Origin of the sequence: Sphingobium nicotianae, from assembly GCF_018603885.1 — a bacterium.
Taxonomy (GTDB): domain Bacteria; phylum Pseudomonadota; class Alphaproteobacteria; order Sphingomonadales; family Sphingomonadaceae; genus Sphingobium; species Sphingobium nicotianae.
On record NZ_JAHGAW010000001.1, the window covers coordinates 1 to 224,971 of the forward strand.

Genomic DNA, 224,971 nt, shown 5'->3' on the forward strand with positions numbered 1-224,971 from the left:
ATAACCAGCACCGACCCCACACGAGCCTCGACGGACTCACGCCGGCGGAATATGCAACCCGGGCCGCAGAGGCCCATAACGCGAACAGAGCTAACTTATAATCGCGGACAATCTGGGGAGCAGGTCATCGGGCAAGCTGATCCTGCATCAGGAGCTGGCGAATGGTCAGATCGAGACCACCATCCTTACCGCCGGCCAATATGCGGTCAACCCGCCCGGCGTCTGGCACACTGCCGACATCGATGGCGAGACACGCGCGCTGTTCATCACAGCCGGAGCGGGGACGGAGAACCGGCCGCGCTGACGACGGCGGCTCAGGCGCGCGACCCTGCCCGGCGCAGGATCACGTAGAGGATCAGGCCGAGCCCGTTCCAGAGGAAGAAGCGGATTTGGGTAGCGCCTGGCAGTGTCACGAACAGAGCGATGCATCCGGCGATGCCGATCAGCCCGACGAGCGGCGCCAGCGGTGTGCGGAACGGGCGCGGCCGGTCCGGCTCGCGCCGCCGCAGGATCAGCATGGCGGCGCCGACCGCCACGAAGGCGCAGAGCGTCCCGGCATTGGCCAGCGCGGCGATCTCGGCGAGCGGCAGGAAGGCGGCGATCACGGCGACGATGATCGCCGTGCCGATCGTCACCGCGACGGGCACGCCGCTCCTCGGATGAACACGACCGAGGCGCGCGGGCAGCAACCCGTCGCGCGCCATGACGAAGAAGATGCGCGTCTGGCCAAACAGGAAGGCGAGGATCACCGTCGGCAGCGCGATCACCGCCACCGCGCCGAAGATCTTCGCGGCCAGATCGCTGCCGAGCACGCGCAGGACAAGCGCCAGCGGCTCGGCGGAGCTCGCGAAGTCCGCCACCGGCACGGCGCCGATCGCGCTTGCCGCCACGCCCATGTAGATGATCACGCAGACCAGCATCGATCCGACGATGCCGATGGTGAGGTCCCGCTCGGGATTGCGCGCTTCCTCGGCGGCGGTCGAGACGGCATCGAAGCCGTAGAAGGCGAAGAAGATGATCGAGGCGGCCGCGAGCACGCCGCGCTTGGTGCCGTCCGGATCGACATGGCCGAGGAAGCCGTGCGGCATGAAGGGCGCGAAGTTCGCCTGATCGAAGGCGGGCAGGGTGATCGCCACGAACAGGGCCAGCGCGCCCACCTTCAGCACGACGAGGATGGTGTTGAGCGTCGCCGATTCGCGCGTGCCGATCAGCAGCAGCCCGGCGACGATTGCGATAATGGCCACCGCTGGCAGGTTGATCAGGCCGCCTGCATCCGGCCCCGCGATCAGCGCCTTGGGCAGCCCCCAGCCGCTCGCTTCCATGAAGCCTGCAAAATAGCCCGACCAGCCGACCGCGACGGTTGAACAAACCACCGAATATTCGAGGATGAGGCTCCAGCCGACGATCCAGGCGATCGTCTCGCCGACCGCGACATAGCTGTAGGTATAGGCGCTGCCCGATTGCGGGATCATCGCCGCCAATTCGGCATACGCGAGCGCGGCGGCGGCGCAGACGAGGCCCGCGATGAGGAAGGACAGGATGACGCCGGGGCCGGCCAGCGCCGCGCCGACGCCGGTCAGCGTGAGGATGCCCGTGCCGACGATGGCGCCGACGCCCAGCGCCATCAGATGCGCCCAGCCGAGCGTGCGGCGCAACCTGTGATGCTCGGCCCGCGCCGCCGGAGCGTCGATCGCCTTGCGAGGTCCCCAAAGTCCGCTCACGTCAACCCTCCCGGGAACTCAGCTATTGGTCGCTTCCTCCAGCCAGCGCCGCCGCAGCCGGGGCGCTTTGTCGAGCTTGGCCGCTGCCTTGATCTCGTTCTGCAGATCCTCGCGCTTCTGATGCACCGACGCAATGACCGGCCCCATCGCAATGCCCAGGTCGACCAGGGCTGTCTCTGCCAGATGTAGCGAGCTTTCGAGCGTCTCGGGCACCGCATCGCTCGCGCCGGCACTGTACAGTTCGGCGGCGTGAGCGGTGTCGCGCGCGCGCGCGATGATCGGGAGATTGCTCGCCCAGCCGCGCACACGCCGAGTGATGCGCACGGCGAGCACGGGATCGTCCATGGTGATGATGAGCGCATTGGCATGGCCGAGACGCAGGCGATCGAGCGTGTCTGGCCGCGCGACATCGCCAAAGCGCACGACATAGCCCTCCCGCCGTGCTTGGTTGACGATGTCGATGTCGCTCTCGACGCCAACATAGGGCTGGTCATGGCTGCGCAGCAGTTCCGCGACCATGCGCCCGACGCGCCCGAAGCCGAGGATGACCGTGCGGCTCGCATCGTCGGCGGCGATATCGGCCTCCAGTCCGCCCGAGCGCAGCTCGATCCGGCGAGCGATGTCATGGCCGACGCGCGCGAGGATCGGCGTGACGGTCAGGCCGATTGCGGTGGCCATCTGCCAGAACTCTGCGATATCGGTGCTGATCAGCCGTGCCGTGACTGCCGTGCCGAGCACGATCAGCGTGGTCTCGGAGGGGCTCGCCATCAGCATGCTGGTCTCGAGTGCCACACCGCGCCGCGCGCCCGCCAGCCGTAGCAATGTCGCGGTCATCACGGTCTTGATGACGATCACCGCCGTGATCGCCAGCAGGAGAGAGCCCCACTGCTTAGCCAGCGCCAACGGATCGATGCCCATGCCGACAGTGATCAGGAACACGCCGAGCGCGAGACCTTTGAACGGCTCGGTCATGCTTTCGACCTCGCCGTGATAATCCGTCTCGGCAATCAGAAGGCCCGCGACGAGCGCGCCGACGATCGGTGACAGGCCAGCAGCAGCGGTGACGAGGCTGGAAACCATGACGACGAGCAGACTGGCGGCGAGGAACACTTCCGAGCTTTTGGTGCGCGCGGCTTGCGCGAAGAGATGTGGGAGAATGAAACGCCCGCCGACCAGCATGACGGCCACTGTAATTCCACCCGTCATGATCACGCCGACCAAATTGGCCCAGCCATCGTCGCCGACATTGGGGGCCATGGCGCCGAGGGCGAAAACGATCGGCACCAGCGCCAGATCCTCGAACAGCAGCATCGAGAAGGCAGCCTTGCCGACCGCTGATTGCGTGCCGGAGATGGGCAGGACCAACGCTGTCGAGGAGAGCGCAAGCGCAAGGCCAAGGCCGATCGCGGCATAAAGACTGCTGCCGAACAGCAGGAAGCCGCCGGCGATGATGGCGGCGCTGCCGATTAGCTCCGCCGCGCCGATGCCGAAGACCATGCCGCGCATCGACCAGAGCCGCTTGAACGACAACTCGAGGCCGATCGAGAAGAGCAGTAGGACGATGCCGAACTCGGCAAAGGCGCTGATCGCGGTCGAATTGGAGATGGTGACGTAGAAGAGCGCTGGTACGCGATCGACGAACTGGCCCAGCCCGAGCGGCCCGACCAGCATGCCGACCAGGATGAATCCAATGACCGGGCTGATCCGCAGTCGCGCGAAGGCGGGGATGACGAGGCCAGCCGCACCAAGGATCACCAGCGCATCGCTGTATCCCACACTGCCGAAGGCCCCGTGCGTCATGGCGCGCGCCTCGCGGTGATCACGTGTGCGTCAGAGCTCCGCCCGGCCCGCATCGCATGGTGCGCGGAAACGGGGTCGGGACGAAGCAATGACGTCAAAACCGGCAATCCTTATTTCCAGCTGCCCATCTCGGTTTCGAGATTGACGCGAATCTGCTCGAAGAACTGCTCGGTGGTCATCCAGGCCTGTTCCGGGCCGACCAGCAGCGCGAGATCCTTCGTCATGTGGCCATCCTCGACGGTCTTGACGCACACGCGCTCCAGCGCCTCGGCGAAACGCACCACTTCGGGCGTCTCGTCGAACTTGCCGCGAAACTTGAGACCGCCGGTCCAGGCGAAGATCGAGGCGATCGGATTGGTCGAGGTCGCCTTGCCCTGCTGGTGCTGACGATAGTGGCGCGTGACCGTACCGTGCGCAGCCTCGGCCTCGACGGTCTTGCCGTCCGGCGTCATCAGCACCGAGGTCATGAGGCCGAGCGAGCCGAAGCCCTGGGCGACCTGATCGGACTGGACGTCGCCGTCGTAATTCTTGCAGGCCCAGACGAACTTGCCGCTCCACTTGAGCGCGGAAGCGACCATGTCGTCGATCAGGCGATGCTCATAGACGATGCCAGCATCGGCAAACTTCTGCTTGAATTCGCTTTCATAAACTTCCTGGAACAGATCCTTGAAGCGGCCGTCATAGGCCTTGAGGATGGTGTTCTTGGTCGAGAGATAGAGCGGCCAGCCGCGACCGAGAGCGTAGTTCATGCTGGCGCGGCCGAAATCGCGAATCGAATCCTCGAGATTGTACATGGCCATCGCCACGCCAGCGCCCGGGAACTTGAAGACCTCGCGATCGATGACCTGACCGTCATCGCCTTCCCAGATCAGGCGCAACTTGCCGGGGCCGGGGACGACGAAGTCCGTCGCGCGATACTGGTCGCCATAGGCATGACGGCCGACGACGATCGGATCGGTCCAGCCGGGGATCAGGCGGGGTACATTCTTGATGACGATCGGCTCGCGGAAAATGGTGCCACCAAGAATGTTACGGATCGTGCCGTTGGGCGACTTCCACATGCTCTTGAGATGGAATTCCTCGACGCGTGCCTCGTCCGGCGTGATCGTGGCGCACTTTACGCCGACGCCATATTTCTTGATCGCCTCGGCTGAATCGATCGTGATCTGATCGTCGGTGCGGTCGCGCTCTTCGACGCCAAGGTCATAATAATGGAGGTCGATGTCGAGATATGGCTTGATCAGCCGCTCGCGAATCCACTCCCAGATGATGCGGGTCATCTCGTCGCCGTCGATTTCGACGACCGGGTTCTTCACCTTGATCTTGCTCATGCGCGGCTGGTCTTTCCCTGTTCTGAAGCCCAAATATGGCCGCGAGGGCGTGCGGCCGCTGGTCTATTCATTGCCTCTAGGCAAGGACGCGTCCGTGATCAACCGCCAGCGCGCCGACGGGCCCTAAAAGGCCAGTTTACAATCAAACGTTGTGCCTATCGGCCGCTCTGCCTAGGATGGCGCCATGTCCACAGAGCTTCCCGGGTCGCAACCGGCTGTCCCCACGCGGACGACAATCAAATGGCATTTCCCGGCCATCCACCCCGAGGGCCGCAAGTTCGGCGGCATTGCCGTGGGCATCACGCTGCTGCTTGCCCTGCTGGGCTGGTCCACGCTGGCCTGGCTGATGGCCGGGCTCACCATCTGGGTCTTCGCGTTTTTCCGTGATCCGATCCGCGCAGTCCCGCAGGACGACTATGCGATCATAGCACCTGCCGACGGCTTGATCACTCTGATCCAGACCGTGCCGCCGCCGCCCGAGATGATGGGGCCGGACAAGCTCGGCATGGAACCGATGATCCGCGTGTCGATTTTCATGAGCGTGTTCGACGTTCACATCAACCGAACGCCGATCGGCGGGACGATCAAGGACGTCGTCTATATCAGCGGCAAGTTCATCAATGCCGATCTCGACAAGGCGAGCGAGGATAATGAGCGCCAGCACATCCTCGTCGAGCGAGCCGATGGTGTGCGGGTCGGCTTCACCCAGATCGCCGGTCTCGTGGCCCGACGCATCGTGCCATTCGTCAAACGCGGCGACATCGTCGCGGCGGGCCAGAGGATCGGCCTGATTCGCTTCGGTAGCCGCGTCGACGTCTACCTGCCCGCCGGGACGGCGCCCAAATGCATGCTCGGCCAGCATACGGTCGCCGGCGAGACGGTGCTTGCCTATATCGGCGATGCGCGCGCCACGACGGGCGTGTTGCAATGAGCCGCACAGCGCCGCGTCAGCCGGGCTCGTCCGGCGCGATCGCCGCGCATCGGCGTCGCTGATGCGCCGGCCGCGCCCAATGTCGATGCGGGTGGGGCGGGATCTCACCTTGCGTCAGGTCGCGCCCAATGCAGTGACGGCGATGGCGCTCTGCTTCGGGCTGACCGCCATCCGTTTCGCGATCCTGGGCAGCAATCCTCAGCAGGCGCAATTGCTCGCACCGACCCGCTCGAACACCTGGTTCTGGGAACTGGCCGTCGGCGCGATCATCTTCGCCGGTGTGCTCGACGGCATGGATGGCCGCATCGCCCGACTGCTGCGCGCGGAAAGCCGCTTCGGCGCCGAGCTGGATTCCCTTTCGGATTGCATCGCCTTCGGGGTCTCGCCCGCGATCGTGCTGTATCTCTGGTCGCTGCAGGAGATGCCGCGCTTCGGATGGGTGGTGGTGCTCGGCCTCGCGCTGAGCTGCGCGCTGCGGCTCGCGCGCTTCAATGCCAATATCGATGTTTCCGTTGCTGATCAGCCGCGCAAGGCGGCGGGCTTCAATACCGGCGTTCCGGCGCCCGCCGGGGCAGGGCTCGCGCTTGTTCCCGTCTATTGCTGGTTCGTTACCGACATGGAGATTTTCCGGGATTGGCGGATCGTCGCGCCCTGGCTGATCTTTACAGCCTTCCTGATGATCTCGAACTTGCCGACCCTGGGCTGGAAGCGCCTGCTCGTCCCGCCGAGCTGGCGCCTGTTTGCCATCTTCGCCGCCGGGCTCTTCGCGGCCATGCTGCTGGTCGCGCCCTGGCACAGCCTGCTCGCATTGTCGCTCGCCTATCTCGCCCTCATCCCGCTTGGGCTGGTGAGCTATGCCCGGGTCAAGCGGCGCGTGGCAAATGCGATAGGCTCGTCCGCACCGCCGGAAGAGTGATCGCCGGCTTCCCCGCTGCGTGTGTGTCGATGCCCTCCAGGCTCAGGCTTCGCAGCGCCTTCATCATTGCAGGACGATACTGCGCGAATTCACGGGCCATGATCGTCAGCGCGGCGATCAGCGCACCAGCGAAGAGAAGAGATCCCAGAGCATAATAAACCATGATCTTCCTTTCCGACTCCCGGGGAAGAATGCGTCCGATTCGGCATCGTTCCCGTATGTTCCCTATTTGTTCTTATTTTCAGGGATCGTCAAGTCTTGCGTTCGCGGCTTTTTTGGCATAAGGGCGCCCGCCTAACCCACATGGACTCCATCACATACCGGTGCCGCTTAGCGGTCACGGGGGTCCAGAGGATCAACCGGAAAGGAATTTACTTATGGCGGCTCCTGTCGTCACTCTGCATCAATTGATCGAAGCCGGCGCGCATTTCGGTCACCAGACCCACCGCTGGAATCCCCGCATGAAGCCGTACATCTTCGGCGAGCGGAACGGCATTCATATCATCGACCTGTCGCAGACCGTGCCGCTCTTCGCACGTGCGCTCGACTTCGTGAACGCCACTGTCGCCGCCGGCGGCAAGGTGCTGTTCGTCGGCACCAAGCGCCAGGCGCAGGATCCGATCGCAGAGGCCGCGCGCCGCTCGAACCAGCATTTCGTCAACCACCGCTGGCTTGGCGGCATGCTCACCAACTGGAAGACTATCTCGGGCTCGATCAAGCGCCTGAAGTCGCTCGAGGAGAAGTTGAGCGGTGACACGCACGGCTTCACCAAGAAGGAAGTGCTCCAGATGACCCGCGAGCGCGACAAGCTCGAGCTCTCGCTCGGCGGCATTCGCGACATGGGCGGCATCCCGGACGTGATGTTCGTGATCGACGCCAACAAGGAAGAGCTGGCGATCAAGGAAGCCAACACGCTCGGCATCCCGGTCGTCGCCATCCTGGATTCGAACGTCAATCCGCAGGGCATCGCTTTCCCGGTTCCGGCCAATGACGACGCCAGCCGCGCGATCCGCCTCTATTGCGATGCGATCGCCCAGTCGGCGACCCGCGGCAATCAGGGCGCGGCCGCTGCGTCCGGCCTCGACCTCGGCGCCATGGACGTGCCGCCGGCCGAAGAGACGCTGACCGAAGAGGCCTGAGGCCCCGTCACACACGCGCAATGATGCGCGGGCAGGGCGCGGGGCCAGGATCGGCTCCGCGCCCGCCCGTCATTTACGGACAACTCACTCAAGCTTGAGGAAGACAATCATGGCAGAGATTACTGCAGCCGCCGTCAAGGATCTGCGCGAGCGTTCGGGCGCCGGCATGATGGACTGCAAGAAGGCGCTTTCCGAGACCGGCGGCGACATCGAGGCGGCCGTCGACTGGCTGCGCGCCAAGGGTCTGGCTGCGGCACAGAAGAAGTCGAGCCGCACCGCTGCCGAAGGTCTCGTCGCGGTCGCCGTCGATGGCACGCGCGGCGTTGCCGTCGAGGTCAACAGCGAGACCGACTTCGTTGCCAAAAATGAGCAGTTCCAGAACTTCGTCCGTACCTCGGCTGAGGTCGCGCTGGCCAATGCCATCACCGATGCCGAAGCGCTCAAAAGCGCGCCGCATCCGGCGGGCGGCACGATGAACGATGCGCTGGTGACCAACGTTGCCACGATCGGCGAGAACCAGCAGCTGCGCCGCGTCAAGGCCGTGGCGGTCGGTCAGGGCGTCGTTGTCGACTATATGCACAATGCGGTCGCGCCCGGTCTCGGCAAGATCGGCGTGCTGGTTGCGCTGGAGAGCCCGGCCGGCGCCGACGTGTTGACCCCGCTCGGCAAGCAGATCGCGATGCACATCGCGGCGGCTTTCCCGATCGCGCTCAACGCATCTGATATCGATCCGGAGATTCTCGAGCGCGAGCGCAAGATCGCGACCGAGAAGGCGGCCGAGTCGGGCAAGCCCGCCGATATCATCGCCAAGATGGTTGAGGGCGGCGTCGCCAAGTTCGCCAAGGAGAATGCGCTTCTCTCGCAGCTCTTCGTGATGGACAACAAGACGCCGATCGCCGACGTCGTCGCGAAGGCGGCCAAGGATGCCGGCACGACCATCACGCTCAAGGACTATGTCCGCTTCCAGCTCGGCGAGGGCATCGAGAAGGAAGTCAGCGATTTCGCGGCGGAAGTCGCGGCGGCCGCGGGCGTCTGATCTCATCCACAACTTACAGCGCGGGGCATCGCTCGGCGCTTGGCATCGCGGCGCGGCCTAACTAAGGTCGCGCCGCTTCCTTATTCCTCGCGTATCGAAGGCCTTCATGTCATCAGCACCCGCCAAGCGCATATTACTCAAGCTCTCCGGCGAGGCGGCGATGGGCGACCAGAGCTTTGGCATCGATCCGGCGACGGTCGCGCGCGTTGCGGGGGAAGTGAAGCAGGCCAAGGATCAGGGCTACGAGCTTTGCCTGGTCATCGGCGGCGGCAATATCTTCCGTGGCATGGCGGGCGCCGCCAAGGGCATGGACCGCGCCAATGCCGATTATATGGGCATGCTCGCGACGGTCATGAACGCGCTCGCGATGCAGGATGCGCTGGAACATCTCGGCGTCGCCACGCGCGTCCAGTCGGCCATTCCGATGTCGAGCATCTGCGAGCCCTATATCCGCCGCCGGGCGCTGCGCCATCTTGAGAAAGGTCGCGTGGTGATCTTTGCGGCAGGTGTGGGCAGTCCCTATTTCACAACGGACAGCGGCGCAGCCCTGCGCGCGGCGGAGATGGATTGCGACGCGCTCTACAAAGGCACCTCGGTCGATGGCGTCTATAATGCGGATCCGAAGCTTGTTCCTGCTGCAAAGCGTTTCGATGCAGTGAGTTATGATCAGGTTCTCAATCAAAATCTCAAGGTGATGGATGCAAGCGCGCTGGCGCTCTGCCGTGACAATAATGTCCCCATCATCGTCTTCAACATTCGCGAACAAGGCAATCTCGCTAAGGTCTTGGCCGGTCAGGGCGTTTCGACGATCGTCAACGCTGACGGCGTCAAGGCCGCGGCCTGATCGCCAACAAAGCATAAGGAGAAGCTCATGGCCAAGTATGACAAGGCAGATCTAGAGCGCCGCATGGCTGGCGCCGTCGAGGCCCTGAAGCATGACCTGAGCGGCCTGCGCACTGGCCGCGCCAACACGGCTTTGCTCGATCCGATCACTGTCGAGGTCTATGGCTCGCACATGCCGCTCAACACGGTGGCGACCGTTTCGGCGCCCGAGCCGCGCATGCTCTCGGTGCAGGTGTGGGACAAGAGCAATGTCGGCCCCGTCGACAAGGCGATCCGCTCCGCCGGCCTCGGCCTCAATCCGATCATCGACGGCCAGAATGTCCGTTTGCCGATCCCCGATCTCACCGAGGAGCGCCGCAAGGAGCTTGCCAAGCTCGCCAACCAATATGCCGAGAAGGCGCGCATTGCCGCCCGTAATGTCCGCCGCGACGGCAACGACAATCTCAAGGCCGACGAGAAGAAGGGCGAGATCAGCGAGGACGAGCGCAAGCGCCACGAGACCGAGGTGCAGAAGCTGACCGACGCGACGATCGCCGACATCGATGCGGCAGCGCAGGCCAAGGAAAAGGAAATCCTTGGCAAATAAGCGGCTCCCTGGCCCGGCGCGGCGCAGATGATCCTCTCGCGTTCCAGAGCGTCGCGCAAGCCGGCGCCTGATGCCGCAGGCGAGGGCGGGCAGGGCGCGCCGCCGCGCCATGTCGCGATCATTATGGACGGAAATGGCCGCTGGGCCAAGGCACGCCGTCTGCCGCGCCTCGCGGGACATCGCGCCGGCGCCGAGGCGGTGCGGCGGACACTGCGGGCAGCGGCGAAGCTCGGCATTGAATGCGTAACGCTCTATGCCTTTTCCTCTGAGAACTGGAAGCGTCCGGAGCAGGAAATCGCGGACCTGACCGGTCTGATGAAGCAATTTCTCCGCTCCGAGCTGGACGAGATCCACGCCGCCAATATCCGCCTGAAGATCATTGGCGATCATCACGCCTTCGAGCCGGAGGCGGCCCGGATGGTCGACGCGGCCGTGGAAAAAACGGCAGAGAACACCGGCTCGACGCTGGTCGTGGCGCTCAATTATGGCGCGCAGGATGAGCTGGCCCGCGCGATGCGGACGCTTGGCGAGCGCATCCGCGCCGGGACGCTCGAGCCGGCCGGGGTCACGCCTGCGCTCATTGCCGCCGAGCTGGACACGGCGAATTTGCCGCCCCTCGATCTGCTGATCCGCACCTCGGGCGAGCAACGCTTGTCCAATTTCCTGCTCTGGCAGGTGGCCTATGCCGAGCTGTATTTCACCGAGACGCTCTGGCCCGATTTTGACGAGGCGGCGCTGGCGCAGGCGGTGGCGAGCTTCGGAAAGCGCGAGCGCCGATATGGGGGGCTCTGATGGCTGACGTCACGCGCCGCTCCGATCTGGCCGTGCGGACGGCCTCGGCGGTTGTGATGATCGCGCTGGCCGGTCTCGCGCTTTGGGCCGGTGGCGGCGTCCTGCTGCTCTTCGTGCTGCTGTCGGCCGGGCTGGTCTTCTGGGAATGGCGCGGGATCGTGCTGCGTTTCCCCGATAGCGGGCCGACCAAGGCGCTCTGGCTGGTCGCCGGGCTGCTCTATGTCGGCAGCGCGGCCTGGGCGATCCTGTCGTTCGACAGCGGCGCCCGGCTAATGCTGATCGCTCTGGTCATCGCTACCGATGTCGGAGCCTATTTCGCCGGCCGCGCGATCGGCGGGCCAAAGATCGCGCCGTCGATCAGCCCGTCCAAGACCTGGGCTGGGCTGGGCGGCGGCATGCTCGCGGCCGGATTGCTGTCCGCCATCGTCCTGACGCTCGGCCTTTATGCCATGTCGGACAGTGTCGAGCGCAGCTCTTCCGATCACTGGTTCGAGCCGGGCTTCGCGGCGCTCGCGTTCCTCACCGGTGCTTGCATCGCCATCGTCGCCCAGATCGGCGATTTCTTCGAGAGCTGGATGAAGCGGCGGGCGGGGGTCAAGGATAGCGGCAATCTCATCCCCGGCCATGGCGGCGTGTTCGATCGGGTGGACGGACTGCTCTTCGCGGCGATCGTCGCCGGGCTGGCGCTCTCCTTGGTGGGGCATTTCCTGTGACGACCGCGCCGCGCAGCGTCTCCATCTTTGGCGCGACCGGCTCGGTCGGCCAGTCGACGCTCGATCTGATCGGCCGCGATCCCGATGCATTCGAGATATTCGCACTCACCGCCGGTTGCGACGTTGCCAAGCTCGCCACAGCGGCGATCGAGCATCGCGCCCGCCTTGCCGTGGTGGCGGACGAGCGCTGCTACGCTGACCTGAAGGCTGCCCTGTCCGGTACCGGAATCGAGGCCGCCGCCGGCGCGGGTGCACTGGTCGACGCCACCGACATGGGCGCCGACTGGACGATGGCCTCGATCGTCGGCTGCGCAGGCCTCGCGCCTACCTTCGCGGCGATCCGCAAGGGGCGCACCGTTGCACTTGCCAACAAGGAGGCGCTTGTCTCCGCCGGCGCTGTCATGATGTCTGCCGTCGCCCAGAGCGGCGCGACGTTGCTGCCGGTTGATAGCGAGCATAATGCCATCTTCCAGTGCCTCGCCAGTGGCGACATTGATGCCGTTGCCCGGATCACGCTCACCGCGAGCGGTGGCCCGTTCCGCACTTTCTCGCGCGAGGAGATGGCGCTGGTGACGCCCGCTCAGGCGGTCAAGCATCCCAACTGGTCGATGGGCCGCAAGATCAGCATCGACAGCGCCACCATGATGAACAAGGGGCTCGAGCTGATCGAGGCCTATCACCTGTTCCCCGTCGGCCTCGACCGGTTTTCAATCCTCGTTCATCCGCAGTCGGTCATCCACTCGATGGTGGAATATCGCGATCGCTCCACCATTGCGCAGCTCGGTTCACCGGACATGCGGATCCCCATCGCCAGCGCGCTAGCCTGGCCGGCGCGGATGGAGACCCCCTGCAAGGCGCTTGATCTTGCGACGATCGGCCGGCTCGATTTCGAGGCGCCGGACGAGCAGCGCTTCCCGGCTCTGCGGCTGGCACGCGAGGCCATCGAGGCGGGTGGCAGCGCGCCTGCGATCCTCAATGCCGCCAACGAAGTCGCCGTCGCCGCCTTCCTCGACGGGCGCATCGGCTTTCTTGATATTGGCCGGATCGTCGAAGACGTGCTAGCTCGATCCAATCAGGGTCCGCTCGCCACGAGCATCGACGAGATCTGGACCATCGACCTGTCGGCGCGCCAGCTTGCTGAGCGCCTGGCTGCGGAGCTCATCAATTGACCGATAGTCCCAGTTTCCTCTTCACGCTTCTCTCCTTCCTGCTCGTGATCGGGCCGCTCGTGTTCATCCACGAGATGGGGCATTATCTGGTCGGACGCTGGTTCGGGGTGCATGCCGAGACCTTCTCGATCGGCTTCGGCAAGGAACTGACAGCCTGGCACGACAGGCGTGGCACGCGCTGGCGCATCGCCGCGCTGCCGCTCGGTGGCTATGTGAAGTTCGCCGGCGACATGAATGCGGCGAGCCAGTCAGATCCCGCCTGGCTGGAGTTGCCTGCCAACGAGCGCAATCGCTGCTTCCCGGCGAAACCGCTCTGGCAGCGTGCCCTGATCGTCGCGGCGGGGCCGATCATCAACCTGCTGTTCGCCGCCCTGGTGCTCGCTGGCTTCGCTTATGTCTATGGGGACAATGTGACGCCCGCCAAGGTCGGTGAGGTCGTGAGCGGTAGCCCGGGCGAGAAGGCTGGCCTCCACGCCGGCGACCGGATCCTCGCGATTGACGGCCAAGCGATCACCCTGTTCCCCGAGCTGAACAAGGCGGTCATGTCGCGGCTCCCCGGCGATAAGGTGACGCTACAGGTGGAGCGCGACGGCGCCGGGTTCGAGGTGCCGTTGGTTCTCGGTACGCGTGTCGAGAAGGATAATTTCGGCAATATCTACCGTCTGCCACAGATCGGCGTGCGGGCAGTTGATCCCGTGCAGCGCGATGTGAGCCTCCTGGAGGCGCCGATCGTCGGTCTGCGCCGCACCGGCGAGCTGGTCGGCGTCATGGTCCATGGCCTGGCTGACATCCTTACCGGGCGCCGCGCCGTCAGCGAGCTCGGCGGCCCGCTCAAGATCGCGCAAATCTCGGGCGAACAGGCCTCGTTGGGCCCGCAGGCCTTCATTGCCTTCCTCGCTTTGGTGTCGATTAACTTGGGGTTCATCAACCTGTTGCCAATTCCCATGCTCGACGGGGGTCATTTATTCTTTTACGGGATCGAAGCCATTCAGCGCAGACCGGTCAGCGCCCGTTTTCAGGAGATCGCATTTCGTTCCGGCCTCGCGCTTTTGCTGGGTCTGATGATTTTCGTGACCGTGAACGATCTGGGCTCGTTCGGCCTCTGGCGGGGCCTGTCCGGCTTGATTGGCTGAAGCGGTTGGGGCAGGGGAACAGCGCGCATCGCCGCATCGGCCGATGCGCTTTCAGGTTTAGGCGAGGAAGTAGGGTTTGAGCGAATTTAGACGGATGTCGACACAGAGCCGCCTCGCGCCTCTGCTCCTGTGCGGGACGTTCCTGGCGGGCGCAGGCGGTACGCCGCTCTTTGCTCAGGCGACAGGTACGCCGCCCCCGCCGGCCCCGACACTCCCCAGCGCTACGGCGCCTGCGCCGACCAGCGCCGTGGCGGCCGCACAACCGATCCGCTCGATCACGGTCGAGGGAGCGCAGCGTCTGGAGCCGGACACGGTCCTCTCCTACACCAAGCTGCGCCAGGGCGGCACCTACACACGCGAGACGCTCGACGAGGCCCTGCGCGAGCTCTACGCGAGCGAGCTCTTCTCGGACGTGCAGATCCGCGACAAGGATGGTGCGCTGACCATCCAGGTGGTCGAGAATCCGGTGATCAACCGCATCGTGCTTGAGGGCAACAAGCGCCTCAAGGACGACAAGATCCTGCCCGAGATCAAGATGGCGCCGCGCCAGATCTATACGCGCTCGAAGGTGCGCGCCGACGTCGCCCGCATCATCGAGCTGTATCGCCGGCAGGGCCGCTTCGCCGCCGTGGTCGATCCCAAGCTGGTCAAGCTCGATCAGAACCGCGTCGACATCGTCTACGAGATTTCGGAAGGGCCAAAGTCCAAGGTCCGCCAGATCAACATCATCGGCAACACGGTGTTTTCCGATGGGCGCCTGCGCGGCGAAATGGCGACCAAGCAATCGCGCTTCTTCCGCCTCTTCTCCTCGGGCACGACGTACGATCCCGATCGCATGGCCTATGACCAGCAGAAGGTCCGCCAGTTCTACCTGACCCAGGGCTATGCTGATTTCCGCGTCGTCTCCGCGGTGGCCGAGCTGACGTCCAACAAGCAGGACTTCATCATCACCTATGTGGTGGAAGAGGGCGAGCGCTACAAATTCGGCGACGTCACCGTGAAGAGCGACATTCGCGACCTCTCCTCCGAGGGGCTCACGCGCTCGCTGCGCATGAAGAAGGGCGACTGGTACAACGCCAAGAATGTCGAGGATACGGTCGAGCAGCTCAACCAGACTGCCGGCCTGTTCGGCTATGCTTTTGCCGACGTCCAGCCCGAGTTCGATCGCGACAAGGAAAAGCGGACCATGTCCCTGACCTTCCGCATCGCCAACGCGCCGCGCGTCTATGTCGAGCGGATCGACATCAACGGCAATACGCTGACCCAGGACAAAGTCGTGCGTCGCGAGTTCCGCCTGCATGAGGGCGACGCGTTCAACACCTTCGCCGTCAAGCGCTCGCAGGACCGCATCAACTCGCTCGGCTTCTTCCAGGAGAAGCTCGAAGTCGAGCAGAAGCCGGGTTCGGCACCGGACCGCATCATCCTTGAGACCAATGTCGAGGAAAAGGCGACGGGCGAACTGCAGCTCTCGGCCGGCTTCTCCTCGCTCGAGCGTTTCATCCTTGCCGCCTCGGTGACCCAGCGCAATTTCCGCGGCATGGGCCAGGAGCTGCGCACGTCGGTCAATTATTCGACCTATTCCAAGTCCGTGAACGTGGGCTTCACCGAGCCCTATTTCCTCGACAAGAATATCGCGCTCGGCGGTGACATCTTCCGTCAGGATCTGAACAGCTTCAACTATACCACCGGCAACGACCGCAACACGATCTACAGCCAGATCCGCACCGGCTTCCAGATCCGCGCCGGCATCCCGGTGACGGAATATCTCTCGCTGCTGGTCCGCTACGGCCTGTCCTACGATCAGGTCTCGGTCGATCAGGCCACTTATTACAGTGACCGCGTCACGCCCAACCTGTTCCGGTGCGATCCGCTGCTCGCCAGCCAGTATCTCTGCGACGCGATCGGCGACCGCGCGACTTCAACCATCGGCTACACGCTGTCCTTCGATTCGCGCGACAACCGCATCCGCCCGACGCGTGGTCACAGCATCAGCTTCACGCAGGATTTCGCGGGGCTCGGCGGCAGTGTCCGTTATCTGCGCAATCGCCTCTCGGCCGACAAATACTGGCCGCTGGGCGGCGGCTTCATCTTCTCGCTCAAGGGCGAGGCGGGCTATATCAAGTCCTTCGAGAAGAGCAGCAGCGCGAGCAGCGATCCGGTCCGCCTAACCGATCGTTTCTTCCTCGGCGAACCGCAGCTGCGCGGTTTCGACATTCGCGGCGTTGGCCCGCGCATCGTACGCAAGCCTTATCTTTATGACGCGAGCGGCAATCCGACCGGCGTCAATGAGGATCGCAGCACCTGGTCTGACGACAGCCTCGGTGGCCGGGCTTATTATCTCGCCCATGCCGAGATCGAGATTCCGCTGGGCTCGGGCGCGCGCGATCTTGGTTTGCGTCCGTCGGTCTTCGTGGACGCGGGTGCCGTGTTCGGTGTCCGCGCGCCGACCTATGCCAATGGCGGCCTGATCGATCTGCCCAATGGCTTCACCTTCCCGGCCTATGATTCGGCTGGCCTGCGCCAATGCATCAACTCGACCGACAGCACGCTTTCGTCGATCCCGAACGGCGCGACCTGCCCGACCGGGACGACCCTTTATGGAACCACGATTCCGGGGTTCAAGGAATTCTATCTTGGTGACACGCCCAAGCCCCGCGTTTCGGTCGGCTTCGGCGTCAACTGGAACTCCCCCTTCGGCCCGTTCCGGATCGACATCGCCAAGGCGCTCATCACCGCGCCCGGCGACGACACAAAGCTCGTAACATTCAACATAGGGACTCAATTCTGATGCGTAATTCGATTCTTTCCGCCGTTGCATTAGCGACGGTCTCGGCCGTGGCGCTGGGCGTCGCTGCTCCGGCCACGGCGCAGGTCAAGCAGGCGATCGCCGTCGTCAATGTCCAGGCAGCGATCGGCCAGTCGGCCGCCGCCCAGACTGCCAGCCAGCAGATGCAGGTGACCTACAAGACCACGATCGATGCGTTCAACGCGCGTCAGTCGGCCCTGCAGACCGAGCTCAAGCAGAAGAACGACGCTCTCCAGGCGGCGATCACGGCGGCTGGCCAGACCCCGCCGCCTGCCAAGCAGACCGAGTTGCAGACGCAATATACCGCGCTTCAGCGCCGCGCGCAGGAAGCGCAGAACGAGCTGCAGCAGGTCGGTGCGCCGCTCGAGTTGGCCCGCGCCTATGTCGTGGAGCAGATCGGCGCCAAGCTGAGCGATGCGATGAAGAACGTCATGACCAAGAACAAGATCGACCTTCTGCTGAAGGACGAGGCGACCGAGGCCTATGTGCCCGGCGCGGACGTCACCAACCTGCTCGTTCAGGAACTGAACGCGCTGGTGCCGTCGGTTGGCATCGTGCCCCCGCAGGGCTGGCGTCCGGGTGGCCAAGGTCAGCAGCCGGCTGCGCCTGCCGCTGCGGCACCGGCCACGCCTGCGCCGGCAGCACCTGCCGCCACGCCGCCTGCCCGTCGTCCTCAGGGCCGGTAACAGGTCGTGACGGCAGAGCAGGAGACACTCGGCGGGCTTGATATCCGCCGGATCATGGCGGCGCTGCCGCATCGTTATCCGTTTCTGCTGGTGGATCGCGTGGTCTCGATGGTGCCCAGCACCTCGATCCACGCGATCAAGGCCGTGTCGATGAACGAGCCTTTCTTTCAGGGCCATTTCCCGGGTCGCCCGATCATGCCCGGCGTCCTCATCGTTGAGGCGCTGGCGCAGGCGGCGGGCATTCTCGCCGTCGAATCGATGGGCCTCGCCGGCAGTGGTAAGCTTGTCTATTTCATGGGGATCGAGGGCGCGAAGTTCCGCGCGCCGGTCGAGCCGGGTCATATTCTCGATCTCAATGTCGAGTTCACCCAGCTGCGCGGCTCGGTCTGCAAATTCTCGGGCAAGGCATCGATCGCCGGCAAGCTTTGCGCCGAGGCGCATTGCGTCGCCATGATCGCCGACCCGCCCAAGGACTGATTCCCTCAAAGCTCCACCCTTCCCGGAGAAGGGTGGCAGCCATGCACCCGGCCGTCGCAGCCCGCTTGTCGTCGATAGGGAAGGGGCAGCGAATCCCTTGCCTTTCCGGGCTTCCCGCGCTAAGGGCCGCCCTTCCCATCAGCCCCGGACCGGTCGGAAACCGGTCATCCATGGAGCAGACACATGAAAAAAGACGCGCATCCCGATTATCACTTCATCACCGTCCAGCTGACTGACGGCTCGAGCTTCCAGACCCGCTCGACCTACGGCAAGGAAGGCGACACGCTCGCGCTCGACATCGATCCGAGCTCGCACCCGGCCTGGACCGGCGGCAATCAGCGCCTGCTCGATTCCGGTGGCCGCGTCGCCCAGTTCAACAAGCGCTTCGGCGGTCTCACCCTCAAGAAGGGCTGATCGACACCGATCGCGCCGGGCCAATCGCCTGGCGCGCGTCGGCGCTTGTTACGACAAGAAAAAAGGGCCCCGGTTTCCCGAGGCCCTTTTCTTTTGTGCTTGTCCGGTCAGGCGAACCTGACGGCCACCTTGCGACGACGCATGGCGGCACCAGCAAGCGCAAAGCCTCCGATCATCATGGCCCAGGTGGCCGGCTCGGGCACGCCGCTCGGCGGCGGGGGCGGGGAAGCACCCGGAGAGAAAGCCGCGCCGCCATAGGTGAAGTAGGAGTCGTAATTGTCATAGCCCGACAGCAGCAGCTGGAACTCGCTGTTCGCCGTGATGGAGAACGGGCCGGACGTGCTCGACACGTCGATGTTGCCGAAGCTGTAGCCGGACGCCCCCAGCGCGTTGAAGAGCGCTGCGTTGGCTATCACGCCGTCGACCATCAGCGAGCCAAGGTCGCTCGTCTTGATGACGATGCTGATATAGTCCGTCGGGAAAGCCGCGTTGCCCGAGGGTGTCGCGAACACATAGGATTTCAGCCACTGGTCGGAACCGGGCACCAGCGTCATGGCCGGGTCGGTGTTGAAGCCGGCTTCGCCCTGGCCGATCAGATACTGGGTGACCAGAACCTTGGACGACGCATCGACGACACTGCCGCTGGCATCCACGCGGCCTTCATAATAGTCGCCGGTGTTCAGCGTCGCGACGACGACGCCATTCACCTTGACCTGCGTATTGTCGGCGGTCGCGACCACGCGGAACGCGTCGCCGTTCGCGCCCGTCCGCGGCGTGCGGGCGAGCAGATACTGGGTCGACAGCGAATCGATCGACGGCATCTGCTCGTTGATGAAGTCGCATGCACCGACACCGGTCGGCACATTGGTGCACTGATTGCCCGAAAAGACCGCGATCGGCGCCGATGACGTGATCTTGCTACCGGTCAGCTGCGTCGAGGCGGAATACATGTAGGTCTGGCCGGCATTCAGCGTGACGTCGAACGCCGCGGCGCCCTTCGGGGCAAAATGCACCACCGTGTTGTCAACCGTTGCCTGCACGGACATCTGATCAGGGTAGATGTTCTGATAGCCTGCGATGACATAGTTGGTGCCGAGCTTCGACCCGTCGATGACGTAGCTCATATCCGTCGTGTAAGGCTGACGGCTCAGGAAATAGGCGCTGAGGTTCGTCCCGGACGAGATCTTATAGCCGTAGTCCTGAACGATCCCGGATGAGAGCTCGGTCGACAGCGGAATATCCACGACTGCGAAGCCGGCGGCGCCGAGATCGAAGGCCTGGTTGAAGCCGGCCGCGCTGGTGACGCTACCGGTCGAATTGGCCGCACCGAAAATGAAGGCCTGGCGCACACCGGCGCCGGAGTAATTGGTATTCATTTGAAAAAAGAGATTGTTGGCGCTGGCGCCGGTCGTCAGACCAGCCATCATCGTCGCCGCTAACAGCAAACGCTTCATGGAACTCTCCCACACTATAACCCAAAGCGACGCCGCAGGCGTCCCTTCTCCAAGGGCTGTCCGAGGATTTCTCCCCAATCGATGTGAAATGGGCGCACCAAAGGGTTGGTAGACGGCTACCCTTCGTCAACAAGCCTGGCACGAATCCCACTTCGTCGTAAGCGCCAGCACAAGACGACCGCCAAAGCGGATATCAAGGTCAGCGCCTCCGAAACGGATCATAATGTAAAATTAACTATATTGCGAGCACTGTCATGATTTTTCATGCGACCCATAAGGAACAGATAAAAAAGGGAAATATCTGAGATCCGGTCAATCGGCAGCAACCCGACTTTGGACCCGAACGTATTCCCGGGACGACGAGTCGTTCACCAAAGCGCCCTGGGCCGGGAGACGCGACGACTGGTGCCATGATCCGCTGCGAATTTCGATCCGGCACCGCGACGATCACACCAACAAGAGAGGCCCCGGAACCGTGGTCCCGGGGCCTCTTGTCTTCTCGCTTCGGCCGAAGCGCTGAGCCTAGCCCAGATCTTCCGTGGTGAAGTCCTCGCCCTGCACAGCGCCGAGCGGATCGTCGCCGATCGCTGCCTCGGGGCCTTCGCGCAGCTCGGCCGCATGCTCCTCGGCCGCGGTCTGCGGTGCGACGAGATGCACCTCGTTGGCAACGCGCATGGCCGCCCGCAGCGCCGCGTCGCGGCTGTTCGCGGCGATGCGCATGCGGTTCATCGAGGAGCCGGTGCCCGCCGGGATCAGACGCCCGACGATCACATTCTCCTTGAGACCGACGAGCGTGTCCTTCTTGCCCTGGACGGCCGCCTCGGTGAGGACGCGGGTTGTCTCCTGGAAGGAGGCCGCCGAGATGAAGCTGCGGGTCTGCAGGCTCGCCTTGGTGATGCCGAGCAGCACCGGCTTGCCTTCCGCAAGCTTGGCTCCGGGCGCCATCTTGTCGTTGATCTCGTCCATCTCGTCGCGATCGACCTGTTCACCAGCGAGCAGCGTGGTGTCGCCGCCATCGGTGATCTCGACCTTCTGCAGCATCTGGCGAACGATCGTCTCGATGTGCTTGTCGTTGATCTTCACACCCTGCAGTCGATAGACCTCCTGGATTTCCGACACGAGATATTCGGCAAGCGGCTCGATGCCGAGCACTTCCAGAATGTCGTGCGGATCCGGGGAACCGCCGATCAGGTTGTCGCCACGCTTGACATAGTCGCCTTCCTGAACGTCGATCACCTTGCTCTTGGGAATAAGATACTCGACCGGCTCGCCGCCATCCTCGGGGAGGATCGCGATCTTGCGCTTGGCCTTGTAGTCCTTGAGGAACTGCACGCGGCCGGAAACGCGCGCGATGATCGCATTGTCCTTGGGCTTGCGGGCCTCGAAGAGCTCGGCGACACGCGGCAGACCGCCGGTGATGTCGCGGGTCTTCGCGGCTTCGCGCGAGACGCGGGCCAGCACGTCGCCGGCCTGCACCTGCGCGCCATCCTCGACCGAGAGCATCGCGCCCACAGCCAGGAGGTAACGCCCAGCCTCGCCGGACGCATCGTCGAGAAGGGTCAGGCGGGGACGCAGATCGTCCTTGGATCGCGACGGCGCGCGATATTCGGAGACGACCCGCTGGCTGATGCCGGTGGCTTCGTCGACCTGCTCGGTAAGCGTCTTGCCGTCGATCAAATCGACATATTTGACGATGCCCGGCTTCTCGGTGATCACCGGCTGCGTGAACGGGTCCCATTCGGCGATCCGGTCGCCCAGTTTCACCTTGGCGCCATCGGCGACGAGGATCGCCGCGCCATAAGGCAGGCGATGAACCGCGCGCTCGCGGCCCTCGGCATCGATGATCGCCAGTTCGCCGTTGCGGGCGAGGCTGAGGTTACGACCATTCTTGTCGCGGATCGTCGGCATGTCGCGCAGTTCGAGCGTACCGTCGGCGACGGCGTCGAGGTTCGACTGCTCGTTGAGCTGGGCGGCGCCGCCGATGTGGAAGGTCCGCATCGTCAGCTGCGTACCCGGCTCGCCGATCGACTGTGCCGCGATGACGCCGACGGCCTCGCCGATGTTCACCGGCGTACCACGCGCAAGATCACGCCCGTAGCACTTGGCGCAGACGCCCATCTTGGCTTCGCAGATCAGCGGAGAGCGGATCTTGATCGCCTGGATGCCGATCGCCTCGATCTTGGCGACCATCGCCTCGTCGAGCAGCTCGCCCTCGGGGATGACGATCGAGCCGTCCTTGCTGTCGATGATGTCCTCGGCCGTGGTGCGACCCAGCACGCGCTCGCCAAGCGAAGCGATGACCGTGCCGCCCTGGACGATGGCTTTCATCTCCAGCGCCTTGTCGGTGCCGCAATCGATCTCGACGATCGTGCAATCCTGCGACACGTCAACCAGACGGCGGGTCAGGTAACCCGAGTTCGCCGTCTTGAGCGCCGTGTCGGCCAGGCCCTTGCGGGCGCCGTGCGTCGAGTTGAAATATTCAAGGACGGTCAGGCCTTCCTTGAAGTTCGAGATGATCGGGGTCTCGATGATCTCGCCCGACGGCTTGGCCATCAGGCCGCGCATGCCGGCGAGCTGTTTCATCTGCGCCGGCGAACCGCGCGCACCCGAGTGGCTCATCATGTAGATCGAGTTGATCGGCTTCAGGCGACCCGTATCGGGGTCCTTCGGCATCGAGCGGATCTCGTCCATCATGGCGGCGGCAACGCGATCGCCGCAGCCCGACCAGGCGTCGATGACCTTGTTGTACTTTTCCTGCTGGGTGATCAGGCCGTCCTGATACTGCTGCTCATAGTCGGCCACCAGCGCCTTGGTTTCGTCGACCAGGGCCACCTTGCTGTCCGGGATGATCATGTCGTCCTTGCCGAACGAGATGCCGGCCTGGAAGGCGTGACGGAAGCCCAGCGCCATGATGGCGTCGGCGAACAGCACCGTGTCCTTCTGGCCGGTGTGGCGATAGACCTCGTCGATCACGTCGCCCACATCCTTCTTGGTGAGGAGGCGATTGACGGTCTCGAACGGCACCTTGTGGCTCATCGGCAGGCACTCGCCGATCAGCATGCGGCCCGGCGTCGTCTCGACCCGGCGCATGGACTCCACGCCATTCTCATCGACCTGCGGGATGCGGCTGATGATCTTGGAGTGCAGCGTCACACTCTTGTTGAACAAGGCCTGATGCACCTCGGCCATATCCGAGATCATCATGCCTTCGCCCGGCTCGCCGTCGCGCTCCATGGAAAGATAATAGATGCCCAGCACCATGTCTTGCGAGGGGACGATGATCGGCTTGCCGTTGGCGGGCGAGAGGATGTTGTTGGTCGACATCATCAGAACGCGCGATTCCAGCTGCGCCTCAAGGCTCAGCGGAACGTGCACGGCCATCTGGTCGCCGTCGAAGTCGGCGTTGAAGGCCGAGCAGACCAACGGGTGAAGCTGGATCGCCTTGCCTTCGATCAGCACCGGCTCGAACGCCTGGATGCCGAGGCGGTGAAGCGTCGGCGCGCGGTTGAGGAGAACCGGATGCTCACGGATGACCTCGTCCAGGATGTCCCAGACTTCCTTGCGCTCCTTCTCGACCCACTTCTTGGCCTGCTTGAGGGTCATCGAGAGACCCTTGGCATCGAGACGGGCGTAGATGAACGGCTTGAACAGCTCGAGCGCCATCTTCTTGGGAAGGCCGCACTGGTGCAGCTTGAGCTCCGGACCGGTCACGATCACGGAACGGCCCGAATAGTCGACGCGCTTGCCGAGCAGGTTCTGACGGAAGCGGCCCTGCTTGCCCTTGAGCATGTCGGACAGCGACTTGAGCGGACGCTTGTTGGCGCCGGTGATGACGCGGCCGCGACGGCCATTGTCGAACAGCGCGTCGACGGCCTCCTGCAGCATGCGCTTCTCGTTGCGCACGATGATGTCCGGTGCGCGCAGCTCCATCAGGCGCTTCAGGCGGTTGTTGCGGTTGATCACGCGGCGATACAGGTCGTTGAGGTCCGACGTCGCGAAGCGGCCGCCGTCCAGCGGCACCAGCGGGCGCAGCTCAGGCGGGATGACCGGGATCACGTCGAGGATCATCCACTCCGGGCGGTTGCCCGAATCGATGAAGCTCTCGACGACCTTCAGGCGCTTGATGATCTTCTTGGGCTTCAGCTCGGACTTGGTGACCGCGAGCTCTTCGAGCAGCGCTTCACGCTCGCCGACCAGATCGAGATCCTCGAGCATCTTCTTGACCGCCTCGGCGCCGATGCCGGCGGTGAAGGCGTCCTCGCCATATTCGTCCTGCGCGTCGAGCAGTTCATCCTCGTTGAGCAGCTGGTAGCGCTCAAGCGGGGTGAGGCCCGGCTCGGTAACGATGTAGCTCTCGAAGTAGAGCACGCGCTCGAGCTGCTTGAGCTGCATGTCGAGCAGCAGGCCGATGCGCGATGGCAGCGACTTCAGGAACCAGATGTGTGCGACCGGCGCGGCGAGCTCGATATGGCCCATGCGCTCGCGGCGGACTTTCGAGACAGTGACCTCGACGCCGCACTTCTCGCAGACAATGCCCTTGTACTTCATGCGCTTGTACTTGCCGCACAGGCACTCGTAATCCTTGATCGGACCGAAGATGCGCGCGCAGAACAGGCCGTCACGCTCGGGCTTGAACGTACGGTAGTTGATCGTCTCGGGCTTCTTGATCTCGCCGAAGGACCAGGACCGGATGCGCTCCGGAGAAGCGATGCCGATCTGGATCTGGTCGAACACGTCCGGCTTGGCGACCGGGTTGGCGAAGTTGGTCAGTTCGTTCATGGGATCAAACCCTTCCTCGTAAGCTTGTGTCACCCCTCCCTTTCAAGGGAGGGGAAGGGGGTGGGTGTCGCGCAGCGATCTGCAGCGTTGAACACCACCCCAACTCCTCCCTCGAAAGGGAGGAGCTTCCTTGATTACTCCGCCGCCTCGGGCAGCTCGCCCGCATTGCCGCTGTCGTCGGTGAGGTCTTCCAGGGCCGCCAGCTCGACATTGAGGCCGAGCGAGCGCATTTCCTTGACCAGCACGTTGAAGCTCTCGGGAATGCCGGCCTCGAACGTGTCGTCACCCTTGACGATCGCCTCATAGACCTTGGTGCGGCCGACCACGTCGTCGGACTTCACTGTTAGCATTTCCTGCAGCGTATAAGCCGCGCCGTAAGCCTGCAGCGCCCAGACCTCCATCTCACCGAAGCGCTGGCCGCCGAACTGCGCCTTGCCGCCCAGCGGCTGCTGGGTGACGAGCGAGTAGGGGCCGATCGAGCGGGCGTGGATCTTGTCGTCCACGAGGTGATGCAGCTTGAGCATGTAGATGATGCCCACCGTCACCTTGCGATCGAACATGTCGCCGGTACGTCCGTCGAACAGATCTGACTGTCCCGAGCGATCGAGACCGGCCAGTGCCAGCATGTCGGAGACGTCCTGCTCGCGGGCGCCGTCGAACACCGGTGTGGCGATCGGAACGCCGGTGACGAGGTTCGATGCCAGTTCGACGATCTGGTCCGCGCTGCGGGCCTCGATCTCAGCGGCATAATTCTCGCCATAGACGTTCAGTAGCCGTTCCTTGACCGCCTCGGGCATCTCGCCGCCCTTGGCGTTCGGATTGGCCTCGCGCCAGTCGCGCAGCGCAGACTTGATCTGCTGGCCGAGGCCGCGCGCGGCCCAGCCCAGATGCGTCTCGAAGATCTGCCCGACGTTCATGCGCGAAGGCACGCCCAGCGGGTTAAGCACGATGTCGACCGGTGTGCCGTCCGCGAGGAACGGCATATCTTCGACCGGCAGGATGCGGCTGATGACGCCCTTGTTGCCGTGACGGCCGGCCATCTTGTCGCCCGGTTGCAGCTTGCGCTTCACCGCGACGAACACCTTGACCATCTTGAGCACGCCCGGGGGCAGTTCGTCGCCGCGCTGCAGCTTCTCGACGCGGTCCTCGAACTTCTCGACGATCAGCTTCACGGCTTCGTCATACTGCGCCTTGACGGCCTCGAGGCCGGCCTGACGAGCATCGTCCGCAACCGCGAACTTCCACCACTCATGCTTCTCGACTTCGCCCAGCAGGGCCTCGTCAATATCGACGCCCTTCTTGATGCCCTTCGGCGCCGCCGTGGCAACTTGCCCAATCAGCATGTCGCGCAGGCGGTTGTAGGTGGCGCGGTTGAGAATGCCGCGCTCGTCCTCGCGGTCCTTGGCGAGGCGGTCGATTTCCTCCCGTTCGATCGCCATGGCGCGCTCGTCCTTGTCGATACCGTGACGGTTGAACACGCGCACCTCGACGACCGTGCCCGCCACGCCCGGCGGCAGACGCAGAGACGTGTCGCGCACGTCGCTGGCCTTTTCGCCGAAGATGGCGCGCAGCAGCTTCTCTTCCGGTGTCATCGGGCTCTCGCCCTTGGGCGTGATCTTGCCGACGAGGATGTCGCCGGGCTCAACTTCCGCGCCAATATAGACGATACCCGCCTCGTCGAGGTTGCGCAGGGCTTCCTCGCCAACGTTGGGGATGTCGCGGGTGATGTCCTCCGGCCCGAGCTTGGTATCGCGGGCCATGACCTCGAATTCTTCGATGTGGATCGAAGTGAAGACGTCGTCCTTCACGATCCGCTCGGAGATGAGGATGGAGTCCTCATAATTGTAGCCGTTCCAGGGCATGAACGCGACGAGGCTATTGCGGCCGAGCGCGAGCTCGCCGAGTTCGGTCGAAGGACCGTCGGCAATCACGTCGCCCGCGTTCACATGATCGCCCACCTTCACCAGCGGACGCTGGTTGATGCAGGTGTCCTGGTTCGAGCGCTGGAACTTCATCAGCGTGTAGATGTCGACGCCCGACTTGCCGGGCTCGACATCCTCGGTGGCCCGGATGACGATACGGGTCGCGTCGACCTGATCGACGATGCCCGAGCGCTTGGCCGCGATGGCGGCGCCGGAGTCACGCGCGACCGTCTCTTCCATGCCGGTGCCGACGAACGGCGCCTCGGCCTGAACGAGCGGCACGGCCTGACGCTGCATGTTCGATCCCATGAGCGCTCGGTTGGCGTCGTCGTTCTCCAGGAAGGGAATGAGCGAGGCGGCCACCGAAACGAGCTGCTTGGGGCTGACGTCCATCAGCGTGATGTGATCTTTCGGCGCCATCAGGAATTCGCCCGCTTCGCGCGAGGAGATCAGATCCTCGACGAAGTGACCATCGGCATCGACCTCGGCATTCGCCTGCGCGATCGTGTGCTTGGCCTCTTCCATGGCGGAGAGATAGACGACCTCGTTGGTGACCTTATGGTCGATGACCTTGCGGTAAGGCGTCTCGATGAAGCCGTACTTGTTGACGCGCGAGAAGCTGGCCAGCGAGTTGATCAGGCCGATGTTCGGGCCTTCCGGCGTCTCGATCGGGCAGATACGGCCATAATGGGTCGGGTGAACGTCGCGAACCTCGAAGCCGGCGCGCTCACGGGTCAGGCCGCCCGGGCCCAAGGCGGAGACGCGACGCTTGTGCGTGATCTCGGAGAGCGGATTGGTCTGGTCCATGAACTGCGAGAGCTGCGAGGAGCCGAAGAACTCGCGAACGGCAGCCACGGCGGGCTTGGCGTTGATGAGGTCGTTCGGCATCACGGTCGAGACGTCGACGCTGGACATGCGCTCCTTGACGGCGCGCTCCATGCGGAGAAGCCCGACGCGATACTGGTTCTCCAGCAGCTCACCCACCGAGCGGACGCGACGGTTGCCGAGATTGTCGATGTCGTCGATCTCGCCCTTGCCGTCCTTGAGGTTCACCAGCTCCTTGACGACCGCCAGGATGTCCTCGCGGCGCAGGGTGGTGATCGTGTCCTCGGCGTCGAGGCCGAGGCGCATGTTGAGCTTCACGCGGCCGACGGCCGAGAGATCGTAGCGCTCGCCATCGAAGAACAGGCCTTCGAACAGGGCTTCGGCGGTTTCGCGCGTCGGCGGTTCGCCGGGGCGCATGACGCGATAAATGTCGCTCAGCGCATGGTCGCGATCCTCGGCCTTGTCGACCTTGAGGGTGTTGCGGATCCACGGGCCGGTGTTGACATGGTCGATGTCGAGAAGGTCGAGCCGGTCGATGCCGGCCTCGTCCAGCTTGGCGAGGTTCTCGGGGCTGACTTCGTCGCCGGCCTCGATATAGATCGCGCCAGTCGCGTCGTTGACCAGGTCATAGGCGCTGTAGCGGCCAAAGACCTCCTCGGTCGGGATGAGCAGCTGCTCCAGGCCATCCTTGCCGGCCTTGAGAGCCGCGCGCGGGCTGATCTTCTGGCCGGCGGTGAACACGACTTCGCCCGATTTGGCGTCGATGATGTCGAACATCGGCTTCTGGCCGCGCCAGGCCTCGGTCACATAGGGGATCTGCCAGCCGTTCGGGCCGCGCACATAGGTGACCTTGTTGTAGAACTCGCCGAGAATGTCCTCGCTGTTCAGGCCAAGCGCATAGAGCAGCGCCGTGACCGGCAGCTTGCGCTTGCGGTCGATGCGGACGTTCACGATGTCCTTGGCGTCGAACTCGAAGTCGAGCCACGAGCCGCGATAGGGGATGACGCGCGCGGCGAAGAGATATTTGCCGGACGAGTGGGTCTTGCCGCGGTCATGATCGAACAGGACACCCGGCGAGCGGTGCATCTGGGACACGATGACGCGCTCGGTGCCGTTGATGACGAACGTGCCGTTCGGCGTCATGAGCGGCATGTCGCCCATATAGACGTCCTGCTCCTTGATATCGAGGACCGAGCGGGTCTCGGTGTCCTGATCCACTTCGAATACGATCAGGCGCAGCGTGACGCGCATCGGTGCCGCATAGGTGATGCCGCGCTGGCGGCATTCCTCGACGTCGTACTTGGGATCTTCCAGCTCGTAATGCACGAAGTCCAGCTCGGCCGTGCCGGCGAAGTCGCGGATCGGGAAGACGCTGCGCAGCGTCTTTTCAAGGCCGGACACATAGCCGATCGCCGGATTGGAGCGCAGGAACTGCTCGTAGCTCTCCCGCTGCACCTCGATGAGGTTCGGCATCTGCACGACTTCGTGGATGTTGCCGAACACCTTGCGGATGCGCTTCTTGGCGCTTTCGCCGGCCGTCTGCGGGGGGAGAGCTTTGGTTGCCATGTGGTTCCTGCCTGAATTTGGTCCCAAAAAAATTTCCGCATCGCAGCGAAGTTTCAGTCGGCGCGGCCGGAGCGTCACGCGATTCGCGAGCCCCAGCGACGCAAAAAAGTGCGGGCCGGGACTGTCCGATCCGCACTGCAGCGTCTGTTTAAGCCTGTCTTCGCCCCATATGTTGCGTGTCGTGCGCAATTCGACATGCTGGCCCGGGCGAGGGCAGGTGGATCGCTTCCGTCAAGCGGAATGATCCCGTTGAGAACGCGATATAGTCCCAAATAGGATCAATGCAAGAGGGACGCGTCCCCTCCCGCCCGCAGGGAGGGGAGAAGAGATCAAGGCATCTTCTTGTAGAACACGCCGCAGAGAATGCGTCCGCCGCTGTTGCCGGAGGGGTCCGTCTTCATGTCGTCCGCCTTCTCATGTACCACGAACGAGGATCCATCCGCGTCGAACAGCGTGTCGAAGCTCGAATGGACCATGAAGGTCGCCTCGGCTCCGCCGCTGGAGAAGGCCGTCAGCTCGGGCAGATCGCCCTGATGCGGTCCCATCGGGTTCTGCGTGCCGTGCTGTTTGCCATCCGGGTTGAGATGTCCGCCCGCTGAGGCGAAGTCGGGCAGGGTGCATTTGCCAACGGTGTGGATATGCATTCCGTGGTCGCCCGGGGTCAGCCCGCCCGTGACGACGATCTTGCCGTCGAGCATACCGTTGTTGGGCGTCAGCGTGACCTTGCCGCTTTGCTGGCCTTGGGTGTTGTAGAGGATCGCCTCGGCATAGGGCACCGGGGCCGGCACTGCGCCGAGCGGCGCCTTTTCCGCGCAGGCGGGCAAGGCGAGAGTGGGGACCAGGATGGCAGCGAGATGGAGCGGGGAACGGAAACGAGCCATGGGCACCTCATCATATTGGGCAGCTTTGTTCATTTGTGGGTACACGGAAAATCTCGTGAGTTGAACCGTCCGGCGGGCGACTTGTTCCCGATGGATGACGCCGCCGCCGCATTGCCCGCCTACAAGGCGGCGATGAGCCGTTCCATTGCCTGCGCGGCGCGGCTTGCGGCCGCCAGCAGATTGGCATGGAAATCGCCAGCGCTTTCATGATTGGCGTCGTCAGTCGTCGCCTTGATGCCGGCCCAGGGCAGCGCGACGCTGGTGGCATATTGCGCCACTGCTGCCGTCTCCATGTCGACCACGTCCGCCTCCAGCGCGGCCACGAGATGCGCGGCATAGGCGGCATCCTCGATGAAGGCGTCACCGCTGGTGATGCAGGCGTGGGGCAAGCGGGTCCCCGGATCGGCCATGGCCTCATACGGCTCGACATTGGCCGGTCCCATCGGCCAGGCGCCGGGCGGATAATGGACGAAGCTCTCCGCCTTGCGCGCGCCGTAATCATGCTGGACCGAGCGGGCGAGATAGAAGCAGTCGCCTTCGATGCTGCTGAGCTTGCCCGCCGTGCCGACCGTCATCAGCAGGTCCGCGCCATGAAGGCTGTGCAGCCGCGCCGCCGCCGTCGCGATGTTGACCTTGCCGATACCGGTTGCCGCCAGCAAGATGCTGTGGCCATGCGCTCTGATCCGGCGAACTCTCGGCCAGGCGTCATCCAGGGCCTTGCCCTTGCCCGGCATGAAGGCATCGGCTTCCTCGTCGAGCGCGGCGAGCAGGATGATCCGCATGCGCTCGCTCAATGGCCGGCGAAGACGAGCAGCGTGATCGGCTCGATTCCCGCCTCCGTCAGCCGCTGGGCACCGCCCAGGTCGGGCAGGTCGACGATGAACATCGCCTTGTCGACAATCGCGCCCTGTCCGCGCAGCAGCGCCGCGCCGGCCAGCGCCGTGCCGCCCGTTGCCAGCAGATCGTCGACCAGGAGCACGCGCTGGCCGGCCTTCACCGCGCCGAGATGCATCTCGATCCGGTCGGTCCCGTATTCCAGCGCATAATCGATGCCGACGGTTGCGCCGGGCAGCTTGCTCTTCTTGCGCAGCATCACCTTGCCCTTGCCGAGCGCATAGGAGAGGGCGGCCGCGACGATGAAGCCGCGCGCCTCGATCCCGGCGATGAGATCGACCTCTTCGGCCTCGATCATCGCGGCGAGCCGGTCGATCGTCGCACGGAAGCCGGCGCCGTCGAGCAGCAGGGTCGAGACGTCGCGAAACTGGATGCCGGGGATCGGGTAGTCGGGGATCGTCCGGATCAGCGCCTTGAGGTCGGCATTGCGAGCCGTGAGATCGGCGTCGGTCATCATCGGTTCCTTGCTTTGATCATGCGGATGGGGAGCCAGGATCGGGCGAAGCGAACGGCAGGTAGGATGTGCCGAGTGGTGAATATGTGACAAAACTTTACATGGGCGCTGCCATCCGACTAACGCTGTGTCAAAATGGGTCAGCTAAAAAAATGAGATCGCCGATTCATACTTTGCGGTTCGTTCCGATTATTTGCATCCTCGCCACGTTTCCAGCGCTGGGACAAGTCGAAAATGCAAGGGATGGCAGGCCTGTGCAAACCGCTCCGCTCGATGCGCCCGGCGCGTCGCGGTCGCTTGCGCCTGCCGATTCCGCTGACATCGCGCCGCCCGAGATTCGGGCGCCCCGATTCGCCGTCGATGCTGCCGTGCACCCTGCCGGGAACAAGAACCGCACGATCGATGCGCCACGGGCCGTCAGATCGACCGCAGTTGTCGCCCCGGCCCGTCGCGCTCCTGCCGCTGTTACGCCCGCGCCGCCGGTCATCCAAGCCACGCCTTATGATCGGATCGCGGCCCTGTCGGCGGTTCCGCTCACCCAGCCACCGGCCCGGCCAGTGGTGGTGAGGCCGAGCTTCATGAGCGACGCGCTCGCGACAGCCGCCGTCTGGCGCGGTTTGGCCGAAACCTATCTGGCGACCTATTGGCGCGAGGTGGGGCTGATTGCGGCGATGATCATCCTGTCCGGCCTCTTGTTCTGGCGGTTGGGCGAGCGCAGTCGCCACGCCGACCAGGAGCTTGTGCTGGATTTCGACGCATTGCCGCTGGTCGAGCAGGTGGGGGCGGATGCGATGCATGAGCCGGAGACGCTCCTGGCCGACCGGATGGTCCGGCTCGACGCCGAAATCGAGCCGGAAGGGCTGCCCTTGCCGACGCCCGTCGCGGCGCGCAACGAAGCGCCCCTGGTCGCTGAAGGCATGCTTGACGAGGACATGTTGCCGCATCGCCATTTCGGTTCGCTGCGTGAAGCCATCGAGGCGATGAAGGCCGACATGGCGGCCGCCGACAACGCCAAGAGCGCCATCAGCGCCTGACACTTTTCTCAAGCCGGACGATTGCGGCATCCGGGTCTCGGATTCGCCGCGCCGACTTGCCACGAAAAAGGGGGCGCATCCTCGCGGATACACCCCCAAATCTCGGGCCCAAATCTCGGGCAGGGCAACCGAAGTTGCCCGCCTTGAAGATTACTTGAGTTCGACGGTCGCGCCGGCTTCCTCGAGCTTCTTCTTGATTTCCTCGGCCTCGGCCTTGGACACGCCTTCCTTCACAGCCTTCGGAGCCGACTCCACGAGGGTCTTGGCTTCGGTCAGGCCGAGGTTGGTGATGGCGCGGACTTCCTTGATGACGTTGATCTTCTTGCCACCGTCGCCGGTGAGGATCACGTCGAACTCGGTCTGCTCTTCAGCAGCCGCGGCGGGAGCGGCGGCAGCCGGACCGGCAACTGCAACGGCAGCGGCAGCCGAAACGCCCCACTTCTCTTCGAGCGCCTTCGAGAGCTCGGCGGCCTCGAGGACGGTCAGGGCGGACAGCTGGTCGACCAGTGCGTTGATATCAGCCATTATATTCACTCCATTTTCTAGCGGGCGTCTGTGGCCCAAGTCATCGGTTTGCAAATCGGGCGGACCTGACGATCAGGCCGCATCCTTCTCGGCGTAGGCATTGAAGACGCGCGCGAGCTGCGCGGCCGGTGCCTGGGTGACGGAAGCGAGCTTCTGCGCAGGGGCCTGGATGAGGCCGATGAGCTTCGCGCGCAGTTCGTCCAGCGAGGGCAGGGAGGCCAGCGCCTTGATGCCTTCGGCATCGAGGATCTGAACACCCATGGCGCCGCCGACGACCTCGAGCTTGTCGTTCGTCTTGGCGAAATCGACCACGACCTTCGCGGCCGCGACCGGATCGGAAGACGTCGCCAGGCCGACCGGGCCGATGAGCAGCTCATCGAGCCCCGCATAGTCCGTGTCCACGATGGCGATCTTGGCAAGCCGGTTCTTCGTCACCTTGTAGGTCGCGCCGGCTTCGCGCATCTTCTGACGGAGCTGGGTGGACTGAGCGACGCTCATGCCCAGATTGCGGGTCACGACGACCACGCCCATTTCCTTCAGAGACGCGTGAAGCGACGAAACGACCTCGGTCTTTTCATTGCGATCCATGCCATTCTCCTCAGCGGCCTTGCTCGGGAAAATCCCTCGCGCAGCCGCGTTCACACATGCGCCAGGCGCGACCCGTCATGGGCCGCGCGCGGCAAGAGCAGTCCGAGGGGAAGGGTTGACTGGACCCACGCGCCAGAGGGCGAGGGCAGACCCGGATCGGCCTGCGCGCACGCGGGCCATCATCCGGCTAGAACTTTTCCCCGTCTCGGCTGGAGATTAAGATGGCCAGATGCCATCACCAGCTGTCTCGGACGGTATGCCGGGACGAATCCCGACAAGCGCAGCGCCACTAGGCGAAATTTGCGGGAACTGCAAGCCCGCCGCCCATCCCGATCTCGGTAAATTCTCGTTTTTCCGGAACCCGGATGTTCAATACTGACCGGAATCAATGCTATCGTTTGTTAATAGATCTCGTTAACCATCGGGTTTAATCACGAGATTCCAAGAAGATGATCGATAACTATAAACGTAAATTAATGTTAACCCTGTAGATTTTTACTGGCGGCTCCGGTAAGGCGTGTCCCATGCACGTTGAAGCGCCATCATTACCGTCGTGGACCCATTGGGAGAAGCGTCAGCATCACGCCTTGATCGCGCTCGCCATCCTGACGAGCGCGGGGGTCGCGGCCGCGGCGAGCAATGAACGCCGCATGTTCCTGATGCCGGCGACGCCGCAGGCGCTCACCGCGATCGCGATGCCGGAGCCGACCACGTTGCGCTCGCCAGTCATGGGATATCTCGACGATGGCTGCCAGCCGGACCTGGATATTGCGTCGGGGTCCATCGCGCGTGCGATTGATCAGCATGATTGCGGCAAGGATCGCAAGCGCGCGGCCGAACCTGCCGGGTCCGACACGCCGCCCTCCGCTTTCTTCGCTGTGCCGGATACGCCGGTCGTACTGACCGACACGCCGCTGCCGGTGATCGCCGAGCTGTCGCCCGACCCTCAAACCATCCCCATCGTCGGCGGCAATCCCTATGCCGGCCCGATCCACACGGCTGGCGGGACGCCGGCGGCGCTGCTGACGGGCGTCCCCGAACCGGCGAGCTGGGCGATGATGATTGCGGGTTTCGCGCTGGCGGGAGGATCCCTGCGGCGTCCTCGGCGTGGCGCTGCTTCGGTCTCGCCGGCCTGACAGCCTAGCCGCCACGTCGGCGCGAAGCTCAGTCGTGGATCGTCATCGTATCGCCGCGCAGTGTCACCGTGCCGAGCAGTTCCAGCGCATTCTGCCCCATCAACGAGACTGGCAGGCCGCCATCCACCACGGCGGCGTTGATCTTCTCGATCCGCTTGCCGGCCATGTCGAGCCGGTCGATCTTCGCCCAGCGCATATCGCTGTTGCCGCCGACCGTCCGCATGCTCGCCTTGGATGCCAGGCTCTCGAACGGAATGCCGAGTTTCTCGGCATCGGCGCGGTTGAGCACGACGACGGTTGCCCCGGTGTCCACCACGAAGCGGATCAAGTGACCGTTCGCCTCTCCCTCCACATAGAAGAGACCGTCGCTGTGACGCCGGATGATGCGTGTCGCGGGGCCCGCGCTCGGGCTCGCCGCTTCCACCGGTTGCGTCATGGCGATATTCGCGGCTGGCGCCGCTCCGGCGGGCGTATCGCCCGCAGCGGGCAGGCTGAACGAGATCGCGACGATCGCGGTCAGCGTCATCAGCCCGCCGAATTCGAGATGCAATCTGGACATGACAAGCGGTTTCGCAGGCGCGTCACAACATGTGGTTGTGTGATCCGGTTACCTGAAAATTAACGAGATTCTATTCCCGGCAATACTCAGGCCGATGTCGATGCGACCGATTTGCGCGGGGAAGGCGCGGCGCCGGTGTTGAACCCAGCCTCCTCCTGCAGGCGCCTGGTCACCGCCCGCTTGCGCCGGCCGAAGATGATCGCCGCGATTCCCGAGATCAATGCTGACAAACCGAATTCCCCCGCCAGCACATAATAATGCCAGCTCAGCTTTTCGGGCGAGCTGAACAGCACATAGGTGTCGCTGTCCACGTCATAACCCGCATAGCGATAGAGGCTCATCATCTCGCCCGGCAGTGCCCGCCGCCGCAGAACGCCTTGCAGATAAGGCGTGAACGCGCCTTCCGGCACACGGAAACGCCAAACGCGTACAAGCTTCTTCTGATCGGGGAACTTGATGGCATCATAGCCTTTGACATCATTCCGCCGTACTTCGACGAAATAGCGCAGTGGCTCGTTCTTCGCAGTGTCGGGGCCGGGCGTCGCCTCGCGGATCGGCGCGAAATAGAGGGTGCGCTTCACCAGAAACAGATCTTCATTATATTGCGCCGTTTCGCTCAGATCGACCGTGCCGGTCAGCACCGCGCGGCCCTCTACCGGCGCGATCGCGTCCGGCGAGCCCAGCACGATGCTGCGCGGTGTGCCCTGGTCGCTCGGCAATTGCAGGCGCAGGATGAGGATGATGACGACGGCCAGCAGGCTGCCAGCGCACATGCCCATGAAGAAGCCCTGCAGCCGGCCGAGGCGGCTGCGGATGATCCGGCCATCGTCGACGCGCGCCGGCCCCAGCCCCTCGTCGCGGCGCTGGCGCACGCGCAGCAGCCAGACGGCAATGATGAGCGGCGCCGAGAACAAGGTCGTCAGCGCCACGAAGGTCAAAGCCGGCCAGTAGCGCTTGAACTCGAGATATTGCCATTCGGCCAGCTGCGCGACGATGCCGCGATATTCCACCGACTGGAACAGGAAGAAGAGGCTGACAACGGCAACCCAGAAGCCCAGCACGCGCACCGCGAAATTCAGCTGTCGGGACACTCGCTCATAGGCGTCTCGCTCGACAGCCATTTTCGTTTCACCGCGTCCCAATAACCTTTGAGCGGCTTTAATGCCCCAGATCGGGACGGGCAATCGAAAGTCGCTGAACGCCAGGGACTATTTACAACTTTGTGACGCCGGGACCACAAACGAAAATCCCCGCCGCGCTTGCGCGCAACGGGGATTTTCCTGTCTTGATAATGCGAAGGATCAGATGCTGGCGACTTCCGCCACATCGACCTTCACGCCCGGGCCCATCGAGGACGAGAGCGCGATCTTGCGCACATATTTGCCCTTCGAGCCCGAGGGCTTTGCCTTGACGATGGCATCGACGAACGCGTCGAAATTCTTGCGAATGTCGGCGTCCGAGAAGCTCGCCTTGCCGAGGCCGGCGTGGATGATGCCAGCCTTTTCGACGCGGAACTCGATCTGGCCGCCCTTGGCAGCCTTGACCGCTTCGGCGACGTTCGGGGTCACGGTGCCCAGCTTCGGGTTCGGCATCATGCCCTTGGGGCCCAGCACCTTGCCGAGACGGCCGACGAGGCCCATCATGTCCGGCGTGGCGATCACGCGGTCGAAGTTGAAGTTGCCGGCCTGGATGCTCTCGAGCAGATCCTCGGCGCCCACGATCTCCGCGCCTGCCGCCGTCGCCTGCTCCGCCTTGTCGCCGCGCGCGAACACCGCGACGCGGACGTCCTTGCCGGTGCCGGCAGGGAGCGTGACGACGCCGCGGACCATCTGGTCGGCGTGACGCGGATCGACGCCCAGGTTCATCGCGACCTCGACGGTCTCGTCGAACTTGGCGGTGGCGTTCTTCTTGATGAGCGCGATGGCTTCATCGACGCCGTGCAGCTTCTCGCGGTCGATCGTGCTGGCCAGTGCCTTGGCCTTCTTGGACTGGAATGCCATGTCTTAACCCTCTACCACGGTGAGGCCCATCGCGCGGGCGCTGCCTTCGATGATCTTGGTCGCGGCCTCGATGTCATTGGCATTGAGGTCGGCCATCTTCGCCTGCGCAATCTCGGAGAGCTGCGAGCGCTTGATGGTTCCGGCGCTGACCTTGCCCGGCTCCTTGGAGCCCGACTTGAGGTTCATCGCCTGCTTGATCAGGAAGGTTGCCGGCGGCTTCTTGGTGATGAAGGAGAAGCTGCGGTCGGCATAGACGGTGATGATGGTCGGCAGGGGCGTGCCCTTCTGCTCCTTCTCGGTCGCCGCGTTGAACGCCTTGCAGAATTCCATGATGTTCACGCCGCGCTGACCCAGTGCAGGGCCGATCGGCGGCGAGGGATTGGCGGCGCCGGCGGCCACCTGGAGCTTGATATAGCCCGTAATCTTCTTTGCCATGTGTCTCACTCTGTAGAGAGCGGAACGTTGCCGCGCCGCCCGGTTCAAGTTTAGCGGTCAGACGGAGCGTCCGAAGATGCTCCTCCCGCAAGTCTCCCCGCCTGAAAGGCATGGGAAGCGCGCGCCTATAGCGGTGGATCGTCGAAAAGGGAAGGGGCTTGTGCGAAACGCCCTTCCGCGCGCAGACTGGGCAGAATGCAATCAGGGGAAATCATCCATTCATCGGCCGAGCCCCGCAAGCTGTCCCTGTGGCTGATCGTGGGCGTCTATATCCTGCCGATCCTGTTCGCTTGGTTCCTCCTGCGGCCCGGTTATTCGCCGATGGCGCGCGAAGGCGCTTTCCTCCCGGCGGGCTTTTCCCTGATCGTCGTGATTGTTCACGCGCTCTCCCCTTATTGAGGGCAAAACATGGTTGGGCCTCGATAGTATAACGCGATATATATCGCGATATGAACCTATCCATCGAGTCGCCCCGCGACCTCATCGCCACGCTTGGCTATCTCTGCCTCGGCAGCCGCCTCAAGCGGCTCGGCGAGCGCATGCAGACCAGCGTCGCGCAGCATCTTGGCGCGCGGGGCCATGAGGTGCAGCCGGCCCAGCTCCCCCTGCTCTGGGCTTTGCAGGAGCATGGCGGGGCGATGACCATCGGCGCGCTCGGCGAGCGGCTCGGCATCAGCCAGCCCGGCGTTAGCCGCGCGATCGCCTCGCTGGAGGGGCAGGGTCTGGTGAGGCCGACACGCGCGGGCAAGGATCGCCGCCAGCGCCAGATCGCGATCAGTCCTGCTGGTGAGGCGCTGATGGCGGACCTGTCGGCGCGCTTCTTCCCCGCCGTCCAGCGGGCCGTCGAGCAGCTCTGCCTCGCCGCCGGGCCCGACCTGCTCGCCCGGATCGATCGCATCGAGGACGATCTGGCCGACGCGCCGCTGGAAGCTCGCATTGCCGCTCAGCTAGCGAAGGCGGACGCATGACCAGCGCGCTCGATCGTCCCGCCTGGAATGCGCTGAACAGCCTGCAGGCGCATCATGCCCGCCGCCATGGCCCGGCCGTCCGTTTCGATCCCGAGATCGGCCCGCTTTCCGCGGCGGAGACGCATGACGAAGCGGGTCTCGCCGCCCTGGCCGCGCTGGCGCTGCCCGGCGAGATCCTCGCCTTCATCGAGCGCGATGCCGTTCCCCTGCCGCCGGACATGACGTTGGAGCGCCAGTCGCCTGCCGTGCAGATGGCCGCATGGGAGGCGCCCGCGCCCTTCGATCACCCGGATATCGTCCCGCTCGGCGATCATCACGGCCCGGAGATGCGCGCGCTCGCCGAGCTGACCAGGCCCGGCCCCTTCACCAGCCGCACGCACATGTTGGGGCAATTCTGGGGCATCATCGAGGACGGCCGCCTCATCGCCATGGCGGGCGAGCGCATGCGCTTCCCTGGCCACGGCGAGGTCAGCGCCGTCTGCGTGCACCCGGATGCGCAGGGCAGGGGCCTCGGCACGCTGATGGTCCGCAAGGCGATGTCGAACCTCGCCGCGCAGGGCCTGCAACCCTTCCTCCACGCCTATGCCGACAATGAAGCCGCCATCGCCACCTATCGCCGCTGCGGCTTCACCCTCCGCAGCGAGATGATGATCACCATGGTCCGGAAGGAAGATTGAGGGCGGAAACCAGATCAGTAAAACCCCGACCACAAACTCCCATTATCGTCATTCCTGCGTTCGCGGGGTTGACGATCTAACGAACTCGCTGAACGGCGGCCCAACGCTATCAAAGTGCGATCATCACCTCCGCCTCGATCTCCACCGGAAAATCCATCGGCAGCCCGCACACGCCGACTGCGGTCCGCGCATGCCGCCCGATCTCCGCACCGAACACGTCGATAATCAGATCGGTGAAGCCGTTCATCACCGCTGGCGTCTGGGTGAAGCCGGGGACGCAATTGATCATGCCGTGCACGCGGCACCAGCCCGTCACCCGGTCGAGACTGCCCAGTTCGCGCTGGAGGTTACCCAGCATCGAGAGCGCGACCTTGCGGGCGGAGAGCTGCGCCTGCTCGATCGTCACCGTGCCGCCGACCGGCCCGTGCGGACCTGCCGCTGATCCGTCGGCCTCCTGCGGGCCATGGCCGGAGAGATAGGCCCGGTCGCCGCGCACGTTCACCCAGGGGAAGGGCAGGCGCATGCCGTCCGGAAGCCTGAGCGGCTGGGGCAGGACGATGCCGAGGTCGATCAGTCTCTGCTCGATGCCCGGCATGATGTTCTCCCTCTTTGTCCGCTTCGTCAGCCCACGCCGGACGCCCGCCGCTTCATCGCGTGAAGCTCCGCCTGCGAGAGCAGCAGGTCAAGATCCTCGCGGGCAATGTCGAAGCTTTCGTGCATGTCGGCCAGTGCCTTGTCGATATCCTCGAGATGGAAGCCGGCCGCCTCGCGCACCTCGTCGACCTGTTTGGGCGGCGCGACGGGTTGGTGTGGATAGCTGTGGCCCGTGATCCGGTGGAAGAACATGGCGAGCGAGACCAAGGCGATGCTGTTCAGCCCCACCGGCGCGAAGGCGAAGAGATAGCCCATCTCGTGGATGCCGTGGCTGCCGATGACGGCGGTCAGCGCTGCCGCGCCGCCCGGCGGATGCAGGCAGCGGCCGAGCGTCATCATCAGGATGGCGCCGCCTACGGCCGCCCCGGCGGCCATGGTCGGGTCGGGGATCAGCCAGGCGGCGGTGACGCCCGCGATCGTCGAGAGGACATTGCCGCCCACCACCGACCAGGGCTGGGCGAGCGGGCTGCTCGGCACGGCGAAGGCGAGCACGGCTGATGCGCCGACCGGCGCGACGATCATCGGCACATCGGCATGGGCGAGCGGAAATTGGGCGCAAACGACAATAGTGAGCGCGATCCCGATGGCTGCGCCGACGATGGCGAGCAGTCGCGGCAGCAGTTCGGCGCCGGCCAGGATCGGCCGAAAAAGCGAAGCTTGTTTCATTGAGCCGCCGCGATGCCCGCAGGATGGGATGAAAGGCCAGTCAGCTTTTCACATGCCACGCATAGTCTGGCTTTCAACGCGTTCAGTCCGCCATGCAGAAGTCGCGCAGCGCGCGCGCGTCGTGCAGCGCATTGTGCGGCACCCGGCTGTTGGCGGCGGAGCTGAATCCGGCGGCATCGACCAGCTCGAATCGCAGGCCGCGCGTCGTCACCATGTCACCGGGTCCGGTCAGCAGCAGCATGCAGAAATGCGCAATGTCCTCCGGCCAGTCGGCGAGGATCGTCGGCTCATTGTCGCCGGCCAGATAGGCGGCGAGATGATGGGAGGTCTGCACCCGGTCGAGCTCGTGATCCACGCCCGGCGGCACATGTCGCAGAAACGGGATCACATGCCGCTCGACCCACGGCACGATCTGGTCGGGCAGCGGCAGCGAGGTATAAAATTCCTGATCGCCATATTCGGGAACGAGGGCGATGCTGATGAGAGCGCCGCCAAAGCCATTATATTCCGTATCGAGATAGTATCGCATCGGCTGGGCGCATACAGCGCTTCTTGCCCAAGCGCGACAGGAGAAGAGCATGATAGCCCGCGAATTGATCGGCACGGCGCAAGTGCCCGGCGGCGAGGAGCTGCGTCTCTACCGGCGCGGCGCGGATTTCATGATCGTGCTCGACCGCAACGAGCTGATGAACAGCCGGATGAGCGGATCGGAAAAGGCGCTGGCGACAATGACGATCGCCCGGCTGGCCGGCCGCAAGCGCCTGCATTTGCTGATCGGCGGTTATGGCATGGGCTTCACCCTGCGTGCCGCGCTCGGCCTGCTCGATGCGGGTGGGCGCGTCACGCTGGCCGAATTGCTGCCGGAGATCATCGAGTGGGCGCGGGGCCCGATGGTGGAGCTGACCGACGGCTGCCTTGATGATCCGCGCCTGGCGCTGGTCGAGTGCGACGTTGCCGAGCTGATCGAAGACGGGCAGGGGAGCTATGATGCGATTCTGCTCGATGTCGACAACGGCCCCGATGGCCTCATCACGCCGCGCAACGACCGGCTCTATTCCGCGAAGGGTCTCTCGGCGGCGATGAAGGCGCTCAAGCCCGGCGGCATCCTCGCCGTCTGGTCCGCCGCGCCGGACGAGGCCTTCGCCCGTCGCCTGCGCAGCGCCGGCTTCGCGGTCGACGAAGTGGCGGTGAAGGCGCGAGACAACGGCAAGGGGCCGCGCCACGTCATCTGGTTCGCGCAGAGACGAGCTTGATCCGAACGGGTTCTGAAACGCGCTGCCTCACTCCGCCGGCAGCGGATCCACCGTCGGGACCACAGCCGGCTTGCGCCGTCCCACGATCATCCCGACGCCGACCACGCACAGCGTGAACACCGCCGGGCACAGCGCCAGGATGGCGAAGCTGCGCACGATCGGCATGCCGCTGCTCAGCACCATGGCGCCAACCACCGGCCCCAGGATCGCGCCGATCTTGGCGATGGATGTTGCCCAGCCCGCGCCGTTCGCGCGGATCGCGCTGCCGTAGAAGAGACCGGCGATGGAGTGGATGCCGAAATGCGCGCCGCCCACGAAGCTGGTCGAGATGATCGACAGGATCAGGAAGCTGTTGTTCGACATCGGCACGAAGCCGATGCACAGCAGGATGGGAAAGCCGATCGCCGGATAGACCGCGACCGCATAGGGGCCGAACCGGTCGGTGAAGCGCATCAGGAGCAGGCCGAGCGCGGCGCCCAGCAGCCCGGAGAGCGACGAGACCCAGGCGGCGGTGTCGCGCGCGAAATCCAGATATTCATAGACGAGCGGACCCCACATCGCCTTGAAATAGACCGCGAGCGAGCTGGCGATATAGGCCAGCCACAGTAAAGGCGTCAGCCATTTGAGATCGCCCTCGAACAGTTTGCCGAGCGTGAAATTCTCCTTGTCGACGCGCTCGTCGCCCAGCGTGAAGCGGTCCAGCGGCGTCGCGGCCAGGCCGGGGTCGACCTTGTTGAGGATCTTCGCGATCGTTTCGGGATCGCGCTGCTTGCTGGCGAGGAAGCGCACCGACTCCGGCAGCCAGAGCGCCAGCCCGATCGCGCAGAGCAAAGTGCAGCCGCCGCCGAACACGAACACGCCTTCCCAGCCATGAGCCGGGGCGAGCCAGATGGTGATCGGCGCGGCGATCGCCGCGCCCAGGCTGTAGCCCATCATGATCACGGTCACGATGCTGGCGCGCATTCGGGCGGGCACATATTCGATGTTCAGCGCCCAGGCGAGCGGCAGCATGCCGCCGATCGCCAGACCGTCGAGGAAGCGCAGCACCAGCAACGCCTCATAGCTCTGCGCCAACGCCGTCGCGGCGGTCAGGAGGGCGAAGGCGAAGGCGGAGCAGACGATCGTAGCCCGTCGCCCGATGCGGTCGCCGATGTAGGAAAGCACGAACCCGCCGATCATCGCGCCGACCAGAGCGACCGAGAAGACATTGCCGAGCATGGCTTTGTCCAGGTGCAGCTCGTCGCGCATATAGGGCGCGGTGAAGCTGATCATCTGCATGTCGAAGCCGTCGAACACGGTGATGAACCAGGAGAGGATGATGAGCTTGTAGTTGAACGGGCCGAGCTTTCGCCCGTTGATCAATCCCGCAATGTCGATGGTTCTGGGCGCGCTGGCCATGGGTGATTCTCTCTCCGGTGCCCGATTCATTCGAAAGGCAATGACCCGACTTTGGGGCAGCGCGCGATTGTGGGCAAGGGAGAAGCGAGCGGTTTGCATGAGCGCACGCGTTGAACAAGTCCGGTCGGCTTCCTAGGAGGAACCGGAATGGACGACCCGATCCCGAACCATGGCGCCCGCAGCGCGAACCGGCCCTTCGCCATTGCCGATCCCGGCATGGCGGCGGCGCTGCTTGCCGGCCGCAAGACGCAGATGCGCGTGCTCGTCCACAGCCCGCTCGCACAGGTCGCGCCGGGCGAGCGCATCGCCGTGCGAGAGGCCTGCATCCCCGGCCGCTATGTCGCGGGACAAGTCTATTCGACCTCGCCCGCCAACGCGACATTCGTGATCTTCCCTGACGGGTGGCGCCAACATTCCGACGGCAGCGTCAAGCGGGGCCGCCGGCCTACGGATCCGGATCATCTCTGGATCCCTGCGATCCAGATGCCCGACTGGGCCGGGCGCGCGACCCTGATTATCGAGCGGGTCCGCACCGAACGGTTGCAGCGGATCAGCCGTCGCGACGTGCGCGCCGAAGGCGCGGTCCCGCTGCTCGGCGGCCTGCTGTGGCGCTGGCCGCCGCCGATGCCCGGCCGATATCTCACCGCGAGCCGGGCCTTCGCGCATTACTGGAACGTCCGTCACGCCATGCCGGGCGAGCGCTGGGAGGACGATCCGCCCGTCGTCGTCCTCGGCTTCCGCGTGGAGCTCTGTTCCCGATAAGACCCACCCCGGCGTGCGCGATCATCCCTTCGCGCTTCTGCGCGTGACCGGAGCAGCCCGGGCTGGTTCCTCGGACGGTGTGCGGAAAAGGGGGCAGCGCGGCAGGTCGCCCGTGGCTCATCGCCTGGTGTCGGTCGCAATCCAGTTCGTCTCCCACGTCGTTCCGCCATCGGCCGAAAAGGCCTGTTCGAACCGCGCGGAATTTGGCGTGACGTCGGAGATCACGAAGCGGACGAAGACGCTGCGGCCATTGACGCTGTCCATCCCGTAGAAGGTTCCGCGGCCCTTGTCGTCGAACGCGCCCGTTACCGGAGAGGTGAGGAGGCCATTGCGGACATTCGCGAAGTTGAGCGTCCATTGGCGCGACAGGGGATTGTAGAGCCGGAGGGACACGCCCTCGATCCGCCCCGAAACCCCTTCGACCGAAAGCTCGACAAGATTGGCCCGTCCGCCCAGGAGCGTGCGCACCTCGCTGGTGCCGCGATATTCGACCCAGCGGCTGGACCCGGTCAGCGGCTCAGGAAGATAGCGCAGTTGCGTCGTCCAGCTTCCGGTTTCCCAGTCGAAATCATGGCTTCCCTCGCGCAGTTGCGCGACGGCTGGCGCCCCCGCCTGGGCATATCCGGGGGCAGCCTGAGCAGAGGCGGCCAGAGCCGCCATGATGGCCGCAGGCGGCGCTGCAATCTTCATAGCGGCCTCGAAAACCTCGCGAGAGCCTCGTAGGGGTTCAGCATCGGCTAACTCCAACATGTTGAGCGATCAGGCGAATCTCATACCCGCGATACCCGGCCGAGGTCCACCACCCGCCAATCCAGTCTTGATCTGCGCCAAGGTTCGATGCCCGATGGGAGCGATGTTCTTCCGCCAAGTCCAGGCGTTCCCTCGGATCGGTCTGCGGACACGCGAGTCTTCGCGCCGTCGCCTACCGCTTCACCGCATCCTCCGCCCAGTCCTCGTTCGCCCGCGCGATGAGATAGTCGTGGATGCGCTCGGCCTGCTCCTTGGTCAGCAGGTCCTTGAAGCTCGCCATGCCCTGCTGCGCGCGCACGCCGCCCAGCACGATATCGAGGAACTGCGCGTGCGTCTGCGGCGTCATCCAGCGCAGATCCTTGACCCCGCCATGCGCCTGCTCGCCATGGCAGCGCGAACAGGTCTCGTTGAAATATTTCGCGCCCTCGCGCACCTGATCCTCGCTGGCGCGCAGCATCGGCGGGCGGGCGAGGGCGGTCGGCGGCGGCATCGGCGGCAGCGAGACGCCCCTGGCATCCAGCTTGAACACGAGCAGCCGTGCCGGTGAGACGCGGAAGCCGCCCGGTATCCGGTTCAGCGCCGCGACGATCGATCCGGTCCAGCCGGCATTCACCGCGACATATTGCTCACCGTCGATGCTGTAGGTGACCGCGCCGCTCACCGGGACATTGTCGACCGGCATCGCCCACAGCTTCTTGCCGGTGTCAGCGGCATAGGCGGCGAATGTCTTCTCGATCGTCCCCTGGAAGACGAGGTTGCCCGCCGTCGCGAGCGTCCCGCCCGAGCCTGGAGTGGGATAGGGCACGCGCCACGCCTCGCTCTGCGTCACCGGGTTCCAGGCGAGCAGATAGCCTTTCTCCATCGCGTCGGCCTCGGCCTGCAATTTCTTGCGCTGCGCTGCCCATTCCGGGGTCACGCCGACATAATCGTAGCCCGCATTGATGCGGAACGGCACGAACTTGAAGTCCTCGTCGCGCTGGCGCGCATAGATGATCGACTGCTCCATCGCGGCGAAATAGACGAGGCCGGTCTTCGGGTTGAACGACATCGGCGTCCAGCTATGCGCCGCCAGCAGGCTCGGCGTCATGCGCTTAGGGCTCGTGGTGAGATGCACGTCGGGATAGAAGACCGGCCGTCCGGTCTTCATGTCGACATGGCTTGCCCACATCTGCGGCACATAGCTCCTGGCGGAAATCAGCTTCCCCGTCTTGCGATCGAGCACGTAGAAGAAGCCGTTCTTGGGCGCCTGCATGATCACCTGCCGGGTCTGGCCCTTGATCCTGAGGTCGGCCAGCATCATCGGCTGGGTGCAGGTGAAGTCCCAGTCGTCTTCCGGCACCATCTGATAGTGCCAGACATATTTGCCGGTGTCCGCGTTCACCGCCACGATCGAGCAGAGAAACAGATTGTCGCCCTTGTCGGCGCTGCGGAAATGCCAGCTGAGCGGCGAGCCGTTGCCGGTGCCGATATAGACGAGGTTGAGCTTGGGATCATAGACGAGGCTGTCCCACGCCGTGCCGCCGCCGCCATATTTCCACCACTCGCCATGCCAGCTCGGCATCGCGATCTTCATCGCGCTGTCGGAGGCCTCGCCGTCCGGTCCGTTGGCGGGGTTGCCGGGCACGGTGTAGAATTTCCAGAGCTTCTTGCCGGTTTGCGCGTCCCACGCCGCGACGAAGCCGCGCACGCCATAGTCGGCGCCGCTGTTGCCGATCACCACCTTGCCGTCGAACACGCGCGGTGCGCCTGTGATCGAATAGGCATGGTCGTTCTCGAACGTCTTGACGCTCCAGACCGGCTGGCCCGTCCGCGCATCGACCGCGATCAGCCGCCCGTCGAGCGTCGCGATGTAGATCTTGCCATCCCACGCCGCGATGCCCCGCGTCCCCGCGCCGCAGCAGGCGAGGCGCGACCATTGCCGGTCGACCTTGGGATCATAGGTCCACAGCGGCTTGCCCGTCCTCCCGTCATAGGCGGTGACGATGTTGAAGGCCGAGACGTTGTAGAGCACGCCGTCGACCACCAGCGGCGTCGATTCGATGCCGTGATAGGTGTCGAGATCGGCATACCAGGCGAGGCCGAGCCGCGAGACCGTCCTGTCGTTGATCTGGGCAAGGGGCGAGAAGCGCTGCTCGTCATAGCTGCGCCCGTAGGACATCCAGTTCGCCTGATTGGCGGCCGCGTCCGGCGCGGCCATGCGCTGGCTCGTCACCTGCGCCGCGTCCGGCCCGCTCTGGCTCGCCGCCGTGATCGGCGCCATGACGAAGGCCAGCACCGCCGCCAGCCCGAGACGTTTCGCCCGCATATCCCCTCCATCCCCTGCGCGACGCTGCGGCCGCTTGCCGGCGCGATAGTGCGGGAATGGCGCGGGAAAGCAATCGTTCTTGGCGTTCGACCGGTTGGATGAACTGGAAGGGGGGATCGATCGAGCGCCGTGTCTCCTGCGGGGACGAGGTGTGGGGGGTATCAGGCTGGGAGGACAGAATTCAAACGGAGTGCAGACCACCCCAATCCGTTCGCCCTGAGCTGTCGAAGGGCTCTCCTTTCTTCTCTGCACTGCTAAGAAGGACGGCCCTTCGACAGGCCAGGGCGAACGGGCGGAAGAGAATGCATCTCTCCTTCGTTGCCGAGGCCAATGGAGGCTAGAGGACGGCTGGAATGCGGTGGCGAACAGTCGTCCGCTTCTAAACGTCACCCGATTGTTCGGTGACGGAGCAAGAGACGGTCAGATCAGATGCTTCCTGATAAAGCCGGCTACCAGGCTCGCATGTGTCTGCGCGAGATCGTGGTGGCCTCCGGGAATGATCTGCAACGCTGATTGAGGCATGAGTGAGCGCAATCGCTCTCCGACAGCGACGGGGCTGATCGGGTCTTCATCTCCCCACAGCAGGAGCGTGGGAACCTGGATGCTAGCGATCTGCTCCGATAGGTCGATCGATGTGTCCCTCAGCCAGGTCGGCGACCGAGGGATCGGCGCATCAGGAAATCGGCGTATGTGGTTCGAACGCCAATCCGTTCCACCAAGATCGCCGACCGGCACGCCAGCGGAGGTCACGGCCAACACCAGACGGCGAACATATTCAGGTTTTTGGAGGACAGCCATGATCGCAATGAGCCCGCCGAGCGATTGCGCAACGATGTCCACCGGCTGATCCATGGTTGCGAGAACCAGGCCAACGAGATCGTGGATGCTTTCGACACCTTCCGCGCCAGGTTCGTTGCCCAGACCCGGCCACGAAAAATGCATCGCTTCGACGTCGAGCAGATCGGCGACAGGGCGCCAATAGGATGCATCGGCAGTCGCGCCCGGGAGGAATAGCGTCTTGGTCACGGACCGAGACTATGCGCTGGCACTTGGGCCGCAACAAAATCTTCGACGGTGAACCCTGATTGATATGGCCGCTTGCGGGCGCAGACGTCCGCAAACGAACCGGCGGGATTGGGCGGTGAGAACACATTGACCGTTAGACAGCGGTGTGGAAAATCACTCCCAATGAAAGGCCTTCGCTATCTCGCTTATTTGGCGTTTGCCGTGGGGGCGTTCATCTTCTGGTCGCTGTTCTACATGCTGGTGCTCGGTGCTTTCCCCTTCCCTGTTGAACCTGAGTGTGCGTTGGAGCCGGGCGGATGCCCACCTCCTTCCGCATGGGAGCAGTTGTTTAGTCTCGTAGTCATATTCGGAACCATCCCGCTCACGGTGATCCTGTTCGTGTTTTTCAGGCTGTGGGTGCGGAAAAGACTTGGGCTTCAGGATCAGTGGTAGCCCACAATGGATCGTGTCCGAAATGGCCGGTTCGGCTGAAAAGTTGTGGTTAGCTACCGCTCGGCGGAGATTGGTCTTTCAGGGCGGGACTTATACCGTCGATGATTGGATGAGGCTTTTCCTCATCAGGGACGTATCCGACGTATCCCGTTTTTGCCATGACCCAGAAGCGCCACAAGTGAAAAACCAGCCAAAGCACCGCGAAGAAACCGGAAGGTATCAACCACCAATTTCCCAGGTATGCAGCCCCAAACATCGGGAAAGTCCCAATGTGTACAGCAGCTTACTTTCGGCCAGTCCTCCGGCCTGCATCCCGTCCGGCCATCGGCAAAATGCCCTGTAAAAGCCCACAGCTATCCTCCACTGGCTCTAAAAATAGCAAACGAAGAAGCGTCCGCAATGGCGTCGGGTCCGGTCAGCCGGCTTTACTTCAAAAGTTGACGATTGCCGCTATCCTTCAGTCCACCTGTGGGATCCGACCCCCTTTATCCATGCGCGCGCTGCGGCGCATAGAAACCGCTGTCCTACAGGGCGCCGCCCATGGCAGGCTCAGCGTTTCCGCTCTTTGACCGCGTCTATCCAACCGTCCGCACCTCGCACGCCGGCCCTTTCGTCCTGCGCGCGACTTTTGCGAAATCACATCCGCGATACGTGCGATGTTCGCGATGTTTCGCGCACGAAAAAGGCCGCCGATCCTGCGATCGGCGGCCTTCGAAACTTTGCTATTCCAATTACTTGGAGAGCTCGACTTCCTCGAAATCGAGCTCGACCGGGGTCGCGCGGCCGAAGATCGAGACCGAGACCTTCACGCGGCTCTTCTCGAAGTCCAGCTCTTCCACGGTGCCGATGAAGCTGGCGAACGGCCCGCTCATCACCTTGACGCTGTCGCCGATCTCGTAATCCACGCTGACCTTGTGGCGCGGCTGGGCGGCGGCTTCCTCGCGCGAGGAGAAGAAGCGCTGCGCCTCGCTCTCGCTGATCGGCTGGGGCTTGCCCATCGATCCGAGAAAGCCCGTCACCTTCGGCGTGTTCTTGATGAGGTGATAGATGTCGTCGTTCATGCTGAGCTTGGCGAGCACGTAGCCCGGCATGTTCTTGCGCTCGACCTGCACCTTCTTGCCGCGCTTCACTTCGGTCACGGTCTCGGTCGGCACCTCGACCTGCTCGATCAGCTGGGCGAGGCCCATGCGCTCGGCCTCGACCATGATGGAATCGCGGACCTTGTTCTCGAAGCCCGAATAAGCGTGGATGATGTACCAGCGCGCCATTGTGTCTTGTTCCTTGGTTTCGTCAGCCCTGGCCGCCGGTGGCCAGGCCCAGCAGCATCTTCACGACCCAGCCGAAGAAGGTGTCGATGCCGAAGAAGAAGATGCCGAGCGTGCCCGTCAGGAGCACGACCATCAGCGTCGTCATCATCGTCTCGCGCGAGGTGGGCCAGACGATCTTGCCCATCTCGACCCTGACTTGCCGGAAGAATTCAGTGGGGGACGTTCTCGCCACGCTGCTTGCTCTTTCAAAATCAATGTCTCGGAAACACAAGAAAGCGGACCGCACCCGGAGCATTCCCCCGGCCAGTCCGCCGCTTGGTTTCGTCACCGGCCCTGCATCTAGGCGCAGTCGCACCCGTCGGCAAGTGTTGGCAGGGGCGATAGGATTCGAACCTACGACATTCGGTTTTGGAGACCGACGCTCTACCAGCTGAGCTACACCCCTGTGCCGGCGAAGGCGCTGCCCTTAACGCGGGGCGGGGGAGGGCGCAAGCATGAGCTTGGGTCTTTCTGCGTGGCTCATGCTTCCGCGAGCAGGATCCTGGTCGTGCCGGCGAGGTCGTCGTCGAAGACCATATGGCCGGTGGCGAGGTCGTGGACGGTCCAGGCCGGGTCGGCGGCGCAGCGCTCGCGGAACTGGGCGAACGAGCCGACCGGGCTGGCGCTGGCATAGACATAGACGTGCCGCCCGATCGCGCTTTCCTCGCCGCCGAGCTTGACCGGTTCCAGCAGGGTGAGGAGCGGATGGCCCGACACGCGCCCGGCGCGGCCCGGCGGGATCGGGAAGATCGGCTCGATCAGGCCCGGCGTCGCGCGCTGATTCTCGATGTACATGGCCCGCGTGCGGTCATCGACGATGTCCCAGAGCGCCTGCCCGTCCTGCGGCAGGAAGGCATCGAGATAGACGAGGCTGCGGATGCGGCTGCCGCGCAATGCCGAGACGCCGGTGATCACCATCCCGCCATAGCTGTGGCCGACGAGGATGATGTCGTCGAGCCCCTCACAGTCGATCAGGCCGGTGACGTCCGCGACATGGTCGCTGAGCGTGATGCCGCCATGGGCGAGGTGGGCGCGCTCGCCCAGGCCCGTGAGCGAGGGGACATGCACCTCATGCCCCGCCGCGCGCAGCTCCCGCGCCAGCGGCCCGTAGCCCCAGCTGCCACCCCAGGCGCCATGCACCAGAACGAACGTCGCCATGTCTCTCTCCTCCCAAATCTCTCATTTCCGGCGCTAGAGCCATCGTTCCTCTGGAACAAGCGCCTGCCGCTCTGCTATCCTGCCGGCGATGGCCATCGACCTGCCGATCCTGCTGCGCGCCTATGCCGTCGGGCTGTTCCCCATGGCGGACGACCGCAAGGCCGGCTCGGTCTTCTGGGTCGAACCCGAGCGCCGCGCCATCCTGCCGCTCGACGGCTTTCACCTCTCGAAATCGCTGCGCAAGACCGTCCGCTCGGACCGATTCGAGGTCACCGCCGACACCGCCTTCGCGCAGGTCATCGCGCTTTGCGCAGAGAGCGCGCAGGACCGGCCGACGACCTGGATCAATCACGACATCGAGGAGGCGTTCATCCGTCTCCACCAGCGCAAGCTGGCGCACAGCGTCGAGGTCTGGCTGGGCAAGGGCGCGGAGCGGCGCCTGGTCGGCGGTCTCTACGGCCTGGCGCTCGGCGGCGCCTTCTTCGGCGAGAGCATGTTCAGCCGCGAGACGGACGCCTCCAAGGTTGCGATGACCTGGCTCGTCGCGCGGCTCATCGTCGGCGGCTACACCTTGCTGGATTGCCAGTTCATGACCTCGCATCTCGCCTCGCTGGGCGCGATCGAGGTCAGCGCGGAGACCTATTCCTCGCTGCTGGGCGAGGCGCTGGCGGATGGCGCGGGCGAGGCGCTCTCGGGTGAGTTCTCCGCGCTCGATTCGTTGGACGCCGATCCGGCCTTGCGGCTGCCCCTGTCCCCGGCCTTGTCCTCGACGCGCACCGTCTCGGGACCGGTCTCCGGCCAGCTCATCGCGCAACTCGTCACCCACACATCATAGATCGGATGGCTGACGACATTGCGGTCCGGGCGCTCCTTGAAGAGCCAGCCCGAGAAGATGCGGTGCCACTTGTTGTCGCGGGTCTCCTGGACGTCGAGCTGCACGAAGGCGCCCGTCTCGCGGTCCAGCTCCCAAGGTGCCGTGGTCTCGCAGGCCCGCAGCCGCACGATCGCATTGCCGACGCGCAGCGCCTCGCCGGGCTTCAGCGTCAGCGTTCGGGTGATGCCGTTGCGTTTGTTCAGCAGGCCGATCTGCGCCACGCGTTGCGCCATCGGCGTGCCCGGCAAGCCAACATTCACCTGCACCGGTTTCTGGTCCTGTGTGCGCTCTTCGGCGGTATTGCCCGCATTCTGCGCACCTTCGGGCCGACCGCTACAGGCGGCAAGCAAGGCCGTGAGACCGAGCGGGATCAACCACCGGCCCGGCGCGGCGGACCGCGTGAGGCTCACGCGTCGGGCGTCCAGGCTTCATAGTCGCCGGTCGCCATCTGGCGCTTGCCGCCGGCCTCGATGGCGCCGGAGGGGCGATAGGCGTTGGGTGTGCCGGTCTGATTGGGCGTGTAATCCGCTTCCCATATGCGCGGCGGCGGCAAATGGCTCTCGGGCGGACCGTCGATCGTGTGATGCAGCCAGCCATGCCATTCGGCCGGCACGCGGCTCGCATCATTGGCGCCCCTGTAGATGACGAAGCGGCGCGTCAACCCGTTGGGGTCGGTGCCGCCCTCATAATAGACATTGCCCTGATGATCCTCGCCCACCTTGGTGCCGTGGCGCGTGGTGTTGAGCCATGTGCCGAAGGTCGAGCCTTCCCACCAGGTGAAGATGTTTTTGACGATGCCCATGGGCCCTGCGCTTAGCCGCTCTGACCGGCCATTGGCAACCGCCGAAATGGCATCCGCCGCCTCATCGCGACGGCGCCGGGCAGAAACGATCGGCTTCCCAGACGCCCGCCGGCGACGCCGCGCCATTGGCGCAATCGCCCCACTGAACGCGGTCGCCCGGGCCGATGCCGAGCGCCTGCGCGCGGCCCTGGCGAATTTCAAGGACGGCGGACACCGGCTCACCCGCAGTCAGCGGGTGCAGGTCGTTGGGCATGCCGGGCAGGATCGCGGCGATCGTCCCGTCCGGCCGGATGAACAGCAGGTCGAGCGGCAGGGGTGTGTTCTTCATCCAGAAGTTCGCCGTCGCCGGAAAAGCGAAGGGGAAGAGCATGCCGCGATTGTCGGCGAGCGACCTGCGCTCCATCAGGCCGCGCTCCTGCTCCGGCTCGGTGACGGCGAGCTCGACGATGAAGGCGCGCTTCTCGCCCGCGCCATTGGTGATCTGCAGCGCGATCTCGCCCTTGCGCGGCTGGTCCGCCTGGGCCTTCCCGTCACCCGGCGCGCCGCCCCGGCAGGCGGCGACCGACAGAAGCAGGCCAAGGGCAAGCGCTCGACGGGGCAATGGCAGGGGCATCAGTCCTCGCGATCGGGTTCGGGTGGAAGCTCGCCCGGCGCGGCATCGACCCAGGCGCGCGCCAGGTCAAGATCATGCCCCGCGCGGATGAAGGCGGCGAGATGCTTTTCGCGCAGCGCCCGGTCGGGCCTCTCGGTCGCGAAAGGGCCGATGCGCTTGCGCCGGGCGAGGCGATGCGCGGCCTCCCAGCGCTCGGCGGCGCTGGGCGATGCCTGCGCCGAGAGATGCTGCGCGATCCCGTCCTGCCGCAGGGCCTCCGCGATGCGGCGGCCGCCAAGGCCGCGCCGCTGCATCGCGCCGGATTTCATCGTCGCATAGGCCTCGTCGTCGACATACCGCAGCGACACCAACCGCTCGGCGATCATCTCGACCGACGCCGGTTCATCGCCCGTCCATCCGCGTTCGCGCACCTTGCGGCCCAGATAGGCGACGAGCTTGGCGCGGCTCGTGGCAAATCTGCCGACATAGTGCAGCGCGAGCGCTTCCAGCGCTTCAGCGTCGAGCGGGCGCGGAGCCGGTTTTTCCCTTGGGGAACGGGTGCGCCATTTTTGTGCCATAGTGTCTGTCTTTAAGGGACGCTGCCGGGCTGGCGCAAGAAAAGGCCGGGCTCGGCGCGGATGAGACTTCGGCGAGATCAGCGCAAATGCACGCCGAACCAACCGCAGACTTTGGCGTTTCAAACGGACAAGGCGGACAATAAGAAGGGTCATTCGATGCAGCAAACACCGACGGACGATCGGCTTGCGCGACGTTTTGCAGATTTTGGAACACTCGGAGAGGCGCTTGATTATGCGGCCCGGGGTGTGCGGGGGTTCAACTTTCATGACGCGCGCGGAAATCTGGCGCGGCCTTATCCGTTCAGCGAGATGCGCAGCGACGCCATCGCCTGCGCGCAGCGCCTGATCGCGCGCGGCGTCAAGCCTCAGGATCGCATCGCGCTCGTCGCCGAGACCGGCGCCGAGTTCGCGCAGACCTTCTTCGGGATTGTCTATGCCGGTGCCTGGCCGGTGCCGCTGCCGCTGCCGACCAGCTTCGGCGGCAAGGAAAGCTATATCGACCAGCTCGTCGTCCAGCTGTCGAGCTGCGATCCCTCGATGCTGCTCTTCCCGGCGGAACTGAGCGAAATGGCCAGCGAGGCCGCGCGCCGCCAGAATGTCGCGCCGCTCAGCTTCGAGGATTTCCTGGCGACGCCGGCTGCGCGCTGCGCCCTGCCGCAGGCGAGCACCGACGACATTTGCTACCTGCAATATTCGAGCGGCTCGACGCGCTTCCCGCACGGCGTGGCAGTGACGCACAAGGCGCTGCTCGCCAATCTCACGGCTCATAGCCATGGCATGGAGGTGGTCGACGGCGATCGCTGCATCAGCTGGCTGCCCTGGTATCACGACATGGGACTGGTCGGCTGCTTCCTGTCGCCCGTCGCCAATCAGGTCTCGACTGATTATCTGAAGACTGAGGATTTCGCCCGGCGTCCGCTTGCATGGCTCGACATGATCTCGCGCCATGATGGCACCGCGATCAGCTATTCGCCGACCTTCGGTTACGACATCTGCGCGCGCCGCATGTCCAGCCAGACCCGCGCGTCCGAGCGGTTCGATCTCTCGCGCTGGCGGATCGCCGGCAACGGCGCGGACATGATCCGTCCCGATGTCATGCAGCAGTTCGTCGACGCGTTCGCGGAAGCCGGCTTCAGCCCCAAGGCCTTCCTGCCGAGCTATGGCCTCGCGGAGACGACCCTGGCGGTCACCATCATGCCGCCGGGCGAGGGGATCGTCGTCGAGCTGGTCGAAGAGACCGAGCTATCGGGTGGTGCCGCGCCGCGCGACCGTCCGCAGCGGTTCCGCGCGATCGTCAATTGCGGCAAGCCCGTGCTGGGCATGACCGTCGAGATTCGCGACGATTTCGGAGGACTGGTGCCGGACCGCACGATTGGCAAGGTCTGGACGACCGGCAGCAGCCTCATGGTCGGCTATTTCCGTGATCAGGAAGCGACCGACGCCTGCATGGTCGACGGTTGGCTCGACACGGGCGACATGGGCTATCTCTCGGATGGCTATCTCTACATTGTCGGCCGCGCCAAGGACATGATCATCATCAACGGCAAGAATCACTGGCCGCAGGATATCGAATGGGCCGTCGAGCAGCTGCCCGGCTTCAAGCAGGGTGACATCGCGGCCTTCTCGATCACCACGTCTGGTGGCGAGGAAGCGCCGGCCGTGCTGGTCCATTGCCGCGTGTCGGACAATCAGGAGCGCGCCAAGCTGCGGGACGACATCCGCGAGCGCGTCCGTTCGATCACCGGAATGAACTGCGTCGTCGAGCTGGTGCCGCCGCGCTCGCTGCCGCGGACGAGCTCGGGCAAGCTCAGCCGCTCGAAAGCGCGCAAGCTCTATCTCGAGGGCGAAATTGTTCCTTATGATATCGCCGCTTAGCGCGGATTCGCAGGCAGTTTCCCGGCTGCTTACGGCTTGATAACCTCGACTGTCCTATCAGCGATGCGTGATAAACCGTGCATCGCCTCAGACCCAGCGGGCAGAGCCCCTTCCTGAGACGTTGCCGCTCGCCATTTTGACCGGCTTGCGACGCCTCCCGGCGGAGCATGTCGAGTTCGTTCATGGTAGCCAGCTGCGTGCGTCCGATCGCATGCTCGGCCTGTGCGCCGCGTTGGCCGCCATTTCGGCCGTGCTCGTCAATTTCCGGTTCCTGGTTCATGTGCCGGGCTGGATGCTCGCGTCGTGGACTCTTCTCGTGCTGGCCGCCTATCTGCCCGCATTCCAGCTGCGCCGCGCCGCCGCCGCGTCCGATTATGCGACGGCCACACGCTCGGATCTTCTCAAGCACGGTATGCTGGCGTTGCTCCAGGGGGTCGCATGGGTCATGGCGATGGTGCTGCTGACCAGCGCTGCGCGACCATCCGAGATCGTCACCTTATGGACGATTGCCTGCTGTCTGATGGCGGCCGTCGCGATCGCCCATCAGGCGACGCCGCTCTCATCGGCCTCTTTCATCATCACCGTTGGCGCGGGCGCCTTCTGGATGATGCTCAAGCATGCCGATCCGTTGCTCGCGGCGATCGTCACTAGCTATGCCATGCTGTTGCTCGGCGCTAGTCTGCGGCAAGCCCATCTCTTTGGTGTGCAACTCACCACCAACAAGCTGCTTGCGGAGAAGCGTGAGGTCGTCAGCCTCCTGCTCAAGGAGCATGACATCGATGCGGCGGATTCGCTGTGGCAGACCGATATTGCGCGCCGGCTGACCGGCGTGTCACCGTCCTTCGCGCGGATGCTTGGACTGAGCGCGGACGAGCTTGAAGGGCGATCGATCCTCGAAGTGCTGGCGGGGCCGGATTGGGAAGGCGGCCGGTTCGATCCCGCGCTGCACGAGTTGGCCGAGAAGCTGAAGCTGCGCGCGCCGTTCTCGGGCCTCGTGCTGCCGGTCGTGGTCAACGAGCAGCAGCGCTGGTGGGAGATTTCGGCGTCGCCGCGCGTCGACGAAAAGGGCGTTTTCCTGGGCTTCCGGGGCGTCGGCTCGGACATCACCGTGCAGAAGGTCTCGTCGGAGCGCATCGCGCAGATGGCGCGCTATGACATGCTCACCAACCTGCCGAATCGCCTTCATCTCACCGAAGAACTGGCCGTTGCGATCGAACAGGTTTCCCGCTGGCACACACGCTGCGGGTTCCTGATGATCGATCTGGATCGCTTCAAGTCGGTCAATGACACGCTGGGCCATCTCGTCGGCGATCGGCTGCTTGCGCAGGTTGCAGAGCGTATCGGGACGGTCTGCTCGGTGAACGAGATTTGCGGGCGCCTGGGCGGCGACGAGTTCGCTGTGATCATCCGCGACGCGCCTGAGGCGCTCTATATCGATCAGCTCGCGCTGGCGATCATCGAGGCGGTTTCGCGGCCCTATGTCGTCGACAATCATACGTTGTTCATCGGCGCCAGCGTCGGTTCGGCGACCGCGCCGAACGATGGCACCGACGCCGAGACCCTGATCCGCAGCGCCGATCTTGCCATGTATCGCGCGAAGGAAGCGGGGCGGGGTAAGCATCTGCGCTACGCGCCGGCCATGCATGCCGATGCCGAGGAACGGCGCACGCTCGAGATCGCCCTGCGCGAGGCGCTCGGCAAGAACGAGCTGCACCTGCTCTATCAGCCGATCGTCACCGCCGACACGGGCGAGGTTGTGGGCTTCGAGGCGCTCGTGCGCTGGACCCATCCGGAGTTAGGACCGATATCACCGGTGAAGTTCATCCCCCTGGCCGAAGACACCCGCCTCATCGCCTCGATCGGCAATTGGGTGCTGCGAACGGCCTGTCAGGAAGCAGCGCAGTGGCCCGACGACGTCAGGGTCTCGGTCAACGTGTCGGCCGAGCAGCTCTATGAGGCCGAGTTTCTGGAGACGGTGGTATCGGCTCTGGCGCACAGCCGCTTGCCAGCGGAGCGGCTTGAACTGGAAGTGACGGAGGGTGTATTCCTGCGCGAAGGGACAGGTGTCTCGCAGCTTCTCGACAAGCTCATGAAACTCGGCGTCCGTCTGTCCCTCGATGATTTCGGTACCGGCTATTCCTCGCTCGGCTACCTGTCGCGCAGTCGATTCAGCACGATCAAGATCGATCGCAGCTTCGTCAGCGGCGCGGCACGCAACCAGCGCGAAAGCCTGGCGATCATTCATGCGGTGGTCGCCATGGCGCAGAGCCTGGAGATGGAAACGACGGCCGAGGGCGTCGAGACCGAAGCGGAACACGACATCATCCGCGCGCTTGGCTGCACCAAGATCCAGGGCTTTTATTTCGGCCGCCCCATGCCGGCAGCCGATGCGCTCGGCCTCTTCATTGATCCCAACAGCCAGGTCGCCTGAGCGCCAGGTCCCGTGGACAGATTAGAGCGGTGGTTCTTGGCAAGCCATCTTGCCAAGCCGGTCGGTCTGGATTGCCCAAAGGTCACGCCAGGATCACACTATGAGCAACGATGCAGGCCGGACGCCTGCCCGCATGCTGCTGTATTCAGGATAAGAAAGAGCCCGAGGATCGCATGCCCCGAATCGTCATGCTCTAACGCGATCCAATGGGACAGCCCCGATTTCGCGACGGCGTAGGGACAAGCTGCGCTGCCCTCAGACCTGCCTTCATCAAGGCAGACATGGCGCTGACTTGAATGTGTCCACGCCGCCCAGAGCATCAGTCCTTTGCGAGGCGATGCTCGATCGCAGCCCAGATGGCGGCGAATTGCCCGGCGGACGGGCTCTGTGCGGCGAAAGCGCCGAGCGGTTGTCGCCGTACGCCCATCTGCTCGATGACGCTGGCATAAGGCACGGCCGGCCATTCCGGGTACTGGTCCATGGCGGCGGCGTGCAACTTGCGCCGCCGGTCGACCATGGAAAAGACCGGCAGGATGGGCGGATGCTTGCCGCCCCGCCGGACCAGCGTCTCGACCAGATCGTCGAGCGACTTGCGGGCCAGCGGCGAGGGGACGACCGGGACGATCAGCAGATCGGCCGCCTGGAGTACCTGCTCGGCGGTCTCGGTGAGGCCCGGCGGGCAATCGAGCAGCACCCGGTCATAATTCTTCTCGAGACTTTCGAGAAGCTTGGAAAGACGCTTCTTCTTGCCCAACTCGAACAGCAGGCGCTCGAGCCCGTTCAGCGATGTATCTGCGGCAAGCAGCTCAAGATTCGGGACCGTGGTCGGGCGGCACAGGTCCATGGGGTCAACGCTGCGTGAAAAGACGGCGCGGGCGGCGTCACGCGCGTCGGCTTCCGGGGCGAGCAGGAAGGTTGCCGCGGCTTGCGGATCGAGATCCCACAGCAAGGTCCGCCGGGCCGAGCGCGACGCAGATGCCCATGCAAGGTTGACCGCGAAGGTCGATTTCCCGACGCCGCCCTTGAGGCTGTAGATTGCGATCGTCTTCATTTTTTGCTTGCCGGACATCGCCATGTGATGACTCTGCGTCATCTCCGTTACAAGCACTCAATCTCCTTCTCCCGCTAATGGGGTGGAATGGGCCTGCCGCGTCCCGCCATGATCGGGATCTTTCCGGACTTGCAACCATCGCGAAGGCCGCGCAACAAGGGCCTCTCGCGACTTGGGAGGATGATTTCGTGGAATGGCAGCTTCCGGCGCTGATTGCGGCGATCGGCTATCTTCTGGGATCGATCCCCTTCGGCATCGTCTTGACGCGACTTGCCGGAGCGGGCGATTTGCGTGCCATCGGTTCGGGTAGCATCGGCGCGACGAATGTGCTGCGGACCGGCCGCAAGGAACTGGCTGCGGCGACCCTGATGCTCGACGGCGCGAAGGGCGCACTGGCGGTCCTGATCGGTAGCCGGCTTCTGCCGGACAATGGCGGGGCGATCTGCGGCGTTCTGGCTTTCGTCGGCCATTGCTATCCCATCTGGCTGGGTTTCAAGGGCGGTAAGGGCGTGGCGACAATGCTTGGCGTGACCTTGGCGCTGAACTGGATCATCGCCCTGATCTTCGCGGTTGTTTGGCTCGGCGCCTTCGGGCTTAGTCGGATCAGTTCGGTGGGCGGAATGAGCGCTGCGGTCAGCGCGCCGCTAGCGGCGTTGATGCTTGGCGGGCCGGTAGTCGCGACGCCTTTCGCCATCATGGCTCTGATCGTGGTTTGGCGGCACCGCTCGAATATCGCACGGCTGCTGCGCGGCGAAGAGCCACGCGTGGGATCGTCAAAAGAAGCATGAGCGCGCTGACGGCCGGTCGCTTCGACGCGCTGCGGTTGATCCGTACGCGCCATGTGGGACCAGTGGCATTCCGGCAATTGCTGGCGCGTTTTGGCAATGCGAGCGCGGCTCTGGACGCTTTGCCCGATCTTTCCGCGCGTGGAGGGGCGCTGGGATTCCGTGCGGCTGACCGGCGCGCCGTCGAGGCCGAATGCGAGCGTGTCTATCGTCTCGGCGCCCGCTACTGCTTCCTTGGCGAACCCGACTATCCGCCGCTGCTCGCGGAGGCGGACGGTGCACCACCCGCGCTGATCCTGCGTGGCGACATGGCACTGGCGGCCCGGCGATGCGTGGCGATCGTTGGCGCGCGCAATGCCTCTGCGGCCGCCGTCCGGCTCGCACGTGAGTTGGCCCATGGGCTGGCGGCGGTCGACATAGTGGTCGTCTCCGGGCTTGCACGAGGGATCGACACCGCGGCGCATAACGGCGCCGGACCGTTGTCGACGATTGCGGTCATCGGATCGGGCATCGATGTCGTTTTCCCGCCGGAGAATGCCGAACTGCAAGAGCGCATCGCCGTTGAAGGCTTGCTCCTTACCGAACTGCCACCGGGGGCGGAACCGCTGGCCCGGCATTTTCCGGCGCGCAACAGAATTATCGCGTGGATGAGCCTCGGCACGGTGGTGGTCGAGGCGGCGCCACGCTCAGGTTCGCTGCTTACGGCGCGGCTTGCCGGAGAGGAAGGGCGGGACGTGATGGCCGTGCCCGGCTTTCCCGCCGATCCCCGCGCGCAAGGGTGTAACAGTCTGATCCGAGAAGGCGCGACCCTGGTGCAGAGCGCCGCCGACATCATCGAGGCAATCGGTGCGATCGATCAGCGTGCCTTGCGCTCGCCCTGCAGCCCCTATGCCGGGGAGCTGCCTTCCGATTTGGCGGACAGGGAGCGTCGAGCAGTCCGCGCGCTGCTCAGCCTCAGTCCGGTCTCGGTCGATGAACTCATCCGCCAGTCTGGACTTGCGCCGGCACTGGTTCAGACCGCACTGCTGGAGCTGGAAATTGCCGGTCATCTCCGCCGGCATGCCGGCGGGCGTGTCAGCCTATCCTGACCGGACAAATATGCACCGCCGCGATCAGCGTGACGGTTGTGCGCGAATCCGCGGCGATATTCAAGGAGACCGGTCGCCTGATTCTACTCGATCGCCTGACGTTCGCCGCCTTCATTACTCGCTATGTCGTCGCCGTTGCCGTCTGGCATTTGAGTGCGCTGTCCCTTGAGGTGGAGATTTCGGAGGCTTGACGTTCTTCGGTCGACGCTTTCACACTCGCGCGTACACGTGAGGAAGGTTACCGAAAGCCCCATGCAACTCGTCATTGTCGAATCGCCGGCCAAGGCCAAGACCATCGAAAAATATCTGGGAGGGGACTATCGGGTCCTGGCGTCCTACGGCCATGTCCGCGACTTGCCGCCTAAGGATGGTTCGGTCGATCCCGACGACGGCTTCTCGATGGCCTGGGAAAATTATGGCGACAAGGCCAAGCAGCTCAAGGCGATCACCGATCTTGCCAAGGGGGCCGACCGGCTGATCCTTGCCACTGACCCTGATCGCGAGGGCGAGGCGATCTCGTGGCATGTGCAGGAAGTGCTGCGCCAGAAGAAGGCGCTGCCCAAGGACGTCGAGCGCGTCACCTTCAACGCGATTACCAAGGCCACGATTACCGAGGCGATGAAGCATCCGCGCGAGCTGGATACGGATTTGATCGACGCCTATCGCGCCCGTCGCGCGCTGGACTATCTGGTCGGCTTCACGCTGTCGCCCGTGCTCTGGCGCAAGCTGCCCGGCGCCAAATCGGCCGGGCGCGTGCAGTCCGTGGCTTTGCGACTCGTTGTGGAGCGTGAGCGGGAGATCGAGGCGTTCGTGCCGCAGGAATATTGGTCGGTGGCGGCCGATCTTGAGCAGGGCGGACAGGGGTTTGAGGCGCGACTGGTGCGCTGGCGCGGCGAGAAGGTTGATCGTCTCACGATCGGCAAGGAGGGCGATGCGCTCGCCGCGAAGGCCGACGTCGAAGCCGGGCGCTTCACGGTCGCGTCGGTCGAGACCAAGCCCGCGACCCGTAATCCGCCGCCGCCCTTCACCACCTCGACTCTGCAGCAGGAAGCCGCACGCAAGCTCGGCCTCTCCGCCAGCGACACGATGCGCGTTGCCCAGCAGCTCTATGAGGACGGTGCGATCACCTACATGCGCACCGATGGCGTGCAGATGGATTCGAGCGCCATCTCGGCTGCGCGCAAGGCGATCGCGGATCGTTATGACGCTGGTTATCTGCCGGACAAGCCGCGCGTCTATCAGACCAAGGCGAAGAATGCCCAGGAAGCGCATGAAGCGATCCGCCCGACCGAGTTCACCCGGCAGACGGTCGGCTCTGGTGTCCATGCCAAGCTTTACGATCTCATTTTCAAGCGCGCTTTGGCGAGCCAGATGGCGTCCGCGCGAATGGAAAGGACCAGCATTGAGCTGACTGACGGCACGGGCCAGCATGCGTTGCGGGCAACGGGGCAGGTCGTGCTCTTCCCTGGCTTTCTCGCGCTCTATGAGGAAGGGCGTGATGACGCCGAAGATGAGGATGGCAAGCTGCTGCCCTTGCTGAAAGCGGGCGATCAGCCGGCGAAAAAGGCCGTGCGCGCCGAGCAGCATTTTACCCAGCCGCCGCCGCGCTACAGCGAAGCGAGCTTGGTCAAGCGGCTGGAGGAATTGGGCATCGGCCGCCCGTCGACTTATGCTTCGACGCTGCAGACGCTCAAGGACCGCGACTATGTCCGGATCGAGAAGAACCGCTTTTTCGCCGAGGAGAGCGGCAAGCTGGTGACGGCTTTTTTGGAGCGTTTCTTCGAGCGTTATGTCGCTTATGATTTCACGGCCGGTCTGGAAGACGAGCTCGACGAGATTTCCGGCGGCCGGGCGCAATGGCAGCAGGTGCTCGAGGCTTTCTGGCGCGACTTCAAACCCAAGACCGCCGAGATCATGGAGCTCAAGCCCTCGGAAGTCACCGCGCAACTCGACGAGTTCCTGGCGCCAATGCTGTTCCCCGACAAGGGCGATGGCAGCGATCCGCGCCTGTGCCCGCTCTGCAAGGAGGGGCGTCTGTCGCTGCGCGGCGGCCGTTATGGCGCGTTCATCGCCTGCTCCAATTATCCCGAGTGCAAATATACCCGCAAGTTCGGCCAGCCCGGCGGCAGCGATGGCGCGGCGGAATCGAACGGTCCCGAGGAACTTGGCAAGCATCCCGAGACCGGCGAGCCGATCCTGCGCAAGGCCGGGCGCTTCGGCCCCTATATCGAGACGGTCAGCGGCGACGAGACGAAGCGCGCCTCGATCCCCAAGGATCTGCCGGACGGCGAACTGACGCTCGACTGGGCGGCGAAGCTGCTCTCGCTGCCCCGCACGGTCGGCGATCATCCGGACACCGGCAAGCCGATCACGGCGAGCATCGGACGCTATGGCCCCTATCTGGCGCATGACGGCAAATATGCCCGGCTCGCTTCGACCGCCGAGGTGTTCGAGACCGGCATGAATGCCGCCGTCGCCAAGCTCGCCGATGCCGCCAATCGCGGCGGGGCGCGGCGTGGCACGGAGCCACTCAAGGTGCTGGGCGCGCATCCGCGCACCGAGGCGGAGATCAAGCTGATGGCTGGCCGCTTCGGTCCCTATGTAACCGATGGCACGACCAACGCGACCTTGCCCAAGACGATTGCGCCAGAAGAGCTGACGCTCGAGGAAGCGGCGCAGCTCATCGACGCGCGGGCAGCGGCCGCGCCGGCGAAGAAGAGCAAGGGCAAAGCGAAGAAAACGGCGCCGAAGAAAACCGCAGCCAAACCCAAACCCAAGGCCAAGGCGGCGCTAAAGGCGAAGAAGGCGGCAGGATAGAAGTCGTCATCCCTGCTTGCGTCGGGATGACGGTGGTGGTTCGTGGCGCCTTGCGCTCGCGCACGCTTTGTCGCAGCCTGTCCGCCGGCCGAAGGGGATTGTCATGCGACCGATCAGTTTGCTGCCATGCGCCATGTCATTGCTGCTCGCGTCGAGCGTTCTCGCCCAGGTCCCGAAGGATCAACTCGCCCACCCGCCCGCTGACGCCGTCCACTACCTGATCGTCTCGACCGGGGGCCAGCACGGCGAGAGTTGGATTTGGACCGCGCCCGATGGCCGCAAGATGGGCCGCGAGAGCTTGAACCTGCGCGGCCAGATCTGGGAGATCGACAGCGCCGAAACCGACGATCCGGTCAATCCACCCACAGCCATCGCCATCCGGGGAACGACGCCGCAGGGCGACGCGGCCGAGACCTATGCGCTCAAGAATGGCTCTGCGAATTGGACGAGCCCCGTCGACAAGGGGACCACCAAGGTCAGGACGCCGCATTTCTACATGAGCCAGGGCGGTCCGGTGTCACTGCTCGCCTCGTTCGTCCAGCATCTCCTCGCGCAGCCCGACAAGACGCTCGATCTGCTGCCGGGGGGCAAGGCCAAGGCCGAGAAGCTTACCACGATCGAGATCGGCGAGGGCGACAAGAAGAAGACGGTGGTGTGCTGGTCGATCACCGGGCTCTTCAACACGCCGTTCCCGGTCTGGACGGACGCGGACGGGCGTTTCTTCGGCTACAGCAATTTCCTCGCCTGGTTGCCCGCGGGCTATGAGGGCGAGCAGGCAAGGCTCGACGCGGCGCAGACCAGGGCGCTGTCCGCGCAGATGCCGGCCCTCGCAAGGTCGTTGATCACGACGCCGGCCGGCCCGGTCGCCTTCACCCATGTGAAGACCTATGACGCGGACAACATGCTGTTCCTCGCCGACCAGACCGTGCTCGTCTCGGGCAGCAAGATCGTTGCGGCGGGGCCATGGGGCAAGGTCAAGGTCCCGGCCAAGGCGCAGATCATCGACGGCAAGGGCAAGACGCTCGTCCCGGGCCTGTGGGACGCGCATATGCATGTCGGCGGAGACTATACCGGAATTCAGGAGCTCTCGTTGGGCGTCACCTCGGTGCGCGATCCGGGCAATGACGACAAGCTGACCATCGATCGCCGCGAGCGCACCGCGAAGGGCGATCTGCTGATGCCCAATGTCTATCCTTCCTCGCTGATCGACGGGAAAGGGCCGAACACCGCGCAGGTCGCCAACGTCGCGACCAGCGAGGAGGAGGCCATCGCCTGGGTCCGCAAAGCCAAGGAAAACGGATTCACCGGCGTCAAATTCTACGGGACGATGAATCCGGTCTGGATGCCCAATACGATCGCGGAGGCGCATCGGCTGGGGCTGCACGTCCACGGTCATATCCCTCAGGGCATGCGTCCGATGGATGCTATCCGCGACGGCTATGACGAGATCACCCACATCAACTGGGTGATCATGCAGGCGATGCCGGACGACGTGATCGCCTCCGACAATGGCATCGCGCGCTTCGAGGGGCCGGGGCGCTACGCCAAGGATGTCGATCTCAACGGCCCGGTGATGAGCGAGATCATCCACGCCATGGCGGCGAAGAAGATCGCCAACGATCCGACTGCCGTCGCCTTCGAGGGCCTCTACGTGCCGGACAATGGCGAGGTCATCGGCGCCTATACGCCGTTCCTGGGCACGCTGCCGCCAGCGGTGGAGCGCAGTTACAAAACCGGCGGCTTCGCCGTGCCGAAGGACCTGACCCGCGCCGACTATCGCAAGAGCTTCACGATGATGCTGGTGCTGATCAAGAAGCTGTTCGATGCGGGCGTGCCGATCGTTGCCGGCACCGACGGCAGCGGGATCGAGCTGGTCCGCGAGCTGGAGCTTTATGTGGCCGCGGGCATGACCCCGGCCCAGGCCCTGTCGACCGCCACCATCGCGCCGGCGCGCCTGATCGGCGTGGACAAGACGACGGGATCGATCGTGCCAGGCAAGACCGCCGATCTCGTGCTGGTCGAGGGCGATCCTTCCCAGTCGGTCAGCGCGCTGCGCCAGACGCGGGTCGTGATGATGGGCGGCAGGATGATGGATGCCGATGCGTTGCGCGCCGCGGCGGGCTTTTCCGGCCGTCCACACTGATCAAGCCACGGCGGAGGAAAGACAAAGTGTCGCGCATCGTAGCAAAAGCTTGCTGCGTGTGACATTGGGCTGAGCTAGCAGCGCCCCTACATGATGGCGGCGCCATGCGCGCCCACCACGCTATTCAGGACGCCGAATGACCCGTACGCTGACCCATCTCGAACGCCTGGAAGCGGAGAGCATCCACATCATGCGGGAGGTCGTGGCGGAAGCGGAAAAGCCGGTGATGCTCTATTCGGTGGGCAAGGATTCGGCGGTGATGCTGCATCTCGCGCGCAAGGCTTTCTATCCCTCGCCGCCGCCATTTCCGCTGCTCCATGTCGACACGACCTGGAAGTTCAAGGCGATGTACGAGCTGAGGGACCGGATGGCTAAGGAGAGCGGCATGGAGCTGCTCGTCTACCAGAACCCGGAAGCGAAGGAGCGGGGGATCAATCCGTTCGATCATGGCCCGCTGCACACCGACATGTGGAAGACGGAAGGGCTCAAGCAGGCACTGAACCTGTACGGCTTCGACGTCGCCTTCGGCGGCGCGCGGCGCGACGAGGAGAAGAGCCGCGCCAAGGAGCGCATCTTCTCGTTTCGCACGGCTAGCCACGGCTGGGACCCCAAGAATCAGCGCCCGGAGCTGTGGAACCTCTACAATGCCCGCAAGAACCGGGGCGAGAGCATCCGCGTCTTCCCGATCAGCAACTGGACCGAGCTGGACATCTGGCAATATATCCAGCTCAACGACGTGCCCATCGTGCCGCTCTATTTCTCCGCCCCGCGCCCCACGGTGGAGCGGGACGGGCTGTTGCTGATGGTCGATGACGAGCGCTTCCCGCTTCTGCCCGGCGAGACGCCGCAGATGCGCTCGATCCGCTTCCGCACCTTGGGCTGCTATCCGCTGACAGGCGCCGTCGAGAGCGAGGCGGCGACCTTGCCCGATGTCATCCAGGAAATGCTGCTGACCACTACCAGCGAGCGCCAGGGCCGCGCGATCGACAAGGATGCCGGCGGCGCGGGCATGGAGAAGAAGAAGCAGGAGGGCTATTTTTGACGCGCCACGGAATGCGAAGCGTTCCGAAGCGTCAACCCCGGACTTGATCCGGGGCCTAGTGCGGTCTGGTCCAACATCGATGGAGATCCCAGCTTTCGCTGGGATGACGAGATTGAAATGAGCGAAGTGCAGGTACCTATCTACCAGACCGAAGCCCTCATTGCGGAGGATATCGACGCCTATCTGGAGCAGCATCAGCACAAGTCGATGCTGCGCTTCATCACCTGCGGATCGGTGGACGACGGCAAGTCCACGTTGATCGGCCGCCTGCTCTACGACAGCAAGATGATCTTCGAGGATCAGCTGGCGGCGCTGGAGGCGGACAGCAAGCGCGTCGGCACGCAGGGGCAGGAGATCGATTTCGCGCTGCTGGTCGATGGCCTCGCCGCCGAGCGCGAGCAGGGCATTACCATCGACGTCGCCTACCGCTTCTTCTCGACCGAGAAGCGCAAGTTCATCGTCGCCGATACGCCCGGCCACGAGCAATATACCCGCAACATGGTGACCGGCGCCTCGACCGCCGATCTTGCCGTTATCTTGATCGATGCGCGCAAGGGCGTGCTGACCCAGACACGCCGCCATTCCTATCTCGCCCAACTCGTCGGCATCCGCCACATCGTGCTGGCGGTGAACAAGATGGACCTGGTCGACTATGACCAGGTGCTGTTCGATGCGATCGTCAAGGATTATGCAGACTTCGCGCGTGACATTGGCATCAAGAGCTTCGTGCCCATGCCGATCTCCGGTTTCAAGGGCGACAATATCATCACGCTCTCGCCCAACACGCCCTGGTACACCGGGCCGACGCTGATCGATCATCTCGAGACAGTCGAGGTCGACAACAGCGCCGATCAGACGAAGCCATTCCGGTTGCCGGTGCAGTGGGTCAATCGCCCCAATCTCGATTTCCGCGGCTTTGCCGGCCTGATCGCCAGCGGCTCGGTCAAGCCGGGCGACGCGATCCGCGTGCTGCCCTCGGGCAAGACCAGCACGGTGAGCCGGATCGTGACGCTCGATGGCGATCTCGACGAGGCGGTTGCCGGCCAGTCGGTCACGCTAACATTCGCTGACGAGATCGACTGTTCGCGCGGAGACGTCATCGCGAATGCCGGCAGTCCGCCCCAGGTTGCCGATCAGTTCGAAGCGACCGTCGTCTGGATGGCGGACGAGGCGATGAAGCCCGGGCGCGCCTATTGGCTCAAGATCGGCACGCAGATGGTCTCGGCGACCGTGCAGGCGCCGAAATATGAGATCAACGTCAACACGTTGGAGCATCTTGCTGCCAAGACGCTAGAGCTGAACTCCATCGGCGTCGCCGAGGTGGCGACCGACAAGCCGGTCGTGTTCGAGCCTTATGCCGATAATCGTACCCTTGGCGGTTTCATCCTTATCGACAAGATCAGCAACGCCACCGTTGCCGCTGGAATGCTGCACTTTTCTCTGCGCCGCGCGCAGAATGTGCATTGGCAGGCGGTCGACATTGGCCGTGACGCCCATGCCGCGCAAAAGGGGCAGACGCCGGCTGTGCTCTGGTTCACTGGCCTCTCCGGCTCGGGCAAATCGACCATCGCTAACATCGTCGAGAAGAAGCTCTACGCGCTCGGCCGCCACAGCTTCCTGCTCGATGGCGACAATGTGCGGCATGGCCTCAACAAGGATCTCGGCTTCACCGAGACGGACCGGATCGAGAATATCCGCCGCGTCGGCGAGGTTACCAAGCTGATGGCCGATGCCGGGTTGATCGTGATCACCGCCTTCATCTCGCCGTTCCGCGCCGAGCGCGACATGGTGCGGGCGATGCTGCCGGCGGGCGAGTTCATCGAGATCTTCATCGATACGCCGCTCGCCGAGGCCGAGAGCCGTGACGTGAAGGGCCTCTACAAGAAGGCGCGGGCCGGGGAGCTCAAGAACTTCACTGGCATCGACAGCCCCTATGAGGTACCGGCGCGGCCGGAGATCCGCATCGACACCACCAAGGTCACGCCGGAAGAGGCAGCCGACCGTATTGTCGAGCGGATAGTGGGCGTGTGGAGTCCGGACCTGTGAACGACGCCGAACTTGCCGCTCAACTCGCCGAGGCAGCGGGCAAGCTCCTGCTGGAGGTGCGGGCCTCGGGCGTGTTCGAGGGGAAGGCGCTCGGCAAGGCCGGCGACGAGACGTCCAACCAGTTCCTGGTAACGGCGCTGCGCGAGCAACGTCCCGAGGACGGTCTGCTGTCGGAAGAGAGCCAGTGTGATGGCACGCGCCTCACCAAATCGCGCGTGTGGATCGTCGATCCGGTCGATGGCACGCGCGAATATGGCGAGGAGGGGCGCACTGACTGGGCCGTGCATGTCGCGCTCGCAATCGATGGCATCGCGACGGTTGGCGCCGTGGCGCTTCCGGGCCTCGATACGGTGCTGCGCTCGGACCAGCCCTTCATCGTGCCGCCTGCCCCCGAACTGTTGCGCATGGTCGTGAGCCGGACCCGCCCCGCTGCGGAAGCGATCATGGTGGCAGACAAGCTGGGCGCCGAGCTGATCCCGATGGGATCGGCGGGGGCTAAGGCCATGGCGGTCATTCGGGGCGAGGCCGACATCTATCTGCATTCGGGCGGCCAATATGAATGGGACAGTTGCGCGCCGGTTGCCGTCGCGCTTGCGCACGGCTTGCATTGCTCGCGGATCGACGGCTCACCGCTCATTTACAATCAGGAAGACGTCTATCTGCCCGATCTCCTGATCTGCCGGCCAGAGCATGTCGGGCGCGTGCTGACGCTGGTGCGCGAGGCCGCCGGCTGATGGAATGGATTTGCCCACTGCCCTGCCAATGCGATAGGTTCCATTGCAGGGACGCCCCAGAAGACCATAGTCAGGGGGGATCATGGGCAAGAATATCGTCATCCTGTTCGACGGGACGTCCAACCAGATAACCGAGGACCGCACGAACATCCTGCGGCTCTATGGCATGCTCGAGAAGAGCGACCGGCAACTCGTCTATTATGATCCCGGCGTCGGCACGCTCGGTGTGCCGGATAGCTGGGGTCGCCTCTGGCCGCGCATCGTGGAGTTTTGGGGCCTGGCCACAGGGTGGGGTCTCGATCGCAATGTGAAGCAGGCCTATCAGTTCCTGGTCGACAACTATGAGCGGGGCGGGGGTGGGGCGGATCGCGACCGCATCTACCTCTTCGGTTTCAGCCGGGGGGCCTACACGGCGCGAGTGCTCGCGGGCTTCATCAATGCGGTCGGCTTGATAGAGCGGCGCAACCTCAACCTGCTCGATTATGTCTATCGCGCATACAAGCTTGTCGGCAGCCGTCGCTCGTCGGATGATGATGAGGAGCGGCCCGGGGTGGGCGAAGAAGGGACGGACAAAGCCAGAAACTTTGCCGAGGTGCGCCTCTACGAGCGTGTGCTGCGCCCGGATAGGCCGCCGATCCGGTTGCTTGGCCTGTTCGACACCGTCGCCTCGGTGATCGAGAGCGGTCCCAAGGGGCCGCGATTACGCTCGCATGCCTATACTCGGCATAATCCCAGCGTCGAGGCAGTGCGCCACGCCGTGGCGATCGATGAACGGCGGACCATGTTCACGCCGCAGCTCTGGCCGGTCGGCGCGCCGTATTGGGCCGGTCCGTTCAAGTCGACCGATGCTCCTGCACAGGACGTACGGGAAGTCTGGTTTGCCGGCGTCCATGGCGATGTCGGCGGCGGCTACCCCGAACTCGAGAGCGGCCTGTGCAAAGTGCCGCTCGAATGGATGATCGAGCAGACCGGGCCGACCGGGCTTCATTATGTGACGCGGACAGTGAATGCCGTCGTCCTCGGAAAGCGCGCCGACCAGCGCTACGTCAAACCTGATCCGCTCGGGGAACCGCATCACACGATGACGGGGCTATGGCCCCTGCTCGAGTTCGTGCCGCGCAGGCGTTCGCGTCTTTCGCGCCGCCCCGCGTTGTTCGGATGGACGCTACCGCTATTCGAGCGGCGCGTGATACCGGAGGGTGCCATGATCCACGGCTCCGTGGCGGAACGGATCGCGAGGGATGGAGCATCGCCGCCCAATCTGCCGGCCGACCATGTGGTCGAAGGTGGTAGCTGGTGACCCCTGCGGGAATCGAAGCCGCGTTTGACCCGTGAGAGAGGGGCCGTAAAACGCCCATGGACGCCCTTTGATAATATATAAATCAGATGCTTAATCGAATGTCGTTCATTCCAATCTGATGGAATCCGGGGGAATATGTGGGTGATGCCAGCGTGGGGCAGCCGTTTCCCATGTCTCGCTCCAAAAGCCCTGGTCCTCACTCGCATACAGACCATCGGATTCAGGGTCGCACGGCTCCTTTACGCCTGGAGCAGCGTAAAGGAGCCTTCTAGCTTCGAGTAGCCCGAAGGGTTCAAAGAAGGTCGGAGATCTCAATTTCGCGAGAACTCGGGACTCAGCATTATGCATCTCCTGTCACCGGCCGGGCGTCGGGCGGCGCGACCAGGACGGCAATCTTCTCACGCAATCTACGGGTCCGGCAGGCGTCTCGCAGCATCAGCCGCCATTCCTCGAAGGAGATGTGGATCGGATTGTGCGAGGTTTCGTGCCCGATGAGCCCATAGCGCGGCGGCTCGTCCGCTCGTTCGGCAGCAAAAGTACCAAACAGCCGATCGAACAGGATCAGCACCCCACCATAGTTTCGGTCGATATAGCCCTCGTTCGAGGCATGATGCACACGATGGTGCGACGGCGTGTTGAGCACCCATTCGAATAGGCCGAGCTTTCCGACCGCCTCGGTGTGCAGGAAGAACTGGTAACGAAGATCGAAGGCGCGCAGGACCGCGACCATGACCGGCGGGCAGCCTGCGATCAGCAGCGGCAAGTAGAAGGCCCAGCCGAAGGAAATGCCATTGGTCCAGCCCAGCCGTATCGAGGCAAGTAGGGTCAGCTGCTCGGAACTATGGTGGACGCGGTGCGATGCCCAGAGCCAGCGCATGCGATGGTTGGCACGATGGAACCAATAATAAGCGAACTCGAAGGCGAGGAAACCCGCGACCCAGCTCCGCCAGTCGTAGAGCGGCCATTGCACGGGCGCCAACGCCGCGACGCCAAGCGCGACGCTACCGATGATCGCGCCGTTAAGCAGCGCAAAAGGTACATTGCCGAGCAAAAGGCCGATGCTGGCCAGAGCAGCCCGCCCGTCATAGCCGCGCTTCGTGCGCAGCCGCCAGATCAGCTCAACGATCACCAGCAGGAGGAGGGTCGCGAGCCAGTAAGGCGAGCGGGCGAACAACTCCATCAGCGCTTCGCCTTCGCGCGGAGGTTGTCGGTAAGTTCCTTTGCCGCCGCACGCTCCTGTGCGTCGACCCGGCTGTCGCCATTGGTATCGGCACGGTCGAAGAGCGGCATCGGTGCATGATCGAGCTCGGCGCGGGTCAGGCTGCCGTCATGATTGGCGTCGGCTTCGGCCAGCATGTCATCCAGCCGCTGTCCGGCCTCGGGGCGAAATTTGAGGATGCGGCCGAAATCGTCGCGGCTGACTGCGCCGTCACCGTTGCGGTCCATCTGCTTGAAGCGCGCCGAGCGCGAGGTCTTGAACTCCTCGCGCGTGACGACGCCGTCGCCATTGCTATCGGCTTGTGCAAAGCGGTCACTACCGCCGCGCCGGCCAAGCTGGGCCGCGGCAGGAGCGGCAAGGATCGCAATGCCGGCTAAGGAAATAGCGAAAAATGTGAGGGTCTTCATCGGAGTGCTTCCTTGTGGGGTGGCGACCGCGCGGGAGGGGAAAGGCGCGGCCGCCTGAATGAGATGGGGATTACGGGCGCGCGACGGTGCCGCTGACGGTCCGGCTGCCGCCATTGGGACCGTTGAGCGTGGTCGAATAATCGGCCGTACCGTCGCCATTGGCATGAGCACTGGTCGTGCGGCTGAGGCTGCGGCCATCATTGGTGGTGGTGACGCGGCTGTGGGCGTAGCTGCCGTCGCCCCAACTGGTCGAGCGGGCGGTGGCGGCGCCGCGCCCGTCATTGGTCTGGAAACTACGCGAGCTTGCGCAGGCACCGGGCGCGCAGCTCCGGCTGCGATTGGTCTCATAGCCCCGGCCATTGTTCCAGTCGACGTCGCGTCGGGCACTGACCGATCCCGGCTGGCGCGTCACCGCGCGTTCGCGGACGACGCCATGGCCATAGGCGCCCTGGATGCTCACCCGATGCCCATGACCGCGCGCCAGCGCGGCCTCCGGCAGGGTGCTGGCAATCAGGCAGAGGGAAAGGGCCGACAGGCCCGAAATTGTCTTGCGCACGAAAATCTCCTTTGAACACAGGTGCATCATGCCCCTTGCCGCCGCTATGAAGGGCTAGCGTAAGTTGGTTGCGTCGAGCCCATGTCGATTGGTGACAAAGTGTAACAGTGCTTTCGTCTGGCTTGCGCAGGAGCGCCACGCGCGCATGGAGTGCGATGCATGGAAGAAAGCTGCATTGCCGTCGTCGAGGATGACCGCGAGATACGCGCGATGGTCATCGACTTGCTGAAGCGCGAGGGCTTCACTGTGCTGGGCTGCGGCACCACGGCCGAGTTCGATCAACTCCATGCCCGCCAGCGCATCGATCTCGCAATTCTCGATGTGATGTTGCCGGGTGAGGACGGTCTCTCGCTCTGCCGGCGCCTGCGCACCAAGGGCGAGGTGCCGGTGCTGATGGTCACTGCCAAGGGTGACGATATCGACCGGATCGTGGGGCTGGAGATCGGCGCGGACGATTATCTTCCCAAGCCGTTCAATCCCCGTGAGCTCGTCGCCCGTGCGCGCGCTATCCTGCGTCGCACGCGCGATGCCCAGCGCGTTGTCTCGGCGCTGCCGGTCGAGCGCTATCGCTTCGGGCGCTGGACGATCGACGTGGGCAGCCGCAGTGTGACCGATCCCGGCGACGAGGAGCTGGATCTGACTGGCGGCGAGTTCGACCTCCTGCTGTGCCTGGTCACGCATCCCCAGCGCGTGCTCAATCGCGACCAACTGCTCGATTGGACTCGTGGCCGCAGCGCCACCGCTTTAGATCGTGCGGTCGACGTCCAGCTCTCGAGGTTACGCCGCAAGCTTGCGTTGCGTCCGGGTGGCGAGGCGCTGATCAAGACCGTGCGCGGCGGTGGCTACCAGTTCACCCTTGCGGTTGAGCGCGCATGAAGCTGCAGACAAGGCTTACGGTTCAGGTCGTCATGATCCTGCTCGCGGGATTCATCGCTTTCCAACTGCTGATCGTGCTCGCCACCACCCTGCCTTCGCGCGGCAGCGAGCAGCGGCCCTATGGCCTGCCCCTGCCCAGGGAGGTCGCAGCCATGATCGCCGCAATGGAGCGTACGCCGAATGCGGAGCGACCGGCGCTCATCCATGCCTTCGATCAGGGGCTCTATGGCGTCAGCCTAGCGCCGGGGGGTGTCAGGCCTTCTCCGCATGACAGCACCGAGGATTTGGTGCGGCTCGGGGATTATTATGCAGCGATGTTGCCCGGTCATGCCGTCGCGGTCGATGCCAGGCGGCCGTTTCTCGGTGCATTGCTCGGCTCGCGCCCGCGACCGGCCCGCTTCTTCGCCCCCGTCCGCGTCGCGATCAGCCTGGATGATGGCAGCGCTCTCGTTCTCACCAGCCAACCCTCGGGTGCAATCCGCGGCTATCTGCGCCGCCGCTCCATGTTGGGTGCGATCGGGGGGCTCATCCTGCTCGCGATCCTGCTCGTGGCGATGCGTCAGACGATGCGCCCAGTGGTCCAGCTTGCAAATGAGGTACGCCGCTTCGGATCAAATCTGGAAGCGCCAGATCTTCCAGTCGAGGGCACCCGCGAAGTGCGCGACCTCGCGCTCGCATTCAACGACATGAAGCGGCGCGTTGCCGATCTGATGGCCGAGCGGACGCGCACGCTTGCCGCCATCGCGCATGACATGCGCACCTATCTGACCCGCCTGCGCCTGCGCGCCGACTATATCGAGGATGCCGATCATCGCGAGCGGGCGGTGCGGGATCTCGATGAGATGGCGGCACTGCTCGACGACACGCTGCTGCTCGCACGCGCCGATGCCGGCGAGAGCGAGAAGGTTCCGGTTGTCGATCTGCGGGTAGCCGTCGTCGATGCAATCGCTATGCGCGGCCACGAACCCGGCGAGATTCTTGTCGAGCTGCCATCCGGGCCGGTGCCGGTGCGGGCGCGTCCGCTCGCGATACGGCGCATCCTCGGCAATCTCGTCGATAATGGCCTGCGCCACGGCACGCAGGTGCGCGTAAAGCTCACGGTTCAGGAGGGGAATGCTTCGCTTGTCATCGCCGACAATGGTCCCGGCGTGGCACCGGATCATTTGCCCCGGCTCGGTGAACCCTTCCACCGCGCCGATCCCTCCCGCAACCGCCAAGCAGGTGGTGCCGGCCTGGGGCTTGCTATCGTGGGGGCACTTGCGTCACGCGACGGTGCCCAGCTGAGCTTCAGCAATGGGCCGACGAACGGCCTTCTCGTGACCGTGCGTTATTCCCTCGTCTCGTAGGTGGCCGGTGCTGCCAATTTCCCTGACGTTCCCAGATCAAATTGCCAGGCCCGAAAGCTGACGCGCGTTCATCGTACTAAATTATGAGTCTAGGAGGCCCAATCCTGAAGTAGCCGTTGCGCATCCGCGTCGTAGCCAGGTCGTGGATGCGCAGCATCAGCGGCATCTGGTCGGCCGATGCGATACATATGGTCGGCCGATGCGATACATATGGTCGGCCGATGCGATACATAGCGCATTGATGACCGATCCACGCCCAGCGCCAGACAACTGCGCCGCTCGCTCACACCGTAGGACGCCGGGACACGCGCAACAATCTCGCGCCGCCGCCCAGGCGTCAGAGCTTTTTTGGCGGAACGTCCTGCAGGATATGCTCGTCCAGGCTCAGATCCGCGACCAGTTGCTTGATCTTGTGGTTCTCATCCTCGAGCTGCTTCAGGCGCTGCAGCTCGCCCATGCCAACCCCGCCATACATCTTCTTCCAGCGGTAGAATGTCTGCTCAGAAACGCCCAATTGGCGGATCACCTCCGCCGCCCGTGTCCCCGTCTCGGCTGCCTTCAACGCGAATGCAATCTGCTCTTCCGTGTACCTCGTCTTCCTCATCTCCAGCTCCTTCCTCATGATCTTCACAAGGCCGGAAAACTCTCGATCAATCGGGAGGAAAAACGGGGGGCGTCGCTCCTGTGGTTAAGACGATAAATAAATTTTCGGCGAGGCTGCTGCTCGGCAGGCGGAATTGGATTGCCTGCTCCCAAGGCGAAAATCGCGAGACAGGGCCGGATAATGGGAAATCCATTATCCGGCATCACCCATATTACATCACAGAATCTGTGCCATTTTGCCAGACATGACAAGCTGCGGGCATATGTATATATTTATCGTGTGAAGTGTTCTAGAATGCGAAAATCGTCGTAAGAAAATTTCACATGCCGCTTCCGCCATCCTTGATGGCGATCGAGACCGGCGGCGAACAGGGAGAGGATGAAGGGATGATCACCCCCAAACATGCCCGTGATTTGCCTGCCTTAAAGGGGCTGCTTCTTAGCACCAGTCTTGCTGCGCTCGCGGTATTTTCTTATCCCGCACTCGCGCAGGAAGGAGTGGCTTCGTCGCAGAATGGTGGGAACTTGGACGAAAGTGGTCTTGAGGACATTGTCGTCACTGCCCGCTTCGTGAACGAGAATGTTCAAGACACGCCGATGGCGATTTCAGCTCAAACTGACACTCAACTCAAGGCAGCCAATGTCACCAACATCGGCACGCTTGGTTCGGTTATCCCGAATCTGCAGACGATGCCGGGCCACTCCTACTCCGCCGGCACGCCGCGCATTTCGCTTCGCGGCGTCCAGCAAGGCGCCTCTTCGAGTCTAGCAGTACCACCAGCGCTCGCGATCTACACTGACGATGTCTACCACTCGACGACTGCAGGTTCGGATCTCGACTTCACTGACGTTGTTCGCGTCGAGGTCAATCGCGGTCCTCAAAGCACGCTGTCCGGCAATGCCTCGATCGGCGGCTCGATCAAGCTGTTCACGCAGGACCCCAAGGGTGACGGCTCGGGCTTCATTTCGCTGGGCTACGGCGTGCGCAAGCATATGGAAGCGTCGGGCGCGATCGACCTCGGCATCACGCCGAACCTGTCGATGCGTATGCTCGGCCATTTCAACAGCCAAACCGGTTTCGGCAACCGCCTCGACTTTTCCTGCATGATGGACAAGCTCGGCACGCCGGCTCTCAAGGGCTCAGTCCCGTATTTCCAGCCGGATTCGGCGAACCGCGGTTGCGTCATCGGCCATACCGGTGGCGGCACGACCTCGGTCGGCCAGGTCAAGCTGCTTTGGAAACCGATGGACGATGTCTCGCTGCTCCTAACGGTACGCCATCGCGAAGAAGACCTGGAAGAAACGCCCGAAGTCACGCTGGGCTTCCAACCCTCCTGTGTGCAGCCCGTCGCGGGCTACCCTGCCGGCATTGGCCAGCAGCCATGCCCGGCACCGGCAAGCAACCAAGTCTATTACCTCGCAGCCTACAAGGCGTTTGGCGTATTGCAGGACAATCGTTTTGTCGTGCCGATGCGCAATGGAGGCATCTACGACACTTACGGTACGATGTGCCGTCCGCTCCTCGACAAGTCCGGCAAAGTCGGCACTGCCGGCTTCCCATCCGACTTCCCAGTCGGCCTGTGTTATGATCAGGGCAAGACTGCGCATCACACGTTGGTATCTGGCAAGCTGCAGGCCGCTCTTTCCGACAATGTCAACGTGACGGCGATCGGTGGATATACGGACTACCGCAACGAGTTCACGCAGAATGGTGACAATTCGCCCCTGGGTTCGCTCCTGTCGCACTTCATCAACCTGGATGAGATGTGGTCAGGCGAGCTGCGCTTCGACGGCAAGCTCTTTGATGACAGGCTGCAGTGGGTTCTTGGTGGCTTCGCGGTAAAGACCGACGGCTATCAGAACAACAATATCGGTTTCGTGACGACCTATCAGTTGAGCAGCGTCCACGGCATCAACAAGTCGCAGTCGGCGTTCGCTCATCTCGATTTCAACATCACGGATGCCTGGCGTGTTTCCGGTGGTGGTCGCTATTCGCACACCAACATCGCGATCACGATCGACAATCCGCAAGCCGTTACGGTCACTGTTCCGATCAGCGCGATCGAGAACCGTTGGGACTGGCTGATCTCGACCGATTACAAGATTACGGACGATATCCTGGTCTATGCATCGGCTGCGTCTGGTTCGCGCCCGCCGGGCCTCACGACGATCGTCAACACGGCGCGCCAGCTTTCGCCCACCTCGGCGGAGGATCTGATCAGCTACGAGCTTGGCCTCAAAGCTGACTGGCTGGACCGCCGGCTTCGCACCAATATAACCGCCTTCTACATGGACTACCGGAAGCTAGCGACCTCGGTCCAGGGCACCGAATGCAAGAACCAGCCGGGTCCGATCGCGACATGGTTCAACGTGAACGCCAACACGGCGGCCGGCGTTGCGATCTGCCAGCAATTTCCGGGCACGTCGGACCCGATCAACTTCTTCAACAATGTCGGCATCCCGGCAAAGGTGAAGGGCATCGAGTTCGAGATCACCGCTATTCCGATCCACGGCCTGCGCATCGACTGGTCCGGCGGCTATAACAAGTTCACGACAAGCATCGTGCCGCCTGCACCCGGATCGCTCTTTCCGGGCAATCTGCGCCAGCCTGAGCTGAACATGCATGCCAACATCTCATACGATATCGAGACGTCGATCGGCACGTTCACGCCTCGTGCCGATTGGAACTTCGTGTCGAAACAGACATGGGATACGGCGCCCAATGCCCATGCGCCCGATCCGGCTTTCGTGATCGATGCCTACGCGATCTGGAACGCCCAGCTGCAGTATGAGGCGCCGTCGCGCGATTGGACCGCGACCTTCTCGGTCACCAATGTCGCGAACAAATGGTATCATTATCAGAACCAGCTACTTGGCGGCATCAACTACTCCACCCGCGTGGCGCCGCCGCGCGAATGGATGCTGACGATCAGGAAGGACTTCTGAGGTTCATCTTGTCACTTCCCCTGTCCTGGGCCCGCAGCGCAAGAACCGCGGTTCGAAAGCGCCGCACCTTTTCCCGCGTGCGGAACGAGGAGAGAGCGCTATCTGGTGCGAAAGCGCAGAGGGGGAGGGTGGGCGCAATGAAGGCCATATTGGCAGGAGTGGGTAGATGAGCGTATCCGAGCTTATCGCAGCCGGCGGGATATCGCGCACGTCGCTTCCAATATGTCGGCGGTAAACATGCGGACATCCAAGATCGCGCTCTTCGTGCTGTTCGTGGTCTATTTCTTCAGTTCGATCGATCGCTCGATCGTCGGCATCCTTGCGCAGCCGGTCAAGGAGGAACTGCTGCTATCCGACACGGAGCTGGGATTTCTCACCGGCTTCGCCTTCAGCGCCGTGTACATGCTGTTCGGTCTGCCCATGGCACGGATCGCGGATCAGGGCAGGCGAGTGAACATCCTCGCCCTCTGCGTCGCCTTTTGGTCGATCATGACCGCGCTGTGCGGGATGAGCCTTAACTTCATGCAGCTCTGCCTCGCGCGGATGGGCGTCGGCGTCGGCGAGGCCGGTTGCCTGCCCACCTCGCATTCGCTGATCAGCGACTATTTCCCGCCCAGCCACCGCACCAAAGCGCTCGCCATTTATGGCCTCGGCTATCCCGCAGGCGCTTTGGCCGGCTCGATTATCGGTGGTTTCGTGCTGGATCACTGGGGTTGGCGCACTGCTTTCTATGTAGTGGGTTTGCCCGGACTTCTCGTCGCGCTGGCCACATGGTGGGTGGTCAAGGAGCCGCAACGTGGACAGTCAGATTCCAGCGATGACCCGGATTCCAGCCTTACCGAACCGCGCTCGTTTCGTGACGTTGCCGCAATGCTGTGCGGGTCACAGGTGCTGCGGCACATGCTCTTTGCGATGACCGTCCTCGCCATCTTCACCAGCCCAACCGCCACCTTCCTCGGTGCCTTCCTGGTGCGCAAGTTTCATATCTCCTACACCGAGGTCGGAATGATCTTCGGCATTTCGATGATGCTCGCCGCGTCATTCTCGACATTGTTTGGCGGCATCCTCGCGCAACGTCTGGCACGGCGTGACCAGCGCTGGCTATTGTGGTTTCCGGCGATCAGCGTGTCGATCGCCATGCCATTCTATGTGACGGCGCTCCTACAGGACAGCCCCTACCATCTCGGCTATTGGCTGTTCTTCGGCGCCTTGTGCAACGCCACTTACCTCGCGCCCTGCTATACCGTGCTTTACAGCATCATCCCTCCGGGCGGGCGCGCCAAGGCCGCTGTAATCGTGAGTATCCTGATCGGTCTGGTCGGACAGAGCTTCGGCCCTCTCCTTGCCGGCATCGCCAGTGACATGATCGCCGCCGACCGGTTCGGCCACGGTTTTGCGGCGGCATGTCCTGGCGGCATGGCGCCAAAAGGTGCCGCCGCTGTGCTTGACGCCGCGTGCCGTGGCGCCGTGGTCGATGCGACGCAGATTGTACTCATCGTCACGATGATCATCACGGTGTGGCCGGCTTTTCACTTCTATCTGGCGGCCCGGAAAATGACCCCGCCGTTCGGACGTGCACTATGACTGAAGATCGCCGCTACGTAGCACGGTCTCGCAGATTACCGATACCCTCCAGCCAAGCGAAGGAGCATCAATGACTAGTCACGCAACGGAGATGGCGGATCGCGTTGCGATCCACAATCTGCTCATGGAATATGGCGCCGCCCTCGACCGGCGAGATTTTGACGCCTTTGGCAAATTATTTGGCGCCGACGGCCGCTACGGAACGCTTGAAAACGCCTCCATCGGGCCGGAAGCAGGCGCGATGATGCGAGAACGCTATGAGACCGGTAATAACACGATCCATGTTCCCAATTTCCACCTCTTCTTCAACGAGGTTATTTGGTTTGAGACACCGGATCGGGCTCGCTCCACCTCCGCCTGCATGTTCATGACGACCCCGGACCAGGAGTCGCGGCAGCTCTCGATCGCCGTCGCGGCGACCTACGACGACGAAATCGTGCGCGAAAAAGACGGCACCTGGCGCTTCGCACGCCGCACGTTGCTACCCTTCAAGAATGGCCCGACGACACCCAAGTAGGGAAACGCGGCCGGCTTCGTATCCGAATCGTGCGAGGGCAAAAGCGCGGGCGCCTTTCCGGGGCAGCCTCACGAGACCATTTTGAGCCGGTTTCACTCGCGGTGACGACATTTCCTCCGAAAAAAGAACTTTGGTATAGGTTCGAAAATCTTGGCGCAGTGTCTTGGCAAGATGAACCGGGAATGCCTCAAAAGCGGGCGTTCAAAGGGCCACATTGCACGCCCGATATCGCCCATTCGTTCATGTGATGGAGATTGGCGTGAGCCTTCGGTTTGCAGGCTCGGCGCTAGGAGATCTGGCAATCCCGCCTCCTGCCAAGCGCGACACCTCACAGCTCGCCCCGCGTCTAATGTGACCTCGAGCGTCACACTCGGCGATTTCCCCGTTCGCTTCGGCCTACAGGGCGACGAAGCAAGCGATCGAGGGCGCACTGTGCATGCTATTTCGATGTGCGCGAGTAACGGTCAAGCCCGGCTATGCGCCGACCGCCCGCTTCGGGGCCAATGCCATCGTTCCGGGCCATCAGCTTCCGGTTGACAATACCGCCTTTGCCCGACGAATCCTCGAAGGCTTCGGCCAGCCGGCCGTGGCCACCAAAGAGTGCGACGTCGCAGAGCGATCTTACCTGACAGCCACGCTTTCCCGCCGGTCCAGAGCGCCGTCACGCTTGCCAGGTGCCTCAACTGCCGCACCATGCTGATCTCCCCGCGAAGCTGGCATAGAGGCGAGCCAGGGCCGACGGCACCGAGCCAAACAATAGAACTCATAAAAAATCATCTTAAAAAAAATGAATTGCAGAACAATTCATTTTGATCCATCTGGTCTGGAAGAAAATGATATTCTGCGCAACGGATAGGGGTGGATGAGCGCAATAACCGAAGCAGATGCTGGATCGGCCAGTGAACCGGAAACTGCCTCCTCTCGGGGGGCGGGATGGATGGTCTGGTACTCGGTCGTGCTTATCGCTCTGGTCTCGACCATGTCGAACATCGATCGCGGCATCATCAACCTGCTCGTCCAGCCGATCAAGGCTGATCTGGCGCTGTCAGACACATCGGTCAGCCTGCTGGTCGGCTTCGCTTTCTCCTTCTTCTACATGCTGTGCGGCCTGCCAATGGCTCGCGTCGCCGACGCAGGCAACCGCAAGATCATCCTGACGAGCGCACTGGCAATCTGGAGCTGCGCGACGGCCCTATGTGGCCTCGCGCAAAGCTTCTGGCAGTTATTTGCCGCGCGCGGCCTCGTCGGCGGGGGCGAGTCAGTGAAGGGCCCCTGCTCGATGTCGATGATCTCGGACATCGTCCCCCGCCATCATATGCCCCGCGCCTTCGCCATCTATCAGCTTGGCATCAATGCCGGCCAGGGTGGCGCGCTGATCATCGGCGGCTTTCTCATCGCCTGGCTGGCGGGCATGCCGCCCATCGAGTTGCCCGCCGGCATTGTCATCAAGGAATGGCATGCCGTCTTCCTGCTCTGTGGCTTTCCCGGCCTGTTGCTGGCGCTCCTGATGCTGCTCACCATCAAGGAGCCTGTCCGTCGCGGGCGCAAGGTGAGAGGCAGCGTCCCGATCAAGGATGTCGTTAAATTTTTCGGCTCGAACTGGCGCATCTATCTGCCGCTTTTGCTCAGCATCGCGATCGCATCGATCGAATCGTTCGGGATGATCGTCTGGCGGCCGGCCTTTTTCGAGCGCAGCTTTGGCTGGGGGCCCGAAGTTGTCGGACCGCTGCTCGGTACGATGATGTTGATCTCGACGCCGATTGGCTTGGGAATCGGCGCGTTCATCGCGGAACATTTCGTGCGCCAAGGCCGCAATGACGCGATGCTGCGCGTGGTCTTCCTATCGCATGTGGTCGCTCTGCCCCTGGCGATTGCAATGCCGCTGATGCCAAACCCCTGGATGGCCTTCGGTATGGGGTTTCTCGCATCCGTGGCGGCGTCGATGGCGGCCCCCGGCCAGAATTCGGCCTTCCAGATCATTACGCCCAACGAAATGCGGGGGCAGATCAACGCCGTTTATCTGTTCAGCATCAGCGTGATCGGCGGGGGGCTCGGGCCGACGGCCATCGCCCTCATCACCGATTTCGTTTTCGAAGACGAGAATATGCTGCGCTACGCAATGGCGCTCTTCGTCGCCATCGTCGGCCCGATCGGCGTGTTGCTGACCTGGCTCGCAATGAAACCTTATGGCGAGGCGGTCCGCCGCTTCGATCTGGAATCGCCTGGCTGAGACCGGCGGGCTGAGCGCCGGCAGTCGATCGACCGGTGAATCACTTTAGGCAACCGCCGGCAAACGACCGGGGCCTGTTTTGCGACGTCAGCTTTGGGAGAGAGAGATGCTCATGCCACGAATGAATGGTCTTCGTATGAAGGTATATATGAGCCTGTCGGCAAGTGCCGTTGCATGTGCCTGGGTGACAGCCTTGCCGCAGGCTGCTTTCGCGCAGGAGACGGCCGGCGCGGCTGCCGAACAAGCCGGCGAGGCAGGAACTGCCGGCGATGAGGCGATTGTGGTGACCGGTTCGCGGCTCGCTGGTGGCTTCAAGGCGCCGACGCCCGTCACTGTTTTGGGCGAGGACAGGATCACCGCGCTCGCAGCAACCAATCTCGGCGATGTCATGAACCGGCTGCCCGCCTTCCGGATGGCGACTGCGCCGACGACCGCTCTCTCCAGCACGGGTTCGGGCGGCAATCTGGGCGCGCGCTATCTCGACTTGCGTGGTCTTGGTGCAAGCCGGACACTTTTGCTGGTCGACGGGAAACGCTTCGTTCCCAGCTCAATTCTGGGCTCGGTCGACGCCAATCTCATTCCCGCCCTGCTCGTCAAACGGGTGGAGATCGTGACAGGCGGCGCGTCCGCGGCCTACGGGTCGGACGCCGTCGCCGGTGTCGTCAATATCATTCTCGACAGCAAGCTGGATGGGTTCCGCGCCCAGGTACAGGCCGGCACGTCGCAGATTGGCGATGCCAATACGCGGCAGGCATCGCTCGCGGCCGGGACCGGATTCGCCGGCGGCCGCGGACATATTGTCGTGGCGGGCGAGTGGTCCGATGACGGTGCGGCCGGGGGCTGTTATACGCGCGACTGGTGCTCCGCCGAATGGGGCATCTTCCAGAACACGGCCTTCCGCACCAATGGCCTGCCGGCGAGCATCTGGACGCCCGGCGTGCGCGCGGCGACGATGACCCAGACCGGCATCATCAACAGCCCCAATGCGCTGCGTGGTATCACCTTCAATCCCGATGGCTCCGTGCGCGCGACGCCGTTCCAATATGGCGCGACGCCGGGAGTCGAGACGATGATTGGCGGCGAAGGCTATGGCAGCAACTGGCGCCTTGCCGTTCCATATCTCAAGATTCCGGTGCAGCGCTACAGCCTGTTTGCCAATCTTGAATATGACGTGACCGACAGCATCAAGGCCGTGGTTACGGCTTCCTACGGGCAAAGCGAGGCGCAGAACCGCGGCGCCGCGCTGTTCGAGCGCGCCCTCACCATCAACGCGGCCAATCCCTTCATCCCAGCCCCGCTCAAGGCCCAGCTTGCGGCCAACAACGTCTCATCGTTCGTGTTCGGGCGGTTGGGTTCGTTCATCCTCGGCAGCCAGGATATCGATCCCACGGCCGCACGGGGCAAGGCCACGACCTTCCGCATCGCGAGCGGCCTTCAGGGCTCCCTGGGCGGCTCATGGCGTTGGGATGCCTATTATCAATATGGTGCCAGCGATTATCGGGTGAACAGCTACAACATCAAGAATCTCGCCAATTTCCCGCTGGCGCTCGATGCCGTGATGGGCCCGAACGGACCGATGTGTCGCTCGACGCTCACGAATCCCACCAATGGCTGCGTGCCGCTCAACCTCTTCGGCAGCGGAAATTTCAGCCAGGCGGCGTTCAACTATGCCTTCGGCTCGCCATGGCAGACGCAGAAGTTGCGGCAGCATGTCGCCGCCGTGAACATCCGTGGCAACCTCGTCGATCTGTGGGCGGGACCGCTCGCAGTCGCCGCGGGCCTGGAATATCGCCGCGACACGACCAAGACCGATGCCGACGCGATCGGCCAGGCGCTGGGCTGGCAATATGGCAATGGCGCCCGATACAGCGGCCGCATCATCACCAAGGAAGGCTATGTCGAGGGTCTGCTGCCGCTCGCCAAGGACATGTCCTTCGCCAAGCTGATCGAACTAAACGCCGCCGCACGCGTCACCGACTATAGCACGAGCGGCACGGTCACGACCTGGAAGGCCGGACTGGTTTACGAGCCGATCGACGGCATCCGCTTCCGCGTGACGCGCTCGCGCGACATTCGTGCCCCCAACGCGCAGGAACTCTTCAACCCGGGCGGCGCGACGCCGGGCAATGTGGTCGACCGCCGCACCAATATCTCGACGATCGCGCGCGTGCGGACGGGTGGCAACCCCAACCTTGTCCCGGAGATCGCCAAGACATGGACGGCAGGCGTCGTCCTGACCCCCGGCGGCGAAGGCATATTGAAGCCACTTCGCCTGTCGGTCGACTGGTTCGATATCTCGCTGAACGGTGCCATCTCGACGATCAGCGCGCAGACGATCGTCGATCGTTGTCAGCTCCAGAACGCAACCGACTATTGCAGCCTGATCACCCAAGGACCTGACAATGTCATCACCGAGGTGCGTGCCTTCTCGCTCAACCTCAATCAGCTGATTGCGCGCGGCGTTGACGCGGAACTGGCTTACCGGGTTCAGCTGGGCAGCAAGAGCAGTGTCGATTTCAACATATTGGGCACTTACAACAAGGATCTCATCACCGTGGACTCGGTCGGCGCGATAAATCGTGCCGGTCAGACCGGCATGCAGAATCTGGGCGCGACCGGCATCCCGCGCTGGAGCGTGACCTCGACGACGACGATCCAGACCGGCCCGGTCAAGACCACGATCGAGAATCGCTACATCCCCAAGGGCATCTATGATCCGACTTTGATCGGTCCGGAGGATGCGGGCTATGCCAACACGCTGACCAACAGCATCTCGACCAATCGCGTGTCCGGGCGCTTCTATACCAATCTGGGCATTTCGGTGGCGGTCGAGAGTGGCGCGCGGACGCAGTTCGAGCTCTATGGCTTCGTCGGCAATCTGTTCAATCAGGATCCGCCGATCTCGCCGGGATCGACATCGACCAATCCCGCACTCTTCGACACGATCGGCCGCTCGTTCCAGGCCGGCGTACGTGTCCGCCACTGACGATTGGTCAGACGCCGCCGGTCCGGCATCGGCGGCGTCACGGCTCCTGACGCACGTGGCAGATCAATCGTCCCGCTGGTCTTCAGTGGCGAGAATCTGGTATGCCCGCTCGAGAAATTCGAAGAACTGGGCCATCTCGCCCGGCGAGAAGGCAGCGCGAATGGAGGTTTCGGTTTTCATCGCCTCGACGAACATTTCGTTCATCAGCGTCTCGCCTGCCGGGGTCAGATATAGCGAACTGCGCCGCCGATCGACCGACGAGCGCGCGCGAATGGCGAGGCCTCGCCGTTCGAGTTCATCGACGATCGCCACGAGCAGCGAGCGATCGAGACCACCGACGCGGGCGAGATCAATCTGCGAACAGCCCGGATTGGCAGCAATCAGGGCCATGGTGGTGAATGTGCCGGAGCGCATCCCATATGGCGCGAAGGCCGCCGTCACCCGTTCGCCGAGCAATGTCAGAAGGCCGCGTAGCCGAAACGAGAGGCGATTTGCCATGAGCCCCGATTTGAGCTGCTGGTCGCCCGTCGTTTCCCGCTGTTCGCTGACCGTCACTGGGTCTTCTGCTGCCATGCGTCACTCCGGTGTCCGATCTAGGATGACCGTCGCGAAATGGCAAAACTTATCTGCCTGTCAAAAATCATCTCGTTGACAATCATTTTTTTTCAACTTATTTTTTAAATGATCAATAGCGCTGCAGGCGCTTGCCCTCGCGAGGGAAAGGATTTCCATGAACACTGCCGTGGCCACCCGCACCGCCATTGACGAGGGCAAGATCGTCGTCCTGAATCCCACGGGCTATCCTCCCGCGATCAGCGCGAAGCAACTCGCGCCGCGCCTGGAGACGCTGGACGGCAAGACCATCTACCTCATCGACAGCCGCTTCGATGACTCCCTCGAGCTGCTCAAGCAGGTTGCAGCCTGGTTCGAAGCGAAGATGCCCTCGGTAACGGTTCGGCTGGTGTCCCTGAAAGGCACTTACGGCCGCGACGATCCCGAACTCTGGGCGGACATCAAGGCGAACGGGCATGCCGCGATCCTCGGCGTCGGCCATTGCAGCACCTGCGCCCCGGCCGTCGCGACCCATGGCGTGACCCTCGAAACCAAATACAGCATCCCGACGGTCGCCATTCACACCGACAAGTTCGACAAGGTGGTGCGGTCGGTCACGCGCATGGCTGGCCTGCAGGATGCGCCGACCGTGTTCGTGCCGCAGCCGGTGATGGGGCGAACGGCTGAGGAATTACGCGGCTATGTCGAAGGTCTCGACCCGGTCAGCGGCATCGCCGTGATGCGCGAAATCATCGATGCGCTGACCATCGGCCTGCCTGCGCCCGAAGCAAGCAGGAAGCCTGCGCCGCGATCGACGCCGCGCCTGCTTGAGCCGGATACGGAGGACGCGCTCCACGAATTGTTCCTGACCAATAACTGGACCGACAAGCTGCCGATCGTGCTTCCGACCGAGGCGCGCGTCGCGGCCATGCTCGCGGGCACCAGCCGCAAGCCCGACGAAGTCGTTGGCCGGATGGAGCCCACCGCCAATCGCGGCAAATGGGAATATACGGTCGAGAAGGTCGCCGTGAACGCCGTGATGGCGGGTGCGAAGCCGGAATATTTCCCTGTCATTCTGGCCCTGGCAGCGTCCGGCGTGACGGCGCGCAGCAGCACCTCCAGTTCCGGCTCGGCCATGGTTGTCGTCAATGGCCCGGTTCGCAATCAGATCGGCATGAACAGCGGCATCGGCGCGATGGGCCCCTATAATCATGCCAATGCGACCATCGGCCGTGCCTATGGGCTTCTGTCGCAAAATCTGCAGGGCGGCTCGGTGCCCGGCGAGACCTATATGGGCTCGATCGGCAATGCCTATAATTACAGCAGCATCACCTTCGCCGAGAATGAGGAGCGCAGCCCCTGGGAGCCGCTGCATGTGCAGAAGGGCTTCGATGCCGATGATAGCGTCGTCAGCATTTTCTTCGGATGCCGCTCCACCTCCTTCGGTCTCGGTTTGCGGGAGACCTATTGGCGCGAGCATGTCCGCGACATGCTGCTCGCCGTCGACACGGTCGGCCCTCCGGTGTTGCTGCTCGATCCGATTACCGCGCGCCAGTTCGTCGAAAGGGGCGGTTTCGACACCAAGGACAAGCTGATCGATTTCGTCCACGACACGGCGCAGATGCCGGCCGCGCGCTATTGGGACATGCAACTCGTCCAGAATTATATCTACCCGAACGCAACCATGGGTGACGAACCGCTGGCGAGCTATCTCGATGCGGCGCCGGACGAACTGATCCCGATGTTCCGCAAGAAGCAGATCAACGTCGTCGTGGTTGGCGGCGAGAGCAATGGCTACTGGCAGATCATGGGGACGGGCTATCGCGGGAGCGTCCTCGTCGATGACTGGCGCTGAGCCATGACATCAGTCGATCTCGTGGTGGTGGGCGCCGGAACGGCCGGCCTGACAGCGGCAGCGGTGGCAGCGGCCGACGGCCTGCAGGTGCTCGTGGTCGAGCAGCTCGCGCCCGGCGGCCAGATCGCCACCGTCGACAAGATCCGCAATTTTCCGGGATTCCCCGACGGGATTGGCGGCTATGAGCTGGGGCCATTGCTCCAACAGCAAGGCGCTGACGTTGGCGTCGACTTCCTGCTCGATACGGTCGAGGGCATCGATCCGTCCGCGAACGGCTTCGTCGTCCGCTGCGCCGAAACGACGCTGGAAGCACGCGCCGTCATTCTGGCGATGGGATCGCGGCGCCGCGCGCTCGATGTACCGGGCGAGGCCGATCTGGAGGGGCGGGGCGTCTCGCATTGCGCGTCCTGCGATGGCCACTTCTTTCGGGGCAAGACGGTTGTGGTCGCGGGCGGCGGGGACTCCGCCTTCGACGAAGCGGAAGTCCTTGCCGGGATCGCGAAGGACGTGGTGATCGTCCACGAAAGCGCCAAACCGCGCGCCCAGCGGTTGACGGTCGAGCGGGTCAGCGCGCTCCCCAATGTGCGCATCCTGCCGGAAGCCCGCATCGCGGCCGTCGGAGGCACACAGGAAGTCGAGCATATCATCGTCGATGGTCCCGGCGGACGCTCGGAAGAACCGGCAGCCGGACTATTCGTCTATGTCGGCCTGATCCCGAACAGCGCCATCGTCGCGGGCCTCGTCGAAACCGATGATGCCGGCGCGATCATTGCCGATCGCGATTTTCAGACTGCGGTCCCCGGTCTCTTCGTCGCTGGCGATTTGCGCAGCGGCGCGCGGGCGCTGCTGGCGAGCGCCGCCGGGGACGGCGCCTCTGCCGCGGCCGCCGCCGTCCGTCATATTCGCCAGATCGCATCGGTGGGGGAGGTTGCGGCATGACCGTCGATCGCCATAGTCGTCTTCTCATCATCGGCTCGGGCCCTGCCGGCTATACGGCGGGCATCTATGCCGCGCGGGCAGCGCTGGCGCCGGTTCTCGTCCAGGGCATGCAGCCCGGCGGACAGTTGACGATCACGACGGAAGTCGAGAACTGGCCGGGCGATACCAGCGTTCTTGGTCTCGATCTCATGGCCAGGATGGAGAACCAGGCGCGTCACATCGGTGTCGAACTGATCACCGACATGATCACCGAAGTTGATCTCGCACAATATCCCTTCAAGGCCCGCGCCGAGAGCGGTCTCCACTTCAGCGCCGACGCCATGATCGTGGCGACCGGCGCGCAGGCGCGATGGCTCGGTCTTGAGGCGGAAGAGCGCTTTCGCGGCTTTGGTGTATCGGCATGTGCGACCTGCGATGGCTTCTTCTATCGCGGCCGGACAGTCGCGGTCGTCGGCGGCGGCAATAGCGCGGTCGAGGAAGCCCTGTTCCTCACCAACTTCGCCGAGAAAGTCTATCTGATCCATCGCCGCGGCGCCCTGCGCGCGGATCAGGTCAATCAGGCCAAGCTCTTCGCGCATCCCAAGATCGAGATGATCTGGGACACGGCGGTCGTCGATATTGTCGGGGATGAGCAAGGCATGGGCGTCGGCGCGATCGACCTCAAGCATTTGACCAGCGGCACCGTCACGCGCTTGCCGGTGCATGGCCTGTTCGTGGCGATCGGCCATGATCCCGCGACAGCCCTGTTCAAGGGGCAACTCGACCTCGACGCGGAAGGCTATATCCTTACCGCACCGGACTCCACCGCCACCTCGACGCCGGGCGTGTTCGCGGCGGGCGATGTGCGCGACAAGATTTTTCGTCAGGCTGTCACGTCCGCGGCCATGGGCTGCATGGCGGCGCTGGAGGCGGAACGGTGGCTGGCAGAGCGGACATTGGCGCAGGCGGCTATATCCGTGGCTGCCTGAGGGATTGAGTCTCACATATTGGAGACGGGGCGATGCTGAAGACCTGGACAAGCGACCTCTATGACCGGATCGCGGCGCTGGCCAGTTTCGGCGCCGACAAGCTGCCAGAACCGATCGAAGCCCTGTGCGATCGCCTGCTCGCGCCAGCATCGCCCAACGCCAGGCTGCGCGCGGCGGGCGAGATCCATGCGCGGTTCGCCGCCGCCGGCGATGCGGGCAAGCGCGCGTTCCTGTCGCTGCTGGCCGATCGCTATACGGCCGATCCGGCGCGGCTCGACCTCGCCATCCTGGCCTATCAGGCTGACCGGAGCGCCGAGCGGCTGGCCGATCTCCACGCCGCCTCCGAGCCGCGGCGCCAGCAAATCCTGCGCCGCCTGAACGAGGTTCCCGATGGCACGACGCTGCTGCTCGCGATGCGCGGCGCCTTGCTCGGCATGGCGCGGGATGATCCCGGTCTCGCCGCGCTGGACGGTGATTTCTCCCGTCTCTTCAGTTCCTGGTTCAACGGCGGTTTTCTCGTCCTGCGCCAGCTGGACTGGTCGACCTCGGGCGCAGTGTTGACCAAGCTCATGCATTATGAGGCCGTGCACCCGATCGAGTCCTGGGAGGCGCTGCGTGCCCGCCTCGAACCGGCCGATCGACGCTGCTACGGCCTGTTTCACCCGATGATGGACGCAGAGCCGCTGATCTTCGTCGAGGTCGCGCTGACCCGGGGTATTCCGATCAGTATCGCCCATATCCTGCGGGCCGATCGCGTCGCACTGGACCCTGACAAAGCCGATACGGCGGTCTTCTACTCGATCTCGAACTGCCAGGACGCGCTGCGCGGCGTGCCATTCGGCGGGCCGCTGATCAAGCAGGTCATGGATCGATTGCGGCGGGAACTGCCGGGCTTGCGCCGGGCGGTGACGCTCTCGCCCATGCCGGGCTTTGCCAGATGGCTGCGCGGGCGGGCGGATCAGGATCCGGCCGATCTTGCCCTTGTCGGCCAGCTGGCCGAGCCCGACTGGCATCTTGACCCGGCCAGCGAGGCGCGCATCAAGGCGCCGCTGATGCGCGCCGCCGCCCGGTATCTGACGATGGCGAGCGGACGCGATGCCGATCCCGTCGCCCGCTTCCATCTCGGCAATGGCGCGAGGATCGAGCAGCTCGACTGGCTGGGCGATGTCTCGCCCAAGGGTCTGCGACAGTCGCACGGCATGATGGTCAATTATCTCTACGATCCGGCCCATATCGACGACAATCATTTCGCCTTCGCCGAGAGCGGCGCGATCGCAGCCAGCGGGCGGCTGCGTCGTCAGGCGCGCGAGGAGCCGTCGTCGCGGCTGCCATGGCTGTCAGGCCGCTGACCAGGAGAGGCGTGATGAACCACAGTCTGTTTGCGGCCCTATGCGCGGGCAAGGATTTGGATGAGCCGGCCATCCTGTGCGGATGGGATCGCATGATCAGCTATGGTGCGCTGTTCGAAGCGAGCGGCCGTCTGGCCCATCGTCTGATCGCGCTTGGCGTTGGTCCCGGTGACCGCATCGCCGTCCAGGTCGGCAAGAGTGCGGAAGCGTTGATCCTCTATCTCGCGTCGCTGCGCGTGGGTGCGGTCTATCTGCCGCTCAATACCGATTATACGCCGGCAGAGATCGGCTATTTTCTCACCGATGCCGAGCCAGGCCTGTTCATTGTCGATCCCGCCGACGCTGATGCCGCCGCGCCGCTGGCGGCCGGGATCAGCGCGCGTCTCGCGACACTGGGGACCGATGGCGAGAGCGGCAGCTTGCTGGAGCATATCGATACGCTCCCCGCATCCTTTACGGACATGCATCGCGCCGCCGACGACCTTGCCGCGATCCTCTACACCTCAGGCACCACCGGCCGCTCCAAAGGCGCCATGCTGACCCATGGCAATCTCACATCCAATGCCGCGACATTGGTCGATGCCTGGCGGTTCACCGCTGACGACGAGTTGCTGCACGCGCTTCCGGTCTATCATATCCACGGCCTGTTCGTGGCGACCAACGTGCCGCTGCTCGCCGGCGCACGCATCCGGCTCCTGCCGAAGTTCGAGCCCGGCGCGGTGCTCCGCGGGCTGGAGACCGCCACCGTCATGATGGGCGTGCCGACCTTCTATACCCGCCTGCTCGCCGACCCGCGCCTCGACAGGAACGCGACCAAGGGCATGCGCCTGTTCGTGTCCGGCTCGGCGCCTTTGCTCGCCGAGACGCACCGCGCCTGGGAAGAACGCACCGGCCACCGCATCCTCGAGCGCTACGGGATGAGCGAGACCGGCATGAACACCTCCAATCCCTATGAGGGCGAGCGGCGGCCCGGCACGGTCGGACCGGCCTTGCCGGGTGTTTCGATCCGCATCGTCGATGAACAGACTCGCACCATGCTCCCGGCGGGCGAGATCGGCATGATCGAAGTCAAAGGACCGAACGTGTTCAAGGGCTATTGGCGCATGCCGGAAAAGACGGCTACCGAACTGAAGGAAGACGGTTATTTCATCACCGGCGATCTCGGCCGCCTGAGCCTCGACGGTTATCTGGAAATCGTCGGCCGCGACAAGGATCTGGTGATCACCGGCGGGCTCAACGTCTATCCCAAGGAAGTCGAGACCGAGATCGACACGCTCGATGGTGTCGAGGAAACGGCAGTCATCGGTCTGCCCCATCCCGATTTTGGCGAAGCGGTTACCGCGATCGTCGTCCGCTCGAGCGGAAGCAAGATCGGATCGGCCGATATTCTCGAAGCGATCTCGGCGCGTCTGGCGCGCTTCAAACTACCAAAGACCGTCTTCTTCGTGGACGCACTTCCGCGCAATGCCATGGGCAAAGTGCAGAAAAATATCCTCCGCGAAGAGCTTTTGGATATCGTTTACTGACCTTCGAGACCATTCCAACATAGAATGAAGAAGACTTATCAGAGGAAGCCACCGTCCTGGGCAAAGCCCGCGACGCCGTCAGCAGGCTGCGACCGCGCCTTCCGGCATGTCGATGGGAATCGCGTTACAATCGCGTCGGTGGCTGATTGACGACGCACCGTGATTCGAGCGGTCAGACCATGCCTTGCGTCACCGACTTGAACGGCTTTCCTTCGCAGTCGGCGCCGGCTGTGACCCAAAAGTTGTCGACCTGGTCGGTCAGAAGCAAAATCTCGATGCTCCGGGCGCGAAAGTCTTCAAGCTGTGGCGAAGAAGCAAGTCGATCGAGATCCGAACCGGTGGCCTAATGGATTGCCGTCTGGTTCTCCTTCATTCCGCCGACATGATCCTTGAGCGATCGCCAACTCTCGCCAGACACGGTCGATCTGAAACGAAACCCGTCAATCATTCAGGCTTGTTGCAGGATATCGGGCCCCATGGCCAAAGCAGAAGCAAGGTTCTGCTGAAGGAAGGCGATGAACAGCTTCACATTCCTCGGGGTGTAAGTTCGGTTGGGATAGACGGCGGAGATAACGGTCTGAAAATTGCTCGGGGTGGCGACATGATCTGGGAACAGATCGATCAGCCGGCCTGCAGCGAGATCCGCGCCGATGAGCCAGTCGCTGAGCAGGACGATGCCAAGCCCCTGCAATGCGCAATCGCGTAGCACGATGCCACTGTTCACCGACATCCCACTGCGCACGGGAATGTCATGCTCGTGTCCCTCGGCATCCCGCAGACGCCACACGTCCGAGAAGCCCGGCAGCGGAAACGTGAGACAGTTGCGCCCGCTGATCTCGCCCGGCTCCCGTGGGTGGCCCATCGCCGCGAGATAGGCGGGGCTGGCGCACATATGATAGCGGGTACGCAGGACCGGCATCGCGATCATGCTGGAGTCCCCGAGCGGGCCGTGGCGAAGGGCAAGATCGAATCGCTCGCCGACAATGTCCACGAGCTGATCGGTGAGCGTCAGGTCGATCCTGACACCCGGATAAGCGCGGCAGAAGGCCGGGATGATAGAGCCGAGGCAATGGATGCCGAATGCATGCGAGGCGGAGATTCGCAGGACGCCACCGGGTGCGTCCGCCTTATCCGAAAGCGTGGTCCGCAACGAACGAAGCGCATCCAGATGCTGTTCGACCTCCTGCATGAGCAGGCTTGCCGCTTCCGTTGGGGCGATCTTGCGCGTCGTGCGGTAGAAGAGGAGCGTACCAAGCTCCGCCTCGAGCCCGGAAATTGCTCGGGAGATGACGGACGGCGCGACATTGCGCGATCGCGCGACGGCACTGAGGCTGCCGCGACGATAGACATCCTCAAACAATTCGAGATTGGCGAGCTTCATTATTGCTTCAATCGCAAAAGTGATTTCCAACTTATGCCATATCCGCAATCCCACAGGGCGTCTATTTGCCATTTCAGCACAGGAACCAGGAGTCAGCGAGGCCGACCATGACCGACCAGAAGATCAAGGCAAAGCAGTTCAAAGCGCTTCATGTGGCCGGGGCACCGCTCATTCTTTTCAACATTTGGGATGCGGGCAGTGCACGCGCAGTGACATCGGCGGGCGCATCAGCCCTCGCTACCGGCAGCTGGTCGGTGGCGGCAGCACATGGCACGACGGACGGAGAAAAACTCCCGCTCGATCTCGCTATCGCCAATCTGGCGCGGATCGTCGCCGTCACCGATCTGCCGGTTAGCGTCGATCTCGAAAGTGGTTATGATGATCCGGCACAAACCATCGAACGCGCGATTGAGGCAGGCGCGATCGGCTGCAATATTGAGGACAGCTTCCCGCAGGACGGGACATTGCGAAAATTATCAGATCAGGTCGCCCGAATCCGGCAGGTGCGAGGCATCGCCGATGCATCGGGTGTCGCCTGTTTCATCAACGCGCGCACCGATGTCTTCTTTCAAAAGGATGCGTCAGATCCCGCGCTACAGTTTCAGTCGGCCCTTGAACGCGCGCGGGCCTATGCGGACGCAGGGGCAGATGGCATCTTCGTTCCGGGCCTGTCGGATATCGAGCAGATCGCGCAGTTCGTGGCGGCGAGCCCGCTGCCGGTCAACATCATGCTGGGGGCAAATTCTCCTCAGCCAGGCGAATTTGCGCGGGTGGGCGTCGCAAGGCTGAGTTATGGTCCGACACCTTATTCGGTCGCGATGAAGGCGTTGGAAGAGGCCGCGAACAATGCGTTAAAGGGAGTGACGCACTGAAAGTGTCAAGCCCAGACGCGGTGCCAAGTTGTTGTTGATGGCACTGGCTGCTTTTGCTTCAAAATTTGGTGCCGAGGCGGAATTGAAGGGGGCCTTTGCAGTGCGCCGAAACTATCGCGCGTGGCGCACAGGCGTGTTGGCGTCGCCGCTCTGGCTGGTCAGATCGTCTCTCAGCCGTCGGGCATTGCGCGCCAGGAAATCCGCGATCACGTCCAGCTGTCCCGGATTGTAGCGCGCGCATAGATCGGCCAGAGACGGATTGGGCGAAGCGAAACCGCGTCGGGCCTTGCTCACCGCATTTTCAACCAACGTGACGACGATCCGCCGACGATCTCCGGGATGGGGCGAGCGGGTGACAAAGCCCTTGTCGACAAGGCGATCGATCAGATCGGTTACCGAGGCTGTCGCCAGCCCGGTCTCTTTCGCGATCTCTCCTGCGCTGAGCGGCCCCAGGCGATTGAGGAGGAATAGGGCTTTATAGGCTGTCGGATCGAGCCCCATGCTTTGAGCGATCGCAGAGTGAAACAGCACCACGGCTTCGCTGTGCATGTTCAGCGCAGGAACGAGCGCTGCCATTGACGTCTCGTGGGACCTCGCGAGTTGATCATCGCTTGACATCGGATACCTCAATATTACGGTATGCCGTAATATAGGGTACACCGTAGAGAATCAATGCCGCGCAAAAGCTGGAAGGGGGTCACCGCTTGGGATGAGCGGCTGCGGCTTGTCACTCTGATGATGATGCGAGGACCGAATGCTCGAAGGCTCCGTCCAGGAAGAAATGGCGCACATGCGGTCCGGACGCATCGTCCCGACGCCTATGCTGCCATGGCTGCCCGTGGCGACGGCGCTCGCTTATCCATGGGTGCTTCGCCTGTTTCACGCGGCGATCGCTTCCGCCACTTATGGCGTCGCTCCCGCGCTCTGTCTTGCCGCGGCGTTCGCTCTGCCGTTGTCGTGCATTTTGATTGCCTGGCGATATTCGAGTGGAGCCAGCGACGCCTGTCTTCTTCGAGTGCGGCGCACCGCTTTTGCCGCCTTGGCGGCGCCACCGCTGTTCGTCTTGGTCGGCGTGCTGTCGGGCTTGCTCCATTCGCCGATCAAGGATGTATGGGTCTGGTCGTTGCTTTGGCTGGTTGTCGGTATCACCGCAACGATCACGCGCGCGGAACCCAAACGCGAACCCAGCTCCGGCACGATAGGTCGGACGCGGGTGCTTCATGGCATTTCCGCTTCGATCATATTGTTGTTCATCGGCTTCCACCTGTTCAACCATCTGACTGGTCTGCTTGGCCCCGATGTACACGCGCGCGTCATGGCGTTCGGTCGAGTGGCCTATCGTTCGCACGCAATTGAACCCGTCCTCGTTGCTCTGCTGCTGTTCCAGATCGCGAGCGGCGCCAGACTGGCGTGGCGATGGAGCGTTGGCCCGCTCGACTTCGCGCGCACGGTTCAGATTGGATCGGGCGCCTATCTGGCGGCATTCATCCTGACGCATCTCAATTCGGCGATTGTATCGGCGCGGTGGGTACACGGCATAAAAACGGATTGGGCGTGGGCCGCCGGCGCGCCCGATGGTCTGCTGATCGACGCCTGGAACACCAGGCTCGTGCCGCATTATGCCCTCGGCGTTTTCTTTGTCATTACGCACCTTTTCTGCGGCCTTCGCATCGTCATGTTGGCACACGGCGTCCGGACCTCGACGGCAGACCGGGTTTGGAAAATCGGATTGCTGTGCGCGGGCACAGTCTCGCTTCTGATCACGGCCGCGCTGTGCGGATTACGCATTTGAGGCCCTACGAGCAGCAAGGCTGCTGCCCGAAATTGTTGATGCGCGTGATATGATGCGCGTGATATGATGTCGTCGGAGGTTGTGCCTGGATGTCGACCTGTCGTTCGGCCATGCACGATCAGGTGGCGATGCTGTGAGTGCCTGGAAGACCAGATTGCCGCCTGTCGCCGTGGATCCGTCGGATAGGCGGTTTGAGCAAGGCTCGGATCTGACGCACATGCACCGCTTCAGGTCGAGCAAGCTTTCGGAAGCGCTCTGCTTGATCGGCTGATCGGCCATACGCTTTTCTAAGTAGCATTCCCGATTTTGGTCGCGCCTGACGAAGGTCCATTGACTGGGCATTCGATGCGCCGTCCTTCCCCTGGGGGACGGGCACGATCGATCCTTGCACGGCAGTCAGGAGCCAAATCGATGCAGAAGACCATGAAAGCCGCAGTCGTCCGCGAGTTCGGCAAGCCGCTCGTCATCGAAGAAGTGAAGGTGCCGGACGTCGGTCCGGGTCAGATCCTCGTCAAGATCGCCGCCACCGGCGTCTGCCACACCGATCTCCATGCCGCCGAGGGCGATTGGCCCATCAAGCCCAAGCCGCCTTTCATTCCGGGTCATGAAGGCGTCGGCCATGTCGTCGCGGTGGGTCGGGGCGTCACCCATGTGAAAGAAGGCGACCGGGTCGGCGTGCCTTGGCTCTATACCGCCTGCGGCCATTGCGTGCATTGCCTGGGCGGCTGGGAGACGCTGTGCGAGCAGCAGCAGAATACCGGATATTCGGTGAACGGCAGCTTCGCCGAATATGTCCTGGCCGATCCCAATTATGTCGGGCACTTGCCGGCCAATGTCGGATTCATCGAGATCGCGCCGGTCCTGTGCGCGGGCGTGACGGTCTACAAGGGCCTTAAGGTCACGGACACCAAGCCGGGCGATTGGGTCGCGATTTCCGGCATTGGGGGTCTCGGGCACATGGCCGTGCAATACGCCAAGGCGATGGGGCTCAATGTCGTCGCGGTGGACATAGACGACGAAAAGCTGGCTCTGGCCAGGCGGCTCGGCGCCGACCTCTCGGTCAATGCGCGCACCAAGGACCCGGTCGCCTTCATCAAGGAAGCGATCGGCGGCGCTCAAGGCGTGCTGGTCACGGCTGTCAGCCCGAAGGCGTTTCAGCAGGCGGTCGGCATGGCGCGCCGTGGCGGCACAGTGTCGCTCAACGGCTTGCCGCCCGGCGATTTCCCGATCTCCATCTTCGACACGGTGCTCAACGGCACAACGATCCGCGGCTCGATCGTGGGAACGCGGCTCGACCTGCAGGAAGCCCTGGATTTCGCGCAAGCGGGTAAGGTGCACGCAACGGTGAAGACGGAAACGCTGGAGAATATCAACGACGTGTTCGCCCGCATGCACCATGGCGACATCGAAGGCCGCATCGTCCTCGATTTCGAGGGCTTGGGAGACGCCGCGCCAAGCGCCGCGGCCGCCATGCACGCCTGACCGCTGCCGGATTCTGCAAAACGCCTGCGGTTGGACGCTTCCGTCCCGTAGGATCAACTACTCCTGCGAATGCAGGAGTAGTTGATTGGCTCAATCTAGACCGGAAAGCATCTAGATCCCGCCACGGGGAGTTTTCCCGTCCGTATCATTCCCGATGATCTTCCACGCGGCAGTGGATGAAGCCTGACTAACCTCGTCCGGTTCGGGTATCGCTGGAATGCTGCGGAAAAGTGCTGGTGGACAGATGTGCGTCCTGAGCTCGTGGACGCAGAGCACGCGCGGCTGCGCGAGCTCTCGTTCCTCATCGCCCCGGTCGTCAAGCAGATCACCGCGTACGAACGATATCTTTCATAGGTACTCGTCGAACAGGGCACTCCTCGGCAGGACTGCCAGAATCCAAGGTGCGGGAGCGTGGCATCAGGCTGTTGCTGGCCGATACGCCCTTGGCCGAATGGTCGCCCGAATGCGTAGGAGACCGCCTGTGACGTTCCGCGTATATTTGATGGATAATTGACAGTAGCCGCTGAAGGTGGGCTAACCCGTTGATATTATGGTGACCCCTGCGGGAATCGAACCCGCGTTTCAGCCGTGAGAGGGCCGCGTCCTGACCGCTAGACGAAGGGGCCATAAGGCCGGCGGGCGCCATGCGCCGCCGCGGTGAGAGGGCGCCTTTAGGGGCGTCGTCGGGTCGGGTCAAGGCCAATCAGAGCGGCGCCAGATCCTCGATGTGAAGCTCGGCCGCCGGGCGCGCGCCCCAATCATCGATCTTCGCGCGGCCGGCGAGCCAGAAGCGGCGCGACGGGTCCGATCCGAGCAGGGCCTGGCCGAGCGCGGTCTGCGACTGGCGGAAGGCGACGGCCTTGATCGACTTGCCGTCCTCGCCAGCCACGACCGCGCGGACATGATCCGTGCCGACGATGTCGGCCCTGATCACGCGGACCGGCCCCAGCGCGATACGGGGTGCGGGCCAGCCATTGCCGAACGGGCCGGCCTCATCCATTTGCGTCACCAGTTCGGGTGTCAGGCCACCGGGCGCGACGAGCAGATCGATGAGCAGCGCCTTGGTGGCGGCGGCTCGCTTGACGTCTTCGCGCAACCGCTCCTCGAGAAAATCGGCGAAGGCGGCGAGGTGGCCGCGCTCGATGGTGAGGCCGGCCGCCATCGCGTGGCCGCCGCCAGCGACCAGCAGGCCATGATCTTTGGCAGCGAGCACGGCCGCACCGAGATCGACGCCGTTGATCGACCGGCCCGAGCCCTTGCCGATGCCGGCATCATCCAGCGCGATGACGATGACGGGTATGCCGGCCTTCTCCTTGAGGCGCCCGGCGACGATGCCGATGACGCCGGGGTGCCAGCCGGTGCCGGCGACGACGGCGACCGCGCTGTCGCCCAACTCGGCCAGGATACGTTCCGCCTCCTCCTGCACCGCGCCTTCGATGGCGCGGCGCTCGGCATTGAGCTGATCGAGTTCGCGGGCGATGCTGGCGGCCTCGTCGGGATCCAGCGTGGTGAGCAGGCGCACGCCGAGGTCCGAACGGCCGACGCGGCCGCCGGCATTGATGCGCGGACCAAGCGCGAAGCCGAGATCGGAACATTGCGGCGCGCGCTCCAGCCTGCTCGCGGCGAGCAACGCGTTGAGGCCGATATTGCCGCGCCGCGCCATCGCCTTGAGCCCCTGCGCGACGAAGGCGCGATTGAGGCCGCGAATCTGCGCGACATCGGCGACGGTGCCGAGCGCGACGATGTCGAGCAGGTCCATCAGGCGCGGCTCGGGGCGCGTGGCGAACCAGCCGCGCGCGCGCAGCGTGCGGATCAGAGCAGCGCCGAGCAGGAAGGCAACGCCCACGGCGGCGAGATGGCCATGACCCGCGCCTTCGTCGCTCTCGTCGAGCCGGTTGGGATTGACCAGGGCATGGGCGACGGGGAGGGCGGCGGCGCATTTGTGGTGATCGACGACGATCACGTCGAGACCTGCCTCGCGCGCCGCCTCCAGCGCATCGAACGCCTGAGCGCCGCAATCGACGGTGACGACGAGGCTCGATCCCTGCCGGGCGAGGGCGACCAGTGCCTCGCCGGAGGGACCATAGCCCTCCATCAGCCGATCCGGAATATAGGCGCCTGCCTCAAGACCGAGATCGCGCAACAGGCGGATCAGCAGGGCCGCGCTGGTGGCGCCATCGACGTCATAGTCGCCGAAGATCGTGACCGATTCGCGATCGATGACGGCGGCGGCGAGGCGCTCGGCGGCGCGGTCCATGTCGCGGAAGACGGACGGGTCCGGCATGAAGGCGCGGATGGTCGGGGCGCGCTCGCGCTCCAGGGATTCATTGGTGCAGCCGCGGGCGCGCAGCAGATCGTCGATCAGCGCGCCGGCGCTGCCGGCCGGCTCGGCACCGCGCCAGCGCCATGCGCGGCCGGTGAGGGAACGATCAATCTCGAGAGCGAAACGCATGACCAGACTAGAAATGATCGGCCATGGGACAGCGATCATTCCTTGCGCTGTTCCGCAATTTTCGTCCGAAGTTCACGAAAGTCACAGTGTAAATCATATTTTCTGAAGGCGCCCGGGCTGACCGGATCCGGATCCGCGCACCGCTCGACAAGGGAAAGGACATCGCCATCCGTCGAGCCTAGCATGGTCCGACGGCCGTAGGACAGCCGCAAACGTCGACAGGCAGGACCTAGTGGTCGTCCGGTCCGCAGGCGCCGTCGCGGACGACAGTGTAATTTTCGACGCGCGCCATGCAGGCATTGCTGAAGGTCTTGCGGCGCATGCCCTTTGCCGCGCAGACCGGCGCATATTCGCGCGTACAGGCGATTGGCTTTTCGGGGCGAGGGCGGGGCGGGCGCTCCGGCCGGGGCATATTTTCCATGCATCCGGTCAGAAAAAGAGCGGCGGCGAGGCCGAGCGCGGGCAGGGGCGAACACATCATCGCTAGTCCCTTCATGTTTCCCCCGAGCGAAGAATGATCTCGGGCAATGCTCTTTGCAAGCTGCATGACCAGACGATGCTCGTTCGGTGTATTTGGGTCGTGCTTTCGCGCCATCCCTCGATCGCTTTGCGAGCTTGGCGCGGATCGCGCCCTTAAACTATGCGGCGCGGCGCATTCGCCAATGCGGTCAATTCCGGAGACCCTGGCGCGGCGGAAGGCAGGGCGATCGATGCCGACTTCGGGTCGCCCGCCGACATGGCCTTTGACATCCTGTATCTCGCCTCCGATGAGGCGAAGTTCGTCACCGGGTCCGATCTCGTCATCGATGGCGGTCGAATGCTGAAATAGAAGCTCGCGGCTGCTTGTGAGCCCTTGTATTCACGGTCCAATCGACTAGCTCCGAGCCATGGCTTCCATCCTGTCAGTCCGCGGCATTTCCAAAACCTATGCCGGGGGCCATCAAGCGCTCGGCACGATCGATCTCGATGTGGCGGAGGGCGAGATCTTCGCGCTGCTCGGTCCCAACGGGGCGGGCAAGACGACGCTCATCTCGATCATCTGCGGCATCGTGAACGCGAGCAGCGGCACCGTCACAGTGGACGGGGAGGACATCATCAAGGGCTATCGCCACACGCGATCGACCATCGGGCTGGTGCCGCAGGAGATCAGCACGGACATGTTCGAGCGGGTGATCGACACGGTCGCGCTCAGCCGTGGCCTGTTCGGCAAGCCGCGCGATGACGCCCATATCGAGAAGGTGCTGCGCGAGCTCTCCTTGTGGGACAAACGCTTCGCCAAGGTGCAGGAGCTCTCCGGCGGCATGAAGCGCCGGGTGATGATCGCCAAGGCGCTGAGCCACGAGCCCAAGCTGCTGTTCCTCGACGAACCGACTGCGGGCGTCGACGTCGAGCTGCGCCGCGATATGTGGGAACTGGTGCGGCGGTTGCGCGACGGTGGCGCGACGATCATCCTCACCACCCATTATATCGAGGAAGCCGAGGATATGGCCGATCGGGTCGGCGTTATTTCCGGCGGCAAGCTGATCCTCGTCGAAGAAAAGACGGCGCTCATGAAGAAACTCGGCCGCAAGTCTTTGCATGTGACGTTGAGCGAGCCGTTGGGCGCTATCCCTGCCGGGCTATCGAGCTGGTCCCTGACGCTCGCTGACGATGGGCATATGCTCGACTATCAGTTCGACGCCCATGCCGAGGACACTGGCGTTTCGGCCCTGCTGAGTCGTCTCGGGGAACTCGGCATCGGCTACAAGGATCTCAACACAGAGGAAAGTTCGCTGGAGGACATCTTTGTCGATCTGGTCCACCGCCCCGCGCGGGAGGCGGCCGCATGATCATGAACATTCACGCCATCAAGGCGATCTACAAGTTCGAGCTGCATCGCTTCGGTCGGACGATGCTGACCAGCCTGTTCGTTCCCGCGATCACCACCTCGCTCTATTTCATCGTGTTCGGCAGCGCCATCGGATCGCGCATGCGCGAGGTGGACGGCGTGCCCTATGGCGCCTTCATCGTGCCGGGGCTGATCATGCTCTCCATGTTCACCGAGAGCATCTCCAATGCGAGCTTCGGCATCTACATGCCCAAGTTCACCGGGACGATCTACGAACTGCATTCCGCGCCGGTCTCGCCGCTGGAGACGGTCATCGCCTATGTCGGGGCGGCCGCGACCAAGTCGGTGATCATCGGCCTGATGATTCTCGCGACCGCCTATCTGTTCGTCTGGGTGCCGATCGCCCATCCGCTCGCGATGCTCGGCTTCATGGTGCTGATCGCGGTCAGCTTCTGTCTGTTCGGCTTCATTCTGGGCATCTGGGCGCAGAGCTTCGAGCAGCTCTCGGTGATCCCGATGCTGGTGGTGACGCCGATGACCTTCCTGGGCGGTGCCTTCTATTCGGTCCACATGCTGCCCGAGCCCTGGAAGACGATCACCCTGTTCAATCCGGTGGTCTATCTGATCAGCGGGTTCCGCTGGACCTTCTTCGGCAAGGGCGATGTGGCGATGGACGTCTCGCTGGCGTTCGTCGCCGCCATGCTGGTGGTGTGCTTCGGCGTGATCGTCTGGATGTTCAGGACGGGCTATCGACTGAAGAAGTAGGGACTTCACCCCTCCCGTTTACGGGAGGGGTCGGGGGTGGGCTTTTAACATTGGCTTCGGGCGCCGACGGGGCGGTGCATACCCACCCCTAACCCCTCCCGCCTGCGGGAGGGGGACTGGTCAGCCTCTCACTTCACCCGATGCTCGGCCCTGACCCAGCGGACCGTGCCAGACGAGGCGCGCATCACGACGCTCTCGGTCGTCATCTTGCCATCCCGCGTCGTCTTGACGCCGTCGAGCAGCGAACCGTCGGTGACACCGGTCGCGGCGAAGATGCAGTCGCCCTTGGCGAGATCCTCGAGCTGATAGATGCGATCGAGATCCTCGATGCCCAACTTCCGCGCGCGGGCGCGCTCGTCGTCATTGCGGAAGAGCAGCTTGCCGTTGAACTGGCCGCCCACGCAGCGCAGTGCGGCGCAGGCCAGGACACCCTCGGGCGCGCCGCCCGAGCCCATATACATGTCGATCGTTGTATCCGGATTGGTCGTCGCGATGACGCCCGCGACATCGCCGTCGCCGATCAGGACGACACCGCAGCCGATCTGGCGCAGCTCGGCGATCAGCTTCTCGTGGCGCGGACGATCGAGCACGCAGACGATGATGTCGCCGGGCGCGACGCCCTTGGCTTTGGCGAGGGCCTCGACATTTTCCGTCGGTGTCTTGGCGAGGTCGATGATGCCCTGAGGGTAGCCGGGACCGATCGCGAGCTTTTCCATATAGACGTCGGGTGCGTTGAGGAGATTGTTTCCCTCGGCCGCAGCCAGCACGGCGAGCGCATTGGGTCCGCCCTTGGCGGTGATGGTTGTGCCTTCCAGCGGATCGAGCGCGATGTCGATCTTGGGCCCCTTGCCAGGCGCGCCGCCGACCTTTTCGCCGATATACAGCATCGGCGCTTCGTCGCGTTCGCCTTCACCGATCACGACGGTGCCGTCGATATAGAGTCCGTCGAACGCCTTGCGCATCGCCTCGACGGCGGCGGCATCGGCCGCCTTCTCGTCGCCACGACCGATCAGCTTGGCCGCGGCGATCGCGGCGGCTTCGGTCACGCGCACCATCTCGAGCACGAGCACGCGATCGAGAACGGAACTGGCTTTGACGGTTGACTTCCCCATCCCACGGCATCCTTCAGACAATTGAGGCGCTTCCGATAGGGGAGGATTGTTGCATTGTCGATAATGGAGATGGTGCGCCCCGGGTCATTCGACGTGGTCTGGCGACCGTTCGCCCCGCGCTATCGCCCCCGCGCCGGCTGTCCCATATTGGGTCATTATGCTCCATTGCGGTGCAAGATGTCCATTTGAGAAACAATCAAACTGGCATAGCCTGCTAACACATTGCAATTCCGCAATTAGTCTGTGGGGGATACAGATGATGAAAAAGCTTCTTGTTGCAGTAGCGTTGGCTGTGGTCGCCGTTCCGGCTGCCGCCCAGACCGTTTCCAACACGAATGCGATCGGCATCGTCGATGGCGGCGAAGTCACGAGCGACATCGTCGTGGCTGGCCTGAGCGGCAACATCACGAGCCTGACGCTGTCGATCAATAGCCTGTCGCATACCTATCCGGACGATCTGGTGTTCGGCCTGCTCAACACGAGCGCGAATCTCGGCTTCGTGTTCCTGAGCGGCGTCGGCGGCAGCGCTGACATCAGGGACGTCGACCTGACGTTCAGCGATAGCGCGAGCGGCTTCCTGCCGGAATCGTTCGTCGACGCCTTCCCGGTGACCAGCGGCACCTATCTGCCGTCGAACTTCTATCTCTATGAGTTCACTTTCTATCCCAACGCGACGGCGTTCGGCGATTTCGCCGGTATCACGCCCAACGGCACCTGGACCTTGGTCGTCGACGACACGTTCCCGGCCGACACCGGCACGATCAGCGGTGGCTGGAGCCTGACCTTCACGACGGACGCGACGGCTGCGGTTCCGGAGCCGGCGACCTGGGCGATGATGATTGGTGGCCTTGCTCTGGCGGGCGCGACGATGCGTCGCCGGCAGGTCCGGGTGGCCTTCGCCGCCTGAGCGCGTTCGTTGATCTGAGATGAAAAGGCCGGGCCGGCGACGGTCTGGCCTTTCTTTATACGGTATATGCGGCAAGCAGACGTCCGGGCTAATCCAGGATGTGCATGACCATTGGCGCGCCAAGCAGGCTGTCCGATCCGCCGAGCCGGCGCAGCACGTCCTCGACGCACGAGAGAGCACCGGCATGCGTGACGATCGCCACGAGCACGCCGCCATCCTCATGCTGCGCGCGCTGGATGACGCTCTCGATCGAGACCCCGGCATCGCGCATTGCGGCCGTGATTTCGGCGAGCACGCCGGGGCGATCCTTGACGAGGAAACGCAGATAGGCGCGGCCGATGCGCTGGCCGGCGTCGGCCTTGACCTGGCGCTGCAGCCATTCGGCGGGCATGGCGAAAGCCGGGCCATATTCATCGCGCGCAATATCGATGATGTCTGCGACGACGGCCGAAGCGGTGGGGCCTTCGCCGGCACCTGGCCCCTGGAAGAAGAGGCGGCCGACGAAATTGCCCTCGGCGACGACGGCATTGAGCGCACCGTCGACATGGGCGAGCGGATGGTCGGTCGGCACCAGCATCGGATGGACGCGCTGGAACAGGCCGACATTTTCGCCGCCTTCAGCCTCACACTCGGCCATGCCGACCAGACGGATCTTGTAGCCCAGTGCGGCCGCCTCGCGGATGTCGGCGGCCAGGACATGGCGAATGCCGGTGATGTCGACATCCGGAAAGTCAATCTCGGTGCCGAATGCGAGGCTGGCGAGGATCGAGAGCTTGTGAGCAGCATCGATGCCGTCGATGTCGAAGGTCGGGTCGGCCTCGGCATAGCCCTTGGCCTGAGCGTCCTCCAGCACATCGGCGAAGGCCGTGCCGTCGCGCTCCATGGTCGAGAGGATGAAATTGCAGGTGCCGTTGAGGATGCCATAGACGCGCATGATGCGGTTCGCGGCGGCACCCTCGCGCAGGCCCTTGATGACCGGCACGCCGCCCGCGACGGCGGCCTCATATTTGAGCGCGACGCCGGTCCGCTCCGCCTCACGGGCGAGATCAAGGCCGTGATGGGCGATCATCGCCTTGTTAGCGGTGACGAAGGGCTTGCCCTGGCCCAGGCACTGGCGGGCGAGGGTGAGGGCAGGGCCGTCCGATCCGCCGATCAGCTCGACGACCGTGTCGATGTCGTTGCGGGTGGCGAGCGAGCCCATGTCGTCGACCCACTCATAAGCGGAGAGGTCGACGCCGCGATCCTTGTTGCGATCCCGCGCGGAAATGGCGACGACCTCGATCCGCCGCCCGGCGCGGCGCGCCACCAGGTCGCCATTGACCTCGAGCAGGCGAATGACGCCCGCGCCCACCGTCCCGAGGCCGACAATGGCTAGGCGAAGCGGGGCAGTCTCGGTCATGATCATTCCTTGGCTGGGCTGGGTCTCATAGGCGGGCGTCCGCGCAGGACATGCGCGGGCGCCGCCTCATAGAGCGATTTTTCATCGAGAGGAAACAGCCAAAGGCGCGCGGAGGCGCTTCGGCGCTTCAGATCACGGGTGTAGCCGCCTTGTCGCAGGGCGCGAGGGCCTGACGGAACGCGGCATAATCTGAGGCTGCGGCCTGCGCGTCGGCTGGGTCGAGGCTGCGCAGCGCCCGGTCCGGCAGAGTCTCCGGCAAACCGCAAGCAAGGCGATACCAAAGCATCGTGCCGGGCGGCGGGAGGGTGGCGGCATCGTCCACGATCTCGCCGAGCGAGGCGCTGAAGTGCGGTTGCTCGTCGGGGCGACGGATGATCGAGAGCGAGATCGGCGCGCCGCTGGTTGTCTCGAGGAAGATCTGGGTCTCGCTCTCGCCGACGATCGATCCCGGCACATGGAAGGCCGAACTGATCCGCTTGATGGCAGGCGGAAGGTCGGGCGCCAGCGCATCGGCCAGCACCTTGCGCACCAACGCCTCATTGGCAGGCGACCAGTCGATCAGCGCGGTGCTGGACGTGAGCTGCAGGAAATTGACCGGCGATCCGACGCGGCCGAACAGCAGCATGGTGCGTCCCTTGAGGCCGGGCTTCTTCGCCTTCGCGGCGGACCCGTCCATGACGAAAGCGATCTTGCGGGCAATGACGCTGTCGCCGCGAATCAATCCGCCGGTTTCGGCCTCTACATAGAAGCGCGCCTGCCCCGGATTGAGGCCCGGCGCCTGCTCCGGCTTGAGGGCCACGGCGGAGGTGACCTTCGCGCGGGCAATTGCGGGTGAGGACAGGACGAGATCGGCGAGGCGCGCATAGGTGACCGTGGGCGGCGCGGGAGCGGGCGGGACCGGGCGCGTCTCGGCGGCGAGGATCGGCCCAGAAATCCCTAAGATTCCGTAAAGACACAGGGCCGACAGGGTCAAGGAAGCACCGGCGCGGGGGGCTAGGCTGCGGCTGATACGGTGTAACATATAGTGATTCTCCATGCCCCTGTGTGCGGTCGATAACATAAGTAATTTGGGCACGGGGCCATTACCAACAAAGCGTTTGCCTCATGCGATTAGCCGCGATAGGACAAGGCCCGAAAAGAGAGCCCGAGCGACCAGATCGCGCGGTCGGCATGGTGCTGTGTCGATTCGCCGTTTTTGGACCACCAATATTGTATCGAGCTAAGGAGCGTCGTTGCTGAATGGCCTATGCTGACCACTCGCAATCGTCCAGTCGGACGGTTTCCATTATCATTGTGGCATTGATTCATGTGGTCCTCGGTTACGTGTTTGTGACGGGTCTTGGCATCAAGTATGTCAAGAAAGCTGCAGAGCAGCTGAACGTCATCGACGTTGCCGAGGAGCCGCCGCCACCGGAGGAGGAGCCGCCGCCACCGCCTCCGCCGCCGCCAGACATGCCGCCGCCGCCGCCGCCGCCGCCGACTTCGCCGCCGCCGCTGGTGTCGCTGCCGTCGAACGCGCCGGTCTTCGCGCCGCCGCCACCACCGGTTCCGCCGCCATCCGCTCCGCCAGCGCCGCCGGCTCCCCCGCCGCCGCCGCAGGTGAGCAAGGCTGCGGGTGCGAAGGGCAACCCGGCACTCTGGATCACGAACGACGATTATCCTTCGCGCGCCCTGCGTGACGAAGCGCAGGGTACCGTATCGATCGCCTGGGATATCAACACCCAGGGCCGCGTCGAGAATTGCCGTGTGACGGCATCCAGCGGAAACGCCGACCTCGATGAAGCGGCCTGCTCGCTCATCACGCGTCGCGGGCGGTACTCACCGGCCCTCGACCAGGCCGGCAATCCGATGAGGACGTCCGATCGTCGTCGCGTGGTTTGGCGTCTGCCAGAGTAATCGCTCCCATCACGGCCGTCCCGGACTGGGGCCAGGGGCGGCCACTTCACTGACTGGTTTGAGAGGAATAACCCAATGTTCACCCTTATTTCCGCAGCGGCCGCTCCGGCCGCGAACTCCAATCCCTACGGCCTGGTGGAAGCCCTCGAGCAGGGCGGTGTCATCGCCATCTCGATCTTCTGCATCCTGGTCGGCATGTCGATCTTCTCCTTCTTCATCCTCTTCTCGAAGCTGATCGAGCAGCAGAAGGTCATCGGCCAGGCCAAGAAGGTGAAGGCCAGCTTCTGGCGCGCGCCTTCGCTCAAGGACGGCTCGGCCAAGCTCGAGAAGAACAGCGCCTACAAGCAGCTGGTCGACGACGGCATCCTGGCCCAGGAGCAGCACGGCAAGCTGATCAATCCGGTCGAAGCGCATGACTGGCTCCACGCCTCGCTCAACCGTTCGGAAGCCTCGATCAACTCGAAGCTCAACGGCGGCCTGGCCTTCCTCGCCACCGTCGGCGCCACCTCGCCGTTCATCGGTCTGATGGGTACGGTTATCGGTATTTACCGCGCGCTCATCAAGATCGGTGCGTCGGGTCAGGCATCGATCGACGCGGTCGCCGGTCCGGTCGGTGAGTCGCTGATCATGACCGCGCTGGGTCTCGCCGTGGCCGTTCCGGCGGTGCTTGCCTATAACTGGCTGCAGCGCCGCAACAAGGCGATCGCCGAGGATCTCTCCGCGTTCAACAACGATCTGCTTGGCTACATGGTGTCGAACGGCGCCGTCCGTCCCGCGATCGCAGCGGCGCCTGCTGCTCCGGCTCCCAAGCCGGCCGCTGCCAAGGCCTGATCGCAAAAGGGCGAGCGGCGAGCGGACTTCGATCCGGCCGCCGCTCCGCCCGTCAACAGGAAGCACGTGGCTTCAGCCCACAGTTAGGATTTGATCGATGGCAATGAGTTCTGGGGGCGGCGGCGATGACGCCCCGATGTCGGATATCAACACGACGCCTCTCGTGGACGTCATGTTGGTGCTTCTCATCATCTTTCTGATCGCGGTTCCGGTCGTGATCCAGACGGTGAAGGTGAAGCTTCCAAAGATCGCGTTCGAGCCGACGACCACCAAGCCGGAAAACGTCGCGCTGACGGTCCGCGCGGTCGACGGCAAGTGCGAAGTTTACTGGAATATGACGAAGGTGAACGCGAGCGACTTGCTGAATCGCGCCGTGAAGAAGCTCGAAGCCGACATCAAGAAGGCCGGTGGCGTTGAGAATATGAACCCGGATGACCTGCCCGAGGCCCATATTCGCGCGGACATCGATACGCCCTATCGGTGCATCGGCGGCACCATCTTCACGATGCAGCGCGCCGGCTATCCGAAGGTCGGGTTCATCTCTGAGCCTGAGCCGGGTTCGATCCAAGTCCGTCGCCTTTGACGCCCAGATTTAGGAGACCAGTTCCATGGCAATGAGTGGCGGCAAAGACGATGGTGAGCCGATGATGGAGATGAACACGACGCCGTTGATCGACGTCATGCTCGTGCTCCTCATCATGTTCATCATCACCATCCCGATCCAGACCCACGCGGTGAAGATCGACCTTCCGCAGAATGCGGAGCAACCGCTGAACGCGATCGACCCGGTGAAGAACCGGCTGACGATCGACCCCCAGGGCATCATCTACTGGAACGGCTCGCCCGTCGACCGGGTGACGCTGGCTCAATATCTGCGGCAAACCAGGCAGATGAATCCTGAGCCTGAGCTCCAGTTCGAGCCCGATCAGTCGGCGCGTTATGTGGTGGTCGACGATGTTCTCGCGATCATCAAGCGCTCGGAAGTGACGAAGCTCGGCTTCGTCGGCAACGAGCGTTACGGCGGCGTGTTCTGATCACGGACGCGGCGGATCGAGCCAGGCGTCGAGCCAGGCAAGGCCAGCCGATCGGATAGGATTTTGAAAGGGGGCTTCGGCCCCCTTTCTTGCGTCCGGGAGATGAACGCCTTGGCCGTCGGCCGTCGGAAAGACGGGATGGAGCATTCCATGCACTGATCGCGCACCGGCAACGCTCTGGCGCAAGGCCGTCGTCGTTAGGACGTTGGTAATCTTCCGCGATCTATCTTCGCTCGATTGAGGCGAACAAGATCGATGAACGCGCTTTCCGAGATGGCGGACCAGCACACGTCCCGGCTGCACAGCCGCCAGACGGTGCTGATCGGTGTCCGCTTCCGGCGCAAGGGCGAGAGCTGGTTCAAGAGCCGCATCACCGACATGTCGCTGGGCGGATTTCGCCTGTTGAGCTTCGTCAAGCTGCAGGTCGGCATGGAGGTCTGGGTGATGTTTCCCGGTTTCGAAGGCCGCAAGGCGACCGTGGCGTGGGTCGCGAATCATGAGGCCGGTTGCGAATTCGAGGCGCCGCTCCACCCCGCGATCTTCGATCATATCGTGCGGATGTCGGACCCGCGCGCGCGCGGATGAGCGCTGCAGGTCGCGCCACGCCGCGGGCGTGACGCAATCGGGCGCTCACCCTTCTGAGCCGTTGCAGACTTCGCCCGACGGCCTACACAGGATGCGTGAGCCGCGATGTCGAAATTGTCGTCCATGATCATATGCAGCAGGGCTATCGCTATACGCGCTCGGCCCCAAGCGGGCAGGATTTCGATCCCGATTTCCGGCCCGAGCTGACCCCGGCGGAGATGCTGGAGCTCGGCGTTTTCTGCGGAAAATATATGACGGATTGCCGCGAGGAGTTTCCCGCGAGCTGGTTTGCGAAGGCCAGACTGGCGCCAGACGGCCCGGACTGTGCGCTGAACCATTTCGGTGTTCGCGCAAGCGTGCCGCTGCGCGTATGGATCGAGAAGGGATGGATCCACCCGGACGATCCGCGCGGATGGTTCCAGTGGTATTGCCGCTATTATTCGGGCCGCAGGATGCCGGACGAGGACCGGCGGCAGATCTCGCGCTGGCGCGCCTTCCGGCGTCATGCCGCGCAGATCCGGAAACATTGCGAGCCCGGCGATCCATTTTGCCGGCCCAGACAAAGGCAGGCGCTGCTGCAATGGGCTTATGACAGCCGCCATATCTGAGGCCGGACGCGCCCGAGACATTGGATGAACATCCCTGCCCAGCCAGGCGCGCAGCGCTTTACACGCCGGGTGAGGCGCAACGGTTGGGCGTCCAGCCGGCCGGGATGCTGTCAGGCCGTCTCGGCGAACTGCAGTGCCGCGAGCCGCGCGTAGAGGCCGCCATTGGCGCTGAGTTGGGCATGGGTCCCGATCTCGACGATCCGTCCTTCCTCCATCACCACGATGCGGTCGGCCGCGCGTACGGTGGCGAGGCGGTGGGCGATGACGATCGTGGTGCGATCTTTCATCAGCAGCGCCAGCGCTTCCTGGACGAGCCGCTCGGATTCGGCATCGAGCGCCGAGGTCGCCTCGTCGAGCAGAAGCAGCGGCGCGTCCTTGAGCAGCGCGCGCGCGATGGCGAGGCGCTGGCGCTGGCCGCCGGAGAGGCGTGCGCCGCCTTCGCCGAGCTGCGTGTCAAGACCGGCGGGCAGGGCGGCGAGGAAATCCGCTGCATTGGCGGCGCGGGCGGCGGCCAGCAATTGCGCGTCGCTGGCGTCCCACTGGCCGTAGCGCAGATTGTCGCGGGCGCTGGCGGCGAAGATGATCGTCTCCTGCGGGACCAGCGCGATCATGGCGCGGATGATGGCGGGATCGGCCGTGCGCAGGTCAACGCCGTTCAGGAGGATGCCGCCTTCGGACGGATCGTAAAAGCGCTCGGCGAGTTGCAGCAGCGTCGACTTGCCGGCGCCCGAGGGGCCGACGATGGCGACAGTCTCGCCAGGCGCGACGTCGAGCGTGAAGTCGTCCAGCGCCAGCGTGTCCGGCCGCGTCGGGTAACGGAAGCGGACATGGTCGAAGGTGAGGCGCGCCTGATGTGCGGCGGGGATCGGCACGGGATCTACGGGCGCGCGAATCGTCGGGACGGCGGCGGTCAGCTCATTGAGGCGCCCGGCCGCGCCGGCACCGCGCAAAAGATCGCCATAAACCTCGGTCAGCGCGCCGAAGGCGCCGGCGACGAGGCCGCCGGTGATCACGAAGGCGGCGATGCTGCCGCCCGACATGCGGCCCGAAGCGACATCTAGCGCGCCCTGCCACATGATCATCGTGATCGAGCCGAAGATGATGAGGATGATGACCGCTGTCATCCCTGCGCGCATCATGATGCGATGCCGCGCGGTGCGAAAGCCGTCCTCGACAGCGCTGGAGAAGCGCGCGGTCTCGCGCTGCTCCTGGACGAAGGCCTGCACGATCTTCATCGCGCCCAGCACCTCGGTCGTGATGCTGCCGACGGCGGCGAGCCGGTCCTGGCTGGTGCGCGAGAGCGCGCGCAGGCGGCGGCCGATGATCACGATCGGCCCCAGGAGCAGCGGAATGCCGAGCAGGAGCATGGCGGTCAGCTTGGGCGCCAGCGTGAAGAGATAGATGATGCCACCGGTACCGGTGAGCAGGTTGCGCAGGGCGACCGATGCGGTCGAGCCGACGATCTGCTCGATGACGGCCGTGTCAGCGGTCATGCGCGAGGCGATTTCGGATGGGCGATTCTGCTCGAAGAAGGCCGGAGCCTGGCGCAGCAGGTTGGCCTGCGCGGCGATCCGCATGTCCGCGACGACGCGCTCGCCGAGCCAGGAGACGAAATAGAAGCGCAGTGCGGTGGCAAAGGCCAATATGACCACGATCATCAGCAGATAGCGGAAGGTGCTTCCGATATCGCCGCCGCCGGCGGTGAACCCTTTGTCGACCACGCGCCGGAACCCGTCTGGGATTGCCAAGGTCGCTGCCGATGCGAGGCTGAGGGCGATGCCTGCGCCGACGAGGCGGCCGGGATAGCGCAGCGCAGCGCGCCAGATCAGCGTCAGATCGCCGAGATCCTTCGCTTTGGGTGGTTCATCGACGGAGAGCATGACGGGACGACGGGCCATGGCCGCGCCTCTAGACGAAAGTTGCAGCCATGGGGAGCGCTTTTGCATCTGCGCTGGCCCGGCAAAGCTGGCATTGCGGGGGGCGATTGCGACTGGCAGCAAAATTCTTAACGCGGATCGGCTAAACCTGCTTTATTGCATCGCAACAGCGAAGCCACTGGCCTATAAGGCCGGCGCAATAGCGGGGAACGCATGCTTTACAATGCCTACGAAATTCAGCGCAGCCTTCTCGCCAGCGCCAGCGCAATGGCCACGGCAGGCGCGGAAATGCTTCAAAATCCGGCCAACCCCTTCGCCTATTTCGGCGGTGGGCCGCTTGTCGCGTCCGCGCTCGACGTATTCGCACATGCAGCAGCGCCGCGCGGCAAACCGGCCTTCGAACTGCTCACCACCGAGATAGATGGTGAAATCGTCCCGATTCACGAGGTGATCGAGGCGCGCAAGACCTTCGGGCAGCTCAAGCATTTCGTTCGCAAGGGGCACGAAGGGGGAGGCCCCAAGCTCCTGATCGTCGCGCCGATGTCCGGCCATTTTGCGACTCTGCTGCGCGGAACCGTCGCGCGCCTGCTGCCGGGCCACGACGTCTATATCACGGATTGGCGTGACGCGCGGAACGTGCCGGTGTCGCAGGGCTCGTTCGATCTCGACGATTATGTCGACTATCTGGTCGAGTGGCTCGAGCATATCGGCCCGGGCGCGCATATGCTCGCCGTCTGCCAGCCCTCGGTTCCGTGCCTTGCCGCGGCGAGCCTGATGTCCGCCCAGAAGCATCCCTGCCGTCCGCGCACGCTCACCATGATGGGCGGGCCGATCGATACGCGCCAGGGGCCGACAGCCGTCAACCAGCTGGCCCAGGAGCGGCCGCTGAGCTGGTTCAGCCAGAATGTCGTGGCGACCGTGCCTTTCAGCTATGCCGGTGCCGGGCGGCGCGTCTATCCTGGCTTCATGCAGCTTGCCGGGTTCATGACGATGAACCTCGGCAACCACCTCATGAGCCACTGGACGATGTTCAAGCATCTGGTCCAGGGCGATGAGGAAAGCGCGGACGCGACCAAGAAATTCTACGACGAATATCGCTCGGTCTGCGACATGACGGCGGAATTCTACCTGCAGACAGTCAACGAGGTGTTCAAGAAGCACAGCCTGCCCAAGGGCGAGTTCCTGCATCGCGGCCAGCTCGTCGACACCGGCGCGATCACCGACGTCGCCCTGCTGGCGGTCGAAGGCGAGAATGACGATATTTCCGGCATCGGCCAGACGAGGGCGGCGCTCGACATTTCGAAGAACCTGCCTGACGCATATAAGCAATATTTTCTCGCCAAGGATGTCGGCCATTATGGCATCTTCAACGGCTCGAAATGGCGCAACCGGATCGCACCGGTGGTCGAATCCTGGATTGCGCAGCACGACGATCTGCCGCGTGGCTGACTGACCCGGGATGACGGCCGCCGCACAGACGACCAGCCTGCGCTTGCTTGGGGCCAAGGTCGAGCGCTTTCCAGTTGCCGGCGCCTTCACGATCAGCCGCGGTGCCAAGACCTTCGTTGATGTGGTGACCTGCGCCGTGACGGACGGCAGTTATGTTGGCCGTGGCGAAGGCACGCCGATCTACTATCACGGCGAGACAGCGCAGGATTGCGCGGCCGCAATCGCGCGTGTCGCCAATGAACCTGACGCATTCCATCGAGAGCGCCTGCGCGCCCTGTTGCCGCCGGGCGCGGCGCGCAATGCGCTGGATTGCGCACTCTGGGATCTGGAAGCGCAGCAAGCGGGCGCGCCTGTCTGGGAGCTGGCCGGCTTAACGGCGCCCGAGCCCGTGCGCACAGCCTTCACGATCAGCCTCGATACGCCTCAGGTCATGGCGGAGGCCGCGCGGCGTGCCCGGGGCCGGGGCTTTGCGCTGCTCAAGTGCAAGTTGACCGGAGAAGGCGATCGCGAACGCATTGCCGCCATTCGCGCGGGCGCGCCCGATGCGGCGCTGATCGTCGACGCGAACGAGAGCTGGGCGGGCCTGGACGTCGCGGCCGAGGCATCGGCGCTGGCGGCGTTAGGGGTATCGCTGATCGAGCAGCCGCTGCCAGCGGCCGATGATTCGGGCCTTGCGAACCTGTCGCTCTCGTTGCCCATCTGCGCTGACGAAAGCTGTCAGAGCCTCGCGGACATCGCCCGGCTCGGCGCTTACCAGGCGATCAACATCAAGCTCGACAAAGCGGGTGGCCTCACTGAGGCGCTGGCCATGGCACAAGCCGCGCGGGCGCACGGCCTCAAAATTATGATCGGCTGCATGTTGGCAACCTCGCTCGGGATCGCACCGGCTTTCCTGCTGGCTGGCCTCGCTGACTGGGTCGATCTGGACGGCGCCTTGCTGCTCGCGGAAGACCGCAGCGGAGCGTTGGAACTCGTCGATGGAATGCTTCATCCCGGCACTTTGTGGGGCGCTGGGAGAATAATTAAAGGTTTACCGGCTTGACTTAAATCGCACCTATCGGTCACTCGGCATATCGAGCCGATGCTGTGGGTGGGACTTAGGTCCTTTGGTCATGATCTGAGGAGGCGTTAAGTGCGATTTGCACGAATTCTCGCACTGCTGCTCGTTGCGGCCACCTTGGGCATATCCGGCTATCTACTATATAAAATGAGTTTTGCTTGGCTTCATCTGATCCCGGCAAATATCGGTGCGCTGGGCAGCCTCTATTTTTGGCGCAAGCCGCCGAAGCGCAAGAAGGCTCGCAAGGCCGCCGCGCTGGCGAGCGTCTGCGTCGTGCCGTTCATGGGCGCGAGCGCAGTGGCGAGCCTCTATGTCTCGCCGATGCCGGTGTGGCCGGTGTTTCTCTCGCTCGCGGCGCTCGCCGTCATGGTCGCGGTTGTGGCGATCATGCGCATCGAGCGCAAGCAGGCCCATGTCTGGGCCGATTATTATTCCGATGTCGCCTGACGCGCTGAACGCCGGGCCGGGCTCTCCGTCGTTTTTGCCGGCTGCGGATAAGGCATGATCATCTGCCCGTCGGGCGCAGCAGTGAAGCTCGTCTGCGTCGGATAGGCGAACGCGATCCCCTCCTCATTGAAGCGCCGGAGGAGGCTCAGCGCGACACGATGGCGGCTCATGAAATAGTCGGTATCGTCCGGATCGGGCACGTCGAATTCCAGCTCGAAATCGAGTGAGCTCGTTCCGAAGGCTACCATCCCGGCGTGGACATAAACCTGCCCCTCGACCTCCACTACCTGCCGTAATATCTCCGGTATGCGGGCGATCAGCTCGATGGGTGTCTGATAGACGATGCCGAGTGTGAATTTGACGCGCTTGCTCTCAAGCCTTTGCTGTCCCGTGATCTCCTTCTGCAAAAGATTCGCATTGGAGATGACCTTGCGCTCGCCAGTTACCGCGCGAAGGCGTGTGCTCTTGAGCCCGATCCGCACGACGCGCGCGGTGGTCTGGTCATAAGTGATGACGTCGCCCTGACGGAACGGTTTGTCGAACAGAATGGAGAGCGCCGCGAACAGATCGGCGAAGATGCCCTGGGCGGCGAGACCGATCGCGATACCGCCGATGCCGAGGCCCGCCACCAGACCGGTGACGTTGACTCCGAGATTGTCCAGCACGACGATGGCGGCGATCGCGAAGACCGCGACAGAGACGAGGATCCGGATGATCCCCATCGCCATCGCAAGGCTTTCTGCGCCTTCCTGCCCGGCGCGCCGTTCGACCAGCCCGACGATGATCTCACGCAGCCAGATCGCGACCTGGAAGGCCGCGCTGATCGTGAACAGGAAGTTTATCGTTGCCAACACCAGCTCGGGCGGATTGGCGTAGCCCGCAACCAGCCTCGCCGCGACGAGCATCATGAAGAAATGGCCGGTCTTGCGCGCGGCACGCCCGGCGACCGTGACCAGACCCGGAACATATTCGCGCTGGCAAACTCGTTTCACCAGCTCGCGCAGGAAATTGAGAGCCAGATAGATAGCGATGCCGGCACCAATCGCGAGGGCGATCTGCAGCCAGTGAACCGCGAGCCAATTGGATATGTCGTCCATCAGGGCGATGGGGTCGGCGAGGTGGGGAAGGGGCGACGCGGCAGCAGCCATGCATTATCCTCTGGAAGCGCGGCCGGCAGGACCGCTATCGAACGGTCAACGCGCCGGCGTTGGCTCGGTTTCGCCGATGCTCTTGCGCGCCGACAGGATGTAATTGACGGCAAGGTCGCGGCTGAGCGTGAAGCCATAGCGCGGATCGGCCACGATCCCGGTCGTGTCGGTGACGGTCAGGCCGGTGTCGCCCAGCAGGTTGGCCGTTTCATCGGGTGTCAGGAACTTGTGCCAGTCGTGCGTACCCCTCGGGACCTGGCCGAACCCTTCGGCCAGCGTGATGACCAGCAGTTTCGACTTGGAAGTGCGGTTCGGTGTCGAGAGGATCAGGAGGCCATCAGGCCTGAGCAACCGCGCGACGGCGCCAATGAACAGCGCCGGGTCGGTGACATGCTCGAGGACTTCGAGCGCGGTAATCAGATCGAACGGCGCGTCGTGCAGCGCTTCCACGCCGCAAGCCCGGTAATCGATCGGCAGGCCCATGCGCACCGCGTGGGCGGAGGCGACATCGATATTCTCCGGAGCGGCGTCGATCGCGGTGACATCGGCGCCAAGCCGGCATAGCGGTTCGGCGACGAGACCTGCGCCGCAGCCAATGTCCAGCGCGCGCTTGCCCGCGAGCGGCTTCAGCGCGCCCGGATCGCCATCCCAGTGCCGGTCGATCGCCTCGCGGATGTAGCGCAGGCGCACCGGATTGAGCTTGTGGAGCATCGCGCTGCTGCCATGGGGATCCCACCAATCGGCGGCCTGCGCGCCGAAATGCGCGGCTTCCTTCGGATCGATCGTTCCGGTTCCCGGCTCGCTTGCCATTGCCTATCCTGCTGACTAAGAGGGCGCCGGCTCGCAGGCTGGCGAGACCGGCACGCCCGGTTTTCCTGCCCCCTTGATAGTCGATGAAAGGTTCGCGGCAAGTCCATGGCGCGCATTGTGATGAAATTTGGCGGCACCTCGATGGCCGGCATGGAGCGCATCCGCAAGGTGGCTGCGCGCGTGAAGCACGAGGTGGAACGCGGGAACGAGGTTGCCGTGGTCGTCTCGGCGATGGCCGGCGAGACCGATCGTCTGGTCGGTTTCTGCAAGGAAGCCAGCCCGCTCTATGACGAGGCCGAATATGATGTCGTCGTCGCGGCGGGCGAGCAGGTCACATCCGGCCTGCTGGCGATGACACTCAAGGCGATCGGCGTCGATGCGCGCAGCTGGCTGGGCTGGCAACTGCCGATCCGCACGAGCGAGACGCACAGCAAGGCGCGCATCGAGGAGATCGAGACCAGCGCACTGCTCGCGGCGATGGCCTCGGGCCAGGTCGCCGTCATTCCCGGCTTCCAGGGGCAGATGGCGGATGGTCGCGTCTCGACGCTCGGCCGTGGCGGCTCGGACACCTCCGCCGTCGCCGTCGCCGCAGCCATCAAGGCGGACCGCTGCGACATCTATACCGACGTCGACGGCGTCTATACCACCGATCCCCGCATCGTGAGCCGGGCGCGCAAGCTCGATATGGTCACCTATGAAGAGATGCTGGAGCTGGCGAGCGTCGGCTCGAAAGTGCTGCAGACACGATCCGTCGCGCTTGCGATGAAAGAGAATGTGCGCGTTCAGGTGCTCTCCTCCTTCGAGGAGCCGGGCGACGACCCCGAGCCGGGCACGATGATCGTCAGCGAACAGGAAATCGAGGAAAGCGATATGGAACGGCAGCTCATCACCGGCATCGCCCACGACAAGAACGAAGCCAAGATCGTGCTGACCAAGGTACCGGACCGCCCGGGCATCGTGGCCGCCATCTTCGGCCCGCTCGCCGACGCCAGCATCAATGTCGACATGATTATCCAGAATGTCGGGCATAGCGGCATCGTGACGGACGTGACCTTCACGGTGCCCCGCGCGGACGTGGCCCGAAGCGTCGACATTCTCGAGACCGAGAAGGAGAAGATCGGCTTCGAGTCGATCATCACCGACGTCGAGGTCGCCAAGATCAGCGTCGTGGGCGTGGGCATGCGCAGCCATGCCGGCGTCGCCGCGACGATGTTCAAGACCCTCGCCGACCGCGGCATCAACATCGAGGCGATCTCGACCAGCGAGATCAAGGTCTCGGTGATCATCGACGAGGACGAGACCGAGCTCGCCGTGCGCGTGCTCCACAGCGCCTATGGGCTGGATGCGGAACAGCCTGTCGCTTGACATACGTTGACCCCTCCCTTTCAAGGGAGGGGTTGGGGTGGGTGTCGCGCAGCGATCCTAAGCGCCCGAGCCCTACCCCACCCCTCCTTTTGAAGAGGAGGGGCTAAAGGAATTTCTATGACCGACCGTCTCACCTCCCTCATGGCCCGCGGCACGGCCTTCCTCGGCAGCGAGACGGCGATCATCTGCGGTGCGATGAGCTGGGTGTCGGAGCGCCATCTCGTCTCGGCGGTCAGCAATGCCGGTGGTTTCGGTCTCATCGCATGCGGCGCGATGACCCCGGCGCTGCTCGACGCGGAGATTGCGGCGACCAAGGCGCTGACGAGCAAGCCGTTCGGCGTCAATCTGATCACCATGCACCCGCAGCTGTTCGACCTGATCGACGTGTGCAATGCCCATGATGTGAGCCATATCGTGCTGGCCGGCGGTCTGCCGCCGCGCGGCAGCATCGAGGCGATCAAGGCCAATGGTGCGATGGTGATCTGCTTCGCCCCGGCGCTGGCGCTGGCGAAGAAGCTGCATCGCTCGGGCGTCGATGCGCTGGTGATCGAGGGCATGGAGGCGGGCGGCCATATCGGCCCGGTCGCGACCGGGGTGCTGGCCCAGGAGATCCTGCCCGCAATGGCGCGCGAGTTGCCTGTGTTCGTGGCCGGCGGCATCGGCCATGGCGAGGCGATCGCCGCCTATCTGGAGATGGGCGCCGCCGGCGTGCAACTCGGTACGCGCTTCGCCTGCGCCGCCGAGAGCATAGCGCATCCGAACTTCAAGAAGGCCTTCTTCCGCGCCTCGGCGCGCGATGCGGTAGCGAGCGTCCAGGTCGATCCGCGCCTGCCGGTCATCCCCGTGCGCGCTCTCAAGAATGCCGGCACCGAGGCCTTCACCGCCAAGCAGCGCGAGGTCGCGGCATTGCTGGACGCGGGTCAGGTCGACATGGGCGAGGCGCAGCTCCAGATCGAGCATTACTGGGCCGGCGCCCTGCGCCGCGCGGTGATCGATGGCGATGTCGAGAATGGCTCGCTGATGGCGGGACAGTCGGTCGGCATGGTGACGGGCGAGGAGCCGGTCGCGCAGATCATCGCGACCCTGATGAGCGAAGCCCGCGCCGCGCTGGAGCGCCGCGCCGCCTGAGCTGCCACTATTCCAAACGGTATCTCAGCATAACCGCTTGACGAATGGCTTTGCTTTGTTGACCTAGGCCGCGACGCGACAAAGACCGCGCACGCGATAGGAGAGAGAAGCATGGCCGTAAGGACCATGAGGTGCAGCGTGGCCGCGAGGCCCGGAAGGCGCGCGCGATCGTGACTGAGGCCGCGACAAGTTCCGAACCGCGCTATGAGTCGGATTTCTCTCTCCGCAAGCTCAAGCTCGTCACGATCATCACGATCGCGAACATGTTTGCGACCAGCCTGCTGCCGTTCGGCGCGATCACATTGGTCAACATGCCGATGACCCGGGAATTCGGGTGGACCCAGGCGCAATATGGCCTGGCGATGACCTCGCTCATGTGGTGCGGGGCCTGCACGCTGATTTTCTACGGTCGCGTCATGGACAAGTTCGGCGTTCGCCTGGCGATCATCGCCGGGACGGTCGGCGTCGGCCTGTCGACGCTCGCGCTCGGCTTCGTCACCCAGCTCTGGCAATTCTATCTTTGTTTTGCGCTGCTCGGCATTTTCGGCAGTACGGGCATCGGCTACACCAAGATCGTCAGCGCGCTTTTCACGCAGCATCGTGGCAAGGCGCTTTCGCTGTTCGGCGTCGAGTCGACGCTGGCGGGCGCGGGGATTCCGTTCCTGCTCAACTGGCTGATCACCGGTTTTGGCTGGCGTGGCATGTTCATTGCCTGCGGTGGCATCATCTTCGCGCTGATCCCGCTCATTTATTTCCAGATCGACGAGCCGGGAGAGATCAATAGCGATCGGCGTTTGGTCAGACGCAGGACCGAGGCACGGATCGACCGATCAGCGTCGCTCGAAGGGCTGACCCAGGGACAGATATTGCGCGACCGCGTGTTCTGGCTGATTGTCGTCGCGACGATTATCGGTACGGCGCCGCGCACCGGCATGATGCCGTCGCTGGTGCCGATGCTGCTGGAGAAGGGCTTCACTCAAGCTGATGCCGTTACCTACATGAGCGCCTCGAGCGTTCTGGCGCTGGCTGGCACGGTCGTCGGCGGATGGGCTGTCGATCGGGTCAATGACAGCCGGATCGCGATCCCCTTCAAGGTGATTTCCTTTCTCGGCCTGCTTTTCTTCATCATGGCGTCGGCGAGTTTCGGCGGCTGGTACCTGCTCGGGCTGGCGATGGGCTTCGGCGGCTTCTCGCTCGGCACCGCGCGGCCGATCGGCACATATCTCCACGTGCGCTTCTTCGGTCTGAAGTCGTTCGGCTTCTATCATGGTTTCGAGAATATGTTCCTCGCCTTCGCCATGGGGTGCGCGCCGCCGGTCGTCGGATATCTGCACGACGCCAGCGGTTCCTATACGAGCGGCTATGTGGTCATGCTCGTCTCGCTGGCGATTGGCACGATCCTCTATTGGGTGCTTGGCCCCTATCGCTACGCCGCTAACATAGGCGCGGTGCCGCTGCCGCCCGAGGAACCAGAGCAGGTGAAGCAGAGAGCCGGCGCGGCGACGATCGCCGCTGCGACCGGCTGATGACGAAGCGGGGGACAGCTGATGGGGGAGAGGATGGCACAGCTTCAGCCTGCGCAATGATCCATTGCTGCGCCATGCCGGTCTGGACGTTGGTCAGTCATGACTTCTTCTGATAGCACGGACTACATGGACTCCGCTCGCCGTCAGGACCCCTCGTCAGTTGCCGCCGCCGCCGCCGCGCGCAAGATATTGCTGCGCCTCCATGAAGTGATGGCGGCGCGCACGCATGCCCAAGGCAAGCTCAACAAGGTCGTCGAGATTATCGGCGAGGAACTGTCGAGCGAGGTCTGCTCCATCTATCTGCTGCGCGAAGGCATGCTGGAGCTGTTTGCGACCCGCGGCCTCAAACAAGAAGCCGTTCATGTGACGCGTCTGGCGCCGGGCGAGGGACTCGTCGGCACCATCGCCGCAGACGTTGATTCGCTGAATCTGGAAGAAGCCGCCGCGCATCCTGATTTCGCCTACCGGCCAGAAACGGGCGAGGAAATGTTCCACAGCTTCGCCGGCGTGCCGATCGTGCGCCGCGAGAAGGCGATCGGCGTGCTTTGCGTCCAGCATCTCGATCCGCGGCCCTATGAGGAAGTCGAGATCGAGGCGCTGCAGACCGTCGCGATGGTGCTGTCCGAGCTGATCACCAATGCCGGCCTGGTCGACGAGAATCCCGGCGAGCACCGGCCGCTGGAGACCGGCGCGACGATCCTGTCGGGCCTGCAACTCGTCATGGGCATGGCGCGCGGCCACGCCGTTTTCCACCAGCCACGCATCACCATAGAGCATACTGTCGCGGAGGACATCGAGGTCGAGCGCCAGCGCGTCTATTCCGCCTTCGCCAAGATGCGCGAGCAGATCGACCGCATGACTGGCCAGGCCGAATTCGGTGTCGAGGGCGAGACCAAGGAGGTGCTCGAGACCTACAAGATGTTCGCCTATGACGAGGGCTGGTCGCGCCGGATCAACGAGGCGATCGATGCCGGCCTGACTGCCGAAGCGGCGATCGAGCGAGTCCAGCAGCGCACGCGCATGCGCATGCGCCAGATCGACGACGCACTGCTGCAGGATCGCATGCACGATCTGGAGGACCTCTCCAACCGGCTGTTGCGCATCGTTTCGGGCCAGCTCGGCACCGCCGCGCAGATGGGCCTGCGCCAGGACGCGATCCTGATCGCGCGCAATCTCGGCCCGGCGGAGCTGCTCGAATATGATCGCCGCCGCCTCAAGGGGCTGGTGCTGGAAGAAGGTTCGCTGACCGCGCATGTGATCATTGTCGCGCGCGCCATGGGCGTGCCAGTGCTGGGCCGCGTCAAGAATATACGGCAGCTCGTCAACGAGGGCGATCTGCTGCTGCTCGACGTCAACCAGAACCGACTTTACATTCGCCCCTCCGTGCCAATGGACGAGGCATTCGAGAGCGGCCTCGCACTGACCCAGAAGCGGCGCGCGGCCTATGCGGCGTTACGCGACAAGCCCGCGGTGAGCAGGGACGATGTTCGCGTCGAGCTCATGGTCAATGCAGGGCTGCGCGACGACGTCGCCGCGCTCGACGTGACAGGCGCAGACGGCATCGGCCTGTTCCGCACCGAGTTCCAGTTCCTCGTCTCCGCGACGCTGCCGCAGCGCGAGCGCCAGCAGCGGCTCTACAAGGATGTGCTGGACGCGGCCGGCAATCGCCCGGTGGTCTTCCGCACCGTCGACATCGGCGGCGACAAGGCGCTGCCCTACCTCAACAAGTCGGACATGGACGAGGAGGAGAATCCCGCGATGGGTTGGCGTGCCGTGCGCCTGGCACTGGAGCGAGACGGCCTCATGAAGGCGCAGGCGCGGGCCCTTCTCGAAGCGGCGGCGGGGCGGACCCTGCATGTCATGTTCCCAATGATTTCAGAACCCTGGGAGCTTGCCCAGTGCAAGGCGCTGTTTAAGAATCAGCATGACTGGCTCGCCAAGCGCGACCGCAAGCTGCCCAAGGCGGTGCAATATGGCACGATGCTGGAGGTGCCGGCGCTGGCGGAGACGCTCGACTTCATCCTGCCCGAGCTGGACTTCCTCTCGATCGGCACCAACGATCTGACACAGTTCCTGTTCGCGGCGGATCGCGCCAACCCGAAACTTGCCGAGCGTTATGACTGGCTCAGCGTCGCCATCATGCGTTTCCTCTCGCGTATCGTGCGGACTTGTGCCGAGCATGAGGTGCCCGTCGGCGTCTGTGGCGAAATGGGCGGGCGCACGCTGGAGGCCATGGCGCTACTCGGCATCGGAATCCGCCGCCTGTCGATCACGCCGGCATCGATCGGCCCGGTCAAGGCGATGATTCGTTCGGTCGATGTCGCGGCTCTCTCCGCCTACTGCGCCGAGCTCATGAACGGTCGCGTCGCCAATTTCCGCGAGCCGCTTGCCCAGTGGGCGCGCGAGAACGACGTCGAGTTCAATTGATCGTGCAATCCGCTCCGTTCGCGGCGGCTTATGGGCCGACACGTTAAGCGCGTTGACAGCCCGCGCGCCGACATGAAACAAGGCAGCGCCTGACCGGGACCGAAAAACGGACGAAATATGGCCAAAGAGCCCATTGCGGCAGACGAAAACAAGGCGGTCGCTCCCGACGATATGAGTGCCCCGGCGCAGATGCGCCGCGCTCGTGAAGCAGCCGGGCTGACTCTCGAGGATTTGGCGGGGCGCACCCGCGTGCCGATGCGGCACCTGGCGGCGCTTGAGACAGGGGATTATGGCGCCTTGCCGGGCACCACCTACTGCGCCGGCTTCTCGCGCGCTTATGCCCGTGCCGTCGGTCTGGACGAGAAAGCGCTGGTCGCCCAGGTACGTGAGGAAATCGCCGAGTTGGGCGGGGTCGGACACGGCCACCATGAGATTGACGAACCGGTCGATCCCAGCAGCGTGCCGCCGCGCATGCTGGCCTGGGTGGTCGCCGTGCTCGTGCTGCTGATCGCTGGTGGTTATGCCATCTGGCGGATGCAGCTCAACACGCCGCCAACGGACGAACAACTCGCCGCCGAACAACGGACCGAGACGCGCATTGCTGATCCTGCGACACCTGCGCGCCGTGCCGCGGCTTCTGCCGAAGCGCCTGCGGGGCCGGTAGTCCTGACGGCGGTCAACGAAGTGTGGCTGCGCATCTACGAACCCGACGGCACGCGCTTGTTTGAAGGCGTGCTGGCCAAGGATCAGGCCTTCACGGTCCCGGCAACCGCCCGCAATCCGATGATCCTGACCGGCCGGCCCGACGCGCTGGCGGTGACGATCGGCGGGCAGGCTATTCCGCCGCTCGGGACGGCCGAGCGCACCATATCGGACGTGCCGGTTAGCGCCGCTGCGTTGCTCGCCCGCAAGGCTGTTCCGCCCGGCAGCGAGGACGCCTCCCCGCCGGCAGCCAATACCGGCAACGGCGCGGGTACCTGATCGGCGCGCTCGACGCTTTACCATCCGCCCGGATTGGCTAAGAATAAGCCATCCCACCCAGGAATGATCGACCATGCCAGCGATGTTTTCTCGTCACCGTCCGAGCCGCCTCGTCCTCCGTCAGGTCTTGTTGGCCTGCGCGGTGTATCCGATTGCCCTCAGCGGCGCTGCAGAGGCGCAGAGCGCGCCGAAGACCGTCGAAGGCCGGGTTGACCGGCTCGAACAGGAAATGCGCGCGGTGCAACGCAAGGTCTTTCCGAGCGGCCAGGTTGTCGCGCCCGAAGTCGGGCCGGCAGCGCCTTTGCCCGCTACGCCGGCAGGCACGCCGGCCACTTCGCCTGTCGCGGATCTGACGGCGCGCGTGAGCGCGATCGAAGCGCAGCTGGCGCAGTTGACGGGTCAGGTCGAGGAGAATGGTCACCGGCTGACCAAGCTCGAGGATGCGGTTGCCAAGCTCAATGCCCCGCCGCCCGTGGCAGCGGTAGCTCCGGTGCCGGCCATGCCCTCTGTCGCGCCCGGCCCGGCGACGCCGGCCGGCCGGCCGCAACCGGCGGCGCCGCGTCCGCAACCGGCAGCGGCCGGCGGGCCCTCGTCGGCCGCCCGCAACGAGCAGGTCGCGGCTGTCGAGCGGCCCAGCACGGGCAATGCCGCGCTCGATGGCTATACCTATGGCTTCCGGCTCTGGTCGGCCAAATTCTACCCCGAGGCGGAGACGCAGCTTCTCGCCACGCTGGAGAAATATGGCAGCGATCCCGTGGCGAGCCGCACCCAGAACCTGCTCGGGCGCGCCTATCTCGACGAGGGCAAGCCGGTGACGGCGGCCAAGACCTTCTACGAGAATTATCGCCTACGGCCCAAGGGCGACCGGGCGGCGGAGAGCCTGGCCTGGACGGCGGAAGCGCTGATGCAGGCGAAGGACAACGCCCGAGCCTGCGCCGCTTATGACGAACTGGCGGACGTGTTCAGCGCCAGCATGCCCGCGAGCGTGCGCGACATGATGGTCAAAGGCCGGGTGCGCGCAAAATGCGGTGCCTGATGATCTCGACGCGAGGCTGAGCGCCGCGACGGCGCGGCTGATCGGCCGTGCGCCCTTGCCACAGGAGCGGATCGGCATCGCCGTTTCCGGCGGAGCGGACAGCATGGCGCTGCTCGCGGCCGCGCATCATAGCTGGCCCGGGCAGATCGAGGCGGCGACGGTCGACCATGGCCTGCGTCCAAAGGCACGCCAGGAAGCGGAGATGGTCGCCGCCTGGTGCGCAACCGCCGACATTCCCCACGCCATCCTGACACCTGAGGCGCCGATCGCGGGCAATCTGCAGGCGTCGGCGCGGATCGCGCGGTATCGGCTGCTCGACGCCTGGCGGGAGGCGCGGGGCCTCGCCTGGCTGATGACCGCGCATCAGGCCGATGATCAGATCGAGACCGTGATCCTGCGGCTGAATCGTGGATCCGGGGTGGGCGGCCTCGCCTCGGTGCGGGGCAGGAGAGAGCATTTGTTGCGTCCCCTGCTCGGTGAGCGGCGTGCCACGCTGCGGGCCTATTGTGTGGCGAACGACCTGCCGTTCGTCGACGACCCCAGCAATATCGACCCCCGGTTCGATCGGGCCCGGTTACGCGCGCTTCTGGCGGAGGGCGATCTCATCGCCCCGGCCGGTCTCGCGCGATCGGTGGAAGCGCTCGAGCAGGCCGATGCGGCGCTCGCCTGGATGGCGGACAGTCTCGCGGACGATTATCTCGATCTGGGTGATCGAGCGGCGGTGCTGAATAGGACCGACCTGCCATCCGAGATTTTGCGGCGTTTGCTCCTTAAAATGATCGAATATTTGAACCCCGAGGCCGAAAAACCGCGCGGTCCATCGCTCGATCAAGCGCTTGTTCAACTTTTGGATGCTAAGACGGTCACGCTCGCCGACTGTGTGATTACGGGGGGTGGGACATGGGCATCGCGGCGCGCGCCGCCGCGAAAGTCGCGCTGAACCATTGTGTTCGGGGCGATATGTCCTATTTTGGAGCGCGAAAGCGAGTTGAGATGAACGACAACAAAGAGCCGCAAGGCAATCCCTGGATCAAGAGCGCCCTCATTCTGGCTGGCGTGTTTCTCGCGCTGCTGATGTTCGTGACCGTCTTTGACGGCAAGAGTGTGACCACCAAAGGCACGGCGATCGCTTATTCCGACTTCCGCGCGAAGGTCGTGAACGACGCCGTCAAGGAGGTCGCAATCGCCCCGGATCGAATCAGCGGCGTGCTCAAGAACGACCAGCGGTTCACGACCTATGCGGTAAAGGACGACAAGCTTCCCGAACTGCTCGACCAGCACGGCGTCAAATATTCCGGCCAGCCCGAAGAGCAGCCCAATTTCTGGATGTATCTGCTGATGCAGTCGCTGCCGTTCGTCCTCATCCTGTGCATCGCCTTCTTCGTGCTGCGCCAGATGCAGAAGGGCGGCGGCGCGGGCGGCGCGATGGGCTTCGGCAAGTCCAAGGCCAAGCTGCTGACGGAGAAGCAGGGACGCGTTACCTTCGACGATGTCGCCGGCATCGACGAGGCGCGCGAGGAGTTGCAGGAAATCGTCGAGTTCCTGAAGGATCCGAGCAAGTTCGCGCGCCTGGGCGGCAAGATCCCAAAGGGCGCGCTGCTGGTCGGCTCGCCCGGCACCGGCAAGACGTTGCTTGCCCGCGCGATCGCGGGTGAGGCGGGCGTGCCCTTCTTCACCATTTCCGGTTCGGACTTCGTCGAGATGTTCGTTGGTGTCGGCGCGTCCCGTGTCAGGGACATGTTCGAGCAGGCCAAGAAGAATGCGCCCTGCATCGTCTTCATCGACGAGATCGACGCGGTCGGCCGCCACCGCGGCGCAGGTCTCGGCAACGGCAATGACGAGCGCGAGCAGACTCTGAACCAGCTTCTGGTCGAGATGGACGGCTTCGAATCGAACGAAGGCATCATCATCATCGCCGCGACCAACCGCCCGGACGTGCTCGATCCGGCGCTGCTGCGCCCGGGCCGCTTCGACCGTCAGGTCGTGGTGCCGCGCCCGGACATCGATGGCCGGATCAAGATTCTGCAGGTCCACATGAAGAAGGTGCCCCTGGCGCCGGACGTCGATGCGCGCGTCATCGCGCGCGGTACCCCGGGCTTCTCGGGCGCCGATCTCGCCAATCTCGTCAACGAGGCGGCGCTGATGGCGGCGCGGCGCGGCAAGCGCCTGGTCGCCAACTCCGAGTTCGAGGCGGCGAAGGACAAGGTCATGATGGGTGCCGAGCGGCGCTCCATGGTGATGACCGAGGACGAGAAGAAGATGACCGCCTATCATGAGGCGGGCCATGCCATCGTCGCGGTTCACGAGCCGGCGTCCGATCCGATCCACAAGGCGACGATCATCCCGCGCGGCCGCGCGCTGGGCATGGTCATGCGCCTGCCGGAGCGCGACAATTACAGCTACCATCGCGACAAGATGTACGCGAACCTCGCCGTCTCGATGGGGGGACGCGTCGCCGAGGAAGTGATCTTCGGCTACGAAAAGGTGTCCTCGGGCGCATCGAGCGACATTCAGTACGCGACGCGTCTGGCGCGCGACATGGTGACCCAGTGGGGCATGTCGGACGAGATGGGGCCGCTGCAATATGAGGAGCCGCAGGGCGAGACCTTCCTGGGCTATTCGCAAAGCCAGCGCGTTCACATGTCCAACGAGACCGCGCAGAAGATCGATGCGGAGATCCGCAAGATCGTCGACACTGGCCATAACAGGGCGAAGCAGTTGCTGAGCGATCATCTCGATCAGCTGCACCTTCTCGCCAACGCGCTGCTCGAGTTCGAGACGCTCTCGGGCGACGAGATCAAGACGCTGCTGGAGAAGGGCGAACTGGTCCGCGAGGGCGAGACGATCCGCCCGGCTTCGATCCCGGCAGCGGGCTCGTCGATCCCCAAGACCGGACGTCGCAAGGGCTCGGTCGGGGATCCGGCGCCGCAGGGCGTCTGATCGGTCCAGGTCGTTCAAAACGAGAAAGGCCGGCATCGCAAGAGCGATGCCGGCCTTTCTCGTTATTAAGTCTCGTGAGGATCAGCCGTCGTAATCGGCGCCGAGATTGTGCGACCGGGGCGGGGTCGCCGCAGTAAGACGCAGGGCCTCGGCCGAGCGAGCAAGCGAACCGATCTCGTCCGGCGTGTCATCATCGTCGATCTGCATTTTCTGCATCGAGCCGATGAGATCCGCCTTGAGATCCTCCGGGATGATTGTCTCGTCAGCAATCTCGCGCAGCGCGACGACGGGATTCTTGTCGCGGTCGCGATCAATGGTCAGCTCCGCGCCGCCCGAGATGGAGCGGGCCCGCTGCGCCGCGAGCAGCACGAGATCGAAACGGTTAGGGACCTTGTCGATGCAATCTTCGACGGTTACGCGCGCCATGCTTGGCTCCTGAACAACGAAAATGGTCTGGGAAAGTGGGATCCGCTAACAGCAGGTGGGTGCCAAGTCAAGAAATGCAAGGTGTCTCACACGCATGAGTGCATGGCCACGGGCCCCGTCATAAACGCCCGCGAGCCCGGCGGCCCAAAAAACATGAAGCGGGACGGACTCGCGATTGGCAAGCGCGCCGCCTTGCCGCATGAAGCCTCGATGGAGAGCATCGAGACAGACGCGGGGCTTGCCCCTCATATTGTGGATGGGAACGAGCTCACCCTGCTCCCCGGTGGCGCCGAACGTCTCAAGGCGCTGATCGACCTGATCGAAGGCGCGCAGGCACGGCTCGATCTCTATTATTATATCTTCGCCAAGGATGTGTGTGGCGAGCAGGTGGCCGAGGCGTTGATCGACGCGTGCAACCGCGGCGTCGCCGTCACGCTCATGGTCGACGCTTTCGGCTCGGCGACGACGCCGCAGGTCTTTTTCGATGCGCTGGTCCGGGCGGGCGGGCGGTTCGCGTGGTTCGGTGCGCGCCGGTCGACGCGTTATCTGATCCGCAATCATCAGAAGATGGTGATCGCCGATGGACGACGCGTCCTGATCGGTGGGTTTAATTGCGAGCAGCTCTATTTCGGGCGCGACGACGATCCGGCGAGCTGGTGCGACCTTGGCCTGTTGGTGAAGGGCCCGCTCGCCGCCGATCTCGAGCGCTGGTTCCGTGCGCTCGCCCATTGGACCATCGAGAGCGAGCAGAAATTCCGGCATCTGCGCCGGATGGTGCGCATCTGGAAGCCGAGCGATGGAACGGTGTCCTGGCTGATCGGCGGGCCGATCCGCAAGCCGCAGAGCAGCTGGGTGCGCCAGATCGTCCATGATCTCCAGGCATGCCGACGCCTCGACCTGGTCGCCGCCTATTTCTCGCCCAATCCGGGCATGATGCGCCGGATCGACGCGATCGCGCGCCGGGGCTCGGCGCGAATCATCACAGCGATGACATCGGACAACAAGGCGACGGTGGGAGCGGCACGACATCTCTACAAGCGGCTCCTGCGCGCGGGTACGACGGTCTTCGAGTTCCGACCGCAGAAACTTCATATGAAACTCATCGTGGTCGATAACGTCACTTATGTCGGCTCGGCGAATTTCGATATGCGCAGCCTGTACATCAATCTGGAACTCATGCTGCGGGTCGACGATGCCGGTTTCGCGGCCGAGGCGCGCGAGATGATCGACCGGATGGAGAAACGCAGCCGCGGCATCGACGAGACCAGCTACGCCATGATGGCGGGGCCTCTGCGCAGGTTCGTCTGGTGGTGCGATTATCTGCTGGTCGGCGTGCTCGACTATACCGTTACTCGGCGGCTAAACTTTCGGCGTCGTCGAGACTGAACGCCGATGCCATGCTGCGATGCGCCCAGAACAAGCGGGCTGGCGGCGTGCAGCGCCAGACCCGGCCCAGCTGAACACGATCGAACCGCGCTTCCAGCATCGGCATCACGAACAGCGAATATTGATAGACGAGGAAAGCGCCGCCCGGCCGGATCGCGCGGCAGGTGCTGTCCATGATCGCGTCGGTAATCGCGCCCGGCAGGGTCGAGAAGGGGAGGCCTGAGATCACATAATCGGCGGCATGCTCGCCACAACGCGCGAGAATGGCCTCGACGTCCGCGGCCGAACCATGGACGCAGACCAGGCGGTCGTCGGCGATGACGTCACGCAAATAGTCGATGAACACCCGATTGGTGTCGATCGCGACGAGCCGGGCGCTGGGGCGGATACGGCTGAGGATCTCGCGGGTGAAGACGCCGGTGCCCGGGCCATATTCGACCACCGTTCGCACTCTGCTCCAGTCGACCGGATCGAGCAGGGCATCGATTGCGGCGCGCGATGTGGGAATCACCGAGCCGACCGCGCGGGGATCGCGAAAAAATTCTTTGAGGAAGAAGAGTTTTGCGGACACGGCTCGCTTCGCGGCTGTCATCGGATCAACGCTCTCATGGCGTCCCGTGACAAAATAACGCGCGGCTGGCAAGACCGTTCGTTCTAGGGGAGTGTGACGATGACCGACAATGAGGCGCGTTTGCCTCCCGTGGGCGCCATCGCGGTGATCTTCATCGCCCAGCGCACGGACGAGGACGAGGTGGGATATGGACGCGCCGCCGGCGCGATGGATGCGCTTGCCGCGACGCAGCCCGGCTATCTCGGCATCGACAGCGTGCGCGGTGCCGACGGCCTCGGCATCACGGTCAGCTATTGGGCGGACGAAGCCAGCGCGGTCGCCTGGCGCAACAATGCCGAGCATGCCGCGATCCGCGAGATCGGCCGCGCGCGCTGGTATGCGCGTTATCGACTGATCGTGACCCAGGCCGTGCGCGGTTATGGCTGGGAGCGCGGCGGCGCGTGAAGCGGATAGGCAAAACCCCGCCGGATCGCTCCGGCGGGGCCCAGGACTTAGGCAGTCATGGGATCAGGCGAAGCTGACCGCGACCTTGCGACGGCGCATGGTCGAGCCGACGATCGCGAGGCCTGCGATCATCATGCCCCAGGTCGCCGGCTCCGGCACGCCGGGGTTCGGGTTCGGCGGCGCGGCGCCGTCGATCGACAGGGTCGACTTGGCCAGCGTCACCGCCCAGGTGTTGGTCGTGTTGCCGACGTCGATGTCGATGAAGACTTGGAGGCCGGCGGCGATGTCATCGAAGAAATTCGCGCCGAGCACGAACTCAGTATAACTGTAGTCATCAGGCGCCACCGCGAGATCGCCGAGCAGGGTCTTCACGCCATTGTCATAGGCGTAGATCTGGTCGATCTCGGTCGGGTCGACATCGAATGCGCTGATGAGGAGGCTAGCGGTGGTGATCGACCCCGCGATCGCGTTGTGCGTCCAGCCCCAGTCGCCATCGAAGTAGCGATAATAAGGCGCATCATAGGTCTGCGCCGCCGTCGGCACGAAGAAGCCGGTCGGCGCTTCGGCGACGTCGATCGTCGGGGCCGCCTGTGCGCCCACGGAGGCAAGCAGTCCCGTCCCGGCCAGTGCGGCCAGCGCGAATGTCTTGATTGTCATGATCATCTCCCACGTTGAGTCAGTTACGGATGCTCGCGACCCGACTTCTTATGGTTGATGGCGCGTTAGCCGATTTCGTCCGGGCCGCGAACCCCGCGGCCGGCAATTCGGGCCGGGATATGAACGGGTTGGGGGTGAATGGCGGTCTGGGCGGGATGAATGGATTGATTGTTTGCCCGACTGCCTCGCACTAAGGCTTTTCGCCCAGAGCGAGACCGTGCTTCATCAGCATCGGCAGATTGGCCATGGCGAAGGCCATCGAAGCGATGGTGACGCCCCAGACCTTGATCGTCAGCCATGTGTCGAAGCTGAGCGACGCGCGCATCGCTTCATTCGCCAGAGCAAGCACCGCGAAGAACAGGCCCCAGTTGCGCGAGAGCTTGAGCCAGCCGGTTTCGCTCAGGCCATTATAGGCCGATTGCAGCAGATAGCGCAGCAGCGGCTTGCCCCGCAGCCAGCCGCCGAGCAGCATGACCGCGAAGAAGCTGTAGATGATCGTCGGCTTGGCCTGAATGAATTTCGGGTCGTGGAAATAGAGGGTCAGCGCGCCGAAGAAGAGCACGAGGATCGCCGAGAGCCACAGCATCGGCGACACCTTGCCAAGGCGCCATTTGCTGACGATCACGGCGGCAGCGATGGCGGCCATGAAGGCGGCCGTGCCGGCGAACATGCCGATGAACTTGGTCGCGACAAAGAAGACCAGAAGCGGCCCGAAGTCGAGCGCCATGGGAAGCCAGCTCTCGCCCTTGGGGCCGAGCGCGATCGGCGCGCCGTCGACGGTCGCGTCGACCGGGGGCGATTGGGTCTCGTCAGCGTGCATAAGCCGCTCCTGCAATAGCGCGCGCCAGCTCGGCGGGGTCAAAGGGGCGCAGATCGTCGATCTTCTCGCCGACACCGATCGCGTGAATGGGCAATCCGAATTTCTCCGCCGCGGCGACGAGGACGCCGCCGCGCGCGGTGCCGTCGAGCTTGGTCATGACCAGGCCGGTGACATGCGCGACGTCGCGGAAAATCTCGATCTGGGAAAGCGCGTTCTGGCCGGTCGTGGCATCGAGCACCAGCACCACGTCATGCGGCGCCGCGGGATTGAGGCGGCCGAGCACGCGGCGAATCTTGGCGAGCTCGTCCATCAGCTCGGTCTTGTTCTGCAGGCGGCCAGCGGTGTCGACGATGAGGATGTCGATACCCTGCGCTGTCGCCTGCTTGACCGCGTCGAACACGACACCCGCCGCATCGCCGCCTTCCGGCCCGGTGACGATCGGAATGCCAAGGCGCTCGGCCCAGATCTTGAGCTGGCCGATCGCGGCGGCGCGGAAGGTGTCGCCTGCCGCCAGCATCACGCCATAATCCTGCTCCTGGAACAGATGCGCGAGCTTGGCGATGGTGGTGGTCTTGCCGGATCCGTTGACGCCGATGACCAGGATGACCTGCGGGCGCGGGAAAGCCTCGATCTCGATCGGTTTGGCGACGGGGATCAGAACCTTTTCGATCTCCTCGGCCAGGATCTCGCGCAAATATTCCTCGGTCAGCTCGCGGTTGAAGCGGCCCTCGGCGAGGCGATCGCGAATGCGCGCGGCCATGGCCGGGCCGATATCGGTCGAGAACAAAGCTTCCTCGAGCTCGTCGAGCGTTTGCTCGTCAAGCGCGGCCTTGCCGAAAAGGCCGGAGACGCTCTCGCCGAGCCGGTCGGATGTGCGCTTGAAGCCGCCGAAGAGGCGCTCACGCCAGGAAAGTTCAGCCATGAGTTGGTCCATGCGCGATGAGCGCCCTGTCCTCAAGCCCCGTGATTGTCGCGGTGATGATGCGGCCGACCGGTTGCGGGACAGAAAAGCGGATCGGTGCGAAACTTTCATCATGCCCCGCTAAGCCACTGGTCTCTACGAGGACGCGCTGCTGCGTGCCGATCAAGCCGGTCAGCCAGCGTTGGCGCTCCCCGTCGCAGACCTCCCGCAGGCGCGCGGCACGCTCGCGGATCAAGGGCTTGTCCAACTGCGGCATCCGCGCGGCGGGCGTGCCCTCGCGGGGCGAATAGGGGAAGATATGGCCATGGACGATCTGGCAGTCCCGCACCATGGCGAGGCTGTTCTCGAACATGGCGTCATCCTCGGTTGGGAAGCCGGCGATGATGTCGGCGCCGATGGCGATCTCCGGCCGGCGCGCGTGGAGGCGCTCCGCCAGCGCGATGGCCTGCGCCCGGCTGTGGCGGCGCTTCATGCGCTTGAGGATCATGTCGTCGCCCGCCTGCAGCGAGAGATGGACATGCGGCATCAGGCGCGGTTCGCCGGTCATCAGCTCGAACAGCCGGTCGTCGATCTCGATGCCGTCAAGCGAGGAAAGGCGCAGGCGGGGCAGGGCGGGAACTTGGGTCAGGATGCGTTCGACGAGCGCGCCAAGACTTGGGCTGCCCGGCAGATCGGGGCCGTAACTGGTGACGTCGACACCGGTGAGGACAATTTCCTGCACACCCTCGTCAATGAGGCGCTTGATCTGATCGACAATTGCGCCTGCCGGCACCGAACGGCTCGGTCCCCGGCCGTAGGGGATGATGCAGAAGGTACAGCGATGATCGCAGCCATTCTGCACGACGATGAAGGCGCGGACCCGCTCGGCGAAGGCTGCGAGCATCTGCGGCGCCTGATGCTCGACCGTCATGATGTCCGCCACGCGGACCCGCTCGCCCGAGAGTTGCGCGCTGAAGGCGGGTTTCTCGCCATTACCGATCACCTGCGCCACTTCCGGCATGGCCGCGAACATGGCTGGGTCGGTCTGGGCCGCGCAGCCGGTCACGACGATACGCGCGCCGGGCCGGTCACGATGCGCACGGCGAATGGCCTGCCGGGTCTGGCGCACCGCTTCACCCGTCACGGCGCAGCTATTCACGATGACGACATCGTCGTGCACGCCGAGTTGCTGGCGGATCGCCTCGCTCTCGGCGATGTTGAGCCGACAGCCCAGGGTGATGATGTCGGGCCCGATCATAACGACAGCTCGGCGAGGTCGATCTGTCCGTCAAAGACATGCGTGGCGGGGCCGGTCATCATGATGTGCGCACCCGGCGCCCAGTCGATCAGCAGATCGCCGCCCTCGAGGCTGACGCGCACCGGGCCGCTGGCGAGCTTGCGACGGATCGCCGCCACAGCTGTCGCGCAGGCGCCGGTGCCGCAGGCGCGCGTGAAGCCGACGCCGCGCTCCCAGACCGTGAGTCCGACATGGTTGGTATCCAGCATCTGCGCGAAATTGACGTTCACCCGCGCCGGGAAAAGCGGGTCGTGCTCGATCAGCGGGCCGAGCTTGGCCATGTCCACCGCCGCGCGGTCGTCGAGAAAGAAGACGATATGCGGATTGCCGACATTGACGGCGGCAGGCGAGGGGAGGTCGTCCCAGCTGGCCGGCATGGCGAGCGTGTCCATGGCATAGGCGAGCGGAATCTCGTCCCAACCGAAGCGCGGCTCGCCCATGTCGACGCTGACCAGATCGCCGCTCCGGCCGGCCCGCAGCAGGCCAGCCTTCGTCTCGATGCTCACGTCGCGGCCGACGAACAGCGGCACGCAACGCGTTGCATTGCCGCAGGCTTCGACCTCTCCGCCGTCCTGATTGAAGATGCGCATGCCGACGTCCGCGCGATCCGAGGTGCCGATCAGGATGAGCTGGTCGCAGCCGATTCCGGTCTTGCGATCGGCGATGGCGCGCGCCAGCGCTTCCGTCATCAGGACGGGTTCGGTGCGAGCATCGATCACGACGAAATCGTTACCCAGGCCGTGCATCTTGGCGAACTTCAGGCTCATGGCGCGCATTTAGGGATGCAATGGCGGGAAGTCCATTGCTGTGGGCGAAGCGCGCTTCTCGTCGTCCCTGTCCTCCGTTCGTCGCTTGGGGGCTGGCGATCATTGGGATGAGAACATATAAAGAACAAATGACCAAGCCAAGCATGGCCGAGCGGCTCGAAATCCTGGCGGACGCCGCCAAATATGATGCTTCGTGCGCGTCGTCCGGCACGACCAAGCGCAACGCGCGCGCCGGTGGAGTCGGCTCCACCGAGGGCATGGGCATCTGCCACAGCTATGCGCCGGACGGACGCTGTATCTCGCTGCTCAAGATATTGCTGACCAACCACTGTGTCTTTGACTGTCACTATTGCATCAATCGCAAGAGCTCGAACGTGCGCCGGGCGCGCTTCACGCCGCAGGAAGTCGCGGATCTCACCATCACCTTCTATCGGCGCAATTATATCGAGGGTCTGTTCCTCTCTTCCGGCATCGTGAAGTCTGCCGATCACACGATGGAGCAGATCATCGAGACAGCCCGTATCCTGCGCGAGGAGCATGACTTTCGCGGCTATATCCACCTCAAGATGATCCCGGAGGCGGACGCGGAGCTTGTGGCGCGAGCGGGCTTCTTCGCGGATCGCGTCTCGATCAATGTCGAGCTGCCGACCCGGGCGGGCCTGACGCGTCTCGCGCCAGACAAATCAGCACCGCAGATCGAAGGCGCGATGGGCGGTCTCAGGACGGCCATTCTCGATCATCAGGACGCGCGATCGCGCTATCGCTCCGCGCCCGAGTTCGCACCGGCAGGCCAGTCGACCCAGATGATCGTCGGCGCAGATGGCGCGTCCGATGCGGATATCGTGGGCAGAGCGAGTGGTCTCTACGACCGTTTCGGGCTGCGGCGCGTCTATTATTCGGCGTTCAGTCCAATCCCCGATGCAAGCGCGGTCCTGCCGCTCAAGCGACCGCCGTTGATCCGCGAGCATCGCCTTTACCAGTCCGACTGGCTGATGCGATTCTACGGCTATACGCCGGCGGAGGTGCAGCAGGCCACGGACGCGCAGGGCATGCTGCCGCTCGACATCGATCCCAAGCTCGCCTGGGCGCTGGCCTTCCGCGACAAATTCCCGCTCGATGTCAATCGCGCCTCGCGTGAGATGCTGTTGCGCGTGCCGGGGCTGGGCGTCCGTTCGGTCGATGCCATCCTGGCCTCGCGACGGCATCGCCGCATCCGGCTCGCCGATCTCGCCAAGCTGGCGGTGTCGCTGGCCAAGATCCGGCCGTTTATTGTCACTGCCGACTGGCGCCCGACGAGCCTCCTCGATCGCGATGACCTTCGCCGGATCGTCGGCCCGCGCCCGAGCGAGCAGCTGGAGTTGTTCGCGCCATGAGGGAGACGGTCTTCTTCACCACCTCCGACCATGTCGTGGCTCTGGACGCCCCCGACGATTTCGAAGCCTGGCGAGGTCACGCGCGCGCATTGCTTGTCGCCGGCATCGAACCCGATCGACTCGTCTGGCTGGAGCCCGGCGCGGCAGAGGCAGACCTGTTCCGCTCTCCCGGCACGTCGCCGGTGTCGCGCTCGAAGCGCGGCTTTGCCCAGCCCAAGGCGCCGCGCGATTTTCTCGACCTGGCCTCCCAGGCTATCCTGCATCGCGACCCTGGCCGTTTCGACCTGCTCTATGGGTTGCTCTGGCGACTGCAGGGCAATGGGCGGCTGCTGGAGGACAAGGCCGACCCGCAGGTGCGCCGCGTCGACGATTTGACGCGCGCCGTACGCAGAGACATGCACAAGATGCGCGCGTTTCTGCGCTTCCGCGAGGTACGCGGGGACGATGGTGACAGTCACTATGTCGCCTGGTTCGAACCCGATCATCATATCCTGCGCGCCAGTGCCGCTTTTTTCGTCGATCGTTTTGCCGATATGCACTGGTCGATCCTGACGCCGGACGGCTCCTTGCACTGGGACAAGGAGATGCTGCGCGAAGGGCCGCCCGCGCAGCGCTCCGATGCGCCGCCAGGAGATCCGATCGAAGAGCTGTGGCGCAGCTATTATGCATCGATTTTCAACCCCGCCCGTTTGAAGGTCGGCGCGATGCTCAAGGAGATGCCGCGCAAATATTGGAAGAACATGCCCGAGACGGCGCTGATTCCCGCGCTCGTCGCGGGTGCGCAGGCACGGGAGGCGACGATGGTCGAGGCGGGACGCGATCTGTTCGAGGAAGCTGACGCACCGGATAGTCTCGACGCGATCGCGCAGGCAATCCAGCACTGCCGACGCTGCCCGATCGGCTGCAACGGCACGCGGGCTGTTGCGGGCGAGGGGCCGAAGAAGGCGCGCCTGATGATTGTCGGCGAGCAGCCGGGCGACGTCGAGGAAGAGCAGGGGCGGCCATTCGTCGGTCCCGCCGGGCAACTGCTGATGGCGCATCTCGAAGCCGCCGGCATCGATCGCAAGGTGACCTATGTCACCAATGCGGTGAAGCATTTCAAATATCTGTCGCGTGGCAAGCGTCGCCTGCACCAGACGCCGACCGCGAAGGAAATCGACATTTGCCGCTGGTGGATCGACAATGAGCGACGCATCGTCAAGCCGCGCCTGATCCTGGCGCTCGGCGCCAGCGCTGCGCGCGGACTGCTGCACAAGACGATCAGGATTCAGCAGGAGCGCGGTCGCCCGATGATGCTGGAGGACGGCGGCGAGCTCTGGGTGACGGCGCACCCCTCCTATCTGCTGCGCCTGCGCGATGAAGGGCGCGCGACCGAGGAGAAGCGCTTCCGCGACGACCTGAAGGCCGTCGCCAAGCGCCTCACCTCATTGGCATGAAGAAGAAATGGTCGGGGAAAGAGGATTCGAACCTCCGGCCCCTGCCTCCCGAAGACAGTGCTCTACCAGGCTGAGCTATTCCCCGACCGGGGCCGGCACATTGCTGCGCCGGCAAGACAGGCGACGCCCTATAGTGACGGGTTCCGCCGCTGGCAAGCGCTGCATCGGCTTATTTGCGTTCTGCTTCGGAAAGTCCCTCAAATCAGCCCTTCGCCACGGAAACTGAAGCGCGCCTGCGCTCCCACGATGACATGATCGTGCAACTGCATGCCGAACAGTCGCAGCAGGCCGGCGACAGCGCGGGTCGCCGCAATGTCGGCTTCGCTCGGCTCCGCCCGACCTGACGGGTGGCTGTGATGCAGTATGACCGTCCGGCAGGGACAGGCCAGCAGGCGCGGCACGAGATGAGCCAGGTCGATCGCCAGCGAGTGATGATCGCCGATCAGCGTGATCCGCTCAATCAGGAGGCCCTGCGCATCGTAAAGATCGACTGCGCCCAGCTCGCAATTCGCCTGGAACGGCACGCGACCTGTGTCTGCGCTCGGCAGTGTCTCTTCCGCTACGGAACGGGCGCAAAAATGGTTCGGGCGCGACATCGGGCAAATCTGAAGGGAGATAGCCCCGGGAGGCAGTTCATACCGGTCCATTTCCGATTGCCAAAGGCGGCCTCGCGGTCAAATCGGCTGAAACACGGCAGTGAATCCATCCGATTCGGAGATGGTTGCCTCATGCGAAACCAAGTCGATCGGCAAGTTGGCTTGCGGAGCCCCGTTGTTACTGGCGTTGAGGGGAGGGGCTCGCTAAGACTTGCCTCATGCCCATGCCAGCGCGCCTCGCCCTGCCGAACCACATCGACGGCGACGGTGTGCACTATGAGCAGCAATATCTTGACCTGATGCATCACGTCTGGACGCAGGGTCATGAGCGGATTGATCGCACCGGTGTCGGCACGCGCTCGATCCTGGGCGCGACGATGCGATTCTCGCTCGCGGACGATGCCGTGCCCCTGCTGACCACCAAGCGCGTGTTCTGGAAGGTCGCGGCGCGCGAGATGCTCTGGTTCCTGTCGGGCGAGACCAATATCCGTCCGCTGGTGGCGCAGGGCGTTCATATCTGGACGGACTGGCCGCTCGACCGCTTTCGCCGCGAGACCGGCGAGGCGGTGTCGATGGACGATTTCGAAGCGCGGATTCTCGCCGACGAGGCCTTTGCGCTTCAATGGGGAGATCTTGGCCCGGTTTATGGCAAGCAGTGGGTGAACTGGGATCGATATGATCCCGCGCCGGAGGTGGGCGAGGGCCTGTATCGCCGGGCCGCGCAAGGGCATAATCAGATCGCCGCGCTGGTCGCGGCCATCCGCACCAATCCGGGGTCGCGCCGTCTGCTCTTCACCGGCTGGAATGTCGACCAGCTCGACCGCATGGCCTTGCCGCCGTGCCACATGACCTATCAGTTCCATGTCGCGGACGGGCGACTCAGCGGCCTGCTGTTCCAGCGCAGCTGCGACCTCGGTATCGGCTTCCCGTTCAACATCTTCGGCCTCGCGCTGCTGACGCGGATGCTGGCGCTGCAGTGCGATCTGGAGCCCGGCGAGATCGTCTGGCAGGGCGGAGACGTCCATCTCTATCTCAACCATGGCGATCTGGTGGCGGAACAGCTTTCGCGCTCGCCGGCCGGTGCGCCCAAGCTGCGCATCCTGCGCCGGCCGGAGACGATCTTCGATCATCGCATCGAGGATTTCCTGGTCGAGGATTATCAACCGCAGCGCGGTATCGCCGCGCCGATCGCGGTGTGAGGCAGGCCGGCATGTCGTTGCGGGACCTTTATCATACCGATCGGGAGAGCAAGCCCAGCGAGCAGGCAGCGTTCAATCGCGACGCGTGGGAGCGCAATCGCCTCGCTGCGTCGATCGCCTTGTTCGGTGGTGCCGGATTCGTGCTGGCCTTGCCGTTCGCGCTGCGCGCCGGTGCGGAATTTTTTCTGCCGCTGACCGCCGCGCTGGTGATCGCGATCTGCCTGGTACCCTTCCTCGAATGGCTGGAGCGGCGGCGCATTCCCTCGCCGCTGGCGGCCCTGATCGCGCTCGCCTCCTTTCTGTTTGTCGCCAACACCGCGCTGGTGCTGATCGTCGTGCCGGCGACGGACTGGATCACGCTGCTTCCCGAGCGGATCAGCCAGATCAAGATCACGCTGGCGCCCGTCATCGACCTCTACACCCAGGCGCAAGGCTTCATCGACGGCCTGCTGCGCATGGTCACCGAGACGAAGAGTCTGGGCAACGAGGGGGGTGATTTCGCGAGGCCCGGATCGATCCTGCAGATGCTGACCAGTTCAGCGCCGAGCGTGGTGATCAACGTGGTGTTCGGCTTGCTGGTGATCTTCTTCTTCCTGTCCGGATGGACGCGTCTGCGGCGGCGCACGATTCGCGGTCGCGGCAGCTTCACCGGCGCGCTCACGATCGCGCGGGTCATCCAGAACGTCGTGGATGCGACCTCGCGCTACGTCCTCACCATCACGCTCATCAATCTCCTGCTCGGCCTCACCATCGCGGTGATGCTCAGCCTGATGGGCATGCCGACTCCCTTCATGTGGGGCGGGTTCGTCGCCCTGCTCAATTTCATTCCCTATTTCGGGCCGATCGTCGCGGCGATCCTGCTGGGCCTAGGCGGGCTCATGACCTTCACGACGGTGGGCTGGGCCATGCTGCCGTCGATCATCATGATCTGCTTCCATCTCGTCGAGGCGAACATCATCACCCCGCTGGTGCTGGGCGAGCGGCTCAAGATGAGTCCGCTGATGATTCTCGTGTCGCTGGCCTTCTGGACCTGGGTCTGGGGCACGGCCGGCGCCTTGCTCGCGGTGCCGCTGCTGATCATCATCCAGACCGTGCTGGCGGCCGCCGGAAAGCCGGACATTGCCGGCTTCCTGTTCGAGGCGGGGACGCTCACCAGCACGCTGCATGATCCGCCGCAGGATTATGACAATTGAAGGTACGAAGCGTGTTGACAGCACCGGCGCCCTCTTATACCTGCGCCCCCCTAGCCAAGCGCGGGTGTAGCTCAGTTGGTTAGAGTGCCGGCCTGTCACGCCGGAGGTCGCGGGTTCGAGCCCCGTCACTCGCGCCATTTTCCCGGTAGTTGAAGCCAGGACGCCGGCCTCGGCCGAGCGCGATGCAGTCGCTCCGGGACGACGCCACAAGCCGGCTATTGCCGTGCGGCGATCTCCCGCAGGATATGTTCGAAGACTTCGGCCGGCTGTCCGCCCGAGATGAGATAGGCGTCATTGATGACGATGGCCGGGACCGCCGTGACGCCGCGCGACATCCAGATCTCCTCGGACATTCTGACGTAGCGCGAAAACCGGCCTGACTGCAGGACATCTGCCGCCTCCGCCGCATCCAGTCCGACATTCCCTGCGATCTCGACGAGCACGTCATGATCGCTGATGTCGCGAGTGTGGGTGAGGTAGGCCGCGAACAAAGCCTTCTTCAGATCATGCTGCTTCCCCTGCAGTTTGGCCCAGTGCAGCAGTCGGTGCGCGTCGAAGCTGTTATAGAAACGGCCATCATTGCTCAGTGCTAGATCGAAGCCGACCTCCGTCGCTCGCTCGCGCAGCGTCGGGCTTTCGTCCGAGGGCGAATGTGGCGTGTCGCCATATTTCTCGCGAAGATTCTCCCCGACATTCTGTCCCTCCGGCGGCAGGTCGGGATTGATCTCGAATGGATGGAAGACGAGCTCGGCCTCCACAATGCCCGCCGTGTTTGCCAGCGCGCGCTCCAACCCCCTGAGGCCGATCGCGCAAAACGGGCATGCAATGTCCGACACGAAGTCGATCTTAAGCCGTGTGGCCATAACGCCTCCGGGATGGTGTCATCCATCATATCAGGCCGGCCGATCAAAAGAAAATCTTCTGAAAATTCCGCCCAGCGCCGCAACTGGACCGGCAGGTTCACGCCTTCCAGCGGCCGATTTCCATCCAGGTCAGCAGGGGTCGCACCGGGAAGATCCAGACGATGCCCATCACCACATAGAAGACGCATTGGGCGAGCATGGGCCAACGCGCGATCTGCTCGGAGAAGCTGGCGATGATCCAAGCCCAGAGGCAGATGATCGCTAAGATTGCGAGCATGCCCGCGGGTTTTCGCCAGGTCGGACGCCAGTCTGGCTGCTCGTCCATCAGGCGCGTTCCCGCGTGAAAATCTGCGCCTCGGTAATCACCATGTCGAGCGGCATATCCCATGGCTCGATTGGCAGCGCATCGACCATCTGGCAGCTCCAGGCGATGCCGATGCGTCGGGCGTTGGGCATCTTCGCGAAGGCGCGGTCATAATAACCCGCGCCATGGCCGATCCGGTTGAGCGCTTTGTCGAAGCCGACCATGGGCGTGAGGACGATGTCCGGCACGACGGTAGCGGCTTGGGGAGCGGGCTGGGGAATGCGCATCTGACCGGGTACGAGCACGTCGCCCGGCGCCCATTCGGCGAATTCCATGTCCACCTTGATGCTCTCGCCGAGACGCGGCAGGCATAGTTTGAAGCCGCGCTCGTGGAGGAATTCGAGCAGATTGGCCGTCGGCGCCTCGGAGCCCATGCTGTGATAGACCGAAATGCGGGCGCCTTCGGGGATTTGCGCCAGCACCGGCGTGGGCAGCACGCGGAAGGCGAGGTTGCGCACCGATTGCGGCAGGCCGGCGACGAAGGCGGCGCGCCGGGCGAGGATCTCGCTGCGCAGGGCCGCGCGTTCAGTGGTCATCGGCTCATGTCCTGACTGGGAAAGGGGAAAGTGACGGGACCGCCATGGCCGTTTGCTGGAAAATCCTCTGACGCCTGTACGTCAGGTGGGGACCATTTAGTCCGGACCAGGATCCGGCCAGAGACAGCCCCCTAGGATGTGATATCGCCTCAGGGATGTTCGCTAAAGCGCGCACCGGGCAGTACCCGTCCTGTTCTATCTAGGCGCTGGCGAGCTGCACTGCAAGGCTGTCGCCCAGCGCTTCGATCCGTTCGGCGAGCCGGGTGAGCGCGGCCAGCGTGTCGCTCTCGTCGAACGGCTCGGCGGCCGGTGGCGGCGGTGGCACTGTGGCGACCGGTGGGGCCACCCTGGGTTCGTTGGACCGCTCCGACAGCGTGTCGGCGAGCAACAGGCCGGCGAAAAGCAGCTGGCGCACCTCGGTCAGCCCAGGGCTGCCGGTCTTCACCTGATTCACACGGTCGGACATCATGCCCGCGAGCGACTGAAGCCTGGCCTCCTCACCGTCGCGGCAGTGCACCGCATATTGCCGGCCGCCGACCATGATCTTGACTTCTGCCATACTCAGGCCTCGCTCCGCGCCTTCTGCAAATCGCCGATCAGGGCGTCCAGCGATTTGAGCGCTGCGATCGCCTTGTCGCGCGAGAAAGGATCGATCTCGACCGACGAGGTGTCAGCATCGCCGTCCAACTCCTGCGCAAACTGCGCCTCGATGACTTTGGCATGTTCCTCGGAGACTTGCCTGGCGAGGCTCTCGGCGCGCGTAAGCGCCCGTTCGAGCCGTCCTATTGCCTGCATCATCGCGTCGCTTGCCATGGGGAACCCTTATCATGCGGATTGCGGATTGCAAAAGCTCCGTTTCCCGCCGATGCGATGAGCGCATGACATGCTGAGGAAGCTGTTGCGGCCGTCACACAGGGTGCCCATTAGGTTGACGCTTGCCACTCGAATCGACATTGAGACCCCGCGACGACTCGGGGGAGCGTGCGCCGGTCCGCGTCAATACGCCCTTCGACCGCGCCGGTCCCTGATCCGCTCGACATGAACGCGCCTGCGGGCCAGCAACAGAAAGGGGCGTTCGCCCATGCCAGTCACCGAAAAGCGCCTTGCCGACACCATTCGAGTGCTGGCGATGGATGCGGTGCAGGCGGCCAACAGCGGACATCCCGGCATGCCGATGGGCATGGCCGATGTCGCGACAGTGCTGTTCAAGGACCATCTCAAGTTCGATCCCGCCGCGCCGAAATGGGCCGATCGCGACCGTTTCGTGCTGTCCGCCGGTCACGGCTCGATGCTGATCTACGCGCTGCTGCATCTCACGGGTTATGATGAGCCGACGATGAGCCAGATCGCCAATTTTCGGCAGATCGGCAGCCCTTGCGCTGGCCATCCCGAGAATTTCGAGCTGCCCGGCGTCGAGGCCACCACAGGCCCGCTGGGGCAGGGCCTGGCGATGGCGGTGGGCATGGCGATGGCCGAGCGTCATCTCAATGCCGTGTTCGGTGATGAGCTGGTCGATCATCGTACCTGGGTGATCGCCGGCGATGGCTGCCTGATGGAAGGCATCAATCATGAGGCGATCGGTCTTGCCGGTCATCTCGGCCTCGGCAAGCTCAAGGTGCTGTGGGACAACAACAAGATCACCATCGACGGCGCGACCAGCCTCTCGACCAGCGAGGACATCGCGGCGCGCTACCGGGCGACGGGCTGGCACGTCGTGACGTGCGACGGCCATGACTTCGGCGACATTCGCCGCGCGCTCGACGAAGCGGTGGCCGATCCGCGCCCGTCATTGATTGCCTGCTCGACCAGGATCGGCGAGGGCGCGCCGAACATGGCAGGCACAAGCAAGGTCCATGGCTCGGCGCTGGGTGTCGATGAGGTTGCGGCGACGCGCAAGGCGCTGGGCTGGGATCTGCCGCCGTTCGAGCTGCCGGACGAGGTCAGGGCGGCGTGGCTGGAGATTGGCAAGGGCAGCAAGGCCGCTCACGCCGAGTGGGAAAAGCGCCTCACATCCCATTCCAACAAGGCAGAATTCGAGCGGCGCATGGCTGGTGTCTTGCCCGCCGGTTTCTCGCTTCAGCCCTATCTCGACAGCCTGATCGCCGAACCGAAGAAGGTCGCGACCCGCAAGGCGAGCGAGATGGCGCTGGATTACATCAACGTCAATCTGCCGGACACGTTCGGCGGATCGGCTGACCTCACAGGCTCAAACCTGACCCAGTCGAAGGACCAGAAGAGCTCGTTCAGTCGCCAGGATTATTCAGCCCGCTATGCGCATTACGGCATCCGAGAGTTCGGGATGTCGGCGGCGATGAATGGCATGGCGTTGCACGGCGGCGTCATTCCCTATGGCGGCACCTTCCTGGTTTTCTCGGACTATTGCCGCAACGCGATCCGCATGTCGGCACTGCAGCAGGTGCGGGTCGTCTATGTGATGACGCACGACAGCATCGGCCTTGGCGAGGACGGCCCGACGCATCAGCCGATCGAGCATGTGATGTCGCTGCGCATGATCCCCAATCTGGAGGTATTCCGCCCGTGCGACACGATCGAAACGGCGGAATGCTGGGCCCTAGCGCTGGAGAGCGACTCCAGACCGTCGGTGCTGGCGCTCAGCCGCCAGAACCTGCCGCAGCTGCGCACGGACGCTTCGCAGAATCTGTCGGCCAAGGGCGGCTACACGCTCGTCGCTGCCAAGTCCGCACCGAAGGTCGTGCTGATTGCGACCGGGTCGGAAGTCGAGATCGCCGTTGCGGCCGCCGAAATACTGGAAGGGAGGGGCATCGCGACCAGCGTCGTCTCGATGCCCAGCGTGTCGCGCTTCCTCGCGCAGGATGCGGGCTATCGAGCTTCCGTGCTGCCCGAGGATGCGTTCAAGGTGTCGGTTGAAGCCGGCACGACCTTTGGCTGGGCGACGATCACCGGCGCGCGCGGTCTCAACATCGGCATTGACGCGTTCGGTCTCTCCGGGCCTGCGCCGGCGCTTTACGAACATTTCGGATTGACCCCCGCCAGCATCGCGGATCGCGTCGCCGCGGCCCTCAACTGACTCACGAAGGAGAAAGCATCATGGCAACCAAGGTAGCAATCAACGGGTTCGGGCGCATCGGACGTCTCGTCGCGCGCGCAATCCTGTCGCGTACCGACCATGATCTCGAACTGGTCTCCATCAACGATCTGGGCGACGCCAAGTCGAACGCTTTGCTCTTCAAGCGCGACAGCGTTCACGGCACGTTCGCCGGCACGGTCGAAGTCGACGGCAACGACCTCATCATCAACGGCAAGCGCATCCATGTCACCGCCGAGCGCGATCCGGCCAACCTGCCCCATGCTCAGCATGGCGTGGAAATCGCGCTGGAATGCACCGGCTTCTTCGCCGACAAGGAGAGCGCGTCCAAGCATCTCGCTGCCGGCGCCAAGCGCGTCGTGATCTCGGCGCCAGCCAAGAATGTCGACAAGACGGTCGTGTTCGGCGTCAACCACGAGACGCTGACCAAGGACGACATCGTCATCTCCAACGCGAGCTGCACGACCAACTGCCTCGCGCCGATCGCCAAGGTGCTCAACGACGTGATCGGCATCGAGCGCGGCCTGATGACGACGATCCACAGCTATACCAACGACCAGCGCATCCTCGACCAGATCCACAGCGACATGCGCCGCGCCCGCGCCGCCGCCATGTCGATGATCCCGACCACCACCGGTGCCGCCCGCGCCGTTGGCGAGGTGCTGCCCGAACTCAAGGGCAAGCTCGACGGCTCGTCGATCCGCGTGCCGACCCCGGACGTCTCGGTCGTCGACCTGACCTTCACGCCCAAGCGCGATACGACCGTCGAGGAAGTGAACGCGGCGCTCAAGGCGGCGTCCGAGAGCGGCCCGCTCAAGGGCGTGCTCGAATATGTCACCGAGCCGCTCGTCTCGATCGACTTCATGGGCAATCCGCACAGCTCGTCGGTCGACAGCCTGGAGACGGCCGTGCTCGAGGGCAAGCTGGTCCGCGTGCTGAGCTGGTACGACAATGAATGGGGTTTCTCGAACCGCATGGTCGACACCAGCAACGTGGTTGCCGGGCTGCTATAAGCGTTGATTGATCGTTCGGTTCGAGCGGCCGTCGAGCGAAGTCGAGACGGCTGTCGAGAACGCCCTTCTCGACTACGGGTCTCGACAAGCTCGACCCTGCGCTCGAAGCGAACGGTGATATGAAGATTGTGGGAGATCGTTCGTGGCCAAACCCTTCAAGACCCTGGACGACATGGGCGACATCGCCGGCAAGGCCGTGCTGGTCCGTGAGGATCTGAACGTCCCCATGCAGGACGGCGCGATCACGGACGACACCCGCCTGCGTGCCGCCGTGCCGACGATCCTGGAGCTGTCCGACAAGGGCGCCAAGGTGCTGATCCTCGCCCATTTCGGCCGGCCCAAGGGCCAGAAGTCGCCGGACATGTCGCTCAGCCTTGTGACGCGCGCGCTCAGCCAAGTGCTCGGTCGCGAGGTGCAGTTCATCCCGGATTGTCAGGGCGAAGCAGCGGTAGCGGGTATCGCCGTCATGCGCGGCGGCGACATCGCGATCCTGGAGAATACCCGCTTCCATGCGGGCGAGGAAAAGAATGATCCCGCCTTGTCCGACGCCATGGCGGCGCTCGGCGACTATTATGTGAACGACGCCTTCTCCGCCGCGCATCGCGCGCACAGCTCGACCGAGGGCGTCGCGCATCGCCTGCCCGCGTTCGCCGGCCGCTCGATGGAGAAGGAGCTGGATGCGCTCGAGGCGGCGCTCGGCAATCCGCAGAAACCCGTCGCCGCCGTGGTCGGTGGCGCCAAGGTCTCGACCAAGCTCGACGTGTTGCACAATCTCGTCGCGCAGGTCGATCATCTGATCATCGGCGGCGGCATGGCCAACACCTTCCTCGCCGCGCGCGGTGTCGATGTCGGCAAGTCGCTGTGCGAGCATGATCTGGTGCCGACCGCGAATGAGATCTTCGACAAGGCCGAGAGTGCGGGTTGCACGATCCACCTGCCTTATGATGTGGCCGTCGCCAAGGAATTCGCCGCCAATCCGCCGAGCTACCGCATCTGCAACGTCAACGAGGTGGCGGCCGACGAGATGATCCTCGATGTCGGCCCGGCGGCTGTCGAAGCGCTTGCCGACGTGCTCAAGACCTGCCGCACCCTCGTCTGGAACGGCCCGCTCGGTGCTTTCGAGCTGGCACCGTTCGACACGGCGACCGTGGCGCTCGCTCGCACCGCCGCCGCGTTGACGGTGGAAGGCTCGCTGGTTTCGGTGGCAGGCGGCGGCGACACGGTGGCGGCGCTCAATCATGCCGGCGTGGCCGACGACTTCTCGTTTGTCTCGACCGCCGGCGGCGCCTTCCTCGAATGGATGGAAGGCAAGGAACTGCCCGGCGTCGCGGCGCTGACGCGCAAGTAATCCGCTATTTCGAGCCTGCCACTGACGTGGTTGGCGGCGCGCGCTCGTTCAGCAGTGGGACGATGATTTCGTTCAGCGCGTCGAGATCGAACGCGCCCGCGGCCGCATAGCGTATCCGGCCATCGCGACCGATCACGATGTTGGTCGGCACGGCCTCCGGGTTGCCATAGGGCGACTTGATAGAGCGCACCGCTGGAATAGCCATGGCGGCGAAGAGCTTCTTGAGCGTGAACAGCGGCTGCGAGTCCCGGGTCGTCACGGCATAGACCTGCAGGCCCTTGTCCTTGAAATATTGGTAATAGGCATCGAGCGTCGGCAATTCTTTTTTGCACGGCGCGCACCATGTCGCCCAGTAATTGAGAATGACGACCTTGCCGCGCAGGTTCGCGATCGAGACCTTCTCGCCACTGACGAGCGTCAGCTGTATGTCGGGCGCCAGTTCCCCGATCTTTGGCTCCGATTTGCTGAGTTTCGCCGATGCGGATGCTGTTGTGGTCGTTGCGATAGCGACGAGCAGCGCGAAAAACGGACTGCGCATAAGATCTTCCCCCTCAGACCATCTTCTATTGCGGGCCGGCCGGCCGTCAACATGGTTCACCGACTTGCAATTTTCGCATTGAGCGGTGATGAGGCGGGCCAGCGCTTCATGGCGCCTCGTGGGTAAATTCAGACAGGGATGGAATGATGCAGCACGCCGACATGACCGCCAAGATCGCCAAGGGGAACGGCTTCATCGCCGCGCTCGACCAGAGCGGCGGCTCCACGCCCAAGGCTCTCAAGGGCTATGGCATCGAGGAAAACGCCTATTCGGGCGACGAGGAAATGTTCGGCCTGATCCACCAGATGCGCACCCGCGTGATCACCTCGCCGGCCTTCACCGGCGACAAGGTCATCGGCGCGATCCTCTTCGAGCGGACCATGGACGGAACGATCGAGGGCAAGCCGACGCCGACCGCGCTGCTGGAGCGCGGCGTCGTCCCGTTCATCAAGATCGACAAGGGTCTGGAAGCCGAAGCCGACGGCGTCCAGCTGATGAAGCCGATGCCGGAGCTGAGCGCGCTGCTCACCCGCGCCAAGGGCCTGGGCGTGTTCGGCACCAAGGAGCGCTCGGTGATCAATCTCGCCAATCGCGAGGGCATCGCCGCCGTCGTTAAGCAGCAGTTCGAGGTCGGCAAGGAGGTGCTGGCGCATGGCATGATGCCGATGATCGAGCCAGAGATCAACATCAAGAGCCCCGAGCGCGCCGCCGCGGACCAGATCCTGCTCGAGGAGATCCTCAAGGCGCTGGACGCGTTGCCGGCCGGCGAGCAGGTCATGCTCAAGCTCAGCATCCCGGCCAAGGCGGGCCTCTATGATCCGCTCGTCGACCATCCCAAGGTGCTGCGCGTGGTCGCGCTGTCGGGCGGCTTCCCGCGCGCCGAGGCCTGCGCCGAGCTGGCCAAGAATCGCGGCATGATCGCGAGCTTCAGCCGCGCTCTGTTGGACGATCTGCGCCACCAGATGAGCGATGACGAGTTCAACGCCTCGCTCGGCGAGGCGATCGACGAGATTTACGAGGCCTCGACGGACAAGGTCGCGGCCTGATCTAGGCGTCGGGGAGCGCGTCCAGCAGATCGCCCAGGCGATCCAGCCGCGCTTCCCATTCTTTCCGGCAAGCCTGCGCCCATTGCTCGACGGCGCGCAGTCCTTCAGGACGCAGCGCGCAACTGCGGGTACGCCCCTGCTTCTCGGACAGGACCAGCCCTGCCTTCTCCAGCAGGCGCAGATGCTGGCCGACAGCCGTCAGGCTGATGCCGAGGGGGGTGGCGAGCGCCGAGACGCTGACCGGTCCGCGCGCGATCCGGCTGACGATCGCCCGGCGGGTCGGATCGCCGAGCGCATCGAACAGGGCGGCCGTGGCTGGCGTCATGCGTCCAGCACTTCGGACAGATTGTCGACCAGCACTTCCCAGCCGTGCTTGCGCATGTCGGGTCCGTCGGCGCCTTCATAGAAGACGGCCTGGTGGGTGACGCGCAGCCTCGCGCCATCGCCCGCCGGCGCGACCTCATAGGTGATGAGCGCGCTGGAGATGCGCCGTCCGCCCAAGGTCATCGTGCTCGAATGGACGATGCGCTCGTTCGGCACGATATCCTCGTAGCGCCCGTCATTCTCGATGATCGTGCCGGGGAAGGGCGTGTCGTCGCCCATCGTGAACAGTTGGTGTTCGCGGCCGCCGACGCGGAAATCGATCGAGAAGTCGCTCGCATTCCGGCCGACGGCAAACCATTTCGGCTTGAGTTCCGGCGATGAGATGGCCGCGAAGACCTTCTCCGGGCTGTGCGGATAGCGGCGTTCGATGGTGAACGTGTCGTGTCTGGTCTCGGCCATGAAAATGCCCTCTCAATAGTGAAGTGAGAACTTCATCATCGAGAGGGGGTGAAAAGTCAAGTTGTTGCTTCAGTATCAGGCGAGCTGCTTCTTCAGCTCGCTGTTCTCCTTGTAGAGCGTCATGATCGAGGCGAAGGGTCCGCGCAGATAGGCGCCGAGCGCGGTCATGTCCTCGGGCTTCTTGCCGACCGTTGCGAGCAGTTGGGCCGTGATGCCGTCCGAGTCGGCGACGAACTTGCCCGGGGCGACTTCGGCAGCGGGGAAGGTCACTTTCTCGAAATGCGGCGCCAGCGTCTCGCGGATTGCCGCTTCCTCGTCATCGCCCGGCACGAATTCGCGGACATTGACCTTGTCGAAGAGGCCGGCCTCGACAAGCGCGATGCGCACCTTGAAGCAGAAGGGGCATTTGTCCTTGAGATAGAGGGTGGGCGTGAAATCGGCCATGATGCTCTCCATGTGCAACGGGATGGTATCGTTCGCGTTGTGATCATGGCGTATCGCCCCGGCCAATGACAAGGCGACATCGCCGGCTTAGGATGGCGATACGACGATCGGCCCGATCCCTGGCCCCAGGAGAGACACATGACCGCACTTGCCGACATTCCCGTGAAGACCATCAAGGGCGCCGACGCCTCGCTCGCCGACTATGCCGGCAAGGTGCTGCTGGTCGTCAACGTCGCCTCCAAATGCGGCCTCACGCCCCAATATGAAGGGCTGGAAAAGCTCTATCGCGACTATCGCGACGACGGCCTCGTCGTACTCGGCTTTCCGGCCAATGAGTTTGCCGGTCAGGAGCCGGGGACCAACGAAGAGATCGCGACCTTCTGCACAACCAATTTCGGCGTCGATTTCCCGATGTTCGAGAAGATCGTGGTGAAGGGGCCGGACAAGCATCCGCTCTATGCCGAGCTGATCGCGGAATCCGACACGCCGGACGCCGAGGTGCAATGGAATTTCGAGAAGTTCCTGGTCAGCCGCGACGGGCATGTCGTGCGCCGCTTCTCGCCGCGCACAGAGCCGAGCGACCCGGAGCTGGTGGCCGCAATCGAGGCGACACTGTCGGGCTCGGCGGCGGCGGGGTGATCGGCGCGCTTTCGTCATCGCGCTTCCTCGCCTAAGGGGACGTGATGACCGATGATGACGATCTCTCGCTCGACCCCGATTTTGTGCGCCAGTTCGAGCGCGACATGCGGCGGCCGCCGTGCCAGCTCTATCTGATCTCGCCGGCCACGATCGACGACCATTTCGTCGACCAGCTCAGGGCGGCGCTGGACGGCGGTTCGGTCGCTGCCTTCCAGCTGCGGCTGAAGGATATGGACGAGGACGCGATCGCGCATCTGGCCGTGCCGTTGCAGCGCCTCTGCGCCGAGCGGGAGGTGGCGTTCATCGTCAATGACAGCATCGCGCTCGCCAAGCGCCTCGGCGCCGACGGCGTCCATCTCGGGCAAAGCGACGGCGATCCGCGCGAGGCGCGTAAGATACTGGGGCCGCTGGCGCAAATCGGCGTGACCTGTCACGACAGCCGCCACCTCGCGATGGAAGCGGGGGAGGCGGGGGCCGACTATGTCGCGTTCGGCGCCTTCTTCCCGACCACGACCAAGGAGACGGTGCACCGTCCCGAACCGGTCATCCTGAGCTGGTGGTCATCGGTGTTCGAGCTGCCCTGCGTCGCGATCGGCGGCATCACCGCGCAGAATGCGGGACCGCTGGTCGAGGCGGGCGCCGATTTTCTCGCGGTTAGCAGCGCTGTCTGGACTCATCCTGGCGGACCGGGGGCGGGCGTGGCGGCCTTCGCGCCGGTGTTGGCGCACAAGCGGTAGGCGGCCGGCGTCGCTCATGCCGCCGCAAACCGGGTTTATGGCGTGATCGTCGTCCTGATCACACGCCGTTCTCGAACATCGAATTGGGATTGACCGGCGTCGCGGAAATCTCCTGCAGCACGTCCCAATGCTCGACGATCTTGCCGTCGGCGATCCGGAAGATGTCGCACACGGCAAAGCCCGGATCTCCGGGCCAGCGCGTGACATGCTGGTGGGTGATCACATGATCATCCTCGGCGAAGACGCGGTAGATCTTCTGTGTGGCCTGCGGCGTTTCCTTGCGCACGAAATCCAGCCACGCCTTCAGCGGCTCGCGGCCCGGCTCGGCCAATGAGCTGTGCTGGAGATAGTCCGGCGCGATGAACTCATCGACGCGCGTCTTGTCCATCGGGATCAACACCGTGTTGAACAACTCCAGCACCAGCCGGACATTGGCTTCTTCCTGCGGCGTGCGCGCCATAGCATCCTCTCCCTCAAGACAGGAGGTTCGCTACGGCGCGCGGGCCCAACAGGCAAGCATTCGGCTCGCGGGAGGCGGGTTGGAGCAGCCGTTAGTTGCGCCTGGCGATCAAGCCGGAAATCTCGTCGAGTACGGCCAGGCGTTCCTTCTTGAGTAGCTCGAGACGATCGTCGGAGGCAGGTTCGATCTCCGTCTCGATCCGATGAATCTCCTTGCTCAGGGCATCGTGGCGCTCGGCGAGCGCGCGAAAATGCGCATCGTCCAGCTTCAGTGCATGGAGCGCATCACCATGATCGGCGAACAGGCTGTGCAGCGTCTGGCGGGTATCGAGCGTCATGGCGGTCTCCTTGAAGAATCGTCAGGAGCGTGCGTGCCATTTATCTTCGTCGCATTGCGCAAGATCAAGGCGCGCACCGTCGCGGCGCACCGGCACGGCGCCGGCCCCTTGCCGATTTCGGACAACGGGGCTAGAGGGCGCCACTGGCTCTTTCAATCAGATCAGAAGACAGGCGCGACCTATGAAGATCAGCGGCGTGGACATCCGTCCCGGCAATAATATCGAATATGAAGGCGGCCTGTGGCGCGCCGTGAAGATCCAGCACACCCAGCCCGGCAAGGGCGGCGCCTATATGCAGGTGGAGCTGAAGAACCTGATCGACGGCCGCAAGAACAACGTCCGCTTCCGCTCGGCCGAGACGGTCGAGCGCATCCGCCTCGACACCAAGGACTTCCAGTATCTCTATGCCGAGGGCGACATGCTCGTCTTCATGGACACGGATACCTACGACCAGATCAACCTGCCGCTCGACCTGGTTGGCGATGCGGCTGCCTTCCTGCAGGACGGCATGATGGTCACGCTGGAAATGTATGATGAGCGCCCGATCAGCGTTGCGCTGCCCGAGACGGTCGAAGCGACGGTCGTCGAGGCCGACGCGGTGGTGAAGGGGCAGACAGCCTCGGCCAGCTACAAGCCCGCGATCCTCGACAATGGCGTGCGCGTCATGGTGCCGCCCCACATCACCACGGGCACACGCATCGTGGTCGACGTCTATGAGCGCGAATATGTGAAGCGGGCCGACTGATGGCCCGCTTTCGCCTTGCGCTGGCTTTGGTCGCCCTTGGCTTTTCCCCGGCAGTGGCGGACGCCCAGGTCAAGAAGCCGCCGGTTAAGTCCGGAGTGACACCGCCGACCCCGGCGCAGATGCAGCGCGTGGCGAGCAACTTCAACGTGCTGATGGGGGCGCTGCAGTCCAAGGACGTGCCGCAGGTCGTCAAGAATGTCCTGTTTGTCTGCATCTATTCCAATCCGTTCGGCAAGATCAGCGAAGGTGCGGACAAGGCGATCGACGCCAAGAAGGTCGACCGGAACAATCCGAACAATGTCCTCGGCGCGATGGCCGGGGTGTGCGGTCTGCGCCCGGAGATGCTTCAGCAGCAGGGCCAGCCGCCCAAGAAGTGATTTTGGTCACATTCAATGCCTTTCCCGCGAGGGAAGGGGGAGTTTCGTTTCATGGTATCCCATTCCGGCCTGCTGACCGTTATCGAGCGCGCCGCCCGCAAGGTGGCGCCACAGCTGCGCCGTGACTTCGGCGAGGTCCAGCATCTCCAGGTCAGCCGCAAGGGGCCGGCCGATTTCGTCTCGATCGCCGACAAGAAGGCCGAGGACACGCTCGTGGCCGAGCTGCAGAAGGCGCGGCCGGACTGGGGCTTTCTGCTGGAGGAAGGTGGCGAGATCGCCGGCGATCCAATGAAGCCGCGCTGGGTCATCGACCCGCTCGACGGTACGAGCAACTTCCTTCACGGCATCCCGCATTTCGCCGTCTCGATCGCGGTGCAGGAACCGCATCGCAGCGGCAAGGGTTGGGGCGACGTGACCACCGGTCTCATCTATCAGCCGATCCTCGACGAGAGCTATTGGGCCGAGAAGTCGCGCGGTGCCTGGCGGCACGACCAGCGCCTGCGGGTTTCGGCGCGCCGCGACTTGACTGAAGCGCTGATCGCGACCGGGGCGCCTTTCCACGGTCACGGTGATGTCGTGCAGTTCAACCGTATCTTCGGCGCGATCGGCCCCTCGGTGGCCGGTATTCGCCGGTTTGGCGCGGCCAGTCTCGATCTCGCCTGGGTCGCCTCTGGCCGCTATGACGGTTTCTGGGAAAGCGGCCTGCAACCCTGGGACGTGCAGGCGGGCATTCTGCTGGTGCGCGAAGCAGGCGGCTTCGTGACCGACTATCGCGGCGGTGCGGAGCCGGTCGAGCGGCGCGAAATTCTCGCCGCCAACGATGCGCTCCACAGCAAGCTTCACAAGCTGCTGGCCGGTGCTTTGCGGAACGCCTGACCGATGCGGCGCGTGATCGGCCTGCTGGCGCTGATCCTCGCCTCCGGCACCGCACTCGCGCAGGCGGTTGTTCCGCCGCCAGCTGGCATGAGCGCCTCGCAGACCCGGGCCCGCATCTCGGCCGGCATGGCCAGGAGCGATCCGCAGGAGGTCGCCGCTGCCGCCGAGTTGCTGGCGCGGATGGGCGGAAGCCTCACCCAGGAAAGCCAGGACCGGATCGCGGCTTTCGTCTCGCCCGAGCAGGCCGCCGCGCTCAAACGAAACTTCGCCGCGAACGCACAGCCGATCGAGACAAGCGGCCTGTTCGCGCAAGTGCCGGTCGAATACCGCATCGTCGAAGGCATGGCGCATGATCCCAAGACGGGCCGCATGTTCATCGGCACAGTCGTGGACGGCAAGCTGCTGGTCGCGAGTGGGCTGGGCTGGCGCGAGGTGCTGCTGCCGCAGGGGCTTGGCGGCCTGTTCGGCATGCGCATCGATCCGGATCGCCGCCGGCTCTGGGTTGCCAATGGCGTCGCCGATCCGGTCAAGGACCGCTCGAGCATCGCGCCGGGGCTCCTGGAGATCGATCTCGACACGCTCAAGCTGATCGACTGGAAGGGCATGCCCGCGGGCGCCGAGGGGAGCCCCGGCGATGTGGCGCTTGGTCCCGATGGGACCGCCTATGTGAGTGACGGGCTCAGGGGTGGTATCTATCAGTGCCGGCCGGGCTGCACGGCGCTGGAGACTCTGGTCGCGCCAGGCACCTTCAAGAGTCCCCAGGGTATGGTGGTCAGCCGTGACGGCAATGATCTCATCGTGGCTGATTACAGCGGCGGCTTGGCACGCGTGACGCTCGGCGACGGCAAGGTGAACTGGCTGGAAGTGCGCGAGGCGGCGATGCTGGACGGGATCGATGGCCTGATGCGCCATGGCGATGCGCTGGTCGCGATCCAGAACGGCACCAATCCACGCCGCATCATCCGCATCATCCTCAACGAGGACGAGACGCGGGTTGACGCGGTCGACGTGATCGAGCGCGCGAATCCGGCCTGGGGCGAGCCGACGCTCGGCACCATCTCGGAAGACAAGCTCGTTTACGTCGCGGACAGCCAGTGGGAGGTATATGGCGTCGGTGGCGTGCTCAATCCGGGCAAGCCACCGCGGGCGACCGCCCTGAGGGCGGTGCCGCTGCCGGCGTTGTGAGGGGCGAGGGCCTCAGCCCTCGACTGCCTCGCTGTTGAGCTGCACATAGTTCAGCAACCCCATGCGCTCGATCATCTCGAACTGGGTCTCGATCGTGTCGACATGCTCCTCCTCATTGTCGAGGATGTGCTGGAAGAGGTCGCGGCTCACATAATCGCGCACGATCTCGCAATGCGCGATGGCATCCTTGAGCACGGGGATCGCTTCCATCTCGGTCTCGAGATCGGCCTTGAGGATTTCTTCCACCGTGCCGCCGATGCGCAGCCGGCCAAGCAGCTGGAAATTGGGCAGGCCGTCGAGGAAGAGAATGCGCTCCGCCAGCTTGTCGGCGTGCTTCATCTCCTCGATCGACTCTTCATATTCGAACTTGGCGAGCTTGTTGACGCCCCAGTGATTGAGAAGCCGGTAGTGGAGGAAATACTGGTTGATCGCGGTCAGCTCATTCTTGAGGGCAAGATTGAGAAATTCGATGACCTTTTCGTCGCCCTTCATGGCCGCGCTCCCGCTGTTGCTTGAATGATGCGCCTGTAGCACCGCGGCGTCGCATGTTCACGCGCGAACGTCTCGCAAAGCCCGAGAGGCGCTTGTCAATGATTCCTAAGAACAGGGACTCACGCGGCAGCCAACGGGCCTGAGCCAATCGCCGCAATGCTGCGGGCGGGGCAGCGGCCGGCGCAACGCGCACGCTCGTCGCAGATGACATCTTCGGCATGATCGAGGCAGACGCGGCATTGCGGAGTCTTGCCCAGCACGGCGTAGGCGGCCTCCGGATCGGTCACGCCGTGACGCGCGACTTCCCGCAGTTCCTCTTCCTTGATCGCATTGCAAATGCAGACGTACATGAATCGCCAGATAAAGCTGTTGCGAGGCATTTGCAATAGCGTTGACCGAGAAATGCGCCGATGGGATCGCGGAACCGCACGTCTCGAAACCGCTTTTGCACGGCTCATCCTGGCGCTTCTTGTTGCGAGTCATTCTCACGTCTCCGGAGGCTTGCCTCGCAGGTGCAGCGGTCCTAAAGCCGCGCGAAAGGGCCATATTCGCCCAGGGGATTCACGTGGTCGATCTGTCGCAATATCTGCCGATCCTGCTGTTTCTGGCAGTCGCGCTGGGTCTTTCGAGCGCCTTCGTCTTCCTGCCGATGCTGGTGGGCCGCCTGACCGGCGCGCACAAGCCCGATCCCGAGAAGCTCAGCGAATATGAGTGCGGTTTCCCGGCCTTCGAGGATCCGCGCAGCCAGTTTGACGTGCGCTTCTATCTCGTCGCCATCCTTTTCATCATCTTCGATCTCGAAGCGGCCTTCCTCTATCCCTGGTCGGTGAGCCTGGCCGAGATCGGTTGGGCCGGTTGGACGACGATGATGGTCTTCATCTTCGAGCTGGTGCTCGGCCTCGTCTATGCGTGGAAAAAGGGAGCCCTCGATTGGGAGTAGAGCTTGAACGGCCGGGAACGCTGGGTGCGCCGCTGATCGGCGTTCCGCCCGCGACGCAGCCCGATCCGGAATTCTTCAAGTCGTTGTCGAGCGAAGTCAGCGACAAGGGCTTCCTCGTCACGTCGACCGAGGATCTGTTCACCTGGGCGCGCACCGGCTCGCTGTGGTGGATGACCTTCGGCCTGGCCTGCTGCGCGGTCGAGATGATCCACGTCAACATGCCGCGCTATGACATGGAGCGGTTCGGCGCCGCGCCGCGCGCCTCGCCGCGCCAGAGCGACGTGATGATCGTCGCGGGCACGCTCTGCAACAAGATGGCCCCGGCGCTCCGCAAGGTCTACGACCAGATGTCGGAGCCGAAATACGTCATCTCGATGGGTAGCTGCGCCAATGGCGGCGGCTATTATCACTATAGCTACAGCGTCGTGCGCGGCTGCGACCGGATCGTGCCGGTCGACATCTATGTGCCGGGCTGCCCGCCGACCGCCGAGGCGTTGCTCTACGGCATCATGCAGCTCCAGCGGAAGATCCGCCGGGTCGGGACGATTGAGAGATGAGGGGCGAGCGGTGAGCGACCTTAGTCCAGCCCCCAGGATCAAGCCGATCGAAGGCCTGGCCGATGCGCTCAGGTCTGCGCTCGGCGACGCCGTCTATGCGATCAAGGATCAGCATGGCGAGCTGTCGGTCGGTGTCGCGCGCGAGGCGCTCGCTGATGTGATGGAGACGCTGCGCGACCGCTTCGCCTATCAGCAGCTCATGGAGATTGCCGGGGTCGATTATCCCGAGCGGGCCGAGCGTTTCGAGGTCTGCTACCATCTGCTCTCGGTGACCAAGAACCACCGCCTGCGCGTCAAGGTGCGCACGGATGAGGACAATGCGGTCCCGACCGTCACGCATCTCTGGCCGGTCGCGGGCTGGCTCGAGCGCGAAGTGTTCGACATGTATGGCGTGCTGTTCGCCGGCAATACCGACCTGCGCCGCATCCTCACCGATTATGGCTTCAAGGGCCATCCGTTCCGCAAGGACTTTCCGCTCACCGGCTATGTCGAGCTGCGCTACTCCGAGGAGCAGAAGCGCGTCGTCTATGAGCCGGTGAAGCTGGCGCAGGACTTCCGCAGCTTCGATTTCATGAGCCCGTGGGAAGGCGCGCAATATGTGCTGCCCGGCGACGAGAAGGCGCATGGCGAGGCGCCCGGCGCGCCGACGCCTGTGCCCGCGCCGCCACCTCCGCCGTCTCCCGTCGCAGCGACGCCCGCCAACGCGCCAGTGCCCAAGACGACGGAGAAGCCATCGCAGACCGGTGCCGGCGAACCGGCCAACACTGACGCAGCCGATCGTTCGCCGCCTCAAGATGCGCTGCCGGCCGGGGCGACTAAGGCGCCTGTGCGCCGCTCGCGCACGAAGGCCGCCACGGGTGACGAACCGGCAACGCCGGTCAAGCCGAAGGCGCCGCGTGTGCGCAAGCCCAAGGGTGAGGCCTGATGTCCGACTATCTCGATAAGCTCGATCATCTGACCGACGCGGCCGATCCCGAATATGGCGATACGGCGATCCAGAACTACACGATCAACTTCGGCCCGCAGCATCCGGCCGCGCACGGTGTGCTGCGGCTCGTCATGGAGCTGGACGGCGAGATCGTCGAGCGCTGCGATCCGCATGTCGGCCTGCTGCATCGCGGCACCGAGAAGCTGATCGAGTACAAGACCTATCTCCAGGCGCTGCCTTACTTCGATCGCCTCGATTATTGCTCGCCGCTCGGCATGGAGCATAGCTATGTGCTGGCGATCGAGAAGCTGCTGAACCTCGAGGTGCCGATCCGCGCGCAATATCTGCGCGTCTTCTTCGCCGAGTTGACCCGCATCTGCAATCACATGCTCAACCTCGGCTCGCACGTCATGGATGTCGGCGCGATGACGCCGAACCTGTGGCTGTTCGAGATTCGCGAGGATTGCCTCAACTTCTTCGAGCGGGCCTCGGGCGCGCGCATGCACTCGGCCTATTTCCGGCCCGGCGGCGTGCATCAGGACGTGCCGCTCAAGCTGCTCACCGACATTGGCGACTGGCTCGACAAGCGCATGCCGACCCTGTTCGAGGATGCGATCAGCCTGGTGGCCGACAACCGCATCTTCAAGCAGCGCAATGTCGACATCGCGGTCTGCTCGAAGGAGGATGCGCTGAAGTGGGGCTTCTCCGGCCCGATGCTGCGCGGCTCGGGCATCCCGTGGGACATCCGCAAGGCGCAACCCTACGACGTCTATGACCGCATGGACTTCGACATTCCCGTCGGCACCAATTTCGACTGCTATGATCGCTTCATGGTGCGTGTCGAGGAAGTGCGCCAGTCGATGCGGATCATGAAGCAGTGCCTGAGCGAAATGCCGGAAGGGCCGATCGCTTCGCTCGACCGCAAGGTCGTCCCGCCGAAGCGCGGCGAGATGAAGCGCTCGATGGAAGCGCTGATCCACCACTTCAAGCTCTATACCGAGGGCTTCCACGTGCCCGCCGGCGAGGTCTATGTCGCCACGGAGAGCCCCAAGGGCGAGTTCGGCGTTTATCTGGTGAGCGACGGCACCAACAAGCCCTATCGTTGCAAGATCCGCCCGACGGCCTTTTCGCACCTGCAGGCGATGGACTTCATGATGAAGGGCCACATGCTCGCCGACACCACCGCCGTCTTGGGCGCGATGGATATCGTGTTTGGGGAGTGTGACCGGTGATGATGTGGTTTCTTCGTTTGGGGCGCAGGATGCCGGGCTGGCTACACGTCATTCTTGGCGCGATGACCGGCGCAGTTACCACTGATGAAGGCCGTCAGCATGAGGTTCGGAAGAATGCCTGACGCCGCCATCCTCCTCTCCGCCGACGAGCGCATCGCGATCACGACGCGAATGATCGAGGTCTACAACGAACAGGACGCCGACGCCTATGTCGCGTTCATGACCGACGATGCCTGCGAGGCGAGCTATCGGGGCGCCGTCATCCGCGAGGGCAAGGAAGGCACGCGCGCCGGGCTCAAGGCCATGTTCGCGCAGTTCCCGCAGAACCGGGCCGACATCGTCGGCAGCTGGTGCCTGGGCGAGACCGTCATGCTGCACGAGAAGGTCGCGCGCGCGCCGGACGGCGACAAGTTCGAGGTCATGTCGATCTACACATTCGAGGGCGACAAGGTGTCGCGGGTGGAGTTTATCCGGTGAGTAAGCTCGATCAAGCGAGAGCGCTGACGGCGGCAGCCTCGATGGGATGTTTAGCGGAACGTTGGTATTCTGGAACCTCTGGTGGCGAAATGGGCCCGGTTCTTGGCATATTCCTTGTAATGCTCATCGGTCTGAATTTGGCCAGTGCATATTATCAGTTCCGCGGACTGAAAAAGTCCGAAGAGGCAATCAAGAATGGCTGACGCACCTCAGATTCCAGACGAAGCGGAAGTTCGCGCGCAGTGGGGCAATTTTGCCTTCACCGAGGCCAATATGGCCCGCGCGAAAGAACTGATCTCGCATTATCCCGAGGGGCGTCAGGCGAGCGCGGTCATGGGCCTGCTCGATCTCGCCCAGCGCCAAGTCGGCGTCGAGACGAACACGCAAGGCTGGCTGCCGGTCCCCGTGATCGAATATGTCGCCGCCATGCTCGATATGCCCTACATGCGCGCTTATGAGGTCGTGACCTTCTACACCATGTACAACATGGCGCCGGTCGGTCGTTTCCACGTGCAGGTCTGCGGCACGACGCCCTGCATGCTGCGCGGATCGGATGATATTCTCGGCGCCTGCTACAAGCGCGGCATGAAGAAGGGCGCGACCACGCCGGACGGCCTGTTCACGCTGACCGAGGTCGAGTGCATGGGCAATTGCTCATCCGCGCCGATGGTCCAGATCAACGACGATAATTACGAGGATCTGACGCCCGAGCGTCTGGATTTCATTCTCGACGAGCTCGCCGCCGGTCGCCAGCCCAAGGTCGGCACGCAGGAGCCGGGCCGCCACACGGTCGAGCCGCTGGGCGAGCCGACCAATCTCGCCGCGATGGTCGGCGAAAATCACGATTATCGGGGGGAATGGTAATGGCTGACGAAACGCCTGCCGCGCCACCGCCTCCGCCGCCCTTCGTGGGCCCCCTTGAGGACAAGGACCGGATCTTCACCAACGTCTATGGCTATCAGCCATGGACCCTCGCCGCCGCCCAGAAGCGCGGCGACTGGGACAAGACCAAGGATCTGCTGGCGCTCGGCCAGGACAAGATCATCGACGAGATCAAGGCGTCGGGCTTGCGCGGCCGCGGCGGCGCCGGTTTCCCGACCGGCATGAAGTGGAGCTTCATGCCCAAGGAAAGCCGCGATGGTCGACCGAGCTTCCTCGTCATCAATGCCGACGAATCCGAGCCGGGCAGCTGCAAGGACCGCGAGATTCTCCGCCACGATCCGCACAAGCTGATCGAGGGGGCGCTGGTCGCCGGCTTCGCGATGCGCGCGCGCGCCGCCTACATCTATGTGCGCGGCGAATATATCCTCGAAGCCCGCGTGCTGGAGGCAGCGGTCAAGGAGGCCTATGAGGCCGGCCTGATCGGCAAGAATGCCTGCAAGTCGGGTTATGATTTCGACGTGTTCGTCCATCGCGGCGCCGGCGCTTATATCTGCGGCGAAGAGACGGCGATGATCGAGAGCCTGGAAGGCAAGAAGGGTCAGCCGCGCCTCAAGCCGCCATTCCCGGCCGGCGCGGGCCTGTATGGCTGCCCGACCACGGTCAACAATGTCGAGAGCATCGCCGTCGCACCGACGATCCTGCGGCGCAGCGCGGCCTGGTTCGCGGGCTTCGGGCGCGAGAATAATCGCGGCACCAAGCTGTTCCAGATCAGCGGGCATGTGAACCGGCCCTGCGTGGTCGAGGAATCGATGTCGATCCCGTTTCGGGAGCTGATCGAGCGCCATTGCGGCGGCATTCGCGGCGGATGGGACAATCTGCTGGCGGTGATCCCCGGCGGCTCCTCGGTGCCTTTGGTGCCGGCCGCCGAGATGATGGACGCGCCGATGGACTTTGACGGCCTGCGCGCGCTTGGCTCGGGTCTCGGCACGGCGGCGGTCATCGTCATGGACAAGTCGACCGACATCGTCCGGGCGATCGCCCGCCTCAGCTATTTCTACAAGCATGAGAGTTGCGGCCAGTGCACGCCGTGCCGCGAAGGCACGGGCTGGATGTGGCGCGTCATGGAGCGCCTGGTGACGGGCGAGGCGGCAGTCGAGGAGATCGACACGCTGTTCCAGCTCACCAAGCAGGTCGAGGGCCACACCATCTGCGCCCTGGGCGACGCGGCCGCCTGGCCGATCCAGGGTCTCATCCGCCATTTCCGGCCGGAGATCGAGCGTCGCATCGCGGCGCGCGGTGGCGCCGCACCCATTATGGAGGCGGCGGAGTGAAGCGTCTTACCCTATTCTTCCTCACCGGGATGATGCCCGCAACGGTGTTCGCCAGTGAACCTGCTGCGCCTGCGCCCGGTATGAGCGAGGCGCCATCGCTCTGCGTGGTGGGTCGTGCTTCCGGTAACGTCAGGACGCTTCAGCAGAAGCAGAAGTCCGAAACAGAAGAGGCGCGCGAGCTGGAGGCCGTCATCGATGCGCTGCTGCGCTGTCCCACGGTGGACGAGAAGGTGCAGGCCGAAACGCCGCGTCGCGCCCCAGCGCCGGCCCAGGTCGCCTATCGTCTCGACGCGCCAACCCTTCCGGCGGGGAACGGATAATGCCCAAACTCAAAGTAGACGGTATCGAGATCGAGGTTCCCGCTGGCGCCACCGTGCTTCAGGCGTGCGAGCTGGCGGGCAAGGAAATCCCACGCTTCTGCTATCATGAGCGCCTGTCGATCGCCGGCAATTGCCGCATGTGCCTGGTCGAGGTGAAGCCCGGGCCGCCCAAGCCGCAGGCGAGTTGCGCGCTGCCCGCTGCCGACAATCAGGAAATCTTCACCAACAGCGAGATGGTGAAGAAGGCCCGCGAGGGCGTGATGGAGTTCCTGCTGATCAACCATCCGCTCGATTGCCCGATCTGCGATCAGGGTGGCGAGTGCGATCTGCAGGACCAGAGCGTCGCTTATGGCCGGGGCGCGAGCCGCTATCACGAACATAAGCGCGCGGTGACCGAGAAATATATGGGGCCCGTCGTCAAGACGGTGATGACCCGTTGCATCCAGTGCACCCGCTGCGTGCGCTTCGCCGAGGAAGTCGCCGGCGTGCCGGAGATCGGCGCGATCGGCCGCGGCGAGAATATGCAGATCACCACCTATCTCGAACATGCCGCCAAGAGCGAGCTGTCGGGCAATGTGGTCGATCTCTGCCCGGTCGGCGCGCTCACTTCCAAGCCTTATGCCTTCGAGGCGCGGCCCTGGGAGCTCAGGAAGACGCTGGCGATCGATGTCATGGACGCGGTCGGCACCAATATCCGCGTCGACAGCCGCGGCCGCCAGGTGCTGCGCGTCGTGCCGCGCATCAATGACGACGTGAACGAGGAATGGGCGAGCGACAAGACACGCCACGCGGTCGACGGCCTCGTGCGCAAGCGGCTCGACAAGCCCTATCTGCGCAAGGGCGGCAAGCTGGTCGCGGCGACCTGGGACGAGGCCTTCGCGGCGATCGCCAGGGCCGCCAAGGGTGCGGCCGGATCGGTCGCGGCGATTGCCGGTGATCAGCTCGACTGCGAGACGATGTTCGCCGCGCGCGAGCTGGTCCATGCGCTCGGCGGCACGATGCTGGAAGGACGCCAGTCCGGCCTCTTCTACGACACGTCAAGCCTCTCGGCGGTGAACTTCAACTCGACCTTCAACGGGATCGAGACAGCGGACGCGATCCTGCTCGTCGGCACGAACCTGCGCTGGGAAGCGCCACTGATCAACACGCGCATCCGCAAGGCGATCAAGAAGGGCGCGAAGGTCTGGAATATCGGTCCGGCGATCGACCAGACCTATCCGATCACGGAACTCGGCGATGATGCGGCGTTGCTCGCAAAGCTGCCCGGCGAGGTCGTCGATGCGTTCAGGAGCGCGCATCGCCCGGCGCTGATCATGGGCGGCGGGGCACTCGGGATCGAGGGTGCACAGGGCACCGCGCTGGCGGCGGTCGAGACACTCGGCCTGATCAAGGATGCCGCTTCGACAGGCTCAGGACAGGGCTGGAACGGCTTCAATGTGGTGCATATGGCCGCCGCGCGTATGGGCGGGCTGATGCTCGGCTTTGCGACCGAGGGCGGTGTCAAGGCGATGGCGGCGGCCAATCCCAGGCTGCTCTTCCTGATGGGCGCGGACGATGTGCCGTTCGATCTCTTCGGGCAGAGCTTCAAGGTCTATGTCGGCCATCATGGCGACAAGGGCGCGCACGCCGCCGACGTGATCCTGCCCGGCGCAGCCTATACCGAGAAGGCCGGCACCTATGTGAACACCGAAGGGCGCGTGCAGCGCGGCGACAAGGCCGTGTTCGCACCCGGTGACGCCCGCGAGGACTGGACGATTTTGCGCGCGCTGTCCGATGTGCTCGGCAAGACGCTGCCGTTCGACAGCTTCGAGGCACTGCGCGCGGCCATGTATGCTGCCGTGCCCGCGCTGGCCGAGGAAGGGCTGGTTGACTTCGGATGGATGGCGCCTAAGCTCGCTGCCAAGCCCAAGGCGGGGGAAATTCCCTCGCCGATCAAGGACTTTTACCTCACCAACGCGATCTGCCGGGCCAGCCCGACGATGCAGCGCTGCTCGGCCGAGATCATCCACGGCCAGGATTTCGCGGAGGCTGCGGAATGACAAGCTGGGTCCAATCCTATCTCGGTCTCGGCTTTGGCTGGTTCGTCGCGCATCTGGTCTATATCCTGCTGATCGCGCTGCCGCTGATGCTCGCCGTCGCGATGATCATCTATGCGGATCGCAAGATCTGGGCCGCCATGGCGCTGCGCCGTGGCCCGAACGTCGTCGGTCCGCTCGGTCTGCTCCAGTCCTTCGCGGACGGTCTCAAGGTCTTCCTGCAGGAGACGATCATTCCGAGCGCGGCCAACAAGGGCCTGTTCCTGCTCGCGCCGATCATCACCTTCACCGTCGCGCTGATGGCCTGGGCGGTGATCCCGTTCGACGCCGGCCTGGTGCTCGCGGACATCAATGTCGGGCTTCTCTACATTCTCGCGATCAGCTCGATCGGCGTCTATGGCGTGATCATCTCGGGCTGGGCGTCCAACTCGAAATATCCCTTCTTCTCGGCGATGCGCGCCTCGGCGCAGATGATCAGCTATGAAGTCTCGATCGGCTTCGTGCTGGTCTGCGTCGTGCTCTGGGCCGGCAGCTTCAACCTGACCGCGATCGTGATGACCCAGAAGGGCTATTATGCGGGCTGGCTCGGCGGTTTCGGGCTGAACGGCAATGTGTTCAATCCGCTGCTGTTCCCGATGTCGATCGTGTTCCTCATCTCAGCCATGGCCGAGACGGCGCGCGCGCCCTTCGACCTAACCGAAGCGGAGTCCGAGCTCGTCGCCGGCTATCAGACCGAATATTCGTCGATGAGCTTCGCGCTCTTCTGGCTCGGCGAATATGCCAATGTGCTGCTGATGTGCACGCTCAACGCGTTGCTCTTCTGGGGTGGCTATCTGCCGCCGGTCGACTTCTGGCTCCTCTATTATGTGCCAGGCATTGTCTGGCTCTTCATCAAGATTCTGATTTTCTTCTTCGTGTTCAGCTGGGTGAAGGCGACGGTGCCGCGCTATCGCTATGACCAGCTGATGCGGCTTGGTTGGAAGATCTTCCTGCCGCTGTCGCTCTTCTTCGTGTTTCTCGTGTCCGGCTTCCTGATGCTGACGCGCTATGGAGGCGTCTCGTGATCGCACATTGGATCAAAAGCTTCACGCTCTGGGAATTCGTCAAAGCCCATTGGCTGACCTTGAAATATTTCTTCAAGCCCAAGGCGACCATCAACTATCCCTACGAGAAGAACCCGATCTCGCCGCGCTTCCGGGGCGAGCATGCGCTGCGTCGCTATCCCAATGGTGAGGAACGCTGCATCGCCTGCAAGCTGTGCGAGGCGATCTGCCCGGCGCAGGCGATCACCATCGAGGCGCAGCCGCGCGACGACGGCAGCCGCCGCACGACCCGCTACGACATCGACATGGTGAAGTGCATCTATTGCGGCTTCTGCCAGGAAGCCTGCCCGGTCGACGCGATCGTGGAAGGCCCGAATTTCGAGTTCGCGACGGAAACGCGCGAGGAACTCATCTACGACAAGACCAAGCTGCTCGCCAATGGCGACAAATGGGAGCGGGCAATCGCGGCAAACCTTGCCGCCGACGCCCCCTACCGTTAAGCGCCAAGCCCAAGGGACCAGGGGGACGACCGTCCGGTGATTCAAGTTCTCGCCTTCTATCTGTTCGCGACGATCGTCGTGGCCTCCGGGGCCATGGTGATCTTTGCGCGCAATCCCGTGCACAGTGTGCTCTGGCTGATCCTCGCCTTCTTCAATGCGGCGGGCCTCATGGTGCTGCTCTCGGCCGAGTTCGTCGCGATGCTGCTGGTCATCGTCTATGTCGGCGCGGTCGCGGTGCTGTTCCTGTTCGTCGTCATGATGCTCGACATTGACTTCGCGCAGCTTCGCGCCGGGTTCGTCAGCTATTTCCCGCTCGGCGGCGCCATTGCCGTGGTGCTGCTGGTCGAGCTGGTGCTCGGCGTCGGCGCCTGGAAGGCGGGCGCGATCAATCTCGGCCAGCGCGCCGCCAGGCTGCCGGACGCGACGCCGAACATCGAGGCGATCGGGCAGCTGCTCTACACGCGCTACATCTTCCTGTTCGAGGCGGCGGGTCTGATCCTGCTGGTCGCGATGATCGGCGCGATCGTGCTGACGCACCGTGCGCGCGGCGGCACCCGCCCGCAGAATATCGACCGGCAGAACCGCCGCCGCCCGGACGAGGCCGTCCGCAATATTGATCAGCCAGTCGGGCAGGGAGTGGAGCTGTGACGTTCTCCACTCAAGAAAAAGCCGTTCGGTTCGAGCGGCCGTCGAGCGAAGGCGAGACGGCTGTCGAGAATTCGGCGCTACGCTGCCTTTCTCGACTCCGGTTCTCGACAAGCTCGAACCTCAGCTCGAAACGAACGGATTTAGGGGAGGCATTCGCATGATCGGCCTCGCGCATTATCTCGTCGTCGGCGCGATCCTGTTCGCGCTCGGCGTGCTCGGGATCATCATCAACCGCAAGAACGTCATCATCATCCTGATGTCGATCGAGCTGATCCTGCTCGCGGTGAACATCAATCTCGTCGCGTTCAGCGCCTATCTGGGCGATCTGGTCGGGCAGGTCTTCGCCATGTTCGTGTTGACCGTTGCCGCTGGTGAAGCGGCGATCGGTCTTGCGATCCTCGTCATCTATTTCCGTGCGCGCGGCACCATCGCCGTCGACGACGTCAACCGGATGAAGGGCTGAGCCGGCGCCATGATCTCCATCATCGTCTTCGGCCCGCTGCTCGCCGCGATTATCGCCGGGCTCGGCAATCGCATGATCGGCAATGTGCCGGCGAAAGTCATCACGACCGGCGCCCTGTTCCTGTCCTGCGCGCTCTCCTGGCCGATCTTCCTGCAGTTCCTGGGCGGCCATGGCGAGCAGATCGTCGAGCCCATCTTCACCTGGGTGAAGTCCGGCACGCTGGACGTGAGCTGGGCGCTGCGGGTCGACACGCTGACCGCGACCATGCTGGTGGTGATCACCAGCGTCTCGGCGCTCGTCCATCTCTATAGCTGGGGCTATATGGACGAGGACCCGGATCAGCCGCGCTTCTTCGCCTATCTCAGCCTGTTCACCTTTGCGATGTTGATGCTGGTGACGGCCAACAACCTGCTGCAGCTCTTCTTCGGGTGGGAAGGTGTCGGTCTCGCATCCTATCTGCTGATCGGTTTCTGGTTCAAAAAGCCCTCTGCCTGCGCCGCCGCGATCAAGGCGTTCGTGGTCAACCGCGTCGGCGATCTGGGCTTCATGATGGGTATTTTCGGTATCTATCTGGTGTTCGACACCATCTCGATCCCGGACATTCTCGCCGCGGCGCCTGCCATGGCCGGCTCGACCATCGGGTTCCTTGGCGCCCGCTTCGACACGATGACGGTGCTCTGCCTGCTGCTGTTCATCGGTGCCTGCGGCAAGTCGGCCCAGCTTGGCTTGCACACCTGGCTTCCGGACGCGATGGAAGGCCCGACGCCGGTCTCCGCCCTCATCCACGCCGCGACCATGGTCACGGCGGGCGTGTTCATGGTCTGCCGCCTTTCGCCGCTGTTCGAGACGAGCCATGTCGCCATGTCGGTCGTCACCATCGTCGGCGCCGCGACCTGCATCTTCGCCGCGACGATCGGCACGGTGCAGAACGACATCAAGCGCGTCATCGCTTATTCGACCTGTTCGCAGCTCGGCTACATGTTCTTCGCGGCGGGTGTCGGCGCCTATGGCGCGGCGATGTTCCACCTGCTGACCCACGCCTTCTTCAAGGCGCTGTTGTTCCTCGGCGCCGGTTCGGTCATTCACGCGATGCACCATGAGCAGGACATGCGTTACTACGGCGGGCTCTATAAGAAGATCCCGATCACGTTCACGACCATGCTGCTCGGCACGCTCGCCATCACCGGCGTCGGCATTCCCGGCACGCAGATCGGCTTTGCCGGCTTCTTTTCCAAGGACGCGATCCTCGAGAGCGCGTTCGCAGCGGGCGGCCATGGTACCGGCGCCTTCTATGTCGGCGTGCTCGCCGCGCTGCTGACCAGCTTCTATAGCTGGCGCCTGATGTTCCTGACCTTCTGGGGCAAGCCGCGCTGGGCCGCGAGCGAGCATATCCAGCATGCCGTCCACGGCGATCATGACGATCATCCGGATGCGGAAGACGCTGGTCACGAGGACACGCACGCCCATAGTCATGACGCGCACGGCCACGACGCGCATCACGGCCACGCCGCCGAGGGCACGGCCGGCTATCATCCGCATGAGAGCCCGTGGGTCATGCTGATCCCGCTCATCCTGCTGAGCGTCGGCGCGGTGCTGGGCGGCTTCGCCTTCCACCATGCCTTCGTCGATCCGGAAGGCGGGGCGCATTTCTGGGAAGCCAGCACGCTCTTCTTCAACGAGCATCTGATGCATGCCTCGCACGGCGTGCCGCTCTGGGTGAAATGGTCGCCGTTCACGGTGATGGCGCTCGGCCTCATCATCGCCTGGCTCTGCTACATCAAGAACACCGACTGGCCGGCCAAGGTCTCGGCGCAGTTCTACCTGCTCTACGATTTCCTGCTCCACAAATGGTATATCGACGAGCTGTATGACCTGATCTTCGTGCGCCCCGCCTTCGCGCTCGGCCGGCTCTTCTGGAAGGGCGGCGATCAGGGCACGATCGATCGCTTCGGCCCCAATGGTCTCGCCTCGCTGGTCGTCGCCAGCGGCCGGGTCACCCGGGCTTTGCAATCGGGCTATCTCTATTCCTATGCGCTGGTGATGCTGATCGGCCTCGCGGCGGCCGCAACATGGGCGATCATGCCGAAATGACCCAGAGCTTTCCCATCCTCTCCCTGATGCTCCTCGTGCCGATGATCGGCGCGCTCGCCTGTCTCTACATGGAGGCGCAGGCGGCGCGCTGGATCGCGCTCGGCGCGACGCTGATCGACCTCGTCCTAGGCATCTACCTCTGGCTGCACTTTGACATGAGCGCGGGCGCGCCGGAATGGCAGTTCCAGGAGATGCATGCCGGGCTGTTCGGCCGCTTCTCGTATGCGCTGGGCATAGACGGCATCGCGCTCACCCTGATAGCGCTCACCGTTTTCCTGATGCCGATCTGCATCGGCGCGAGCTGGGAAGCGATCGAGAAGCGGGTCGGCGAATATATGGCCGCCTTCCTGTTCATGGAGACGCTGATGATCGGCGTCTTCGCGGCGCAGGACATCTATCTCTTCTACATTTTCTTCGAAGCCGGCCTCATCCCGATGTATCTCATCATCGGCATCTGGGGCGGGGCGGACCGCATCTACGCGAGCTACAAATTCTTCCTCTACACCTTGCTCGGCTCGGTGCTGATGCTGATCGCGATGCTGTGGATGACGCGCGCGGCGGGCTCGACCTACATCCCGACGCTGATGGCCTTCGATTTCGATCCGGCGATCCAGAACTGGCTCTGGCTGGCCTTCTTCGCGAGCTTTGCGGTCAAGATGCCGATGTGGCCGGTCCACACCTGGCTGCCCGACGCGCACGTGCAGGCGCCGACCGCCGGCTCGGTGATCCTGGCGGGCGTGCTGCTCAAAATGGGCGGCTACGGTTTCATTCGCTTCTCGCTGCCGATGTTCCCCGAGGCGTCCGCGCATTTCGCCTGGCTGATCTTCGGCTTGTCGATGGTCGCGGTCGTCTACACCAGCCTCGTCGCGCTGGTGCAGCAGGACATGAAGAAGCTGATCGCCTATTCCTCGGTCGCGCATATGGGCATCGTCACGGTCGGCCTCTTCGCCTTCAACCAGCAGGGCATCGAGGGTGCGATGATGGTCATGCTCGGCCATGGCCTTGTCGCTGGCGCGCTCTTCCTGTGCGTCGGCGTCATCTATGATCGGCTGCATACGCGCGAGATTGATCGCTACGGCGGCCTCGCCATCAACATGCCGCGTTACGCGCTGCTGTTCATGCTCTTCACCATGGCCTCGGTCGGCCTGCCTGGCACGTCGAACTTCGTCGGCGAGCTGCTGAGCCTGATGGGCGTCTATCAGGCGTCGAGCTGGGTCGCGCTGGTCTGCACGACCGGCATCATCCTGGGCGCGGCCTATATGCTCTATCTTTATCGCCGGGTCGTCTTCGGCGATCTGACCAAGGATGATGTCCGCGCCATGCCCGACCTGTCGGTGCGCGAGCTGTTCCTGCTGGTGCCGATCGCGCTCGCGGTGCTGTGGATGGGCATCTATCCGGAGAGCTTCCTGGCGCCGATCCGCGGCAATGTCGCCAGCCTCGTCGCGCGCACCGAGCGGGCGAAGCCGGAAGGCGACGCCAAGCTCGTCATGGGCAAAGTCGCGCCCGCGGCGCATGAGGAAACAGAACATGGCCCGGCAGCGGGCGGGGAGTCGCACTGATGGATACCGCGGTCCTCGTCTCGGTCCTGCCCGAGATCCTCCTGACCGTCGCGGGCCTCGTGCTCATGATGGTCGCGGCCTATGCCGGTGACGCCGCGGCGCGCATTGTCAGCTGGCTGTCGGTCGCATCGCTGGCGCTGGCGGGCGCCACGCTTGCCTGCCCCGCCGTCCACGCCGGTGGCCCGATCTTCGACGGTCTCTACAGCGCCGACGCCTTCTCCGCCTTCGCCAAGGCGCTGATCTTCGCCGCCGCCGCTGCCTGCATCCTCGTCGCCCCGCGCTTCTTCGATGGGGAAGGGGGCCTGCGCGCCGAATATCCGATCCTCATCCTGTTCGCCTGCGTCGGCATGTCGATGATGGTCTCGGCGATCGACTTTCTGACGCTCTATGTCGGCCTTGAGCTGAACAGCCTCGCGGCCTATGTGCTGGCAAGCTTCATGCGCAAGGATGTGCGCTCGGCAGAAGCCGGCCTCAAATATTTCGTCCTCGGCGCACTGGCCTCGGGCATCCTGCTTTACGGCATGTCGCTGCTCTACGGCTTTGCCGGGACGACTCAGTTTGCCGGTGTCGCCGTGGCGCTGAAGGATGGCCTGGGCGCGGGCGAGTTGTTCGGCCTCGTCTTCATCCTCTCGGGGCTGGCCTTCAAGATCAGCGCCGTGCCGTTCCACATGTGGACGCCGGACGTCTATGAAGGCGCACCGACACCGGTCACCGCTTTCTTCGCCAGCGCGCCCAAGGTGGCGGCGCTCGGCCTCACCACGCGCGTCGCGATCGTCGCGCTCGGCACGGCGGGCCACAGCTGGCAACAGATCATCATCTTCATGGCGCTGGCCTCGATCCTGCTCGGCGCGGTCGCGGCGATCAACCAGCCGAACATCAAGCGGCTGCTGGCTTATTCCTCGATCAACAATATCGGCTTCGCGCTGATCGGCCTGGCGCCGGGAACCGCAGAGGGCGTCGCCGCCGTCCTGTCTTATCTCGCCATCTATGTGGTGATGACGATCGGCAGCTTCGTCTGCGTCCTCCAGATGCGCGACAAGGACGGCAAGCCGGTCGAGAGCATCGCCAGCCTGGCGGGCCTGTCGCAGACGCGGCCGGGCCTGGCAGCCGCCTTCGCCATCTTCATGTTCAGCCTTGCGGGCATCCCGCCGCTGTTCGGCTTCTGGGCGAAGTTCCTGGTGTTCGACGCCGCTGTGGCCGAGGGCATGACGGGTCTCGCCGCGATCGGTATCGCCTCGTCGGTGATCGGTGCTTTCTATTATCTCAGGATCGTCAAGACGATCTACTTCGATGCGCCGGCCGAGGGCTTCGCGGAAGCGCGCAGCCCGATCGATTATGGCATCATGACGCTGTGTGCCGCCGTCATCGTGCTGGGCTATCTGCTGAATCCGCTGCTCGGCTCGGCGAGCGCTGCGGCGGCGGCATCTTTGTTCTGAAACCAGCTCATATTTTCACCGTTCGCCCTGAGCTCGTCGAAGGACCGTTCTTTTCTTTAGCGACGTCGAGAGGACGGGGAGTCCTTCGACAAGCTCAGGGCGAACGGGAATAGGAGCAGCGGATGACAGCGCCCTATAGCCGCATTCATCTCGTCCCGGAGACCGGCTCCACCAATGCCGATTTGCGTGCCCAGGCCGCCAACTGGCCGGAAGGCGACTGGCTCCGCGCCGAGCGCCAGACGGCGGGGCGAGGCCGCCTCGGTCGCGAATGGCGTAGCCCGGACGGCAATCTCTACGCCTCGACATTGATCGGGCTGCGGCCGGGGGATCCGCCCGTCACCGGCCTTGGCCTGATGCTGGGTGTCGCCGTCCATGCCGCTCTGTCCAATCTATTGCCCGCTGCTGCGCTGCATCTCAAATGGCCGAACGATGTCATGTGCGGCCCGGCCAAGCTCTCCGGCATGCTGCTGGAGCGGGAAGGGGACTGCATCGTCGCGGGCGTCGGCATCAATGTCACGCAGGCGCCCATGCTCTCCGACCGGCCGACCATCGCGCTCGCTGATCTGCCCGGTGGCTCCGGCATGACCGCGCGGCATGTGCTTGAAGCACTGGTTCCCGCCGTCGATCATTGGCTCGCCCTCTGGCGCGCGGGCGGCACCTCTGCCATCACCAAGGCCTGGCTGCCCCGCGCCCACCCCGTCGGCACGCGTCTGACCGTCTCGACCGGGACCGATCGGCCACAGACCGGCCATTTTCTCGGCCTCGATCCGGATGGAGCCTTGATCCTGGGCCACGACGACGGCACGGAGAGTCTGGTTCACAGCGGCGACGTCGGAATCCTTTGACGCCTCGCCTGTAGGAATAACGCCATGCTGCTCGCCATCGACGCCGGCAACACCAATGTCGTCTTCGCGCTCGTCGACACGGACCGCACGATCCGCGCCCGCTGGCGCATCGCGACCGATCCGCGCCGCACGGGCGACGAATATGCCGTATGGACCAACCAGCTCCTGTCGCTGGAAGGGTTGACCATGGCGGATGTGACCGCTGTGATCATCTCGACGGTGGTTCCCCGCGCGCTTCACAATCTCGAAGTGCTGGCCCAGAAATATTTCAAAGTCACGCCACTGATCGCCGGGCGCCCGCCGGTCCAGTGGCATATCAACGTCGACGTGCCGATGCCCGAGACATTGGGCGCGGACCGCGCGGTCAATGCCATCGCCGCTCATGCGGCCTATGATGGCGATCTCATCGTCATCGATTTCGGCACCGCGACCACCTTCGATCATATCGACTATAACGGGGCCTATAAGGGCGGCATCATCGCGCCCGGCATCAATCTCTCGCTCGATGCATTGGTCAGCAATACCGCCAAACTGCCCCGCATCGCGATCGAGGCTCCCTCGGGCAATGGCTCGGTCATCGGCCGCACCACGGAGGACCAGATGCTGATCGGCGTCTTCTGGGGCTATGTCGCGATGATGGAAGGGCTCGTCGGCCGCATGCGCAAGGAAATCGGCCGCCCCGCAAAGGTGATCGCCACGGGGGGGCTTGCCGTGCTATTTGATGAGAAGACCGACCTTTTCGACGCGATCGTGCCAGATTTGACCCTGACCGGCCTCGCCATCCTCTACGAGCGGAGCCTGAAGACCACATGACACCCGGTGACGAGCTGCTTTTCCTTGCCCTGGGCGGCTCGGGCGAGATCGGCATGAATCTCAACCTCTATGGATGTCGCGGCAAATGGGTGATGGTCGACCTCGGCGTCACCTTCGGCGACGCCATGTCGCCCGGCATCGATCTCATCATGCCGGACACGGCCTTCATCGAAGAGCATGCCGAAGACCTGCTCGGCATCGTGCTGACCCACGGCCATGAGGATCATATCGGCGCCGTGCCGTATCTCGCGGCCGATCTGGGCGTCCCTCTCTACGCGACGCCGTTCACGGCCGGGCTGCTGAAGGGCAAGCTTGCCGAGGAGGGGCTGGAGGAGCAGATCGAGCTTAACATTATCGGCGAGGACGAGGCGTTCCAGCTCGGCCCGTTCGGCTTCCGCTATTTCCCGCTCGCCCATTCGATTCCCGAAGGCAATGCGCTGCTGATCGAGACGCCGTTCGGCCGCATCTTCCACACCGGCGACTGGAAGTTGGACGAGGAGCCGCAGATCGGCGTGCCCACTACAGCCGAGGAACTGCGCGCGATTGGCGACCAAGGCGTGCTGGCGCTGGTCTGCGACAGCACCAACGTGTTCAACAAGGAGCCGAGCGGATCGGAAGCCTCCGTGCAGGCCGATCTGCTCACCTCCGTCTCAAACGCCAAGGGCCGCGTTGTCGTCACCACCTTTGCCAGCAATGCCGCGCGCTTGCAGACGCTCGCCAATGTCGCGCGCCTGACCGGGCGCAAGCTTTGCGTCGCGGGCCGCTCGCTCGACCGCATCATCGCCGTCGCCAAGAGCTGCGGCTATCTGCAGAATTTTCCGCCGCTGCTGGATTTCGACGGGATCATGGCGGTGCCGGCCAACGAAGCAATGATCATTGCGACGGGCGGACAGGGCGAGCCGCGCGCGGCCCTCGCGCGCATCGCGACCGACCAGCATCCGATCAAGCTCGACGGCGGTGACACGGTGATCTTCTCCTCGCGCAAGATCCCCGGCAACGAGATTGCGATTGGCCGCATCCAGAATGCGCTGGCGGGCAAGGACGTGGAGATGATCACCGAGAGCCAGGCGCATATTCACGTCTCGGGCCATCCGGGACGCCCGGAGCTGGCCGCCATGTATGACTGGATCCGCCCGGAAATGCTGATTCCCGTCCATGGCGAGCGCCGCCACATGGCCGAGCAGGCGCGGCTCGGCGCGGAGCATGGTATCGAGAAGAGCATCGTCCAGATGAACGGTGATGTCATCCGCATCGCGCCGGACGGGCCGGTCAAGCTCAGTGAAGTGCGTGCCGGCCGGCTCGTGCTGGATGGCGATGTCATCCTGCCTGCCGACGGCGCGACGATGAACGAGCGCCGCAAATTGCTGCTCAATGGCCATCTCAGCGTGGGCCTCGCGATCGGCGGATCGGGCAAGCTGGTCGGCGCGCCGGAAATCCGCCTGCAGGGCGTGCCGATCGAGGAGGATCGCGATCAGTTCCTGGAGCAGGCAGCGCAAGCGCTCGCCGACGTCGTGAAGAAAAGCGCCCGCAAGGGCAGCGACCTCGAGGCTCTGCGGGAGGCGATCCGCATCGGCGTGCGCCGCGTGGCGGTTGAATGGACCGGCAAGAAGCCGATCGTCGACGTGACGATCGTCCAGGTCGGCTGAACGGGACGAGCCCCCATCATGCGCTGGACATCGCTTCTCGCCATCTATTTCCTGTTCTGGTTTCTCAGCCTTTTCCTGGTCTTGCCTTTCGGTATTCGCACCACGGATGAAGTTGGCGGGGAGAAGATACCCGGCCAGGCCGACAGCGCGCCGCATGAGTTTCGGCCGCTGAGGATCGTCCTGCGAACGAGCCTCGTGGCGCTGGCGCTGTTCGCGCTGTTCTATGCCAATTACAGCTTTGGTTGGATCACGACCGACACGCTGCGCAGCTGGTTCCACGGGCCGGCGGAAGCCAATCGCTGACGCTCGGCATTGAAGACCGCCGTCATTCCCGCGAACGGGCGAATCCTGCCGCAACATCACCAGACCAGGGTGATATGGACGTCTAACCGAGTTACAAGACGATGGCGGCGAGCGTGGCAGGTGCTCGAAGTCCAGTCCCCAAAGACCTCGCGGGGATCGCGCCAGGGCGAATCCGTCCGCACAATCCTCAGAACATCTCGACGAACATCCGGTTGTCCCGTCCGGTCGAACCCTTCTGATCAGGGCGACCAATAAGCCGTGCCCTCCCCAAGCACCGGCGCTCAGCATCAGCCGGTCCATCACGCCAAGATCGCTTCCTCAAAAGTAACCTTGAATCAGTACTCTACCCAAAAGGGCTCGTTAGAGTCCGCGCCACCTATCGCTCAGAGGATCGACTGGCGCGCGCTATCCAGATCGTCCGGCGTGTCGACGTCCAGCAACGCATCCGCGCCAGCCACGACCAGCGTAGCCCCGACGGCGAGGCTGCGGGCGCCCTTGTCGCCTTCGAGGGCCTGAAGCGCCGCGAACAGGCTTGCCGGGAACAGGGACGGAGGCTGAGGAGTGCCACCCTCTGCCGTTGAGAAAACGGGGGCGCTGCTGTCGCGCAGGAATGTCGCGACGAGACGCGCCAGATGCGCCGCCGTCACGAAGGGCATATCGGCCAGCAGGATGAGCAGCGCCGACGCGCCGGCCTCCCGCGCTGCGGTCGCCGCGATCCGCAATGAGGTGGCCATGCCATGCTCGGGATGGGGATTGGGGCACAGGCGATAGCCGAGCGTGTCGGCATCGAAGTCGTCGCCCGCCACAAGGAAGCGATGATCAGCGCCGACCGACAATCCCGCGTCAGCGGCCCATTTGATCAGCGGCCGGTCGCCGAGCTGTGCCAACAGCTTGTCTGCGACGCCGAACCGCGTCGATCGCCCGGCGGCCAGCAATGCGACGGCCAGACCCTCAGCGCGCGCCACGCAATGTGCCCACCATGCCGGCCGCGATCGAGAGCGCGATCTCCTGCGGCCCAAGCCCGCCGATATGGATCCCCGCCGGCCCGTCGACGCGCCTGAGATCCTCGGCGCCGATCCCCATGGCGGCAAGTCGCTCAAGTCGCCGCGCCTGATTGGCGCGCGAGCCGAGCGCGCCGATATATCCTGTCGGCGCCTGCAAAGCTGTGAAGAGGGCGGGATCATCGATCTTCACGTCATGGCTGAGCGTGACGACGGCCGCGCTGCCGTTGGGCGCGAAGGCGGCGACGGCTTCGTCGGGCCAGGCATCGGTCAGCGTCACGCCCGGAAAGCGATCGGCGCTCAGAAAGCGTTCACGCGGGTCGTTGACGGTCACCGCAAAGCCCGTCGCGCGCGCAATCGCGGAGAGCGCCTGAGCGATCTGCACCGCGCCGACGATGAGCAAGCGCCGCGGCGCTTCGTAAACATTGACGAACTGCCCTTCGTACGCGCCCAGGATCGTACGGCCGGTTGCGAGATCGGTCGAGAGCGTGACGGCTATGCCCGCCGCCCGGGCGGCAGCGATCTGCGCGAAGAAGCCGGGCGAAAATCCCGCCTCGCTCACCGGTTGCACCATGACGCCGATCATGCCGCCACAGGGCAGGCCGGGCAGCCAGATGCTGGGATCACTGCTGCCATAATGATGGACGCTGGCGGGCGCGCCCGCGATCACGCCTTCGGCAATGGCGAACACCTCATATTCGACGCAGCCGCCGGAGATGGAACCAGCGAACCGGCCATCCGCCGCGAGCAGCAAATGTCCCCCGCGCGGGCGCGGCGCGGAGCCCGACGCCTCGATGACCGTCGCCAGCGCCATGGGTTGCCCGGCCCATGCCTGGGCCGCCGCGATGATCTCGTCTATGTCGTTCAAGTAACGTCCTATATTTTTATAAATACAGGGACTTGCCGCAGCCCCACAATATTGACGGCAAACAGCTTAGGGCAGGGCGATGGACATTGACAACCGCTCGCCCGCCGGATCATGCTCGCCCCATTCAGGATTGCGGAGGAGTGCGGGCATGACGACGACATTGTCAGTCAACGGGCAAATGCGACAGGTCGATAGTGATCCCGCGAAGCCTCTTCTCTGGGTCCTGCGCGAGGATCTCAATCTGCTCGGCACGAAGTTCGGCTGCGGCATGGCGTTGTGCGGCGCCTGCACCGTTCATATCGACGGCAAGGCGACGCGCTCGTGCGTCACGCCGGTGAGCGCGGCTGTGGGCAAGAAGATCACAACCATCGAAGCCGTCGCCGCAACGCCGGCCGGCAAGAAGGTGAGCGAGGCCTGGACGGCGCTCGACGTTCCCCAGTGCGGCTATTGCCAGGCGGGGCAGATCATGACCGCGACGGCGCTGCTGACCGACAAGCCCAAGCCGACCGACGGTGAGATCGACGCGGCGATGACCGGCAATATCTGCCGCTGCGCCACTTATGTCCGCATCCGCGCCGCGATCAGGCAGGCGGCGGGCCTCAACGAAGGAACCGCAGCATGAACGCGCCTCTGCTCGATCGCCGCGCGATCCTGAAAGCCTCGCTGGTCGGCGGCGCGGCGCTCGTCTTCGACGCCAAGGTGGCTTTGGCCGCCACGCCGGGCGCCAAGGCGACGACGCTCAACGCCCATATCCGGATCAATCCCGACAACAGCTTCGTGATCGGCGCGCAAAACCCGGAGATCGGCCAGGGCATCAAGACGATGCTGCCGATGCTCATCGCCGAGGAGCTCGACATCGACTGGGCGCAGGTCCAGATCGAGCAGACCATCGCCAATGAGAAGGTCTATAATGGTCAGTTCGCGGGCGGCAGCTTCGCGACGCCAACCCATTTTCTGCCAATGCGCCGCATCGGCGCGGCGGCGCGGCAGATGCTGGTCAAGGCGGCGGCGGCGAAATGGAGCGTCCCCGAGGACAGCCTGACGACCGGCAGCGGCAAGGTCATTCATGCCGCCAGCAAGCGCTCGGCGACCTATGCTTCCCTGGCGGTCGACGCGGCCAAGGTGCCGGTGCCAGATCTCGCCAAGGTGCCGCTCAAGACGCCCGCGCAATACAAGATCATCGGCAAGTCCAAGATCGGCGTCGACACGCCCGCGATCGTCGCGGGCAAGCCGCTGTACGGCATCGACGTCGTGCAGCCCGGCATGGTCTATGCCGCGGTCGAGGCCTGCCCCGCCTATGGCGGCACGGTCGGCAGCTTCGATGCCGATGGGGTGAAGAAGCTCCCCGGCGTGATCGCCGTCGTGCCGATCAACACCAGCTACGATCCCAAGATCGGCAATGACGCCATCGCCATCGTCGCGACGAGCTGGTGGGTGGCCAACGAAGCGCGCAAGGCGCTGAAGCCGGTGTGGAACGACGCGGAGGCCAGGCAATATTCGACGGCAGGCTTCGCCTCGGCAGCCGCGGCACAGATCGACAAGGCGCCGCAAGGGGATCTCGTCAAGAAGGGCGATGCCGAAAAGGCGCTCGCCGGCGCGGCCAAGACCGTGACCGCGAAATATGATTATCCATTCCTCGCCCATGCCACGCTCGAGCCGCAGAATTGCACGGCCCTGTTCCAGGACGGAAAGATCGAGTTCTGGGCGCCGACGCAGAACCCCGCGCCCGGCCGCGCGCTCGTCGCGCAGATGCTCGGCATTCCCGCCGAGGCAATCACCATCCACATGACCCGGATCGGCGGCGGTTTCGGCCGGCGCCTCTCCAACGACTATATGGCCATCGTCGCGCAGATCGCGAAGGGGGTGCCTGGCAAGCCGGTCAAGATGATCTTCACGCGCACCGACGACCTGCGTCATGACGTCTTCCGTCCGGCGGGCTGGCACAGCTTCACTGCCGGTCTCGACGCGCAGGGCAGGCTGGTGGGCCTCAAGGACCATTTCGTGACGTTCGGCGAGGGCGGCAAGCCGGGAACCGGCGCGGGGATGAGCGGCGAGTTCCCCGCAGCCCTGATCGGTGACGTCCACTACGGCGTCTCCTACCTGAAGAGCAACGTGCCGACCGGCTATCTGCGGGCGCCGACTTCGAATGCCATGTCCTTCGTATTCCAGAGCTTCCTTGACGAGGTGGCGCTGGCGGCGGATCTCGACCTGGCGGAGTTCCTGCGCCGCACGATGGGTGAGGGGCGCTTCATCGAGCCGGTCAAGGGCGTGACGGGCGAGTTCGACACGCGGCGCGCCCGGGCGGTGATCGACAAGGTCTGCGCCATGGCGGGCTGGAAGGGCCGCGAAGGCGGCAACGGCAAGGGCCGGGGCTTCGCCTTTTACTATAGCCACCGCGGCTATTTCGCCGAGGTGGTCGACGTGACGGTCAACAGCGGCGGCGCGGTCCATGTCGACAAGGTCTGGGTCGCGGGCGATGTCGGCAATCAGATCATCAATCCGATCAATGCGCTCCATCAGGTGCAGGGTGCCGTCATCGACGGGATCGGCCAGGCGACCGCCGGCCAGAAGATCGAGATCGTCAACGGCAGCGGCAACCGCACCAACTTCCACGATTATCCGCTGCCCCGCATCACGGCGGCGCCAGCCGAGATTGTCGTTGAGTTCGTGCCGTCCGACAATCCGCCAACGGGGCTGGGCGAGCCGGCACTGCCGCCGGTGATCCCGGCGATCGCCAACGCGATCTTCGCGGCGACCGGAAAGCGCATTCGCTCGTTGCCGATCGTGCCGGCACAGCTGGTCTGACATTCCCGACGTCACCTCAGCGAAAGCTGGGGTGACGGGAAACGCTACAGGATTTCCCGCACCTTTTCCGGCGGTCGGCCAAGGCGTACACCCTTGTCGGTCTCGACCAGCGGGCGCTCGATCAGGATCGGATCGGCGACCATCGCGTCGAGGATCGCCCCGTCGCTCGCATCCTTGAGCGCGGCAGCGCCGTCCTCGGCCTTGCGCAGCCCTTGGCGCGGCGTCAGGCCGGCTTTGGCATAGAGGGAAGCGAGCTTGTCCCGGCTCGGCGGCATCTTGAGATAGTCGACGATCTCGACCTCGACGCCCGGCGCCTCCCGCAGGATCGCCAGCGTCTCACGCGACTTAGAGCAGCGGGGGTTGTGATAGATGGTGGCTTTCATCGGCTCACTCTATCTTCTGACGTTCCAGCCATTCCTCCAGCCATTTGATCGAATAGTCGCCGTTCTGGACGTCCGGATCGGCGATCAGGCGCTGGTGGAGGGGGATGGTGGTCTTCATGCCCTCGATGACGAACTCTTCCAGAGCGCGCTTGAGGCGCATCAGGCAACCCTCGCGGGTGCGCCCATAGACGATCAGCTTGCCGATCATGCTGTCGTAATAAGGCGGCACATTATAGCCTTGATACAGCGCGCTATCGACGCGGACATGCATGCCGCCGGGAACATGATACATGCTGACCTTGCCGGGCGAGGGCGCGAAGGTCACCGGATCCTCGGCATTGATGCGGCACTCGATGGCGTGGCCGGAGAAGACCAGATCCTCCTGCTCGACCGACAGCGGGCGCCCTTCGGCGATACGGATCTGCTCGCGGACCAGATCGAAGCCGGTGATCATCTCGGTCACCGGATGCTCGACCTGGATGCGCGTGTTCATCTCGATGAAGTAGAACTCGCCATCCTCGTAGAGAAACTCGATCGTGCCGGCGCCGCGATAGCCCATGTCGGCCATCGCCTTCGAGACGATGCCGCCCATGCGGGCGCGTTCACCCGCCGAGATGACCGGCGAGGGCGCTTCTTCCAGCACCTTCTGGTGGCGGCGCTGCAGCGAGCAGTCGCGCTCGCCGAGATGGATGGCATTGCCCTCGCCGTCGCCGAAGATCTGGAACTCGATGTGGCGTGGATTGCCGAGATATTTCTCCATATAGACGGTGTCGTCGCCGAACGCCGCCTTGGCCTCGCTGCCGGCCTGCTGCATCAGGCTCTCGAGTTGGTCCTCGTCCGGCACGACCTTCATCCCGCGCCCGCCGCCGCCCGACGCAGCCTTGATCAGCACCGGATAGCCGATCTCGCGTGCGATCGCCTTGGCTTCGGCGATGTCGCTGATCGCGCCGTCCGAGCCCGGCACGAGCGGCATGCCGAGCGCGCCGGCAGTGCGCTTGGCCTCGACCTTGTCGCCCATGGTGCGGATATGCTCGGGCTTGGGGCCGACGAAGATCAGCCCGTGCGCCTCGACGATCTCGGCGAACTGGGCATTCTCGGAGAGGAAGCCATAGCCGGGATGGATCGCGTCCGCGCCGGAGATTTCAGCCGCCGAGATGATCGCCGGAATGTTGAGATAGGAGTCGCGTGCCGCCGGCGGCCCGATGCAGATCGCCTCGTCGGCCAGGCGGACATGCATCGCGTCGGCATCGGCGGTGGAATGGACCGCGACCGTCTTGATGCCCATCTCGTGACAGGCGCGATGGATGCGCAAGGCGATCTCGCCGCGATTGGCGATCAGCAGCTTCTCGATGCTCATAGCGTGCGCGGCCTTCAACCGACGACGATCAGCGGCTGGTCATATTCGACCGGCTGGCCATTCTCGATAAGGATCGCCTGGACCGTGCCCGCCGTGGGCGCCGTGATCGGGTTCATGACCTTCATCGCCTCGACGATCAGCAGGGTCTGGCCGGCCTTCACGCTGTCGCCGACCTTGACGAAGTTCGGAGCGTCCGGCTCGGGCGTGAGATAGGCGGTGCCGACCATGGGCGACTTGACCGTGCCGGCGGCATTGCCGGCGGGAGCAGCTTCGATTGCAGCGGGGGCGGCCGCAGGTGCGGGGGCAGCGACGGGCGCAGCGGCCGGCGCGGCATAGGTCGCAGCCTGGGCCGCCGGCTTGCGCGCGACGCGGATCCTGCGATCGCCATCCTCGACTTCGATTTCGGTCAGATTGGTGTCGTCAAGCATCTTGGCAAGCTCGCGCACAAGCTTCACGTCCACTTGCATCGCGCTGCCATTGCTGTCGGTCTTGTCGGCCATTGAATGTCCCTTGGAAGATCTGTTCTGGTCTTTTGGAATGGGCGCAGGGCCTATTGCCCTTCGTGCCATAACGCAACAGCTTCGACGCGCGCTGGTTCCGCCGTGGGCGCCAGCGCCACGCCCTAATCCATTTCGAGCGCGGCTTCGAGGGCCAGCATGTAGCCGAGCGGCCCGAAGCCGGCGATCGACCCCTTGGCGGCCATGCCGACATAGCTGTGATGCCGGTAGGCCTCGCGCGCGGCGGGGTTGGAGATGTGCACCTCGATCACCGGCACCGTGATCGACTTGATCGCGTCGTAGAGCGCCAGCGACGTGTGCGTCAGCGCCCCGGCATTGAGGATGACGGCCAGTGCGCTTTCGGCATTGGCCTCGTGCAGCCAGTCGATGAGATGGCCCTCATGATTGGACTGGCGAAAGTCGATCTCCGTCGCCGCGCGGCGCGCCTCGTCCTCCATGCGCTCGGCTATGTCGTCGAGCGTGTCGAAGCCATAAATCTCCGGCTCGCGGGTGCCGAGCAGATTGAGATTGGGACCGTTCAGCACGAAGATTTTTCGGGGAGACGCCATCGGCCATCCTGTCCTTTTGGTTGCGAGCCTCTGGCGCCTCCCTATATGGCGGCCGGGGCGGCTCTCAAAGCGAAAGGTGTATCAGCGGGATGAGCGTGGACGGAACCATCGGCATCCATGTGAATGGCGAGCATCGCCGCGTCCGCGCCGGCCATACGATCGCGCACCTCGCCAACCAGCTCGGCCTCGCGCCGGAGAAGATCGCCGTCGAGCGCAATCTGGAGGTGGTGCCGCGCTCCCTGTTGGACCAGGTCATCGTCGAGGATGGCGACGAGCTGGAGATCGTGCATTTCGTTGGTGGCGGTGACGGGCAGCCGGTCCTCGCCAACGACAGCTGGACGGTTGCTGGCAAGAGCTTCACCTCCCGGCTCATCATCGGCACGGGCAAATATAAGGATTATGCGCAGAATGCGGCGGCCGTGGAGGCATCGGGCGCGCAGATCGTCACGGTGGCGGTGCGCCGGGTCAATGTGACCGACCCCAAGGCGCCGATGCTGACCGACTTCATCGATCCGAAGAAGATCACTTATCTGCCCAACACCGCCGGCTGCTTCACGGCCGAGGATGCGATCCGCACGCTGCGCCTGGCGCGCGAGGCGGGGGGCTGGGACCTGGTGAAGCTGGAGGTGCTGGGCGAGGCCCGGACGCTCTATCCGAACATGGTCGAGACGCTGCGGGCGACGGAAATCCTCGCCAAGGAAGGCTTCAAGCCGATGGTCTATTGCACTGACGATCCGATCGCAGCGCAGCAGCTGGAGAGCGCCGGCGCGGTCGCGATCATGCCGCTCGGTGCGCCGATCGGCTCCGGGCTCGGCCTGCAGAACCGCGTAACGATTCGGCTGATCGTCGAGGGCACGAAGCTGCCGGTGCTGGTCGATGCCGGCGTCGGCACGGCCTCGGACGCGGCCGTCGCGATGGAACTGGGCTGCACCGGCGTGCTGATGAACACCGCCATTGCCGAGGCGAAGGATCCGGTCCTGATGGCGGCCGCAATGAAAGCCTCGGTCGAGGCCGGGCGCATGGCCTATCTGGCGGGGCGGATGGGCCGGCGCATGTACGCCGACCCCTCGAGCCCGCTGGCGGGATTGATCTGAGGCATATCCGCCTGATGAAGCACGGCTATCGGCTCGTCGCAAACGGCTGACGTGGCCGGAACCACGCCGCAAACCGCTCGTTCTCCTACCGAACCCCTCGAACGACGGAGCAGAAAGATGGGCGAACTGATCGACAAGGCGAAAGGCATCGGCAACGAAATCGCCGGCAACGCCAAGCAGGCGCAGGGCGAGGCAACCAACAATCCTGACAAGAAGGCCGAGGGCCTGGGTCAAGAGATCAAAGGCAAGGCGCAGCAGATCAAGGGATCGATCAAGGGCGCGCTCGGCGACAAGGTTTGATCCATAGATTCGGGCTTCGCGCCCCCATCGCGAAGGTCATGACGGGCCATCCGATCTCTGTCGGATGGCCTGTTTGTATCCGGCCTGCTTGATCGGGCGCGAGCGCCACCCTATCGGCGCCGCATGACACCGCTCAGCATTCGGTTGCTTCGGGCCGACGAGACCGATCTGGCTGCCGCCATCTCCCGCCGTGCGATGCGGACCGTGCCCTGCTTCGACGAGACGCTGCACAGCCCGCAGGAAGACAGGGACTTCTGGCGCGAGCACATCTTCCCGACCTGCGAGATCTGGGGCGCCTTCGAGAAGGATGTGCTGCTCGGGCAGGCCGCCGTCTCGGAAGGTTGGGTCCATCAACTCCATGTCGATCCGATCGGGCAGGGGCGTGGCATCGGCAGCGCGCTGCTGGCCGCGCTCAAGATCGGTATGCCGGACATCCAGCTCTGGACCTTCCAGGCCAATCACGGCGCGCGGCGCTTCTACGAGCGGCATGGCTTCATCGCAGTGGAACAGACGGATGGCTCGCGTAACGAGGAGCGCGAGCCGGACGTGCGCTACCGCTGGGTACGATAACCCCCTCCGTTTCATATTGCTGCCGTTTGCGGCAAACCGGCGGTTTGACCGAAAAGCACGCGCATCCTATGGGCGGCGCACATATCTTCCGATCCGTGCAGGGAGTCGCGCATGAAGAAACTCTATCCCGATGCCAAGGCAGCGCTCGACGGCCTGCTCTTCGACGGCATGCTGATCTGCGCGGGTGGCTTCGGCCTGTGCGGCATCCCGGAACGGCTGATCGACGCGATCCGCGAGTCGGGCGTCAAGGATCTGACTGTTGCCTCGAACAATGCCGGTATCGACAATGAGGGCCTCGGCAAGCTGCTGCGCACCCGCCAGATCAAGAAGATGATCAGCTCCTATGTCGGGGAGAACAAGGAGTTCGAGCGGCAATATCTTTCCGGCGAGCTGGAGGTCGAGTTCTGCCCGCAGGGTACGCTGGCCGAACGCTGCCGCGCGGGCGGCGCGGGCATTCCGGGCTTCTACACCAAGACCGGCGTCGGCACGCTGGTGGCCGAGGGCAAGGAAGTGAAGAATTTCGACGGGCAGGATTATGTGCTCGAGCGCGGCATCTATGCCGATGTGTGCATTATCAAGGGGTGGAAGGCCGACGAGGCCGGCAATCTGGTCTTCCGCAAGACCGCGCGCAACTTCAATCAGCCCATGGCGACGGCCGGCAAGATCTGCGTCGCGGAAGTCGAGGAAGTGGTGCCGACCGGCAGCCTCGATCCGGACAGCATCCATCTGCCCGGCATTTATGTGAAGCGTATGGTCGTCGGCGCGCCCTATGACAAGAAGATCGAGTTCCGCACTGTCCGTCAGCGTGAAGCTGCCTGACGATGCGGAGCGCTCTTGTCCCAGCAGGAGCAATGGCGCTGGGCGCGCTGGTGGCGGGTTGCACGCCATCGGCGGCGCCGTCGTCCGCGAGCGGCCGTCCTGCTAGCGCGCGCGATGATGTCGGCGCGGAGCGGATCAAGCCGTTCCAGTATCTCTATGGATCCGGCGAGGTCGGCGCGCTCTCGATCCAGGCCTATCATGCGCTGATCGGATATGCCCAGGCTCAGGTCGCCAGGCGGCCGGTCGACAGCGTGGTCTTGGCGGAGAACGCGACCCTGGCGGCGCCGGCTTTCGTGCCATGCGCCGACAAGCCTTTCGCGGCGGTGTTCGACGTCGACGAGACGGTCGTGGCCAATCTCGGCTTCGAGGCGCGCGCCGCGAATGGCGAGGGTTATGACGGCAAGCGGTGGGACCGCTGGGAAAAGACTGGTGGCGACAAGGTCGGGCCGATCCCGGGCGCTGTCACGGCCGTGAAGGCCCTGCGCGCGATGGGCGTCACGGTGATCTTCAACACCAATCGCGCATCGGCCCAGGCCGAAGGCGCCGCTGAAGCGATCCGCCACGCCGGCCTCGGCAGCGCCGTGCATGGCGAGACGCTCTTCCTCAAGGGCGACGACGCGATGGGCTCGAAGAAGGATGGTCGTCGCGCGACGATTGCGGACAGATATTGCGTGATCGCGATGGGCGGCGACCAGCTCGGCGATTTCTCCGATCGATTCAATCAGATCAACGCGACGATGGACCGGCGCGAGGCGGCGATCAGCGGCCGGATCACCAATCTGTGGGGCAATGGCTGGTTCGTCCTGCCGAACCCGGTCTATGGCAGCGGCCTCGACGGCAAGCTCGACGAGATTTTCCCGCCTGAGGTCCGCTGGACCGATCCGGAGGAGGGAAAATGAGCTTCGGCCGTGCCCATGCTTGCGACATCGATGAAGAACTGGCGCTGCAGCGCATCTGGATAGGGATCGACGCGGAGCGATCGAACCCGACCGACCTCGGACAAGGAGTGAATTAATGCCCTGGACTCGCGATGAAATGGCTGCGCGCGCGGCGCGAGAGCTGAAGGACGGCTTCTACGTGAATCTTGGCATCGGCATCCCGACCCTGGTGGCGAACCATATCCCGGCCGGCGTGGAGGTCACGCTGCAGTCCGAGAACGGCATGCTCGGCATCGGGCCGTTCCCCTATGACGACGAGGTCGATCCCGATCTCATCAATGCCGGCAAGCAGACGATCAGCGAGCTGCCGAGCTCGGCCTATTTCAGCTCGGCCGACAGCTTCGCGATGATCCGCGGCGGCCATATCGACCTCACCGTGCTGGGCGCGATGGAAGTCTCCGAGGGCGGCGATATCGCCAACTGGATGATCCCGGGCAAGATGATCAAGGGCATGGGCGGCGCGATGGACCTGGTCGCGGGCGTCAAGAAGATCATCGTGGTGATGGAGCACACGGCCAAGGACGGTAGCCCCAAATTCATCCCGGCCTGCACGCTGCCGTTGACCGGCAAGAATGTCGTCGACATGGTCGTCACGGACCTGTGCGTCTTCGCGCGGCCGGATCATGAGTCGCCGTTCAAGCTGGTCGAGCTGGCGCCCGGCGTCACCGCCGAGGAAGTGGCGAGCAAAACGACCGCGAAATATGTGAGCTGACCCGGCTCGAGGCGACGGTCCGGCGCAGGGGAAGCGCGGCGATCCGGTGCGATCGATCGCGCTCGACCGCGCCTGCGCTCTTGCGCTAATATGGCGCATGGCCGGAACCGCTCTCGTCGCTTTTCCTGCGGTCGCGCTGCTCGGCGCCGGCGGTGTGCTGGCCTATCGACGGGACCTCAAGCAGCGGGTCCGCGATCGCTATCTCGACGTGCTCGCCTCGATCTACGTCTATAACGAGCATCGCGGATATACGAGCCTCGACCGCGTGCTCGAAGCGGTTCGCAAGCGCTGTCCGGACGACCTGGCCTTCATCGCCGCTGTCGAGAAGCACCGGGCCGACGAGCGCAAGCATTATCTCATGTTCAAGCGCTATTATGAACTGGAGGGGCGCATGCCGCTCGCCATCGGGCGGACTTGCGGACATATCGACCATTTCATCAGCATCATGTTCGGCAAGCCCATTGATGCGCTCGATACGGACGCGATCGTGGCCGACGACGCCTTGTTCGAGAAGCTCTGCCGGGTGATCATGCTGACCGAGAAGCGCGGCATGGCGCAGGTAGACATTCTCCTGCGTTCCCCGCTGATCCTGAGCAACACCAAGCTCAAGGCGATCTTCAAGGTCGTCGAGCGCGACGAGCCCAGCCACTGGATGCCCTATGAGGACTGGCTGGCGCGCAATCATCGCCGGCAGCCGCGCTGGTGGGAAAAGCTCGTCGACCTGCGCATCCACCGCGAGCTCATGCTGGTGCGCATCCCCGCGCTATTTCTCAATTGGCGAATGGGCCGCATGACGCGCTGGCCGGATTCCGACGACCGTATTGACCTGTCCCAAACTGGCACAGCGCGCTAAGTCGCGTTGACTTAGTCTGATTTCCTTCCGTCAGGCCTCATTTTCATTTGGCCTCGCCGCGCCGCTCGGGCATCAAAGCGCGAGAAAAGGGGAGGAGACCGATCATCAAGATCACCAAGCAGCGCCCTTGGCTGGCGCTCGTGCTGCTGACCGCGATCGGCGTCGTCGGCTTCATCGACCGTATCATCATGAACGTGCTCGCCGAGCCGCTGCGCCGCGAGTTCGGCCTGAGCGATCTGCAGCTCGGCGTGGTCAACGGGCTCGCTTTCGCATTGCTTAATGTGGTGCTCGGCCTCGTTATCGCGCGCCTCGCCGAGCGCACCCGGCGCATGACCTTGATTTCGATCGGCACGGTGCTGTGGTCGATCGCCACCGCCGCCTGCGGGCTCGCCGGCACTTTCACGCAGCTCCTGCTCGCGCGGGTGAGCGTCGGGGTGGGCGAGGCGGTGGGGCTTTCGTCCACCTATTCGGTCGTATCGGACTATTTCCCGCGTGAGAAGCGGGCGACGATGATGTCCGCGCTCAATCTCGCCCCGCCGATCGGCGCGTTTCTCGGCGCCAGCGGCGGCGCCGTCATTGCGCAGATCTATGGCTGGCGCACAGCGCTGTTCGTCGCCGCCGTTCCTGGTCTGATCCTCGCCATTCTCCTGGCGCTCTTCGTGGCCGAACCGAAGCGTGGCCAGTTCGACGACGCGGCGGGAAGCGACGAGGTGCCGCCCATGGGCACCGTCATCGGCCGCTTCCTCGCCTGGCCGACGATGCGCAACATGCTGGCCGGCGCCACCATTGCGAGCATGGTCGGCTTCGGCCTCAACGCCTTCCTCGCCGCCTATCTCATCCGGCGCTTTGGTTACACGCTTGTCGAGGCGGGCCTCGTTGCGGGGCTGGTCGCCAGCCTGCCCTCGACGCTCAGTATCCTCGGCGCGGGCTGGCTGTCGGATCGTTTCGCGGCGCGGGGCGACCGGCGCGGCTACGCCCTGATGCCGGCGCTCACCCTCCTGATTTCGGCGCCGCTCTATGCCTTCGCGATCACGCGAGATCAGCCGGCGATGATCGTCGCCCTGGTCGGGCTGTGCGGCCTGTTCCAATATACCTATCTGGGGCCGACAGCGGGCACGTTCCAGAACATGCTCAGCGCGCGCATGCGGGCGACGGGCACTGCCTTTACCGGCATGATCTATTCGCTGGTCGGTGGCGGCTTCGGGCCGTTGATCCTCGGCGCGGTGAGCGATCGTTACGCGGCCGCCGGCGTCGCGAGCGGCGTTGCGCTGGGCTTCGCGATGGCGACGCTGTCGCTGCTCTATCTTTGGTCCTCCCTCCACTACTGGCTCGCCTCGCGCAGCATCGAGGCCGATTTCGCGCGGCCGATCGGATAGGCTTTCGAAGTGCGCCCGCCCCCTTGAGGCGACAAAAATCCTTCCTACTTTCTCCTTTCCCCGCCGAACGCTGGGCGCTAGGGAAACCGCGCCATGACAGACAAACCCCGCACATTATACGAGAAGATCTGGGACGCGCACGTCGTCGAGACGCGCGATGACGGGACGGCACTCGTCTATATCGATCGCCACCTCGTCCATGAAGTGACCAGCCCGCAGGCGTTCGAGGGACTGCGCCTCGCCGGTCGTAAGGTGCGCCGGCCCGATCTCACGCTTGCCGTGCCCGATCACAATCTGCCCACCACGCCGCGCCTCGATGCGGAGGGGAAACGCATTCCCATCGCCGATGCCGAAAGTGCCCAGCAGCTCGCCGCGCTGGAACAGAATGTCGAGGAATTCGGCGTCAAATATTTCGACGCGACCTCGGCCGAGCAGGGCATCGTTCATGTCGTCGGCCCGGAACAGGGCTTCACCTTGCCCGGCACGACTTTGGTCTGCGGCGACAGCCACACCGCGGCGCATGGCGCGCTCGGCGCGCTGGCCTTCGGCATCGGCACCAGCGAGGTCGAGCATGTGCTGGCGACCCAGACGCTGCTGCTCAAGCCGTCCAGGACCTTCGCGATCACCGTCGACGGCACGCTCGGCTATGGCGTCACCGCCAAGGACGTCGTGCTGGCGATCATCGGACGCACCGGCACGGCGGGCGGCACTGGTCATGTCGTTGAATATCGCGGCTCGGCCTTCCGCGACATGAGCATCGAGGGCCGCCTCACCGTCGCCAACATGGCGATCGAGGGCGGCGCCCGCTCGGGCCTCTTCGCCCCCGATCAGCTTACCTATGACTATATCAAAGGCCGCCCGATGGCGCCGTCGGGCGAAGCCTGGGACCGCGCGGTCGAATGGTGGAAGACGCTCGTCACCGACGAGGGCGCGCGGTTCGACAAGAGCCTGCGCCTCGATGCGACCGACATCGCGCCCAACGTCACCTGGGGCACCAGCCCGGAGGATGTGATCGCGATTACCGGCAGCGTGCCCGATCCGGAGAGTTTCGAGGATGCCTCCAAGCGCATCGCGGCCGTCAAGTCGCTCGATTATATGGGCCTGCATGCCGGGCAGCGCATGGAGGACGTGACGGTCGAGCATATCTTCATCGGCAGTTGCACCAACAGCCGCATCGAGGATCTGCGCGCCGCCGCCGCCGTGCTGAAAGGCCGCCATGTCGCCGACCGCATCAAGCAGGCGCTGGTCGTTCCCGGCTCTGGCCTGGTCAAGCGCCAGGCCGAAGCGGAAGGGCTCGATCGCATCTTCATCGAGGCCGGCTTCGAATGGCGCGAGCCGGGCTGCTCCATGTGCCTTGGCATGAACCCCGATCGGGTGCCGAGCGGCGAGCGCTGCGCCTCAACCAGCAATCGCAACTTCATGGGACGGCAGGGGCCGGGTGCGCGCACCCATCTCGTCTCGCCGGTCATGGCCGCAGCTGCGGCAATAAAAGGTCGACTTGCCGACGTTCGCGACCTAATGGGGAATGAGCGTGGTTAAGGGGCGCAAATGAAAAAGATTTTCTGGATCCTGGTGCTCGGCGCGGTCGGCAGCGCGGCAATGGCCGTCGGCCTCGGTCATGCCGCTGACGCCAAGCAGGCTGCCAAGCCCCGCTGATTTTCGGCCTGTTCGGTCGAACTTGGCGCTCGGCATCGCGGAGAAGGGCTCTGGCCCTTGACGCGATCAGTTGCATTCGCCACCTGCCGTCCAGCATTTGAACAATCGGACCCGCCCGCATGGAACCCGTCAATCACGTCGAAGGCCGCGCCTATCCGTTCGGCATGAAGAATGTCGACACCGACATCATCATTCCCGCCGAATGGCTCAAGACGATCAGCCGGAATGGCCTCGGCAAGGGCGCGTTCGAGGCGCTGCGCAAGGAACCGGGCAATGTGTTCGATGATCCGCGTTATGCCGGCGCGCCGATCATCGTGGCGGGCGATAATTTCGGCTGCGGTTCAAGCCGGGAGCATGCCGCCTGGGCTTTGATCGACATGGGCGTGAAGGCCGTGATCGCGCCGAGCTTCTCGGACATTTTCTCGGGCAATGCGTTCAAGAACGGCATCCTGACGGTGGTGCTGCCGCAGGAAGCGATCGACCGGCTTGTCGAAGTCGCGACGACCGATCCGATCAGCATCGATCTCGAGCATCAGACGGTGACGACACCGTTCCAGGACCGCTTCAGGTTCGAGATCGACCCGTTCCGCAAGAGCTGCCTGATGGGCGGGCTGGACGAAGTCGGCCTCACCATGGCACGGGGCGATGCCATCGCGACGTTCGAGCGGATGGATGCGCAGCGGCGCCCGTGGCTCGTTCCCGCAGCGGCCTGATTCGTCTGGCGCGTTGCGCTCCACCGGCGCAGTTTCTAAGTAGAACCCAGATTCGCACATTTATAAGGGCCCGTTTGCCATGACTGCATTTGAAGATCGCGAGAAGGCCTTCGAGAACAAGTTCGCCAAGGACCAGGAGCTGGCCTTCCGCATCGCAGCGCGCCGCAACCGGCTGCTCGGCGAATGGGCGGCGTCCTTGATGGGCCTGACCAGCGAAGAGACCGATGCCTACGCCAAGTCCGTCGTTCAGGCCGATTTCGAGGAAGCCGGCGACGAGGATGTCGTCCGCAAGCTGCTTGGCGATCTGGTCTCGGCTGGCATCGACATGGACGAGGGCCGCATCCGCCAGGCGCTGGACGACAAGGCTGTCGAAGCGCGCCGCCAGTTCATGCAGCAGGGCTGAGGGCGCATCCCATGCCCATGGCTGCCGACGAAATCGAGGCGTTGATTCGCGAAGGGATTCCCGACGCGACGGTCGAGATCACCGATCTTGCCGGCGATGGCGATCATTACGCCGCGCACGTGACGGCGGAGAGTTTTCGCGGCATGAGCCGCATTGCCCAGCAGCGCGCGGTCTATGCCGCGCTCGGTGGGCGGATGGGCGGCGTGCTCCATGCCTTGCAACTGACGACAGCCATACCCAAGTGAGGATTTGACCGGAGCGGCGAGGGGCCGCCCCGACTTGTTTGCCGGAGCCGAGCCCATGACCGATCCCGTCCACGCGCGTATCAGCGACATCGTGAACAGCCACGACGTCGTGCTGTTCATGAAGGGCACGCCGCTCTTCCCGCAATGCGGCTTTTCGAGCCGTGCCGTCGCCATTCTGGAGCGCATCGGTGCGCCGTTCGAAAGCGTCGACGTGCTGCAGGATCAGGAGATCCGCCAGGGCATCAAGGGTTATTCCGACTGGCCGACCATCCCGCAGCTTTATGTAAAGGGCGAGTTTCTCGGTGGGTCGGACATCATGATGGAGATGTATGAGGCCGGTGAGCTCAAGCAGCTGTTGAGCGAGCAGGGCGTCATCGCCGCCTGAGTTCTAGCCGATTGCTGGAATCGAACGCGCGTCCGCGAGAGCGGGCGCGTTTTTTTGTTCGTCTGGGCGACATGCATCTGGGCAAAAATATGGGGGATGGAACGAGGAGACCTGTGTTCCATCCCCCTAGGTGCGGGTGTACCTTCTATATCGCAAGGCCTATGCCATTTTTCCAAACCTACGCAAAATCTGGGTTTTTGATAGTTAACGGGCAGCTCGGTTCGTCGCAATTGTAAAATCCCCCGACGGTCCGGTGCCCTGTGCGCCCACATCGCAAGAGCGGGCGACCGCGCCTCCTTCATCATTCATGTTGCGTGCAGCTTCGCGACCTTATTGACTACAAACGTAGTTGTTGACTACATATGTAATCAGTCGAGTCTGAAAGGGAGACAAGACATGGCGGAACGGATCAGTGATGCCGAACATGCCGTGATGGAAGTGCTGTGGCGACGCGCGCCGCTCACCGCCACCGAAGTGAGCAATGCGCTGTCGGGGGATCGGGACTGGAGCCTCCAGACGGTCAAGACCCTGCTCGGCAGATTGCTCGGCAAGAATGTCATCGCGCATGAGGAAGATGGCCGGCGCTATCTCTATCGACCACTGGTCGCACGGGAAGAATATGTCGCGGGCGAATCCCAGCGCCTGGTCGACCGGCTATTTGGCGGCAAGGTGACGCCGCTGGTCGCTCATCTCGCCGAGACCCAGCAATTGTCCGATAAGGATATTGCCGAGATCGAGGCCCTCCTGAAGGCGCTCAAGTCATGATCGCCTGGCTTGTCGAAACCCTGATCGTCACCAGCGTGCTGATGCTGCTGGTGCTCGCCCTGCGCGGTCCCGTGCGCCAGCAATTCGGCGCGAAGGTCGCCTATGCGCTCTGGCTGCTGCCGGCGTTGCGCATGATCATGCCGCCATTGGCGAGCCTCGTGCCCGCCGCGCTGCCCATCGCGCAGGTTGCCCCGGCCTCCGGCGCGCTCTCGCAACTCATCCGCGAACGGGTGGCGCAGTTCGATGCCGCGCCGGCTCTCGCCACCGATGCGGCGCCCGTCCTGTCATGGCCGCTTATCTTCGCGGCCTTGTGGCTCGGCGGCATGCTGGCCTTCGTCCTGTGGCAGACGCTGAGCTATCAGCTTTTCACGCGGAGCATCATCAAGGGCGCGCGGGTTCGCCGCTCTCCGGCCAAAGGCATCAAACTGCTCGCCAGCCCGCGCGTTAAAGGGCCGATGGCCTTCGGGCTCGCGCGCCGGTTCATCGTCTTCCCGCACGACGCGCTGATGCGCTTCGATGTCGAGGAGCATGCCATGGCGCTCACTCATGAGCTGGCGCATCATCGCCGTGGCGACTTGCTCGCCAACGCCTATGCGCTCGTCTTTCTGGCGCTGCACTGGTGCAATCCGATCGCCTGGATCGCGCACCGTGCCTTTCGCGCCGATCAGGAAATGGCCTGCGATGCCGACGTCATCGCCGCCATTCGCGACCAGGGGCTGGGGCACGCTTATGGTCGCGCACTCGTCAAATGCGCGAGCGGAAGGGACTCCCTCGCCATTTGCCACCTCACAACCGTCGATCGTCTGAAACGGAGATTGTTCATGTTGTCCAAGAAAAGTCCCAGTCCGCGCCGTCGCCTTGCCGGTCTCGCTATCGCCGGCACCCTCGTCCTCTCGGGGCTTGCCTTGACCGCGTCGGGGCAAGGCATGGCGGCGCAGGTCGGCCAGAAGGTGAGCCAGGCATTGCCCGAGGGCAGCCATTTCCTCCCGGCGCTTGCTGCCGTGCCGACTGCGTTCGCCGCACAGGACGACGCCCAGCGCGCGACCGACGATGCGCGTGGCCCGGCGGAGATCGCCCGCCATCAGGCCGAGTTGGCGCGCAGAAAGGCCGAGCTGGCGCGGGACAAGGCCGAGCATATGCGTCTCGCCATGCTCGACGACCTTCCGCCGCCGCCTGAGCCGCCAGCGCCACCGGCACCCCCCGCGGCACCCTCGCTCGATCGTGTGTCGCCTCCGCCGCCGCCAGCCCCGCCAGCGCCGCCGGCAATGGCTCACGAGCCGGTCCCGCCCGTCCCTCCGGTACCGCCTGCACCACCGGCCGCCGGCAACCGCATCGTCAAGTATCACTATCTGACGCGGACTGGGGGCAGTGCCGGCATTCCGAGCCGTGCCGAGATCGAGGCGAGCGTGCCGCTGATCGAGGTGAAGGAAGGCACGGGCTGCAAGGGCGCGCGCGAGCTGGTGAATACCAGCGAAAGCACTGTCAGCGTCGACGGCAAGACCCGCAAGCAGATCAGGATATTGGTCTGCGGCAAGGACATCCACCAGGAAGCGCGCGCGCGGGCGCTGCAGGGGCTCCAGGAAGCGCGCAACGACATTGCCGGGGAGCGGGAACTGTCCGAGGCGGCACGCGGCAGGATCATGGCCGATCTGGACCGCCAGATCGCCAGGCTGCGCGCCGGCAGGAACTGATGCCCCCTTGCAATCGGATCGCCGCGTGACACATGGGGAGCATGGCTGAGCCTGCTCCCCAAACGTTCGAGGAAACTGGCGTCGCGATGCGCCTGTCGCCGCTGGTGCGACGCGTGCTCGCGCCCAATCCGTCGCCTTTCACATTCCATGGCACGCAGAGCTATGTTGTGGGGGAGGCGGATGTGGCAGTGATCGATCCCGGCCCGGCTGACGACGATCATCTGGCCGCACTGATGGCAGCGATTGGTGATCGCTCCGTCGCTGCGATCCTCTGCACGCACACGCACCGCGATCATAGCCCGGGCGCGCGTCCGCTGTCTCTTAAGACCGGCGCGCGGGTCATCGGCTGCGCGCCGCTGACGCTCGATGATGACGGTCCGCGCGCCGATGCCGCCTTCGATCCCGATTATATGCCCGATCGCGTGCTGACCGACGGCGAACAGATAGCCGGGCAGGGCTGGACCCTGACGGCGCTGGCGACCCCCGGCCACACCTCCAATCATCTCTGCTTCGCGCTCGAGGAGGAAGGCGCTCTGTTCACCGGCGATCATGTCATGGGCTGGTCGACCAGCGTCGTCTCGCCGCCGGACGGCGATATGACCGACTATCTCGCCTCGCTGGAGCGCCTCGTCAGGCGCGACGACCGCATCTATTATCCTGCGCATGGCGATCCGATCCCCGATCCGCAACGCTTCGCGCGTCACATGCTCGGCCATCGCAGGATGCGCGAAGGGCAGATCAGGCGTTTCCTTGATCGGCAGGGATCCTCCACCATCCCGGAGATGGTGGCGACCATGTATGTCGGCCTCGACCCGAAGCTTCTTGGCGCCGCCGGTCGATCGGTGCTTGCGCATCTGATCGATCTCGACGGACGCGGGCTGGTCGAACAAGCCACCCCGGGGCACTGGGTGCTGGCGAGCTGAATTGGGAGAACGACGCCCTATTTCGCTTGCCGCGTCTTCCATGCTATAGGCGCGGCCGGGCAGGGGGGACAAATGGCAACGATCACATCCGACATGCGCTCCGACATCGATCGCGAGCGCGCCTTTTTCCTGAAGATGGCGCTGGCCATGGCCGCGGTCATCGTGGCGGGCTTCTCCTTCAATCTGGCGGCGGGGCGTTCAAGCTTCTCGGTGTCGCCAATCTATCATATTCATGCCTTCGTCTTCTTCGGATGGCTGACCCTCTATGTGACGCAGAATGTGCTGGTGGTGACCGGGCGGACCGAGCTTCATCGCACGCTCGGATGGCTGGCGCTGGCCTGGATCCCGATGATGATCGGCATGGGCATGGCGCTCACCCTTCACTCGATCCGGACCACGGGCGGGCCTTTCTTTTTCGACACGAACGAATTTTTGTTCGGCAATTCGCTGGGCGTGATCGCCTTTGGCGGCACGGCGATCGCGGCCATCATTCTGCGACGCCGCAGCGACTGGCATCGGCGGCTGATGTGCTGTGCCATGGCGTCCCTGACCGGGCCGGGCTTCGGCCGGCTGCTGCCGATGCCGTTCCTCATTCCCTGGGCCTGGTGGGTCGCCTCGGTCGGCGTTCCGATGATCTTCGCCCTGATCGGCATGCACCGGGACTGGCGACACAGGGGCCGCGTTCATCCCGCCTGGCTCTGGGCTGTGGGAGGGCTGGTCGCAAGCCAGGTCGTGGCGGACCTCGTCGCATATAGTCCCGCCGGCATCGCCATCACCCACAGCGTGGTCGCGGGAACGCCGGGCGCCGCGCGAACGGACATGCGCGCGCATTTTCCCTGACGATCGCTTGGGCCTGCGCGCTTAAAGGTTGATCACGGGGCAACTCGGGGCCATCTCCGCGCCAGCCACCCAGGAGATTCGGCAATGGACGCACGCAACGGCATCGGCGGAAGCCTGCAGGGTCTGGACCTGTTCGCCGAGATCAACCGGCTGCGCAAGGAGCGCAACGCCGTCATCCTCGCGCATTATTACCAGAAGCCGCAGATTCAGGATCTGGCGGACTTCGTCGGCGATTCGCTGGAGCTCTCGCGCAAGGCAGCGGAGACCGACGCCGACGTGATCGCCTTCTGCGGTGTGCGCTTCATGGCCGAGACGGCGAAGATCCTGAGCCCTGAGAAGATCGTGGTGCTGCCGGACATGGACGCCGGCTGCTCCCTTGAGGACAGCTGCCCGCCGCACCAGTTCAAGGCGTTCCGCGACGCCCATCCCGATCACATCGCGCTGAGCTACATCAATTGCTCCGCCGAGGTGAAGGCGCTGAGCGACATCATCGTCACCAGCTCGTCGGCCGAGACGATCATCAGCCAGATTCCGCCCGAGCAGAAGATCATCTTCGGGCCGGACAAGCATCTGGGCGGTTATCTCGCGCGCAAGTTCAATCGTGACCTGCTGCTCTGGCCGGGCGTCTGCATCGTCCACGAGGCGTTCAGCGAGACCGAGCTGCTGAAGCTCAAGGCCCAGCACCCCGACGCGCCGATCGCCGCGCATCCCGAATGCCCGCCCTACATCGTCGATCATGCCGATTATGTCGGCTCGACAAGCGGCATCCTGCAATATGCCAAGACGATGCCCGGGGACACTTTGATCGTCGCGACCGAGCCGCACATCATCCACCAGATGGAGAAGGCGGTGCCGGAGAAGAGCTTCATCGGCGCGCCGGGTGCGGACGGCAACTGCAACTGCAACGTCTGCCCTTATATGGCGATGAACACGATGGAGAAGCTTTACCTCGCGCTGCGAGACCTCACGCCGCGCATCGAGATGGACGAGACGCTGCGCCTCGCCGCGCACAAGAGCCTGCAGCGCATGCTCGACATGGCGAGCGGCACGGTCGGCAAGGGCGATGTCGGGGCGCGGCCTTGAGCTTCGCGCTCCCCGGCTTCGACCTCGCGGTCTTCGTCGCATCCACTCTGGCCGAGGATCTCGGCGGGCCTCTGGGGGCGGGCGGACACGATGTCACATCCGAGAGCGTGATACCGGCGGATGCGCTGTTCACGGGCGTGATGGACAGCCGGGATGCCGTGACCGTCGCCGGCCTGCCGATCGCGGAAGCCTTCTTCCGGACGCTCGACGCCGACGTCGAGATCGAGATATTGGTCGCGGAAGGTGAACAGGTGCCGGCGGCCACCGATCTTATGCGCCTGCGCGGCAAGGCACGCGCGCTGCTCACGGCTGAGCGCTCGGCGCTCAACACCGTCCAGCACCTGACCGGGATCGCCACGCTCACCCGCGCCTATGTCGATAGGATCGCGGGGACCGGTGCTACTCTGCTTGACACGCGCAAAACGATCCCGGGCCTGCGCGTGCTCGACAAATATGCGACGCGCATGGGCGGCGCGCAGAACCATCGCATGGGCCTGTGGGATGCGGCGATGATCAAGGACAATCACATCGCCGTCGCCGGATCGATCGGCCAGGCGGTCGGCGCCGCCAAGGCGGCCGGCATCGTCCGGATCATCGTCGAGGTCGACCGGATCGACCAGATCGAGCCTGCCATCGCGGGCGGTGCGACACATTTGCTGCTCGACAACATGCCGCCCGAGATCCTGCGCGGCGCGGTCACGCTGGTCGGCAAGCGCGTGCCGACCGAGGCATCGGGCGGTATCAGGCTGGAGAATATCCGCGAGGTGGCCGAGACGGGGGTTGATTATATCAGCGTCGGGCGCCTCACGCAGTCCGCGCCGGCGGCGGACATCGGGCTCGACTTCGCCAATGTGTGAGGGTGCGATTCTGCCACCCAGCCGCTGCTCCTGCGAGGGCCGGAGCCCCTCACGGTGAGGATGGTCCGTTGGGCCTTGGGCTCAGGCCTGCGCCGAAGAAACGGTCTTTTTCTCGCCTTGCTCGCCGCCGCGCCGGCCCATGCGCAGATCACCGCCTGCGCGCTGCCGAGCCCGTTCCCCACACCCAAGCTCGTCGAGCCCAGCGCTGACGATCCCAGGCGTCTCCTCCCGATCGCGGCCTATACGCTGGCGCTGAGCTGGTCGCCGCAATATTGCGCGCGGCCGGGCGTCAGCGATGAATATCAGTGCGACACGAAGGGCAACCGTTTCGGTTTCGTCCTGCATGGCCTGTGGCCCGACGGCCCGGGCCGAGACTGGCCCCAATATTGCCGGCCGGCGCAACGCCTCTCGAGGGCGCTTCTGCGCCGGAACCTGTGCATGACGCCGTCCGTGAACCTGCTGCAGCATGAATGGGCGGTCCATGGCACGTGCGTGACGCGGTCGCCCGAGCGCTATTTTGCGCAGGGACGGGCACTCTTCAGCCGCGTTCGCTATCCCGATATGATGCCGCTGGCACGCGACGAGGGTCTGACCGTCGAGCGTTTCAGCCGCGCCTTTCTCGACGCCAACCGGCAAAGCCTCCCGGGGCTTTCGCCGCGCGCCGTCCGTGTCCGCCTGAGCCGCGACGGTTATCTGAGCGAGGTGTGGCTCTGTCTGGATCGCCGGCTGCGCTTCGGAGCCTGTCTCGCCAGCCAGGACGGCGGGGCAAAACCCGATCAGCGCATGCAGGTCCGTCTCAGCGCTCGATAATCGCCGTCTGTGGATGATGCTTGTCGAGATGCCTGCGGATGATCCGCAAATTCTTGCTGTTCGACCGGAAGACGAGATCGAAGGCATCGCCGACGAAGGGAATCGCACCGATCGCGGTGTCGATCCCCACATTCGCGCCCATCCGCCAGAGCTGCCACTTCGGCATGCCGAGGTTGCGCGCTTCCCAGACGATCCACGCGCCCATCGCCGCCGAAATCAGATCGCCGAGCACGGGGACGACGCCAAGAATCGCATCGAGGCCGACGCGGAAGCGCGTGCCCGGCACGGTCAGCGCATTTTCGAGGAGATGCTCCATCACCTCGATCCGCTGGCGGATCGCGCGCGGATCGCGGCCGAGACCGGGAAGGGCATCGAACTGCGCCATCACGTCGTCTAAGCGGGAAGTCGGTCTGGCCATTGGAGCAATCGGTCCTTTTCCGGGCGGACCCTTCCGCCAGGACCATCTAATTGGGGACGATAATGAGCCGGTTCAATGGATGGATGCCACGCGGCGACGCCTGAAAGCCGCTCAGCCGCTTGCCGGCCAGTGCCCAGCGGATCGGCGCGCCGAGCGGAATATAGCCGACATAAGCGACGATCTTCTGCTCCGCTTCGCCAAGCAAGCGGCTTTGCTCCGCTTCGTCATGTGCGCCGCGCGCCGAGGCCAGCAGCTTCGAGGCGGCAGGATCGCACAGGCTTTTCGCCGCACAATCGAGACGGCTCAAATACCAGAGCGCGCTGTCGAATGGCGCCACCTCGTCGATCAGGCGCAGGTCTGCCGGCGCATCGATCGGCACCCGATCGACGCGGACACCGATCTGGCTGAAGTCGCGCGCGAGACGAACGAACAACAGGCTGGCCCCGGCGCCTTCGGGCAGGGCGATGCGCAGCACCGGCGGATCGCCCTGCGACGCCGTCCAGCGGGCCACGATCTGCCGTGCGCTGGCGATCCGGTCCGCCATGGGCTGCCCCGACCAGGCCGGTACGCTCGGCGGCCGGTCGAGTTCCAGCGGCGCGGGCAGAGGCGTGTCCGCCGTGTGCCAACCCTGAAGGCCAAGCGCTGCGGCAAAGGCCGCGCGATCGACGACGCGCGAGAGCGCGTCCCGGATTGTGATGTCCTGCAGAAAATCCGAAGAGCCGGTGAACGCAAGGCCCAGCAGGCCGGATACCGGATCAACCCGCAGATCGCCGAATGTCAGGCCCGCCGCCGGCACCAGACGCAAATGCTGGAAACGGCCGCCCAGCACCAGGTCGGTCTGCCCCGCCTTGAAGCGAACGATTGCCAATGCCCCCCGGTTCACCTCCAGCAGCCGCTGCTCGACGGACTTGGGCTCGCGTGCCTCCTCCCCCTCAAGCTGGCTGCCGGAGATCGGTTTCAGTGCGATTAGGCCCGCCTTGCCGGATGACAGATAGGGACCGGTTCCGCCGGCACGGGACAGGATGCCGAATTGCGGCTGCGCCAGCAGCTGCAGGAACGCGGGCAGAGCGACATCGAGCCGGATCTCGATCACGCGATCGGTCATCGCGCGTACCTCAGGCTTCAGGCCGGCCAATGAAAGCGGGTTGGCGCGCATCCGTTCACGCAGCAGACGGGCGACCTCCTCGGCCTTGACCAGCTCGCCATCCGGCCAATGCAGCCGCTTCAGGCGGAAGATATAGCTCTGGCCGCCATCCTCGACGATCCAGCTCTCGGCCAGTGCATCGACGATCTCGCCTCTGCCGTCGTAGCTGAGCAGACCCTGCGCCACCGCCCCGAGCACCACCTTTGCAGCCGGGGCATTGCTGTCGCGCAAGGGCGAGGCGGCCTGCTCGGCGTGGCCGATGACGTCGACCTTCACCGGGCTGTCGTTTGGCTGGACGTCGCAGGCCGCTGCCCCCAGCAGCCCAGCCAATGCGAGGCTACGCCATGCCCGGCCCGCCTTCGGTCTTCCGCTCGTCCTCGCTCGCATGCCAAGCGGTCTAGGATGTGCGCCGATGATCGGCAATGGCTCTCAGGCGAAGAGATGGACGACCTGCGCCTCGGGCATCACCGCCTCGATCAGCAGCGAGCGGTGGCAGCCGCCCGGCTCCCGCTCGAAGCAGAGCAGGGCGGTCGGCGCTTCCCGGGCGCAATCGATGAGCTGCGCGGCCTGGACCATCGCCTCGGGCAAGTCGAGCTGTCCCGCATACACCTCCGCCAACCTGGCATGATTGCCCTTGCGCGCCGCTTCGCGGCCTTCCGGCGGTGTGCCCAGCGCCTTGTAGCCGATATAATCGATGCCCGCCTCGCGCAGGCTGGCGGCCAGGACATTCTTGGAGAAGCCGGGGCGGCGGGAGAGGGGGACCGCACGGACATCGGCCACGCGGCGCACGCCCGCGTCCGTCAGCGCGGCGATGAAATCCGCCTGCGTCGCTCCCTCATAACCGATGGTGTAGATCTTCATTGCGCTGATATGGGGGCCGTCCGGTCGATGCCAATGTCTGGCGGCGTGGTGCGGACGGCGGGACTCGAACCCGCACTCTCAGGGAGAAGCAGATTTTAAGTCTGCTGCGTCTACCGATTTCGCCACGTCCGCACGGGGCGCCGCCGGCACGATATCCGCCAGCCAGGGGGCCATGCCATGCCGGGCAGTCCGGTTCCAGAGCCTTTGGCGAGGCGTCCCCCCGAACGCCTCGCCGCAGCACATCAACCGGCGTTCAGGCGAACGCGCATTTCCTTGCCCGGCTTGAAGTGCGGCACCCGCTTGGGCGGCACCACCACGGCCGATCCGGTGCGCGGATTGCGCCCGGTGCGGCCTTCCCGCGAGCGCGTCGTGAATGCGCCGAAACCGCGCAATTCCACGCGCCCGCCTTCCGCCAGACGCCCACCGATCGAATCGAACACGATATCGACGATGCGGTCGACCTCCTGAAGGCTGAGGTCTGGATGAAGCACTGCCAGTTTCTGCACGAGCTGCGAACGAATCATCTCTGCAATCTTTCCGATTTGGCCGAAGCCTGCCCCTTGGAGTCAGCGGTAGTGCTCTGATTCCCCCGAATTTTACACAACCGTGACAAATGCGATTTGCCACAGGCGAAGGCCAAAGCAAGCGGAATCGCGAGAGAACGGGCATAATGAAAAGGGCCGGTCGATCCAGGATCGACCGGCCCCTCAGTTTCTCCGGCAAATGCCGGTCGAAATCAGTTCTTGGCCTTGAGCGCTTCGCCCAGGATGTCGCCCAGCGACGCGCCGCTGTCGGACGAACCATACTGTGCCACGGCCTGCTTCTCTTCGGCGATCTGGAGCGCCTTGACCGAGAAGTTCGGCTTCTTGGAACGGTCGAAACCGATCACCATCGCGTCGAACTTCTGGCCGACCTGGAAGCGGTCCGGACGCTGTTCGTCGCGGTCGCGGCCAAGGTCGCTGCGCTTGATGAAGCCGGTGACGCCGTCGTCGCCCGCCTGGACCTCCAGGCCGCCGTCGCGCACTTCAAGCACGGTGACGGTAACCGTCTCGTTCTTGTTGACGCCGGCACCACCCGAGCGACCCACGGAGCCGGCAGCCGGCGCGCCCTTCTCGAGCTGCTTCATGCCGAGGCTGATGCGCTCCTTCTCGACATCGACGTCGAGCACGATGGCCTTCACCATCTCGCCCTTGCGATGCAGGTTGAGCGCGTCCTCGCCCGAAATGCCCCAGGCGATGTCGGACATGTGGACCATGCCGTCGACGTCGCCGTCCAGGCCGATGAACAGACCGAACTCGGTGGCGTTCTTGACTTCGCCCTCGACGACCGAACCGACCGGGTGACGCTCGGCGAAGCTATCCCACGGATTGGAGATCGCCTGCTTGAGGCCTAGGCTGATGCGACGCTTCTCGGCATCCACCTCGAGCACGATGACGTCGACTTCCTGCGAGGTCGAGACGATCTTGCCGGGATGGACGTTCTTCTTGGTCCAGCTCATCTCGGATACGTGGACCAGACCCTCGATGCCCGGCTCCAGCTCGACGAAGGCACCATATTCGGTGATGTTCGTGACGCGGCCCGAAAGCTTCGCGCCGACCGGATACTTGGCGGCGGCGCCTTCCCACGGATCGCTCTCGAGCTGCTTCATGCCGAGGCTGATGCGCTGCGTGTCGCGGTTGATGCGGATGATCTGGACACGGACGGTGTCGCCGATGTTGATCATCTCGCTCGGGTGGTTGATGCGCTTGTAGCTGAGGTCGGTGACGTGCAGCAGGCCATCGATGCCGCCCAGGTCGACGAACGCACCATAATCGGTGATGTTCTTGACCACGCCGTCGATGATCTGACCCTCGGCCAGCGTCTGGATGAGGCCGCTGCGCTGCTCGGCGCGGGTCTCTTCCAGGATGGCGCGGCGCGACACCACGATGTTGCCGCGGCGGCGATCCATCTTGAGGATCTGGAAGGGCTGCGGAATGTCCATGAGCGGCGTGACGTCGCGCACGGGGCGGATGTCGACCTGCGAGCCGGGCAGGAAGGCCACGGCGCCGTCGAGATCGACGGTAAAGCCGCCCTTGACGCGGCCGAAGATGACGCCCTCGACACGGGCATTCTCGGTGAACTCGGATTCGAGCTTGTCCCAGGCGGCTTCGCGGCGGGCGCGATCGCGCGACAGCATGGCCTCGCCATTGCTGTTCTCGACGCGGTCGACATAGACCTCGACTTCGTCACCGACATTGAGCTCGGCCTTCATGCCGGGAGCGGCGAATTCGCGCAGGGCGACGCGGCCCTCGCTCTTCAGGCCGACGTCGATGACGACCATGTCGTTCTCGATCGCGGTGACGGTGCCCTTGACCACGCGGCCTTCGAAGCCGCCGTCCGCACCACCAAGAGATTCGTTGAGAAGCGCGGCAAAATCATCGCGCGTGGGGTTTGCCGTAGAGGCCATAAAAGATCGTTCCTTCAAGTCGTTGCTGGCCAACCGGTTGTCTCCGGTGGTCTTTGGCCAAACTGCCCGGACGGCCGGATGCCGCACGAGCGTCCGTCACGCGAGAGGGCTAATGAGATGCGCTTTGCTGGAAAGCAAAATGGGCGCTCCGCATCGCGAAGCGCCTCGGCCGGACCGGTTCTAGCGGTCTTTCAGGCGGGCATCCACCAGCGCAATCGCGCTCTGAACGGCCGCGCCTATACTCAAATCGCTCGTATCAAGCAAGTCCGCATCCGTCGCCTGCATGAGCGGCGCATCGGCGCGGCCCATGTCACGCGCATCGCGCGCCTCGATATCGGCGGCGATCGCCTCCAGCGTCGTGCCGGGGAGCTCGGCATGACGACGCTGCGCGCGCACGGCGACGCTCGCGGTGACGTAGAGCTTGGCGTCCGCATGCGGCGCGATGACGGTTCCGATGTCGCGCCCGTCGAGCACCGCGCCGCCGGGCTGATCGGCGAAGGCGCGCTGGCGATCGAGCAAGGCGGCGCGGACGCCGGGATGGCGCGAGACGCGGCTCGCCAGCGGGCCCGCCTCTTCCGAGCGCAGCGCGGGATCGTCGAGCAGGCTGTCCGGAAAGGCACAGGCGCGCTCGGCATCCTGCGGATCGTCCGGGTCGCCGCCGGCTAGCGCCACGCTGACGCCCACGGCGCGATAGAGCAGGCCCGTGTCCAGCAGCGGCAGATGATAATGCGCGGCCAGCGCGCGCGCGATCGTGCCCTTGCCGGAGGCCGCCGGCCCATCGACCGCGATGATCATGCGCGTTTCCGCCAGGCCGTTATCAGGCCGAACAGGGCGATCATCGCCCAGACGATCTCCAGCGCCATGGAGGCCATGTTGAAATGAACGGTGAGCGATGCGATCAGCATGAGCGCCCCGACGAGGTTCAGCAGGTTGAACAGGCGGAAGTTCATCTGCCGGGCGATGTTCGAGTAGCCATAGGCGATGACCATCAGGGCGCTGCCGAGCAGGCCGACAATGTTGGGGAGGTCGATGGTCATGCGCCGCCCTTGAGGCTGGCCATCATGTCCACGAAACCGGGAAAGCTCGTCGCCACCGGGCTCATGTCGTCGATGATCAGGCCACCGCGCGTGTTGAGGCCGGCAATGGCGAAGCTCATCGCGATCCGGTGGTCCAGCTCGGCCGCGATCGTTGGCGGGCTGTTACCGCCGCCGAGCGGGTCGCCGCCACGACCGGTGATGACGAGGCCATCCTCAAGCTCTTCGACCGAGACGCCGATGCGCGCGAGGCCCCTGGCCATGAGCGCGAGGCGGTCCGACTCCTTGACGCGCAACTCGTCGAGCCCGCTGGTCCGCGTCACCCCTTGCGCGCAGGCCGCCGCGACGAAGAAGATCGGGAATTCGTCGATCATGCTCGGCGCGACGTCGGCGGGCACGTCAATGCCGGTCAGCACGCTGTGCCGCGCGACCAGATCGGCGACCGGTTCGCCGCCCACCTCGCGTGCATTGGTGATGGTCAGGTCCGCGCCCATCGCCTGGAGCATCCGGAAGAGGCCGGTGCGAGTCGGGTTCATGCCGACATTGGTCACGGTCACCTCCGATCCGGGCGTGATCAGCGCGGCGACGATCGGGAACGCGGCGGAGGAGGGATCGCCGGGGACGGTCAGTGTCTGCGGCTTCAGGTCCGCTTCGCCGCGGATGGAGATGATCCGCGTGCCGTCCGCCTCGGTCTCCACCGTCAGCTCCGCGCCGAAGCCCTTCAGCATGCGCTCGCTATGATCGCGCGTGGGGATCGGCTCGATCACGCGGGTGATGCCCGGCGCATTGAGGCCGGCCAGCAGCACGGCCGACTTCACCTGCGCGGAGGCGACCGGCAGGCGATATTCGATCGGCACGGCCGGCACGAGCCCGCGCATCGTGAGCGGCAGGCGCCCGCCCGGCGCAGTCATGAACGCCGCGCCCATCAGGCCCAGCGGCGTTGTGACCCGGCCCATCGGCCGCTTGCTGAGCGACGCGTCGCCGACAAAGGTCGCGGTGACGGCATGGCTGGCGAGCAGTCCCATCAGCAGGCGGGTCGAGGTGCCGCTATTGCCCATGTCGAGCGCCGTGCCGGGCTGGACCAGCGATCCGACGCCGACGCCGTGGATATGCCAGATGCCGTCGTCCGTGCGCTCGATGCTGGCGCCGAGCGCGCGCATGGCCGCCGCCGTAGCCAGCACATCCTCGCCTTCGAGCAGGCCGGAGACCCGGCTTTCGCCGACCGCGAGCGCGGACAGCATCAGCGATCGATGGGAAATGCTCTTGTCGCCCGGCACGCTCACCGTGCCGCGCAAGGGGGCGCCAGGCTCGAAGAGCATGTTGCGCGCAATGTCAGTCATGGGCTTGCGGTCCGGAAATTGAATCACCACGTCAGCGAACAGGCGCACGAGCGGGCGGAAGAAAAATGGCGGACTGCTTTTGACAGCGCCGATCCGCTATGGCAAGGCGCCCGACACTTCGCGGCAAGGCTCCCTTTCCGCGCGCGTTTTCATTTCATCTGGAAGGTTATGAGGCAGCACATGGTGAAGCCTGAATGGGGAACGAAGCGGACCTGTCCCAAATGCGCGACGCGCTTCTATGATCTCGGCAAGGACGAGCCGGTCACCTGCATCGAGTGCGGCAATGTCTGGACGCCCGAGCCGGTGCTCAAGTCCAAGCAGCCGCTGCCCTTCGAGGAAGTCAAGGTCGCGGCCGTGGCCGAAGTGGTGGCGGATGCCGACGATGATCTCGACATCGACGTCGATGTCGATGACGCGGAAGGCTCGCCGGACAATGACGTCGACCTGGGCGGCGACGACGATCTCGGCGTCGATGCGGCCGACGATGGCGACGAGGAAAACTGAGCCATCGCTAAGTGCGCGTTAACGACAGCGCACTAATGAAATTGGACTTGCAGCGGGGCGGGGCCTGACATAAAGGCAGCGCCTCGCCGCGACGGGCCCATCCGTCGCGAACAAATGATTGGGGCCGTAGCTCAGCTGGGAGAGCGCTACACTGGCAGTGTAGAGGTCAGGGGTTCGATCCCCCTCGGCTCCACCATTTCCTTTTTCTATTATATTGAAATTAGGGCGAAATACCTCATCGCCCGATTTCTGTTCCCACACAAGTTCCCACGGGCTTGCTTTGTCGCCGATGAACATCGGTGAACAATCTTGGACATTTGTGCGTGCCGGAAGGGCAATTTTCACGATTGCCGATCACATGGGTCCATCGCTTTATCCAGCCGTGGAACGACCATTGAGCGCTTTCAAACCAATTCCGCCTCATGCTGCCCTGAAGTTGCTAGAAGACGCGGATGTGGGCGTCGATGCCGAGCAACTCCTTACCGATTTGGCGGCAGCCGGACTCATCAAAGGCTATGCGCGCGTAATCGCCGAGAACGAAGCCACGGTGCGCGACAGCCGCATTCCTCGTCACATCTGGGAGCAGATCGTGACGGAGGACAAGGTGTCCGATGTCTTTGCCGGAGGTAGCGTGCGGCTGGGTCAGGGCGGCAAAGGTCCGGCTCGCAGCATCATCGGTATTCGATTTGACGAAAGGTCGGTTCACACCGCTGCGGAGTGCCACGGCTTGGTGTTGCCGGCCAAGACGACCATCCCGGAAGTCAAACCCAACGCCGGCAGTTCGGATCTTCCCAAACGCGACTCGCAGCCTGTCATAAAGCCTGTTGAGTTGGAAAAAGCAGCACCTCGTCGAATGGGCCTAGCACCTGATGTGCTGACCGTTTCCATTAAGGAAGCGATGGCGATCCTGGGCGTCAGCCGCGGAACGATCAACAATCTTATCAATCGCGAAAAGCTGGAGATCAGCAAGGTTGGCGGCAGAGTGCTAATTGCGGCTGAAAGCATCCGCGTTCTGCTCGCCCCTTGAGCGTGTCGATATTCTTACGGATATGTTCCGTGGCGACTTATCGGATGCCGATTCGAGCGTAGAAAGGCCTCAGCGGACGCAACTCGTCGCCTGGCCCACCAGACCTCTGCCAAGACACTTTCAGGCTGTAAGTTCCGTCCTTCTGGATCAGTCTCTGGCCTGACAGGGGTTCAGTCTCCCCAGCCGTTACCAATGACACGTCTAAGCCGCGGGCGCTCGCTGGCGAGAAAGAGACGATTTGTCCTTGGCGTAGCTGGAGCCGATATTCGCACCCTTCGATGCCGCGCAGGGCACCCGAGAGCTGCATCGTGCTGTTGGCTCCCCTGCCAACGTTAGATCTGCAAACCGACGTTTCGATAGGGAACGGACCGATGTCAGCGGCGGCCCCGCCAACGAATTTTTGGACGTCGCCCGGTTTGAACAATATGCGTCCCGTGCTCCGATAGATGCTAAGTTTTCCGTCTTTGCGTACACCTACTTCTATCTGCCGGGTGCGTTGATCCATCAGCAGGTAGGCTCCGTCCTGACTATCCCGCGCCCGAGTGCCGAGAGCCCACAGTGTCGGTCCACGTCGCCGCAACACAGACTGAACGGCCATGCTCCGCAAAAACTCCTCGTAATCTCCGCCCAACATGTCTCTGATTTGGGGTGCGACCACGCTGGATGTAAACAAACCGCTGTCGCGCGGTAACCGGCCCACTGCACCTTCAAGTGAAGCCCACGGGCCTTGAGCCGCATCAGACTTCCGCTCGGCGACCGGAGGAACGACGTTCTTCGGCGTGAGCTGGTAGGCTGCCCATCCAATAAAACCGACCAAAGCACCTAGGAATGCGAGCTGTGCGTAGTAACCTACGCGGTCGGCCCTGCTTCGCTTGGCGACCTCTGCACCAAGAGCAGCTGACATGAGCCGCACGAAGCGCAAGATCGGCTTAGCGAGCGGCACATTGGTGACGCCGCGAAACAGGAAAATATAGGCCAGGAAACCCGCCATCGTCAGTACGACGACAAACCCAAGCGGATTTGCGACCACCCAATTGATAAGATCGGTCGTGATGCCTGGGCGCGTCGGCGGACAGATCGCGGCATTGGCACGCGAGTCACCGCATAGAATGGGCTGAATTTGAACGGCGCCGGCCCAAAGGGCCAATGCCGATAAGATCACACCTATCAATATTCCAAAGAGCTGGAGATGGCCGCTGCGCCGTGTCTCGGACAAAGCATCGAGGGCTTCGATAGAATCTCTCGAGTGATCAAAGTCGTATAGGATGACGTCGTCGATGGGGAGAAACCCAGCGTTGAGGTCGGTGGCTCTCTTGACCCTCGCCAAAAGCGATTGGAAGGCATCGGCATAAGCGAGCACTCCCAGGGCTTTCTTATTGCTGTCGGGACGAGGAGACTGGCGATATTCGACTACGACTTTTGCCAAACCTCTGAGAGTGTCTATCCTCCACTCGACGTCTGTGTTGAGTGCGGAGGCTTGATTTCCGAGGGACGTCAAATCCAGGAGCTGATCGGTCCGCGGATCATGATGATAGTGGAAATGGAAGACGTCCTTCAAAAAATAGTAGGCTTGGGCTGGAAGGACGTCGCCGACAATTTGCTCATACCGATCCGCCGGCTCGGCGATTGAATCTCTCCCGAGGAAGTCGTTCCAGTCATACCAGAGCCGCACTTCACCGGTTCTGAATATCGCAAATTTGATCCGATAGCAGGCGATGAGGTCTCGCTTCGCTTCGATTTCGTTGAGGATCTCCGACGGCAACCTCTCCATTGCCCCGGACGCCTGCGCGGGATGGGCCTGCTGTTGCTCATCCATTGCCTGATGAACTGTGTTCAACAGCTCTTTCAGGGTCCGCTTGGTCTCCTTGTCGCTATCGCGCGGCAGCACAATGACCTCACCGACCAAAACCCCATTGGCCTCATCCCTGAAATGGGGCTGGGCGTCTTTGAGGTAGGGCGTCTTGGCTCGCGCGGTGTTGGCGGCAATCAGGAAGTCCTGCGTCACTGATCGTCGAAAAAGCCCAACCAATCCGCCTGGCAGTGGAAAATCTTCGGCTGAGCGCGCTTCGTGGGCGACAATGACTCTCGTACCCTGATGGTCACAGTGTTGGTTAACCGCATGGCATTTTCCACGGCCATCGACGACGCCGAACGACAAATGACCGGATACCACCGGTATCCAGCCAACATAGCTCTTCTGAGCCGCGACCCATGGAGCTGGGCCTGACTGAGGAAAAGAATATGGTAACTGATTGGCCGGAGCCTGGCTCAAACTTGCGCGCCCCCCGACGCGAGGACGCGACTAAAGCAGCTCAGGCGATGGCGCGCGAGTCTTTCTGGCGTGCACAAGGCGACCCCGAGATGCCTTCATCTCGATGCCCTCTAATTCACGCATGGTGGCGCCCTTGGTGGCCTTTCGCATTTCGCCAGACATCCAAGGCTTCAGCCCGTAGTCTTTGCGGCGTAAATGGGAAACCTCAGAGGGCCCGGCCTTCAGGACACTAAGAAAAACAGTGAGCAGAATGATGGCAAGAAAGCCAAGCAGGATCGCTCCAACTGTAGCTGCAACCTCATTCATAAAAGCACCGATTCTTTCCTGTCAGCGCCCGCGCCAACCTCCTCGATCGCGCGCGCCATACTCAGCACGGGCAAAAAACGCAACTGGGGAGACGACGAAACGCCCCAAGCGTTATACCAACGCCCGAGGCCGAACGGCCGTTCCCTAGCCAAATGTAAGTAAAGAAGCGGTTATTGCAGTGCGACCTTCTCACAACGCCTGCTCCCCCGAACTGCTCCTTGAAGGTTTCAACAAATATATGCGCAAATCAAGCGATTCGATTTTGCCGTGATCGATAATGAGACTCATGCTGGGGCAAGCCTAAGCTTCGTCAGCCGGCGCGGGTTTTGATTTTGAGGGGCATAAATCTGCTAGAGATGGCAGGCACTCTTCCGACGCGCTCACAGCCGCTTCATCTACCGAGATTTAACCGGCGCTCGTCAATCAAGGGGCATGAGCGCTCACTTCTTACCCTCCAGCTTCCAGATCGACCGGTCCTATCCGACCTCGCACTGGCAAATCTTCGACGTGACGCTGAGCTCCCGGGCGCCATGCCCGGTTTGCGGGCCACATGGCCGGATTCAGAGCCGGGGCTTCCATAGCGACGGAGCGATGGAGATCTTCGATCTGCCCCGCACGCGCCCGGTACAGCTTCGTGTGCGTCGGCGCCGCTTCGAATGTCTCGTGTGCAAGGGGACGGGAAAAGCTCGCACCTTCTCCGAGCGAGGCCCCGACATCCACGAGCGCTACAACATGACGCACCGCCTCTACGAGCATGTTCTCGACGCCATCACCAAGAAGCCTCTCGCGCTTGTCCAGAAGGAAACGGGCGTGCCAGCAGGCACCCTGTGGAACATCGCGCACGATCTCGCTGTGAGGCTATGGGCCAACCACAAGTTCCCCACGCCGCGCGTTCTCTCCATGGATGGCGTCAAGCTCTATGGGAAGGAGTATATGGTGATCGGCGATGCCCACACGGGCATACCGATTGGTTTTCTCGAAACGATCGAGGCCTCACCTATCAGAGCTTGGGTCCGTGATAACGTGGAAGAGGCGAGGGTGGAGGTGTTCGTTGCCGATCTCCACAAGAGCAACACGAGCGTCGGCGAACTGCGACTGGGCCGGTCTCTTCGCGTCGCGGACAAGTGGCACGTCATTGAGCATTATCAGCGAGTGCTATCCCGGCAGATCAACAGCGAGATCGACAGGCTCCGCAAATCGGGGCGAAAGGAGATGGCGAAAACGCTTTGGGATCTGAAGCCTGCCATGATGGCCGTGGACCCAAAGAAGTGCAGGTGGCGGCGATATCCGAAAAAGCCCCAGCGCGAATTTGATCTGGTGCGCGACCTGAAGCCGATCTTGCGCCGGTTTCCCTTGCTCAGCCGGGCGTACTGGGGCCGCTATGATTTCCTCAAATTCTATAGCAGTGAAGCGCTTGGCGACGCCATGATCTGGCTGAACCGCTTTCATGCGAGGACGGCGCCCTTTTCCCACACCCAGGATATGGTCGCATTCAACAAGCGCCTCACCAAGAACTGGGAGCTCATAACCAACTACTTCCTGTCGGCTCGCCAGATCGCTGGAGGTGAATGGAAGCGGGCAACCACTAGCGCGATGGAGCAGCAGAACCGGGAGATAAGGAAACGGCTTTCGATCCGGCATGGCGTGCAGAATTTTGCCCTGATGCGCATGGTCGTACTATATGCTCATTGGCACGTGGGGGGCGAGATTGTCCTGTGCTCCGGGCCTGGCTGCTCGGCTGCGTACGGTCCTGTCGCGGGGCCACCAGTCCCGCCCGAAATCCGAGCCGCTGCGGGCATCTACCCGCAATGCTCCGAATGCGCCGGTCGTTAACCACCCGCCCCACAGGCTCGAGGCGCGCGCTAGTGGCTGATCTCTTCACCAGCCCGTGGGTGGCATCAATCGACTGGGACCGCGTTTAATTGCCCTTACGTGAAGGGCGCCCGGCGTGCGGACGCCCTTCCGCCAGCTATCCGACGGGCGTCATTGCTTCAATGATCGCGGTCCTCATGGCGAGGGTGCGAAGGGCAGGGGTGCTTGCATCCTTCGCTACGGCATTCCAGCCACGAGAATCGCGCTTCGCCAAGGCGTTCGGTAGCATGTCTGGGTCGAAACTGTCCGGCGGCGAGTTGAAGATATCGGCCAATCCGGAAAATAATGGGCCATAGAGAGGCTGATTGGGGAATGCCTCTGCCATGGTCGTGAGGGCCGCGGAGACCACTTGCGGGCCCTGCCTTCGAAGAGAATGAGCGATCGAAGAAGTGAATGCGACTTCGTTCGCTCGCCCACCCAATGACGAGACAGTACGAGCAACGGTTAGCCCCGCCTGTGTAACCAGCTCCAGAATTTCCAGCGCATCATCATCTGCGGCCGCCACAGCAGCATGAAAGTCGTCCAGCCGGCTCATGGCTTTTCGTGCCCTGTTGGCCAGAATGAACATGCGCGCTTCTTCCTCGGCGGTTCCATAGCAGAACACGCAGCAGGGGAGTTGCAGAAGGTCTCCCCGCCGCATTGCGGCTGCCCAGCGGTGTTGGCCGTCTATTATGATCAAGCACTCGTCTGCCCGTCGTGAGACGACGAGTGGCGCGCAAAGCCTCCAATCAAAATTGGCGGCAATGCTCGCAATTAGCCGGCGAGAAGATTCGTTTTGGATGGAACGCTGATATGACGGATCTACGCTCAGTTGGACGGTGTGGACCCACTCGATGCTTGGCATCTTCCCGATAGGCGGTCTGAAACTGAGGGGGCGAGCGGCTGGTTTCCGGGATGGCTTCGCCGCACTTTTCGCCCCGAAGCGTGTCGCCTTGCCCGGACCGATCGCCTCTGATGCCGGCAATTCATGGTCTCGAAAGCCATCGAGCAGTTCTGGGACTTCCTCAGGCGAGCGGACCCATAGTCCGCTATGGTGCAGGATGACGACATGGCCCGGTAGCACGCGAGCTTGTCCGAGATCGGTTGCGAGCAGGAAGCTGCCATTTGGGCACGGGTCGCCTACGATTTGGGCGGCGACCCAGTCTGGAGGCTCTTCTCCGTTATGGCTCCAGGTTTTGGTTTCTGACGGGACTGCGAGGCGTCGTTGAAAGTTCATGACACATCTCCTTCGTCCGCCGAAAATCCGGCGGCGAGGGGAGGGTGATGGAAGACGCAATCAGCTTGGAGTCCACGCGGCCCATTTACGAGACCATCAATCGATACTCTGTGGATAAGAACTGAGCAGGCTATCGAAATGCCCGCCAGCCCTGTCGCAGCTAAGTTCGGCGAACCCCTTCGCCGCCTTTGCCGCCGCTCTGGCCGGTGGACAGAAACTGGATCCCGCCACCTTCTAGAGCGGCCTTCACAGCTGCGCTGCTTGCGGGCCTGACGGTCTCACCGGCCTCGAGCCGCTTGACGGTGGCGATGCCGACGCCAGCCTTTTCCGCAAGGAGCGCGGCTGTCCAGTCCAGCAAAGCACGTGCTGCACTTACCTGTCGGGGGGAAATATCCATTTGAGCCATTTAGCATCAGAAATCGCTTGCAGCAACATTCCATAACTGATACCAAAAGGATCAGCCGAGGCGGAAGCTACCAACGACCGCCCCGGCCTAACTCCAGCCTGATTGAGAGGCTTAAGCTATGACCGATCTACTCGTTTCCGAGTGCGCAGTCACGCGCGCCATCGCGTCCGCAGCCAACTGGCATGACAGCGAAAAGGCCAAAAGTCTGACCTCTGCCATCATCGGCGCTCATCTCCTTTCCTGCTCGTTGCCTCACGAGGTTCGCAGGCATCTCGGCTATCTCGAAGGTCGGGCGGTTCGTGTCGGCCTTGCTCACGGCTGGGATTGGGCGCTCACGCCACATGGCGACGGCTTGGTCTCTGCCTGGGAAGAGCTGAAGACCGTGCGCGGCGACGCGATCGAGATAGCGATGCGGGAGGCAGGATGCGCGCCCTACAGCTGGCACATCAACTCCGAGCTGTTCTTCCAGCTGGGCGATGCTGCTCCCTCGGTGGAACAGGTCGTCGGCGTAGCCTTGGCCGCGCGAGACGCGCTGATTGAGAGGGAGGCCGCGTAATGGATCGCCGAACATTTCTCACCAGAGGCGCTTTGATCGCGCCGCTCGCTATGGCACCGGCTATCCCGTTTGAAGCCTCTGCCAGCGTTGTGGATCGTAGGGTGTGGGACTCCACCATGCGCAAATGGCAGACAGCAAAGGCTAAGGGCCATACGTTCGACATGGAATATGTCGATCCTCTGTACGAGGCCGAGAAGGCGGCTTTCGGCAGAGGGCATATCTATCCGGACGATCCTCGGTACGACGAAGTCTGCGCTTGGCGGGACAAGCGCAACTACGAAGCTATCCACAATCGGTGCGAGGAGTTGGCGGACGCAGAGGCGGACGCGCATGTCGCACTCCTCCGCATGCCGGCTCCCGACACTGCCGCGCTTCGCTGGAAGCTGGATCAAACGATCGAGGAAGACGGCGAAATCGCGCTTTGGTGTGAGGAAATCGCTCTTGCCATCCAGGCCGATTATCGCCGCCTTCTACCGGCGGAGGGTTGAGCAATGCAGTTTCTCGCGAGCGCCCACCCTGTTTTCAAGGATGATGAGGTCACGGGTCTCATCGAAATGAAAATTCCGAGCGGCAAATCCGAAATGGCTGTCATGCTGAGCCTTCATCAGCTGAGCATGCTGGCTCACCGGGCAACGTGTCACGTCCGAGAAAGGCAAGATGCCAACAGCAGCAGTGCTTTGGTTCTGCATCTGCGGAAGGATGAAGCTCCAACACGGCGCAGGAGGGCACGCTGATATGGGCAAGCGCAAGCAGAAGAAGGATGTGGTGAAGGAAGCGGCTCCCGAGCCCTCGAGTATCACGCCCATTCGCGCAGACGTGACGCCGCGCCAGAAGAACCGCAAGAAGGATGAAGAGACAATCCGGCGCCGGGCACATATCCATTATTGGGGACGCTATCGGAGCCAATCCGCCGTGGACAATCTTCCGTGCAACAATCTGAGACTGATTGTGACCGGCAAATAATGGCTTTTAAAGACAAGCGCCCAGGAGGGTTTCTGCGACGATGGGGGTCAATAATCAGTAGCACCTGCTTGGCCGGCCAAGGGATGTAAAACAACCGCAGTTCAAGACTTGATTTACGGGAGCGTAGTAAAAGGCTATTTGACCGCGCCTTAGTGCGTTGTGACCAATCTCGATGGAGGGGAATCGAGTGATCGCAAATAGCCAGCCAGTAGTGCTTGACGCAATTGTCGAAACCGAGGGCGTGTGATGTTGCCATCGCACATCGCTGGGCTGCTTGCCTATCTCGACCGTCCGCACGAACGAGCCAACGAGGATATGGCGCTCGCGTATTTCCGGGCGCTTTTTCCTAAGTCGTTTCAGCGGCAGAGTGACGCAAAATTGGCGGATGGCTATGTGCCCGGCCGATTTGTTCTTGAGCTAAAAGGTCAGACTTCAAACTGGCTGGCGGGCTTGTTTCAGGCCTTGGCATACCGCAATTTCGACCTGGATTTCGGGCAAGTCGTCGTTGCAGCTCACGGGTTTCTGTCGGCATGGCAAGTACGCGATTTGCCCGGGTACCTGCTTGATGAGGTGCGTGCTTGCGAGGGCGCGCCAAACGTTGTGGGCAGAGAACTTGCACGAAGATATCAGCAGAAGAGGTCAGATTTGCTGGCTCTGTCCTGCTGGAACGGCTCTGATCTGTTCACACCGCTATTTGGTGCCCAGCCGGAGCTTCTCTTGCATCGGCTCGCTTCGTTTGAGGCCCTCTTAAAAGAAGGAAGGCCCGTCCGACAGCGCGTGACGCTTCGAAACTTTGCCACGGTTCTGAAAAACATGGTGCCGTACTTTGATGCTCAACGGCCCGTTGCAGCTGTCAGAGCCTTCTACAGCATGATCTATGCCTGGAATGCCAATTCGGCTCTGCAAATCAGCGAACGAGCACACGACCAGGCGACGATTGGGGGTGAGATCGTAACCGGCCTGCGGACCGCATCGAGGGAAGCGTTCAAAGAATTTGTCGAAGGCCATTTCGTGGAGTTGCGCGCTGGCGAGAATCTGGACGACTTTTTCGCCAGATATGACGAGGCGCTGGATGCCGTAGATCCGGAGTTTCGGCGGCAACATGGAATCTATTTTACGGACCTACACTTGTCCAAATTAGCGATGTGGATCGCTAAGCAGCATGTGCCAAAGCTTGGCGAAAACTATCTCGTGGTTGATCCTGCATGCGGCAGCGGAAATTTGGTCACGAATTGGCGTTCGCCCCTTGAGCTTCGCCACAAGGTTGTGAGCGAGATCGAACCCGAACTGCTTTTCGCCGTCGAACAACGAATGAAGCTCGATCATTGGCACAACGGTCGCTTTACGGTTGTACCTCGCGTCTCGGAAAATCGCGGTCTCAACTTTCTTGATCGAAGTGCACAGGACTACATTGATGAGCTCCGCGACGCTCTCAGCGACAAGGGACATGCACCGGACAAGCCGTTGGCTATCCTCTGCAATCCGCCGTACCGCAGCGACGATGATCAAACTGCTGGGGCCATAACCTATGCCGTTCATCCGTCCCTCGTGGCGTTGACCGGTAAGGATGCCGCGAGCGAGAGATACTGTTGTTTCCTCGCGCAAATGAAGCTGATTTGTGAGGCTGCAAGGTCAAGCGGCTTGCCGGGTGACTCTTTGCTTCTACTCTTCACGAAATCGGCTTGGTTGACCAACAGGGCTATATTCCGCCAAATCCGACGAGAGATCGCGGGCGTGTTTGAGGACGTGGCCGGCGTTCTGGTGGACGGCAGTCAATTCTTTGATGTCCAGGGCAAATGGCCGGTCGCCTTCACCATTTGGCGATATAGGGGTCAAGAAGCTGACCTGGATGCGAACAGACCAGTCAACCTCATCGATCTGACCTGGCTTAAACGCAAAGATCTCGCTGCAATCGCCTGGAATGATCCCGCTCTCTCCGACGCAGCATGCGATAATCTTCTGAGTGACCCGAGGGCAGCAAAGGCGTCCCTTGGCCGGGATCTCGAAGGTATTCGCGCTTGGTCCAACCAACGCATGCTCGACTTCAAGCGTGACCGTAGGAAGTCTGAGCAAAGCAACGCCATCGTAGGAGGCCTGCCCCTTGGCGACCCGCGTCGTTCAAATCGCAAAACCTATGGCGAAGCTGACGGCAATTTCATCGGTTTCATGGACGACCTCACGCCTTGTCGTGTGAAGCGTGCGGAGCCGGGGAAGCCATGGTTTCGACTAAATTCTCAGTTCATGGACATCAGAAAAAACAGGTGCTTCTCGGGACCGCCAACCCACTGGGGCTACTGCGCGACTGATGTCGACAGCGCCAGGAAGCTATTTTTCTGGTACTCACTGGCCCGGACTTTCATTCAACATCCATATCCGATGTGGGCGGACGCAGAGGACCTCTGGGAGCCCCAAATCCCCATCCAGCACGAGGCGCGGACTTTCGCTCTCTCGGCTGCGATTGCCTATGCGGAGAACGAGTGTGTTGAAACTTGGTATCCGGCCAACAACCCAATCCATGGCACAAGGGAGGTTTATGTCGGCAACCCGTTCACGCCGCTTGTAGAGGAGTCCTTTTGGGAGCGCACCGTTCGACCAGCTGTTGTTCTGCGGTCGTCGCCCGGTGCCGCCAAACTCATTGAGGCGGTTGACACGGTTTTTGCTCTTTGGAGCAAACATCTTGGATATCGGCGTGAAATAGCGCTCAATGCCGAGCCTGCATATTTTATTGACGCGCGAATGCTGGGCCGGGGCGCGGGCTTAATTCAAATTCGAGATTACGCGGAAGCCGCTGGGCATGGCGCCTTGAAGGAAGCCTTGGCAGAGGTTCGCTCATCTCTGCGCCTTGCAAAAACAGAGTTTCACGATCTGGTCGCCGCTCCATCCGGGCTGGATTATTTCGGTGTCGCAACGAAGCGCGAAGAGCCAGTCGCGATGCCGACCGCGAGCAGATTTGAACAAGCGTTGGCCCGCCGACTGGCGTTGGCCGGCAACATTGTAAAGTCGCTCCATGATGATCGGAATTTCGGTCGAACAAAATTGGCCAAAGTCTTCTACGTCGCTGATCGGCACGAAAATTTGGGCCTCGAAACAGAATATCTGCGCGAGGCCGCCGGCCCATTGGATCAGCGCGCGCTTTACAACAAAAAGTTTGGCGTGGAGGCTCTGGGGCAGAAGCATCAGCTTTTCAGGTCGGTAAATCGCGGCCGCATGGTGCGCTACGAGCCGCTTCCCAAGCTGGACAAAATCGATGCATTCGCCCGAGAGCAGCTCGGTGAAAAGCTTGATAAAATCGATCGCATAATCGACCTCATGCGTCCGTTGACCACAGACCAAGCCGAGATCGTGGCAACGCTCTATGCGTGCTGGAACGATCTTATTGGGGAGGGGGCGCAGCCCTCCGACTGTCTAATTATCGATGATTTTCATCGAAACTGGCACCCAAAGAAAGCGCGGTTCTCGGACGCCCGTCTCGGTTCGGCGCTTGATTGGATGAGGCAACATGATCTCGTGCCCACGGGAAGCGCGCCCAAAACGCCGCCGCGAATTAATCGCGCTTCCGACTAAGCAACCGACACATGCGCGGGCGGGCATTGTGTGCCACCTACTCGCATTTTTCGGAGAACTTCTCCAGCGCTCGATCTTTGCCGAGGAGATAGTCTTCGACCCATACGCGGCCGCTGTCCCCGCTTTTTAGGTATATAATGTCCTTGAATCCGTAGCCGCTCTGATAGCCGACTAGGGCCTCGCCGATCTCCGGATCATGACCTCCGTACCATTCTAATATGTAATATCCCTGCGGGCCGTCGGCGATAAAATAGTCGCAGCCGCGCTTTCGAAGGACCACTGTCAGAGCATTGGGCGGGAGGTTGGGCTTGTTCTTCGGGGTGCTGCCTTGGGCCTTACTCTGCGGCGCGGCTTCAGAAGGCCGAATGCGGATAACGCTGATCGTTTTCCCTTCGACGGCCATCACGCCTCTATCGGGGCAAACTATGACGCTGGGGGTATAGGCATACAGGTACTCATAAGAATATTTGACCTGCCAAATCGAGCCGTCGCTTAGTTGGAAAACCTCATCGTTATTGCCCATGAACGGGGTAGGTCTCGCTACGCTGGAACTGAAGCATTCCGCGGCCCAGGCAGAAGTCGGCAGCCAGAAGGCCAGCAGCGCCAAACTCCACAAAAGATACTTAGTCCCGAGCTTCACAATCCTCCCCCGCGATTATGAGGCGGTCAATCTATCCGAGCAAACATCGATAGACCAGCGCCGACGATTGGTCAGTCTGGGCTCAACCTTGCGCCAGGAGCTTGGCCAACTCCCGAAGATAGCGGGCCGCCCCGATCGCTTCTGCCGAGCGTCCGCCGTGTTTCCAGGCATTGCGGTTACCCTTGGGCGCGCCGGGGTTCGTTCCACCGTGCATCCGGCACCGCTTCCGGCCTTTCACCGCCGGAGATTGGCACTCCATTCCCGAGC

At 63.8% G+C, this 224,971-nt stretch carries 223 protein-coding genes, 6 tRNA genes, 1 other RNA gene and 6 pseudogenes (1 of these 236 cut by a window edge); 140 read left to right on the forward strand and 96 right to left on the reverse strand.

What is annotated here, in order from left to right:
- Positions 1–314 precede the first annotated feature (314 nt).
- The 3 genes from KK488_RS00005 to KK488_RS00015 form a co-directional block, all read right to left on the reverse strand.
- On the reverse strand, positions 315–1,721 hold the full coding sequence (locus KK488_RS00005) for an amino acid permease (RefSeq protein ID WP_214621093.1): 1,407 nt from the start codon (positions 1,719–1,721) through the stop codon (positions 315–317).
- A gap of 18 nt (positions 1,722–1,739) precedes the next feature.
- Complete coding sequence (locus KK488_RS00010; protein WP_214621094.1) at positions 1,740–3,521, reverse strand: cation:proton antiporter domain-containing protein; 1,782 nt, start codon at positions 3,519–3,521, stop codon at positions 1,740–1,742.
- Positions 3,522–3,631: 110 nt separating this feature from the next.
- The gene (locus tag KK488_RS00015; RefSeq protein ID WP_214621095.1) at positions 3,632–4,852 is read right to left on the reverse strand and encodes an NADP-dependent isocitrate dehydrogenase; all 1,221 of its coding nucleotides are present in this window, start codon (positions 4,850–4,852) and stop codon (positions 3,632–3,634) included.
- On the opposite strand from KK488_RS00015, the gene KK488_RS21530 reads away from it, so the two are divergent.
- The 3 genes from KK488_RS21530 to KK488_RS00025 all read left to right on the forward strand — a co-directional run bounded on the left by KK488_RS21530 (position 4,851) and on the right by KK488_RS00025 (position 6,699).
- On the forward strand, positions 4,851–4,979 hold the full coding sequence (locus tag KK488_RS21530; protein WP_284732106.1) for a hypothetical protein: 129 nt from the start codon (positions 4,851–4,853) through the stop codon (positions 4,977–4,979). The genes KK488_RS00015 and KK488_RS21530 overlap by 2 nt on opposite strands.
- A 57-nt stretch (positions 4,980–5,036) precedes the next feature.
- Positions 5,037–5,783 carry a phosphatidylserine decarboxylase gene (locus KK488_RS00020; RefSeq protein WP_214621096.1) on the forward strand — a complete coding sequence of 249 codons (747 nt, stop codon included), beginning with the start codon at positions 5,037–5,039 and terminating at the stop codon, positions 5,781–5,783.
- A 61-nt stretch (positions 5,784–5,844) separates the two neighbouring features.
- Entirely contained in the window at positions 5,845–6,699 is an 855-nt protein-coding gene (locus KK488_RS00025; protein ID WP_214621097.1) for a CDP-alcohol phosphatidyltransferase family protein, read from the forward strand.
- Here the strand turns inward: KK488_RS00025 and KK488_RS00030 are convergent.
- Complete coding sequence (locus KK488_RS00030; RefSeq protein WP_214621098.1) at positions 6,647–6,862, reverse strand: hypothetical protein; 216 nt, start codon at positions 6,860–6,862, stop codon at positions 6,647–6,649. The two genes, KK488_RS00025 and KK488_RS00030, sit on opposite strands and share 53 nt — an antisense overlap.
- Before the next feature lie 214 nt (positions 6,863–7,076).
- Between KK488_RS00030 and rpsB the strand changes: the two genes are divergently transcribed.
- From rpsB to rpmE, 12 genes are all read left to right on the forward strand, one after another.
- On the forward strand, positions 7,077–7,838 hold the full coding sequence (rpsB, locus tag KK488_RS00035) for a 30S ribosomal protein S2 (protein ID WP_214621099.1): 762 nt from the start codon (positions 7,077–7,079) through the stop codon (positions 7,836–7,838).
- A 109-nt stretch (positions 7,839–7,947) separates the two neighbouring features.
- A complete protein-coding gene (gene tsf / locus KK488_RS00040) occupies positions 7,948–8,874 on the forward strand; it encodes a translation elongation factor Ts (RefSeq protein WP_214621100.1) in 927 nt (308 codons plus the stop codon).
- A 106-nt stretch (positions 8,875–8,980) separates the two neighbouring features.
- On the forward strand, positions 8,981–9,718 hold the full coding sequence (pyrH, locus tag KK488_RS00045) for a UMP kinase (protein ID WP_214621101.1): 738 nt from the start codon (positions 8,981–8,983) through the stop codon (positions 9,716–9,718).
- A 27-nt stretch (positions 9,719–9,745) separates the two neighbouring features.
- The gene (frr, locus tag KK488_RS00050) at positions 9,746–10,303 is read left to right on the forward strand and encodes a ribosome recycling factor (protein ID WP_214621102.1); all 558 of its coding nucleotides are present in this window, start codon (positions 9,746–9,748) and stop codon (positions 10,301–10,303) included.
- 27 nt (positions 10,304–10,330) lie between these two features.
- Positions 10,331–11,095: an isoprenyl transferase gene (locus tag KK488_RS00055; RefSeq protein ID WP_214621103.1), complete on the forward strand. Its 765-nt coding sequence runs from the start codon at positions 10,331–10,333 to the stop codon at positions 11,093–11,095.
- Complete coding sequence (locus KK488_RS00060) at positions 11,095–11,808, forward strand: phosphatidate cytidylyltransferase (RefSeq protein ID WP_214621104.1); 714 nt, start codon at positions 11,095–11,097, stop codon at positions 11,806–11,808. Before KK488_RS00055 ends, KK488_RS00060 begins: the two co-directional genes overlap by 1 nt.
- Positions 11,805–12,977, forward strand: coding sequence for a 1-deoxy-D-xylulose-5-phosphate reductoisomerase (locus KK488_RS00065; protein WP_214621105.1), 1,173 nt, complete (start codon positions 11,805–11,807; stop codon positions 12,975–12,977). The genes KK488_RS00060 and KK488_RS00065 overlap by 4 nt, the downstream gene beginning before the upstream one ends.
- Positions 12,974–14,110, forward strand: a complete 1,137-nt coding sequence (rseP, locus tag KK488_RS00070; RefSeq protein ID WP_214621106.1) for an RIP metalloprotease RseP — start codon at positions 12,974–12,976, stop codon at positions 14,108–14,110. Before KK488_RS00065 ends, rseP begins: the two co-directional genes overlap by 4 nt.
- Positions 14,111–14,204: 94 nt before the next feature.
- A complete protein-coding gene (gene bamA, locus KK488_RS00075; protein WP_214621107.1) occupies positions 14,205–16,898 on the forward strand; it encodes an outer membrane protein assembly factor BamA in 2,694 nt (897 codons plus the stop codon).
- On the forward strand, positions 16,898–17,602 hold the full coding sequence (locus tag KK488_RS00080) for an OmpH/Skp family outer membrane protein (RefSeq protein WP_214621108.1): 705 nt from the start codon (positions 16,898–16,900) through the stop codon (positions 17,600–17,602). Before bamA ends, KK488_RS00080 begins: the two co-directional genes overlap by 1 nt.
- A 6-nt stretch (positions 17,603–17,608) precedes the next feature.
- Positions 17,609–18,079: a 3-hydroxyacyl-ACP dehydratase FabZ gene (gene fabZ, locus KK488_RS00085; RefSeq protein ID WP_214621109.1), complete on the forward strand. Its 471-nt coding sequence runs from the start codon at positions 17,609–17,611 to the stop codon at positions 18,077–18,079.
- Positions 18,080–18,262: 183 nt separating this feature from the next.
- The gene (gene rpmE / locus KK488_RS00090) at positions 18,263–18,493 is read left to right on the forward strand and encodes a 50S ribosomal protein L31 (RefSeq protein WP_214621110.1); all 231 of its coding nucleotides are present in this window, start codon (positions 18,263–18,265) and stop codon (positions 18,491–18,493) included.
- Between the two features lie 107 nt (positions 18,494–18,600).
- Here rpmE and KK488_RS21740 read toward each other — a convergent pair.
- The 7 genes and pseudogenes from KK488_RS21740 to KK488_RS00120 all read right to left on the reverse strand — a co-directional run.
- Positions 18,601–18,705: pseudogene (locus KK488_RS21740) on the reverse strand (PEPxxWA-CTERM sorting domain-containing protein); the annotation flags it as partial.
- 87 nt (positions 18,706–18,792) lie between these two features.
- A pseudogene (locus KK488_RS00095) lies at positions 18,793–19,947 on the reverse strand (IgGFc-binding protein); the annotation flags it as partial.
- Between the two features lie 522 nt (positions 19,948–20,469).
- Positions 20,470–24,726 carry a DNA-directed RNA polymerase subunit beta' gene (rpoC, locus tag KK488_RS00100; protein WP_214621112.1) on the reverse strand — a complete coding sequence of 1,419 codons (4,257 nt, stop codon included), beginning with the start codon at positions 24,724–24,726 and terminating at the stop codon, positions 20,470–20,472.
- A 134-nt stretch (positions 24,727–24,860) separates the two neighbouring features.
- Positions 24,861–29,039: a DNA-directed RNA polymerase subunit beta gene (gene rpoB / locus KK488_RS00105; RefSeq protein ID WP_214621113.1), complete on the reverse strand. Its 4,179-nt coding sequence runs from the start codon at positions 29,037–29,039 to the stop codon at positions 24,861–24,863.
- Between the two features lie 329 nt (positions 29,040–29,368).
- Positions 29,369–29,920 (reverse strand): superoxide dismutase family protein, encoded by a 552-nt coding sequence (locus tag KK488_RS00110; protein WP_214621114.1) that lies wholly within the window; start codon positions 29,918–29,920, stop codon positions 29,369–29,371.
- Positions 29,921–30,039: 119 nt separating this feature from the next.
- Positions 30,040–30,714 carry a 5'-methylthioadenosine/S-adenosylhomocysteine nucleosidase family protein gene (locus KK488_RS00115; RefSeq protein ID WP_214621115.1) on the reverse strand — a complete coding sequence of 225 codons (675 nt, stop codon included), beginning with the start codon at positions 30,712–30,714 and terminating at the stop codon, positions 30,040–30,042.
- Positions 30,711–31,268 (reverse strand): adenine phosphoribosyltransferase, encoded by a 558-nt coding sequence (locus KK488_RS00120; protein WP_214621116.1) that lies wholly within the window; start codon positions 31,266–31,268, stop codon positions 30,711–30,713. Before KK488_RS00120 ends, KK488_RS00115 begins: the two co-directional genes overlap by 4 nt.
- A 578-nt stretch (positions 31,269–31,846) precedes the next feature.
- Here KK488_RS00120 and KK488_RS00125 point away from each other — a divergent pair.
- The gene (locus tag KK488_RS00125; RefSeq protein WP_214621117.1) at positions 31,847–32,302 is read left to right on the forward strand and encodes a hypothetical protein; all 456 of its coding nucleotides are present in this window, start codon (positions 31,847–31,849) and stop codon (positions 32,300–32,302) included.
- Positions 32,303–32,452: 150 nt separating this feature from the next.
- Here the strand turns inward: KK488_RS00125 and rplL are convergent, their stop codons facing one another.
- Both rplL and rplJ read right to left on the reverse strand, forming a co-directional pair.
- A complete protein-coding gene (rplL, locus tag KK488_RS00130) occupies positions 32,453–32,827 on the reverse strand; it encodes a 50S ribosomal protein L7/L12 (RefSeq protein WP_214621118.1) in 375 nt (124 codons plus the stop codon).
- 72 nt (positions 32,828–32,899) lie between these two features.
- The gene (gene rplJ / locus KK488_RS00135; RefSeq protein ID WP_214621119.1) at positions 32,900–33,415 is read right to left on the reverse strand and encodes a 50S ribosomal protein L10; all 516 of its coding nucleotides are present in this window, start codon (positions 33,413–33,415) and stop codon (positions 32,900–32,902) included.
- Between the two features lie 524 nt (positions 33,416–33,939).
- On the opposite strand from rplJ, the gene KK488_RS00140 reads away from it, so the two are divergent.
- Entirely contained in the window at positions 33,940–34,551 is a 612-nt protein-coding gene (locus KK488_RS00140) for a PEPxxWA-CTERM sorting domain-containing protein (protein WP_250889950.1), read from the forward strand.
- Between the two features lie 28 nt (positions 34,552–34,579).
- On the opposite strand, the gene KK488_RS00145 is transcribed toward KK488_RS00140, so the two are convergent.
- From KK488_RS00145 to rplK, 4 genes are all read right to left on the reverse strand, one after another.
- Positions 34,580–35,110 carry a retropepsin-like aspartic protease family protein gene (locus KK488_RS00145; protein WP_214621120.1) on the reverse strand — a complete coding sequence of 177 codons (531 nt, stop codon included), beginning with the start codon at positions 35,108–35,110 and terminating at the stop codon, positions 34,580–34,582.
- Positions 35,111–35,196: 86 nt separating this feature from the next.
- Complete coding sequence (locus KK488_RS00150) at positions 35,197–36,201, reverse strand: hypothetical protein (RefSeq protein WP_214621121.1); 1,005 nt, start codon at positions 36,199–36,201, stop codon at positions 35,197–35,199.
- A 210-nt stretch (positions 36,202–36,411) separates the two neighbouring features.
- Positions 36,412–37,110: a 50S ribosomal protein L1 gene (rplA, locus tag KK488_RS00155; RefSeq protein WP_214621122.1), complete on the reverse strand. Its 699-nt coding sequence runs from the start codon at positions 37,108–37,110 to the stop codon at positions 36,412–36,414.
- Between the two features lie 3 nt (positions 37,111–37,113).
- On the reverse strand, positions 37,114–37,545 hold the full coding sequence (gene rplK / locus KK488_RS00160; RefSeq protein WP_214621123.1) for a 50S ribosomal protein L11: 432 nt from the start codon (positions 37,543–37,545) through the stop codon (positions 37,114–37,116).
- A 195-nt stretch (positions 37,546–37,740) separates the two neighbouring features.
- Here rplK and KK488_RS00165 point away from each other — a divergent pair, with 195 nt between their 5' ends.
- From KK488_RS00165 to KK488_RS00175, 3 genes are read left to right on the forward strand one after another with little or no spacing between them, the layout of a single operon-like run.
- Positions 37,741–37,944 (forward strand): hypothetical protein, encoded by a 204-nt coding sequence (locus KK488_RS00165; RefSeq protein WP_214621124.1) that lies wholly within the window; start codon positions 37,741–37,743, stop codon positions 37,942–37,944.
- 50 nt (positions 37,945–37,994) lie between these two features.
- Positions 37,995–38,513 (forward strand): MarR family winged helix-turn-helix transcriptional regulator, encoded by a 519-nt coding sequence (locus tag KK488_RS00170; protein WP_214621125.1) that lies wholly within the window; start codon positions 37,995–37,997, stop codon positions 38,511–38,513.
- Complete coding sequence (locus KK488_RS00175; protein WP_214621126.1) at positions 38,510–39,190, forward strand: GNAT family N-acetyltransferase; 681 nt, start codon at positions 38,510–38,512, stop codon at positions 39,188–39,190. The genes KK488_RS00170 and KK488_RS00175 overlap by 4 nt, the downstream gene beginning before the upstream one ends.
- A 109-nt stretch (positions 39,191–39,299) precedes the next feature.
- On the opposite strand, the gene KK488_RS00180 is transcribed toward KK488_RS00175, so the two are convergent.
- The 3 genes from KK488_RS00180 to KK488_RS00190 form a co-directional block, all read right to left on the reverse strand.
- The gene (locus KK488_RS00180; protein WP_214621127.1) at positions 39,300–39,785 is read right to left on the reverse strand and encodes a RidA family protein; all 486 of its coding nucleotides are present in this window, start codon (positions 39,783–39,785) and stop codon (positions 39,300–39,302) included.
- A gap of 26 nt (positions 39,786–39,811) precedes the next feature.
- Entirely contained in the window at positions 39,812–40,510 is a 699-nt protein-coding gene (locus KK488_RS00185) for an HPP family protein (protein ID WP_214621128.1), read from the reverse strand.
- An 82-nt stretch (positions 40,511–40,592) separates the two neighbouring features.
- Complete coding sequence (locus tag KK488_RS00190; protein WP_214621129.1) at positions 40,593–41,039, reverse strand: hypothetical protein; 447 nt, start codon at positions 41,037–41,039, stop codon at positions 40,593–40,595.
- A gap of 49 nt (positions 41,040–41,088) precedes the next feature.
- On the opposite strand from KK488_RS00190, the gene KK488_RS00195 reads away from it, so the two are divergent.
- Complete coding sequence (locus KK488_RS00195; RefSeq protein ID WP_214621130.1) at positions 41,089–41,763, forward strand: spermine/spermidine synthase domain-containing protein; 675 nt, start codon at positions 41,089–41,091, stop codon at positions 41,761–41,763.
- 27 nt (positions 41,764–41,790) lie between these two features.
- Here KK488_RS00195 and KK488_RS00200 read toward each other — a convergent pair whose 3' ends face one another.
- Entirely contained in the window at positions 41,791–43,161 is a 1,371-nt protein-coding gene (locus KK488_RS00200; RefSeq protein WP_214621131.1) for an MFS transporter, read from the reverse strand.
- Positions 43,162–43,308: 147 nt separating this feature from the next.
- Between KK488_RS00200 and KK488_RS00205 the strand changes: the two genes are divergently transcribed.
- Positions 43,309–43,923, forward strand: a complete 615-nt coding sequence (locus tag KK488_RS00205) for a hypothetical protein (protein ID WP_214621132.1) — start codon at positions 43,309–43,311, stop codon at positions 43,921–43,923.
- Between the two features lie 117 nt (positions 43,924–44,040).
- Here the strand turns inward: KK488_RS00205 and KK488_RS00210 are convergent, their stop codons facing one another.
- From KK488_RS00210 to KK488_RS21640, 3 genes are all read right to left on the reverse strand, one after another.
- Positions 44,041–44,583, reverse strand: a complete 543-nt coding sequence (locus KK488_RS00210; RefSeq protein WP_214621133.1) for a hypothetical protein — start codon at positions 44,581–44,583, stop codon at positions 44,041–44,043.
- A 262-nt stretch (positions 44,584–44,845) separates the two neighbouring features.
- A complete protein-coding gene (locus tag KK488_RS00215; protein ID WP_214621134.1) occupies positions 44,846–46,978 on the reverse strand; it encodes a PQQ-dependent dehydrogenase, methanol/ethanol family in 2,133 nt (710 codons plus the stop codon).
- A gap of 420 nt (positions 46,979–47,398) precedes the next feature.
- A complete protein-coding gene (locus KK488_RS21640) occupies positions 47,399–48,004 on the reverse strand; it encodes an alpha/beta fold hydrolase (protein ID WP_214621135.1) in 606 nt (201 codons plus the stop codon).
- Between the two features lie 162 nt (positions 48,005–48,166).
- On the opposite strand from KK488_RS21640, the gene KK488_RS00225 reads away from it, so the two are divergent.
- A complete protein-coding gene (locus KK488_RS00225; RefSeq protein WP_214621136.1) occupies positions 48,167–48,436 on the forward strand; it encodes a hypothetical protein in 270 nt (89 codons plus the stop codon).
- A 731-nt stretch (positions 48,437–49,167) separates the two neighbouring features.
- Here KK488_RS00225 and nusG read toward each other — a convergent pair.
- The 4 genes from nusG to KK488_RS00245 all read right to left on the reverse strand — a co-directional run bounded on the left by nusG (position 49,168) and on the right by KK488_RS00245 (position 50,901).
- Entirely contained in the window at positions 49,168–49,704 is a 537-nt protein-coding gene (gene nusG, locus KK488_RS00230; protein WP_214621137.1) for a transcription termination/antitermination protein NusG, read from the reverse strand.
- A 22-nt stretch (positions 49,705–49,726) separates the two neighbouring features.
- A complete protein-coding gene (gene secE / locus KK488_RS21545) occupies positions 49,727–49,936 on the reverse strand; it encodes a preprotein translocase subunit SecE (protein ID WP_214621138.1) in 210 nt (69 codons plus the stop codon).
- A 137-nt stretch (positions 49,937–50,073) separates the two neighbouring features.
- Positions 50,074–50,149, reverse strand: a tRNA-Trp gene (locus tag KK488_RS00240).
- Between the two features lie 74 nt (positions 50,150–50,223).
- Entirely contained in the window at positions 50,224–50,901 is a 678-nt protein-coding gene (locus KK488_RS00245) for an alpha/beta fold hydrolase (protein WP_214621139.1), read from the reverse strand.
- 88 nt (positions 50,902–50,989) lie between these two features.
- On the opposite strand from KK488_RS00245, the gene aat reads away from it, so the two are divergent.
- Complete coding sequence (gene aat / locus KK488_RS00250; protein ID WP_214621140.1) at positions 50,990–51,736, forward strand: leucyl/phenylalanyl-tRNA--protein transferase; 747 nt, start codon at positions 50,990–50,992, stop codon at positions 51,734–51,736.
- A 35-nt stretch (positions 51,737–51,771) separates the two neighbouring features.
- On the opposite strand, the pseudogene KK488_RS00255 reads toward aat, so the two are convergent.
- The 4 genes and pseudogenes from KK488_RS00255 to KK488_RS00270 all read right to left on the reverse strand — a co-directional run.
- A pseudogene (locus KK488_RS00255) lies at positions 51,772–52,008 on the reverse strand (DUF2155 domain-containing protein); the annotation flags it as partial.
- A 173-nt stretch (positions 52,009–52,181) separates the two neighbouring features.
- Positions 52,182–52,577, reverse strand: a complete 396-nt coding sequence (locus KK488_RS00260; protein WP_214621141.1) for an NADH:ubiquinone oxidoreductase subunit NDUFA12 — start codon at positions 52,575–52,577, stop codon at positions 52,182–52,184.
- A gap of 61 nt (positions 52,578–52,638) precedes the next feature.
- A complete protein-coding gene (locus KK488_RS00265; RefSeq protein ID WP_214621142.1) occupies positions 52,639–53,190 on the reverse strand; it encodes a DUF192 domain-containing protein in 552 nt (183 codons plus the stop codon).
- A complete protein-coding gene (locus KK488_RS00270) occupies positions 53,190–53,747 on the reverse strand; it encodes a regulatory protein RecX (protein WP_214621143.1) in 558 nt (185 codons plus the stop codon). Before KK488_RS00270 ends, KK488_RS00265 begins: the two co-directional genes overlap by 1 nt.
- Before the next feature lie 156 nt (positions 53,748–53,903).
- Here KK488_RS00270 and KK488_RS00275 point away from each other — a divergent pair, with 156 nt between their 5' ends.
- Entirely contained in the window at positions 53,904–55,622 is a 1,719-nt protein-coding gene (locus KK488_RS00275) for a fatty acyl-AMP ligase (protein ID WP_214621144.1), read from the forward strand.
- A 136-nt stretch (positions 55,623–55,758) separates the two neighbouring features.
- Positions 55,759–58,053: a putative bifunctional diguanylate cyclase/phosphodiesterase gene (locus KK488_RS00280; RefSeq protein WP_432653829.1), complete on the forward strand. Its 2,295-nt coding sequence runs from the start codon at positions 55,759–55,761 to the stop codon at positions 58,051–58,053.
- Positions 58,054–58,372: 319 nt separating this feature from the next.
- Here the strand turns inward: KK488_RS00280 and KK488_RS00285 are convergent, their stop codons facing one another.
- On the reverse strand, positions 58,373–59,104 hold the full coding sequence (locus KK488_RS00285; protein ID WP_250889952.1) for a ParA family protein: 732 nt from the start codon (positions 59,102–59,104) through the stop codon (positions 58,373–58,375).
- 188 nt (positions 59,105–59,292) lie between these two features.
- Here KK488_RS00285 and plsY point away from each other — a divergent pair, with 188 nt between their 5' ends.
- The 9 genes from plsY to KK488_RS00330 all read left to right on the forward strand — a co-directional run bounded on the left by plsY (position 59,293) and on the right by KK488_RS00330 (position 71,059).
- Positions 59,293–59,892 carry a glycerol-3-phosphate 1-O-acyltransferase PlsY gene (plsY, locus tag KK488_RS00290; protein WP_349356830.1) on the forward strand — a complete coding sequence of 200 codons (600 nt, stop codon included), beginning with the start codon at positions 59,293–59,295 and terminating at the stop codon, positions 59,890–59,892.
- Entirely contained in the window at positions 59,889–60,977 is a 1,089-nt protein-coding gene (gene dprA, locus KK488_RS00295; RefSeq protein ID WP_214621147.1) for a DNA-processing protein DprA, read from the forward strand. The genes plsY and dprA overlap by 4 nt, the downstream gene beginning before the upstream one ends.
- Before the next feature lie 29 nt (positions 60,978–61,006).
- Positions 61,007–61,168 (forward strand): hypothetical protein, encoded by a 162-nt coding sequence (locus KK488_RS00300; protein ID WP_214621148.1) that lies wholly within the window; start codon positions 61,007–61,009, stop codon positions 61,166–61,168.
- Between the two features lie 61 nt (positions 61,169–61,229).
- A complete protein-coding gene (gene topA, locus KK488_RS00305) occupies positions 61,230–63,794 on the forward strand; it encodes a type I DNA topoisomerase (RefSeq protein WP_214621149.1) in 2,565 nt (854 codons plus the stop codon).
- 133 nt (positions 63,795–63,927) lie between these two features.
- Positions 63,928–65,937 (forward strand): amidohydrolase family protein, encoded by a 2,010-nt coding sequence (locus KK488_RS00310; protein ID WP_214621150.1) that lies wholly within the window; start codon positions 63,928–63,930, stop codon positions 65,935–65,937.
- Positions 65,938–66,073: 136 nt separating this feature from the next.
- Positions 66,074–66,979, forward strand: a complete 906-nt coding sequence (gene cysD / locus KK488_RS00315) for a sulfate adenylyltransferase subunit CysD (RefSeq protein ID WP_214621151.1) — start codon at positions 66,074–66,076, stop codon at positions 66,977–66,979.
- Positions 66,980–67,096: 117 nt separating this feature from the next.
- Positions 67,097–69,025, forward strand: coding sequence for a sulfate adenylyltransferase subunit CysN (cysN, locus tag KK488_RS00320; protein ID WP_214621152.1), 1,929 nt, complete (start codon positions 67,097–67,099; stop codon positions 69,023–69,025).
- Positions 69,022–69,759 carry a 3'(2'),5'-bisphosphate nucleotidase CysQ gene (locus KK488_RS00325; protein WP_214621153.1) on the forward strand — a complete coding sequence of 246 codons (738 nt, stop codon included), beginning with the start codon at positions 69,022–69,024 and terminating at the stop codon, positions 69,757–69,759. Before cysN ends, KK488_RS00325 begins: the two co-directional genes overlap by 4 nt.
- 82 nt (positions 69,760–69,841) lie before the next feature.
- A complete protein-coding gene (locus KK488_RS00330) occupies positions 69,842–71,059 on the forward strand; it encodes a T6SS phospholipase effector Tle1-like catalytic domain-containing protein (protein ID WP_214621154.1) in 1,218 nt (405 codons plus the stop codon).
- Positions 71,060–71,399: 340 nt separating this feature from the next.
- Here KK488_RS00330 and KK488_RS00335 read toward each other — a convergent pair whose 3' ends face one another.
- Genes KK488_RS00335 through KK488_RS00345 form a run of 3 tightly spaced genes read right to left on the reverse strand, consistent with a single transcriptional unit; the run spans position 71,400 to position 73,241 of the window.
- Positions 71,400–72,239: a sterol desaturase family protein gene (locus tag KK488_RS00335; RefSeq protein ID WP_214621155.1), complete on the reverse strand. Its 840-nt coding sequence runs from the start codon at positions 72,237–72,239 to the stop codon at positions 71,400–71,402.
- A complete protein-coding gene (locus tag KK488_RS00340; protein WP_250889953.1) occupies positions 72,239–72,799 on the reverse strand; it encodes an EF-hand domain-containing protein in 561 nt (186 codons plus the stop codon). The genes KK488_RS00335 and KK488_RS00340 overlap by 1 nt, the downstream gene beginning before the upstream one ends.
- Positions 72,756–73,241: a hypothetical protein gene (locus tag KK488_RS00345; RefSeq protein WP_349356831.1), complete on the reverse strand. Its 486-nt coding sequence runs from the start codon at positions 73,239–73,241 to the stop codon at positions 72,756–72,758. Before KK488_RS00345 ends, KK488_RS00340 begins: the two co-directional genes overlap by 44 nt.
- 159 nt (positions 73,242–73,400) lie before the next feature.
- On the opposite strand from KK488_RS00345, the gene KK488_RS00350 reads away from it, so the two are divergent.
- Positions 73,401–74,117: a response regulator gene (locus KK488_RS00350; RefSeq protein ID WP_214621156.1), complete on the forward strand. Its 717-nt coding sequence runs from the start codon at positions 73,401–73,403 to the stop codon at positions 74,115–74,117.
- On the forward strand, positions 74,114–75,463 hold the full coding sequence (locus tag KK488_RS00355) for an ATP-binding protein (RefSeq protein ID WP_214621157.1): 1,350 nt from the start codon (positions 74,114–74,116) through the stop codon (positions 75,461–75,463). The genes KK488_RS00350 and KK488_RS00355 overlap by 4 nt, the downstream gene beginning before the upstream one ends.
- A 100-nt stretch (positions 75,464–75,563) precedes the next feature.
- Here KK488_RS00355 and KK488_RS00360 read toward each other — a convergent pair.
- Positions 75,564–76,067 (reverse strand): annotated as a pseudogene (locus KK488_RS00360) (transposase); the annotation flags it as partial.
- 344 nt (positions 76,068–76,411) lie between these two features.
- Between KK488_RS00360 and KK488_RS00365 the strand changes: the two are divergent.
- From KK488_RS00365 to KK488_RS00385, 5 genes are all read left to right on the forward strand, one after another.
- Positions 76,412–79,012 (forward strand): TonB-dependent receptor, encoded by a 2,601-nt coding sequence (locus KK488_RS00365; RefSeq protein WP_214621158.1) that lies wholly within the window; start codon positions 76,412–76,414, stop codon positions 79,010–79,012.
- A gap of 237 nt (positions 79,013–79,249) precedes the next feature.
- The gene (locus KK488_RS00370) at positions 79,250–80,596 is read left to right on the forward strand and encodes a spinster family MFS transporter (protein WP_214621159.1); all 1,347 of its coding nucleotides are present in this window, start codon (positions 79,250–79,252) and stop codon (positions 80,594–80,596) included.
- A 91-nt stretch (positions 80,597–80,687) separates the two neighbouring features.
- Positions 80,688–81,113 (forward strand): nuclear transport factor 2 family protein, encoded by a 426-nt coding sequence (locus KK488_RS00375; RefSeq protein ID WP_214621160.1) that lies wholly within the window; start codon positions 80,688–80,690, stop codon positions 81,111–81,113.
- A 937-nt stretch (positions 81,114–82,050) separates the two neighbouring features.
- Positions 82,051–83,343: an MFS transporter gene (locus tag KK488_RS00380; protein ID WP_284732107.1), complete on the forward strand. Its 1,293-nt coding sequence runs from the start codon at positions 82,051–82,053 to the stop codon at positions 83,341–83,343.
- 148 nt (positions 83,344–83,491) lie between these two features.
- Positions 83,492–86,329: a TonB-dependent receptor domain-containing protein gene (locus tag KK488_RS00385; protein WP_214621162.1), complete on the forward strand. Its 2,838-nt coding sequence runs from the start codon at positions 83,492–83,494 to the stop codon at positions 86,327–86,329.
- Positions 86,330–86,392: 63 nt separating this feature from the next.
- Here the strand turns inward: KK488_RS00385 and KK488_RS00390 are convergent, their stop codons facing one another.
- On the reverse strand, positions 86,393–86,902 hold the full coding sequence (locus KK488_RS00390) for a MarR family winged helix-turn-helix transcriptional regulator (protein WP_214621163.1): 510 nt from the start codon (positions 86,900–86,902) through the stop codon (positions 86,393–86,395).
- Positions 86,903–87,059: 157 nt separating this feature from the next.
- Between KK488_RS00390 and KK488_RS00395 the strand changes: the two genes are divergently transcribed.
- The 5 genes from KK488_RS00395 to KK488_RS00415 are packed head-to-tail and all read left to right on the forward strand — an operon-like array spanning position 87,060 to position 93,518.
- Entirely contained in the window at positions 87,060–88,736 is a 1,677-nt protein-coding gene (locus tag KK488_RS00395) for a UGSC family (seleno)protein (RefSeq protein ID WP_214621164.1), read from the forward strand.
- 3 nt (positions 88,737–88,739) lie between these two features.
- On the forward strand, positions 88,740–89,675 hold the full coding sequence (locus KK488_RS00400) for an NAD(P)/FAD-dependent oxidoreductase (protein ID WP_214621165.1): 936 nt from the start codon (positions 88,740–88,742) through the stop codon (positions 89,673–89,675).
- Entirely contained in the window at positions 89,672–90,643 is a 972-nt protein-coding gene (gene trxB / locus KK488_RS00405) for a thioredoxin-disulfide reductase (protein WP_214621166.1), read from the forward strand. The genes KK488_RS00400 and trxB overlap by 4 nt, the downstream gene beginning before the upstream one ends.
- A 32-nt stretch (positions 90,644–90,675) precedes the next feature.
- Positions 90,676–91,992 (forward strand): malonyl-CoA decarboxylase, encoded by a 1,317-nt coding sequence (locus KK488_RS00410; protein WP_214621167.1) that lies wholly within the window; start codon positions 90,676–90,678, stop codon positions 91,990–91,992.
- Positions 91,993–92,006: 14 nt separating this feature from the next.
- Positions 92,007–93,518 carry a malonate--CoA ligase gene (locus tag KK488_RS00415; RefSeq protein WP_214621168.1) on the forward strand — a complete coding sequence of 504 codons (1,512 nt, stop codon included), beginning with the start codon at positions 92,007–92,009 and terminating at the stop codon, positions 93,516–93,518.
- 181 nt (positions 93,519–93,699) lie between these two features.
- On the opposite strand, the pseudogene KK488_RS00420 reads toward KK488_RS00415, so the two are convergent.
- Together KK488_RS00420 and KK488_RS00425 are read right to left on the reverse strand one after the other, a co-directional pair.
- A pseudogene (locus tag KK488_RS00420) lies at positions 93,700–93,951 on the reverse strand (molecular chaperone HtpG); the annotation flags it as partial.
- 15 nt (positions 93,952–93,966) lie between these two features.
- The gene (locus KK488_RS00425; RefSeq protein ID WP_214621169.1) at positions 93,967–94,899 is read right to left on the reverse strand and encodes a LysR family transcriptional regulator; all 933 of its coding nucleotides are present in this window, start codon (positions 94,897–94,899) and stop codon (positions 93,967–93,969) included.
- A 107-nt stretch (positions 94,900–95,006) separates the two neighbouring features.
- Between KK488_RS00425 and KK488_RS00430 the strand changes: the two genes are divergently transcribed.
- Complete coding sequence (locus tag KK488_RS00430; RefSeq protein WP_214621170.1) at positions 95,007–95,771, forward strand: isocitrate lyase/PEP mutase family protein; 765 nt, start codon at positions 95,007–95,009, stop codon at positions 95,769–95,771.
- A 111-nt stretch (positions 95,772–95,882) separates the two neighbouring features.
- Here the strand turns inward: KK488_RS00430 and KK488_RS00435 are convergent, their stop codons facing one another.
- A complete protein-coding gene (locus KK488_RS00435) occupies positions 95,883–96,347 on the reverse strand; it encodes a MarR family transcriptional regulator (protein ID WP_214621171.1) in 465 nt (154 codons plus the stop codon).
- 178 nt (positions 96,348–96,525) lie between these two features.
- On the opposite strand from KK488_RS00435, the gene KK488_RS00440 reads away from it, so the two are divergent.
- Both KK488_RS00440 and adhP read left to right on the forward strand, forming a co-directional pair.
- Positions 96,526–97,563 carry a hypothetical protein gene (locus tag KK488_RS00440; RefSeq protein ID WP_214621172.1) on the forward strand — a complete coding sequence of 346 codons (1,038 nt, stop codon included), beginning with the start codon at positions 96,526–96,528 and terminating at the stop codon, positions 97,561–97,563.
- Between the two features lie 411 nt (positions 97,564–97,974).
- Positions 97,975–99,045, forward strand: coding sequence for an alcohol dehydrogenase AdhP (gene adhP, locus KK488_RS00445; protein ID WP_214621173.1), 1,071 nt, complete (start codon positions 97,975–97,977; stop codon positions 99,043–99,045).
- Positions 99,046–99,596: 551 nt separating this feature from the next.
- Here adhP and KK488_RS00450 read toward each other — a convergent pair.
- The 3 genes from KK488_RS00450 to KK488_RS00460 all read right to left on the reverse strand — a co-directional run bounded on the left by KK488_RS00450 (position 99,597) and on the right by KK488_RS00460 (position 101,978).
- A tRNA-Glu gene (locus KK488_RS00450) sits at positions 99,597–99,671 on the reverse strand.
- A 77-nt stretch (positions 99,672–99,748) separates the two neighbouring features.
- Complete coding sequence (recJ, locus tag KK488_RS00455; protein WP_214621174.1) at positions 99,749–101,497, reverse strand: single-stranded-DNA-specific exonuclease RecJ; 1,749 nt, start codon at positions 101,495–101,497, stop codon at positions 99,749–99,751.
- Between the two features lie 229 nt (positions 101,498–101,726).
- Positions 101,727–101,978, reverse strand: coding sequence for a Kazal-type serine protease inhibitor family protein (locus tag KK488_RS00460; RefSeq protein WP_214621175.1), 252 nt, complete (start codon positions 101,976–101,978; stop codon positions 101,727–101,729).
- A gap of 159 nt (positions 101,979–102,137) precedes the next feature.
- Between KK488_RS00460 and KK488_RS00465 the strand changes: the two genes are divergently transcribed.
- Genes KK488_RS00465 through KK488_RS00475 form a run of 3 tightly spaced genes read left to right on the forward strand, consistent with a single transcriptional unit; the run spans position 102,138 to position 104,090 of the window.
- Entirely contained in the window at positions 102,138–102,326 is a 189-nt protein-coding gene (locus tag KK488_RS00465) for an SDR family oxidoreductase (RefSeq protein ID WP_214621176.1), read from the forward strand.
- Positions 102,327–102,384: 58 nt separating this feature from the next.
- Positions 102,385–103,326 carry an ABC transporter ATP-binding protein gene (locus KK488_RS00470; RefSeq protein ID WP_214621177.1) on the forward strand — a complete coding sequence of 314 codons (942 nt, stop codon included), beginning with the start codon at positions 102,385–102,387 and terminating at the stop codon, positions 103,324–103,326.
- Positions 103,323–104,090 carry an ABC transporter permease gene (locus KK488_RS00475; RefSeq protein ID WP_432653819.1) on the forward strand — a complete coding sequence of 256 codons (768 nt, stop codon included), beginning with the start codon at positions 103,323–103,325 and terminating at the stop codon, positions 104,088–104,090. Before KK488_RS00470 ends, KK488_RS00475 begins: the two co-directional genes overlap by 4 nt.
- A 128-nt stretch (positions 104,091–104,218) precedes the next feature.
- Here KK488_RS00475 and glpX read toward each other — a convergent pair whose 3' ends face one another.
- Complete coding sequence (glpX, locus tag KK488_RS00480; RefSeq protein WP_214621178.1) at positions 104,219–105,202, reverse strand: class II fructose-bisphosphatase; 984 nt, start codon at positions 105,200–105,202, stop codon at positions 104,219–104,221.
- A gap of 259 nt (positions 105,203–105,461) precedes the next feature.
- Here glpX and KK488_RS00485 point away from each other — a divergent pair, with 259 nt between their 5' ends.
- Complete coding sequence (locus KK488_RS00485) at positions 105,462–106,109, forward strand: PEPxxWA-CTERM sorting domain-containing protein (RefSeq protein ID WP_214621179.1); 648 nt, start codon at positions 105,462–105,464, stop codon at positions 106,107–106,109.
- Between the two features lie 88 nt (positions 106,110–106,197).
- Here the strand turns inward: KK488_RS00485 and KK488_RS00490 are convergent, their stop codons facing one another.
- Entirely contained in the window at positions 106,198–107,508 is a 1,311-nt protein-coding gene (locus KK488_RS00490; RefSeq protein WP_214621180.1) for a homoserine dehydrogenase, read from the reverse strand.
- Positions 107,509–107,635: 127 nt separating this feature from the next.
- Positions 107,636–108,529 carry a hypothetical protein gene (locus KK488_RS00495; protein WP_214621181.1) on the reverse strand — a complete coding sequence of 298 codons (894 nt, stop codon included), beginning with the start codon at positions 108,527–108,529 and terminating at the stop codon, positions 107,636–107,638.
- A gap of 218 nt (positions 108,530–108,747) precedes the next feature.
- Between KK488_RS00495 and KK488_RS00500 the strand changes: the two genes are divergently transcribed.
- The 6 genes from KK488_RS00500 (at position 108,748) to KK488_RS00525 (ending at position 112,462) form a co-directional block, all read left to right on the forward strand.
- Entirely contained in the window at positions 108,748–109,404 is a 657-nt protein-coding gene (locus KK488_RS00500; RefSeq protein ID WP_214621182.1) for an energy transducer TonB, read from the forward strand.
- Positions 109,405–109,479: 75 nt separating this feature from the next.
- On the forward strand, positions 109,480–110,235 hold the full coding sequence (locus KK488_RS00505; RefSeq protein ID WP_214621183.1) for a MotA/TolQ/ExbB proton channel family protein: 756 nt from the start codon (positions 109,480–109,482) through the stop codon (positions 110,233–110,235).
- A gap of 97 nt (positions 110,236–110,332) precedes the next feature.
- Complete coding sequence (locus KK488_RS00510; RefSeq protein WP_214621184.1) at positions 110,333–110,818, forward strand: ExbD/TolR family protein; 486 nt, start codon at positions 110,333–110,335, stop codon at positions 110,816–110,818.
- Between the two features lie 25 nt (positions 110,819–110,843).
- Positions 110,844–111,269 carry an ExbD/TolR family protein gene (locus KK488_RS00515; protein WP_214621185.1) on the forward strand — a complete coding sequence of 142 codons (426 nt, stop codon included), beginning with the start codon at positions 110,844–110,846 and terminating at the stop codon, positions 111,267–111,269.
- A gap of 255 nt (positions 111,270–111,524) precedes the next feature.
- Entirely contained in the window at positions 111,525–111,854 is a 330-nt protein-coding gene (locus KK488_RS00520; RefSeq protein ID WP_214621186.1) for a PilZ domain-containing protein, read from the forward strand.
- A gap of 95 nt (positions 111,855–111,949) precedes the next feature.
- Complete coding sequence (locus KK488_RS00525) at positions 111,950–112,462, forward strand: hypothetical protein (protein ID WP_214621187.1); 513 nt, start codon at positions 111,950–111,952, stop codon at positions 112,460–112,462.
- Between the two features lie 110 nt (positions 112,463–112,572).
- Here the strand turns inward: KK488_RS00525 and KK488_RS00530 are convergent, their stop codons facing one another.
- Positions 112,573–114,360 (reverse strand): ABC transporter transmembrane domain-containing protein, encoded by a 1,788-nt coding sequence (locus KK488_RS00530; protein WP_432653820.1) that lies wholly within the window; start codon positions 114,358–114,360, stop codon positions 112,573–112,575.
- Between the two features lie 192 nt (positions 114,361–114,552).
- Between KK488_RS00530 and KK488_RS00535 the strand changes: the two genes are divergently transcribed.
- From KK488_RS00535 to KK488_RS00545, 3 genes are all read left to right on the forward strand, one after another.
- Positions 114,553–115,788 carry a polyhydroxyalkanoate depolymerase gene (locus tag KK488_RS00535; RefSeq protein WP_214621188.1) on the forward strand — a complete coding sequence of 412 codons (1,236 nt, stop codon included), beginning with the start codon at positions 114,553–114,555 and terminating at the stop codon, positions 115,786–115,788.
- 10 nt (positions 115,789–115,798) lie between these two features.
- Complete coding sequence (gene dgcA, locus KK488_RS00540) at positions 115,799–116,830, forward strand: N-acetyl-D-Glu racemase DgcA (RefSeq protein ID WP_214621189.1); 1,032 nt, start codon at positions 115,799–115,801, stop codon at positions 116,828–116,830.
- A 165-nt stretch (positions 116,831–116,995) separates the two neighbouring features.
- Positions 116,996–117,295 (forward strand): hypothetical protein, encoded by a 300-nt coding sequence (locus KK488_RS00545; RefSeq protein WP_214621190.1) that lies wholly within the window; start codon positions 116,996–116,998, stop codon positions 117,293–117,295.
- Here KK488_RS00545 and KK488_RS00550 read toward each other — a convergent pair.
- Both KK488_RS00550 and ubiG read right to left on the reverse strand, forming a co-directional pair.
- Positions 117,277–118,443 carry a mechanosensitive ion channel family protein gene (locus tag KK488_RS00550; RefSeq protein ID WP_432653821.1) on the reverse strand — a complete coding sequence of 389 codons (1,167 nt, stop codon included), beginning with the start codon at positions 118,441–118,443 and terminating at the stop codon, positions 117,277–117,279. The genes KK488_RS00545 and KK488_RS00550 overlap by 19 nt on opposite strands.
- 45 nt (positions 118,444–118,488) lie before the next feature.
- A complete protein-coding gene (gene ubiG, locus KK488_RS00555) occupies positions 118,489–119,253 on the reverse strand; it encodes a bifunctional 2-polyprenyl-6-hydroxyphenol methylase/3-demethylubiquinol 3-O-methyltransferase UbiG (RefSeq protein ID WP_214621191.1) in 765 nt (254 codons plus the stop codon).
- 105 nt (positions 119,254–119,358) lie between these two features.
- Between ubiG and KK488_RS00560 the strand changes: the two genes are divergently transcribed.
- The 8 genes from KK488_RS00560 (at position 119,359) to ftsH (ending at position 130,656) form a co-directional block, all read left to right on the forward strand.
- Positions 119,359–120,618, forward strand: a complete 1,260-nt coding sequence (locus KK488_RS00560) for an aspartate kinase (protein WP_214621192.1) — start codon at positions 119,359–119,361, stop codon at positions 120,616–120,618.
- Between the two features lie 117 nt (positions 120,619–120,735).
- The gene (locus KK488_RS00565) at positions 120,736–121,746 is read left to right on the forward strand and encodes an NAD(P)H-dependent flavin oxidoreductase (protein WP_214621193.1); all 1,011 of its coding nucleotides are present in this window, start codon (positions 120,736–120,738) and stop codon (positions 121,744–121,746) included.
- Positions 121,747–121,916: 170 nt separating this feature from the next.
- The gene (locus tag KK488_RS00570) at positions 121,917–123,272 is read left to right on the forward strand and encodes an MFS transporter (RefSeq protein WP_214621194.1); all 1,356 of its coding nucleotides are present in this window, start codon (positions 121,917–121,919) and stop codon (positions 123,270–123,272) included.
- Between the two features lie 126 nt (positions 123,273–123,398).
- On the forward strand, positions 123,399–125,699 hold the full coding sequence (ptsP, locus tag KK488_RS00575; RefSeq protein WP_214621595.1) for a phosphoenolpyruvate--protein phosphotransferase: 2,301 nt from the start codon (positions 123,399–123,401) through the stop codon (positions 125,697–125,699).
- Positions 125,700–125,816: 117 nt separating this feature from the next.
- Positions 125,817–126,680 (forward strand): helix-turn-helix domain-containing protein, encoded by an 864-nt coding sequence (locus tag KK488_RS00580; protein WP_214621195.1) that lies wholly within the window; start codon positions 125,817–125,819, stop codon positions 126,678–126,680.
- Between the two features lie 82 nt (positions 126,681–126,762).
- Positions 126,763–127,716 (forward strand): tetratricopeptide repeat protein, encoded by a 954-nt coding sequence (locus KK488_RS00585; RefSeq protein ID WP_214621196.1) that lies wholly within the window; start codon positions 126,763–126,765, stop codon positions 127,714–127,716.
- Entirely contained in the window at positions 127,709–128,656 is a 948-nt protein-coding gene (gene tilS, locus KK488_RS00590) for a tRNA lysidine(34) synthetase TilS (protein WP_214621197.1), read from the forward strand. The genes KK488_RS00585 and tilS overlap by 8 nt, the downstream gene beginning before the upstream one ends.
- 53 nt (positions 128,657–128,709) lie before the next feature.
- Entirely contained in the window at positions 128,710–130,656 is a 1,947-nt protein-coding gene (gene ftsH / locus KK488_RS00595; RefSeq protein ID WP_214621198.1) for an ATP-dependent zinc metalloprotease FtsH, read from the forward strand.
- A gap of 81 nt (positions 130,657–130,737) precedes the next feature.
- Here the strand turns inward: ftsH and rpoZ are convergent, their stop codons facing one another.
- Positions 130,738–131,082 carry a DNA-directed RNA polymerase subunit omega gene (gene rpoZ, locus KK488_RS00600; protein ID WP_214621199.1) on the reverse strand — a complete coding sequence of 115 codons (345 nt, stop codon included), beginning with the start codon at positions 131,080–131,082 and terminating at the stop codon, positions 130,738–130,740.
- Positions 131,083–131,235: 153 nt separating this feature from the next.
- Here rpoZ and KK488_RS00605 point away from each other — a divergent pair, with 153 nt between their 5' ends.
- Positions 131,236–132,468 carry a phospholipase D-like domain-containing protein gene (locus KK488_RS00605; RefSeq protein ID WP_250889956.1) on the forward strand — a complete coding sequence of 411 codons (1,233 nt, stop codon included), beginning with the start codon at positions 131,236–131,238 and terminating at the stop codon, positions 132,466–132,468.
- Here the strand turns inward: KK488_RS00605 and KK488_RS00610 are convergent.
- Positions 132,431–133,039 (reverse strand): class I SAM-dependent methyltransferase, encoded by a 609-nt coding sequence (locus KK488_RS00610; protein WP_349356832.1) that lies wholly within the window; start codon positions 133,037–133,039, stop codon positions 132,431–132,433. The two genes, KK488_RS00605 and KK488_RS00610, sit on opposite strands and share 38 nt — an antisense overlap.
- A 99-nt stretch (positions 133,040–133,138) precedes the next feature.
- Here KK488_RS00610 and KK488_RS00615 point away from each other — a divergent pair, with 99 nt between their 5' ends.
- Positions 133,139–133,483 carry an antibiotic biosynthesis monooxygenase family protein gene (locus tag KK488_RS00615; RefSeq protein WP_214621201.1) on the forward strand — a complete coding sequence of 115 codons (345 nt, stop codon included), beginning with the start codon at positions 133,139–133,141 and terminating at the stop codon, positions 133,481–133,483.
- 63 nt (positions 133,484–133,546) lie between these two features.
- Here the strand turns inward: KK488_RS00615 and KK488_RS00620 are convergent, their stop codons facing one another.
- From KK488_RS00620 to dapF, 5 genes are all read right to left on the reverse strand, one after another.
- The gene (locus KK488_RS00620; protein WP_250889957.1) at positions 133,547–134,140 is read right to left on the reverse strand and encodes a PEPxxWA-CTERM sorting domain-containing protein; all 594 of its coding nucleotides are present in this window, start codon (positions 134,138–134,140) and stop codon (positions 133,547–133,549) included.
- A 190-nt stretch (positions 134,141–134,330) separates the two neighbouring features.
- Positions 134,331–134,867 carry a septation protein IspZ gene (gene ispZ, locus KK488_RS00625; RefSeq protein WP_250889998.1) on the reverse strand — a complete coding sequence of 179 codons (537 nt, stop codon included), beginning with the start codon at positions 134,865–134,867 and terminating at the stop codon, positions 134,331–134,333.
- Positions 134,868–134,949: 82 nt separating this feature from the next.
- Positions 134,950–135,882 carry a signal recognition particle-docking protein FtsY gene (gene ftsY, locus KK488_RS00630; protein ID WP_214621204.1) on the reverse strand — a complete coding sequence of 311 codons (933 nt, stop codon included), beginning with the start codon at positions 135,880–135,882 and terminating at the stop codon, positions 134,950–134,952.
- Positions 135,875–137,119 carry a tRNA (N(6)-L-threonylcarbamoyladenosine(37)-C(2))-methylthiotransferase MtaB gene (gene mtaB / locus KK488_RS00635; RefSeq protein WP_214621205.1) on the reverse strand — a complete coding sequence of 415 codons (1,245 nt, stop codon included), beginning with the start codon at positions 137,117–137,119 and terminating at the stop codon, positions 135,875–135,877. The genes ftsY and mtaB overlap by 8 nt, the downstream gene beginning before the upstream one ends.
- Complete coding sequence (dapF, locus tag KK488_RS00640) at positions 137,116–137,925, reverse strand: diaminopimelate epimerase (protein WP_214621206.1); 810 nt, start codon at positions 137,923–137,925, stop codon at positions 137,116–137,118. Before dapF ends, mtaB begins: the two co-directional genes overlap by 4 nt.
- Positions 137,926–138,053: 128 nt before the next feature.
- On the opposite strand from dapF, the gene KK488_RS00645 reads away from it, so the two are divergent.
- Both KK488_RS00645 and KK488_RS00650 read left to right on the forward strand, forming a co-directional pair.
- Entirely contained in the window at positions 138,054–139,298 is a 1,245-nt protein-coding gene (locus KK488_RS00645; RefSeq protein ID WP_214621207.1) for a putative DNA modification/repair radical SAM protein, read from the forward strand.
- Positions 139,295–140,734: a UdgX family uracil-DNA binding protein gene (locus KK488_RS00650; protein WP_214621208.1), complete on the forward strand. Its 1,440-nt coding sequence runs from the start codon at positions 139,295–139,297 to the stop codon at positions 140,732–140,734. The genes KK488_RS00645 and KK488_RS00650 overlap by 4 nt, the downstream gene beginning before the upstream one ends.
- Positions 140,735–140,742: 8 nt before the next feature.
- Here the strand turns inward: KK488_RS00650 and KK488_RS00655 are convergent.
- Both KK488_RS00655 and KK488_RS00660 read right to left on the reverse strand, forming a co-directional pair.
- Positions 140,743–140,819, reverse strand: a tRNA-Pro gene (locus KK488_RS00655).
- A gap of 112 nt (positions 140,820–140,931) precedes the next feature.
- A complete protein-coding gene (locus KK488_RS00660) occupies positions 140,932–141,258 on the reverse strand; it encodes a JAB domain-containing protein (RefSeq protein WP_214621209.1) in 327 nt (108 codons plus the stop codon).
- 290 nt (positions 141,259–141,548) lie between these two features.
- Here KK488_RS00660 and thyA point away from each other — a divergent pair, with 290 nt between their 5' ends.
- The 3 genes from thyA to KK488_RS00675 all read left to right on the forward strand — a co-directional run bounded on the left by thyA (position 141,549) and on the right by KK488_RS00675 (position 143,859).
- Positions 141,549–142,529: a thymidylate synthase gene (gene thyA / locus KK488_RS00665; protein ID WP_432653822.1), complete on the forward strand. Its 981-nt coding sequence runs from the start codon at positions 141,549–141,551 to the stop codon at positions 142,527–142,529.
- Between the two features lie 11 nt (positions 142,530–142,540).
- Entirely contained in the window at positions 142,541–143,722 is a 1,182-nt protein-coding gene (locus KK488_RS00670; RefSeq protein WP_214621210.1) for an AI-2E family transporter, read from the forward strand.
- 60 nt (positions 143,723–143,782) lie between these two features.
- Positions 143,783–143,859: transfer RNA gene (locus KK488_RS00675), tRNA-Asp, on the forward strand.
- 78 nt (positions 143,860–143,937) lie between these two features.
- Here KK488_RS00675 and KK488_RS00680 read toward each other — a convergent pair.
- From KK488_RS00680 to KK488_RS00700, 6 genes are all read right to left on the reverse strand, one after another.
- Entirely contained in the window at positions 143,938–144,585 is a 648-nt protein-coding gene (locus KK488_RS00680) for a DsbA family oxidoreductase (protein WP_214621211.1), read from the reverse strand.
- 97 nt (positions 144,586–144,682) lie between these two features.
- On the reverse strand, positions 144,683–144,910 hold the full coding sequence (locus tag KK488_RS00685) for a DUF2842 domain-containing protein (protein WP_214621212.1): 228 nt from the start codon (positions 144,908–144,910) through the stop codon (positions 144,683–144,685).
- Complete coding sequence (locus tag KK488_RS00690) at positions 144,910–145,485, reverse strand: 5-formyltetrahydrofolate cyclo-ligase (RefSeq protein WP_214621213.1); 576 nt, start codon at positions 145,483–145,485, stop codon at positions 144,910–144,912. Before KK488_RS00690 ends, KK488_RS00685 begins: the two co-directional genes overlap by 1 nt.
- A 32-nt stretch (positions 145,486–145,517) precedes the next feature.
- A non-coding RNA gene (gene ssrS / locus KK488_RS21745) (6S RNA) lies at positions 145,518–145,673 on the reverse strand.
- A gap of 11 nt (positions 145,674–145,684) precedes the next feature.
- Positions 145,685–146,044, reverse strand: coding sequence for a cell division protein ZapA (locus tag KK488_RS00695; protein ID WP_214621214.1), 360 nt, complete (start codon positions 146,042–146,044; stop codon positions 145,685–145,687).
- 2 nt (positions 146,045–146,046) lie between these two features.
- Positions 146,047–146,298 (reverse strand): hypothetical protein, encoded by a 252-nt coding sequence (locus KK488_RS00700; protein ID WP_214621215.1) that lies wholly within the window; start codon positions 146,296–146,298, stop codon positions 146,047–146,049.
- Positions 146,299–146,566: 268 nt separating this feature from the next.
- On the opposite strand from KK488_RS00700, the gene tkt reads away from it, so the two are divergent.
- From tkt to KK488_RS00715, 3 genes are all read left to right on the forward strand, one after another.
- Positions 146,567–148,534, forward strand: a complete 1,968-nt coding sequence (gene tkt, locus KK488_RS00705; RefSeq protein ID WP_214621216.1) for a transketolase — start codon at positions 146,567–146,569, stop codon at positions 148,532–148,534.
- A 20-nt stretch (positions 148,535–148,554) separates the two neighbouring features.
- Positions 148,555–149,565: a type I glyceraldehyde-3-phosphate dehydrogenase gene (gene gap / locus KK488_RS00710; protein ID WP_214621217.1), complete on the forward strand. Its 1,011-nt coding sequence runs from the start codon at positions 148,555–148,557 to the stop codon at positions 149,563–149,565.
- Positions 149,566–149,707: 142 nt separating this feature from the next.
- Positions 149,708–150,913, forward strand: a complete 1,206-nt coding sequence (locus tag KK488_RS00715) for a phosphoglycerate kinase (RefSeq protein ID WP_214621218.1) — start codon at positions 149,708–149,710, stop codon at positions 150,911–150,913.
- Positions 150,914–150,917: 4 nt separating this feature from the next.
- Here the strand turns inward: KK488_RS00715 and KK488_RS00720 are convergent, their stop codons facing one another.
- On the reverse strand, positions 150,918–151,511 hold the full coding sequence (locus KK488_RS00720; RefSeq protein WP_349356833.1) for a TlpA family protein disulfide reductase: 594 nt from the start codon (positions 151,509–151,511) through the stop codon (positions 150,918–150,920).
- 86 nt (positions 151,512–151,597) lie between these two features.
- On the opposite strand from KK488_RS00720, the gene KK488_RS00725 reads away from it, so the two are divergent.
- A complete protein-coding gene (locus tag KK488_RS00725) occupies positions 151,598–152,497 on the forward strand; it encodes a fructose bisphosphate aldolase (RefSeq protein ID WP_214621219.1) in 900 nt (299 codons plus the stop codon).
- Position 152,498: 1 nt separating this feature from the next.
- Here KK488_RS00725 and KK488_RS00730 read toward each other — a convergent pair whose 3' ends face one another.
- The 3 genes from KK488_RS00730 to KK488_RS00740 form a co-directional block, all read right to left on the reverse strand.
- Positions 152,499–152,822, reverse strand: coding sequence for an ArsR/SmtB family transcription factor (locus KK488_RS00730; protein ID WP_214621220.1), 324 nt, complete (start codon positions 152,820–152,822; stop codon positions 152,499–152,501).
- Entirely contained in the window at positions 152,819–153,280 is a 462-nt protein-coding gene (locus KK488_RS00735; protein WP_214621221.1) for an SRPBCC family protein, read from the reverse strand. The genes KK488_RS00730 and KK488_RS00735 overlap by 4 nt, the downstream gene beginning before the upstream one ends.
- 75 nt (positions 153,281–153,355) lie before the next feature.
- Complete coding sequence (locus KK488_RS00740; protein WP_214621222.1) at positions 153,356–153,736, reverse strand: glutathione S-transferase N-terminal domain-containing protein; 381 nt, start codon at positions 153,734–153,736, stop codon at positions 153,356–153,358.
- 126 nt (positions 153,737–153,862) lie between these two features.
- On the opposite strand from KK488_RS00740, the gene KK488_RS00745 reads away from it, so the two are divergent.
- Both KK488_RS00745 and thiE read left to right on the forward strand, forming a co-directional pair.
- Positions 153,863–154,363: a glutathione peroxidase gene (locus KK488_RS00745; RefSeq protein WP_214621223.1), complete on the forward strand. Its 501-nt coding sequence runs from the start codon at positions 153,863–153,865 to the stop codon at positions 154,361–154,363.
- 44 nt (positions 154,364–154,407) lie between these two features.
- A complete protein-coding gene (gene thiE / locus KK488_RS00750) occupies positions 154,408–155,100 on the forward strand; it encodes a thiamine phosphate synthase (protein WP_214621224.1) in 693 nt (230 codons plus the stop codon).
- A gap of 58 nt (positions 155,101–155,158) precedes the next feature.
- Here the strand turns inward: thiE and KK488_RS00755 are convergent, their stop codons facing one another.
- Positions 155,159–155,560, reverse strand: coding sequence for a nuclear transport factor 2 family protein (locus tag KK488_RS00755; protein WP_214621225.1), 402 nt, complete (start codon positions 155,558–155,560; stop codon positions 155,159–155,161).
- 91 nt (positions 155,561–155,651) lie between these two features.
- Positions 155,652–155,897 carry an HP1242/YdcH family protein gene (locus tag KK488_RS00760; RefSeq protein WP_214621226.1) on the reverse strand — a complete coding sequence of 82 codons (246 nt, stop codon included), beginning with the start codon at positions 155,895–155,897 and terminating at the stop codon, positions 155,652–155,654.
- Positions 155,898–156,078: 181 nt separating this feature from the next.
- Between KK488_RS00760 and efp the strand changes: the two genes are divergently transcribed.
- Genes efp through KK488_RS00780 form a run of 4 tightly spaced genes read left to right on the forward strand, consistent with a single transcriptional unit; the run spans position 156,079 to position 159,080 of the window.
- Entirely contained in the window at positions 156,079–156,642 is a 564-nt protein-coding gene (gene efp / locus KK488_RS00765) for an elongation factor P (protein WP_214621227.1), read from the forward strand.
- Positions 156,642–157,019 (forward strand): hypothetical protein, encoded by a 378-nt coding sequence (locus KK488_RS00770; RefSeq protein WP_214621228.1) that lies wholly within the window; start codon positions 156,642–156,644, stop codon positions 157,017–157,019. Before efp ends, KK488_RS00770 begins: the two co-directional genes overlap by 1 nt.
- A 51-nt stretch (positions 157,020–157,070) precedes the next feature.
- The gene (locus KK488_RS00775; RefSeq protein ID WP_214621229.1) at positions 157,071–157,895 is read left to right on the forward strand and encodes an inositol monophosphatase family protein; all 825 of its coding nucleotides are present in this window, start codon (positions 157,071–157,073) and stop codon (positions 157,893–157,895) included.
- A gap of 3 nt (positions 157,896–157,898) precedes the next feature.
- Positions 157,899–159,080, forward strand: coding sequence for an SMP-30/gluconolactonase/LRE family protein (locus tag KK488_RS00780; RefSeq protein ID WP_214621230.1), 1,182 nt, complete (start codon positions 157,899–157,901; stop codon positions 159,078–159,080).
- 12 nt (positions 159,081–159,092) lie between these two features.
- Here KK488_RS00780 and bfr read toward each other — a convergent pair whose 3' ends face one another.
- Positions 159,093–159,572 carry a bacterioferritin gene (gene bfr, locus KK488_RS00785; protein WP_214621231.1) on the reverse strand — a complete coding sequence of 160 codons (480 nt, stop codon included), beginning with the start codon at positions 159,570–159,572 and terminating at the stop codon, positions 159,093–159,095.
- Positions 159,573–159,691: 119 nt separating this feature from the next.
- Positions 159,692–159,922: a (2Fe-2S)-binding protein gene (locus KK488_RS00790; RefSeq protein WP_214621232.1), complete on the reverse strand. Its 231-nt coding sequence runs from the start codon at positions 159,920–159,922 to the stop codon at positions 159,692–159,694.
- A 215-nt stretch (positions 159,923–160,137) separates the two neighbouring features.
- Here KK488_RS00790 and KK488_RS00795 point away from each other — a divergent pair, with 215 nt between their 5' ends.
- The 21 genes from KK488_RS00795 (at position 160,138) to KK488_RS00895 (ending at position 179,622) form a co-directional block, all read left to right on the forward strand.
- Positions 160,138–160,512: an NADH-quinone oxidoreductase subunit A gene (locus KK488_RS00795; protein ID WP_214621233.1), complete on the forward strand. Its 375-nt coding sequence runs from the start codon at positions 160,138–160,140 to the stop codon at positions 160,510–160,512.
- The gene (locus tag KK488_RS00800; protein ID WP_432653823.1) at positions 160,503–161,069 is read left to right on the forward strand and encodes a NuoB/complex I 20 kDa subunit family protein; all 567 of its coding nucleotides are present in this window, start codon (positions 160,503–160,505) and stop codon (positions 161,067–161,069) included. The genes KK488_RS00795 and KK488_RS00800 overlap by 10 nt, the downstream gene beginning before the upstream one ends.
- A 10-nt stretch (positions 161,070–161,079) precedes the next feature.
- Positions 161,080–161,994, forward strand: a complete 915-nt coding sequence (locus tag KK488_RS00805) for an NADH-quinone oxidoreductase subunit C (protein WP_214621234.1) — start codon at positions 161,080–161,082, stop codon at positions 161,992–161,994.
- Positions 161,994–163,229, forward strand: a complete 1,236-nt coding sequence (locus KK488_RS00810) for an NADH-quinone oxidoreductase subunit D (RefSeq protein WP_250889960.1) — start codon at positions 161,994–161,996, stop codon at positions 163,227–163,229. The genes KK488_RS00805 and KK488_RS00810 overlap by 1 nt, the downstream gene beginning before the upstream one ends.
- Before the next feature lie 114 nt (positions 163,230–163,343).
- Complete coding sequence (locus KK488_RS00815; protein ID WP_250889961.1) at positions 163,344–163,706, forward strand: nuclear transport factor 2 family protein; 363 nt, start codon at positions 163,344–163,346, stop codon at positions 163,704–163,706.
- Positions 163,703–163,909 (forward strand): hypothetical protein, encoded by a 207-nt coding sequence (locus tag KK488_RS00820; protein ID WP_214621236.1) that lies wholly within the window; start codon positions 163,703–163,705, stop codon positions 163,907–163,909. Before KK488_RS00815 ends, KK488_RS00820 begins: the two co-directional genes overlap by 4 nt.
- The gene (locus KK488_RS00825; RefSeq protein ID WP_214621237.1) at positions 163,902–164,570 is read left to right on the forward strand and encodes a complex I 24 kDa subunit family protein; all 669 of its coding nucleotides are present in this window, start codon (positions 163,902–163,904) and stop codon (positions 164,568–164,570) included. Before KK488_RS00820 ends, KK488_RS00825 begins: the two co-directional genes overlap by 8 nt.
- Positions 164,570–165,919, forward strand: a complete 1,350-nt coding sequence (nuoF, locus tag KK488_RS00830; protein ID WP_214621238.1) for an NADH-quinone oxidoreductase subunit NuoF — start codon at positions 164,570–164,572, stop codon at positions 165,917–165,919. The genes KK488_RS00825 and nuoF overlap by 1 nt, the downstream gene beginning before the upstream one ends.
- Positions 165,916–166,239 carry a hypothetical protein gene (locus KK488_RS00835; protein WP_214621239.1) on the forward strand — a complete coding sequence of 108 codons (324 nt, stop codon included), beginning with the start codon at positions 165,916–165,918 and terminating at the stop codon, positions 166,237–166,239. Before nuoF ends, KK488_RS00835 begins: the two co-directional genes overlap by 4 nt.
- Positions 166,239–168,278, forward strand: a complete 2,040-nt coding sequence (gene nuoG, locus KK488_RS00840; protein ID WP_214621240.1) for an NADH-quinone oxidoreductase subunit NuoG — start codon at positions 166,239–166,241, stop codon at positions 168,276–168,278. Before KK488_RS00835 ends, nuoG begins: the two co-directional genes overlap by 1 nt.
- The gene (gene nuoH, locus KK488_RS00845) at positions 168,275–169,339 is read left to right on the forward strand and encodes an NADH-quinone oxidoreductase subunit NuoH (protein WP_214621241.1); all 1,065 of its coding nucleotides are present in this window, start codon (positions 168,275–168,277) and stop codon (positions 169,337–169,339) included. The genes nuoG and nuoH overlap by 4 nt, the downstream gene beginning before the upstream one ends.
- Entirely contained in the window at positions 169,336–169,818 is a 483-nt protein-coding gene (gene nuoI / locus KK488_RS00850) for an NADH-quinone oxidoreductase subunit NuoI (RefSeq protein WP_214621242.1), read from the forward strand. Before nuoH ends, nuoI begins: the two co-directional genes overlap by 4 nt.
- Before the next feature lie 36 nt (positions 169,819–169,854).
- Complete coding sequence (locus KK488_RS00855; RefSeq protein ID WP_214621243.1) at positions 169,855–170,466, forward strand: NADH-quinone oxidoreductase subunit J; 612 nt, start codon at positions 169,855–169,857, stop codon at positions 170,464–170,466.
- A gap of 157 nt (positions 170,467–170,623) precedes the next feature.
- Positions 170,624–170,929 carry an NADH-quinone oxidoreductase subunit NuoK gene (gene nuoK / locus KK488_RS00860; RefSeq protein WP_214621244.1) on the forward strand — a complete coding sequence of 102 codons (306 nt, stop codon included), beginning with the start codon at positions 170,624–170,626 and terminating at the stop codon, positions 170,927–170,929.
- Between the two features lie 9 nt (positions 170,930–170,938).
- Positions 170,939–173,020 (forward strand): NADH-quinone oxidoreductase subunit L, encoded by a 2,082-nt coding sequence (gene nuoL / locus KK488_RS00865; protein ID WP_214621245.1) that lies wholly within the window; start codon positions 170,939–170,941, stop codon positions 173,018–173,020.
- Positions 173,017–174,579 carry an NADH-quinone oxidoreductase subunit M gene (locus tag KK488_RS00870; protein ID WP_214621246.1) on the forward strand — a complete coding sequence of 521 codons (1,563 nt, stop codon included), beginning with the start codon at positions 173,017–173,019 and terminating at the stop codon, positions 174,577–174,579. The genes nuoL and KK488_RS00870 overlap by 4 nt, the downstream gene beginning before the upstream one ends.
- Positions 174,576–176,015, forward strand: a complete 1,440-nt coding sequence (nuoN, locus tag KK488_RS00875; protein ID WP_214621601.1) for an NADH-quinone oxidoreductase subunit NuoN — start codon at positions 174,576–174,578, stop codon at positions 176,013–176,015. Before KK488_RS00870 ends, nuoN begins: the two co-directional genes overlap by 4 nt.
- A gap of 122 nt (positions 176,016–176,137) precedes the next feature.
- Complete coding sequence (locus tag KK488_RS00880) at positions 176,138–176,860, forward strand: biotin--[acetyl-CoA-carboxylase] ligase (protein WP_214621247.1); 723 nt, start codon at positions 176,138–176,140, stop codon at positions 176,858–176,860.
- Positions 176,861–176,884: 24 nt separating this feature from the next.
- Entirely contained in the window at positions 176,885–177,673 is a 789-nt protein-coding gene (locus KK488_RS00885) for a type III pantothenate kinase (protein ID WP_214621248.1), read from the forward strand.
- The gene (locus KK488_RS00890) at positions 177,670–179,319 is read left to right on the forward strand and encodes a ribonuclease J (protein WP_214621249.1); all 1,650 of its coding nucleotides are present in this window, start codon (positions 177,670–177,672) and stop codon (positions 179,317–179,319) included. The genes KK488_RS00885 and KK488_RS00890 overlap by 4 nt, the downstream gene beginning before the upstream one ends.
- An 18-nt stretch (positions 179,320–179,337) precedes the next feature.
- The gene (locus tag KK488_RS00895) at positions 179,338–179,622 is read left to right on the forward strand and encodes a DUF1467 family protein (RefSeq protein ID WP_214621250.1); all 285 of its coding nucleotides are present in this window, start codon (positions 179,338–179,340) and stop codon (positions 179,620–179,622) included.
- Positions 179,623–179,747: 125 nt separating this feature from the next.
- Here the strand turns inward: KK488_RS00895 and KK488_RS00900 are convergent.
- The 3 genes and pseudogenes from KK488_RS00900 to KK488_RS00910 all read right to left on the reverse strand — a co-directional run.
- A pseudogene (locus KK488_RS00900) lies at positions 179,748–179,922 on the reverse strand (IS5/IS1182 family transposase); the annotation flags it as partial.
- 83 nt (positions 179,923–180,005) lie between these two features.
- On the reverse strand, positions 180,006–180,587 hold the full coding sequence (locus tag KK488_RS00905; RefSeq protein ID WP_214621251.1) for a nucleotidyltransferase family protein: 582 nt from the start codon (positions 180,585–180,587) through the stop codon (positions 180,006–180,008).
- Positions 180,574–181,491, reverse strand: a complete 918-nt coding sequence (locus tag KK488_RS00910; RefSeq protein ID WP_250889963.1) for an XdhC family protein — start codon at positions 181,489–181,491, stop codon at positions 180,574–180,576. The genes KK488_RS00905 and KK488_RS00910 overlap by 14 nt, the downstream gene beginning before the upstream one ends.
- Before the next feature lie 148 nt (positions 181,492–181,639).
- Between KK488_RS00910 and KK488_RS00915 the strand changes: the two genes are divergently transcribed.
- Together KK488_RS00915 and KK488_RS00920 are read left to right on the forward strand one after the other, a co-directional pair.
- Complete coding sequence (locus KK488_RS00915) at positions 181,640–182,113, forward strand: (2Fe-2S)-binding protein (RefSeq protein WP_214621252.1); 474 nt, start codon at positions 181,640–181,642, stop codon at positions 182,111–182,113.
- Positions 182,110–184,296, forward strand: coding sequence for a xanthine dehydrogenase family protein molybdopterin-binding subunit (locus KK488_RS00920; protein WP_214621253.1), 2,187 nt, complete (start codon positions 182,110–182,112; stop codon positions 184,294–184,296). Before KK488_RS00915 ends, KK488_RS00920 begins: the two co-directional genes overlap by 4 nt.
- A 44-nt stretch (positions 184,297–184,340) precedes the next feature.
- Here KK488_RS00920 and arsC read toward each other — a convergent pair whose 3' ends face one another.
- From arsC to aroQ, 4 genes are all read right to left on the reverse strand, one after another.
- Entirely contained in the window at positions 184,341–184,679 is a 339-nt protein-coding gene (gene arsC / locus KK488_RS00925; RefSeq protein WP_214621254.1) for an arsenate reductase (glutaredoxin), read from the reverse strand.
- 4 nt (positions 184,680–184,683) lie between these two features.
- Positions 184,684–186,036, reverse strand: coding sequence for an acetyl-CoA carboxylase biotin carboxylase subunit (gene accC, locus KK488_RS00930; protein WP_214621255.1), 1,353 nt, complete (start codon positions 186,034–186,036; stop codon positions 184,684–184,686).
- 14 nt (positions 186,037–186,050) lie between these two features.
- The gene (gene accB, locus KK488_RS00935; protein WP_214621256.1) at positions 186,051–186,536 is read right to left on the reverse strand and encodes an acetyl-CoA carboxylase biotin carboxyl carrier protein; all 486 of its coding nucleotides are present in this window, start codon (positions 186,534–186,536) and stop codon (positions 186,051–186,053) included.
- Between the two features lie 122 nt (positions 186,537–186,658).
- Positions 186,659–187,102, reverse strand: a complete 444-nt coding sequence (gene aroQ / locus KK488_RS00940; RefSeq protein WP_214621257.1) for a type II 3-dehydroquinate dehydratase — start codon at positions 187,100–187,102, stop codon at positions 186,659–186,661.
- 89 nt (positions 187,103–187,191) lie between these two features.
- Here aroQ and thiS point away from each other — a divergent pair, with 89 nt between their 5' ends.
- The 20 genes from thiS to KK488_RS01040 all read left to right on the forward strand — a co-directional run bounded on the left by thiS (position 187,192) and on the right by KK488_RS01040 (position 204,135).
- Entirely contained in the window at positions 187,192–188,196 is a 1,005-nt protein-coding gene (thiS, locus tag KK488_RS00945) for a sulfur carrier protein ThiS (protein WP_214621258.1), read from the forward strand.
- Between the two features lie 51 nt (positions 188,197–188,247).
- Complete coding sequence (locus KK488_RS00950; protein WP_349356834.1) at positions 188,248–188,496, forward strand: CsbD family protein; 249 nt, start codon at positions 188,248–188,250, stop codon at positions 188,494–188,496.
- A 123-nt stretch (positions 188,497–188,619) separates the two neighbouring features.
- Positions 188,620–189,066: a GNAT family N-acetyltransferase gene (locus KK488_RS00955; protein WP_214621259.1), complete on the forward strand. Its 447-nt coding sequence runs from the start codon at positions 188,620–188,622 to the stop codon at positions 189,064–189,066.
- Positions 189,067–189,177: 111 nt separating this feature from the next.
- Positions 189,178–189,885 (forward strand): CoA transferase subunit A, encoded by a 708-nt coding sequence (locus KK488_RS00960; protein WP_214621260.1) that lies wholly within the window; start codon positions 189,178–189,180, stop codon positions 189,883–189,885.
- 32 nt (positions 189,886–189,917) lie between these two features.
- The gene (locus tag KK488_RS00965; protein WP_250889964.1) at positions 189,918–190,784 is read left to right on the forward strand and encodes a 5'-nucleotidase, lipoprotein e(P4) family; all 867 of its coding nucleotides are present in this window, start codon (positions 189,918–189,920) and stop codon (positions 190,782–190,784) included.
- Positions 190,785–190,899: 115 nt separating this feature from the next.
- Positions 190,900–191,535 carry a CoA transferase subunit B gene (locus KK488_RS00970; RefSeq protein ID WP_214621262.1) on the forward strand — a complete coding sequence of 212 codons (636 nt, stop codon included), beginning with the start codon at positions 190,900–190,902 and terminating at the stop codon, positions 191,533–191,535.
- A gap of 97 nt (positions 191,536–191,632) precedes the next feature.
- Positions 191,633–192,388: a ferritin-like domain-containing protein gene (locus KK488_RS00975; protein WP_250889965.1), complete on the forward strand. Its 756-nt coding sequence runs from the start codon at positions 191,633–191,635 to the stop codon at positions 192,386–192,388.
- Between the two features lie 47 nt (positions 192,389–192,435).
- Positions 192,436–193,764: a spinster family MFS transporter gene (locus tag KK488_RS00980; protein ID WP_214621263.1), complete on the forward strand. Its 1,329-nt coding sequence runs from the start codon at positions 192,436–192,438 to the stop codon at positions 193,762–193,764.
- Positions 193,765–193,857: 93 nt separating this feature from the next.
- Positions 193,858–195,303: a 3-isopropylmalate dehydratase large subunit gene (gene leuC / locus KK488_RS00985; RefSeq protein ID WP_214621264.1), complete on the forward strand. Its 1,446-nt coding sequence runs from the start codon at positions 193,858–193,860 to the stop codon at positions 195,301–195,303.
- A 236-nt stretch (positions 195,304–195,539) separates the two neighbouring features.
- Positions 195,540–196,133: a 3-isopropylmalate dehydratase small subunit gene (gene leuD, locus KK488_RS00990; RefSeq protein ID WP_214621265.1), complete on the forward strand. Its 594-nt coding sequence runs from the start codon at positions 195,540–195,542 to the stop codon at positions 196,131–196,133.
- Positions 196,134–196,212: 79 nt separating this feature from the next.
- Entirely contained in the window at positions 196,213–196,536 is a 324-nt protein-coding gene (locus KK488_RS00995; RefSeq protein WP_214621266.1) for a DUF1476 domain-containing protein, read from the forward strand.
- A gap of 11 nt (positions 196,537–196,547) precedes the next feature.
- Positions 196,548–196,781 (forward strand): BolA/IbaG family iron-sulfur metabolism protein, encoded by a 234-nt coding sequence (locus KK488_RS01000; protein ID WP_214621267.1) that lies wholly within the window; start codon positions 196,548–196,550, stop codon positions 196,779–196,781.
- A gap of 55 nt (positions 196,782–196,836) precedes the next feature.
- Positions 196,837–197,166, forward strand: a complete 330-nt coding sequence (gene grxD, locus KK488_RS01005; RefSeq protein WP_214621268.1) for a Grx4 family monothiol glutaredoxin — start codon at positions 196,837–196,839, stop codon at positions 197,164–197,166.
- Between the two features lie 396 nt (positions 197,167–197,562).
- Positions 197,563–197,931, forward strand: a complete 369-nt coding sequence (locus KK488_RS01010; protein WP_214621269.1) for a BlaI/MecI/CopY family transcriptional regulator — start codon at positions 197,563–197,565, stop codon at positions 197,929–197,931.
- A complete protein-coding gene (locus KK488_RS01015) occupies positions 197,928–199,622 on the forward strand; it encodes a M56 family metallopeptidase (protein ID WP_214621270.1) in 1,695 nt (564 codons plus the stop codon). The genes KK488_RS01010 and KK488_RS01015 overlap by 4 nt, the downstream gene beginning before the upstream one ends.
- 41 nt (positions 199,623–199,663) lie before the next feature.
- On the forward strand, positions 199,664–200,545 hold the full coding sequence (locus KK488_RS01020; protein WP_214621271.1) for an MBL fold metallo-hydrolase: 882 nt from the start codon (positions 199,664–199,666) through the stop codon (positions 200,543–200,545).
- A 72-nt stretch (positions 200,546–200,617) separates the two neighbouring features.
- The gene (locus tag KK488_RS01025; protein ID WP_214621272.1) at positions 200,618–201,385 is read left to right on the forward strand and encodes a hypothetical protein; all 768 of its coding nucleotides are present in this window, start codon (positions 200,618–200,620) and stop codon (positions 201,383–201,385) included.
- 84 nt (positions 201,386–201,469) lie between these two features.
- Positions 201,470–202,468: a quinolinate synthase NadA gene (gene nadA / locus KK488_RS01030; RefSeq protein WP_214621273.1), complete on the forward strand. Its 999-nt coding sequence runs from the start codon at positions 201,470–201,472 to the stop codon at positions 202,466–202,468.
- Positions 202,465–203,325: a carboxylating nicotinate-nucleotide diphosphorylase gene (gene nadC / locus KK488_RS01035; RefSeq protein ID WP_214621274.1), complete on the forward strand. Its 861-nt coding sequence runs from the start codon at positions 202,465–202,467 to the stop codon at positions 203,323–203,325. The genes nadA and nadC overlap by 4 nt, the downstream gene beginning before the upstream one ends.
- Before the next feature lie 60 nt (positions 203,326–203,385).
- Positions 203,386–204,135, forward strand: a complete 750-nt coding sequence (locus tag KK488_RS01040) for a ribonuclease T2 (RefSeq protein WP_214621275.1) — start codon at positions 203,386–203,388, stop codon at positions 204,133–204,135.
- On the opposite strand, the gene KK488_RS01045 is transcribed toward KK488_RS01040, so the two are convergent.
- The 9 genes from KK488_RS01045 to aroA form a co-directional block, all read right to left on the reverse strand.
- A complete protein-coding gene (locus KK488_RS01045; RefSeq protein WP_214621276.1) occupies positions 204,122–204,553 on the reverse strand; it encodes a DUF4112 domain-containing protein in 432 nt (143 codons plus the stop codon). The genes KK488_RS01040 and KK488_RS01045 overlap by 14 nt on opposite strands.
- Before the next feature lie 46 nt (positions 204,554–204,599).
- A complete protein-coding gene (locus KK488_RS01050) occupies positions 204,600–206,084 on the reverse strand; it encodes an ABC transporter substrate-binding protein (RefSeq protein WP_214621277.1) in 1,485 nt (494 codons plus the stop codon).
- Between the two features lie 42 nt (positions 206,085–206,126).
- Positions 206,127–206,558, reverse strand: coding sequence for a DUF488 domain-containing protein (locus tag KK488_RS01055; RefSeq protein ID WP_214621278.1), 432 nt, complete (start codon positions 206,556–206,558; stop codon positions 206,127–206,129).
- A 46-nt stretch (positions 206,559–206,604) separates the two neighbouring features.
- Positions 206,605–206,690: transfer RNA gene (locus KK488_RS01060), tRNA-Leu, on the reverse strand.
- Positions 206,691–206,800: 110 nt separating this feature from the next.
- Positions 206,801–207,082, reverse strand: coding sequence for an HU family DNA-binding protein (locus KK488_RS01065; RefSeq protein WP_214621279.1), 282 nt, complete (start codon positions 207,080–207,082; stop codon positions 206,801–206,803).
- A 212-nt stretch (positions 207,083–207,294) separates the two neighbouring features.
- Entirely contained in the window at positions 207,295–209,004 is a 1,710-nt protein-coding gene (gene rpsA, locus KK488_RS01070; protein ID WP_214621280.1) for a 30S ribosomal protein S1, read from the reverse strand.
- Positions 209,005–209,184: 180 nt separating this feature from the next.
- Positions 209,185–209,799: a (d)CMP kinase gene (locus KK488_RS01075; protein ID WP_214621281.1), complete on the reverse strand. Its 615-nt coding sequence runs from the start codon at positions 209,797–209,799 to the stop codon at positions 209,185–209,187.
- Positions 209,796–210,041, reverse strand: a complete 246-nt coding sequence (locus KK488_RS01080; protein WP_214621282.1) for a CBU_0592 family membrane protein — start codon at positions 210,039–210,041, stop codon at positions 209,796–209,798. The genes KK488_RS01075 and KK488_RS01080 overlap by 4 nt, the downstream gene beginning before the upstream one ends.
- Complete coding sequence (gene aroA / locus KK488_RS01085) at positions 210,038–211,378, reverse strand: 3-phosphoshikimate 1-carboxyvinyltransferase (protein WP_214621283.1); 1,341 nt, start codon at positions 211,376–211,378, stop codon at positions 210,038–210,040. Before aroA ends, KK488_RS01080 begins: the two co-directional genes overlap by 4 nt.
- A 180-nt stretch (positions 211,379–211,558) precedes the next feature.
- On the opposite strand from aroA, the gene KK488_RS01090 reads away from it, so the two are divergent.
- The 3 genes from KK488_RS01090 to KK488_RS01100 all read left to right on the forward strand — a co-directional run bounded on the left by KK488_RS01090 (position 211,559) and on the right by KK488_RS01100 (position 212,909).
- Positions 211,559–211,882, forward strand: coding sequence for a TIGR02300 family protein (locus KK488_RS01090; protein ID WP_214621284.1), 324 nt, complete (start codon positions 211,559–211,561; stop codon positions 211,880–211,882).
- 120 nt (positions 211,883–212,002) lie between these two features.
- Positions 212,003–212,078, forward strand: a tRNA-Ala gene (locus KK488_RS01095).
- A gap of 93 nt (positions 212,079–212,171) precedes the next feature.
- Positions 212,172–212,909, forward strand: a complete 738-nt coding sequence (locus tag KK488_RS01100) for a helix-turn-helix domain-containing protein (RefSeq protein ID WP_214621285.1) — start codon at positions 212,172–212,174, stop codon at positions 212,907–212,909.
- Positions 212,910–212,946: 37 nt separating this feature from the next.
- Here the strand turns inward: KK488_RS01100 and KK488_RS01105 are convergent, their stop codons facing one another.
- Positions 212,947–214,914, reverse strand: coding sequence for an Ivy family c-type lysozyme inhibitor (locus KK488_RS01105; RefSeq protein ID WP_214621286.1), 1,968 nt, complete (start codon positions 214,912–214,914; stop codon positions 212,947–212,949).
- A gap of 297 nt (positions 214,915–215,211) precedes the next feature.
- Entirely contained in the window at positions 215,212–215,487 is a 276-nt protein-coding gene (locus KK488_RS01110) for a hypothetical protein (RefSeq protein ID WP_214621287.1), read from the reverse strand.
- A gap of 432 nt (positions 215,488–215,919) precedes the next feature.
- Here KK488_RS01110 and KK488_RS01115 point away from each other — a divergent pair, with 432 nt between their 5' ends.
- Positions 215,920–217,320 carry a transposase gene (locus tag KK488_RS01115; protein ID WP_214621288.1) on the forward strand — a complete coding sequence of 467 codons (1,401 nt, stop codon included), beginning with the start codon at positions 215,920–215,922 and terminating at the stop codon, positions 217,318–217,320.
- A gap of 136 nt (positions 217,321–217,456) precedes the next feature.
- On the opposite strand, the gene KK488_RS01120 is transcribed toward KK488_RS01115, so the two are convergent.
- Positions 217,457–218,575 (reverse strand): ParB N-terminal domain-containing protein, encoded by a 1,119-nt coding sequence (locus KK488_RS01120; RefSeq protein ID WP_214621289.1) that lies wholly within the window; start codon positions 218,573–218,575, stop codon positions 217,457–217,459.
- Positions 218,576–218,735: 160 nt separating this feature from the next.
- Entirely contained in the window at positions 218,736–218,972 is a 237-nt protein-coding gene (locus KK488_RS01125) for a helix-turn-helix domain-containing protein (protein WP_214621290.1), read from the reverse strand.
- A 127-nt stretch (positions 218,973–219,099) separates the two neighbouring features.
- On the opposite strand from KK488_RS01125, the gene KK488_RS01130 reads away from it, so the two are divergent.
- From KK488_RS01130 to KK488_RS01150, 5 genes are all read left to right on the forward strand, one after another.
- The gene (locus KK488_RS01130) at positions 219,100–219,537 is read left to right on the forward strand and encodes a hypothetical protein (RefSeq protein WP_214621291.1); all 438 of its coding nucleotides are present in this window, start codon (positions 219,100–219,102) and stop codon (positions 219,535–219,537) included.
- Positions 219,537–220,025: a hypothetical protein gene (locus tag KK488_RS01135; protein ID WP_214621292.1), complete on the forward strand. Its 489-nt coding sequence runs from the start codon at positions 219,537–219,539 to the stop codon at positions 220,023–220,025. The genes KK488_RS01130 and KK488_RS01135 overlap by 1 nt, the downstream gene beginning before the upstream one ends.
- A gap of 3 nt (positions 220,026–220,028) precedes the next feature.
- The gene (locus KK488_RS01140) at positions 220,029–220,271 is read left to right on the forward strand and encodes a hypothetical protein (protein WP_214621293.1); all 243 of its coding nucleotides are present in this window, start codon (positions 220,029–220,031) and stop codon (positions 220,269–220,271) included.
- A gap of 1 nt (position 220,272) precedes the next feature.
- Positions 220,273–220,500 (forward strand): hypothetical protein, encoded by a 228-nt coding sequence (locus tag KK488_RS01145; RefSeq protein ID WP_214621294.1) that lies wholly within the window; start codon positions 220,273–220,275, stop codon positions 220,498–220,500.
- Positions 220,501–220,746: 246 nt separating this feature from the next.
- Complete coding sequence (locus KK488_RS01150; protein ID WP_214621295.1) at positions 220,747–224,064, forward strand: hypothetical protein; 3,318 nt, start codon at positions 220,747–220,749, stop codon at positions 224,062–224,064.
- A 37-nt stretch (positions 224,065–224,101) separates the two neighbouring features.
- Here KK488_RS01150 and KK488_RS01155 read toward each other — a convergent pair whose 3' ends face one another.
- The 3 genes from KK488_RS01155 to KK488_RS01160 form a co-directional block, all read right to left on the reverse strand.
- Positions 224,102–224,671 carry a hypothetical protein gene (locus KK488_RS01155; RefSeq protein ID WP_214621296.1) on the reverse strand — a complete coding sequence of 190 codons (570 nt, stop codon included), beginning with the start codon at positions 224,669–224,671 and terminating at the stop codon, positions 224,102–224,104.
- A gap of 115 nt (positions 224,672–224,786) precedes the next feature.
- Entirely contained in the window at positions 224,787–224,963 is a 177-nt protein-coding gene (locus tag KK488_RS21750) for an HGGxSTG domain-containing protein (RefSeq protein WP_432653824.1), read from the reverse strand.
- Positions 224,881–224,971, reverse strand: partial view of a hypothetical protein gene (locus KK488_RS01160; protein ID WP_214621297.1) — the 3' end only. The gene runs 821 nt beyond the window's last position; 91 of the gene's 912 nt are visible here — the last part of the coding sequence; its start codon lies beyond the right edge, outside the window; its stop codon occupies positions 224,881–224,883. The genes KK488_RS21750 and KK488_RS01160 overlap by 83 nt, the downstream gene beginning before the upstream one ends.

Excerpts from the sequence above, each read along its gene's own strand:
- KK488_RS00010 (WP_214621094.1), bottom strand. The coding sequence starts at position 3,521 with ATGACGCACGGGGCCTTCGGCAGTGTGGGATACAGCGATGCGCTGGTG.
- KK488_RS21530 (WP_284732106.1), top strand. The coding sequence starts at position 4,851 with ATGCGCGGCTGGTCTTTCCCTGTTCTGAAGCCCAAATATGGCCGCGAG.
- KK488_RS00015 (WP_214621095.1), bottom strand. The coding sequence starts at position 4,852 with ATGAGCAAGATCAAGGTGAAGAACCCGGTCGTCGAAATCGACGGCGAC.
- KK488_RS00020 (WP_214621096.1), top strand. The coding sequence starts at position 5,037 with ATGTCCACAGAGCTTCCCGGGTCGCAACCGGCTGTCCCCACGCGGACG.
- KK488_RS00025 (WP_214621097.1), top strand. The coding sequence starts at position 5,845 with ATGCGCCGGCCGCGCCCAATGTCGATGCGGGTGGGGCGGGATCTCACC.
- KK488_RS00030 (WP_214621098.1), bottom strand. The coding sequence starts at position 6,862 with ATGGTTTATTATGCTCTGGGATCTCTTCTCTTCGCTGGTGCGCTGATC.
- rpsB (WP_214621099.1), top strand. The coding sequence starts at position 7,077 with ATGGCGGCTCCTGTCGTCACTCTGCATCAATTGATCGAAGCCGGCGCG.
- tsf (WP_214621100.1), top strand. The coding sequence starts at position 7,948 with ATGGCAGAGATTACTGCAGCCGCCGTCAAGGATCTGCGCGAGCGTTCG.
- pyrH (WP_214621101.1), top strand. The coding sequence starts at position 8,981 with ATGTCATCAGCACCCGCCAAGCGCATATTACTCAAGCTCTCCGGCGAG.
- frr (WP_214621102.1), top strand. The coding sequence starts at position 9,746 with ATGGCCAAGTATGACAAGGCAGATCTAGAGCGCCGCATGGCTGGCGCC.
- KK488_RS00055 (WP_214621103.1), top strand. The coding sequence starts at position 10,331 with ATGATCCTCTCGCGTTCCAGAGCGTCGCGCAAGCCGGCGCCTGATGCC.
- KK488_RS00060 (WP_214621104.1), top strand. The coding sequence starts at position 11,095 with ATGGCTGACGTCACGCGCCGCTCCGATCTGGCCGTGCGGACGGCCTCG.
- bamA (WP_214621107.1), top strand. The coding sequence starts at position 14,205 with ATGTCGACACAGAGCCGCCTCGCGCCTCTGCTCCTGTGCGGGACGTTC.
- KK488_RS00080 (WP_214621108.1), top strand. The coding sequence starts at position 16,898 with ATGCGTAATTCGATTCTTTCCGCCGTTGCATTAGCGACGGTCTCGGCC.
- rpmE (WP_214621110.1), top strand. The coding sequence starts at position 18,263 with ATGAAAAAAGACGCGCATCCCGATTATCACTTCATCACCGTCCAGCTG.
- rpoC (WP_214621112.1), bottom strand. The coding sequence starts at position 24,726 with ATGAACGAACTGACCAACTTCGCCAACCCGGTCGCCAAGCCGGACGTG.
- rpoB (WP_214621113.1), bottom strand. The coding sequence starts at position 29,039 with ATGGCAACCAAAGCTCTCCCCCCGCAGACGGCCGGCGAAAGCGCCAAG.
- KK488_RS00110 (WP_214621114.1), bottom strand. The coding sequence starts at position 29,920 with ATGGCTCGTTTCCGTTCCCCGCTCCATCTCGCTGCCATCCTGGTCCCC.
- KK488_RS00120 (WP_214621116.1), bottom strand. The coding sequence starts at position 31,268 with ATGACCGACGCCGATCTCACGGCTCGCAATGCCGACCTCAAGGCGCTG.
- KK488_RS00125 (WP_214621117.1), top strand. The coding sequence starts at position 31,847 with ATGAGCGACGCGCTCGCGACAGCCGCCGTCTGGCGCGGTTTGGCCGAA.
- rplL (WP_214621118.1), bottom strand. The coding sequence starts at position 32,827 with ATGGCTGATATCAACGCACTGGTCGACCAGCTGTCCGCCCTGACCGTC.
- rplJ (WP_214621119.1), bottom strand. The coding sequence starts at position 33,415 with ATGGATCGCAATGAAAAGACCGAGGTCGTTTCGTCGCTTCACGCGTCT.
- KK488_RS00140 (WP_250889950.1), top strand. The coding sequence starts at position 33,940 with ATGCACGTTGAAGCGCCATCATTACCGTCGTGGACCCATTGGGAGAAG.
- KK488_RS00145 (WP_214621120.1), bottom strand. The coding sequence starts at position 35,110 with ATGTCCAGATTGCATCTCGAATTCGGCGGGCTGATGACGCTGACCGCG.
- rplA (WP_214621122.1), bottom strand. The coding sequence starts at position 37,110 with ATGGCATTCCAGTCCAAGAAGGCCAAGGCACTGGCCAGCACGATCGAC.
- rplK (WP_214621123.1), bottom strand. The coding sequence starts at position 37,545 with ATGGCAAAGAAGATTACGGGCTATATCAAGCTCCAGGTGGCCGCCGGC.
- KK488_RS00165 (WP_214621124.1), top strand. The coding sequence starts at position 37,741 with ATGCAATCAGGGGAAATCATCCATTCATCGGCCGAGCCCCGCAAGCTG.
- KK488_RS00170 (WP_214621125.1), top strand. The coding sequence starts at position 37,995 with ATGAACCTATCCATCGAGTCGCCCCGCGACCTCATCGCCACGCTTGGC.
- KK488_RS00175 (WP_214621126.1), top strand. The coding sequence starts at position 38,510 with ATGACCAGCGCGCTCGATCGTCCCGCCTGGAATGCGCTGAACAGCCTG.
- KK488_RS00180 (WP_214621127.1), bottom strand. The coding sequence starts at position 39,785 with ATGCCGGGCATCGAGCAGAGACTGATCGACCTCGGCATCGTCCTGCCC.
- KK488_RS00185 (WP_214621128.1), bottom strand. The coding sequence starts at position 40,510 with ATGAAACAAGCTTCGCTTTTTCGGCCGATCCTGGCCGGCGCCGAACTG.
- KK488_RS00190 (WP_214621129.1), bottom strand. The coding sequence starts at position 41,039 with ATGCGATACTATCTCGATACGGAATATAATGGCTTTGGCGGCGCTCTC.
- KK488_RS00195 (WP_214621130.1), top strand. The coding sequence starts at position 41,089 with ATGATAGCCCGCGAATTGATCGGCACGGCGCAAGTGCCCGGCGGCGAG.
- KK488_RS00200 (WP_214621131.1), bottom strand. The coding sequence starts at position 43,161 with ATGGCCAGCGCGCCCAGAACCATCGACATTGCGGGATTGATCAACGGG.
- KK488_RS00205 (WP_214621132.1), top strand. The coding sequence starts at position 43,309 with ATGGACGACCCGATCCCGAACCATGGCGCCCGCAGCGCGAACCGGCCC.
- KK488_RS00210 (WP_214621133.1), bottom strand. The coding sequence starts at position 44,583 with ATGGCGGCTCTGGCCGCCTCTGCTCAGGCTGCCCCCGGATATGCCCAG.
- KK488_RS00215 (WP_214621134.1), bottom strand. The coding sequence starts at position 46,978 with ATGCGGGCGAAACGTCTCGGGCTGGCGGCGGTGCTGGCCTTCGTCATG.
- KK488_RS00225 (WP_214621136.1), top strand. The coding sequence starts at position 48,167 with ATGAAAGGCCTTCGCTATCTCGCTTATTTGGCGTTTGCCGTGGGGGCG.
- nusG (WP_214621137.1), bottom strand. The coding sequence starts at position 49,704 with ATGGCGCGCTGGTACATCATCCACGCTTATTCGGGCTTCGAGAACAAG.
- KK488_RS00245 (WP_214621139.1), bottom strand. The coding sequence starts at position 50,901 with ATGGCGACGTTCGTTCTGGTGCATGGCGCCTGGGGTGGCAGCTGGGGC.
- aat (WP_214621140.1), top strand. The coding sequence starts at position 50,990 with ATGGCCATCGACCTGCCGATCCTGCTGCGCGCCTATGCCGTCGGGCTG.
- KK488_RS00260 (WP_214621141.1), bottom strand. The coding sequence starts at position 52,577 with ATGGGCATCGTCAAAAACATCTTCACCTGGTGGGAAGGCTCGACCTTC.
- KK488_RS00265 (WP_214621142.1), bottom strand. The coding sequence starts at position 53,190 with ATGCCCCTGCCATTGCCCCGTCGAGCGCTTGCCCTTGGCCTGCTTCTG.
- KK488_RS00270 (WP_214621143.1), bottom strand. The coding sequence starts at position 53,747 with ATGGCACAAAAATGGCGCACCCGTTCCCCAAGGGAAAAACCGGCTCCG.
- KK488_RS00275 (WP_214621144.1), top strand. The coding sequence starts at position 53,904 with ATGCAGCAAACACCGACGGACGATCGGCTTGCGCGACGTTTTGCAGAT.
- KK488_RS00285 (WP_250889952.1), bottom strand. The coding sequence starts at position 59,104 with ATGAAGACGATCGCAATCTACAGCCTCAAGGGCGGCGTCGGGAAATCG.
- dprA (WP_214621147.1), top strand. The coding sequence starts at position 59,889 with ATGAGCGCGCTGACGGCCGGTCGCTTCGACGCGCTGCGGTTGATCCGT.
- topA (WP_214621149.1), top strand. The coding sequence starts at position 61,230 with ATGCAACTCGTCATTGTCGAATCGCCGGCCAAGGCCAAGACCATCGAA.
- KK488_RS00310 (WP_214621150.1), top strand. The coding sequence starts at position 63,928 with ATGTCATTGCTGCTCGCGTCGAGCGTTCTCGCCCAGGTCCCGAAGGAT.
- cysD (WP_214621151.1), top strand. The coding sequence starts at position 66,074 with ATGACCCGTACGCTGACCCATCTCGAACGCCTGGAAGCGGAGAGCATC.
- cysN (WP_214621152.1), top strand. The coding sequence starts at position 67,097 with ATGAGCGAAGTGCAGGTACCTATCTACCAGACCGAAGCCCTCATTGCG.
- KK488_RS00330 (WP_214621154.1), top strand. The coding sequence starts at position 69,842 with ATGGGCAAGAATATCGTCATCCTGTTCGACGGGACGTCCAACCAGATA.
- KK488_RS00335 (WP_214621155.1), bottom strand. The coding sequence starts at position 72,239 with ATGGAGTTGTTCGCCCGCTCGCCTTACTGGCTCGCGACCCTCCTCCTG.
- KK488_RS00340 (WP_250889953.1), bottom strand. The coding sequence starts at position 72,799 with ATGGCGGCAGCCGGACCGTCAGCGGCACCGTCGCGCGCCCGTAATCCC.
- KK488_RS00350 (WP_214621156.1), top strand. The coding sequence starts at position 73,401 with ATGGAAGAAAGCTGCATTGCCGTCGTCGAGGATGACCGCGAGATACGC.
- KK488_RS00355 (WP_214621157.1), top strand. The coding sequence starts at position 74,114 with ATGAAGCTGCAGACAAGGCTTACGGTTCAGGTCGTCATGATCCTGCTC.
- KK488_RS00365 (WP_214621158.1), top strand. The coding sequence starts at position 76,412 with ATGGCGATCGAGACCGGCGGCGAACAGGGAGAGGATGAAGGGATGATC.
- KK488_RS00370 (WP_214621159.1), top strand. The coding sequence starts at position 79,250 with ATGCGGACATCCAAGATCGCGCTCTTCGTGCTGTTCGTGGTCTATTTC.
- KK488_RS00375 (WP_214621160.1), top strand. The coding sequence starts at position 80,688 with ATGGCGGATCGCGTTGCGATCCACAATCTGCTCATGGAATATGGCGCC.
- KK488_RS00380 (WP_284732107.1), top strand. The coding sequence starts at position 82,051 with ATGGTCTGGTACTCGGTCGTGCTTATCGCTCTGGTCTCGACCATGTCG.
- KK488_RS00385 (WP_214621162.1), top strand. The coding sequence starts at position 83,492 with ATGAGCCTGTCGGCAAGTGCCGTTGCATGTGCCTGGGTGACAGCCTTG.
- KK488_RS00390 (WP_214621163.1), bottom strand. The coding sequence starts at position 86,902 with ATGGCAGCAGAAGACCCAGTGACGGTCAGCGAACAGCGGGAAACGACG.
- KK488_RS00395 (WP_214621164.1), top strand. The coding sequence starts at position 87,060 with ATGAACACTGCCGTGGCCACCCGCACCGCCATTGACGAGGGCAAGATC.
- KK488_RS00400 (WP_214621165.1), top strand. The coding sequence starts at position 88,740 with ATGACATCAGTCGATCTCGTGGTGGTGGGCGCCGGAACGGCCGGCCTG.
- trxB (WP_214621166.1), top strand. The coding sequence starts at position 89,672 with ATGACCGTCGATCGCCATAGTCGTCTTCTCATCATCGGCTCGGGCCCT.
- KK488_RS00410 (WP_214621167.1), top strand. The coding sequence starts at position 90,676 with ATGCTGAAGACCTGGACAAGCGACCTCTATGACCGGATCGCGGCGCTG.
- KK488_RS00415 (WP_214621168.1), top strand. The coding sequence starts at position 92,007 with ATGAACCACAGTCTGTTTGCGGCCCTATGCGCGGGCAAGGATTTGGAT.
- KK488_RS00425 (WP_214621169.1), bottom strand. The coding sequence starts at position 94,899 with ATGAAGCTCGCCAATCTCGAATTGTTTGAGGATGTCTATCGTCGCGGC.
- KK488_RS00430 (WP_214621170.1), top strand. The coding sequence starts at position 95,007 with ATGACCGACCAGAAGATCAAGGCAAAGCAGTTCAAAGCGCTTCATGTG.
- KK488_RS00435 (WP_214621171.1), bottom strand. The coding sequence starts at position 96,347 with ATGGCAGCGCTCGTTCCTGCGCTGAACATGCACAGCGAAGCCGTGGTG.
- KK488_RS00440 (WP_214621172.1), top strand. The coding sequence starts at position 96,526 with ATGCTCGAAGGCTCCGTCCAGGAAGAAATGGCGCACATGCGGTCCGGA.
- adhP (WP_214621173.1), top strand. The coding sequence starts at position 97,975 with ATGCAGAAGACCATGAAAGCCGCAGTCGTCCGCGAGTTCGGCAAGCCG.
- recJ (WP_214621174.1), bottom strand. The coding sequence starts at position 101,497 with ATGCGTTTCGCTCTCGAGATTGATCGTTCCCTCACCGGCCGCGCATGG.
- KK488_RS00460 (WP_214621175.1), bottom strand. The coding sequence starts at position 101,978 with ATGATGTGTTCGCCCCTGCCCGCGCTCGGCCTCGCCGCCGCTCTTTTT.
- KK488_RS00465 (WP_214621176.1), top strand. The coding sequence starts at position 102,138 with ATGCGGCGCGGCGCATTCGCCAATGCGGTCAATTCCGGAGACCCTGGC.
- KK488_RS00470 (WP_214621177.1), top strand. The coding sequence starts at position 102,385 with ATGGCTTCCATCCTGTCAGTCCGCGGCATTTCCAAAACCTATGCCGGG.
- KK488_RS00475 (WP_432653819.1), top strand. The coding sequence starts at position 103,323 with ATGATCATGAACATTCACGCCATCAAGGCGATCTACAAGTTCGAGCTG.
- glpX (WP_214621178.1), bottom strand. The coding sequence starts at position 105,202 with ATGGGGAAGTCAACCGTCAAAGCCAGTTCCGTTCTCGATCGCGTGCTC.
- KK488_RS00485 (WP_214621179.1), top strand. The coding sequence starts at position 105,462 with ATGAAAAAGCTTCTTGTTGCAGTAGCGTTGGCTGTGGTCGCCGTTCCG.
- KK488_RS00490 (WP_214621180.1), bottom strand. The coding sequence starts at position 107,508 with ATGACCGAGACTGCCCCGCTTCGCCTAGCCATTGTCGGCCTCGGGACG.
- KK488_RS00495 (WP_214621181.1), bottom strand. The coding sequence starts at position 108,529 with ATGTTACACCGTATCAGCCGCAGCCTAGCCCCCCGCGCCGGTGCTTCC.
- KK488_RS00500 (WP_214621182.1), top strand. The coding sequence starts at position 108,748 with ATGGCCTATGCTGACCACTCGCAATCGTCCAGTCGGACGGTTTCCATT.
- KK488_RS00505 (WP_214621183.1), top strand. The coding sequence starts at position 109,480 with ATGTTCACCCTTATTTCCGCAGCGGCCGCTCCGGCCGCGAACTCCAAT.
- KK488_RS00510 (WP_214621184.1), top strand. The coding sequence starts at position 110,333 with ATGGCAATGAGTTCTGGGGGCGGCGGCGATGACGCCCCGATGTCGGAT.
- KK488_RS00515 (WP_214621185.1), top strand. The coding sequence starts at position 110,844 with ATGGCAATGAGTGGCGGCAAAGACGATGGTGAGCCGATGATGGAGATG.
- KK488_RS00520 (WP_214621186.1), top strand. The coding sequence starts at position 111,525 with ATGAACGCGCTTTCCGAGATGGCGGACCAGCACACGTCCCGGCTGCAC.
- KK488_RS00530 (WP_432653820.1), bottom strand. The coding sequence starts at position 114,360 with ATGGCCCGTCGTCCCGTCATGCTCTCCGTCGATGAACCACCCAAAGCG.
- KK488_RS00535 (WP_214621188.1), top strand. The coding sequence starts at position 114,553 with ATGCTTTACAATGCCTACGAAATTCAGCGCAGCCTTCTCGCCAGCGCC.
- dgcA (WP_214621189.1), top strand. The coding sequence starts at position 115,799 with ATGACGGCCGCCGCACAGACGACCAGCCTGCGCTTGCTTGGGGCCAAG.
- KK488_RS00545 (WP_214621190.1), top strand. The coding sequence starts at position 116,996 with ATGAGTTTTGCTTGGCTTCATCTGATCCCGGCAAATATCGGTGCGCTG.
- KK488_RS00550 (WP_432653821.1), bottom strand. The coding sequence starts at position 118,443 with ATGGCTGCTGCCGCGTCGCCCCTTCCCCACCTCGCCGACCCCATCGCC.
- ubiG (WP_214621191.1), bottom strand. The coding sequence starts at position 119,253 with ATGGCAAGCGAGCCGGGAACCGGAACGATCGATCCGAAGGAAGCCGCG.
- KK488_RS00560 (WP_214621192.1), top strand. The coding sequence starts at position 119,359 with ATGGCGCGCATTGTGATGAAATTTGGCGGCACCTCGATGGCCGGCATG.
- KK488_RS00565 (WP_214621193.1), top strand. The coding sequence starts at position 120,736 with ATGACCGACCGTCTCACCTCCCTCATGGCCCGCGGCACGGCCTTCCTC.
- ptsP (WP_214621595.1), top strand. The coding sequence starts at position 123,399 with ATGGACTCCGCTCGCCGTCAGGACCCCTCGTCAGTTGCCGCCGCCGCC.
- KK488_RS00580 (WP_214621195.1), top strand. The coding sequence starts at position 125,817 with ATGGCCAAAGAGCCCATTGCGGCAGACGAAAACAAGGCGGTCGCTCCC.
- KK488_RS00585 (WP_214621196.1), top strand. The coding sequence starts at position 126,763 with ATGTTTTCTCGTCACCGTCCGAGCCGCCTCGTCCTCCGTCAGGTCTTG.
- ftsH (WP_214621198.1), top strand. The coding sequence starts at position 128,710 with ATGAACGACAACAAAGAGCCGCAAGGCAATCCCTGGATCAAGAGCGCC.
- rpoZ (WP_214621199.1), bottom strand. The coding sequence starts at position 131,082 with ATGGCGCGCGTAACCGTCGAAGATTGCATCGACAAGGTCCCTAACCGT.
- KK488_RS00605 (WP_250889956.1), top strand. The coding sequence starts at position 131,236 with ATGAAGCGGGACGGACTCGCGATTGGCAAGCGCGCCGCCTTGCCGCAT.
- KK488_RS00615 (WP_214621201.1), top strand. The coding sequence starts at position 133,139 with ATGACCGACAATGAGGCGCGTTTGCCTCCCGTGGGCGCCATCGCGGTG.
- KK488_RS00620 (WP_250889957.1), bottom strand. The coding sequence starts at position 134,140 with ATGACAATCAAGACATTCGCGCTGGCCGCACTGGCCGGGACGGGACTG.
- ispZ (WP_250889998.1), bottom strand. The coding sequence starts at position 134,867 with ATGGCGCTCGACTTCGGGCCGCTTCTGGTCTTCTTTGTCGCGACCAAG.
- ftsY (WP_214621204.1), bottom strand. The coding sequence starts at position 135,882 with ATGGCTGAACTTTCCTGGCGTGAGCGCCTCTTCGGCGGCTTCAAGCGC.
- mtaB (WP_214621205.1), bottom strand. The coding sequence starts at position 137,119 with ATGATCGGGCCCGACATCATCACCCTGGGCTGTCGGCTCAACATCGCC.
- dapF (WP_214621206.1), bottom strand. The coding sequence starts at position 137,925 with ATGAGCCTGAAGTTCGCCAAGATGCACGGCCTGGGTAACGATTTCGTC.
- KK488_RS00645 (WP_214621207.1), top strand. The coding sequence starts at position 138,054 with ATGACCAAGCCAAGCATGGCCGAGCGGCTCGAAATCCTGGCGGACGCC.
- KK488_RS00650 (WP_214621208.1), top strand. The coding sequence starts at position 139,295 with ATGAGGGAGACGGTCTTCTTCACCACCTCCGACCATGTCGTGGCTCTG.
- thyA (WP_432653822.1), top strand. The coding sequence starts at position 141,549 with ATGCCCATGCCAGCGCGCCTCGCCCTGCCGAACCACATCGACGGCGAC.
- KK488_RS00670 (WP_214621210.1), top strand. The coding sequence starts at position 142,541 with ATGTCGTTGCGGGACCTTTATCATACCGATCGGGAGAGCAAGCCCAGC.
- KK488_RS00680 (WP_214621211.1), bottom strand. The coding sequence starts at position 144,585 with ATGGCCACACGGCTTAAGATCGACTTCGTGTCGGACATTGCATGCCCG.
- KK488_RS00685 (WP_214621212.1), bottom strand. The coding sequence starts at position 144,910 with ATGGACGAGCAGCCAGACTGGCGTCCGACCTGGCGAAAACCCGCGGGC.
- KK488_RS00690 (WP_214621213.1), bottom strand. The coding sequence starts at position 145,485 with ATGACCACTGAACGCGCGGCCCTGCGCAGCGAGATCCTCGCCCGGCGC.
- KK488_RS00695 (WP_214621214.1), bottom strand. The coding sequence starts at position 146,044 with ATGGCAGAAGTCAAGATCATGGTCGGCGGCCGGCAATATGCGGTGCAC.
- KK488_RS00700 (WP_214621215.1), bottom strand. The coding sequence starts at position 146,298 with ATGGCAAGCGACGCGATGATGCAGGCAATAGGACGGCTCGAACGGGCG.
- tkt (WP_214621216.1), top strand. The coding sequence starts at position 146,567 with ATGCCAGTCACCGAAAAGCGCCTTGCCGACACCATTCGAGTGCTGGCG.
- gap (WP_214621217.1), top strand. The coding sequence starts at position 148,555 with ATGGCAACCAAGGTAGCAATCAACGGGTTCGGGCGCATCGGACGTCTC.
- KK488_RS00725 (WP_214621219.1), top strand. The coding sequence starts at position 151,598 with ATGCAGCACGCCGACATGACCGCCAAGATCGCCAAGGGGAACGGCTTC.
- KK488_RS00730 (WP_214621220.1), bottom strand. The coding sequence starts at position 152,822 with ATGACGCCAGCCACGGCCGCCCTGTTCGATGCGCTCGGCGATCCGACC.
- KK488_RS00735 (WP_214621221.1), bottom strand. The coding sequence starts at position 153,280 with ATGGCCGAGACCAGACACGACACGTTCACCATCGAACGCCGCTATCCG.
- KK488_RS00740 (WP_214621222.1), bottom strand. The coding sequence starts at position 153,736 with ATGGAGAGCATCATGGCCGATTTCACGCCCACCCTCTATCTCAAGGAC.
- KK488_RS00745 (WP_214621223.1), top strand. The coding sequence starts at position 153,863 with ATGACCGCACTTGCCGACATTCCCGTGAAGACCATCAAGGGCGCCGAC.
- thiE (WP_214621224.1), top strand. The coding sequence starts at position 154,408 with ATGACCGATGATGACGATCTCTCGCTCGACCCCGATTTTGTGCGCCAG.
- KK488_RS00755 (WP_214621225.1), bottom strand. The coding sequence starts at position 155,560 with ATGGCGCGCACGCCGCAGGAAGAAGCCAATGTCCGGCTGGTGCTGGAG.
- KK488_RS00760 (WP_214621226.1), bottom strand. The coding sequence starts at position 155,897 with ATGACGCTCGATACCCGCCAGACGCTGCACAGCCTGTTCGCCGATCAT.
- efp (WP_214621227.1), top strand. The coding sequence starts at position 156,079 with ATGAAGATCAGCGGCGTGGACATCCGTCCCGGCAATAATATCGAATAT.
- KK488_RS00770 (WP_214621228.1), top strand. The coding sequence starts at position 156,642 with ATGGCCCGCTTTCGCCTTGCGCTGGCTTTGGTCGCCCTTGGCTTTTCC.
- KK488_RS00775 (WP_214621229.1), top strand. The coding sequence starts at position 157,071 with ATGGTATCCCATTCCGGCCTGCTGACCGTTATCGAGCGCGCCGCCCGC.
- KK488_RS00780 (WP_214621230.1), top strand. The coding sequence starts at position 157,899 with ATGCGGCGCGTGATCGGCCTGCTGGCGCTGATCCTCGCCTCCGGCACC.
- bfr (WP_214621231.1), bottom strand. The coding sequence starts at position 159,572 with ATGAAGGGCGACGAAAAGGTCATCGAATTTCTCAATCTTGCCCTCAAG.
- KK488_RS00790 (WP_214621232.1), bottom strand. The coding sequence starts at position 159,922 with ATGTACGTCTGCATTTGCAATGCGATCAAGGAAGAGGAACTGCGGGAA.
- KK488_RS00810 (WP_250889960.1), top strand. The coding sequence starts at position 161,994 with ATGTCCGACTATCTCGATAAGCTCGATCATCTGACCGACGCGGCCGAT.
- KK488_RS00815 (WP_250889961.1), top strand. The coding sequence starts at position 163,344 with ATGCCTGACGCCGCCATCCTCCTCTCCGCCGACGAGCGCATCGCGATC.
- KK488_RS00825 (WP_214621237.1), top strand. The coding sequence starts at position 163,902 with ATGGCTGACGCACCTCAGATTCCAGACGAAGCGGAAGTTCGCGCGCAG.
- nuoF (WP_214621238.1), top strand. The coding sequence starts at position 164,570 with ATGGCTGACGAAACGCCTGCCGCGCCACCGCCTCCGCCGCCCTTCGTG.
- nuoG (WP_214621240.1), top strand. The coding sequence starts at position 166,239 with ATGCCCAAACTCAAAGTAGACGGTATCGAGATCGAGGTTCCCGCTGGC.
- nuoH (WP_214621241.1), top strand. The coding sequence starts at position 168,275 with ATGACAAGCTGGGTCCAATCCTATCTCGGTCTCGGCTTTGGCTGGTTC.
- nuoK (WP_214621244.1), top strand. The coding sequence starts at position 170,624 with ATGATCGGCCTCGCGCATTATCTCGTCGTCGGCGCGATCCTGTTCGCG.
- nuoL (WP_214621245.1), top strand. The coding sequence starts at position 170,939 with ATGATCTCCATCATCGTCTTCGGCCCGCTGCTCGCCGCGATTATCGCC.
- KK488_RS00870 (WP_214621246.1), top strand. The coding sequence starts at position 173,017 with ATGACCCAGAGCTTTCCCATCCTCTCCCTGATGCTCCTCGTGCCGATG.
- KK488_RS00880 (WP_214621247.1), top strand. The coding sequence starts at position 176,138 with ATGACAGCGCCCTATAGCCGCATTCATCTCGTCCCGGAGACCGGCTCC.
- KK488_RS00885 (WP_214621248.1), top strand. The coding sequence starts at position 176,885 with ATGCTGCTCGCCATCGACGCCGGCAACACCAATGTCGTCTTCGCGCTC.
- KK488_RS00890 (WP_214621249.1), top strand. The coding sequence starts at position 177,670 with ATGACACCCGGTGACGAGCTGCTTTTCCTTGCCCTGGGCGGCTCGGGC.
- KK488_RS00895 (WP_214621250.1), top strand. The coding sequence starts at position 179,338 with ATGCGCTGGACATCGCTTCTCGCCATCTATTTCCTGTTCTGGTTTCTC.
- KK488_RS00915 (WP_214621252.1), top strand. The coding sequence starts at position 181,640 with ATGACGACGACATTGTCAGTCAACGGGCAAATGCGACAGGTCGATAGT.
- KK488_RS00920 (WP_214621253.1), top strand. The coding sequence starts at position 182,110 with ATGAACGCGCCTCTGCTCGATCGCCGCGCGATCCTGAAAGCCTCGCTG.
- arsC (WP_214621254.1), bottom strand. The coding sequence starts at position 184,679 with ATGAAAGCCACCATCTATCACAACCCCCGCTGCTCTAAGTCGCGTGAG.
- accC (WP_214621255.1), bottom strand. The coding sequence starts at position 186,036 with ATGAGCATCGAGAAGCTGCTGATCGCCAATCGCGGCGAGATCGCCTTG.
- accB (WP_214621256.1), bottom strand. The coding sequence starts at position 186,536 with ATGGCCGACAAGACCGACAGCAATGGCAGCGCGATGCAAGTGGACGTG.
- aroQ (WP_214621257.1), bottom strand. The coding sequence starts at position 187,102 with ATGGCGTCTCCCCGAAAAATCTTCGTGCTGAACGGTCCCAATCTCAAT.
- thiS (WP_214621258.1), top strand. The coding sequence starts at position 187,192 with ATGAGCGTGGACGGAACCATCGGCATCCATGTGAATGGCGAGCATCGC.
- KK488_RS00955 (WP_214621259.1), top strand. The coding sequence starts at position 188,620 with ATGACACCGCTCAGCATTCGGTTGCTTCGGGCCGACGAGACCGATCTG.
- KK488_RS00960 (WP_214621260.1), top strand. The coding sequence starts at position 189,178 with ATGAAGAAACTCTATCCCGATGCCAAGGCAGCGCTCGACGGCCTGCTC.
- KK488_RS00965 (WP_250889964.1), top strand. The coding sequence starts at position 189,918 with ATGGCGCTGGGCGCGCTGGTGGCGGGTTGCACGCCATCGGCGGCGCCG.
- KK488_RS00970 (WP_214621262.1), top strand. The coding sequence starts at position 190,900 with ATGCCCTGGACTCGCGATGAAATGGCTGCGCGCGCGGCGCGAGAGCTG.
- KK488_RS00975 (WP_250889965.1), top strand. The coding sequence starts at position 191,633 with ATGGCCGGAACCGCTCTCGTCGCTTTTCCTGCGGTCGCGCTGCTCGGC.
- leuC (WP_214621264.1), top strand. The coding sequence starts at position 193,858 with ATGACAGACAAACCCCGCACATTATACGAGAAGATCTGGGACGCGCAC.
- leuD (WP_214621265.1), top strand. The coding sequence starts at position 195,540 with ATGGAACCCGTCAATCACGTCGAAGGCCGCGCCTATCCGTTCGGCATG.
- KK488_RS00995 (WP_214621266.1), top strand. The coding sequence starts at position 196,213 with ATGACTGCATTTGAAGATCGCGAGAAGGCCTTCGAGAACAAGTTCGCC.
- KK488_RS01000 (WP_214621267.1), top strand. The coding sequence starts at position 196,548 with ATGCCCATGGCTGCCGACGAAATCGAGGCGTTGATTCGCGAAGGGATT.
- grxD (WP_214621268.1), top strand. The coding sequence starts at position 196,837 with ATGACCGATCCCGTCCACGCGCGTATCAGCGACATCGTGAACAGCCAC.
- KK488_RS01010 (WP_214621269.1), top strand. The coding sequence starts at position 197,563 with ATGGCGGAACGGATCAGTGATGCCGAACATGCCGTGATGGAAGTGCTG.
- KK488_RS01015 (WP_214621270.1), top strand. The coding sequence starts at position 197,928 with ATGATCGCCTGGCTTGTCGAAACCCTGATCGTCACCAGCGTGCTGATG.
- KK488_RS01020 (WP_214621271.1), top strand. The coding sequence starts at position 199,664 with ATGGCTGAGCCTGCTCCCCAAACGTTCGAGGAAACTGGCGTCGCGATG.
- KK488_RS01025 (WP_214621272.1), top strand. The coding sequence starts at position 200,618 with ATGGCAACGATCACATCCGACATGCGCTCCGACATCGATCGCGAGCGC.
- nadA (WP_214621273.1), top strand. The coding sequence starts at position 201,470 with ATGGACGCACGCAACGGCATCGGCGGAAGCCTGCAGGGTCTGGACCTG.
- KK488_RS01040 (WP_214621275.1), top strand. The coding sequence starts at position 203,386 with ATGGTCCGTTGGGCCTTGGGCTCAGGCCTGCGCCGAAGAAACGGTCTT.
- KK488_RS01045 (WP_214621276.1), bottom strand. The coding sequence starts at position 204,553 with ATGGCCAGACCGACTTCCCGCTTAGACGACGTGATGGCGCAGTTCGAT.
- KK488_RS01050 (WP_214621277.1), bottom strand. The coding sequence starts at position 206,084 with ATGCGAGCGAGGACGAGCGGAAGACCGAAGGCGGGCCGGGCATGGCGT.
- KK488_RS01055 (WP_214621278.1), bottom strand. The coding sequence starts at position 206,558 with ATGAAGATCTACACCATCGGTTATGAGGGAGCGACGCAGGCGGATTTC.
- KK488_RS01065 (WP_214621279.1), bottom strand. The coding sequence starts at position 207,082 with ATGATTCGTTCGCAGCTCGTGCAGAAACTGGCAGTGCTTCATCCAGAC.
- rpsA (WP_214621280.1), bottom strand. The coding sequence starts at position 209,004 with ATGGCCTCTACGGCAAACCCCACGCGCGATGATTTTGCCGCGCTTCTC.
- KK488_RS01075 (WP_214621281.1), bottom strand. The coding sequence starts at position 209,799 with ATGATCATCGCGGTCGATGGGCCGGCGGCCTCCGGCAAGGGCACGATC.
- KK488_RS01080 (WP_214621282.1), bottom strand. The coding sequence starts at position 210,041 with ATGACCATCGACCTCCCCAACATTGTCGGCCTGCTCGGCAGCGCCCTG.
- aroA (WP_214621283.1), bottom strand. The coding sequence starts at position 211,378 with ATGACTGACATTGCGCGCAACATGCTCTTCGAGCCTGGCGCCCCCTTG.
- KK488_RS01090 (WP_214621284.1), top strand. The coding sequence starts at position 211,559 with ATGGTGAAGCCTGAATGGGGAACGAAGCGGACCTGTCCCAAATGCGCG.
- KK488_RS01100 (WP_214621285.1), top strand. The coding sequence starts at position 212,172 with ATGAACATCGGTGAACAATCTTGGACATTTGTGCGTGCCGGAAGGGCA.
- KK488_RS01110 (WP_214621287.1), bottom strand. The coding sequence starts at position 215,487 with ATGAATGAGGTTGCAGCTACAGTTGGAGCGATCCTGCTTGGCTTTCTT.
- KK488_RS01115 (WP_214621288.1), top strand. The coding sequence starts at position 215,920 with ATGAGCGCTCACTTCTTACCCTCCAGCTTCCAGATCGACCGGTCCTAT.
- KK488_RS01120 (WP_214621289.1), bottom strand. The coding sequence starts at position 218,575 with ATGAACTTTCAACGACGCCTCGCAGTCCCGTCAGAAACCAAAACCTGG.
- KK488_RS01125 (WP_214621290.1), bottom strand. The coding sequence starts at position 218,972 with ATGGATATTTCCCCCCGACAGGTAAGTGCAGCACGTGCTTTGCTGGAC.
- KK488_RS01130 (WP_214621291.1), top strand. The coding sequence starts at position 219,100 with ATGACCGATCTACTCGTTTCCGAGTGCGCAGTCACGCGCGCCATCGCG.
- KK488_RS01135 (WP_214621292.1), top strand. The coding sequence starts at position 219,537 with ATGGATCGCCGAACATTTCTCACCAGAGGCGCTTTGATCGCGCCGCTC.
- KK488_RS01140 (WP_214621293.1), top strand. The coding sequence starts at position 220,029 with ATGCAGTTTCTCGCGAGCGCCCACCCTGTTTTCAAGGATGATGAGGTC.
- KK488_RS01145 (WP_214621294.1), top strand. The coding sequence starts at position 220,273 with ATGGGCAAGCGCAAGCAGAAGAAGGATGTGGTGAAGGAAGCGGCTCCC.
- KK488_RS01150 (WP_214621295.1), top strand. The coding sequence starts at position 220,747 with ATGTTGCCATCGCACATCGCTGGGCTGCTTGCCTATCTCGACCGTCCG.
- KK488_RS21750 (WP_432653824.1), bottom strand. The coding sequence starts at position 224,963 with ATGGAGTGCCAATCTCCGGCGGTGAAAGGCCGGAAGCGGTGCCGGATG.